Annotated in this window: 186 protein-coding genes, 1 tRNA gene and 6 pseudogenes (2 of these 193 only partly in view); 84 read left to right on the top strand and 109 right to left on the bottom strand. The window is 72.7% G+C overall.

The features are described from left to right. On the top strand, positions 1-49 hold the 3' end of the coding sequence (locus AC5R91_RS30445) for a DMT family transporter (RefSeq protein ID WP_495394726.1). The gene continues 842 nt to the left of window position 1, outside the view; only the last 49 of its 891 coding nucleotides appear in the window; its start codon lies off the left edge, out of view; it ends in the stop codon at positions 47-49. A 48-nt stretch (positions 50-97) separates the two neighbouring features. On the opposite strand, the gene AC5R91_RS30440 is transcribed toward AC5R91_RS30445, so the two are convergent. The 3 genes from AC5R91_RS30440 to AC5R91_RS30430 form a co-directional block, all read right to left on the bottom strand. Beyond that, a complete protein-coding gene (locus AC5R91_RS30440) occupies positions 98-1,171 on the bottom strand; it encodes an AIM24 family protein (RefSeq protein WP_495394725.1) in 1,074 nt (357 codons plus the stop codon). 167 nt (positions 1,172-1,338) lie between these two features. Then, the gene (locus AC5R91_RS30435) at positions 1,339-2,016 is read right to left on the bottom strand and encodes an AIM24 family protein (RefSeq protein ID WP_495394724.1); all 678 of its coding nucleotides are present in this window, start codon (positions 2,014-2,016) and stop codon (positions 1,339-1,341) included. Between the two features lie 61 nt (positions 2,017-2,077). Then, complete coding sequence (locus tag AC5R91_RS30430; RefSeq protein ID WP_495394723.1) at positions 2,078-3,514, bottom strand: TerD family protein; 1,437 nt, start codon at positions 3,512-3,514, stop codon at positions 2,078-2,080. A gap of 234 nt (positions 3,515-3,748) precedes the next feature. Here AC5R91_RS30430 and AC5R91_RS30425 point away from each other — a divergent pair, with 234 nt between their 5' ends. Both AC5R91_RS30425 and AC5R91_RS30420 read left to right on the top strand, forming a co-directional pair. Further along, positions 3,749-4,756 carry an aldo/keto reductase gene (locus tag AC5R91_RS30425; protein ID WP_495394722.1) on the top strand — a complete coding sequence of 336 codons (1,008 nt, stop codon included), beginning with the start codon at positions 3,749-3,751 and terminating at the stop codon, positions 4,754-4,756. 359 nt (positions 4,757-5,115) lie between these two features. Beyond that, the gene (locus AC5R91_RS30420) at positions 5,116-6,663 is read left to right on the top strand and encodes an HNH endonuclease (RefSeq protein ID WP_495394721.1); all 1,548 of its coding nucleotides are present in this window, start codon (positions 5,116-5,118) and stop codon (positions 6,661-6,663) included. Between the two features lie 29 nt (positions 6,664-6,692). Here AC5R91_RS30420 and AC5R91_RS30415 read toward each other — a convergent pair whose 3' ends face one another. Continuing rightward, positions 6,693-7,262, bottom strand: coding sequence for an Ntn hydrolase family protein (locus AC5R91_RS30415; protein ID WP_044887389.1), 570 nt, complete (start codon positions 7,260-7,262; stop codon positions 6,693-6,695). 245 nt (positions 7,263-7,507) lie between these two features. Between AC5R91_RS30415 and AC5R91_RS30410 the strand changes: the two genes are divergently transcribed. From AC5R91_RS30410 to AC5R91_RS30395, 4 genes are all read left to right on the top strand, one after another. Then, entirely contained in the window at positions 7,508-8,287 is a 780-nt protein-coding gene (locus AC5R91_RS30410) for a sporulation protein (RefSeq protein WP_495394720.1), read from the top strand. Positions 8,288-8,483: 196 nt separating this feature from the next. Beyond that, positions 8,484-9,125, top strand: a complete 642-nt coding sequence (locus tag AC5R91_RS30405) for a PadR family transcriptional regulator (RefSeq protein WP_495394719.1) — start codon at positions 8,484-8,486, stop codon at positions 9,123-9,125. Beyond that, positions 9,122-10,027 (top strand): ABC transporter ATP-binding protein, encoded by a 906-nt coding sequence (locus tag AC5R91_RS30400; RefSeq protein WP_495394718.1) that lies wholly within the window; start codon positions 9,122-9,124, stop codon positions 10,025-10,027. Before AC5R91_RS30405 ends, AC5R91_RS30400 begins: the two co-directional genes overlap by 4 nt. Next, complete coding sequence (locus tag AC5R91_RS30395; protein ID WP_495394717.1) at positions 10,024-12,855, top strand: FtsX-like permease family protein; 2,832 nt, start codon at positions 10,024-10,026, stop codon at positions 12,853-12,855. The genes AC5R91_RS30400 and AC5R91_RS30395 overlap by 4 nt, the downstream gene beginning before the upstream one ends. Positions 12,856-12,914: 59 nt before the next feature. Here the strand turns inward: AC5R91_RS30395 and AC5R91_RS30390 are convergent, their stop codons facing one another. Next, the gene (locus AC5R91_RS30390; protein ID WP_495394716.1) at positions 12,915-13,691 is read right to left on the bottom strand and encodes a TylF/MycF/NovP-related O-methyltransferase; all 777 of its coding nucleotides are present in this window, start codon (positions 13,689-13,691) and stop codon (positions 12,915-12,917) included. Between the two features lie 439 nt (positions 13,692-14,130). On the opposite strand from AC5R91_RS30390, the gene AC5R91_RS30385 reads away from it, so the two are divergent. Continuing rightward, on the top strand, positions 14,131-14,835 hold the full coding sequence (locus tag AC5R91_RS30385; protein ID WP_495394715.1) for a methyltransferase domain-containing protein: 705 nt from the start codon (positions 14,131-14,133) through the stop codon (positions 14,833-14,835). A gap of 180 nt (positions 14,836-15,015) precedes the next feature. Here AC5R91_RS30385 and AC5R91_RS30380 read toward each other — a convergent pair whose 3' ends face one another. Further along, entirely contained in the window at positions 15,016-15,756 is a 741-nt protein-coding gene (locus AC5R91_RS30380; protein ID WP_495394714.1) for a transposase, read from the bottom strand. Between the two features lie 166 nt (positions 15,757-15,922). Here AC5R91_RS30380 and AC5R91_RS30375 point away from each other — a divergent pair. Both AC5R91_RS30375 and AC5R91_RS30370 read left to right on the top strand, forming a co-directional pair. Next, a pseudogene (locus AC5R91_RS30375) lies at positions 15,923-16,807 on the top strand (IS256 family transposase); the annotation flags it as partial. Next, positions 16,793-17,011 (top strand): annotated as a pseudogene (locus AC5R91_RS30370) (transposase); the annotation flags it as partial. The pseudogenes AC5R91_RS30375 and AC5R91_RS30370, both read left to right, overlap by 15 nt. 33 nt (positions 17,012-17,044) lie before the next feature. On the opposite strand, the gene AC5R91_RS30365 reads toward AC5R91_RS30370, so the two are convergent. The 5 genes from AC5R91_RS30365 to AC5R91_RS30345 all read right to left on the bottom strand — a co-directional run bounded on the left by AC5R91_RS30365 (position 17,045) and on the right by AC5R91_RS30345 (position 22,073). Continuing rightward, positions 17,045-17,890, bottom strand: coding sequence for an IS5 family transposase (locus AC5R91_RS30365; protein WP_495393875.1), 846 nt, complete (start codon positions 17,888-17,890; stop codon positions 17,045-17,047). Positions 17,891-18,215: 325 nt separating this feature from the next. Then, positions 18,216-19,226: a DUF4097 family beta strand repeat-containing protein gene (locus AC5R91_RS30360; protein ID WP_495394713.1), complete on the bottom strand. Its 1,011-nt coding sequence runs from the start codon at positions 19,224-19,226 to the stop codon at positions 18,216-18,218. After that, a complete protein-coding gene (locus AC5R91_RS30355; protein ID WP_495394712.1) occupies positions 19,219-19,932 on the bottom strand; it encodes a response regulator transcription factor in 714 nt (237 codons plus the stop codon). Before AC5R91_RS30355 ends, AC5R91_RS30360 begins: the two co-directional genes overlap by 8 nt. Beyond that, positions 19,920-21,263 (bottom strand): sensor histidine kinase, encoded by a 1,344-nt coding sequence (locus tag AC5R91_RS30350; protein ID WP_495394711.1) that lies wholly within the window; start codon positions 21,261-21,263, stop codon positions 19,920-19,922. The genes AC5R91_RS30355 and AC5R91_RS30350 overlap by 13 nt, the downstream gene beginning before the upstream one ends. A 384-nt stretch (positions 21,264-21,647) precedes the next feature. Next, complete coding sequence (locus AC5R91_RS30345) at positions 21,648-22,073, bottom strand: GNAT family N-acetyltransferase (RefSeq protein WP_495394710.1); 426 nt, start codon at positions 22,071-22,073, stop codon at positions 21,648-21,650. A 33-nt stretch (positions 22,074-22,106) separates the two neighbouring features. Here AC5R91_RS30345 and AC5R91_RS30340 point away from each other — a divergent pair, with 33 nt between their 5' ends. After that, positions 22,107-23,003, top strand: coding sequence for a GNAT family N-acetyltransferase (locus AC5R91_RS30340; RefSeq protein WP_495394709.1), 897 nt, complete (start codon positions 22,107-22,109; stop codon positions 23,001-23,003). Positions 23,004-23,054: 51 nt separating this feature from the next. Here AC5R91_RS30340 and AC5R91_RS30335 read toward each other — a convergent pair. The 4 genes and pseudogenes from AC5R91_RS30335 to AC5R91_RS30320 all read right to left on the bottom strand — a co-directional run. Then, positions 23,055-25,331 (bottom strand): annotated as a pseudogene (locus tag AC5R91_RS30335) (S9 family peptidase); the annotation flags it as partial. 86 nt (positions 25,332-25,417) lie between these two features. After that, positions 25,418-27,202, bottom strand: a complete 1,785-nt coding sequence (locus AC5R91_RS30330) for an N-acetylglutaminylglutamine amidotransferase (protein WP_495394708.1) — start codon at positions 27,200-27,202, stop codon at positions 25,418-25,420. A gap of 229 nt (positions 27,203-27,431) precedes the next feature. After that, on the bottom strand, positions 27,432-30,008 hold the full coding sequence (locus AC5R91_RS30325; protein ID WP_495394707.1) for a glutamate--cysteine ligase: 2,577 nt from the start codon (positions 30,006-30,008) through the stop codon (positions 27,432-27,434). Between the two features lie 448 nt (positions 30,009-30,456). After that, entirely contained in the window at positions 30,457-31,566 is a 1,110-nt protein-coding gene (locus tag AC5R91_RS30320) for a LysR substrate-binding domain-containing protein (RefSeq protein ID WP_495394706.1), read from the bottom strand. A gap of 140 nt (positions 31,567-31,706) precedes the next feature. Between AC5R91_RS30320 and AC5R91_RS30315 the strand changes: the two genes are divergently transcribed. The 5 genes from AC5R91_RS30315 to AC5R91_RS30295 all read left to right on the top strand — a co-directional run bounded on the left by AC5R91_RS30315 (position 31,707) and on the right by AC5R91_RS30295 (position 36,975). Beyond that, complete coding sequence (locus AC5R91_RS30315; RefSeq protein WP_495394705.1) at positions 31,707-32,270, top strand: peroxiredoxin; 564 nt, start codon at positions 31,707-31,709, stop codon at positions 32,268-32,270. Continuing rightward, entirely contained in the window at positions 32,270-32,827 is a 558-nt protein-coding gene (gene ahpD / locus AC5R91_RS30310; RefSeq protein ID WP_495394704.1) for an alkylhydroperoxidase, AhpD family, read from the top strand. Before AC5R91_RS30315 ends, ahpD begins: the two co-directional genes overlap by 1 nt. 453 nt (positions 32,828-33,280) lie before the next feature. Next, positions 33,281-34,174 carry a FadR/GntR family transcriptional regulator gene (locus AC5R91_RS30305; RefSeq protein ID WP_495394703.1) on the top strand — a complete coding sequence of 298 codons (894 nt, stop codon included), beginning with the start codon at positions 33,281-33,283 and terminating at the stop codon, positions 34,172-34,174. A 513-nt stretch (positions 34,175-34,687) separates the two neighbouring features. After that, positions 34,688-36,169 carry a P-loop ATPase, Sll1717 family gene (locus tag AC5R91_RS30300; RefSeq protein ID WP_495394702.1) on the top strand — a complete coding sequence of 494 codons (1,482 nt, stop codon included), beginning with the start codon at positions 34,688-34,690 and terminating at the stop codon, positions 36,167-36,169. A gap of 167 nt (positions 36,170-36,336) precedes the next feature. Next, a complete protein-coding gene (locus AC5R91_RS30295) occupies positions 36,337-36,975 on the top strand; it encodes a hypothetical protein (RefSeq protein ID WP_495394701.1) in 639 nt (212 codons plus the stop codon). On the opposite strand, the gene AC5R91_RS30290 is transcribed toward AC5R91_RS30295, so the two are convergent. The 8 genes from AC5R91_RS30290 to AC5R91_RS30255 all read right to left on the bottom strand — a co-directional run bounded on the left by AC5R91_RS30290 (position 36,936) and on the right by AC5R91_RS30255 (position 45,590). Beyond that, positions 36,936-37,271, bottom strand: coding sequence for a hypothetical protein (locus tag AC5R91_RS30290; RefSeq protein WP_495394700.1), 336 nt, complete (start codon positions 37,269-37,271; stop codon positions 36,936-36,938). The two genes, AC5R91_RS30295 and AC5R91_RS30290, sit on opposite strands and share 40 nt — an antisense overlap. A gap of 298 nt (positions 37,272-37,569) precedes the next feature. Next, positions 37,570-39,021, bottom strand: coding sequence for an alpha/beta hydrolase family protein (locus AC5R91_RS30285; protein WP_495394699.1), 1,452 nt, complete (start codon positions 39,019-39,021; stop codon positions 37,570-37,572). Between the two features lie 251 nt (positions 39,022-39,272). Then, positions 39,273-39,467, bottom strand: coding sequence for a (2Fe-2S)-binding protein (locus AC5R91_RS30280; protein ID WP_495394698.1), 195 nt, complete (start codon positions 39,465-39,467; stop codon positions 39,273-39,275). 270 nt (positions 39,468-39,737) lie between these two features. After that, the gene (locus tag AC5R91_RS30275; protein ID WP_495394697.1) at positions 39,738-40,556 is read right to left on the bottom strand and encodes a family 1 encapsulin nanocompartment shell protein; all 819 of its coding nucleotides are present in this window, start codon (positions 40,554-40,556) and stop codon (positions 39,738-39,740) included. Further along, on the bottom strand, positions 40,553-40,963 hold the full coding sequence (locus tag AC5R91_RS30270; RefSeq protein ID WP_011605623.1) for an encapsulin-associated ferritin-like protein: 411 nt from the start codon (positions 40,961-40,963) through the stop codon (positions 40,553-40,555). Before AC5R91_RS30270 ends, AC5R91_RS30275 begins: the two co-directional genes overlap by 4 nt. A 72-nt stretch (positions 40,964-41,035) precedes the next feature. Continuing rightward, positions 41,036-42,142, bottom strand: a complete 1,107-nt coding sequence (locus tag AC5R91_RS30265; protein ID WP_495394696.1) for an OmpA family protein — start codon at positions 42,140-42,142, stop codon at positions 41,036-41,038. Positions 42,143-42,409: 267 nt separating this feature from the next. Next, complete coding sequence (locus AC5R91_RS30260; protein WP_495394695.1) at positions 42,410-43,684, bottom strand: phosphatase PAP2 family protein; 1,275 nt, start codon at positions 43,682-43,684, stop codon at positions 42,410-42,412. Positions 43,685-44,213: 529 nt separating this feature from the next. After that, positions 44,214-45,590 carry a L,D-transpeptidase gene (locus AC5R91_RS30255; RefSeq protein WP_495394694.1) on the bottom strand — a complete coding sequence of 459 codons (1,377 nt, stop codon included), beginning with the start codon at positions 45,588-45,590 and terminating at the stop codon, positions 44,214-44,216. Between the two features lie 808 nt (positions 45,591-46,398). On the opposite strand from AC5R91_RS30255, the gene pucL reads away from it, so the two are divergent. Then, positions 46,399-47,292 carry a factor-independent urate hydroxylase gene (gene pucL, locus AC5R91_RS30250; protein ID WP_495394693.1) on the top strand — a complete coding sequence of 298 codons (894 nt, stop codon included), beginning with the start codon at positions 46,399-46,401 and terminating at the stop codon, positions 47,290-47,292. A gap of 70 nt (positions 47,293-47,362) precedes the next feature. Here pucL and AC5R91_RS30245 read toward each other — a convergent pair whose 3' ends face one another. Both AC5R91_RS30245 and AC5R91_RS30240 read right to left on the bottom strand, forming a co-directional pair. Beyond that, positions 47,363-48,490, bottom strand: a complete 1,128-nt coding sequence (locus AC5R91_RS30245; RefSeq protein WP_495394692.1) for an SAM hydrolase/SAM-dependent halogenase family protein — start codon at positions 48,488-48,490, stop codon at positions 47,363-47,365. Between the two features lie 49 nt (positions 48,491-48,539). After that, entirely contained in the window at positions 48,540-49,076 is a 537-nt protein-coding gene (locus AC5R91_RS30240; protein ID WP_495394691.1) for a DUF3099 domain-containing protein, read from the bottom strand. Positions 49,077-49,371: 295 nt separating this feature from the next. Here AC5R91_RS30240 and AC5R91_RS30235 point away from each other — a divergent pair, with 295 nt between their 5' ends. Genes AC5R91_RS30235 through AC5R91_RS30220 form a run of 4 tightly spaced genes read left to right on the top strand, consistent with a single transcriptional unit; the run spans position 49,372 to position 53,781 of the window. After that, the gene (locus AC5R91_RS30235) at positions 49,372-50,796 is read left to right on the top strand and encodes a glycosyltransferase family 4 protein (protein WP_495394690.1); all 1,425 of its coding nucleotides are present in this window, start codon (positions 49,372-49,374) and stop codon (positions 50,794-50,796) included. After that, positions 50,793-52,094 (top strand): glycosyltransferase, encoded by a 1,302-nt coding sequence (locus tag AC5R91_RS30230; protein ID WP_495394689.1) that lies wholly within the window; start codon positions 50,793-50,795, stop codon positions 52,092-52,094. Before AC5R91_RS30235 ends, AC5R91_RS30230 begins: the two co-directional genes overlap by 4 nt. Before the next feature lie 14 nt (positions 52,095-52,108). Continuing rightward, positions 52,109-52,957 (top strand): SGNH/GDSL hydrolase family protein, encoded by an 849-nt coding sequence (locus AC5R91_RS30225; RefSeq protein ID WP_495394688.1) that lies wholly within the window; start codon positions 52,109-52,111, stop codon positions 52,955-52,957. Positions 52,958-52,986: 29 nt separating this feature from the next. After that, positions 52,987-53,781 carry an Rv1486c family protein gene (locus tag AC5R91_RS30220; RefSeq protein WP_495394687.1) on the top strand — a complete coding sequence of 265 codons (795 nt, stop codon included), beginning with the start codon at positions 52,987-52,989 and terminating at the stop codon, positions 53,779-53,781. A gap of 153 nt (positions 53,782-53,934) precedes the next feature. On the opposite strand, the gene AC5R91_RS30215 is transcribed toward AC5R91_RS30220, so the two are convergent. The 4 genes from AC5R91_RS30215 to fabG all read right to left on the bottom strand — a co-directional run bounded on the left by AC5R91_RS30215 (position 53,935) and on the right by fabG (position 57,010). Beyond that, the gene (locus AC5R91_RS30215; RefSeq protein ID WP_495394686.1) at positions 53,935-54,450 is read right to left on the bottom strand and encodes a DUF3090 domain-containing protein; all 516 of its coding nucleotides are present in this window, start codon (positions 54,448-54,450) and stop codon (positions 53,935-53,937) included. Between the two features lie 16 nt (positions 54,451-54,466). Continuing rightward, on the bottom strand, positions 54,467-55,642 hold the full coding sequence (locus AC5R91_RS30210) for a ferrochelatase (protein ID WP_495394685.1): 1,176 nt from the start codon (positions 55,640-55,642) through the stop codon (positions 54,467-54,469). Further along, a complete protein-coding gene (locus AC5R91_RS30205) occupies positions 55,639-55,944 on the bottom strand; it encodes a hypothetical protein (protein WP_495394684.1) in 306 nt (101 codons plus the stop codon). Before AC5R91_RS30205 ends, AC5R91_RS30210 begins: the two co-directional genes overlap by 4 nt. 349 nt (positions 55,945-56,293) lie before the next feature. Beyond that, positions 56,294-57,010, bottom strand: a complete 717-nt coding sequence (gene fabG / locus AC5R91_RS30200; protein ID WP_495394683.1) for a 3-oxoacyl-ACP reductase FabG — start codon at positions 57,008-57,010, stop codon at positions 56,294-56,296. A gap of 262 nt (positions 57,011-57,272) precedes the next feature. Here fabG and AC5R91_RS30195 point away from each other — a divergent pair, with 262 nt between their 5' ends. Beyond that, positions 57,273-57,599 carry a DUF167 domain-containing protein gene (locus tag AC5R91_RS30195; protein ID WP_495394682.1) on the top strand — a complete coding sequence of 109 codons (327 nt, stop codon included), beginning with the start codon at positions 57,273-57,275 and terminating at the stop codon, positions 57,597-57,599. A gap of 244 nt (positions 57,600-57,843) precedes the next feature. After that, on the top strand, positions 57,844-60,960 hold the full coding sequence (locus tag AC5R91_RS30190) for a pyruvate dehydrogenase (protein WP_495394681.1): 3,117 nt from the start codon (positions 57,844-57,846) through the stop codon (positions 60,958-60,960). Between the two features lie 60 nt (positions 60,961-61,020). Here AC5R91_RS30190 and fabI read toward each other — a convergent pair whose 3' ends face one another. The 3 genes from fabI to AC5R91_RS30175 form a co-directional block, all read right to left on the bottom strand. After that, positions 61,021-61,794 carry an enoyl-ACP reductase FabI gene (gene fabI, locus AC5R91_RS30185; protein WP_011605641.1) on the bottom strand — a complete coding sequence of 258 codons (774 nt, stop codon included), beginning with the start codon at positions 61,792-61,794 and terminating at the stop codon, positions 61,021-61,023. Between the two features lie 178 nt (positions 61,795-61,972). Continuing rightward, positions 61,973-63,154 (bottom strand): cation:proton antiporter, encoded by a 1,182-nt coding sequence (locus AC5R91_RS30180; protein ID WP_495394680.1) that lies wholly within the window; start codon positions 63,152-63,154, stop codon positions 61,973-61,975. A gap of 21 nt (positions 63,155-63,175) precedes the next feature. Beyond that, the gene (locus AC5R91_RS30175) at positions 63,176-63,658 is read right to left on the bottom strand and encodes a cation:proton antiporter regulatory subunit (protein ID WP_495394679.1); all 483 of its coding nucleotides are present in this window, start codon (positions 63,656-63,658) and stop codon (positions 63,176-63,178) included. A 490-nt stretch (positions 63,659-64,148) separates the two neighbouring features. Between AC5R91_RS30175 and AC5R91_RS30170 the strand changes: the two genes are divergently transcribed. Continuing rightward, a complete protein-coding gene (locus AC5R91_RS30170) occupies positions 64,149-64,697 on the top strand; it encodes a PGPGW domain-containing protein (RefSeq protein ID WP_495394678.1) in 549 nt (182 codons plus the stop codon). Positions 64,698-64,770: 73 nt separating this feature from the next. On the opposite strand, the gene AC5R91_RS30165 is transcribed toward AC5R91_RS30170, so the two are convergent. Next, positions 64,771-65,169 carry a hypothetical protein gene (locus AC5R91_RS30165; protein WP_495394677.1) on the bottom strand — a complete coding sequence of 133 codons (399 nt, stop codon included), beginning with the start codon at positions 65,167-65,169 and terminating at the stop codon, positions 64,771-64,773. Between the two features lie 372 nt (positions 65,170-65,541). Between AC5R91_RS30165 and AC5R91_RS30160 the strand changes: the two genes are divergently transcribed. The 3 genes from AC5R91_RS30160 (at position 65,542) to AC5R91_RS30150 (ending at position 70,294) form a co-directional block, all read left to right on the top strand. After that, positions 65,542-67,428 carry a glycoside hydrolase family 15 protein gene (locus tag AC5R91_RS30160; protein ID WP_495394676.1) on the top strand — a complete coding sequence of 629 codons (1,887 nt, stop codon included), beginning with the start codon at positions 65,542-65,544 and terminating at the stop codon, positions 67,426-67,428. Positions 67,429-67,626: 198 nt separating this feature from the next. Continuing rightward, complete coding sequence (locus AC5R91_RS30155) at positions 67,627-68,910, top strand: L-2-hydroxyglutarate oxidase (protein ID WP_495394675.1); 1,284 nt, start codon at positions 67,627-67,629, stop codon at positions 68,908-68,910. A 100-nt stretch (positions 68,911-69,010) separates the two neighbouring features. Beyond that, a complete protein-coding gene (locus AC5R91_RS30150; RefSeq protein WP_495394674.1) occupies positions 69,011-70,294 on the top strand; it encodes an aminotransferase class V-fold PLP-dependent enzyme in 1,284 nt (427 codons plus the stop codon). A gap of 16 nt (positions 70,295-70,310) precedes the next feature. Here the strand turns inward: AC5R91_RS30150 and AC5R91_RS30145 are convergent, their stop codons facing one another. Further along, positions 70,311-71,726, bottom strand: coding sequence for an HNH endonuclease signature motif containing protein (locus tag AC5R91_RS30145; protein ID WP_495394673.1), 1,416 nt, complete (start codon positions 71,724-71,726; stop codon positions 70,311-70,313). Between the two features lie 271 nt (positions 71,727-71,997). On the opposite strand from AC5R91_RS30145, the gene AC5R91_RS30140 reads away from it, so the two are divergent. Both AC5R91_RS30140 and AC5R91_RS30135 read left to right on the top strand, forming a co-directional pair. Continuing rightward, positions 71,998-73,134, top strand: coding sequence for a DUF5685 family protein (locus AC5R91_RS30140; RefSeq protein ID WP_495394672.1), 1,137 nt, complete (start codon positions 71,998-72,000; stop codon positions 73,132-73,134). A gap of 213 nt (positions 73,135-73,347) precedes the next feature. Then, the gene (locus AC5R91_RS30135; protein WP_495394671.1) at positions 73,348-74,028 is read left to right on the top strand and encodes a response regulator transcription factor; all 681 of its coding nucleotides are present in this window, start codon (positions 73,348-73,350) and stop codon (positions 74,026-74,028) included. A gap of 434 nt (positions 74,029-74,462) precedes the next feature. Here AC5R91_RS30135 and AC5R91_RS30130 read toward each other — a convergent pair whose 3' ends face one another. The 3 genes from AC5R91_RS30130 to pyk all read right to left on the bottom strand — a co-directional run bounded on the left by AC5R91_RS30130 (position 74,463) and on the right by pyk (position 80,674). Then, complete coding sequence (locus AC5R91_RS30130) at positions 74,463-74,858, bottom strand: hypothetical protein (RefSeq protein WP_495394670.1); 396 nt, start codon at positions 74,856-74,858, stop codon at positions 74,463-74,465. A gap of 583 nt (positions 74,859-75,441) precedes the next feature. Continuing rightward, a complete protein-coding gene (locus AC5R91_RS30125) occupies positions 75,442-76,539 on the bottom strand; it encodes a hypothetical protein (protein WP_495394669.1) in 1,098 nt (365 codons plus the stop codon). A gap of 2,719 nt (positions 76,540-79,258) precedes the next feature. Continuing rightward, entirely contained in the window at positions 79,259-80,674 is a 1,416-nt protein-coding gene (pyk, locus tag AC5R91_RS30120; RefSeq protein ID WP_495394668.1) for a pyruvate kinase, read from the bottom strand. 271 nt (positions 80,675-80,945) lie between these two features. Here pyk and AC5R91_RS30115 point away from each other — a divergent pair, with 271 nt between their 5' ends. Further along, complete coding sequence (locus AC5R91_RS30115; protein WP_495394667.1) at positions 80,946-81,125, top strand: hypothetical protein; 180 nt, start codon at positions 80,946-80,948, stop codon at positions 81,123-81,125. A 75-nt stretch (positions 81,126-81,200) separates the two neighbouring features. On the opposite strand, the gene AC5R91_RS30110 is transcribed toward AC5R91_RS30115, so the two are convergent. The 3 genes from AC5R91_RS30110 to AC5R91_RS30100 all read right to left on the bottom strand — a co-directional run bounded on the left by AC5R91_RS30110 (position 81,201) and on the right by AC5R91_RS30100 (position 84,535). After that, on the bottom strand, positions 81,201-83,159 hold the full coding sequence (locus tag AC5R91_RS30110) for an ABC transporter ATP-binding protein (protein ID WP_495394666.1): 1,959 nt from the start codon (positions 83,157-83,159) through the stop codon (positions 81,201-81,203). A 306-nt stretch (positions 83,160-83,465) separates the two neighbouring features. Further along, positions 83,466-84,314, bottom strand: coding sequence for an enoyl-CoA hydratase/isomerase family protein (locus AC5R91_RS30105; RefSeq protein WP_495394665.1), 849 nt, complete (start codon positions 84,312-84,314; stop codon positions 83,466-83,468). A gap of 2 nt (positions 84,315-84,316) precedes the next feature. Then, positions 84,317-84,535 carry a helix-turn-helix domain-containing protein gene (locus AC5R91_RS30100; RefSeq protein ID WP_009399485.1) on the bottom strand — a complete coding sequence of 73 codons (219 nt, stop codon included), beginning with the start codon at positions 84,533-84,535 and terminating at the stop codon, positions 84,317-84,319. Between the two features lie 774 nt (positions 84,536-85,309). Here AC5R91_RS30100 and AC5R91_RS30095 point away from each other — a divergent pair. Next, positions 85,310-86,974: a hypothetical protein gene (locus tag AC5R91_RS30095; protein ID WP_495394664.1), complete on the top strand. Its 1,665-nt coding sequence runs from the start codon at positions 85,310-85,312 to the stop codon at positions 86,972-86,974. A gap of 90 nt (positions 86,975-87,064) precedes the next feature. On the opposite strand, the gene AC5R91_RS30090 is transcribed toward AC5R91_RS30095, so the two are convergent. The 5 genes from AC5R91_RS30090 to AC5R91_RS30070 all read right to left on the bottom strand — a co-directional run bounded on the left by AC5R91_RS30090 (position 87,065) and on the right by AC5R91_RS30070 (position 93,603). Then, entirely contained in the window at positions 87,065-88,027 is a 963-nt protein-coding gene (locus tag AC5R91_RS30090) for a cation diffusion facilitator family transporter (RefSeq protein WP_495394663.1), read from the bottom strand. Positions 88,028-88,171: 144 nt separating this feature from the next. Then, the gene (locus AC5R91_RS30085) at positions 88,172-89,785 is read right to left on the bottom strand and encodes an ABC-F family ATP-binding cassette domain-containing protein (RefSeq protein WP_495394662.1); all 1,614 of its coding nucleotides are present in this window, start codon (positions 89,783-89,785) and stop codon (positions 88,172-88,174) included. Between the two features lie 263 nt (positions 89,786-90,048). Then, entirely contained in the window at positions 90,049-90,894 is an 846-nt protein-coding gene (locus tag AC5R91_RS30080) for a transglutaminase family protein (protein WP_495394661.1), read from the bottom strand. Between the two features lie 178 nt (positions 90,895-91,072). Beyond that, positions 91,073-92,020 carry an alpha-E domain-containing protein gene (locus AC5R91_RS30075; RefSeq protein ID WP_044884710.1) on the bottom strand — a complete coding sequence of 316 codons (948 nt, stop codon included), beginning with the start codon at positions 92,018-92,020 and terminating at the stop codon, positions 91,073-91,075. Further along, positions 92,014-93,603 (bottom strand): circularly permuted type 2 ATP-grasp protein, encoded by a 1,590-nt coding sequence (locus AC5R91_RS30070; protein WP_495394660.1) that lies wholly within the window; start codon positions 93,601-93,603, stop codon positions 92,014-92,016. Before AC5R91_RS30070 ends, AC5R91_RS30075 begins: the two co-directional genes overlap by 7 nt. A gap of 242 nt (positions 93,604-93,845) precedes the next feature. Here AC5R91_RS30070 and rfbB point away from each other — a divergent pair, with 242 nt between their 5' ends. Together rfbB and AC5R91_RS30060 are read left to right on the top strand one after the other, a co-directional pair. Next, positions 93,846-94,850: a dTDP-glucose 4,6-dehydratase gene (gene rfbB / locus AC5R91_RS30065; RefSeq protein WP_495394659.1), complete on the top strand. Its 1,005-nt coding sequence runs from the start codon at positions 93,846-93,848 to the stop codon at positions 94,848-94,850. 123 nt (positions 94,851-94,973) lie between these two features. Beyond that, positions 94,974-95,861: a hypothetical protein gene (locus AC5R91_RS30060; protein ID WP_495394658.1), complete on the top strand. Its 888-nt coding sequence runs from the start codon at positions 94,974-94,976 to the stop codon at positions 95,859-95,861. Positions 95,862-95,915: 54 nt separating this feature from the next. Here AC5R91_RS30060 and glgA read toward each other — a convergent pair whose 3' ends face one another. The 5 genes from glgA to AC5R91_RS30035 form a co-directional block, all read right to left on the bottom strand. Beyond that, positions 95,916-97,115, bottom strand: coding sequence for a glycogen synthase (glgA, locus tag AC5R91_RS30055; protein ID WP_495394657.1), 1,200 nt, complete (start codon positions 97,113-97,115; stop codon positions 95,916-95,918). Between the two features lie 113 nt (positions 97,116-97,228). Then, positions 97,229-98,467, bottom strand: coding sequence for a glucose-1-phosphate adenylyltransferase (gene glgC, locus AC5R91_RS30050; protein ID WP_495394656.1), 1,239 nt, complete (start codon positions 98,465-98,467; stop codon positions 97,229-97,231). 319 nt (positions 98,468-98,786) lie between these two features. Continuing rightward, positions 98,787-99,440, bottom strand: a complete 654-nt coding sequence (locus AC5R91_RS30045) for a helix-turn-helix domain-containing protein (protein WP_495394655.1) — start codon at positions 99,438-99,440, stop codon at positions 98,787-98,789. 145 nt (positions 99,441-99,585) lie between these two features. Then, positions 99,586-99,870 (bottom strand): helix-turn-helix domain-containing protein, encoded by a 285-nt coding sequence (locus AC5R91_RS30040; protein ID WP_495394654.1) that lies wholly within the window; start codon positions 99,868-99,870, stop codon positions 99,586-99,588. Positions 99,871-99,910: 40 nt separating this feature from the next. Further along, the gene (locus tag AC5R91_RS30035) at positions 99,911-100,063 is read right to left on the bottom strand and encodes a type II toxin-antitoxin system RelE/ParE family toxin (RefSeq protein ID WP_495394653.1); all 153 of its coding nucleotides are present in this window, start codon (positions 100,061-100,063) and stop codon (positions 99,911-99,913) included. A gap of 277 nt (positions 100,064-100,340) precedes the next feature. Between AC5R91_RS30035 and AC5R91_RS30030 the strand changes: the two genes are divergently transcribed. Then, positions 100,341-100,667, top strand: coding sequence for a 3'-5' exonuclease (locus AC5R91_RS30030; protein ID WP_495394652.1), 327 nt, complete (start codon positions 100,341-100,343; stop codon positions 100,665-100,667). Between the two features lie 12 nt (positions 100,668-100,679). Here AC5R91_RS30030 and AC5R91_RS30025 read toward each other — a convergent pair whose 3' ends face one another. The 10 genes from AC5R91_RS30025 to AC5R91_RS29980 all read right to left on the bottom strand — a co-directional run bounded on the left by AC5R91_RS30025 (position 100,680) and on the right by AC5R91_RS29980 (position 112,382). Continuing rightward, a complete protein-coding gene (locus AC5R91_RS30025) occupies positions 100,680-101,234 on the bottom strand; it encodes a Uma2 family endonuclease (protein WP_495394651.1) in 555 nt (184 codons plus the stop codon). Positions 101,235-101,300: 66 nt separating this feature from the next. Next, positions 101,301-104,495, bottom strand: coding sequence for a DEAD/DEAH box helicase (locus AC5R91_RS30020; RefSeq protein ID WP_495394650.1), 3,195 nt, complete (start codon positions 104,493-104,495; stop codon positions 101,301-101,303). 949 nt (positions 104,496-105,444) lie between these two features. Beyond that, a complete protein-coding gene (locus tag AC5R91_RS30015) occupies positions 105,445-105,870 on the bottom strand; it encodes a metal-sulfur cluster assembly factor (protein WP_495394649.1) in 426 nt (141 codons plus the stop codon). Then, a complete protein-coding gene (gene sufU, locus AC5R91_RS30010) occupies positions 105,867-106,394 on the bottom strand; it encodes a Fe-S cluster assembly sulfur transfer protein SufU (protein ID WP_495394648.1) in 528 nt (175 codons plus the stop codon). The genes AC5R91_RS30015 and sufU overlap by 4 nt, the downstream gene beginning before the upstream one ends. Further along, complete coding sequence (locus tag AC5R91_RS30005) at positions 106,391-107,722, bottom strand: cysteine desulfurase (RefSeq protein WP_495394647.1); 1,332 nt, start codon at positions 107,720-107,722, stop codon at positions 106,391-106,393. The genes sufU and AC5R91_RS30005 overlap by 4 nt, the downstream gene beginning before the upstream one ends. After that, positions 107,719-108,510, bottom strand: a complete 792-nt coding sequence (gene sufC / locus AC5R91_RS30000) for a Fe-S cluster assembly ATPase SufC (RefSeq protein ID WP_495394646.1) — start codon at positions 108,508-108,510, stop codon at positions 107,719-107,721. Before sufC ends, AC5R91_RS30005 begins: the two co-directional genes overlap by 4 nt. An 8-nt stretch (positions 108,511-108,518) precedes the next feature. After that, positions 108,519-108,878, bottom strand: coding sequence for a non-heme iron oxygenase ferredoxin subunit (locus AC5R91_RS29995; protein WP_495394645.1), 360 nt, complete (start codon positions 108,876-108,878; stop codon positions 108,519-108,521). Then, positions 108,875-110,110, bottom strand: a complete 1,236-nt coding sequence (sufD, locus tag AC5R91_RS29990) for a Fe-S cluster assembly protein SufD (RefSeq protein ID WP_495394644.1) — start codon at positions 110,108-110,110, stop codon at positions 108,875-108,877. The genes AC5R91_RS29995 and sufD overlap by 4 nt, the downstream gene beginning before the upstream one ends. Continuing rightward, a complete protein-coding gene (gene sufB / locus AC5R91_RS29985) occupies positions 110,110-111,522 on the bottom strand; it encodes a Fe-S cluster assembly protein SufB (RefSeq protein WP_495394643.1) in 1,413 nt (470 codons plus the stop codon). The genes sufD and sufB overlap by 1 nt, the downstream gene beginning before the upstream one ends. After that, positions 111,519-112,382: a helix-turn-helix transcriptional regulator gene (locus AC5R91_RS29980; protein ID WP_495394642.1), complete on the bottom strand. Its 864-nt coding sequence runs from the start codon at positions 112,380-112,382 to the stop codon at positions 111,519-111,521. Before AC5R91_RS29980 ends, sufB begins: the two co-directional genes overlap by 4 nt. A gap of 278 nt (positions 112,383-112,660) precedes the next feature. Here AC5R91_RS29980 and AC5R91_RS29975 point away from each other — a divergent pair, with 278 nt between their 5' ends. From AC5R91_RS29975 to AC5R91_RS29945, 7 genes are all read left to right on the top strand, one after another. Continuing rightward, positions 112,661-113,365 (top strand): hypothetical protein, encoded by a 705-nt coding sequence (locus AC5R91_RS29975; RefSeq protein ID WP_495394641.1) that lies wholly within the window; start codon positions 112,661-112,663, stop codon positions 113,363-113,365. Between the two features lie 196 nt (positions 113,366-113,561). Continuing rightward, on the top strand, positions 113,562-115,115 hold the full coding sequence (gene glpK, locus AC5R91_RS29970) for a glycerol kinase GlpK (protein ID WP_495394640.1): 1,554 nt from the start codon (positions 113,562-113,564) through the stop codon (positions 115,113-115,115). Positions 115,116-115,392: 277 nt separating this feature from the next. Next, positions 115,393-115,932: a helix-turn-helix domain-containing protein gene (locus AC5R91_RS29965; RefSeq protein ID WP_495394639.1), complete on the top strand. Its 540-nt coding sequence runs from the start codon at positions 115,393-115,395 to the stop codon at positions 115,930-115,932. An 80-nt stretch (positions 115,933-116,012) separates the two neighbouring features. Then, a complete protein-coding gene (locus tag AC5R91_RS29960; RefSeq protein ID WP_495394638.1) occupies positions 116,013-117,116 on the top strand; it encodes an ABC transporter ATP-binding protein in 1,104 nt (367 codons plus the stop codon). After that, positions 117,113-117,946, top strand: a complete 834-nt coding sequence (locus tag AC5R91_RS29955) for an ABC transporter permease (RefSeq protein WP_495394637.1) — start codon at positions 117,113-117,115, stop codon at positions 117,944-117,946. The genes AC5R91_RS29960 and AC5R91_RS29955 overlap by 4 nt, the downstream gene beginning before the upstream one ends. 104 nt (positions 117,947-118,050) lie before the next feature. Continuing rightward, the gene (locus AC5R91_RS29950; RefSeq protein WP_495394636.1) at positions 118,051-119,100 is read left to right on the top strand and encodes a COX15/CtaA family protein; all 1,050 of its coding nucleotides are present in this window, start codon (positions 118,051-118,053) and stop codon (positions 119,098-119,100) included. Between the two features lie 106 nt (positions 119,101-119,206). Further along, positions 119,207-119,638: a PPOX class F420-dependent oxidoreductase gene (locus AC5R91_RS29945; RefSeq protein ID WP_495394635.1), complete on the top strand. Its 432-nt coding sequence runs from the start codon at positions 119,207-119,209 to the stop codon at positions 119,636-119,638. A 167-nt stretch (positions 119,639-119,805) separates the two neighbouring features. On the opposite strand, the gene AC5R91_RS29940 is transcribed toward AC5R91_RS29945, so the two are convergent. Then, positions 119,806-120,675, bottom strand: coding sequence for a heme o synthase (locus AC5R91_RS29940; RefSeq protein ID WP_495398088.1), 870 nt, complete (start codon positions 120,673-120,675; stop codon positions 119,806-119,808). Positions 120,676-121,895: 1,220 nt separating this feature from the next. Here AC5R91_RS29940 and tal point away from each other — a divergent pair. The 4 genes and pseudogenes from tal to pgl all read left to right on the top strand — a co-directional run bounded on the left by tal (position 121,896) and on the right by pgl (position 126,854). Continuing rightward, on the top strand, positions 121,896-123,011 hold the full coding sequence (gene tal, locus AC5R91_RS29935; RefSeq protein ID WP_495394634.1) for a transaldolase: 1,116 nt from the start codon (positions 121,896-121,898) through the stop codon (positions 123,009-123,011). Between the two features lie 154 nt (positions 123,012-123,165). Further along, complete coding sequence (zwf, locus tag AC5R91_RS29930; RefSeq protein ID WP_495394633.1) at positions 123,166-124,698, top strand: glucose-6-phosphate dehydrogenase; 1,533 nt, start codon at positions 123,166-123,168, stop codon at positions 124,696-124,698. 109 nt (positions 124,699-124,807) lie between these two features. Further along, positions 124,808-125,632, top strand: a pseudogene (locus tag AC5R91_RS29925) (glucose-6-phosphate dehydrogenase assembly protein OpcA); the annotation flags it as partial. Positions 125,633-126,053: 421 nt separating this feature from the next. Continuing rightward, positions 126,054-126,854 carry a 6-phosphogluconolactonase gene (gene pgl / locus AC5R91_RS29920; RefSeq protein ID WP_495394632.1) on the top strand — a complete coding sequence of 267 codons (801 nt, stop codon included), beginning with the start codon at positions 126,054-126,056 and terminating at the stop codon, positions 126,852-126,854. Between the two features lie 120 nt (positions 126,855-126,974). On the opposite strand, the gene AC5R91_RS29915 is transcribed toward pgl, so the two are convergent. The 12 genes from AC5R91_RS29915 to uvrC all read right to left on the bottom strand — a co-directional run bounded on the left by AC5R91_RS29915 (position 126,975) and on the right by uvrC (position 142,028). Further along, entirely contained in the window at positions 126,975-127,349 is a 375-nt protein-coding gene (locus AC5R91_RS29915) for an SHOCT domain-containing protein (protein ID WP_495394631.1), read from the bottom strand. A gap of 222 nt (positions 127,350-127,571) precedes the next feature. Continuing rightward, complete coding sequence (locus AC5R91_RS29910) at positions 127,572-129,200, bottom strand: serine/threonine-protein kinase (RefSeq protein WP_495394630.1); 1,629 nt, start codon at positions 129,198-129,200, stop codon at positions 127,572-127,574. Positions 129,201-129,277: 77 nt separating this feature from the next. Next, positions 129,278-129,613, bottom strand: a complete 336-nt coding sequence (locus AC5R91_RS29905; protein WP_009399449.1) for an RNA polymerase-binding protein RbpA — start codon at positions 129,611-129,613, stop codon at positions 129,278-129,280. Positions 129,614-129,858: 245 nt separating this feature from the next. Further along, the gene (locus tag AC5R91_RS29900) at positions 129,859-131,673 is read right to left on the bottom strand and encodes an ABC transporter substrate-binding protein (RefSeq protein ID WP_495394629.1); all 1,815 of its coding nucleotides are present in this window, start codon (positions 131,671-131,673) and stop codon (positions 129,859-129,861) included. Continuing rightward, entirely contained in the window at positions 131,670-131,900 is a 231-nt protein-coding gene (secG, locus tag AC5R91_RS29895; protein WP_011605700.1) for a preprotein translocase subunit SecG, read from the bottom strand. The genes AC5R91_RS29900 and secG overlap by 4 nt, the downstream gene beginning before the upstream one ends. A gap of 517 nt (positions 131,901-132,417) precedes the next feature. Further along, entirely contained in the window at positions 132,418-133,269 is an 852-nt protein-coding gene (gene tpiA, locus AC5R91_RS29890; RefSeq protein WP_495394628.1) for a triose-phosphate isomerase, read from the bottom strand. Between the two features lie 15 nt (positions 133,270-133,284). After that, the gene (locus AC5R91_RS29885) at positions 133,285-134,487 is read right to left on the bottom strand and encodes a phosphoglycerate kinase (protein WP_495394627.1); all 1,203 of its coding nucleotides are present in this window, start codon (positions 134,485-134,487) and stop codon (positions 133,285-133,287) included. Positions 134,488-134,703: 216 nt separating this feature from the next. Continuing rightward, on the bottom strand, positions 134,704-135,711 hold the full coding sequence (gap, locus tag AC5R91_RS29880; protein ID WP_495394626.1) for a type I glyceraldehyde-3-phosphate dehydrogenase: 1,008 nt from the start codon (positions 135,709-135,711) through the stop codon (positions 134,704-134,706). Positions 135,712-136,211: 500 nt separating this feature from the next. Continuing rightward, on the bottom strand, positions 136,212-137,198 hold the full coding sequence (gene whiA, locus AC5R91_RS29875; RefSeq protein ID WP_009399443.1) for a DNA-binding protein WhiA: 987 nt from the start codon (positions 137,196-137,198) through the stop codon (positions 136,212-136,214). A gap of 5 nt (positions 137,199-137,203) precedes the next feature. Continuing rightward, on the bottom strand, positions 137,204-138,730 hold the full coding sequence (locus AC5R91_RS29870; protein ID WP_495394625.1) for a gluconeogenesis factor YvcK family protein: 1,527 nt from the start codon (positions 138,728-138,730) through the stop codon (positions 137,204-137,206). A 2-nt stretch (positions 138,731-138,732) separates the two neighbouring features. Further along, entirely contained in the window at positions 138,733-139,602 is an 870-nt protein-coding gene (gene rapZ / locus AC5R91_RS29865; protein WP_495394624.1) for an RNase adapter RapZ, read from the bottom strand. After that, positions 139,599-142,028 carry an excinuclease ABC subunit UvrC gene (uvrC, locus tag AC5R91_RS29860; RefSeq protein ID WP_495394623.1) on the bottom strand — a complete coding sequence of 810 codons (2,430 nt, stop codon included), beginning with the start codon at positions 142,026-142,028 and terminating at the stop codon, positions 139,599-139,601. Before uvrC ends, rapZ begins: the two co-directional genes overlap by 4 nt. Positions 142,029-142,278: 250 nt before the next feature. Here uvrC and AC5R91_RS29855 point away from each other — a divergent pair, with 250 nt between their 5' ends. Continuing rightward, positions 142,279-142,692, top strand: coding sequence for an SsgA family sporulation/cell division regulator (locus AC5R91_RS29855; protein WP_495394622.1), 414 nt, complete (start codon positions 142,279-142,281; stop codon positions 142,690-142,692). Between the two features lie 100 nt (positions 142,693-142,792). On the opposite strand, the gene uvrA is transcribed toward AC5R91_RS29855, so the two are convergent. Continuing rightward, on the bottom strand, positions 142,793-145,723 hold the full coding sequence (uvrA, locus tag AC5R91_RS29850; RefSeq protein WP_495394621.1) for an excinuclease ABC subunit UvrA: 2,931 nt from the start codon (positions 145,721-145,723) through the stop codon (positions 142,793-142,795). Between the two features lie 337 nt (positions 145,724-146,060). On the opposite strand from uvrA, the gene AC5R91_RS29845 reads away from it, so the two are divergent. Then, complete coding sequence (locus AC5R91_RS29845; RefSeq protein ID WP_495394620.1) at positions 146,061-146,759, top strand: MBL fold metallo-hydrolase; 699 nt, start codon at positions 146,061-146,063, stop codon at positions 146,757-146,759. Between the two features lie 56 nt (positions 146,760-146,815). On the opposite strand, the gene AC5R91_RS29840 is transcribed toward AC5R91_RS29845, so the two are convergent. From AC5R91_RS29840 to AC5R91_RS29830, 3 genes are all read right to left on the bottom strand, one after another. Further along, entirely contained in the window at positions 146,816-147,517 is a 702-nt protein-coding gene (locus tag AC5R91_RS29840; protein WP_495394619.1) for a dihydrofolate reductase family protein, read from the bottom strand. A gap of 115 nt (positions 147,518-147,632) precedes the next feature. Beyond that, a complete protein-coding gene (locus AC5R91_RS29835) occupies positions 147,633-148,292 on the bottom strand; it encodes an alpha/beta hydrolase family protein (protein ID WP_495394618.1) in 660 nt (219 codons plus the stop codon). 151 nt (positions 148,293-148,443) lie between these two features. Beyond that, positions 148,444-149,490 (bottom strand): glycosyltransferase family 2 protein, encoded by a 1,047-nt coding sequence (locus tag AC5R91_RS29830; RefSeq protein WP_495394617.1) that lies wholly within the window; start codon positions 149,488-149,490, stop codon positions 148,444-148,446. A gap of 728 nt (positions 149,491-150,218) precedes the next feature. Here AC5R91_RS29830 and AC5R91_RS29825 point away from each other — a divergent pair. Then, on the top strand, positions 150,219-150,962 hold the full coding sequence (locus AC5R91_RS29825; protein WP_495394616.1) for a helix-turn-helix transcriptional regulator: 744 nt from the start codon (positions 150,219-150,221) through the stop codon (positions 150,960-150,962). 131 nt (positions 150,963-151,093) lie between these two features. Here AC5R91_RS29825 and AC5R91_RS29820 read toward each other — a convergent pair whose 3' ends face one another. The 3 genes from AC5R91_RS29820 to AC5R91_RS29810 form a co-directional block, all read right to left on the bottom strand. Further along, positions 151,094-152,737: an IS1634 family transposase gene (locus tag AC5R91_RS29820; protein WP_495394615.1), complete on the bottom strand. Its 1,644-nt coding sequence runs from the start codon at positions 152,735-152,737 to the stop codon at positions 151,094-151,096. 80 nt (positions 152,738-152,817) lie between these two features. Next, the gene (locus tag AC5R91_RS29815) at positions 152,818-153,849 is read right to left on the bottom strand and encodes a TerC family protein (protein WP_495394614.1); all 1,032 of its coding nucleotides are present in this window, start codon (positions 153,847-153,849) and stop codon (positions 152,818-152,820) included. 292 nt (positions 153,850-154,141) lie between these two features. Further along, positions 154,142-155,554, bottom strand: a complete 1,413-nt coding sequence (locus AC5R91_RS29810; RefSeq protein WP_495394613.1) for a peptidase M50 — start codon at positions 155,552-155,554, stop codon at positions 154,142-154,144. A 177-nt stretch (positions 155,555-155,731) separates the two neighbouring features. Here AC5R91_RS29810 and AC5R91_RS29805 point away from each other — a divergent pair, with 177 nt between their 5' ends. Both AC5R91_RS29805 and uvrB read left to right on the top strand, forming a co-directional pair. After that, a complete protein-coding gene (locus tag AC5R91_RS29805; protein WP_495394612.1) occupies positions 155,732-157,288 on the top strand; it encodes a PucR family transcriptional regulator in 1,557 nt (518 codons plus the stop codon). Positions 157,289-157,390: 102 nt separating this feature from the next. Next, the gene (uvrB, locus tag AC5R91_RS29800; protein WP_495394611.1) at positions 157,391-159,523 is read left to right on the top strand and encodes an excinuclease ABC subunit UvrB; all 2,133 of its coding nucleotides are present in this window, start codon (positions 157,391-157,393) and stop codon (positions 159,521-159,523) included. 40 nt (positions 159,524-159,563) lie between these two features. On the opposite strand, the gene coaE is transcribed toward uvrB, so the two are convergent. Beyond that, a complete protein-coding gene (gene coaE, locus AC5R91_RS29795; protein ID WP_495398087.1) occupies positions 159,564-160,187 on the bottom strand; it encodes a dephospho-CoA kinase in 624 nt (207 codons plus the stop codon). 573 nt (positions 160,188-160,760) lie between these two features. Here coaE and AC5R91_RS29790 point away from each other — a divergent pair. The 3 genes from AC5R91_RS29790 to AC5R91_RS29780 all read left to right on the top strand — a co-directional run bounded on the left by AC5R91_RS29790 (position 160,761) and on the right by AC5R91_RS29780 (position 163,417). Continuing rightward, positions 160,761-161,462: a hypothetical protein gene (locus AC5R91_RS29790; RefSeq protein ID WP_495394610.1), complete on the top strand. Its 702-nt coding sequence runs from the start codon at positions 160,761-160,763 to the stop codon at positions 161,460-161,462. Positions 161,463-161,608: 146 nt separating this feature from the next. Continuing rightward, the gene (locus AC5R91_RS29785) at positions 161,609-162,715 is read left to right on the top strand and encodes a M4 family metallopeptidase (RefSeq protein ID WP_495394609.1); all 1,107 of its coding nucleotides are present in this window, start codon (positions 161,609-161,611) and stop codon (positions 162,713-162,715) included. A gap of 129 nt (positions 162,716-162,844) precedes the next feature. Then, on the top strand, positions 162,845-163,417 hold the full coding sequence (locus AC5R91_RS29780) for a hypothetical protein (RefSeq protein WP_495394608.1): 573 nt from the start codon (positions 162,845-162,847) through the stop codon (positions 163,415-163,417). Positions 163,418-163,443: 26 nt separating this feature from the next. Here the strand turns inward: AC5R91_RS29780 and AC5R91_RS29775 are convergent, their stop codons facing one another. Together AC5R91_RS29775 and polA are read right to left on the bottom strand one after the other, a co-directional pair. Further along, the gene (locus AC5R91_RS29775; RefSeq protein ID WP_495394607.1) at positions 163,444-165,609 is read right to left on the bottom strand and encodes a putative bifunctional diguanylate cyclase/phosphodiesterase; all 2,166 of its coding nucleotides are present in this window, start codon (positions 165,607-165,609) and stop codon (positions 163,444-163,446) included. A gap of 353 nt (positions 165,610-165,962) precedes the next feature. Beyond that, on the bottom strand, positions 165,963-168,659 hold the full coding sequence (gene polA / locus AC5R91_RS29770) for a DNA polymerase I (protein WP_495394606.1): 2,697 nt from the start codon (positions 168,657-168,659) through the stop codon (positions 165,963-165,965). A gap of 833 nt (positions 168,660-169,492) precedes the next feature. Between polA and AC5R91_RS29765 the strand changes: the two genes are divergently transcribed. Beyond that, positions 169,493-170,107: a PaaI family thioesterase gene (locus tag AC5R91_RS29765; protein ID WP_495394605.1), complete on the top strand. Its 615-nt coding sequence runs from the start codon at positions 169,493-169,495 to the stop codon at positions 170,105-170,107. Between the two features lie 508 nt (positions 170,108-170,615). Here AC5R91_RS29765 and AC5R91_RS29760 read toward each other — a convergent pair. The 3 genes from AC5R91_RS29760 to AC5R91_RS29750 all read right to left on the bottom strand — a co-directional run bounded on the left by AC5R91_RS29760 (position 170,616) and on the right by AC5R91_RS29750 (position 174,735). Continuing rightward, positions 170,616-171,788: a branched-chain amino acid ABC transporter substrate-binding protein gene (locus tag AC5R91_RS29760; protein WP_495394604.1), complete on the bottom strand. Its 1,173-nt coding sequence runs from the start codon at positions 171,786-171,788 to the stop codon at positions 170,616-170,618. A gap of 258 nt (positions 171,789-172,046) precedes the next feature. Then, entirely contained in the window at positions 172,047-173,672 is a 1,626-nt protein-coding gene (locus AC5R91_RS29755) for a branched-chain amino acid ABC transporter substrate-binding protein (protein ID WP_495394603.1), read from the bottom strand. A gap of 463 nt (positions 173,673-174,135) precedes the next feature. Further along, positions 174,136-174,735, bottom strand: coding sequence for an ANTAR domain-containing response regulator (locus AC5R91_RS29750; RefSeq protein ID WP_011605735.1), 600 nt, complete (start codon positions 174,733-174,735; stop codon positions 174,136-174,138). Positions 174,736-174,960: 225 nt separating this feature from the next. Between AC5R91_RS29750 and AC5R91_RS29745 the strand changes: the two genes are divergently transcribed. From AC5R91_RS29745 to AC5R91_RS29710, 8 genes are all read left to right on the top strand, one after another. Continuing rightward, positions 174,961-175,033: transfer RNA gene (locus AC5R91_RS29745), tRNA-Leu, on the top strand. Positions 175,034-175,239: 206 nt separating this feature from the next. After that, entirely contained in the window at positions 175,240-175,395 is a 156-nt protein-coding gene (locus AC5R91_RS29740) for a hypothetical protein (protein WP_495394602.1), read from the top strand. A gap of 381 nt (positions 175,396-175,776) precedes the next feature. Next, positions 175,777-176,727 carry an STM4015 family protein gene (locus AC5R91_RS29735; RefSeq protein ID WP_495394601.1) on the top strand — a complete coding sequence of 317 codons (951 nt, stop codon included), beginning with the start codon at positions 175,777-175,779 and terminating at the stop codon, positions 176,725-176,727. Then, complete coding sequence (locus AC5R91_RS29730; protein ID WP_495394600.1) at positions 176,708-177,895, top strand: STM4014 family protein; 1,188 nt, start codon at positions 176,708-176,710, stop codon at positions 177,893-177,895. The genes AC5R91_RS29735 and AC5R91_RS29730 overlap by 20 nt, the downstream gene beginning before the upstream one ends. After that, positions 177,882-178,703: an STM4013/SEN3800 family hydrolase gene (locus tag AC5R91_RS29725; protein ID WP_495394599.1), complete on the top strand. Its 822-nt coding sequence runs from the start codon at positions 177,882-177,884 to the stop codon at positions 178,701-178,703. Before AC5R91_RS29730 ends, AC5R91_RS29725 begins: the two co-directional genes overlap by 14 nt. Continuing rightward, positions 178,700-180,058: an STM4012 family radical SAM protein gene (locus AC5R91_RS29720; protein ID WP_495394598.1), complete on the top strand. Its 1,359-nt coding sequence runs from the start codon at positions 178,700-178,702 to the stop codon at positions 180,056-180,058. The genes AC5R91_RS29725 and AC5R91_RS29720 overlap by 4 nt, the downstream gene beginning before the upstream one ends. 4 nt (positions 180,059-180,062) lie before the next feature. Then, the gene (locus AC5R91_RS29715; protein ID WP_495398086.1) at positions 180,063-181,058 is read left to right on the top strand and encodes an STM4011 family radical SAM protein; all 996 of its coding nucleotides are present in this window, start codon (positions 180,063-180,065) and stop codon (positions 181,056-181,058) included. A gap of 66 nt (positions 181,059-181,124) precedes the next feature. Further along, on the top strand, positions 181,125-181,259 hold the full coding sequence (locus tag AC5R91_RS29710; protein ID WP_495394597.1) for a hypothetical protein: 135 nt from the start codon (positions 181,125-181,127) through the stop codon (positions 181,257-181,259). A gap of 200 nt (positions 181,260-181,459) precedes the next feature. On the opposite strand, the gene AC5R91_RS29705 is transcribed toward AC5R91_RS29710, so the two are convergent. Continuing rightward, positions 181,460-182,716: an IS701 family transposase gene (locus AC5R91_RS29705; RefSeq protein ID WP_495394001.1), complete on the bottom strand. Its 1,257-nt coding sequence runs from the start codon at positions 182,714-182,716 to the stop codon at positions 181,460-181,462. A 562-nt stretch (positions 182,717-183,278) separates the two neighbouring features. Between AC5R91_RS29705 and AC5R91_RS29700 the strand changes: the two genes are divergently transcribed. Then, positions 183,279-183,473, top strand: a complete 195-nt coding sequence (locus tag AC5R91_RS29700) for a hypothetical protein (protein ID WP_495394596.1) — start codon at positions 183,279-183,281, stop codon at positions 183,471-183,473. 126 nt (positions 183,474-183,599) lie between these two features. On the opposite strand, the gene fxlM is transcribed toward AC5R91_RS29700, so the two are convergent. The 5 genes from fxlM to AC5R91_RS29675 all read right to left on the bottom strand — a co-directional run bounded on the left by fxlM (position 183,600) and on the right by AC5R91_RS29675 (position 191,069). After that, complete coding sequence (gene fxlM / locus AC5R91_RS29695; RefSeq protein ID WP_495394595.1) at positions 183,600-184,763, bottom strand: methyltransferase, FxLD system; 1,164 nt, start codon at positions 184,761-184,763, stop codon at positions 183,600-183,602. Positions 184,764-184,877: 114 nt separating this feature from the next. Beyond that, a complete protein-coding gene (gene ltrA, locus AC5R91_RS29690; RefSeq protein ID WP_495392341.1) occupies positions 184,878-186,131 on the bottom strand; it encodes a group II intron reverse transcriptase/maturase in 1,254 nt (417 codons plus the stop codon). Between the two features lie 659 nt (positions 186,132-186,790). Next, positions 186,791-187,084: a hypothetical protein gene (locus AC5R91_RS29685; RefSeq protein ID WP_495394594.1), complete on the bottom strand. Its 294-nt coding sequence runs from the start codon at positions 187,082-187,084 to the stop codon at positions 186,791-186,793. A 375-nt stretch (positions 187,085-187,459) separates the two neighbouring features. Further along, a complete protein-coding gene (locus AC5R91_RS29680) occupies positions 187,460-188,734 on the bottom strand; it encodes a nucleotide disphospho-sugar-binding domain-containing protein (RefSeq protein ID WP_495394593.1) in 1,275 nt (424 codons plus the stop codon). A 130-nt stretch (positions 188,735-188,864) separates the two neighbouring features. Next, entirely contained in the window at positions 188,865-191,069 is a 2,205-nt protein-coding gene (locus tag AC5R91_RS29675) for an ATP-binding protein (protein ID WP_495394592.1), read from the bottom strand. 120 nt (positions 191,070-191,189) lie between these two features. Here AC5R91_RS29675 and AC5R91_RS29670 point away from each other — a divergent pair, with 120 nt between their 5' ends. Both AC5R91_RS29670 and AC5R91_RS29665 read left to right on the top strand, forming a co-directional pair. Continuing rightward, positions 191,190-191,993, top strand: coding sequence for a nuclear transport factor 2 family protein (locus AC5R91_RS29670; RefSeq protein WP_495394591.1), 804 nt, complete (start codon positions 191,190-191,192; stop codon positions 191,991-191,993). Between the two features lie 394 nt (positions 191,994-192,387). Beyond that, positions 192,388-193,881, top strand: coding sequence for a transposase (locus AC5R91_RS29665; protein ID WP_495394590.1), 1,494 nt, complete (start codon positions 192,388-192,390; stop codon positions 193,879-193,881). Between the two features lie 551 nt (positions 193,882-194,432). On the opposite strand, the pseudogene AC5R91_RS29660 reads toward AC5R91_RS29665, so the two are convergent. Both AC5R91_RS29660 and AC5R91_RS29655 read right to left on the bottom strand, forming a co-directional pair. Further along, a pseudogene (locus AC5R91_RS29660) lies at positions 194,433-195,505 on the bottom strand (ISAzo13 family transposase). Next, positions 195,489-195,860, bottom strand: a complete 372-nt coding sequence (locus AC5R91_RS29655; protein ID WP_495398085.1) for a hypothetical protein — start codon at positions 195,858-195,860, stop codon at positions 195,489-195,491. The pseudogene AC5R91_RS29660 and the gene AC5R91_RS29655 overlap by 17 nt, the downstream one beginning before the upstream one ends. 130 nt (positions 195,861-195,990) lie before the next feature. Between AC5R91_RS29655 and AC5R91_RS29650 the strand changes: the two genes are divergently transcribed. After that, complete coding sequence (locus tag AC5R91_RS29650) at positions 195,991-196,278, top strand: DUF1330 domain-containing protein (RefSeq protein ID WP_044887718.1); 288 nt, start codon at positions 195,991-195,993, stop codon at positions 196,276-196,278. Positions 196,279-196,384: 106 nt separating this feature from the next. After that, positions 196,385-196,870 (top strand): nuclear transport factor 2 family protein, encoded by a 486-nt coding sequence (locus tag AC5R91_RS29645; protein WP_495394589.1) that lies wholly within the window; start codon positions 196,385-196,387, stop codon positions 196,868-196,870. A 428-nt stretch (positions 196,871-197,298) separates the two neighbouring features. On the opposite strand, the gene AC5R91_RS29640 is transcribed toward AC5R91_RS29645, so the two are convergent. Next, entirely contained in the window at positions 197,299-198,423 is a 1,125-nt protein-coding gene (locus AC5R91_RS29640) for an IS630 family transposase (protein WP_495393400.1), read from the bottom strand. Between the two features lie 91 nt (positions 198,424-198,514). Between AC5R91_RS29640 and AC5R91_RS29635 the strand changes: the two genes are divergently transcribed. After that, entirely contained in the window at positions 198,515-198,868 is a 354-nt protein-coding gene (locus tag AC5R91_RS29635; protein ID WP_495393399.1) for a hypothetical protein, read from the top strand. A gap of 212 nt (positions 198,869-199,080) precedes the next feature. On the opposite strand, the gene AC5R91_RS29630 is transcribed toward AC5R91_RS29635, so the two are convergent. Then, on the bottom strand, positions 199,081-199,788 hold the full coding sequence (locus AC5R91_RS29630) for an SDR family NAD(P)-dependent oxidoreductase (protein ID WP_495394588.1): 708 nt from the start codon (positions 199,786-199,788) through the stop codon (positions 199,081-199,083). On the opposite strand from AC5R91_RS29630, the gene AC5R91_RS29625 reads away from it, so the two are divergent. After that, the gene (locus AC5R91_RS29625; RefSeq protein WP_495394587.1) at positions 199,763-200,785 is read left to right on the top strand and encodes a helix-turn-helix transcriptional regulator; all 1,023 of its coding nucleotides are present in this window, start codon (positions 199,763-199,765) and stop codon (positions 200,783-200,785) included. The two genes, AC5R91_RS29630 and AC5R91_RS29625, sit on opposite strands and share 26 nt — an antisense overlap. An 860-nt stretch (positions 200,786-201,645) precedes the next feature. Here AC5R91_RS29625 and AC5R91_RS29620 read toward each other — a convergent pair. Together AC5R91_RS29620 and AC5R91_RS29615 are read right to left on the bottom strand one after the other, a co-directional pair. Next, the gene (locus tag AC5R91_RS29620; protein WP_495394586.1) at positions 201,646-203,973 is read right to left on the bottom strand and encodes a CoA transferase; all 2,328 of its coding nucleotides are present in this window, start codon (positions 203,971-203,973) and stop codon (positions 201,646-201,648) included. 41 nt (positions 203,974-204,014) lie between these two features. Continuing rightward, entirely contained in the window at positions 204,015-204,551 is a 537-nt protein-coding gene (locus AC5R91_RS29615) for a dienelactone hydrolase family protein (RefSeq protein WP_495394585.1), read from the bottom strand. A gap of 54 nt (positions 204,552-204,605) precedes the next feature. Between AC5R91_RS29615 and AC5R91_RS29610 the strand changes: the two genes are divergently transcribed. Beyond that, positions 204,606-205,466: an SAM-dependent methyltransferase gene (locus AC5R91_RS29610; protein ID WP_495394584.1), complete on the top strand. Its 861-nt coding sequence runs from the start codon at positions 204,606-204,608 to the stop codon at positions 205,464-205,466. A gap of 162 nt (positions 205,467-205,628) precedes the next feature. On the opposite strand, the gene AC5R91_RS29605 is transcribed toward AC5R91_RS29610, so the two are convergent. Then, positions 205,629-206,144, bottom strand: coding sequence for a DUF6328 family protein (locus AC5R91_RS29605; RefSeq protein ID WP_495394583.1), 516 nt, complete (start codon positions 206,142-206,144; stop codon positions 205,629-205,631). A gap of 195 nt (positions 206,145-206,339) precedes the next feature. Here AC5R91_RS29605 and AC5R91_RS29600 point away from each other — a divergent pair, with 195 nt between their 5' ends. The 6 genes and pseudogenes from AC5R91_RS29600 to AC5R91_RS29575 all read left to right on the top strand — a co-directional run bounded on the left by AC5R91_RS29600 (position 206,340) and on the right by AC5R91_RS29575 (position 212,055). Beyond that, positions 206,340-206,774, top strand: coding sequence for a ChaB family protein (locus AC5R91_RS29600; RefSeq protein WP_495394582.1), 435 nt, complete (start codon positions 206,340-206,342; stop codon positions 206,772-206,774). A gap of 144 nt (positions 206,775-206,918) precedes the next feature. After that, positions 206,919-207,362: a YdeI/OmpD-associated family protein gene (locus AC5R91_RS29595; protein WP_495394581.1), complete on the top strand. Its 444-nt coding sequence runs from the start codon at positions 206,919-206,921 to the stop codon at positions 207,360-207,362. A 395-nt stretch (positions 207,363-207,757) separates the two neighbouring features. Then, a complete protein-coding gene (locus AC5R91_RS29590) occupies positions 207,758-208,426 on the top strand; it encodes a hypothetical protein (RefSeq protein WP_495394580.1) in 669 nt (222 codons plus the stop codon). Positions 208,427-208,501: 75 nt separating this feature from the next. After that, positions 208,502-209,977 (top strand): annotated as a pseudogene (locus AC5R91_RS29585) (N-6 DNA methylase); the annotation flags it as partial. A 634-nt stretch (positions 209,978-210,611) separates the two neighbouring features. Then, on the top strand, positions 210,612-210,800 hold the full coding sequence (locus AC5R91_RS29580; protein ID WP_495394579.1) for a hypothetical protein: 189 nt from the start codon (positions 210,612-210,614) through the stop codon (positions 210,798-210,800). Positions 210,801-211,086: 286 nt separating this feature from the next. Beyond that, entirely contained in the window at positions 211,087-212,055 is a 969-nt protein-coding gene (locus AC5R91_RS29575; protein ID WP_495394578.1) for an acyl-CoA thioesterase, read from the top strand. Here AC5R91_RS29575 and AC5R91_RS29570 read toward each other — a convergent pair. Then, positions 212,049-212,909, bottom strand: coding sequence for a mycofactocin-coupled SDR family oxidoreductase (locus AC5R91_RS29570; protein ID WP_495394577.1), 861 nt, complete (start codon positions 212,907-212,909; stop codon positions 212,049-212,051). The genes AC5R91_RS29575 and AC5R91_RS29570 overlap by 7 nt on opposite strands. 148 nt (positions 212,910-213,057) lie before the next feature. Here AC5R91_RS29570 and AC5R91_RS29565 point away from each other — a divergent pair, with 148 nt between their 5' ends. Continuing rightward, the gene (locus tag AC5R91_RS29565) at positions 213,058-213,861 is read left to right on the top strand and encodes an enoyl-CoA hydratase-related protein (RefSeq protein WP_495394576.1); all 804 of its coding nucleotides are present in this window, start codon (positions 213,058-213,060) and stop codon (positions 213,859-213,861) included. Positions 213,862-214,017: 156 nt separating this feature from the next. On the opposite strand, the gene AC5R91_RS29560 is transcribed toward AC5R91_RS29565, so the two are convergent. Further along, entirely contained in the window at positions 214,018-214,794 is a 777-nt protein-coding gene (locus tag AC5R91_RS29560) for an SDR family NAD(P)-dependent oxidoreductase (protein WP_495394575.1), read from the bottom strand. Positions 214,795-214,817: 23 nt separating this feature from the next. After that, complete coding sequence (locus AC5R91_RS29555) at positions 214,818-215,774, bottom strand: enoyl-CoA hydratase-related protein (protein WP_495394574.1); 957 nt, start codon at positions 215,772-215,774, stop codon at positions 214,818-214,820. A gap of 207 nt (positions 215,775-215,981) precedes the next feature. Between AC5R91_RS29555 and AC5R91_RS29550 the strand changes: the two genes are divergently transcribed. Next, on the top strand, positions 215,982-216,539 hold the full coding sequence (locus AC5R91_RS29550) for a DinB family protein (RefSeq protein ID WP_495394573.1): 558 nt from the start codon (positions 215,982-215,984) through the stop codon (positions 216,537-216,539). Here the strand turns inward: AC5R91_RS29550 and AC5R91_RS29545 are convergent. After that, complete coding sequence (locus tag AC5R91_RS29545; RefSeq protein WP_495394572.1) at positions 216,525-217,118, bottom strand: TetR/AcrR family transcriptional regulator; 594 nt, start codon at positions 217,116-217,118, stop codon at positions 216,525-216,527. The genes AC5R91_RS29550 and AC5R91_RS29545 overlap by 15 nt on opposite strands. 134 nt (positions 217,119-217,252) lie before the next feature. Between AC5R91_RS29545 and AC5R91_RS29540 the strand changes: the two genes are divergently transcribed. Then, a complete protein-coding gene (locus tag AC5R91_RS29540) occupies positions 217,253-218,011 on the top strand; it encodes an SDR family NAD(P)-dependent oxidoreductase (protein ID WP_495394571.1) in 759 nt (252 codons plus the stop codon). A 265-nt stretch (positions 218,012-218,276) separates the two neighbouring features. Here AC5R91_RS29540 and AC5R91_RS29535 read toward each other — a convergent pair whose 3' ends face one another. Beyond that, complete coding sequence (locus tag AC5R91_RS29535; RefSeq protein ID WP_495394570.1) at positions 218,277-218,525, bottom strand: hypothetical protein; 249 nt, start codon at positions 218,523-218,525, stop codon at positions 218,277-218,279. 615 nt (positions 218,526-219,140) lie between these two features. Further along, a complete protein-coding gene (locus tag AC5R91_RS29530; protein WP_495394569.1) occupies positions 219,141-219,758 on the bottom strand; it encodes a nucleotidyltransferase domain-containing protein in 618 nt (205 codons plus the stop codon). Positions 219,759-220,147: 389 nt separating this feature from the next. Between AC5R91_RS29530 and AC5R91_RS29525 the strand changes: the two genes are divergently transcribed. Both AC5R91_RS29525 and AC5R91_RS29520 read left to right on the top strand, forming a co-directional pair. Further along, positions 220,148-220,729, top strand: a complete 582-nt coding sequence (locus tag AC5R91_RS29525) for a CGNR zinc finger domain-containing protein (protein WP_495394568.1) — start codon at positions 220,148-220,150, stop codon at positions 220,727-220,729. A gap of 36 nt (positions 220,730-220,765) precedes the next feature. Continuing rightward, on the top strand, positions 220,766-221,245 hold the full coding sequence (locus AC5R91_RS29520) for a cupin domain-containing protein (protein WP_495394567.1): 480 nt from the start codon (positions 220,766-220,768) through the stop codon (positions 221,243-221,245). 7 nt (positions 221,246-221,252) lie between these two features. On the opposite strand, the gene AC5R91_RS29515 is transcribed toward AC5R91_RS29520, so the two are convergent. Then, complete coding sequence (locus tag AC5R91_RS29515) at positions 221,253-221,807, bottom strand: toll/interleukin-1 receptor domain-containing protein (RefSeq protein ID WP_495394566.1); 555 nt, start codon at positions 221,805-221,807, stop codon at positions 221,253-221,255. A 228-nt stretch (positions 221,808-222,035) separates the two neighbouring features. Between AC5R91_RS29515 and AC5R91_RS29510 the strand changes: the two genes are divergently transcribed. Continuing rightward, positions 222,036-222,986, top strand: coding sequence for a hypothetical protein (locus AC5R91_RS29510; protein ID WP_495394565.1), 951 nt, complete (start codon positions 222,036-222,038; stop codon positions 222,984-222,986). A 55-nt stretch (positions 222,987-223,041) separates the two neighbouring features. Here AC5R91_RS29510 and AC5R91_RS29505 read toward each other — a convergent pair whose 3' ends face one another. Next, positions 223,042-224,310, bottom strand: a complete 1,269-nt coding sequence (locus AC5R91_RS29505) for a cytochrome P450 (RefSeq protein ID WP_495394564.1) — start codon at positions 224,308-224,310, stop codon at positions 223,042-223,044. Positions 224,311-224,425: 115 nt separating this feature from the next. Further along, the gene (locus AC5R91_RS29500) at positions 224,426-226,447 is read right to left on the bottom strand and encodes an ABC transporter ATP-binding protein (protein WP_495394563.1); all 2,022 of its coding nucleotides are present in this window, start codon (positions 226,445-226,447) and stop codon (positions 224,426-224,428) included. 207 nt (positions 226,448-226,654) lie between these two features. Here AC5R91_RS29500 and AC5R91_RS29495 point away from each other — a divergent pair, with 207 nt between their 5' ends. After that, positions 226,655-226,954 (top strand): hypothetical protein, encoded by a 300-nt coding sequence (locus AC5R91_RS29495; RefSeq protein WP_495394562.1) that lies wholly within the window; start codon positions 226,655-226,657, stop codon positions 226,952-226,954. An 80-nt stretch (positions 226,955-227,034) separates the two neighbouring features. After that, the gene (locus AC5R91_RS29490; protein WP_495394561.1) at positions 227,035-229,695 is read left to right on the top strand and encodes a HelD family protein; all 2,661 of its coding nucleotides are present in this window, start codon (positions 227,035-227,037) and stop codon (positions 229,693-229,695) included. Between the two features lie 7 nt (positions 229,696-229,702). On the opposite strand, the gene AC5R91_RS29485 is transcribed toward AC5R91_RS29490, so the two are convergent. Beyond that, positions 229,703-230,686 carry the end of a SulP family inorganic anion transporter gene (locus tag AC5R91_RS29485; RefSeq protein WP_495398084.1) on the bottom strand. 1,695 nt of this gene lie beyond the right edge of the window, so 984 of the gene's 2,679 nt are visible here — the last part of the coding sequence; its start codon lies off the right edge, out of view; its stop codon occupies positions 229,703-229,705.

The following is a 230,686-nucleotide window of genomic DNA, read 5'->3' as shown; positions in this document are numbered from 1 at the left end:
CTCGCGGGCGAGCGCGCTGCCCCGCCCGCGTCGACCACCGGCGACGTAGCGCCGCGCCCGCCCCGGCGCAGTCGGCCGGCCGACCAACCCGAGGGCGTCAGCGGTTGCCGAACAGGCCGCCCATGCCGCCGCCGCCGAAACCACCGAAACCGCCGCCGCCGAAGCCACCGCCCGGCCCGCCCTGGCCGCCCTGGCCGTGGTGGCCGCCGAGCTGGTTGCCGGCGAAGCCGCCCTGGCCGAGACCGAAATGACCGGCCGCGCCGGCGCCGGCCAGCGCGTTGTACGGGGGCAGCAGCTCGCAGGGTTGCACGATGACGAAGCCCTCGCCGCTGAACTGCATCTGCCAGCTTTCCCCGGTGTTGCCGCGCGGCCGCCACACCGCCGAGGACGTCACCGCCGCCTGCATCGACACCTGCAGGTTCGTCGACCAGCCGACGACGGCGTCCGCGTCGGCGAAGTAGTAGTTCTGGTGGGTGACGTGCATGACCAGCGGCGCGCCCGACGTGCAGACCGCGACCTTGCCGTTGCCACGCAGCTCCACCTGGTAGGAGCCGACGCCGGCGATGCCGACCTGGCTGTCGACCCGGACCAGGTCCCAGTTCAGGTCGGAGTTGAACGCGAGGACGTTCTTGCCGTCGACGGTCAGCCCGTCGCCGGCCAGGTCGAGGATGTGGATGTCCTGCGCCTGGTTGGCGAGGAAGACCGAGCCGGAGCCGGAGACCTGCATGAGGTTGAGGCCCTCGCCGCCGCTGAAGAAGCTGCGGAAGTGCCCTCCCCAGCCCTCCCAGTGGGCGTCGAAGTTCGCGGCACCCTGGTAGGCGACCATCGCGCCCTTGCGGGCGTAGAACTCACGCATCCCGCGGGCGCCGAGTGTCGCCCGCAGCATCTTGCTGTTCTGCAGGGAGAACGGCTCGTCGGAGGGCCGTTCTGGATTGTCGAGGAGGCTGCTACGGATCCCGCCGGCCGGCCCACCCGGACCGCCCGGGTAGCCCCCGCCGGGGCCGGGCTGACCGGGCGCGGGCGGATAACCCTGGCCGGGACCGCCCGGGTAGCCACCCTGACCGGGACCGCCGGGACCCGGCGGGTAGCCGCCACCCGGACCCGGATAGCCCGGACCGGGAGGCGGGTAACCGGGGCCGCCCGGACCGCCGTACGCTCCGCCCTGCGTCATGTCGCAGTCCTCTCCGCCGTCCGCAGCGCCCGGCGCGCGCCGCCGCCGTTCATCCCGTCAACGAACCGCCCGCCGTCCAAGTACCGCCCACCGCGAACGAACCGCCCACCGCGAACGATCCGCGCGCCGTCCAGGAGGCGCATGCCGTCACCGGATGCCATGTCGCGTCAGCCCCGCAGCGACATGTTCGGCCGCTCGTCCTCGCTCGGCTGGACGACGACGAAGCCCTGCCCGGAGAACCCGAGCTGGAAGGCCTCGCCGGAGCCGCGCCCGATCAGGCCGCCGAGGCGGGCGGTGCGCCGGGGCTCGACGCGCAGGCCGTCGGTGTAGGCGACGAGGGCGTCGGTGTCGACGAACGTCGGCGCCTCCCGGGTGTCGAGCACGATCGGGTTGCCCTTCGCGGTCAGGGCGACCCAGCCATGGCCGCGCAGCACCACGTTGAACATCCCCATCCCGGACAGCATCGTGACGCCGCGGACGCGTTCGATCTTCCACTCCAGCGCCGCGTCGAAGGCCAGGATGTTCTTGCCGTTGACCGACAGGCCCTCGCCGGCGAGCTGCGCGACGATGACCTCCTTGCCGTAGTCGGCGAGGTAGAGCAACCCCTGGCCGGTCGCCGTCATCAGCGGCACGCCCTCGCCGGTCGCCCAGGACGACGCGATCCGGCCGAGCTGCGGCGGCTGCGGGTTGAAGTCGATCAGCCCCTCATAGGCGATCATGGACCCGACCCGGGCGAACAGATCCTGCCCGGGGTTCATGACCACCTTGGCGATCTTGGAGCCGTGCTTGCTCATCCGCTCGAAGACGGGCGTCGGCCCGTAGTGCTGGATCAGGCTGCCCTGCACGGCCCGCTCCCTCCCGCCGGCGGGCGACCCGCCGGGCACGCTCCCGCGATCGTCGTCACGCTCAGACCTCGTACGGCTGGACGACGACGAAATGACCGGCGAACCCCATGAACTGCAGGGCCAGGGCCTCCCCGCTGCTGCCGGCGTAGATCTGCCGGGAGATCCGCACCTGCGTCGAGACGCTGACCCGCATGCCGGTGGTCCACGCGACCAGCGCGTTCATGTCCGCGAACGTCGGGCCCTGCACGGGCAGGGTCATCGGCGATCCCTTGGTCATGACGACCACCGAGCCCGGCCCGGAGACCTCGAAGTGGAACAGGCCGCCGCCGGGGATGCCGGCGCTCTCGATCCGGCGCACCTCGGTGCGGACGGTGGCGTCCATCGCCAGCAGGTTCTTCGCGTTGATACACAGCGACGAGCTGCCGAGCTCGACGATGTGCAGGTCCGCGGCGTCCTGGGCGAGGAAGACCTCGCCTGATCCCTTGCAGGTCATGAGCTTGAGGCTCTGACCGGTCAGCTTGCCCTCGATGAGGCCGCGCAGCCCGCCGCCTTTGTAGTCGAACTCGACGTTGCCCTGGTAGGCGACCATCGACCCGCGCAGCGCCAGCGCGTCCGGGCCGAGCGTGACCTTGACCAGCTTGCCGTTCTGCTGGGTCCAGCGCCCGGCCGTCGGCACCTCCCGGTACGGGGCGAGGCTGTTCATCGCCCCCGGCGGGGTCGGCTGGACCTGCGACGGCAGCGGCTCGGGACCACCGAACGCGCCCACCGGCGGCTGGGCGCCGGGCATGCCGCCGGGCACCGGCGCGCCGCCGTACCCGGGGCCGGCGGGGGGCGGCCCGCCGGCCGGGGCTGGCTGACCCGGCGCGCCGGGAGGCGGGGTGGGCGCCTTGCGCTGATTGTGGCGGGGCGGCGCGGCCGGCGGGGCGGCGAAGCTCGGCGGCGCCGGTGCGGCGGAGGCGGGGGGCGGCTCCTCCTCGGCGACCTCGCCGCCGTAGGAGCGGATGAGCTCGGCGAGGCCGCCCTGGAAGCCCTGGCCGACCGCGGCGACGCGCCACACGCCCTTGCGGTAGAGGTCGCCGATCATCACCGCGCGTTCGCTGGTGAAGTCGGCGCCGGTGAAGGAGTAGCGCAGCACCTCGGCGCCGCCGACGACGATGCGCAGGTAGCCCGACGTGATCGCCGCGGCGCTGCCCACGCCGTCCAGCGCCGCACAGAACGACAGCCGGCCGATCGAGGCGGGCACCCGGTCGAGGCTGACCCGGAACGCCTGGGTGTCCCCGGCCTGCGGGCCGAGGAGCTCGACGGACTTCTCCGGCGAGGAGGGCTGGTTGAAGAAGACGAAGTACCGGTCGTCGGAGAGGCGGTCGTCGCCGTCCAGGCCGAAGCAGGAGACGTCCCACTCCCCCGGCGCGCTGATCTGGATCCCGACGTACAGGTCGGTGCTCTGGGTGACCGCCGAGAGCTGCGCCTTCTGCCCGCGGCTGAACTGGGTGACCAACGCGCTCCCTCCACTCGCCTGCCGCCGCCCCGACGCCTGCCGGGACGGCCGGCGGCCCGGCCCACCGCCTGCGCCCGCATCCACGCACGAATCGGACTGCGGGCAAGGTAGCAGCTACCCACCTGCCCAGCCGAACACTCCGGGCACGCGGGCGCTGTCACCCACGGGACACCATGCGCGCGTGACCGTAACAGGTCACCAGCGTGACACCTCCTCTCGCGTCCCGTGGGGAGGATGGCGTTCACTGGGCGAATGCGCTACGTGGAGGGCACCGTCACCACCAGTCCGAAGAGGATTTCGAAGATCGGTCTGGGTACCTGGCAGTTCGGGTCCGGGCAGTGGGGCTACGGCAGCCGCTACGCCGACACCGACGCCGCGCTCATCGTCCGCCGGGCGCTCGAGCTCGGGATCACCCTGTTCGACTCGGCGGAGGTCTACGGCCTGGGACGCAGCGAGCGCATCCTCGGCGCGGCGCTGGCCGCGGTTCCCGGCGCGCTCGACCGGGCGTACGTGGCGACCAAGTTCCTGCCGATCGTGCCGGTGGGCCCGGTCGTCGAGCAGCGCGCGGTCGCCAGCGCGCACCGCCTCGGAGTGCGCCACCTCGACCTCTACCAGGTGCACCAGCCCAACCCGGCGATCCGGGACCGCTGGACGATGCGGGGCATGGCCGCGCTGCGGTCCGTGGGCCTCGTCGGGGACGTCGGGGTCAGCAACTACTCGCTGGCCCGCTGGCAGGAGGCCGACGCGGCCCTCGGCGCGCCGGTGCTGTCCAACCAGGTGGAGTACAGCCTGGCCCGGCCGCGCCGTGGCGCCGCGCTGCTCGACTTCGCCGCCCGCGAGTCCCGGATCGTCATCGCCTGGAGCCCGCTTGCCCAGGGCCTGCTGTCGGGCCGCTACGACGTGACCAACCGCCCGAGCGGACGGGTTCGGGGCGCCAACACGCTGTTCGGAACCGAGAACCTCGCCCGGGCGACGCCCCTGCTCGACGTGCTGCGCGAGGTCGCCGCCGCGCACGGGGCGAGCCCCACCCAGATCGCGCTGGCCTGGGCGATCCGCCATCCGCAGGTCGTGGCGATCCCGGGGGCGTCCGGCGTCGCCCAGGTGGAGAGCAACGCCGCGGCGGCCGACCTCGACCTCGCCGCCGACGAGTACGCCGCGCTCAGCGCCGCCGCCGACCGCTTCACCCCGGTCGCCGGCCCCCGCGCGCTCGCCGCACTGGCCGTGGAGCGCCTGCGTCGCTGACCCACCCACGCCCTGCCACACCGACAAGCTGATCCGCACCGACCCGAAGTGGAGCGGCGTCAACCCGACCGGGGTGTACGTGTGGAGCGTGCGCAGCGCCGAGTCCGCGCTGCAGCCGCTGTCTCGATCCGCACATGCCCGCCGGGGCAGGGGCTCGGGTCCGCACGGTGGTGTGTGGCGGTGTTCCGCGGAACATCAAGGTCGTCTCTGGGTGTGGTACTGGTTGCAGCATCGGAGGGCCTTCCCGCACCGCCGCGATCCGACCCGCCCTGGTTGATCCTGTGGTGGGTTTTTGTCGGTGCCGGGTGCGACGATGCCGGTGTCCGTCGACCGATGACACCTCTGGCCCGGTGATCCTGATGAGCACAGCGTCCACGTCCCCTCCTCCCCTGCCGTCCCTCCTGTCGTCGGAGGTGTCCGCGCTGATCGGCGTGGATGTCGAGGCGGTGCCGTTGGAGGAGGTGGAGGAGGTGATCTGCCGGTGGGCGGGGCGGATCGCGGCGGCGACGTGTGGGTGGCTGCTGGCAGTGGCGGCGTTCGATCGGCGTGGGGGCTGGTCGGGGGTCGGGATGGGTTCGTGTGCGCACTGGCTGGCGTGGCGGTGCGGCCTCGGCCTGCGCACCGCCCGCGAACAGGTCGCCACCGCCCGGGCGTTGGAGGGCCTTCCGCTGATCCGCGCGGCGTTCGCGGCGGGCATGCTGTCGTATGCGAAGGTCCGCGCGGTGACCCGGGTCGCCGATTCCGCGACCGAAGGCATGTGGCTGACCCGGGCTCGGCGCTGCTCGGCGGGGCAGATGGAACGTCTCGTCCGTTCCTACCGGCAGGCCAACGGGGACCCGAAGACCCGTCAGGCGGCACGGCGGGTGACGTGGACGTTTGACGGCGACGGGATGCTGCGTCTGCGTGCGGTGTTGTCCGCGGACGAGGGTGCCCGGCTGATCGCGGCGTTGAACGCCGCCCGGACCAGCCTGGAGGACACCGCCCCCCTCGCCCCCGACCACCCCCCAGCCGACGGCGAAGCATCAGACTGCGAAGCCGCCGCGGGCGGCACCGGCACGGGCGATGCGGGTGCGGGTGATGCGGTGGGCGATGGGATGCCGGCGGACGGGGAGAGGGTCGGGGCGGGGCGGGATCGCCAGCGTGACGCCGACGCGCTGGTCGCGTTGGCTGACGGGTTCCTCGACCGGCCCGCTCCGGGCCTGATGAACCCCGGGCACACCCTGACCGTGCAACTCACCACAGACGACGGCACCATGGCCGCCGATGATGCAGGCGGTGGGGACGACGCCGCGGACCTACAGGAAAGCCCCGCAGACAGGGCATGCGACCCGGCCGGGTCGGAAAGCAGCGCCGAGGGGCTGTGGGGGGTGGCGCGGATCGGGACCGGGGCGTGGGCGCAGGTCGACGGGGGCGTCGGGCTGTCGCGGCACGTTCTGGAGCGTCTGGGCTGCGACGGGCTGATCCGCGCTCTGGTCACCGACCCTGACGGCAACCCGCTGCACCTTGGCCGGCGGCACCGTTTCCCCGGACAGCGGCTGCGTGACGCCGTCTACCTGCGCGACCAGGGCCACTGCCAGTACCCGGGCTGCGGGCATACCCGCTGGCTGCACCTGCACCACCTCACCTGGTGGGGCCGCGGAGGCGACACGGACATCGATCGGCTGCTGCTGCTCTGCTCGACCCATCATCGGGCGGTGCACGACGAGAACATCAGCCTCAGCCGGGACACGGATGGCACCGTCACCGCACGCACTGTCGACGGCCGGGTTCTCGTCGGAGCACCACCCATCGTCCCCGGGCCGCAGCCGGCGGGGATCCTCGCCCGCGCCACCCGGCACGTCGAGTCCATCCACGCACTCCGCCAACGCCGGAGGCGGCCCGCCAAGCCGGGGACAACGCCAGAATGACCGCGCACGGCTGATCCCACCGACGGTGGTCAGCCGGCGTTGACGGAGCCGTCGGGGGCGTAGACGTCGTCGGAGGAGATGATGTGGAACGGCGGGCAGACGCCCGTCGAATGGTGGGCGGCGGCCTCCAGCGCGAGCTGCACGCGCTGCTCCGCGTCGAGGCCGCGGGTGCTGTGCAGGGAGCCGCAGGCGTACTCGTCGCCGCTGCCGACGGCGTAGTAGTCGTCGACGCTGCGGCCGATCTGGTAGTCCGAGTCGATGCGGTAGAGGTGCCCGCGGATCCCGACGAGGAACAGCCCGCCGCTTTCGTTGCCGGAGTCGTTGCGCGCGAACCCACCCTCGCGCAGGCAGTCGCGGACGACCGCGATGAAGTCGGTCGCCATGAACCGGTCAAGGTCCCAGTCCTGTGGCACGGGCGGGACGAGGCTGTAGCGGAGTAGCTGGCCCATCCGGAACGAGTCGGTGAAGCCCATGATGAACTCACCGTTACGGAACACCTTGGTGTCCGCGCGCACGGTGATGGACCAACCGGCTACACCGGCGCTGTCCCCACCGATCACGACCCGGCCGTCCTGCTGAACCCCGACGATGCAGGTCACGAAGCGGAATGGTACCGGTTCGCCCCGCAGGCGGATGCCCCGCCCCGTCGGCGTCCTCCGCCTTCGTCACGGACTGTCCCGAGCGTCCCGACCGATGTCACCTTGCCGACCTGCGGCTGTTTCCCTCGGTCGGGCTGTCGTAGAGATGTGAGAGCGTGTCCGGCGGTCGCGCCATCACGCGGCGACGGACGGGCACGCTCCCGGCGACGGCGCCGGGATCAGTCGACGAAGGGGACGGACGCACGATGGGGATGAAGCGGTTCATGTCGCGGCTCGGCGTGGGGGGTGCCGAGGTCGAGACCGTGCTGGACCGTCCGGAGACGCTGCCGGGTCAGGTCGTGACCGGCACGACGACGATCACCGGCGGCAAGGTCGACCAGGAGATCGAGAAGGTCCTCGTCGCGTTGGAGGCGACGGTCGAGGTCGAGCGGGACGACTCGACCTGGTATGAGCAGGTCACCTTCGGCACCCAGCAGGTCGGCGGGGGCTTCACCATCAACCCGGGCCAGCAGATCAGCGGCCGGTTCGAGCTGCCCGTGCCGTGGCAGACGCCGATCACCGACGTCGGCGGCTGGCACCTGCACGGCATGAAGATCGGCGTGCGGACGAAGCTGGCGATTCCCGGCGCGGTCGACCCGGGCGACCTGGATCCGGTGGGCGTGCATCCCCTGCCGGTGCAGGAGGCGGTGCTGGCGGCGCTCGGCGACCTGGGTTTCCACTTCAAGTCCGCGGACGTCGAGAAGGGCCGGCTGCACGGCTCCGAGCTGCCCTTCTACCAGGAGATCGAGCTCAAGCCGGCCGGCGAGTACGCCCGGCGGATCTCCGAGCTGGAGGTGACCTTCCTCGTCGACGGCGCCGGGATGGACGTCGTGCTCGAGGCCGACCGCCGCGGCGGGTTGCTGTCCTCCGGCCGCGACGAGCTCAGCCGCTTCCGCCTCGCCCACCACGACACCGACCGGCACGCCCTCACCGGCCTGCTCCACCAGCAGCTCGAGCACCTCGGCCGCCGCCGCGGCTGGTTCTGATCCCCGCCGGCCACCGCCCGGCGGGGGCTGTCCAGACCCGGGAGCCGGGGCGCCCGGGTCCGGAGGTGCCTGATTCCGGTGGCCCGCGGGTAGATACTGGGTATGCCATACCGCGTATGGTGTCCCAGGAGGGGCGGACCATACCGAGTATGTGAATACCAGGTATGCCGTACCCCGCAGGTACCTGGGAGGCGTGATGTCGATCCGACACGGGCTGCTGGCGTTGCTCGCCGAGCGCCCGATGTACGGCTACCAGCTCAGGGCGGAATTCGAGACACGCACGGGCTCGACCTGGCCGCTCAACATCGGGCAGGTCTACACCACGCTGCAGCGGCTCGAACGTGACGGGCTCGTCGAGCCGGCGGACACCGCCGGGAACGCCGATGACCAGACAGCCGTCTACCAGCTCACTGAGACCGGCCGCGCCGAGACCGAGAAATGGTGGTCGGCGCCGGTCACCCGCCACGCTCCGGCCCGAGACGAGCTGGCCATCAAACTCGCGCTCGCCGTCACGCTGCCCGGCGTCGACGTGCAGGCGGTCGTGCAGCGCCAGCGCACCGAGACGATGCGCGCGGTGCAGCAGTACACCAGGCTTAGCCGCCGGGCCGACGAGTCGAACGACACCGCCTGGCTGCTCGTGCTCGACAGCCTCGTGTTCGCCGCCGAGGCCGAGATCCGCTGGCTCGACCACGTCGAGGCCCGGCTCGAGCGGACGGCCCGCCGAGCTGCCCCCACCGACGCCAGCCCGAGCGGTGCTCCCGCGCCGGCCGCACCGACCACGGCGCTGTCCTCGCCAGGCCGCCCAGGCGCGGCCACGACCGAAAAGAGCGGACGATGACCTCGATCGCGCCCCCCCGCATGCCGGAGCCCGCGCCCCCCGGCGCGGCCCCTCCCACCTCGACCCCGGTACTGCGCATGCGCGGCGTGACCCGGGTCCACGGCGGTGGCGCGACCCAGGTCGTCGCGCTGCGCGGGCTGGACCTCGTCGTCTACCCCGGGGAGCTGGTCGCCGTGATGGGCCCGTCCGGCTCGGGCAAGTCCACCCTGCTGACGTTGGCGGGCGGGCTCGACATCGCGACGTCGGGCGAGGTGTTCGTCGACGGGACGGCGCTGGGACGGCTGTCCACCAAGGCGCTCGCGGCGCTGCGTCGACGCAGCCTCGGCTACGTCTTCCAGGATCTCAACCTCGTTCCGGCGCTGACCGCGGCCGAGAACGTCGCGCTCCCCCGGGAACTCGACGGCGTGGCCACGCGCAAGGCGCACAAGGAGGCCGTGGCCGCCCTGACCGAAGTGGGCGTGGCCGAGCTCGCCGACCGGTTTCCCGACCAGATGTCGGGCGGCCAGCAGCAGCGCGTCGCGATCGCCCGGGCGCTGGTGGGCCCCCGGCGGCTCGTGCTGGCGGACGAGCCGACCGGCGCGCTCGACTCGGCGACCAGCAGCGAGGTGATGCGGGTGCTCCGCGCCCGCTGCGACGCCGGCGCCGCCGGCCTCCTCGTCACCCACGAGGCGCGGCACGCCGGGTGGGCCGACCGGGTGGTGTTCCTGCGGGACGGCATAGTGGTCGACTCCACCGGCGAACCGTCGGCCCCCGAGTCCCTGCTCGACAGCACGTCGACCCGCCCGCACGGGAGCCGATCTGCCGACGGCCCACCGTTCGGCCCCGGACGGACCGACCCCGGACCGAGCGACGGGGACAGCAGCGGCGACAGCGGGAGCACACCGGGCGGAGCCGAGCGGTGACGAAGCTTGGATTCCCCGCCGGCCGGGCCGCCCTGCGGGTCGCCCGACGCGACGCGCTGCGCGCCAAGGGCCGCACGCTGCTGGTCGCCGTGATGATCGGGCTACCGGTCCTCATGGTCTCCGCCGTCGACGTCATCGCCCGATCGGCGGACGACGGCCCTTCGCAGCACGTCTGGCGCAAGCTCGGCACTCACCCCGAACTGCAGGCACGGTTCGCCGGCTGGAATTTCGGACTCCCCATGGCGCAGAGCCCCGACGCGGAGAACACCAGTCCGGTCGACCCCGACGCGAGCTGGCCGGCCCGTCTGCCCGACGTCGAGCAGGCGCGGGCCGACCTCGCCGCGGCGTTGCCGCCCGGGGACCGGCTCGCCACCGTGCGCGACGCCGACGACGCGCGGTTCCGGATCGACGACCCCGGCGCCCACGCCGGCACCCACCCCGGCAGCCGATTCGTTCGGGCGAACCTGCACCAGGCCGCCTGGACTGACCCCCGCCTCGCATGCCTGGTCACCATCACCTCGGGCCGACTGCCGGCAAAGGAGGGCGAGGTCACGGTGACGGCCTCGTTCGCCAGGCACTTCGGCGTCGGGGTCGGCGACACCATGCAGCTCGAGCTTCCGGGCCGTGCGGCCGCCGACTCTCCCACCGCCAGTGCCGACCCTCCCGCCGGCGGTGAGGGGCGCGTACGCGTCGTGGACGTGGTGGGAGTCGCCCGCCTCAACGAGGACCGCAACACCAGGGCGGTGCTCGGCACGCCGGGCCTGCTGCCGGCCACCGGCACCCCGGGCTACGGCGGCGACACGCTGTACGCGGTGGGTCCGAGCCCTGTCACCTGGAACGATGTGCTGCGCCTGAATCAGCTGGGTGCGGTCGTGGTGAGCCGGGCGGTGTTCGCCAATCCGCCCCGCGCAAGCGACGTGCCCGAGGTGCCGGGCAGTTCCGGCACCTCCACCGCTCTCGACGCGGCGGTCGCCGCCACGGCCGTCGGCCTGGTGTTGCTCGAGGTCGCGCTGCTGGCCGGGCCGGCGTTCGCGGTCGGTGCTCGGCGCAACATCCGGCATCTCGCTCTGGTGTCCGCCAGTGGGGGCAACCGCAGGCAGATCGGCAACATCGTGCTCGCAGGCGGCCTCGTCGTCGGTTTCGGGGCCTCCGTGGCCGCCGCCGGGCTCGGCGCCGGCGTCGGCGCGGCGGCCCTGCCCGTCCTCGAGCACTACGAACAAGGCGACTTCGCACACACCGACGTCCGGCTGCTCGACCTGTCACTCATCGTCCTCGTCGGGACGCTCACCGCCGTCGCGGCTGCCGTCGTGCCGGCCTGGCAGGCCAGCAAGGTCGACCTCGTCGCGGCGTTGGCCGGTCGACGAGGTCCGCTCGTCACCCCGAGGCGAGTTCCGGCGCTCGGCGTGGCCGCGGTCGCGGTGGGGGTTGGTCTGGCGGCGCTCGGCGCGGCCACCGCCGAACCGCTGCCGGTGCTTGCCGGTACCGCGGTCGTGACACTCGGCCTGATCGCGACCGCAGGATCGATCGTCGAGCTCATCGCCAGGGCCGCCAGGCGGCTGCCGGTCGCTCCCCGGGTGGCCCTGCGGGACGCGGCTCGCCAGCGTGGTCGCACCGCCCCCGCCGTCGGGGCAGTGGTGGCCGCGGTCTCGGGATCGGTGGCGATCTCGCTCTACGTCGCCGCGCTCGACAACCACGACCGGCTCACCTACCAGCCGTCGGCCGCCCCCGGGGGCGTGGTGCTCGACCTGACGCGGTGGGGACCGAACGGGCCGGAACAGCCGCATCCGGCGGCGCAGGCGGAGGCGTTGCTGCGCGCGAACCTGCCCGTGGACAGGGTCGCGCCGATCTACACCATCGGCAGTTCCGCAGACAGTTCGTCCTCCGCCTACCCCGACCCTCGCAGCGACCTCGTCTGCGACGCGACGTACGGCCCCGGCCTGGCCCCGTGGGACGCGTCGGTCGACGAACGGTGTGGCGAACGGGGGCTCATCCGGGTCCGCAACGACGTCGTGGTGGACGACGGCAGTGCGCTGGACGTCGCCAGCAACGGCGGCTACCCCGGTGTCCGGGCCGTCGTGGCGGCCGGCGTCGCCGCCGTGACGAACCCCCAGTACCTCCAGGCGGACGGGAACGTCGTCGTGAAGGTCAGTCCGCCCTACGATCCCGCGCAGTCCGGTGTCGGGGCGAGCGAACGGACGCTCGTCCTGCCCGCCAGGCTCGTCAGGCGCACCGGCGGTACCCCGATCGACATGGTCGTCGTGCCACCGGCGCTGGTACTGGCGCGGGGGTACGCGGTCATGCCCAACGCGGTGGTCGCCAGCACGACCCGGGTGCCCACGGCATCCGAGGCCAAGCGGGCGGACTCGGCACTGGCGGACGCCGGAATCGACAGCCGCCTCGTCGTCGAACGTGGCTACCAGAGCGCCTACGACATCGGGTTGGTGGCACTGGCGGTCGCGGGCGCCGTGATCACCCTCGGCGCCACCGGCATCGCGGTCGGACTCGCCGCGGCAGACGGTCGCGCCGACCTGGCGACGCTCGCCGCCGTCGGGGCAAGCCCGGGGGTACGCCGCCGGCTGGCCGCCAGCCAGGCCGCAGTGATCGCCGGCACCGGGGCGGTGATGGGGGTCGTAGCCGGCGGGGTGCCCGGCCTCGCGTTGATCTGGATGCAACGCCACGGCTCCGGGACGTTCGACCCGAGCTGGGAGTTCGTCCCACCCTGGCTGAGCCTGACCAGCATCGTCGTGCTCGTGCCGCTCGTGGCCGTGGCGTGCGGCTGGTTGTTCACCCGGTCACGGCTGCCCACCATCCGCCGCGTCACGCTCTGACCCATCGGCCCGCGGACCCGACTTGCTCGTCTACACCCGGCGGGCTGGTTCTGAGCCGGCTACCGGCCGGGGATCACGCCGACGGCGCCGCCCTCCGGGCCGAGCCGGTTGAGGAGGATGGGGATGCGGTGCGCGGCGACATACTCGTCGACGGCCTGCTGCGCACCCTTCCACCAGCCGTAGTCGTCGACGATGAGCACGCCGCTCGGGGTCGTGCGGGGGAAGAGGTGCTCCATCTCGTGCCGGGTGGATTCGTACCAGTCGGTGTCGAGGCGGAGCAGGGCGATGCGGTCGGGCACGTGCTGGGGGATGGTGTCCTCGACCTTCCCCTGGACGAAGTGGATCCGGTCGGCCGGATAGCCGATGCGGGCGACGTTCGCCCTGACCTGGTCGAGGGAGACGATGCACCAGGCGGAGTCGGCCTGTGCCGGGTCCGAACGGGCGAGCAGACCCGCGGCGGTCTGCCCGTCCGGGGCGATGTCGGCGTCGGTGGGCGGCGGCATGCCCTCGAAGGTGTCGAACAGGTAGAGGTCGCGGCTGGTGTCACCGAGCTGCAGCAGGGTGCGGGCCGCCGCCATCGTGGATCCGCCGGCCCACACCCCGCATTCGACCACGTCGCCCGGGATGTCGTTACGGACCAGGTACCGAACCGCCTGGATGAGGCCGAAGACCTTCGCCTGGTCGGTGAGGGTGTACGGGGCGCACTCGCGGATCGTGGCCAGTGCCTCGGCGTCCATGCCGGCGGGAACCTCCCAGCCGGGCCGGCGGACGAGGTCGAAGCCCGACCGCTGCACCACCCTGCGCAGATAGCCCTTCGCCTGGCCCCTGACGGCCATGTGCGTCTCCTCGATGAGCTCCGGTGGCGGCGGGCAGGACGAGCGCGGAGAGCATCCGGTCCGGGCCGCACAGCATCCGCCAAGACCCGCCACATGCTCCCACAGCCCGCACACAATCGACCCACAGTCCGCACCCAAGCCTCCAGCCGGCCTCCCGCCGGTCCCCCGCCAGTCACCCGGCGGCCACCAGAGGTCATGACCGGACGAGGCGGTAGCGACGGAATCGGGGAGATCATTTCTACGCGGGCACTCCGTAGACAGGCGTCCGGTCGGGGAAACCCTGTCACAACGAGTGAAGATTCCGTCGAACAGAGCACCGCCGCCCACTCGCATCCGCATATAGCCGTCTATGCCCCGTCTCGGGTCTCGGGTGATACCAATAGTTGCCGGCCGGACACGGCCGTGACGGGACCGCGCGGACGGGAGGAAGCGGATGGGCATGGCAGGGTTTGTCCGGCGCGGCAAGGCGGCCGCGCGGGCGACGGTGCAGGGGGCGAATCGGCAGAGGCACCCGGTGCGGTGGGGGAATCTGCGCCGGACCAGCCCGTTCTCCGCCTGGTACGGCAGCGAGCGGGGGCGACCAGTCGACCGGCACTACATCGACGGCTTCATGGCCGCCCACCGTGCGGACTACACCGGCAACCGGGTGATGGAGGTGAAGAACCCCCACTACAGCGCCCTCTACGGGGCGCCGGCCGAGCTGACGATCGTCGACATCGACGCGGACAATCCGGACCTCACCCTGCACGCGGACCTGAACAAGGTGGGGAGCCTTCCCCCGGGGGCCTACGACTGCGCGATCGTCACCCAGGTCCTCCAGTACGTCGACCCTCAGCCGGCGCTGGCGAACCTCTGGCAGTCCCTCGCCCCCGGCGGCGTCCTGCTGCTCACCGTCCCCGCTCTCGCCCGGCTCGATCCCCACGACCGGGATTCGGATCTGTACCGATGGACTCCTGCGGGGCTGCGCGCCGAACTCACCGCGGCTGGCCTGCCAGACGACGACGTACGCGGCCACGGCAACGTCCTGGCCGCCATCTGCGCGCTCCAGGGCCTGACCGTCGAGGACGTGACGGAGGCGGAGCTGGACGTCGTCGATCCGGACTTCCCTCTCACCGTGTCCGCCCGCGCGGTGAAACCGTCCTGATCGAACGTGCCTCAAGGCGGTGGAGCGAGGCAGCTGCGGATCCCGCACCGCCTTGCGGCCGGTATTCCTCCCCAGTGGCGTCGGCACCGGTTTCACCGGCCCACCGTCCGGGCCGAGTCCGTACGGCACGCTCACTCGGTCTCCCGTCTCGGCCTTCCCTGACCAGGCCGCCGGTAGGTGTCAAGTCAAATGAGACAGTTGGTCGTTGCTCGGCTGGCTCGGAACTGGCTGGTTGATCCACACGGTCTCGGGTAGCCGGGGTGGCCGTGGCCGGCGGGCGAACCGCTCGGGATGCGTGGCGTGGGCGCGGTCGAGGGTGGCCTGGCGGTGGGCCTGGACATCGTCGGCGGTGCCGAAGTGCACCGAAGCGGGCGTGTGAAACCCGATCCCGGAGTGGCGATGGTCGTGGTTGTAGGCCGTGAAGAACCCCTCACAGAACGCCCGGGCGTCGGCCAGCGACCCGAACCGGTCCGGGAAATCGTAGCTGTACTTGAGCGTCTTGAACTGCGCCTCGGAATAGGGATTGTCATTCGACGTTCGTGGCCGGGAATGCGACCGGTGGACGTTGAGATCGGCGAGGAGTTCGGATACCTGCTTCGAGACCATCGCCCCGCCACGGTCCGCGTGGATCGCCCGGGGCGCGGTACCGTTCCGCGCGATGGCGTCGGCGAGGAAATCCTTCGCGACCACGGCGTCCTCGCCGGCGGCGACGAGCCAGCCGGTCACATATCGGGAGTAGATATCGAGGATCACGTAGAGCTTGTACCAGACGCCTTTCGCGGGTCCTTTCAACGCGGTGATGTCCCACGACCAGATCTCGTCCGGGCCGGTCGCGGTCAGCTCCGGGCGGACCCGGGCCGGGTGGGTCGCCTGGGCGCGGCGTTCCCGGGTCTGCCCGGCCGCCCGGGCGATGCGGTACATCGTCGACAGCGAGCACCGGTACCGGCCGGCGTGGGCGCACTCATGAGGACTGTGTAAGCCGGAGGTGGACCAGGATCGATCTACCTTGATCGGGTAGGTCGGAAAGGGACACCGAATGACACAGAGCACGACGCTTCGGACAAAAGACGAAGCGGCGGCGAAGAGGATCGCCGAGGCTTTCGCGCCGGAGGCGATCGACACGTTGTTGAAGGACGCGAAAGCGACCGGAACACCGATCGACGGGGTCGATGGCCTGTTGAACCAGATGACGAAGGCTGTCCTCGAACGGGCCTTGCAGGTCGAGATGACGGACCATCTCGGCTACGAGGTGGGTGATCCGGCCGGTCAGGGCACGGGAAACTCCCGGAACGGGAAGTCCACGAAGACGGTGTCGACCCGGAACGGGCCGGTCGAGATCGAGGTACCGCGTGACCGGAACGGCTCCTTCGAACCGACGATCGTGCCGAAACGCGCCCGCCGTCTGGGGAATCTTGACGACACGATCCTGTCGTTGTACTCGCGGGGCATGACGACCCGCGACATCGAGGCGCACCTGCGTGAGGTGTACGGGGTCCAGGCGTCCCGGGAGCTGATTTCCAATGTCACCGAGGTCGTCGTCGACGAGATCAAGGCCTGGCAGTCCCGGCCCCTCGACGAGGTCTACCCGATCCTGTACGTCGATGGGATCCGGCTTCGGATCAAGGACAACGGGGTGGTCACGACCAAGGTCGCCTACCTGGCCGTGGGTGTCGACGTCGATGGCCGCAAGCACGCGCTGGGCTGCTGGATCAAGGACACCGAGGGCGCGAAGTTCTGGCAGAAGGTCCTGGCCGATCTCCGCAACCGCGGGGTGCGCGACGTGCTGATCGTGTGCTGCGACGGGCTGTCCGGCCTGCCCGACGCCGCGGTCGCGGTCTTCCCCGAGACCGTCGTGCAGACCTCATCTGTTGACATGGGTAGTGGCGGGACGGTCCCCGCTCCCCTGAGCCGACCCTGTCCTCCCAGGTTCAGCATTCGAACCGCGAAGCGAGCCGTCATGTCACGACCAACCCGCTATCCCCCACGGTTCCGCGCCCACGCCGTCGCCGCCGTCGCGCTCGTGCGGGCGCGGCACAGTTCGGAGTGGGCCGCGATCCAGGCCGTGGCCGCGAGTCTCACGATCAGCGCCGAGACCCTGCGCACCTGGGTACGCCAGACGACGTCGCCCGACAGCGCGACCGGCCCGGCGGACGCATGCCGGCACCAGGCCGAGATCCGCCGCCTGAGAGAGTGTTGGGTATCCGGGTGGCTACTCGTTGGTGAGGTCTTCGGTGAGGCGTCGAGCGGCTTCGGTCTCGATGGGACCGTGGGGCTCGACGTCCTCACCGGCGAGCCGGGCCGCCATGAGCCGGATCATCGCAACCTGGATCATGGCTTCGGCGTGCGCAGTCTTACGTTCGTAGTCGCGTGCCAAGCGTCTGCACCTGCCTAACCAGCCGAACGTTCGTTCCACCACCCACCGGCGGGGCAGCACCTGAAACCCTCGCACGTCGGCGTTACGCGGAACAGCGACGATCTCGATGTTCTCCTGCTCGGCCGCCCAGGCCACCAGAGAGGCATCGACGACGTTCACGTAGCCGCCGTCCACCCACACCAACCCGACCTGCGGGAACAGCTGGTGCAGACCGGTCAGTACCCGGCGGGCACCGGCCCGGTCCTGCACCGACGCGGAGTGCACGACCATCGTCAGCAGCAGCCCGCAGGTGTCGACCAGCAGGTGGCGTTTACGGCCGCGTACCCGCTTGCCCGCGTCGTAGCCGATCGCCTCACCGCCCTCGGCGGACTTCACCGACTGCGAGTCCAGCACCGCAGCCGACGGCTGCGGATCCCGCCCGTCGGCCAGACGGACCCGGTCGCGCAGGGTGTCGTGGACCCGCGCCCACGTCCCGTCCGCGGTCCAGTCCCGAAACCACCGGTAGGCCACGTCCCACGGCGCCAGGTCATGCGGCATCCGCCGCCACGAACAACCCGTTCCCAGCACGTACAGGATCGAGTCGATCACCAGGCGTCGGTCGTACTTCACCGGGGCACCGCCGCGGCGCGGGTCCCGCACAGGCAACAACGGTCCGATCACCGCCCACTGCCCGTCCGTCAACGACGTGTCGTAGGCAGCCTTACACGAACAGACACACACCGGTCCGATCGTGACCGGAAGATCCTCGCGGACACCCCACGACACGCCACCCCACCAGCACCATCACACTTCGAACATCCTCAGTTACCCAACACTCTCTGAGCCGGGAGAACGCCAGCCTGCGGCAGGCCCTCGACCTGCTGCGGGATGCCGAACGCTCCAACCTTCGACGCGGATCCGTGACAATGTCCCCGACCGGGACGCCGACTACAGCCTCGATCGCAGCGCCGACCGCGCCGGTGCCACCGGGACGGCGCACGCCCTCGACAGTGCGCAGGCGGGCCGGTCAGGACGCGTCACGGTAGATCACGGAGACGTCGCCGGAGTAGGTCGTGGCGCGCAGGCGGCGCGACGCCGCAGGGTCCCGCTGGATGTTGACCGTGCGGTCCCCGGAATCGGTGGTCACCTCGGCGGCGTAGCCCTCGCCGTCGACGGGCAGCAGCACCCGCACATCCCCGGACGAGCTGTGGACGTCGAGGTCGTTCGGGGCGAGGAGCTGGTCGACCCGCACGTCCCCGGACGACGTCGAGGCGTGCAGCCGGCCGGTGCGCGCCTCGCGGACCCGGATGTCACCCGAGCCGCTGACGACGTCGAGCTCGCCGCTGGGCCGGCTGACCGTCACGTCCCCGGCGGAGGTCCGCAGCCGCACCTCGCCGCCGAGGCCCTCCGCGGTGACATCGCCGGAGGACGTGTCCACGGCGACGGTCACCCCCGCTGGAAGCTCGAGGTCGTAGTCGGACGAGCAGTCCCAGGTCGTCCCGCAGCGGGTGGTGACGTACGCCGTGTCGCCGTCGACCCGGACGACGAGCTCGGGCACCTCGACGACGCCGGACATCCTGGCGACCAGCCTCACCCCGGCGTCCGCGCCGGCCCCGGCGTCCGCCCCGGTCTCGGTGGGCGTGCGGGTCCGGGTGGGCGTGCGGGTCCGGGTGGGCGTGCGGGTCCCGGTGGGCGTGCGGGTCCCGGTGGGCGTGCGGGTCCCGCCGGTGGGTGCGGCGTTCGGTCCGCGCAGGTGGACGTCGCCGCTCGGGGCGCGGACGACGACGCTGGTGACCGAGGCCGGAAGGGCATGACGCTCGACGCGCTGGCCGCGCCCGGAGGTGGCGCCGACGACGGCGAGCCCCCCGATCGCCGTGAGGACGACGGCCAGGACGCCGCCGAGCGCCAGAGCGAGCGCCCTGCCACCCCGCGGTGACGGGTCGGGCTCGAGCGTCGAGGCGGGCTGGAGTGTCGGGTCAGGCTCGAGCGTCGAGGCGGGTTCGAGTGTCGGGTCAGGCTCGAGTGTCGGGTCAGGCATGGCGGTGCCCCCTCCGGGCGCTGTGCGGCGCTGCGGGTGGGCGGCCGGCGCCGCCGTCGGCCGCGTCCAGGAAACGCAGCACCGCGAGGACGCGGCGGTGGTCGTCCGCGGCCACCGGAAGATCGAACTTGGCGAAGATGCTCGTGACGTGCTTCTCCACGGCCCGTTCGGTGACGACGAGCGCGGCGGCGACGGCCGCGTTCGAACGGCCCTCCGCCATCAGGCGCAGCACCTCGGTCTCCCGCCGGGTGAGGCGGTCCAGCGGGTCGCGGCGCCGCGAGCGGACGAGCAACTGCGCGACGACGTCGGGGTCGAGCACGGTGCCGCCGGCGGCGACCCGGGCCAGCGCCTCGTGGAGGTCCGCCACGTCGGAGACCCGGTCCTTGAGCAGGTAGCCGACGCCGCGGCTGGCCTGCCCGGTGATGAGGTCGACCGCGTAGCGCTCCTCGACGTACTGGGACAGCACGAGCACCCCCACGCCCGGCCACTGCCGGCGCAGGACCAGGGCGGCCCGCACGCCCTCGTCGGTGAACGTCGGGGGCAGGCGCACGTCGACGACGCAGACGTCCGGCGGGTCGGCCGCGACCGCCCGCAGCAGCGTCTCGGCGTCGCCGAGCGCGGCCGTCACCGTCATGCCGAGATCCTCAAGCAGCCTGGTCAGCCCCTCCCGCAGCAGCACCGAATCCTCGGCGATCATGATGCGCACGGCAGCTCCAGACGCACGGTCGTGCCCGCCCCGGGCGGGCTGGTCAGGCTGAACCTGCCGTCGACGGCACGCGCCCGGTCGCGCAGGCCGGTGAGCCCGCTGCCGCCGCTCTCCCGGGCACCGCCGCGGCCGTCGTCGGCGACCTCCACGGTCAGCCGCCCCCCGCCGCGGCGCACGACGACCCGGGCCTGGGAGGCCCGGGCGTGCCGGGCGATGTTGGTCAGCGCCTCGGCCACGAAGAAGTAGGCGACCGCCTCCGCGTCCGGATCACGCGGCCACCGCGGGCCATCTCTCCGCCATGCAGGGTCATCGCCCCGGCCTGCCGGGGAATCGCCGCGCCGCGCCGGGTCGAGGTCCACGTCCACGGTGACCGGGACCGGGCAGCGGGCCGCGAGCCCGGACAGCGCCGCGTCCAGCCCACGGTCGGTCAGCACCGACGGGTGGATGCCGCGGGCGAGGTCACGCAGCTCGACCAGGGCCCGTTTCGTCTCCGCGTGCGCCTCGGCGACCAGGCCGGCGGCGGCGTCCGGATCCTCGGCGAAGCGGGCCTGCGCCCGCCCGAGGGTCATCGCGACGGCGACGAGCCGCTGCTGGGCCCCGTCGTGCAGGTCGCGTTCGATCCGCCGCCGCTCGGCCGCCGCGGCGGCGACCATCCCCGCGCGGCTGGACTCCAGGTCCTCCACCCGCTGGGCGAGCAGCTCCTCGCCGCGCGGGGACAGCAGCCAGCGCGCCGCCAGGTAGTGCGCCGCCGTCAGCCCGCGGGCGAGCCAGGGGGCGGCGAGCAGCGCGGCGACCCCGAGGCCCTCGTGCAGGGCGACCGCGCCGCCGTAGCCGAGGGGCTGCCCGAAGATCCGGTCTCCTCCGGCGAGGGCGTACCCGTAGGCCGGGAAGAACAGGAAGGCCAGCCCGCCGCCCCAGGCGGCGAACAGCAGCCAGCCGCCGAACCAGCCGAACAGCGGCGCCACGACCAGCACGTACAGCGCGTTGAGCCAGCTTCCGCCGGCCCGCAGCCGCCGCAACTCGGCCCCGAACCGGCCGACGAGCCCCGACCGGCGGTCCGGGTCACGCGCGGGTGAACGCCGCAGCGGCAGCCGGCGGCCGAGCATCGCCTCGAACCGCCAGGCGTCGAACCGGGTCGACAGGCTCGCCACGACGAGGCTGAACCAGATCAGCGGCACCCCGACCAGGGCCAGCAGCAGCAGCGGCACGCCCAGCAGGATCGGGATGAGCACCGCGAGGAACACCGGCAGCGCGACGGCGCCGGTCAGGGCGACGAAGGCCGTGCCCGCCCACGCCGGCCCCGCGTACGTCCGCCGCAGCGCGGTCAGCACCCCCCGCCCCGACCCGGCTGACCACCCCGACCCGGCTGACCGCCTCGACCCGGTCGACCGTCCCGATCCGATCGACCGTCCCGATCCGGCCGGCCCGCCGAAGCGACCCGCGCCGTCAGTCGCCTGCACCGGACTCACCGCCACCCCCCTCGCACCGTCTCCGACCGACCCGGGCCGGACTGACCACGGCCGTGGTCCGTCCGACTGAGCCGACGGTAGATCGTCCGGCCACCACCGGGCGACGGAGCTGCCCGGTCAGTTCGCCGTGGGGCTACCCGTACCCACCCGTGTGGCCGGTGGGGCGATGCGATGCGGGTCCCCGCGCGACTCGACCTCGACCTCGACGATCATTGGCTCGCCCGGGCTTCGGACCTGCTCGTACACCTACACGCGGCGGGTCAGGTGGAAGGCGGAGATGGAGTAGCCGGCGCGCAGGGCGAGGCGGTGCGCCTCGTGGCGGTGGGTGTCGGCGTCGAGGTGGATGTGTTCGCAGCCGAGGCGGCGAGCCTCCCGCTCCGCCCAGGCGAGCAGTCGGGTGGCATGGCCCCGTCCGCGTGCGACGAGCAGGGTCGTGAGGTCGTCGACGGCCAGGTACCGCCCGGCGGCCAGCGAGTTCACCTGGCGGAAGCCGAGCGCGGCGGCGACCCGGCCGAGCTCGCCGTCCCAGGACGCGACGAGTCGGTACCCTTCGGGCCGCTGCACCTCGTTGACGAGCCGGACGAACCCCGTCGACGTCAGATGGGGACGCAACTGGCGCATGGGGTCGAATGCCAACCAGGTCCGCTCCGCCTCCAACTCCTCGATTTTCACGGGCCGTATTGTGTCAGTGTCATCAGGTGATGTGTGTGCCGAGGTCCGGCCGGAACCGGTGGAGTCCGTCACCGCGGCCCCGCCGCCGGTCCCGGCGGGCGGGACACGCCCGGCCGCCACGACCTGCGGGCCCGTCCGACGCGATCCCTCGCTGCCACGGAGACGCCCGGAAAACGATTCGCCGCCGCCCGCCGCGGCGGGCTACCCTGCTGCGGCCATCGGTCCGCCCGCCGCCGGTCGACGGCGGGCGGTTGCGGCCTGCGGCACGACGGTGACGCCCCGGTGACGCCGGCACGGGGTGGGAGCCGGAGCGGGGTCCGGGGCGGGGTGAGTGGCATGGAGGACAGCCGGGTGAGGGTGGACGGCGGCGGTCGATCGCCGGCCGGGATCGTCGCCGAGCCGGTGCTGCGCGGCCAGCGGCTGGTCCTGCGGCCGCTGACCGTGACCGGCATCGGCGCGCTGCGGGCCGGGCGGTGCGGCGAGCTGGAGGCGCTCACCGGCACCCGGATCACCGCCGGCATCCAGGCGCCGCCGCTGCTCGACGCCGCCCTCGGCCCGGTCCGCGGTCGGTCGCTGACCGAGTCGGCGGCCGCCGGCTGGTGGACATGGCTGGCCGTCGAACGGGCCACGGGCACGGCCGTCGCCTCACCCGGCCTCGGTGGCCCACCCGACGCCGACGGCTGCGTCACCTTCGGCCAGGCGACGTTCGCCGGGCACACGGGACGCGGCTACGCCATCGAGAGCGGCTGCCTGCTGCTGGACTGGGCCTTCCGCGAACCTCGGGTGCGCCGGGCGCTGATGACCCTGCCACCCCACGCCGGGGTGGCGCTCGCGGTCGCCGCCCGCCTGGGCTTCACGGCCATCGGCCGGGCCGAGGACGACGAGGTGGGAGAACTCGTCCTGCTCGAACGAACCTGCCGGACCACCTGAACCGTGCCCGGCGGGCGGGGCGGACGAGGCGGACGGGGCGCTGCGCGGCTGCGGCAGCCGCGGGGCGAGCAGGTGCGCGGCCAGCCAGTCGACGGCGGTCCGGACGAACCGGACCCGGTTGGCAAGCTCGACCACCTCGTGCCCCTCGCCGGGGAACAGCAGGTAGCGGCAGTCGACGCCACGGGCGGTGGCCGCGGCCACCGTCTGCTCGGCCTCGATCACCGGGACGTTGGTGTCGTTCTCGCCGTGGACGACGAGCAGCGGCGCCGCCAGCGCGCTCATCCGGTGCAGGGGCGACAGCGCCCGCAGCAGCGCGGGCTGCGTGACCGGATCGCCGTACTTGGTCACCGCGGAGGCCGCGATCCACGGCTCGGTGTGCTGGTAGAACGACTCCAGGTCGACCATGCCGCAGACGTCCACGCCGGCACGGAACAACTCCGGGAAGTGCACCAGGGCGGCCAGCGTCAGGTACCCGCCGTAGGAGCGCCCCGCGACCCCGATCCGCTCCGCGTCGGCCAGGCCGGTCTCGACGAGGTCCCGCACGCAGCTCGCCACGTCCTCGATGCCGTCGAACCGACGATGGGTGTGATCGGCCTCCTCGAAGGCCCGGCCGTACCCGGTGGAGCCGCGCACGTTCGGTGCGAACACGGCGATCCCGCGGGCGAGCAGCGCGTGGAACAGGGGGTTGAACGTCGGGCGTTCCTGAGCCTCGGGGCCGCCGTGCAGGTAGACCAGGGTCGGCAGCGGGCCCGGCGGCGCCGGCGGGCGGTACCACCAGCCGGCCAGCTCCCGGCCGTCGTGCGCGGTGAGGGTGTGCGGCACGGGGCGAACCAGCGCCACCGGCCGGGTGGGGGCGTGCGAGACCAGACATCGGTAGCGGGCGGAGTCGGGCGCGGGCTGGCCGGCGGCGGCCGGAACGGCCGGGGCAGCCAGATCGCAGGTCCACAGCTCCCCGGGGGCCGCGGCCCCGTCGAGGGCGAGGACCAGCTCCCGGCCGCCGGGGCGGGCCAGCAGGGCGGTGACGACGTCGCGGGGCGGCGCCGGCAGCGGCTGGCACCGGCCGCCCGGCAGGTCGACGAGCGTGAGCTCGCTACGTCCCGCCACGTTCCAGACGACGACCGCCCGCTCGCCGTCGCCTGCACCGGCACCGGCACCGGCACCGGCCGCAAGGTCGGCGTCGGCCGTCCCATGGTCGGCAGCCGTCTCAGGGTCGGCGGCCGCTGCGGGGTCGGGGTCGGGCCGGCCGAGCAGGGCGAACCGTTCCACGTCGGCGTCGGGACGCTCCGCGATCACCACGGTGGAGCCGGGGGTGTCCACGGGGACGTCGAGCAGGGCGGCCCGCTCCCGGCCGAGGTCGCTCACCAGCAGCACCCGACGCCCGCCCGCGGCGAAGCGGCCGGTGAGGACGGTCGCGGTGCCGCCGGGCAGCTCCCACGACGAGTGGGCCGCACCGCCGCCCGCCGGCGGAGTGAGCCGTACGTCGACGACGATCGCCCGGCGAACCCCGCGCGGCCCCTCCCGCAGCAGCAGCCGGTAGGCACCCGCCAGCGGGTCGCCCCCGCCGGCGCCGACGAGCCCGCCGGAGATCGTGTCTTGCCCGCTCGGGCCGCCCGCACCGGGGACCCCGGCGCCGTCGGAGCCGGCGACGTCCGAGCCGGCGACGTCCGAGCCGGCGACGTCCGAGCCGGCGACGTCCGAGCCGGTGTGGTCGAGGTCGACGAGGTCGCAGACCTGCAGCGCGACGCCCTCGGCGAGCCTGGCCCGCCTGCCGTCGAGACCGACCAGCACGGCGGCGGTGCGCCCGGCCCGGTCGGCCCGGTCGGATTCGGTGACGACGAGGGCGCGTCCGTCGGCGGTCCAGCGGGCCGGCACCGCAGCGCGGCCGTCCCCACCGGCCAGGCGACGCGGGCCGCCGCCGTCGGCGGCGACGACGCGAACCTCGGTGAGCTCCCCGCCGCCGGGCGCCACGTGCACGGCGATCAGGTCGCCCGCCGGCGACCACAGTGCGGCGCGGACATGTCCGAGGCCGGTGTCCACGCGACGTCGCCGGCCACCGGCGTCCCGGATCCACAGCGCGGGCCCGGCCGGCCCGTCCGCGACGTAGGCGAGCCGGCCGTCGGAGGCGAGGGCGGGCGCCCGCACCCCCTCGGCCGCCACCCACTCCCGCGCCAGATCCGACGCCCGCGCCAGATCCGACGCCCCGGCCCGACCGGCATGCCCCGGTCCGGGGAAGCGGATCACGTTCCCCCGGGCCATGCCACTGCCCGGAGCCACGTCGCCATCCAGGGTCCCGTCGCCGCCCACGGGCACGCCGCCGCCCAGGGCCATGGCACCGCCTAGCGTCACGTCACCGCCCAGCGTCACGTCACTGCCTAGCGCCATGTCACCGCCCAGGGTCATGTCACCGCCTAGCGTCATGTCACTCCCTGCGTCTGGAGCCACATCTCGAGCAGCGCGGCCTGCCAGAGGGCGTTCGCGCCGAGGGTCGTGCGGTTGTCGTTCGGGGCGGCCAGCATCGCCTGGATCCACGCCGGGCGGAACAGGCCGCGGGACTTCGCCGCCGGGTCGGTGAGCGCGTCGCGGACCCGGTCGAGGAACGGGCCGTCCAGGTGGCGGATCGCCGGCACCGGGAAGTACCCCTTGGGCCGGTCGATGACGTCGACCGGCATGAGCGGGCGGCCGATGTCCTTGAGCACACCCTTGCCGCCGGAGGCGAGCTTGAGCTCGGGCGGGCAGGCCGCGGCGAGCTCGACCAGCTCGTGGTCGAGGAACGGAGTGCGCGCCTCCAGGCCCGCGGCCATCGTCATGTTGTCGACCCGCTTCACCGGGTCGTCGACGAGCATGACCGTCGAGTCGAGGCGCAGCGCGGCGTCGACGGACGTCTCGGCGCCCGGCCGGGCGAAGTGGGAGGCGACGAAGTGCCGGCTGGCGTCGGCCTCGATGAGGTGGTGCGGCTCGACCATCGCCGGCATGTCGCGGTGCGGCCGGTCGGCGAAGACCCGCAGGTAGGCGTCGACGGTCTGGTCCCGCGCGACGCCGGCCAGCGGCGGGTACCAGGAGTAGCCGGCGAAGACCTCGTCGGCGCCCTGCCCGGACTGCACGACCTTGACGTGCCGGGAGACCTCCTGGGAGAGCAGGTAGAAGGCGACGCAGTCGTGGCTGACCATCGGCTCGCTCATCGCGGCGACGGCGGCGTCGACGGCGGGCAGCAGCCGGCTGCCCGGCACCCGGATCTGGTGGTGGTCGGTCTCGAAGTGCCTGGCGATGATGTCCGAGTAGGCGAACTCGTCGCCGGACTCGCCGCCGGTGGCCTCGAAGCCGACGCTGAAGGTGGCCAGGCCGTGCTGGCCCGCCTCGGCAAGCAGCGCGACGATCAGGCTGGAGTCCAGCCCGCCGGACAGCAGCACCCCGACGGGCACGTCTGCGACCATCCGCCGGCGCACCGCCAGGCGCAGCTTCTCGGCGATGGCGTCCTGCCAGTCGCGGGCGGTCCAGTCGGCGCGTGCGGGATCGCGGGTGAAGCTCGGGCTCCAGTACACCTCGTCGGTCCAGGTGCCGTCCGGTTCGACGACCCGCACGGTGGCGGCGGGCAGCTTGCGCACCCCGGCGAGGATGGTGTGCGGCGCCGGCACCACCGAGTGGAACGACAGGTAGTGGTGGAAGGCGACGAGGTCGATGTCCGAGGAGATGCCGCCCCCGGCGAGCAGCGCGGGCAGGGTGGAGGCGAAGCGCAGCCGCTCGGTGTCGGCGGCGAGGTACAGCGGCTTGATGCCGAGCCGGTCGCGGGCGAGGACGAGGCGGCCGGTGTCGCGCTCGGCGACCGCGAAGGCGAACATGCCGGCGAAGTGGTCCACGCACCGGGTGCCCCAGCGGTGGTAGGCCTTGGCGATCACCTCGGTGTCCGAGGTGGAGAAGAAGCGGTAGCCGGCGGCGGCCAGCTCGTCGCGCAGCTCCTGGTAGTTGTAGATGCACCCGTTGAACGCGGTGGTCAGGCCCAGCTCGCTGTCGACCATCGGCTGGGCGCCGCGCTCGGACAAATCGATGATCTTCAGGCGGCGGTGGCCGAACGCGACCGGCCCCGATGACCACACCCCGGCGCCGTCCGGGCCCCGCGGCACCATGGTGGCCGTCATCCGCACGACCGCGTCGACGTCCGCTCCCCGGCCGTCGAACCTCAGCTCACCACTCAGCCCGCACATGTGCGCTCCCGTCGATCAGTCAGTTCAGGTGAGATCCATTCCCCGGGCAGTCCTGCCCGGCATGAGGGTGCACGATCGTCCGTCCACCTTCGACGCCGGAGATTTCACACTCGTGTCCCCACGGTTGCGACCGAGGACCGCTTCTTCGCCCGCCGGCACTCGCCCGGCGGCACGCCGTCGTGCCCCGCCGAGAGCCTCGGCGGGGCACGACGGCGGTCGTGAGATCCGCTCAGCGGCGCGGGATCCAGGTGTCCTTGGAGCCGCCGCCCTGGGACGAGTTGACGATGAGGCTGCCGGGCGGGGCCACCCGGCTGAGCGCCGCGGGCACGACGACCGGCTCGGCGCCGGCGTAGACGAACACCCGCAGGTCCACCGCGCACGGCTCGAGGTGGCTGTCGTGCCAGGTCGGATGGGTGGACAGGGAGACCACCTCCTGGCCGATCCAGCGCCGAGGGTCGGCCAGGATCCGCTCCCGGGCCGCGGTGAGCTGGTACGGCTCGGCGTGCGGGCCGATCACGACGCCGGAGCCGCCGAAACCGTCGACCGGCTTGACGACGAGCTGGTCGAGGTTGGCCAGCACGTGCTCGCACTGCTCTGGGTCGCCGCAGACGTAGGTCGGCACGTCGTCGAGGACGGGTTGCTCACCCAGGTAATAGGTGACCATCCGGGGCACGTAGGCGTAGACGACCTTGTCGTCGCCGATGCCGTTGCCCGGCGCGTTCGCGACGCTCACCCGCCCGGCGCGGACCGCACGCAGCAGCGCCGGGCCGAGCGGCGCGCCGTCCGCGCCCGGCGCGCCGAACAGCTCGTCCTCGTCGATGCGCCGGTAGAGGACGTCGACGCGGCGGCGGCGACCGTCGTCGACCCGGTAGGCGACGTCGTCGTCGACGAGCAGCGCGCCGGGTTCGACCAGCGGGACGCCCATCTCCTCGGCGAGCATGGCGTGCTCGAAGTAGGCGGAGTCGGACGGCCCGCTGGTCAGAACGGCGACCGCGGGCTCACCGGTCACGGCGGGTGGCGCCGCGGCGACGAGCGCGTCGTGCAGCAGGGCGGGCACGGTGCCCAGCCGCAGGATTCCCGGCGGCGGCCCGAGCTCGGGCAGCACCGACTCGGCGAGCCGGCGGCCCTCGACGGCGTAGGCGATCCCCGACGGCACCCGCAGGTTGTCCTCCAGCACCAGCCAGCCGCCGTCACCGCCGCGGACGAGGTCGATGCCGGCGGTGGTGATCCGGATCGCGTCGCGGCCGGGGGCGCGGCCGCCGTGGCGCAGCCCGGGGGCGTCGTTGACCACCCAGGGCGGGACGATGCCGTCCGCGACGGCGGCCCGCTCGCCGTAGACGTCGTGCAGGAACGCCTCCAGCGCGCGGACCCGCTGCCCGAGCCCCTGGCCGAGCACGGCCCAGTCCTCGGCGGCGACGATGCGCGGCACGATGTCGAAGGGGAACGGCCGGCTCGCCGAGTCCCCGTTGACCCGGAACATGATGCCCCGGTCGGTCTGCTCGGCCTCGCGGGCGCCGACGCGTTCGTCGAGCGTGTCCGGGCCGAGCCGCTCCAGGGTGCGCATCACCGCCCGGTACTGGGGCCGGACGGCGCCACGTTCGTCGACGACCTCGTCGTAGCCGGTCGGCTGGTAGCGCTCCAGCAGGATCGGTGCGATCTGGTCGGGCGCCGACACCGCGGGCGCGGCGCCGAGCGACGCGCCGGCCGGCGGGACGTCGCGGGTCTCGGCGAGGATCAGGTCGGCGACGTCGGTCAGCAGGCCGCGGCGCGCGAACGCCCGGCGCTGGCGCAGTGCCGAGCTGCCCCGCCCGGCCGCCTGCTCGGCGAGGTTGTCGATCAGCTCCCAGTCGTCGTAGCGCTCGAGCTGGGGGCGTACCTCCTCCAGCATCCGGCGCAGCATGGCGCGCGCGGGCACGGGGCCCGCGCCGAGGATGTCGACGAGGTCGCCCTCCAGCCCGGAGCGGGCCGCCCGCCAGGTCGCCGCCCGCAGCAGCTCGGCGCGCGGGGGCGGGGCCTGGCCGCCGGCCTCGATCTCCTCGATCGCCCGGCCCACCAGGGCCCGGAACAGCCCGGCGATGAGAATGACGTTGTCCACGTCCGGGCAGGCGTCGCAGATGCGCAGCTCGACGGTGGGCAGGTGGGCCGACGGGCGAACGTCGAAGTACACCATGCCCGGGTCGCTGATCACTCCAGACTTGATCAGGTCCGCGATGAGCTGGTCGTATTCGGCGGCGGTCCGGAACGACCCGGCGACGCCCGCGGTGGGCCAGCGCTGCCAGACCAGCGTGCGCATGCTCGCGTAGCCGCTGTCGGCGCCGAGCCAGTACGGCGAGCTGGCCGACAGCGCCAGCAGCATCGGCAGCCAGGGGGCGGTCCAGGCGACGACGGCCATGGCCAGGTCGCGGTCGGCGACGTCGACGTGCACCTGGGCGCCGCAGATGAGCTGCTCACGGGCGACGATCTGGTAGTCCTCGGTCATCTGCTCGTAGCGGGCATCCCGGGAGACGTCGAGCAGATCCATGTCGAGGATCGGCACGGTGCCCGACGCCGCCGGCCCGAGCCCCAGCTCGCCCGCCGCCTCGGCCAGCCGGCGGCGCAGGTCCAGCAGGTTCGATCGCAGGGCCAGCAGATCGACCGTCGGCTGACTGTTCGTCTCGACGACGGATTTCAACAGCTCCGGAGAGAAGGAGTCCTTGTCCAGGCGCTGCAGTATTTCCTCGGCCCGGGGAACAAGTTGGCGGGTGGTGAGATCGAGGATGTGAAATTCCTCCTCGACGCCGACGGCCACGTTCCGTGCGTCGCTCATGGCGGCCTACGCTACGGCCGGCCGGTTACACATGCATGACACGGACGTATCTCGCATACCGGCGATCGGGGCATACCTCGGCACGGTCACGTGCACCACCTTTGTCGTGGCCGGCGTCCCGACCCCATCCAGCCGTGGCGCCGCGACCCACCTGGTTGATCGCCTCGGTCCGACCCGTCGGCCGGACGCCGGCGGCAGCCGGTCGCGGACGCTGTCTTGCTATCCCGTCGGCCGTCGATAAAACGTGACGAAGCCCGCAGCATTTCGTCGTGGATGAGGGGGGATGAAGATGTGCGGGCGCTCCCCGAAAGCGCCGCGAGCTGGCCGCGCGTCGGGCCGCGCGTTCACCCGGCACGGGTTACCCCGGATTTCCCGCCGAGACCCGGCTGCGCGCGAAGTTGCCGCGCGGCGTGACCGTTCGGCCGCCGATCGACACCGGGCGGGAAGGCTAAGCCGAAGTGCCGCCGGACGTCCGCGCCGGCGTCTGCGATGAAGGGGCCGGAGCCGCCGGTTGCGGAGCTGGCGCCGCGGTTGTCGCTGGGGCTGTCGCTGCGGCTGGGGTTGGGGCTGCGGCTGGGGTTGGGGTTGGGGTTGGGGTTGTCGTTGGGGCTGGCGCTGGTGCTGGTCCTGGGACCGGGCTGAGGTCCAGGTCCGTCCCGGGCAGCGCGGCGCGGACCTCCGCGGCCAGCAGGCCCCAGTCGGCGACGCGAGCCGAGGTCGACCGGTAGGCCAGGCCGATGCGCCGGTGCGGCGCCGGGCGGCGGAAGGTGGCGACCGCGAGGCCGCGTCCCTCCCCCACCTCGACCCCGACGGCGGCGGCGGGCAGCAACGTCAGCCCCAGCCCGCCGGCTACCATCTGGACGATCGTCGACAGGCTGGCCGCCCGCAGCGTCGCCCGCTCCCGCGCCCCGGCCTCCCGGCAGACGTCCAGCGCCTGCGCACGGAAGCAGTGCCCGTCCTCCAACAGCAGCACGTCCTGGCCGGCGAGGCCGGCGACGGGGACGGCCCTGCCGCCGGCCAGCGGATGCTCGGCGGGCGTCACGAGGACGAAGTCCTCGTCGTAGAGCGGGATCTCGGTGATGCCCGGCTCGTCGTTGGGCAGCGCGAGCAGCGCCAGGTCAAGCGCGCCGCCGCGCAGCTCGGCCAGCAGGGTCGCGGTCTGCGCCTCGCGCAGCCGAAGGCGCGCCTGCGGCCAGCGCGCGCGCAGCGTGGGTAGCAGCCGCGGCAGCAGGTAGGGCGCCACGGTGGGGATGACGCCGAGCCGGAGGTCGCCGGTCAGCGGGGCACGGGCCCGCACCGCGACCTCCGCGATGTCGTCGACCGCGCCGAGCACGCCCCGGGCGCGCGCGACGACCTGCTCGCCCACCGCGGTGAGCAGCACGCGGCGCGTGGTGCGCTCGACGAGCTGGACGCCGAGGGTCCGCTCCAGCGCCGCGACCGCGCTGGACAGGGTCGGCTGGCTCACGTGCAGAGCCGCCGCCGCCCGGCCGAAGTGCCGGTGGTCGGCGACGCCGACGAGCGCACGCAACTGGGTGAGCGTCGGCTGTGGAGTAGCCATAGATCGAGGCTATCAAACTTGCCGAATCTTTCGATTTCCCTTCTGAGTCGATGGTCGCGAGAGTGGGTCCTGCTCGATCACCACCGCAGACCCGAAATCACCGCAGACCCGAACATCACCGCAGAGAGGACCACCTCGACGTGCTTACCGTCGGCGACACTTTCCCCGCCTACGACCTGACCGGAGTCGTCTCCAACGACCCCGACACCGCCTTCGTCCGGGAGACCGCCACCAGCCGCCCCGGCGCGTGGCGCGTCGTGTTCTTCTGGCCGAAGGACTTCACCTTCGTGTGTCCCACCGAGATCGCCGCGTTCGGCCGGCTCAACGGCGAGTTCGCCGATCGGGACGCGCAGGTCCTCGGCGTGTCCACGGACAGCGAGTACGTCCACCTGGCGTGGCGGCAGAACCACCCGGACCTGACCGACCTGCCCTTCCCGATGCTCGCCGACATCCGCAAGGACCTGACCGCCGCCGCCGGGGTGCTCGGCGACGACGGGGTGGCGCAGCGGGCGACCTTCATCGTCGACCCGGACAACGTCATCCAGTTCGTCATGGTCACCGCGGGCAGCGTCGGGCGGAACCCGGCGGAGGTCCTGCGGGTCCTCGACGCGCTGCAGACCGACGAGCTGTGCCCCTGCAACTGGCAGAAGGGCCAGGCGACGCTGGGTGCAGCGGCAGCCGCCCCGGCCGAGGTGGCGGCCTGATGGCCGTCGCCCGCCTGCGGGAGCTGCTTCCCGACTACGCCCGCGACCTGCGCCTCAACCTCGGCTCGGTGACCAGCCAGTCGAACCTGTCCGCCCAGCAGCTCTGGGGCACGGTGCTCGCGGCGGCCATCGCCAGCCGCGGGCGCACCGCGCTGGTCGAGCTGGAGCCCGAGGCGCTCGACCACCTGACCGCCGAGGCGGCCACCGCGGCGCGCACCGCGGCGGCGCTGATGGCGATGAACAACGTCTACTACCGCAGCCTGCACCTGCTGGAGGACGAGGAGTACTCCCGGCTGCGGGCCGGCCTGCGGATGAACGCCCTCGCCAGCCCAGGTGTCGACAAGGTCGACTTCGAGCTCTGGTCGCTGGCGGTCTCGGCGATCAACGGCTGCGGCCGCTGCCTGACCGCCCACGAACACGAGCTGCGCGGCCACGGGGTCACCCGCGAGGTGATCCAGGACGCGATCCGGGTTGCCTCGGTCGTACACGCGGTCGCGGTGACCGTCGAGGCGCTGGAGACCTCAAGCGGTATCGACCGCGTCGGCGCCGCGGTCTGAGACCCGGCGGCGGTCGTGGCGTGGCGCGTCGGACGACGACTGGCTGTAGTCGATGCTGCGATCGGGACCGTCGGGTCCCGGCCGGGCGTCTTGGCGCGCCTTCTCGTCCCGCGTACCACGCTGCGCCGACGGCCGGGACGACATCCCTGGTCAACGGCGTCGCGGCCGTCGCGTTTCAGGTTCCGGCCGCCCCGTCCCAGCCGAAGTGATCAGCTCGGTGTGCGGATGGCATGTCGACAATCTTATGCACCCTGAGTAACAGCATGCGGATCACAGCGTGGTACTCCGCCAGCCCCGCCCACCCCAGGTTCCGGCACGCTGCCACAATGCGACTTTGTAAGCACGGTTCGTAGCCAACTCATCGCAGTGACCACTATCCGTACATCATTAGTCGCAGCCCGAAACGCGGGGCGTACCCGGCCGGGCAGCCGCCACCAGGGGGAGCACAAGATCATGTCGTTAACGCAGCCGACTGACACCTCGACACCCCGCATCGCGCCGCACCCGGTGCGCCTCGCACGCACCGGCGGGGCGGACGGCGCGGCGGGCACCGCCGGGTCGCCCGGGACCCCAGCCCGCGCGCTGTCCGGCCCGCTGCTCGCGACGAGCCGCGTCGGGCAGCATGTCCGCGTTCCGAAGACCGCCGAACTCGTCGCCGCCCACCTACGCCGCCAGATCGTCCGCGGCGAACTCCACGAAGACGACGCCCTCCCCCCCGAAGCCGTCCTCATGGAACAGTTCGGCGTCTCCCGCCCCACCCTGCGCGAAGCCTTCCGCGTCCTCGAATCCGAAGCCCTCATCAGCGTCCGCCGCGGCGCCCACGGCGGCGCCCGCGTCCACACCCCCAACGGCCACGTCGCCGCCCGCTACACCGCCCTCGTCCTCGAACACCAACACACCACCCTCGCCGACATCCACACCGCCCACACCCACCTCGAACCCGCCGCCATCCGCCTACTCGCCACCACCGCCACCGACACCCACCTCACCCACCTCACCACCCACCTCACCACCACCGACCACGCCCTCGCCACCCCCCACCCCAACCCCACCGACATCCACACCCACCACCTCAACTTCCACACCCTCCTGCTCACCACCCCCGCCAACCACACCCTCACCATGATCAGCAGCATGCTCCGCCACATCCTCGACGCCACCACCCCCGACACCCCCACCCCCGACCTCACCACCCTGCGCCACCAACACACCACCCACCACCAACTCCTCACCCACCTCACCAACCACGACCCCGACGCCGCCGAAACCCTCTGGCGCCACCACCTCACCACCACCCCCCACACCCCCCACCACCCCACCACCCCCCTCGACCTCCTCGGCGACTAAGGCGGCTGGGCGAACCACCCCCGACGCCGAACCACCCCCTACGGCGAGCCGAGCCACCCGGCCACCGAGCCACCCGCGGATCACGTGCCGGTCCCGCGGAGCTCGGCCAAGCCCGGGAGACCGTGGCCGGGCCCGGCCGGCCGGGTCGTCGCGACCCGCCCGACATTCCCGGCATTCCCGGCGCACGAAACCGCAGCCGGAAGCCTCGGGAGCCGGCCGGAGTCTCGGGCCGGACCGCAGCGTCAACGCGGACTTTCTCGCAGATTCCGGGAGCAGCCGCCGACGGCTCCGGCCACCTTCCCGTAGCCGTCGGGGGCAATCCCGCGCCGGATCGACCCGGCCCGCCGGGACCCCGACCTGCATGAATGCCGACCGGATCGGTCGAACCAGGCGGCGCCGGGACGTCGAACGCGTATTCGAGAAATAATTCGCCCGCAATGCGACGGTGTTCGCTGTATCGTCGAGAGCGTTCAGACTCGGACCATGCGTCGGCGTTCGGCCGAAAGGGTGCTGATGGTCGATCTTGCCCAGCTCAGCTTCGGCGCGGCCGCCGCAGAAAGAGACATCCGCCGGGGGCTCGACTCCTATTTCATCGAGTCGTCCGCATACAACCAGGTGAACTCGGGGACGAAGACGATCCTGGTCGCGAACCGGGGCGCCGGCAAGAGTGCGATTTTCAAGACCATGGCGCATCGGCAGCGGGACGCGGGCCGCTCGGTGATCGAGCTGGCCCCGGAGGACTACTCCTACGAGTTCCTCAGCTCCGCCATGACCCGGGAGCTGGACGGCGCGTGGGCGAAGCTGGGCGCCTATGCGACGGCCTGGAAGTACCTGATCCTTATACTGATCATGAAGGAGCTGACCCGTCGCCACGGCCGGCTGCGCCGTGGCGCGGAGAGCCAGATCCACACCTACCTGCGGGATCATCACGCGGGCGGCACGACGAGCGCCTTCGACGCCTTCGTCTCCTATCTTCGCCGGATCGAGTCGGTGAAGATAGGCCGGTACGAGGCGGGTGTGCGCACCCGGGAGCTGCAGTATCTATACAAACTCCAGGAGATCGAACATCTGCTGCCCCCGCTGGTCCGCCTGTGCGAACGCAGCCACGTGACGGTGCTCGTCGACGAGCTGGACCGCGGCTGGGACGCCTCCGAGGACGCCCAGGCGTTCGTCGCCGGCCTGTTCCAGGCCTGCATGTCGATCAACGATCTCTCGCCGCAGCTGCGGATCTGCATGTCGCTGCGGCAGGAGCTCTACGACAGCATCCCCGCGATATACGACGACGCCCAGAAGTTCCGGGATCTCATCGAGGTCATCTCCTGGGATGAGGAGGGGCTCTGGAAGATGATAGCCGGCCGCATCCGGCATACGGTCCGCGACATGAGGCACCGCACCGACGATGACTGCTGGGGTGCGGTCTTCACCCGGCCACTGTGGTCCTTCCGGTACATGACGGACCGTTCACTGTGTCGTCCCCGGGAAATCATCCAGTACTGCAGCCACGCGCTCGACCACGCCCGCACCCACAGCTCGCGCAAGTCGGTCAGAATCACCCCGCGGGACATCCAGGCGGTCGAATCAACGTATTCGGCCGAGCGGTCGCGCGACATCGCGGCCGAGTACCGGTTCCAGCACCCCGGGCTGCTCGGCGTCTTCCAGACGTTCCGCGCCGGGCCGCCCGTCTGGAACCGCGAGGACCTGGAACTGTTCCTGTTGGACCTGGCCACCGGGGCGGTCCACACGGCACCGGAGGCCCGCTCCTGGGTCGACAGCCGAGAACCGGAGGTGATCCTCGACGTGCTGTGGAACGTCGGTTTCCTCGTCCCCGCCGGAGACACCGCCGCCGATCCCGAGCGGGTGCCGGTCGGCGCCGCACCCCAGCAGGCGGCCGCGGCCGGCGAGGTCCGCCGGCCCCGGCGTCCACGGCCCGCCCTGCACAGCGTCACCGAGTTCACGATCCACCCGATGTTCCACCGCTACGTGGTCGATCGGTGAGTCGTCGATCGGTGAAAAGCCGGCGTCCGCGAATGGGCGTGCATGACGGCGAGATGACGGCGCCGGGTACCGACGCGAAGAAAGGGAGGGGCGGCCGCACGACCATTTTCACACCGTGCAGCCAACACCCCTGGTTCAGCCTTGATGCTGGGGTTACCGTGGGCCGCATGCCATCGGTGGGTCTGGCCTGGCAGACCCTTTCCGACCCCGGGGCGCTCGCGCTTGTCGACGCCGACTCCGGCCGCGCCGCCGCGCTGGCCCGGCCCCATCCCGCCGACCTGCCGATGGTCCAGATCGTCGACATCGAACGTCTCGCCTGGGGCTGGTTGGCGCCGGCGAGCCGGCCGCAGTCCGAGCGGCACCTGTCCGAGCAGGTCGCCGCCGATCCGCTGAACACGATGCGCGGGCTGTGCTGGCTGATGGCGATGTGGGTCGTGGCCGTGCATCTACGCACCGGCCGCCAGCCGACCGTCCTCGTCGCGGAACTGCGCGTACCGGGGATCTGGCAGGGACCCGAGACGCCGGCCAGCGCGGCGGTCTGGGAGGACCTGGAGGATCGCATCAGGCTCGGCATCCTCGCCGCGCTCACCAGCGACGGCGACACCGACGCGCGGTTCCTGGAGGCTCTTCGCCACCCCGCGGGCATCGCGCCCGTGCTTCTCGGCTACGCGCTGCGCATGCTCACGGATCTACACCGGCAGATGCTGGACCACGGCATCGATCCGCGGGAGATGGCGGGCACCCTGGCGCTCTACACCGTCGATCCTCAGGACCGCGCGACCGCCTGCTTCCGCCCGTTGACCTGACCGCCCGACCGGCCGGCCGGACCACGGGAGTCCGGCGGCGTCGCCCCGGAGCGCTGCGGAGGAGCCTGGTCGGCCGCGTCGATGTAGACGACCCGGGTCGTCCCGCCGTGCCCGTGGATGGCGAGCAGGGTCTCCATCGTCGGATAGATCGCGATGGAGTCGTGCTCGGAGTCCCACCACAGCACGCAGGTGCCGTCCGGCGCCTGCGCCCCGAATGCCACCGCGCCCGTCCCGGACACCCCCGAGACGTCGACCTCGCGCTCCAGCTCGAACCGCCGCACCTGGCGAGCAGACATCGCCACGACCTCCTTGCGGGGCACCGCACCGTACCCGTAGGCATCGCCCGTGATCCGGTTCGGCGGGCGACTCGGGCACCGGGTCCGGGTGAGGCGCCGACGCGACCGGATCAACCAGTCGGCGCCGCGCATCGTGGCGCCCGCCGGCCGGTTGGCCAACGGTAGCCGCTGATGTCGGGGTGGGTCACCTGTATGCCTTCTTAGCACCGTCCGGGTAGCCCGACCGGGGTAGTACCTCCGTGGCGGCCGCCGGCCGGACCTGCACGCGGCGACGCCGGCCGCCTCCCCCGCGCGATGGTCAGGGACGCGAGCGGACGGTCGCCAGCCGTGCGTCCCCCGCGTCCGGGGACGTGAGGTAGCGCGCGTAGCCGGAGTCCCCCCGCAGGTGCAACGCGAGGAAGGCCACGGTGTAGCGGTCCGTGAGCCGGTGGGCGTCGGCGGGGGCGATCTGCGGCGGCCAGCAGGTGGCCGCGGAGGTCAGCGCGACCTGCATGCCCAGCCGGGCCGGGATTCCGGCGGCGCCGAGCAGCCCGGCCTGCCGGCAGATCTCGGTGAACGAGTTGTGCGCGGCACCGGTGATGGCGACGGTCATCCGCGGGTGGGAGTCGACCAGGAGATTGAACGCCCGGTCGATGTTCTCGGGAATCGGCACCGCCCCGTCCCGGGTGCCGGCGATGAGCAGCGTGGGCACGCGCACCTGGGCGAGTGACGTCGCGGGCAGCGGGGAGGTCGTCGCCGCGATCCCCACCGACGCGCGGATGCGCCCGTCCGCCGGCAGGGGCAGGGCGGCGATGCTCGACACGACCGCGGTGAACCCGCCGAAGGAGAAGCCGACGATGCCAATCTCGTCGGGACGGACCCGCACAGCGTCCGGACAGGACTTGGCGGTCAGCGCGTCGATGACCGCGGAGACGTCGCGGGGCCGGTCCGTCGCCAGCTCGAGCTGGCGCTCCTCCCGGCCCACCGCGGCGTCGGCCATCGTGTCGCCGGGATGATCGGGGGCGGCGACGAGGAAGCCGTGGCTGGCCAGCGCCTCCATCAGGTAGGCCGACTGAATCCGGCTGCCGATACTGCCGTGGGAGAACACGACGAGGGGGAACGGGCCTGGGGCCGGGGCGGCGTCGGTCACAGCGCTCGCCGAGGGAAACCCGATGTGTCCGACCAACGGGTAGAACGCCGGCTGTCCGGGCCCGCCGAGACCCGCCGGGCCGGCGGCCGCGATCTCGGGGCAGGCTCCACCGGTCCCGGACTCGGCCGCCGCGCGCGGCCCGCCGCTCGGGCCGTCCACCCCGTCCGTCCCGGTTGCCCCGGTCGTTCCGGCCGTCCTGGTTGCCCCGGTTGCCCCGGCCGTCGCGGTCGTTCCGGTTGCCCCGGGAAGGGACGAGCCGTGGGCGGCGGACGTGTTCGGGCGGGCCGGATACCACAGCGAGGTCACGAGAACACGGCCCGGGCGGACGATCCGCACCGTGCGGTAACCGATCCGCCAGGGCCCCGGCAGGTCCGGGTCGGGCCCGGCAGCGTCGGTGGCAACCGGCGCCGGATCGGGCGGAGCTGCCGCGGCGGCGACGCCGACGAGCGGATCGCGGTCACCGCCGGGCGGTCCGCCGCCCGCGATCGCCGGAGCCGCCGGACCCACCACGCAGCCCAGCAGGGCCAGCAACGCCAGCAGGAAGACGGTCGGGGCCGCCAGGCGCCTCGCCGACGGTGCTGCGGTCCGGCGCGTCACCGCGTACCAGATCACGCTACGCATCATGGCGATGACACTACTGAGCGTGTCGGAAAGTCGCCGAGGCATCGGCTGGGCCGGTGGCCGAATGTCGCTCGACGCGCGGATTTACCGGATCCTCGTCGGGGTCGCCGAGCCGGCGGCCCCGGACGACCAGGAGAACGTCGCGGAACATCGTGATCGCCCGAGTCGGAGCTGGGACGCGGGACCTGGGGCGCGGTTCCGCGGAGCACCACGATCGCCGGCAAGACGGCGATGCGCGGTTCCGACCGCAGCTAGCCTGCCCTCGCGATCAGACGGGCGCAGCGGGGGGCGACGGCGTCCAGCAGGTCCTCGATCTCCTCGACGCAGCCGCCGCAGCCGGTGCCGGCATCGCAGCGCGCGCCGATCTCGTCCACGTCGCGAGCACCGGCGGCGATCACTTTGCGCAGCGTCCGGTCAGACACCGCGAAGCAAGAACAGACGAGCACCGCACCTCACCAGCCCGAGGCGGCCAGCCCACTCGGGGTTGGCCGGCAGTTGGCGGACCCTGCCGGGACGCCGCGGCGCCGGCCCGGACGGACCGATGCCTTAGCTAAGGCTTCCCTAATTGCAGGGTGCCATGCGACCCCCCCTCGGCGCAAGACGGCCGTATCGCCCGTCACGTCCGGGCGTAAATGCCCCCGCGCCACCAGCACGACGGCCCGGCGCCGGCGCGAGACGGGGGGACGGACGGGCCCGTCCCCCCGTCCCACAACCGGCTACGCGCCCCCGGCGGCCGGCACGAGCGCGACGGCCGCGTCGGGCTCGGTCACCCGGAAGGTGAAGCTCTCCTCCAGGTACAGGTCGACGGTGTCCGCCGTGTGGGACGCATACCCGATCGAGAGGTCCTGGCCCGACTCGAGCACGAAGTCGCCGCCACGCAGGCTGAGCACGACCGCGCCGAGGACCCCTGGGGCCTGCACGACGGGCCCGTCGAGGATGTGCTGGAGGTGGGTCAGCAGCAGGTAGCCGCCGTGCTCGGCGGTCTCGATCACCGCGGTGTAGCTGTCCGGCTCGATGGCCAGGGCGTACGGTCCGGCGATGCCGGCGCGGCGCAGCAGGGCGACGGCCTTGGCCACGGTGCGCGGGTAGGTGTCGGTCCCCGCCGCCAGCGGGAGCTGGGGATGTGCCGACGCCTGCGTGATGCCCACCAGGCCGGCCTCCTGGTAGCCGTGGAAGACGACCGAGTTCTCGGTGACGGCGATGCGGCGCACCGCCTCCTCCAGCGGCGCGAGATCGAGGTCGTCGGCGCCGCGGTCGGCGTCGGCGAGCTGGGCGCGATCGAGGGTGAAGCCGACGCGCAGCTCGATGACCGGCTGCACCTTGCGGACCCGGGCCTGCACCCCGGCCGCCGGCGGCGAGGACAACGCCGCCGCCCGACCCAGCGGGGTGGCGGAGTACTCCCAGCCGTGCGGCCCGGCGAAGTCCACCACCTTGCGGGCGGCCAGGTTCGTCGTGAGGCGGGCCTTCGCCTCGTCGTCCACTGCCTTCCAGGCAGCGTCCGTCAGCGGGGCATGGCCGCGCAGCAGATGATTCACTCGCCTACACCTTTCAGACTGCCGATTCCGAGGGAACCGTCACCGGGCCCCGCCGCCTGCCGCTCCGTCACCGCGTCCGGGTCGCCGGAGCCACCCCGATCCATGGTCTCCTCCTCGACCTCGGTCACCGGCCCGGAGGTGAACAGGTAGGTCCGTAGCTGGGTGTCCAGCACGGGATCGTGGCGACGCAACCATTCCAGCGTCATCGCCGCGTGTTCCTTCTCCTCGTCCCGGTTGTGCGCCAGCACCTGGGCCAGTTCCGGGTCCGTCGCGGCGTCGACCCGCTGGTCGTACCAGTCGACCGCCTCCAGCTCCTCCATCAGCGAGACGATCGCCCGGTGCCGGTCGACCGTCTGCGCGGAGAGCTTGTCGGGCTGCTCGTGCAGCCCCATGCTTGAGTCGCCCATGGCGACTTGCCTACCACGCTGACCCGGCGTTACGCCGGCACGGGTGCGGTCTCACACCCACGGTCACCGCGGTCAGCGCGACGGCAACGGGATGATCTCGACCCGGCGGTTGGCGGCGCGGCCCTGCGAGGTGCCGTTGCTCGCGACCGGTTCGCGGGAGCCGAACCCCGCGGCCCGCACGAGGTCGGCGGGGACGCCCCGGCTCGTCAGGTAGTCGGCGGCGGCCTGGGCCCGGTTCAGCGACAGCGCCTGGTTCAACGCGGACGGCCCCGAGGGGTCGGTGTAGCCGCCGACGAGGACGGCGAGATCCCCGCCGCGCAGGGCGGCGGCGACCCTGTCCAGGCGGGCCCGCGCCGACGGGCTCAGCCGCGCTCCGGACACCGGGAAGGTGACGACGTCCCCGTCGAGGGCCGCCCGCAGGGCCGCTAGGGAGCCCGACTGCCGGCTGCCGGCCGCGGCGCGATCCGGCCTGGCGGCGTCCTCGGACCCGGCGCGGGTGACGACCAGGTGGTCCGCCAGCGTGGCGCCGGGGACGGCGGCGGCGGTCGCGGCCAGCGCCGCCGCGCCGAGCCGGCGGCGGGCGGCCTCGTCAGGGGTGCCGCCGGCGAGGGCGACGGTCGAGCCGGACACTGTCGCGGAGTGCTCCCCCGCCACCCCGCGCAGCGCCGTGGCGAGGGCGGCGACGGCCTCCACCGGCGGCTCGGCGACCGCCGGGTCGACGAGCACCTGGCCGCGCACCGTGCCGTCGGCGGCGTCGGCCACGGCGGCCAGCAGCGCGGCGCGGCTCGCCGCGTCCGGCACGGTCGCGGTGACCGACAGACCCCGCCCGGCCACGGCGAGCACCAGCGGCCGGGCCGGCTGGGTGGCGATGACCACGTCGCCGCCGAGGCGGGCCGACGTGGTGCCGGAGACCGCAGCCGAGGCCCGCGCCTGCTCCGCGGCCGCCGCGCTGGGGAAGCGCCCGCTGACGATCGCCTCCCGCCCCTCGACGCGCACCTGGGCGTGCACGCCGCCGGCAGCCCGGACGGCCGCCGTCGCCCGGGCGGCCAGGTCGTCCTGGATGGGCCCGCGACGCAGCGCGAAGGCGATCAGGGCGAGCAGCAGCCAGGCCAGCACCAGCGACACGACGAACGCGACCGGGCGGGGACGGTGCAGCCGCGCGGCCAGGGACGGGGACATCGATCGGACTCCGAGCGGGATCGGACCGGACGCGCAACCCGGGGACGGCGCGGAAGGGCAGGACGTGCATCTTTCGCGACGCTGCCCGGACAGGCGAGGCAGGGAGGTGTGCGGCCGACGCCGGCCGCAGCACAACCTTCGCACATCGCCCACCCAGGCAACACACCGGGGGTCACAAACCGCGCATCCTGGACACCCCGCCGCGGCGTCACCCCACCGGCCGCCGGGGCGGCGCGGCGCTCCCTCGCCCGGACGGGACCCGCCGGATCAGACCGCGCGCGCACCGTCCGGACGGATGGCCCGTTCCGACCGCAGGGAGTGCTCGGGCGAGGCGGGGGCCGGCACGGTGGGCACGGGCGCCGCGGTGGGCGGCCCCTGCCGACCGGTGGCCGGCGCCGCCCGTGCCGAGGAAGCGGGTTCAGCCGGCGGGGTGGAGCGGGCCGCGGTCGGCTCCACCGGCGGCTCGGGCGACTCGGGCAAGGGGGGCGACGCGGCATCCGCGACGGCGCCCGGACCGGCGGCGGGATCGCGGCCGGTGCCGTGGTCGGCCGACGGATCGCGACCAGCCGACGGACCGTGGCCGGCCGACGGCTCGGCGCCGACGGACGGCTTCGCGCCGACGGACGGCTTCGGATCCGCCCGGGGATGCGCCGCCGCGGCCGCCGTCGAGGTGGCGAGTGCGACCGGCGCCGTGCCCGGCCCACCGGCGTTCGCAACGGCGACCGGGGCCGCCGAGCCCGCCGGCCGGGCCGACTCCCGCTGCGGCACCGGCACCGGCGCGGCACCGACCGGGACCGCCGGGACCCGCTGCCGCCAGGCGAACACCAGCGCGACGGAACCGGCGGCGACGCCGAGGACCATCCAGCCGGCCACCGCGTCGAGCAGATAGTGGTTGGCGGTCGACATGACGACGAAGAACGTGGCCGCCGGGTAGAGCACCCCGAGGATCCGGGTCACCGACCGGCGCCCGAAGCGCACGAGCAGGAACCCGCACCACAACGACCAGGCGCAGTGCAGCGACGGCAGCGCGGCGAACTGGTTGGTCAGGCTCTCCAGGCCGTTCGGCGCGGCGCTGGCGGTGCCGGTCCACCAGCCCCAGCCCGCGAAGTGGGACATGGTGTCGGTGTACGAGGTGCCGGTGAGCAGGCGAGGTGGCGCCGTCGGGAAGAGGAAGAACCCGAGCAGGCAGATCAGCGTGGTCACCACGAGCGTCCAGCGCACCTGCGCGTAGTGCCGGGTGTGCCGGCGGTGCGTCCACACCAGCAGTCCCGGCGTGACCACGAAGTGCAGCGTCGCGTAGTAGTAACAGCACACCACCGCCAGCACCGGGACGCTCTGCAGCCACCGGTTGAGGCTGAGCTCGATGTCGAGGTGCAGGAAGGTCTCGAACCGCAGCAGATCGTGACCCATCCGCATCGCCTCGCCGGCCGAGGCGTCGGCGACGGAGCGGGTCCCGGTGTACGAGTAGTACAGGACGGCCAACATCAGCAGCTCGACCCACCAGACCGGCAGACCGGTGGTCTGGTTGCGCAAGCGCCTCACGATGCACCTCTCGAACGTCGCACTCTTCCCAACCGTCGCACTCTTCCCAACCGTCGCACTCGTTCGCGACGCCGTACTTCTCCCGGACGTCGCGGCCATTCCGGATGCCCCGCGCTTCCCGGCTGTCGCGATCTTCCCCGAGCGTCGCGACAGCCGCAGCCGCCGCGGCGGGCACGGCCGCCGCGCGAGCCACGGACGTCGGCCCCACCCGGTCGCGGCCCGCCGGGGCGCCGCGCCAGCGCGCACTTCATGCTTCCACTCAACAGCATGGGCCGGTTGGTGCCGTCACGGGCCGATCCGTGACCGGATTCGGCAGGAAATTCACCGACTTCTTGCGTGCCCGTCGCCACGGCCCGTGCCCTCCCGGCCGGGTCCGCCCGCCTCGACGGGGCACCCCCAGGCCGCCCCGGAGCGGCACGGAACCGGTGGGCCGGCCGGGGCTCGCCGCGACGCCGGCGCGCCCCGCAGACGCCGACGAGCCGGTCACCACCCGCATGGGCGGTGACCGGTCGGCGCGGGGCGGGGCGGGTCAGGCGCCGCCGGCCGCCGCGGCACCGGGCGGACCGGGAACGGCGGTGCTCGCCGCCGGCGGGGTGGTGGGCGCCGTCGTCTCGGGCTGGTCCGACACGGGCAGGGCGCTGCCCGCCTTCCAGACCGACCACGGTACCGACCAGACGTTGCCGAGCTGGCTGGTGTCCGGCGGGCGGCCGGTGTTGACGATGTCGACGATGTCACCAAGCCGGCTGATGCCGTAGAACCACTGGGCGTCGGCCGGGGAGGCGTTCACGCAGCCGTGGGAGACGTTCGTCCGCCCCTGGGAGGCCACGGACCAGGGCGCGGAGTGCACGTACTGCCCGCCGCTGGTGTAGTTCACCGCCCACTGGACCTTTTCGTAGTAGTAATCCGGGTTGCCCTTGGGGATGCCCACCGTCGCCGAATCCATAATCACCTCGGGCGACTTGCCGAGAACGTTGTGAGGGCCGTCCATCGACGGAGATGTGGGCTTGCCGAGGCTCACCGGCATCGTGCGCAGCAACTGACCGTCGCGGAACACCTGCATGGTGTGGGTGGCGGAGTCGACCTTGGAGATCTGCGCCGAGCCGACGACGAAGTCCATCGCCCGGTCCTTCACGCCGAGGCGTCCTCCGCCCGCGTCGTACCCGGCGAGGTTCGCCTCCACATGCACCTTCGTTCCCGGCGTCCAGTACTGCTGCGGGCGCCAGACGACGAGCCGGTTCGAGATCCAGTTCCAGGCGCCGAGGACCGGCGGGTCGGTACGCACGGACAGCATGCGCTGCACGGCGGCGCGGTTCTGCGCGGGGGCGCTGAAGGTCAGGCTGATCGGCGCGCCGACCCCGACCGTCTGCCCGGCGACCGGCTCCCAGGAGACCTTGAACGACTTCTCCGGCACCCCGGTGACGAAACTCGTGCGCACCGACTTCGTCCCGACGATCCCCGTCGCCGGGCTGGTGGTGGCGGCGACCTGGTAGCGGGAGTCGGAGTACAGGCCGCCCGAGGACGTCCACGTCCGCCGGTCGGCCGAGAACGTCCCGAGCAGCACCCCCGGCTCGGTCTTCTCCGACGCGCTCGCCTCCCGGGCGACGCTCACGTCGGCCAGCGGGGCGTTGGCGTGGACGACGACGTGATCGGCGAGGGTGACGCCCCTGGTGTCGTCGCCCGGGAAGACGGTCACACTCGCCGCGGGATCCGGTGCGGCGACGTTCGCCGGCTTCGACGAGCCGCCGCCGGGCGAGCAGGCGGCGACGGTCAGCGCCGTGACGAACGCGAGCGCCCCGCCGATCCAGCGGCCACGCCGGTACCCGAAAGTGCCGGCCGGCCGCCGACCCGGACGGCTCGGGTCCCACCCACGAGAAACACGTGAGGGAATCATTACCGAGCGAGACATGTAATGCCCTCTTCCGAAGAACGCGACCGGCATCGTCGCCGGACGGAAGCCTAGGTCTGAACGGTACCCAGGGGTCGGCACCTCGTCCCGTCGATCACTGAACTGGCGGGTGTCAGCCGCCCGACCATCACTCCGCGTCGAGCAGATAAATACGGAGGGTAGCACCCTCCGGGTATTCCCCATTAACCCCTCCCCTTTCCCCTCTTCCGACGCGCGGACACCGGATGAGGTTGCCCCCCGGGATGACAATTCGCCAACCCGCCGAAAGCGACGACCTAGACCCATCGAGCCACCAAAGACGGCGCAACCGGTCACACGGAGGGATGGTTTTCCGCAACTCGGGGACGACCAGGCGGTACAGCCGACCGACACCAACCCAGGACCATCCCGGATCATTGCGATGTCGATGGAATTCCGGCGGGAACCGCGGATTCGTTGGGCGGTCCGTGATCGACGGCCCGCGGACCCGGGGGCGGTGGGGCCGGCGGCGGCCTGCGCCCACCCCGGCCACCACGGGCCCGCGGGCGGACCGCCGGAGGATCATCGGACGGCCTCGGCGCGGACCGCTCGCGGCCGGCCGGCGGAAACGGCCACGAAACCCACGGGCGGCCCGCGCCGTCACACCGCTGCCGCAGGATGGGCGGGGCCACGGGCGGGGCGTCCGGGAACACCGTCGGACCGCGCGGACCGCGCGGGTCGCGGCGCCACGTGCCGGGCCGCGCCGGGCCCGGCCGGGGACCGGACCAGACTCGTCGCCGGACGACCCTCACCGCGAGGGAACGCACGTCCCCGCGACCAGGGAGGCTCGATGGCGATCGTGCTCGGACCGAACCAGTTCGGCAAGGCGGAGATCCGTCTCGTCCACGTTGACCGCACGGGTCCGGTGCATCACCTCACCGACCTGAACGTGTCCACCGCGCTTCGCGGCGACTTCGCCGCGGCCCATCTGACCGGTGACAACTCGCACGTCCTCACGACCGATGCGCAGAAGAACACCGTCTACGCCTTCGCGCGGGAGCATGGAGTCGGCCAGATCGAAGATTTCGCGATCCGGCTCGGCCGGCATTTTGTCGATTCCTTCCCGTGGATCAACGGCGCTCGGATAGAGATCGAGCAATACCACTGGAATCGGATCCTGGTCGGCGGGACGCCGCACGAACATGCGTTCAGCCGGGTGGGCGGGGAAAGACGGACGACGGTCGTCACGGTGGACGGCGACGCCACGTTCGTCGTTTCCGGACTCGCCGGGCTGGTCGTGCTCAAGTCGACCGGTTCGGAGTTCTGGGGCTTTCCCCGCGACCATTACACGACCCTGCCCGAGACCACCGACCGCATCCTCGCGACCGAGGTGACGGCCCGCTGGCGTTACGTCGGGGCCGGTCATGACTTCGGGCCGCTGTTCGACGGCGTCCGCGAGACCCTGGTCAGCACGTTCGCCGACGTCCACAGCCTGGCGCTGCAGCAGACGCTCTACCGGATGGGCGAGGCGGCCCTGACCGCCTTCCCACAGGTCGCCGAGGTCCGGATGTCGATGCCGAACAAGCATCACTTCCTGGTCGACCTCGAACCGTTCGGGCTGGACAACCCGGACGTCGTCTACCAGGCGCCGGACCGTCCCTACGGGCGGATCGAGGCGACGGTGCTGCGCGACGACGCGCCCGACCCGGGCCCGAGCTGGCAGGCCGTGCCCGGCTTCTGCTGACCCGCGCACGGCCCGGGCGGGCCTGAGCGCTCGGTCGACACCGGGCCCGCCGCCGGCCCACGGCGTCCGCTCAGGCGCCGGCGCCCACCCACGCCCCGGCACCCACCCGACACAGCGCGAGCCGGTCCGCCGGGGCGACGGCCAGGGTGCGAGCCGCATCGCCGTCGCGGACCGCGATCGCGGCCATGCCCGCGGCGTCCACGTAGAGCACCAGCTCGCCGGGCGCCACCGACCCGAACGTCACCCCCACCGCCAGCTCCGTCACGCCCGGAGCCGGCTCCGTCACCCCCACAGGCAGCTCGGTCACCCCCACGGGCAGCTCGGTCGCCCCGACGGCCGGCTCGGTCGCCCCGACAGCCGGCTCGGTCATCCGCGCCGCCGGATCGGTCATCCGCGCCGCCGGATCGGCCTTCCTGCCACCGGCCGCGACACCGGATGCGGCACCGGTCGCGAGACCGGATGCGCCGCCGGGTGTTCCACCGGCCGCGCCGGGCGATGGGCCGCCGGTGCCGGGGGTGGCGGCCCAGACCAGCGCCCGGCCAGGCGGTCGCAGCCCGGCATCGGCGAGCAACGGCCCCTCGGCCGCGAGCTGGACGTTGCCGAAGGTGTCGACGAGCAGCACCTCGGCCTCGAGTACGCCGTCGGATCGCAGCCGGGCGTGCGGGGCGGGCAGGCGGACGAGTGTCGCCGGGTCGAGCGGCGCGCCGAGCGCGGTCAGGTCCGTCCCCCGGGCGAGCTCGGCGGCGGCGGGTGCGAACACGTCGCGACCGTGGAACGTCGCGGGCACTGCGGCCGGCACCGGCAACGTCACCGCGGCCTGGACGCCGCCGAGCCGCTCGGCCGCCGCGATCAGCAGGCCGTTGTCGGGCCCGACGAGGTCCCCGCCGGCCGCGCGCACCGCCACCGCCCGGCGCGCCGTGCCCACCCCCGGGTCCACCACCGCGAGGTGCACCCCGCGCGGCAGCGAGCCAACCGTCTGGGCGAGCACCGCCGCCGCGCGGCGCACGTCGCCCGGCGGCACGAGGTGGGTGACGTCGATGATGCGGGCCGTCGGCACCGCCCGCAGGATCACCCCGTGGCACGCCGCGACGAAACCGTCCGCGAGCCCATAGTCCGTGGTGAAGCTGACGAAGTTGACATCCTCACCTCTCCGACGGGAGGTGATTCCCGCATCTCGCGGTGCGGGTTCCTGCTTCATCGACGGACGCCTCCCCCGAAGGACGGGGCCTGCACGCTACGTTCCCCGGTCACCGCTCCGGGGCGTCGGCCACGGGATCAGCCCGCGCGGAGGTTTCGGCGGGCCCCGGCGGCTCGTCGACGGCGGACGACGAGCCGGGGGTCGCCGAGCCGGCCGGCGGCGCGTCCGCCGGATACTCGGAGGCCGCGTCCGCAGTCGCGGACCACACGCCGCTCGGCGCCGTCGAGGGCTGGCCGTGCACCCAGCCCGCGTCGTCGACCCAGCCCTCGCTGTCGACCACGCGGTGGGGATCGGCGGTCAGCGCCGCCGGCGCGTCCTGCACCGCCCGCACCGGATCGAAGGTGGCGGGTCGGTCCCGCTCGGGAGGCGGGCCACCGTTGGCGACGACGACCGCGACCCAGGGCAGGATGACGGCGATCGCGACGGCGATGAACCGCAGCCAGCCGTGGAAGGCGACCACGGCGAGCACGAAGCAGACGACCCGGAACAGCATCGAGGCCAGGTAACGCCGCTCCCGGCGGTGGATGTCGGACTGCCGCGACCGGCCGGCGGACGTGATGAGCACCGTCTCTCGGCGTTTGAACATCACCTGTACACCTCGATGGTTCTCCCTGTCCGGTTCGTCCCCGCCCCGCCCACCCTCCCCTCCCAATATCCTCCTCAGCGGGTCGCGGGGAAAACGGCCGCGATCGGGCTCCGCACCCCGTCATGGGACCCCGTGACCACCCGGACCACCCGGACCACCCGGACCGCCCGGACCGCCCGGACCGCGGCCACTCGGCCCGGGCGGCGCTTTCCGGCACGAAGCTGTGCGGGAACGTTCACGTATCGGTCGGCTGGCCGTCCGCGGGACGGCTCCGTGCCCTGCCACCGTGCTCGGTGTGCGCGTAGCCGTGATCACCGAGTCGTTCCTCCCCCACGTCGACGGGGTGACGAACACGGTGTGCCGAGTCCTGGAGCATCTACGCGACCGCGGGCACGAGGCGATGGTCGTCGCGCCGGCCCCGGCACCGGCGGCCCGGCGCACCGCCCCCCGCGCGCACGCCGGCGCTCCCGTGCTGTGGGCACCGTCGGCGCCGATGCCCAACTACCCGGCGTTCCGCTTCGCCGTCCCGTGGCCCGCCCTGCCCGCGGCGCTGCGCGAGTTCGACCCGGACATCGTCCATCTCGCGGCCCCGGCCGGGCTCGGCGCGCAGGCGGTGTTCGCGGCCCGACGGCTCGACGTGCCGAGCGTCGCCGTCTACCAGACCGACATCGCGGCGTTCGCGGCCCGCTACGGGCTGGCCACCGCCGAGCGCACGATCTGGCGCTGGCTCGCCACCGTGCACCGGCTGGCGGCGCGCACGCTGGCGCCATCCTGGGACTCGGTCGACGCCCTGCTGCGCCAGGGGGTGCAGCGGGTCGCTCGCTGGAGTCGGGGCGTGGATCTCGAACGGTTCGATCCGAGTCACCGCGATGCCGACCTGCGCCGCCAGCTCGCCCCGGGCGGCGAGCTGCTCGTCGGCTACGTCGGCCGGCTCGCCCGGGAGAAGCGGGTGGACCTGCTGGGTGCGGTCGCCGACCTGCCGGGCACCCGGCTCGTCGTCGTCGGCGACGGCCCGTCCCGACCGGCGCTCACCCGGACGCTGCCGGACGCCGCCTTCCTGGGCTTCCGCAGCGGCCGCGAGCTGTCCGCCGCGGTGGCGAGCCTGGACGTGTTCGTGCACACCGGCGTGCACGAGACCTTCTGCCAGGCCGCTCAGGAGGCCAAGGCCAGCGGGGTACCGGTGGTCGCCCCGGCGGCCGGTGGGCTGCTCGACGTCGTCGAGCACGGCCGCACCGGCCTGCACTACGCCCCCGGGGATCCGGCGGCGCTGCGCGCCCAGGTCGCCGCACTGGTCGGCGACCCGCAGCAGCGCGCCGCCATGGCGCTGGCCGCGCGGGACTCCGTCGCCGGATGCGGCTGGAGCGCGGTCGGCGACGAGCTGCTCGGCCACTACCGCGACGTCCTCGGCACCGGCGGCGGACAGACCGCGCGCCGCGGCGGACCTGCCGGCCATCGCGCCGGGCCAGGCGCGCATAGGGGGCATAGGGGGCACGGAGAGCACGGGGAGCACGGCGCACATCGGGAGATCCTCGCGCGCGGAGGGCCGGACGGCCGGGACGGGACGCCCGGACGGCCCGGCCCGGGCGGGTGGGCGGCCCGGCACCTGCAGGCAGGATCCGGCGGTGGCGCCCGGTGGGGATCGGGGGCGGCCGCGTGGCCGCCGGCAACGGGGGCGGGCAGCCGGGACGCGGCCCGACGAGAAGACAGGCGGTCACCATGAAGATCGTGCAGACGGCGAACTTCGTCGCGCCGGCCTCCGGCGGCATCCGGACGACGCTGCGCCACCTCGCCGCCGGCTACACGGCGGCCGGTCACGAGGTCGTCCAGATCGTGCCCGGGGAGCACGACGAGGTCGAGGAGCGCCCCGACGCGCTGGTGCTGCGGGTTCGGGCCCCCCGCCTGCCCGGCACCGGCTACCGGGTCATCACCCAGCCGTGGCGGGTGGCGGCCCTGCTCGACCGGGAGCAGCCCGACCGGCTGGAGGTCCACGACCGGGCGACCCTGCGCCCGCTGGGCGGCTGGGCGCGCCGACGCGGCGTGCCGTCCCTGGTCGTCAGCCACGAACGGCTCGACCGGCTGCTCGGCACCTGGACGCCGCCGGCGCTGCGGGGTGTGCTGCCGGTGACGGCGGCGGCGGACCGGGCGAACGCCTCCCTCGCCGCCGGGTTCGACACGGTCGTCACGACGACGGCCTGGGCCGCGGCCGAGTTCGTCCGGCTCGGCACGCCGAATCTGCGTCACATCCCGCTCGGCGTGGAACTCGATCGGTTCCACCCCGACCACCGCGACCGCACGCTGCGCCGGGCGTTCGCCCGGGACCGGGAGGCGCTGCTGGTCGTGGCCAGCCGGTTGGCGCCGGAGAAGCGGGTGGACACCGCCGTCGACGCCGTCGCCGAGCTGGTCCGCCGGCGGGTTCCGGTCCGCCTGGTGATCGCCGGCGACGGTGCGCACCGCGGCCGGTTGGAACGGCGGGCCGCCGGGCTGCCCGTGACCTTCCTCGGCTTCGTCGCCGACCGCGAACGGCTCGCCGGCCTGCTCGCCAGCGCCGACCTCGCGCTCGCCCCGGGACCGGTGGAGACGTTCGGGCTGGCCGCCCTGGAGGCCCTCGCCAGCGGCACACCGGTGGTGGTCAACCATGCCAGCGCGCTGGCCGAGCTGGTGGTGCCGGGGGTGGGCACGATCGCCGCCGGCAGCGGGTTCACGTTCGCCGACGCGGTCGTCGACCTGCTGTCGGTGTCGCCGGCAGGGGGCGCCGAGCGCCGTGCGGCGGCGCGGGCCCGGGCCGAGCAGTTCACCTGGTCGGCCACGGTCGCCGGCTTCCTCAGCTGCCACGCCGAGTCGCCGACGGCCAGCCCGACCCTACCGGCCCAAGCGATCCAACCGACCCAACCGGCCCAAGCCACGCAACCGGCCCAAGCCACGCAACCGGCCCAAGCGGCGCAACCGGCTGAGCCCGCCGGCACCGGCGCAGTCGCCGCGCCGGCCCCGGTGCCGCCGGCACCGCCCATCGCCGCCTGAAGGCGGGACCACCGATGGCCGCAGCCCGGTCAGGCCGGTGCCCCCCGCCGGCGACGCGTTTCGTCGCGTTGGGCGACAGCATCACCGTCGGGCTGGGTGACGGAGTCACCATGGGCCGCGAGGACCGCCGCACCGCCACCCACGGCCGAGGCTTCGCCGCCCGGCTCGCCGAACGCCTCGGACCGCCCGGCGCCGTCGACTACACCAACCTCGCCACGACCGGCGCGACGGCCCACGACGTGCGCACCCGCCAACTACCGGTCGCGCTCACCTGCGACCCGCAGGTGGCCACCGTGGTCGCGGGCATGAACGACGTGCTCAAGCGGACGTTCGACCCGCTGCGCGTGCGTCAGGACCTGGTCTGGACGGTGAGCCGGCTGCGCGCGGGTGGGGCGGTCGTGCTCACCGCGACCCTGCCCGACCCCGGCCGGCTGCTGCCGCTGCCGGCGCCACTGGCCCGCGTGCTCGCCTACCGGGTCGGACGCCTCAACGCCGCCGTGCGCGCCACCGCCCGGGCCGATCCCGGGGTGCTCGTCGTCGACCTCGGGCGTCATCCGGCCGTGCGCCACCGGTCCAGCTTCGACGTCGACCGGGTCCATCCGGGGCCGCACGGGCACCGACTGATCGCGCAGGCGTTCGCCCTCCGGCTCGCCCAGGCCGGGGTACCACTTGTCGGTGCGCCGTCCGGGCCAGATGCCGCGGGCGGCCCGGACGCCGAGGTCACGGCCCCGGGCGCGCTCCGGCACTCCTACTGGCTGCTCAGCGTCGGCCTGCCCTGGCTCGCCGGGCGGTGCCTCACCGGCGGCTACCGGCACGCCTATCACACGGAAAATCAGCTCGTGAGCCACCCTCGGCGCGCCTGAGACCCCCTCGATTGCCTACGGTAGGCAATGTGCTTCCCGCCCTGTCAGCCTCGCCCCGGTCCGGCGTCCTCACCGGCTGGGGCAACGCATGGCTTGCCGGGCTCGTCGGACTGGACGACGTCATCACGCAGGTGCATCGCGCGCTCGGCGGCGAGGCGGCGCCGCACACCCTCGGCGACGAGCCGCTCGTCCTCGGTCTGGGCGCGCTGCGCACGGCCGGCGCGCAGCGGCTGCGCCTCGTCCTGCCCGCTCCGGGTGACGTCGCCGGCCTGCCCGGCCCGCCGGAGGTGAACCGCGACGCGATCACCGCGGGTGAGGCCGTCCTCGTCGTCGGGCCGACCCCGCCGCTGCTGCTCGTCCCCAGCGTCGTCGTGCACGGTCCGGCGCTGGAGGGCCGGCTGGAGTCGGTGCACTGGCGGGTGCTGCCGGCGGCCCGGGTGCCGCCGCCCGGCGCCGGGCTGCGCGCCGCCGAGCATGACCTCAGCGACGCGATCCGCACGACGACGGCCGCCCTGGTGCACCTGGACATCGCCAGCGCCCGCCCCGAGGTGCTCGCCCTGCTGCGCGACCGCGGCGAGGAGGAACCGGGGCCGGGGCTCGGTCCGGGCCACCCGTCGGCCGCCCACGCCCTGCTCGCCCGGGCGGAGCGACTGTCGACCCTGCTGGACCTGGCGGCCCGCGACGATGGTGCCGCGGTGACGGCCCATGAGATCGCGCGGCGAACGGCGGCCCTGCGCAGCCTGTCCGCGGCGGTGCGGCGCGCCTACGAGGCAGCCTATGACGCGTTCGACCCGTCCTGCGCGACGGTTCCGCCGCCGCACTGAACCGGCTCTGCCGGAGGCGGACCAGCCCCGATGCGAAACGACCCGAGGTGAAACAGGTCGAGGTCAACCAGCCCGAGATGAAACGGCCTCAGGTGAAACGGCCTCAGTGGACCGGGCCGGACGGCCCGGCACCGGGTGAATCGGCGGGGCCGGTCAGTTCAGCCGGGGGCAGAAGTGGCCCGCGGGGTCGTCGGGGCGACCGCACAGGACGCACGCCGGGCGACCGGCGGCGACGATCGTACGGGCCCGCTCGATGAAGGCCCGGGCCTGCCGGATCGACAGGCCGACCCGCAGCGAGTCGAGCTCGTCCTCGCTCTCGGGCAGCCGGATCTCCCCGGGCGAGATCCCGGCCGCCTCGACGAACACCCGGTGGCCGTCCCAGGAGACGGTGAGCTGCCCCAGGTGGAAGTCCTCCTGAAACGGCGCGTCCAGCGGGGCGAGATCGATCTCGACGTCCGAGGCGGCCGGAAGCGGTATCCCCTGGGTCTGGCCGACCTGGCCGAGCAGCGTGTTCAGCCCTTCGGCGAGCGCTGTGACCTCGGTCTTCTCCAGGCCCACGGTCACGACCTGCCCCCGGCCGGCGGCCTGCAGGAAGAAGACCCTGTCACCGGGCTGGCCCACCGTTCCCACCACGAACCGCTCCGGGGTTTCGAACACGTAGCGCTGCATATCTCCGATCGCTCCGTTACCTTCGTTCGCCTCGTCGTCCGGTGCTGGTTGCGTCGTTCCCCATCAGTATCGCCGCATCCGCACGCCGTCCACCCTCCGCGGCGTCCTGAATGGCGCGATGTGGTCGCCGCGGCGGCACGCAGCAGTGCGCGGCGCACCCCTGCGGCCACGGTCCGAACTCGGTCAGCGCCCGGCGAGGCAGGTCCGGATTCCGGATCTCCTCGACGAGCTCCCCCACCATCGCGACGAACCGCGGGTCGGTGCCCACCGTGCCGGCGCGCGCCACGGGCAGCCCGACCTGCGCCGCCCGCTGCGCGGCGAGCACGTCGAGATCGTAGACGACCTCCATGTGATCGCTGACGAAGCCGAGCGGCACGACGACGGCGCCCACCGCCCCGGCGCCGGCGAGCTCGACCAGCCGATCGCCCACGTCCGGCTCCAGCCAGGGCACCGCCGGCGGTCCGCTGCGGCTGCAGTAGGCCAGCTCGACGGGATGGCGGACCCCGGTGACACGCTCGACCCCGGCGGCGATCACCCCCGCCACGGCGCGTAGCTGGCGCGGGTAGGCGTCGCCGCGAGGACCGCTGGCCTGCGCCTGCGACAGCGGCAGGGAATGCGCGGTGAACAGCAGGTGGGCGTCGGCATGCGCCTTCTCGGGCAGCTCGGCCAGCGCGGCGACGCACCGGTCGACCATCGGCTCCACGAAGCCGGGATGGTCGAAGAACAGGCGCAGCTTGACCAGCTCCGGGGCGACGAGGGTCGGCGGAAGCGCGGCGAGCGCCGCAGCCAGGTTCTCCCGGTACTGGCGGCAGCCCGAGTACGACGAGAACGCCGAGGTGACGAAGCAGGCCGCCCGGCGGATCCCGGCAGCCGCCATCTCGGCGACCGTGTCGGTCAGGTAGGGCGCCCAGTTGCGGTTGCCCCAGTAGACGGGCAGGCCGGGCAGCTCCGCCCGCAGAGCCTCGGCCAGTGCACGGTTCTGGTCGTTGAGCGGGCTGCGTCCGCCGAACATCCGGTACTGCTCGGCGACGACCTCGAGCCGCGACCGCGGCACATCCCGCCCGGCCGTCACGTTACGCAGAAACGGCAGCACGTCGTCGGGGCCCTCGGGGCCGCCGAAGGACACCAGCAGCAACGCGTCGACGTCGCTGGCGGCGGGCGGCACCCCGGGCGTCCCGGGCGTCGTGGTCATCGCGGCACGCGGTTGGCGAGGTCGGCCGGGTAGGTCGGAAAGTAGCGGCCGATGGTCGACAGCTCGAACTCCGGCAGGATCGCTCCCGCCGGTTCCCGAGTCAGCAGGTACTCGAACGACGCGCGGACCAGGGCAATCATCCCCGGCTCGTCGCCGACCCCGGTCCCGCTCGCGGCGAGCACCGCGTCGTCGACGCTGACCCGGAACGAGAAGGAGAGCCCGGGCACGCCCGGCGAGGTCTCCTCGGCGACCTCCACGTCGAAGTCGCGGCCACCGCGCGGTTCCACCCGGATCACGCTCATCGGACCCACCCCTTCGTGGCTGCGGCGGCCTCGGCGCCACCACCCGGGACGAGGGCGGCGGGCCAGGACCGGCGCCGTGTGACGCCGGCCGCCGCGCACGGCCACGGCTCGACGGCGCGCGGCAACGCTCCGCCACCCACGATATCCGTCGGCGACGTCCCTCACCCACCGGCGGGCCCGGCCGGCGTGCGCCGGCGGAGCCCGGCCCGCGCGGGCCGGCGCCGTGGCCTGCGGCCACGCGGGCCGGTGACCGGCTTGACGAGTTGGTCCTATCGGCTGTCGGAACTGTCCGCCTGGGACGAGGGGACGGCCGGCCCTGGCGCCCGGTCGCGGCCAACCAGGCTGGAGATCAGTGCCCCATGCTCAGGCCGCCGTCGACCGGGATCAACGCACCGCTGATGTACCCGGCCTGGGGCGAGGCCAGAAAGGCGACGAGGGCGGCGACGTCCGCCGGCTCACCCATCCGCCCGCCGGGCACCTGGGCGGTGAGCGCCGCCCGCTGGGCCTCGGTCAGTGCGTCGGTCATGTCCGTGCGGATCGGGCCGGGGGCGACGACGTTGGCGGTGATGTTGCGGGGTGCCAGCTCCCGGGCGAGGGACCGGGCGAAACCGATCAGGCCGGCCTTGGAGGCGGCGTAGTTGGACTGCCCGGGCCCGCCGGTGGACGCGACGACGGAGGAGACGAAGATGAGCCGCCCGCGGCGCAGCCGCATCATCGGCCGCGCCGCCCGCTTGGCCACCCGGTAGGCGCCGAGCAGGTTCGTGTCGACGACCTCCTGGAAGGCGTCCTCGCTCATGGTGGCGAGCAGGGTGTCGCGCACGATGCCCGCGTTCGACACGACGATCTCGACCGGGCCGAACTCGGCCTCGACCTCCGCGAACGCCTTGTCGACGCTCTCGGTGTTGGCGACGTCCATCCGGACGCCGAGCATGCCCTCGGGGGCGGAACCGCCGCGGCTGGCGACCGCGACCCGGTCCCCCGCGGCGGCGAGCGCGACCGCGCAGGCGGCGCCGATGCCGCGGTTACCACCCGTCACCAGGGCCACGCGACCCTCGTTTTCGACCATGGCCGGATAGTAGCCGGCCGATACACCGCCTCCGGACCTTCCCGGCCGACGACACACACATCCCGGAGGACCGCGGGGAACCATCACCCCCGCGGTCACCCCTTGGTGGCACTGCGCCCGCGTCGGCGCCGCAGACACGTGGTGTCGGGGTCACCCTCATCGTCACGCCGCGACACGAGTTCGCGCGGTGCGACGGTGCGACGGTGCGACGGTGCGACGGTGCGACGGTGCGACGGTGCGACGGTGCGGGACGATAGCAGCCATGCGGGTGACGATCCGGGTCCAACCGGGCTCCGGACGAGCCGCCGTGGGCGGACGCTGGACGGATCCGCGGGCGGGTTCGATGTTGATCGTCCGGGTGACCGAACGGGCCGTCGACGGCCGGGCGACCGAGGCCGCCCTGCGCGCCCTGGCCGGGGCCCTCGGCCTGCGCCGCACGCAGGTACGGCTCGTCCGCGGGGCCACGAGCCGGGTCAAGACCGTCGAGCTCACCACGCCCCCAGCGGACGAACCGGCCCTCCGCGCCATCCTCGACCGCCTGCTCGCCGCCGGCGACCTCGATGGGACGGCCAGCACCACGACGGGCTGACGGGTCCCGCCCGGCCGGACGGTGGAGCCGGGGCGTCGCCGGTGGGGCGCGCACCGGCGCCGCGGGGTCGGCGGAGTCCGGCCCGCGGCACCGCAACCGCCCACAGATGCTGAAATGGTGCGACCACCATGAAACGGGACGCCGGACGTGGGCCTGCCGCGCGTAGTGGACGTGTGTCGCCGATCCGGCCGGCGGCGCAACCTCCGGCCCGCACCGCACGTCCGGACATTGGGAGGTCGGTGTCGTGGGACGAAGGCCGGTCATGCGCAGGCCGGAAGTCAGACCGGCGGACGCCCTGCGGGCGCATGCGGGTCGGGGGGAGCTGACCATGGGACCAGACATCCCGGATATCCCCGACACCGCACACGTCCACGGCACCACGGACGTCCCGAACACCACAGACGTCCCAGACACCACAGACGTCCCAGACACCACAGCATCCGTCCCTGACACCCCGGACATCCCCGACACCCCGGACATCGCCGCGCCGGACGCCCCCCGACCGGGCCAGGAGGACGGCGCGATTCCCCCGGCCCGCCCGCCCCTGCGATCCGGCGCGGACATCCAGCAAGATCGAGACGAGGACTCCATGGTGATGTCGCCGGCCGCCGCTCGCCGCCCCTGGCCCGCCGACGCCGGGGAGCGCGCGGGACCGCCGGCGGTGCCGGGCGCCGTGGTGCCGGCCGCGCCCCACGGGCCGCCCGGGCACGGCAGACCGGACATGATCGCCGACAGCGCAACGGAACCGGTCACGCCGGGCCCGCCGGGTGGGGTGCTCGATCTCGCCGCGCTGGCCGCAGTGGAGCGTCGGCTGCGTGCCACCGCCACCGCGGCCGTCGAGGACGGCGTGCGCTCCGGGCGGCGCTCCCCGGCCGCCGCTCGCAGCGAGCGGGCGGGGGTGGCCGCGGCCTCGAGCATCGCCACCGTCCTGTGGTTCGACGCACTGCGCGCCGAGGACCGGGTCAGTGTGACGCCCCGGGCCGCCGCGCTGATCCACGCCGTCCATCACGTGCTCGAGGACGCGCGGGTGGCCGGCGACCCGATCGGCGGGCCGGCGGCGGGCGACCCGCCGGCCGGTTGGCTGCCGCCCGGCAGCGCGCCGCCCTCGGCGGACTCCCGCCCCCTACGCGTGCTGGGCGCCGGCAACGTCGGGCCGAGCGGAACGGTGTGGGCGGCGCTGGCCCGCCGGTACGCCGGCGAGCGCTTCGACCGCACCCCGCAGGGGCGCCAGATCTGCCTGATCGACTACGCCGAGCTACGCGACCCGGCCGTCTGGGAGACGATCGCCGACGAGCGGGCCGCCCATCTCGGTGAGCTCCTCTGGGTGGTGATGGTGACCGGGACCGGCGTGTCCGCCGCCACCGGCGGCCCCGGCGGGATCGGCGGGCCGGCCCGCGCGGCGCGGCTGTTCGAGGCGGCCGGCTGGCAGGTCCTGACCGTGCGGTACGGCCGCCGGCTCGAGGCGCTGTTCCGAGCGCCCGGCGGCCACGCACTGCGGTCCCGACTCGACCTGCTCACTCCGGCCGAGTTCCGGGACCTGCTGCACGCCCGCGGGGCGGACCTGCGCCGCCGCCTCGCCGGGCCGGGCACGGCCGGCGCCGGCATCAGCCGACTGCTGGACACCCTCACCGACGAGCAGATCCTCGCCTGCCTGGGCGATCTGGGCGGGCACGACATCCCGCTGCTGATCGACGCCTTCGACGAGGTGGCCGCGGACCGGCCCACCGTGCTGTTCGCCTACACCGGCGACCGGCTCGCGCCGGCGGACGACCCGTACCCGGCTACGGACGCCAGCCGCCGCGACCCGCCCGCGCCGGCGGCCGCGCAGCTCGCCTCCCGCAACGGGGCCGGTCCGGCGGCCGACGTCGACGGGGCGGTCGTCGCCCTGCCGCAGGATCCGGCGGCGCGGCGGCTCGCCCGCCACGTCGCGCGTTACCTCGACCGTGCTCCGGTGCCGCTGCGCGGTCCCGCCCCGGTGCCCGCACACGCCGCCGCCCGCCGCTTCCCGGAACGGATCTCCACCCAGGAGGCGTTCGGGGACCTGCTGCGGGATCTGCCGCGGCTCGCCCCGCAGGCGGCGGCCGCGGTGGTCACGATCAGCACCCGGGCCGCCGATCCCGTGCTCGCCGGCTGGCTGGCCGCCGCCGGAGAGCCTGCCGACGGCGGTATGGCGGCGCCCGGCAGCACCACCGACCCCGCCGGCAGGGCCGAGCGGGCGATCACCGCGTCGGCCGGCGGTGGTGGTGGATCGCCGGCGAATGGGATGCCCGCGGCGGCGAACGGCGCGGCGTCCGGCGGCGTGGGCAGCGGCAGCGGCATGGGCGGCGGCAGCGGCATGGGCCGCGGCATGGGCGGTGCGCACGACGCCGGCGGTGTGGGGGGCGTGACCGACCTGATGCGGCCGGCCGGCGCGGACGACGGCGATGGCGACGGCGACGGCGACGGCGACGGCGGTGCCCCGGCGGGGCGGCATGTGGCCGGCGGCCTGTCGGCGGCGGCCTTCGGCGGGGTTCTCGGCTCGTTGGGGGTGGCCTGGAGCCGGCAGGGCCTGCCGCTGCTGCCCATCGGGGTCGCCGACGAGGTGTCGGCAGGTCGGGTGCTGCCCGGCTGGCTCGCCGGCGGCAGCGCCGACGCCCGCTCCGTGCTGGCGGTGGCCGACACCGGACTCGACCCGGTCACCCGCGCCCTGGCCTGGAACGGCGGCGACGGCGCCCCGGCCGGGATCGCGACGACCTGGGTGCCGGCGTTCGCCCACGATCTCGCGTGGTGCCTGCTGGCGGGGCTCGGCCGGCTGGCCCGGCTCGACGGGGCCTCCAGCCTGATCCAGCTCTCCGCCCGCCCGGTGGACCAGCGGCTCGCCGAGCTCCCGGTGGACGCGGACGGCTGGCGCCGCCGTCGCGCCCTGGTGCTCGCCGGCGGCTACCGGCTGCACGAGGGCGGGCCGGCAGCCGCGATCACCCTGGTCGGTGTCGGCCCGGTCATGCCGGAGGTGCTGCGTGCCGCGGCGGAGTTGCGCTCCGGGCTCGGCCACGAGGTGAGCGTGGTCTGCCTGACCTCGCCGGGAGCAGTCTTCCAGGCCCTGCAGGCCCGCCGCGGGTTGGCCGAGGGGTCGGACGCGCTGCTCGCCGAGCTCTTCCCGGCCGACCGGCGGTGTCCGATGGTCACCGTCGTCGACGGCGATCCGCGGGCGCTGAGCTTCCTGGCGGGCGTGCACGGCGATCCGATCTCGACGCTCGGCTCGGCCGCGCCGCCGCCGGACGCCGCCGGGGCGGCGGTCCGGCCGGGGGCCGCACCCGTCACGGTGGACGTGATCGTCGGAACGGCGTTGGACCTGCTCGACGAGGCGGCCACCGCCGGCTGATCGGCGCCGGGCCGACCTCGGCCACAACGCCCGCCGGTCGGCCCGGCGCGGGCGGCCGCGTCAGACGCCGACCGCGTGGACGCCGCCGTCGACGTGGACGATCTCGCCGGTGGTCGCCGGGAACCAGTCCGACAGCAGCGCCACGCACGCCTGGGCCGCGGGCGTCGTGTCGTGGACGCTCCAGCCCAGCGGCGCCCGTCCGTCCCAGACGTCCTCGAACTGGCTGAACCCCGGGATGCTCTTGGCCGCCATCGTGCGCAGCGGGCCGGCCGCCACCAGGTTCACCCGGACGCCGCGCGGGCCGAGGTCGCGGGCGAGGTAACGGGCCGTGGACGCCAGCCCCGCCTTGGCGACGCCCATCCAGTCGTAGGACGGCCAGGCGACGGAGGCGTCGAAGTCGAGGCCCACCACCGACGCCCGCTCCCCGAACAGCGGCAGGGCCGCCCGGGTCAGGGAGGCCAGCGACCAGGTCGACACCTGCAGGGCAGTGCCGACCTCGGACCAGGCGGCTTCGACGAACGGTTTGCCGCCGAGGACCGACTCGGGGGCGAAACCGATCGCGTGCAGCACCCCGTCCAGACCGTCTACGTGTTCCAGCACCCGCCCGGCGAGTCCGGCCAACTGCTCCTCGTCGGTGACGTCCAGCTCGACGACCGGCGCCTCGCTGGGCAGGCGCTTGGCAATGCGCCGCGTCAGCGACAGGCCACGTCCGAATCCGGAGAGAACCACCTGCGCGCCCTGTTCCTGCGCGATGCGGGCAACGCTGAACGCGATCGATGCTTCCGTGAGAACACCGGTGACGAGAACGCGCTTACCTTCGAGAAGTCCGCTCATGGGCCGCATCCTGCCAAACATGGCCGCCCGAGTGGGCACACCCGGGCCCGGAAGTCTGCCCCCGTTCCGGTCGGACGGCGCCGCGGCCGGCGAACGGCACACGGAGGGCCCCACCCGATATCGCGAGAACGTGGACCAACCGTTGTGGGCTCGTCGAGACGAAGCCGCGGACCGGTGATCAGGAGCGGCTCAGTCGGCGGCGGGCGGTGCGGGTCACCGGCTCGACGAAACGGGCGGCCAGCGGGCCGATAATCGCCATGAGCAGCACATAGCAGGCGGCGAGGGGGCCCAGTTTCGGTTCGATGCCGGCCGCCACGGCGAGACCGGCGATCACGATCGAGAACTCGCCGCGCGCGACCAGGGCCGCGCCCGCCCGGAACCGGCCCATCGTCCCGATCCCGGCGGAGCGGGCCGCCCACCACCCCGTCATGACCTTTGTCACGACTCCGGCAAGCGCCAGCAGCGATCCGGCGAGCAACGCCGGGGGAATGTCGGCGGGGGCCGTCTGCATGCCGAAGAAGACGAAGAAGACGGCCGCGAACAGGTCCCGCAGCGGTCGGAGCACCTCCTGCGCCCCCTCGGCCACGGGACCGGACAGGGCGATGCCGACGAGGAACGCTCCGACGGCGGAGGACACCTGCATCCGCTGGGCGAGCCCGGCCACGAGCAGCGCCAGCCCCAGCGCCCGTAGCAGCAGGACCTCGTCGTCGCGGTCCGCCGACGGGTTGAACACCAGGCGGGTCACCTTGTCGCTGTGCCGCAGCGCGACGTAGAGGACGGCGACGAGCAGGCCGAGGGCGATCGCCACCGTCAGCGACCCGCGGGCGAAGCTGTGGTGGGCCAGCAGCGCGGTCAGGATCGGCAGGTACACGGCCATCGCCAGGTCCTCGAGCACGAGGACGGACAGCACGACCGGCGTCTCCCGGTTACCGAGCCGCCCGAGGTCGCCGAGGACCTTCGCGATGATCCCGGACGAGGAGATCGCCGTCACCCCGCCGAGGACCACCGCCGCCGTCGGACCCCAGCCCAGCACGAACGCGGCCACGACGCCCGGGGTGGCGTTCAGGACGAGGTCGAAGACCCCGGCGCGGGCCTGTTTACGCAGGCCGGACAGCAGCTCGCTGGCGGTGTACTCCAGCCCGAGGGTGAGCAGCAGCAGGACGACGCCGATCTCGGCTCCGACGCTGATGAACTCCTCGCTGGCGCCGAGCGGCAGCAGCCCGCCGTGACCGAACGCCAGGCCACCGACGAGATAGAGCGGGATGGGGGAGATTCCGACGCGCAGCGCCAGATGTCCGAGGATGCCGAGGGAGAACAGAACTCCCCCGAGCTCGAGGAAGGTCGTCGCGGTGGAATGCACTCGATCCGGCCAGCCCGCTCGTCAGCCGGAGTGGAGCAACGCGGCGACGGACGCCGTGTTCTCCGGGGTCCCGACGACGACCACGATGTCCCCGGCCTCGAACCGGAAGTCCGGCCGGGGGGAGGCGTGGACGATCTGGTCGCGGACGACGGCGACGATGGACGCGCCGGTGCGGGTGCGGGCCTGGGTGTCGCCCAGCGGGCGGCCCGCGAAGGGCGAGTCGGGCAGGATCGCGATCTGCTCGCCGACCAGCCCGGCGAACGCGCTGCTGATGTCGGCCAGCTTCTCGACGATGTGCGGCGCGCCCAGCAGCTCCGAGAGCGCGTCGCTCTCCTCCGCCGTGAGCGGAATGGAGTCCCGGGAGGAGTCGGGATCGTCGGGATCGTAGATGACAAGATCACGCCGCCCGTGATGATGGGACACGACCCCAAGCCGACGGCCACTGCGCGTCTGGAAGTCGTGCCGCAACCCGATGCCAGGGAGCGCGGTCTCCTCGATCTCCACAACAACCCTCTCCGCGCCTTGTTGGCCCGCTCGTCCGCAGGAAGCTCCTGGTGAGCCGCCTTATGCCACCCTAACGAACGATCCGGGGACGCTCCTGGTTCGCGGCGCTGGCCCCAAAACGAGAAAGCTTCGGCAACGCGGCGACAGATAATCGTCACGAGATGTCACGTAGGGGTCGGGCGGCCGGCGCGATGCCCGGCGACGTCACGCAGCGCCTCGGGCGGGAACGCGGCTCAGGTCACGGAGCCGGGCTCGGCGATTCGGGCCACGATTGTGGCGCGCGGCGCGTTGCTACGGGGTAGCGACGACGAAGTCGATGACGCCCGGACGGCATCCGCCCGGAGGTCATGGCCGCAACCGGCGCCGGGAACCACCGCCACCGGGAACCACCATGGACCCGTGGAGACCTGCGCGCATCCCGTCCCACCCGTCCCCATCCCATCCCGTCCCACCCGCCCCGTCCCACCCCGTCCAGGGAGAGTCGCCGCCTGTGCTGAACCGAAGCGCCCGACTGCTGCGCAGGATCGCCCTCACCGTGCTGGGGATCGTGGTCCTCGGCGTCGGCATAGCGATGCTCGTCCTGCCCGGTCCGGGCTTCCTCGTGGTCGCCCTCGGGTTCTTCATCCTCAGCCTGGAGTACGAGTGGGCGCGCAGCCGCTTCGAGCGGGCCCGGCGCAAGGCGGCAGACCTCGCCGATCAGGCGGCCGCCAACCGGTTCTCCTCGGCGTTCACGATCCTGTTCGGGCTCGGCATGATCGCAGCGGGCATCGCCTGGATCGTCGTCGACACCCTGCCGGCCTCGTCGCCCTGGACCGGCGGCAGCCTGATCTTCAGCGGACTCGTGGTGCTGGCCACGATGATCGTCAGCCTCTGGCAGGCCAAACAGGCGCGGGACGCCGGCCTGCCCACCCCCGCCGAACTCCTCGAGCAGCGCGAGGACCAGGAGCAGGAGCCGGCGGCCGGCGAGCCCGACGGAGACCGGCAGGAGCGGGACCACGCCGGCGAGGCGGCTCAGGACCCGGCCCGACGTCCCGGCTGATCCCCGGCACGTGACTCCCCGGCACGTGACTCCCCGGCACGCGACTTCCCCGGCACGCCCTACGGCGCGGGCGTCACTGGCCCTGGGTCTCCTGACTCATGCCGTTCACGCCCGGCTGGCTGCTCACGCACCTGTATAGTGCCGCGCGGTCGGCCGTCGACGCCTTCGCGACGTCGTAGCGCAGCGGATACGCCCTGCTGACGGCGAGGCTGTTGCGGTCCTTCGGCAACTGGATCGCGCGGCCCACCGACGGACACGCGGCGCGCACGGCCTCCTTCTGCGCCGTCGTCGCCTCCGGGGTGAAGTAGACCACGGCCTCCTGCTTGGGGGGTGGCCCGCTCACCGTCGCGTAGATCCCGAACGCGATCAGGCCGATGGCCGCCAGGGTGATCGCCACCACCGCCGTGCGGCGCCGCGGGTCGGCCAGATACCGCACGGCGCGGGTGGCGGCGGTGGGCGATGAAGAGACCACGTCGTGAGTCCTGTCACATTGGGGAAGGAAATCTGGTCCGGATTACGGGTGGACCACCACGAAGTCCGGACCCCCAAACTAGCCGGCCGGCGCAGTCCGTAAGGTGAACGCCTTTGTGAGGCTCGGCGACCTTCGCCACGTGTGACCGCTTCCCCCGTCCGGCTCACCTGCCGGGCGGGGGGCGCGAGCCCGCCCAGGGCACGCGCATCGGCGCACCGTCGACCGGCGGCGCCCGCCCACGATCGGGCCCAACGACGGGCCACACGCGATGGGCCACATCCGATGACGCCGACAACGGCGTTCATCCCACATCCGGCGATCATCACCGTCCGATGATCGCGACCAGCGAACCATGGGAGCGAGGAACAGGTCGTGCCATCCCTGATCGAGGACTACGCGCTGATCGGCGACACCCACTCCGCGGCACTCGTGGCGCGCACGGGCTCGATCGACTGGCTGTGCCTGCCCCGGTTCGACTCGCCGTCCTGCTTTGCCGCGTTGCTCGGTGACGCCGACGACGGGCACTGGCAGATCGCCCCGGTCGAGCCGGTCCTCGGCGTCAGCCGCCGCTACCGCGGCGACACCCTGGTGCTGGAGACGGACATGACCACCGCCTCCGGCACCGTGCGCATCGTCGACGCGATGTTCCCGCACGCCGGCACCCACACGGTGCTACGCCTCGTCGAGTGTCTCGAGGGCGCCGTCCACATGCGCTCGGAGACCCGGTTCCGATTCGACTACGGCTCGATCGTGCCGTGGGTGCGCCGCGTCGACGAGCACACCATGTCCGCCGTCGCCGGCCCCGACGCCGTCACCCTGCGCACCACCGCCCCGATGGAGGGGCACGACATGGCCACCTACGCCGACTTCCACGTCGCGGCCGGCCAGTCGGTGCCCTTCTCCCTGACCTGGACGCCGTCGCACCAGACGCCGCCGCCGGTCCACGACGTCCGCCGCATGATCACCCTCACCGAGGCGTGGTGGTCGGACTGGATGGCCGGGTGCACCTACGACGGCCAGTGGCAGCCCGCCGTGCGCCGCTCGCTGATCACCCTCAAGGCACTGACCTACGCCCCGACCGGCGGCATCGTCGCGGCCGTCACCACCTCCCTGCCGGAGCACATCGGCGGGGTGCGCAACTGGGACTACCGGTACTGCTGGCTGCGTGACGCGACCATCACCCTGCTCGCCCTGCTCGACGCAGGGTTCACCAGCGAGGCGACCGCCTGGCGGGAATGGCTGCTGCGCGCGGTCGCGGGCGACCCGTCCCGGGTACAGATCATGTACGGCGTCGGGGGGGAACGCCGGCTGCCCGAGTACGAGGTCCCCTGGCTCGCCGGCTACGAGAACTCCTCCCCCGTCCGGGTCGGCAACGCCGCCGTCGACCAGTTCCAGCTCGACGTCTACGGCGAGGTCCTCGACGCCCTGCACGTCGCGCGGGTCGCGGTGGCCAACCGGCGGCCGTCCGTGCCCGGTCTCGTCCTGCCCGGCGGGCAGGCGCTCGCCGACCAGCACGGCGACGACTCCTGGCCCCTGCAGACCAAGCTGATGGACTTCCTGGAGACCGGCTGGCGCAAGACCGACGAGGGCATCTGGGAGGTCCGCGGGCCGCGCCGGCACTTCGTCCACTCGAAGGTGATGGCCTGGGTCGCGGCCGACCGGGCCGTACGCGGCATCGTCGAGTCCGGCCTGCCCGGCCCCGTGGAACGCTGGTCCGCGCTGCGCGACGAGATCCACACCGAGGTCTGCGCGCGGGGCTTCGACCCGGACCGCAACACCTTCACCCAGTTCTACGGCTCCCGCGAGCTCGACGCGGCGCTGCTGTACATGCCGCTGGTCGGCTTCCTGCCGGCGACCGATCCCCGGGTCGTCGGCACGGTCGCGTCGATCGAACGGGAACTGATGGAGGACGGTTTCGTCCTGCGCTACCCGACCGCCGAGGACGGCGCGGTCGACGGACTGCCCGCCGGCGAGGGCGCCTTCCTCGCCTGCACCTTCTGGCTCGCCGACAACTACGCGCTGTCCGGACGGGTGCACGAGGCCCAGGAGCTGTTCGAACGCCTGCTGTCACTGCGCAACGACGTCGGCCTGCTCGCCGAGGAGTACGACCCCCGGCTCGGGCGGATGACCGGCAACTTCCCGCAGGCGTTCAGCCACGTGCCGCTGGTCAACACGGCGCGCACGCTCACCGACGCGCTGCGCGGGATGCCCCGCTCGCGCACCGACCGCGCGCACCCGCCGGGCCACTTCTTCGGCTGAGCCGCCCGGCGGCGGCGTGGCGGCACGGCGGTGGCGTGGCCCTGTGGGTCGTGCCGCGCCGGGTCCGCCGCGCCGGGTCCGCCGCACGGCCGCCGGCCGGACTATCAGTTGGTCACCCAGCGTGTATGCCGATACTTGTTCCGTACTGTCGGCGTGGCGGGAGACTCCAGCCGATCGACGAGGAGCAGGGGGCGGGGCGTGGCAGGTCGGATCGCGGTGATCGGCGGAGGCATACTCGGACTGGCGGTGGCCCGGCGTCTTGGCCAGGTCGAACCGGGAGCGACGGTGACCGTGTTCGAGAAGGAGCCCGACGTCGCCCGGCATCAGACCGGACGCAACAGCGGTGTCGTCCACGCCGGCCTCTACTACGTCCCGGGCTCGCTGAAGGCCACCCTGTGCCGGCGCGGCGTCGGCCTGCTGCGCGAGTTCTGCGACACCCACGACATCCGCTACGACGAGTGCGGCAAGGTCGTCGTCGCAGTCGACGACAGCGAACTGGAGCGGTTGGCCGCGATCGAGAAGCGCGCGGAGGCCAACGGCGTCCCCCGGATCCGCATGCTCGACACCGCCGAGCTGCGGACGATCGAGCCGCACGCCCGGGGGGTCGCCGCCCTGCACTCCCCCACCACCGCGATCGTCGACTACCCCGGGGTCGCGCAGGCGCTCCGCAAGGAGATCATCGCCGCGGGCGGCGCGGTGCGCACCGGCGCCGAGGTGATCGGCGTGGACGAGAGACCGGATGGAGTGCACCTGCGCCTGACCGTCGCCGGCTCCGCCAGCGCCCGACCCAACGGCAACCACGAGGTGGCCTCCCAGGACGGCGGGCGGGTCTCGGTCGTCTCCGAGCGCGTCGGTCCGTTCGATCTGCTGATCGCCTGCGCGGGGCTGCAGTCCGACCTGGTGGCGACCTTCACCGGCGAGGACCCGTCCCCTCAGATCGTCCCCTTCCGAGGTGACTACTGGCTGCTGCGCCCGCAGCGGCGGGACCTCGTCCGCGGGCTCATCTATCCGGTGCCGGACCCGCGATACCCCTTCCTCGGCATCCACCTCACCAAGCGGATCGACGGGGAGGTTCTCGTCGGGCCCAACGCGGTGCTCGCCACCGCCCGCGAGGGCTACACGGTCGGCACCGTTCAGGGCAGCGATCTGCGTCGGACCCTCACCTGGCCGGGCTTTCACAAGATGGCCAGGACGCACTGGAAGACCGGCGCGAAGGAGATCCTGCACACCGTCAGCAAGCGGGCGTTCGTCGCGGAGGCCCGGCGCTACGTGCCCGAACTGCGGACCACCGACGTGGTGCGCGGTCCGGCAGGGGTTCGTGCCCAGGCCGTGGCCCGGGACGGCAGCCTCGTCGACGACTTCGTCCTGTCGCACACCGGTCGGGTCGTCCACGTGCGCAACGCGCCGTCGCCGGGTGCGACCGCATCGCTCGCCATCGCGGAGCACATCGTCAGCAAGGTCGTCCCCGAACCGGCGAGCTGACACCTGCCACTCGCCGGGACGACACGGCGACATTCCCGTCCGGGATCCCGGGGACCGTATCCCCGGGTCCGGACCGTTCGATGGATGCGATCCTGGTCCGGTGAGTGTGACGCCGAGCCGCCAGGGGCGTGAGGTTCTCGCCGACGCGGTGGATGACGACCGTGCAGGAACCGACCTGGCCCGACGTTGGCGTGCCGCACGGCCGGCCTCAGCGGTGACTCACCTGGACCCGGCCGCCGCCGCCCGGCCCAGCCAGGCGACCCTCGACGCGCAGATCGCCCACCTGCGGCGCGAAGGCGAACGCGGCGCGTACGTCGCCGAGGTGGAGGCCGGCGAGGTGCTGTACTCCGCGCGGACGGCACTCGCCGACCTCCTGGGACCTGGGCTCGGCCCCGACGAGGTCACCTTTCACCATTCGGCCAGCACCGCCTTTGCCGCGCTGCTCACCGCGTGGCCCCTGCCTGCGGGCGCCAGAATCGGAGTTCTCCCGAGCGAGTACGGCTCCAACATGCTCGTGCTCGAGGCCCGGACGCGACAGGTTCCACTCGAGTTGATCGATCTGCCCGTCGACCCGCAGGGCGTGATCGACCTCGACGTCCTCGACAGAGTGGGGATATCCAGCCCCCTGGCAGCCCGTCCGCTCGCGCTCGACGAGCTGGATCTCGTCGTCTTTCCGCATGTCCCCAGCCAACGCGGCATCGTGCAGCCAGCTGTCGAGATCGGCAGGCGCTGCGCCGCCGCCGGGGTGCCGCTCGTCCTCGACGTCGCCCAGTCTCTCGGCCAGATCGGTGTCTCGGACGTCCACGCCAGCGCCTACGTGGGAACGTCACGCAAGTGGCTGTGCGGCCCGCGGGGCACCGGCTTCCTCGCTGTGCGGGGGGACCTGACCGAGCGCATCAACGTCGCAGTCCCGAGTCTGTACAGCATGGGGCGGGGCAAGGATGGCCGGCCGATTCCCCTGCCCGGCCTGGCCCGGCTGGGAATCGGTGAGGCCTCGATAGCCTCCCGGGTCGGTCTCGCCCAAGCGCTTTCCGAGCTGCTCGCCAGCGATCCCCCGCTCGTGTTCGCCCGCATCGCATACCTCGCCTCCCAGGGGCGACGCGTCCTGGACGGTGCCGGCGGTTGGCGGGTGCGCGAGCGGCCGGACTCGCCGACCGGCATCGTCACGCTGGAACCACCACCCGGCGTGGACCCCGTGGCGGTCCGTGATCGTCTCTACCGGCAGGATGCGATCCTCACCAGCGCCATCCCGCTCCAGCGAAGCCGTGATCTCGCGGGGCCGGTGCTGCGAGTGAGCGCCCACGTGTACAACGATCCGGTCGACTTCGAGCGGCTCGCCGCGGCACTCAGCCGCGCCCCTGGAACCTCCCCGTCGCGTACCTGAGACGGACCTGCCCGCCTCAGGCGGCACCCGGCGTGGCCTGCCCGGCGGGGGGCGTAACGTCCAGATAGGGCTCTGGCAGCACTCGGTAGGTCCGTCCCTCCGGACTGGTCCAGAGGAAGACGCCGGGCGTCGGCTGCTCGCACTTCCAGTCGGCGGCGGGGGGCTCGGCACGGCCGCGGGCGGCGGGCTCCGACGGCGGCCGGGCCGGTCCAGCACCGTCGGCGTGCCTGCGCCGGGTCCGGCGTCGACGGCGGCTCTCGGCGTGCTTGAGGTGGTGGTGCCGGGCGCAGACTGGACCGAGGTTCCGTTCCTCCGTACGGCCGCCTTCGGCGTGCGGTTTCGTATGGTCGATCTCGCAGTTGACCGCGGGCTTGCCGCAGCCTGGGAAGATGCAGTGGCGGTTCCTCGCACGCACGACCCGCGCAAGGCCGGGAGAGGGAAAACGCCGGTCCCCGACCTCGACGACCTGGCCGTCCTGCGGATCGGTAAGTATCCGCCGCCAGGTCGACTGCGAGTCGGCGGCGAGCTCACGGGCCAGCTCCGCCGGGATCGGGCCGTATCCGGCGAGCTCGCCCGGCTCGTCCGAGCGCCCCATCAGGGTGGTGATCGGCACCACGACCTGCACCTCGGGGCGAACGCTATGCCGATCAAGCCCCATCAACAGGTCATAGAGGACATCGGCCCGGCGCTCGTCCAGCGTGCGCCTCTCCTCCGGATCGGCACCCGCAAGGCGGGCAAACACATCGATTCGGTGGTACACCGCGACCATTCGCTCAGCGGAGAGCAGTGCCCGCAGCGTGCCCATGCCGTCCTCGCCGTCGGTGATCCGCACGCAGCGCCCCCGCACCGCATGGCGATGACGGCGATTCGCCCCCTGCGGATCGACCTTGAACACCCGGCGCCGCACCGCGGCGCGGAAAGCCGCATGGCTGGCCCGGCCTCCCTGCTCGAGGGCGGCCTGCTCGACCGCTCCGGCCTGCGCGGCGCTCAGCGCCGCGGTCTGGCGGGCGAGGCTCTCCACCCGCAGCAGGTCGACGTCGCCCTCGTGCAGGGCATGCAGACTCGCCGGCAGCCGGGTGCACACCTCGACCGCCAACATGAGCTTGCGGCTGCCGAGAGCGGGTGCGACTCCGAGCTCGGCCGCAAGCTCCTCGCCCGCGAACTCACTGAACCGCCGCTCGTCCGGCTCGCCTTCCAGGCGCGGACGGTGCTCGGCGAACCGTGCCCGCACGGCGAGCTGCTCTGCCTGCAGCCGCGCAATCTGGCGTTCGAGCCGGACATCGAAACGCAGACATTCGTCCGCACTCAGCTCGCCAACGACCCGATCGAACACGCGCATCGCACCGTGGCCGGGCGGGGTCTGCGCCTCGGCCTCCCCTTGACCGACGGCTGGCCGCCCCGCGTCACGGTCACCTGACTGCTCTGCTGGCATCGTCGCACCATCGCTTCCTCGACGACATGTGGACACCGCCCCACCCGGCTTCCGGTGGGATAGGGGAGCTCGCTCCAGTTTCGAACTCTTGTTCGATCGTACGCTATCGTCATCCGCATGAGAACGATCTCTCCGCCGCCGTGCCGACCCCAGGACGGACAACCCGCCTCGCTCCGGAGTCCCGCGCCAGCGGCTGCCCAGTCGCGAAGCAGACACGGCGGCCCTGGCCGCGTGCACGTACCGCCGCCCGCCCTTCTGAGAGGGTGCGACGATGTTCGGAGTGGTTCGCCCCTGCCGGCGCCAGTTGTCCGACGACCTGCACGCGGCGTGGATGTCACATCTCTGCGGGCTGTGCCTGACACTGCGCGACCATCACGGTCAGTGGGCCCGGTTAGCCACGAACGTGGACGCGGTTCTCGTGTCGGTGCTCGTCGCCGCGCAGGCCGGCGCGCCGGCAGAGCGCCGCAGGGCCAGGCCGTGTCCGTTCCGCGCGATGCGCCGGATCGAGGTGGCGGCATCCACCGAGGCGGGCCCGCGGCTGGCGGCCGCAGTGTCCCTCGCCGCCGGCGCGACCGCCGTAGGTGACCACATTGCGGACGGCGACGGTCTCCTGCGCCGCCGCCCTGCGGCCGCGATCGCGCAGCGGGTGGCCGACCGGGCCGTCGCAGCCGCCGGGCGCACCGGCTCCGGGGTCGGGCTCGGTGTCGCCCTGCTGGAACGCGCGGCGGCGGAGCAACGCGCCCGTGAGGGCGCCAGCGCGCGGGGCGGGGCGGCGCTGTTGGAGGCGCTGGCCCCGACCGAGAGCGCGGTTTCCGCCGTCCTGGCGCACACCGCCGTCGTGGCCGGGTGCGACGACAACCGCGCGCCCCTCGCGGCGGTGGGGCGACACTTCGGTCGCGTCGTCCATCTGCTCGACGCCGTCACCGATCAGACCGACGACGCCCGGTCGGGATCGTGGAACCCGCTGACGGCGACGGGAACCAGCCCGGCCGAGGCCCGCCGCCTGTGCGAGGACAGCCGGCGGGACCTGCGGCATGCGTTGGCCGAGGTTCGGTTCACCGACACGGTCGATGCCCGGCTTGCCCGTCTCCTCTTCGGCGACGGGCTCGGCCATGCCGTCGACCGGGCCTTCGCGTCCGCCGGGCCGCCGCCTGGGCCGGGGCGCCCCGGCCAGCGGCCGGACGGTCGTCCCGACGGCCGGCCGCCACACCGCCGGCGGACGGGCTCGGCCTGCCTGGTCACCGCTGGCATGTTCCTGACCTGCCAGATGTGCGGCGATTACACGTCGCCGATGGACGGGCGGCGAAAGGAGGGTCTGTGCAGCCGGTGCTGCGACTGCTGCGACTGCTGCGAGTCCTGCGGCGAGTGCGCGGAGTGCGACTGCGTCGGTTGCGACTGTAACTGCTGAGATATCCCGATGTTTCGACCTGGTTGCGCAAGGCGGAACCTGGTCGTGACGTCCGGTAGGGATCTGCTGAAATGGTGGACGTCGCGCGAGCGGAGTCCCCGACGCTCCTCGCGACCGGGGACGCCCCCACGTCCCCACTGGCGGGCACCGACGCCCGTACGGCCGTGTCGAGGTCTGTCATGGCCGCAAGTCCGGGAGAACGACTGGACCACCATGAACGCAGAGGACGACACGACGGTTTCCGACATCATCACGGTTGCGGCGGTCGACGATCATCCGATCGTGCTGCGCGGCCTCGCAGACCTGCTGCACGACGTCAAGGACTTCGACCTGATCGACACGGCTTGTTCCCTCGACGCGCTGCTCGCTGGGCCCGGGCGACACGCACAGGTGGTCCTGCTCGATCTCGACCTGGGTGACGGCACCGAACCCCCGGACAACCTCCGGCGGCTACTCTCCGACGAACGGGCCGTGGTGGTGTTCAGCGCCGCGGCGGCGCCGGCCACCGTCCGGGACGCGATGCGCGCCGGTGCCTCGGGCTTCGTTCCGAAGACCGACGACGTCGAGGACCTGGCAACCGCGATCCGGGCGGCCGCCGCCGGCACCGGATGGATCTCTCCACAGCTTGCCTTCCTACTCCTCACCGACGACTCTCCCGACAAGCCGGTCCTGTCCCCGAAGGAGATCGAGGCGCTGCGCCTGTATGCCACCGGGATGCCGCTGAAGACGGTGGCACGGAAGATGAACGTCTCCCCGGAGACCGCCAAGCAGTACATCGACCGGGTCCGCCAGAAGTACCGACGGGTCGGCCGAGACGCGGCGACAAAGGTCGACCTGTTCAAGCGAGCGATCGAGGATGGTCATCTCGACCGCCGTGCCGAGGGGATGGCCTGACCGAGGCGTCCGACCGCTGGAACCAGCCAACCGTGGGGCGGCGCTCGCCCGCCACGTCCGAACCCGATCAGACTCCGACCGGCTCGAAAAAGCGCAGCGGGCCTCAAAAAAGCGCAGTGGGCGCCGACACCCCCATGTCAGCGCCCACCACCCCGGCACACACCGAATCCCCGTATCCGGTGCGCGCCCTCGCGCCACCCCCCGCGTGGCGTGAGGGCGCGCAATCCGGTCAAGTACGGAACATCTCCGGCACGTCCCCCGACCGAGCCGCGTTGCTCCCCCCGTGTGCCCTTGACCTCGTTCATCATGTCTGATGGCGCGGTTGCCGTCATGACCCCAAATCCACCGAACCGGGCGTCCCCCCGTTGGGGGTCACACGCCCCACGATCGGGCCACCGCCAGCCCTGAGATCAGGACGAGGCGTCGGCCGCCACTCAACGCCGCGACTCGCCGCCGCGGGCTGCGGGCCGCGGCCCCAATCGCGCAACCATGCCGGCCAAGAAAACAACAAAACCACAACAGGCAATCACCCACAATCCAGGGCCGACCGTGGTCGCCGTGCGCAGCCCGCTGTCGACGAACGGACCTCCCCGGTAAAGCTGGACGAGGTCGACCGACGCGGTCAGCAGGATCATGAGCCCCGTCATGGTGGCGAGCATGCGCCCCCACTCCCTGCGTCCGGCGGCGAGGAGAAGGCCCGCGACCACGGCGAGGATGCCGAGTAGCACCGTCAACCTCCCATGCTGGTCGGGATCGGTCCCCCGCACGGTGAACTCCACGAACCCGTAGGCCCGCACCGTCGCCCACCGCATCCCCGACGCGATGATCACAGCGACGCCGGCGCAGACGGCCAGCGGCCCGGGTAGCCAGGCGCAGTGGGACGCGAACCGGTGCGACCACGAGCGCTCGGCCGGGCCCGCCGTCGGCGTCGACGCCGGCGCAGACGCAGCGACCGCCGAGGGCAGGTCCCAAGGGTGTGCGTGGGACGCTGTGGGCGATGACCGCAGGGTCGGCGCGGCGCCGCCAGCCGCCGCGCCGGTCTGGGGCGCCGCCAGGGAGACCGTGCCGGATCCCGCCCGGGACCAGGCGGGATCAGCCGTCGCCGCAGCCCGTGCCCGCCACGCCCGCAGCTCCGCAGCGACAGTAGCCGCACGGTCGTCATCCCCGGGCGGACGTGGGCCGGCCGCGGGTAGTGGCGTCCCGCCGTCCCCCGCGTCGCCCCGGGTGCCGCCCCCGGCAGCCACAGGTGAACCGCCACCCCCCGGGCGGGCCCACGGACTCTGCTGTTGACCGGTCACCCACGCCACCACCGTCCGACACCCGGGGAGGGGTCTGACGACCGCCCCGCACGGTCGTATCACGCGTGGAAGCCGCCCGCATGGTCACGAGACAGAACCACCCAAACCGGGCGGGTCACCGTCGTGTGCCGTCTCCGGCCGGTGCCGTGCGCCGCTGCAGCAGTACCGCGCCGATCAGGGCGAGGATGCCGGACCCGAGCGTGAACATGATCCCGTTCTGCGGATGGATGGAGATCACGTCCGCCGAGATGGCCCGAAAGGACGCGAGTGTCGGCGGTCCGTAGGCCCGATCGAGCCCGGCGATCACCACGATCAGGATCGCGATCACGCGGGCGACCAGGACATCTGCCGCACCACTGCCGATCGGCCGGCGCACGAGCCGCGTCGCACCCACGACCCCCAGGATGACGGCCAGGACGAGGACCAGCCGGCCGTCTCCGACGACGATGCCGTTGAAGGTGCGAGTCTCGTCCGCGCTGGACATCTTGCTCCAGGGAAGGACGCAGCCGATGACGCAGCCCACCGCGCCGACGACCATGACCAGCGCGGCCGCCGATCGTGTCCGGGCCGGCGCCGTCACGGACCCGGTCGCGGCCTGGCCGGCCGCCCCGAGCCGTTCCGGCGATTCGCCGACGCGCGGCGCCGGGCCCACCGGACTGGGCCGCTGCCCCCGTTCCCGAACGGCGCCGCGGACGGCACCCGCGGATAGCCGGTCCGCGTCGGCGGGTTCGCCAGGCCGGGGCACCTCGTGCTGCGGCATCACGCCCGGCCCAGGCGCCGAGTCGTGATCGTGTAGGTGGGACGGCGCGACGGAGCCGGCGCGGCCGCCATCCAAGACCCCGGACGCGTCAAACGCCTCAATCGCCTCGGACACGTCCGGCTCCGTGTGCTGCCCCGGATCCGCGAGACGCCAGCCGTCGTCGGTCGCCGCGAGCCGCCTCGCGGCCTCGCCGTGATCATTACTCCCGCGATCTCGACGCAGCCCGAAGCGCATGGTCGGCGGGTCGAGCGCCGAGTGTGCGGTCGGCAGCCGGGCCGTGCCGCCGCCGGCACGGCTGCCGGCGGCACTCCCGCCAGCGCTTCCGGCTGCCGGTTCAGTCGCGTCGCCGGTGCCGCGGGCGGGTGCGCGTTGTGGTTCCGGAGTGCCCTGGCGGCCGGGCCGGACGGCGTCGGGGGCGCCGGCACGGGCCGAGACGGCGGGCGGCCGCGCCACGGGCAGCTCACCGCCGCGTTCGCCCTTGCGCCTAGGCAGCGGATCAGGGACCCGGGGAGCGGCCGGGCTCTGATCGGGCCCGCGGCCTCGGGACAGTCCGTCCGCCCGGCCGGCCGACTGGCGATCTGCGACGTCGCGTTCCCCGGACGGCCGGCCCGTCCCCGCGTCGACGGACCGGACGGGCGATCGTGGCGCCTCGCGCTCGAACCACGTGGGCCGAGGTGCGGCGTCCGCCGGTGCGGAGGCGGACTGAGGCGGCGATGACGGGGCTGCGGCGGGCGAAGCGAGATCGGTCCTCGCCGACGGCGCGGGCGGTGCCGGCGGCACGGGCGGTGCCGGCGGCACGGGCGGTGCCGGCGCGACGACGTTCGACCGCCCCGGGTCTCCCCCCACGGCGGCGGCGGGATGCGGCGGCGGGGCGGCAGTGGGGGGCGGGGCGGCCTGCTGGCCGGCGGCCGGTCGGATCTGCGGCGTCCACGGCTGCTGATCGGCGGGGCGCGGCGACTGGTTTCGGCCTGGCGCGGGTGCTGGGCCGAGCCCCGGCCGGCCAGCTCGAGAGCCGGCTGGGGGGGCCGGCGGGGCCGGCGCCCGTGTCCCCGCGGCGGATCCCGGCGACGCGCCCGGAGCGGACCGGCCAGGCGCGGGGGGTGGCGCAGGGAGGTCCCGGTCCACCTCCCGGTCGACCCGGTCGACGCGCGACGGCTTCGGGGCCCGGTCGCCGGCGCCCTGCGGCCGCGGAGCAGCGCCGGCGGCGGACGACGACCTGTCCGGCGCGCGGTTGTCGGCCGAGCCGCCCTGCCCCGTGGTCGCCGACCGCGCCCGAGATCCGTCGACCGCGCTTCCTGCCGGTTCGGCCGCGCCGTTTCCCGCTGGTCCGGCCGCGCCGCCTGCGTCGGCCCGGCCAATACGGGTCGCCGACCCCGGCGACGATGCCCTGCCGGGAGCCCCGGACGACGTGGGCGCGCCGGACAGCCCGGCCGCGACATCGGATGCACCCGACGACGCCCCAGCCGCCCCCGACGGGCGCGCTGGTGGGCGGGATCCGGCACCCGCGTCCTCGCGCCCGCCGCCGAAGGCACTCCCAGCGCCAGCACCCCCAGCGTCGTCGGAGGCACCAGCACCGCCGACAGCACCAGCACCGCCGGCGGCGCCGACGCCACCGGCAGCGCCCTGACGCCCACCGCCGGCGCCACGCCCGTCAGCCCCACCGGCCGCGACCCCGCTCGGCGGGACCGATGACCGCCCGGGCCACGGTCCGGCCGCGGGCGCCACTCGGGTGGTGGGCTGCCCGGAGGCCGGACGCGGCGCGGCGGGCCGAGCGGTCGGGCGCTCACCGGCAGATCCGCCCGGTGGCGTGCCGGCGGCGGCGCTCGGACGTGCGCCGACGCTCCCCGACGGCTGCCCCGCAGCGTCCGGCGGAAGGCCGGCCCGGCCCTGGCCGGGGGGGCCTCCCGCCGGCCGCCCCCCGCGCGCGACGGGGTCGGGTGTCTCGCGGACGGGGCCTCCGCCCGGCCCGCGGTTGTCGCGAACGGAGGACGGATCCTGTCGCGCCGGCGAGGCACCGGTGGGCTGGGACCGGCTTGGGGCGAGCGGCGGACGGATCGGGCCACGGTCGCCCTCGGCGGGTCGCGCGGCCGCCCCCGGGGGACGGGACGCGCCGGGCCCGCCACCAGCGCCGGACCGGCTGCCAGGAGGCCCGGCCGCACCCGACGACGCCGCCGAACCAGACGACCCGGCCGCACCCGACGACCCCGCCGAACCAGGTGAGGCCCCCGAACCAGTTTGTCCGGGCGGAGCGGCGGTCGAGGAGGCGCTTGCCGCGCGCGCGTTGTCCGGCGGATGGGGCAAGCCGCCGGCGGCGGAGGCGCGGGCGCCGGCGGGCGAGGCGGGACGGGCGGGTGATCCGGAGACGGCTCGGCTCGCGGGCGCGGCACGAGGCGGGGTACGGGAAGCCGAGGCGCCGGCGCCCGGGTGGTCGGCGGCCGCAGCGGATCGAGACTGGCCCGCGGACCGAGACTGATCGGCGGACTGCGACTGATCGGCGGAGCGGGGCTGCCCGGCGGACTGGGACTGCCGGGCCTGCCGGGCGGACGGAGACTGGTCAGGGTGGGACTGCGACCCGTGGCCGGGCGGGCCGGGCTCGGCCGCCGGCGTGCCCGCGGGTGCCTGATCGTCCGGCCCGCTCCCCTGCTCGACCATGCAACCACTCCCTGACCTTGCGCCCTTGCCCGACAGGCTGCCGCCCGATCCGATCGGACCCGCATCGGCGGGGCCCGCCGCGATCCCGGTCGGCGGGTTGGGACGCGGCCGGCATCATCATGACAGCCGCCGGGCGTCTGTCGGACGGGCACGGCGGATCGCTGCACGGCGGGGTCGTCGCCCGCAACCGAGGTGACAGGAGCCCGCGCGGGACTCCATCCGGTTACGCGTGGGAGGTCCAAGGACCGCGGACGCGTCTCCTACTCCGTCGCCGTGGGGGCAGGGCGGGCGCGGACGCCGGGCCCACCACCGCATCCGGGCGAGGGAGGTGCGGTGGTCTGGGGGTCGGCGTCCGCTCGAGGTGGCGGGGCGCCCGACCGCCGGTCGGCGCGGGTGGGGCCCCGCGGCAACCGCCCGCCGGTCAGGCGTCAGGTGGGGTCAGGTCAGGTGAAGTCAGGTGAAGTCGGGTGGAGAACGACACGACGCGACGTCGCGTCGTCGCGCCTGCACGGGGCGGCCGTCAGACCGCCTCGCCGATGCGGTGGACCCGCATCGTGTTGGTCATGCCGGCCACGCCGGGCGGGGTTCCGGCGACGACGACCACGAGCTCACCGGGCCGGCAGCGGCCGATCTGGAGCAGGGCGGAGTCGACCTGGCGGACCATCTCGTCGGTGTTCTCCGCGAACGGCACGAGGAAGGTCTCCACCCCCCAGAACAGCGCCATCTGGTTGCGCACGGCGGGGATCGGGGTGAAGGCCAGCACCGGGACCTCGCTGCGGTACCGGGCCAGACGTCGGGCCGTGTCGCCGCTGAGGGTGTGGGCGACGAGGTAGCGGGCGCCGACAGCGTGCCCGACGGAGGCTGCCGCCTGGGCGATCGCCCCGCCGAGGGTCCGTGGCTCGGTGCGCAGCGGCGGGATCCGTCCGAGGTCAGCCTCGGCGGTCTCGATGATCCGCGCCATGGTGGACACCGACTCGATCGGGTACGCCCCGACGCTCGTCTCGGCCGAGAGCATGATCGCGTCGGCACCGTCGAGGACCGCGTTCGCGCAGTCGCTGGCCTCGGCGCGGGTCGGCCTCGGCGCGCTGACCATGGACTCGAGCACCTGGGTGGCGACGATCACGGGCTTCGCCCGCTCCCGGGCCTGGCTGACGGCCCGCTTCTGCACCAGCGGCACGTCCTCGAGGGGCAGCTCGACGCCGAGGTCGCCACGGGCGATCATCAGGCCGTCGAACGCCTCGATGATGCCGTCGAGGGCGGCGACCGCCTGCGGCTTCTCGATCTTGGCGTGGACCGGGACCCGGGTGCCGACCTCGTCCATGATCGCGTGCACGGCCTTGGCGTCGGCGGCGCTGCGCACGAAGGACAGCGCGATCATGTCGACCCCGAGCTCGAGGGCGTAGCGCAGGTCGTCGGCGTCCTTCTCGCTCAGCGCCGGCACGGTGAGCGCGGCCCCGGGGATGTTCATCCCCTTGTGGTCGCTGACCGGACCGCCGATGACGACGGTGGTGTGGACGTCGGTGTCGGTGACGCCGTCGATCTGCAGGACGAGGCGGCCGTCGTCGACCAGGATGCGGTCCCCGGCCGAGACGTCCGCGGGCAGGCCGGAGTAGGTGGTGCCGACCTGGTGCTGGTCTCCGGGCACGTCCCGGATGGTGACGGTGAAGCGCTGGCCCGGCAGCAGGGTGACGCCGCCGTCGGCGAAGGTGCCGAGGCGGATCTTCGGGCCCTGCAGGTCGGCGAGGATGCCGACGCTGCGCTCAGCGGCCTCGGCCGCCTCCCGCACCCGGGCGTAGGTGACGGCGTGCTGTTCGTGTGTTCCGTGGGAGAAGTTTAGGCGGGCAATGTCCATTCCGGCGTCGACGAGGGCCCGGACCTTCTCTGGCGAGCTGGTGGCCGGGCCGAGGGTACAAACAATCTTGGCTCTACGTGGCACAGACAAAGCCTAAGTACTGATCGTCGGTCATTGCACACGGGGGCCGCCGAGAGACGCGCGTCGCGCTCCCGGCAGTAGTCAGATCAGGTCGATCAGGTACATGCTGCGCGTGGTCGCCCGGCGGCGTACCGTCCGTCTCGTCCCCCGCGCCACCCCCGTCCGTCGGCGCGCGTGATACGGGAAAGACGGCAAGGGTGCCGACGTTCCTGGGAGCCGCTCCACCCGGACGCGGAAGTCGGTATGACACGGTCGAGCACCCCCGGAGTCGGGCATGAATCGAAATCCCGCTATTCACCGCCAGCCGTCCGGTGACATCGACATCGCCGTGGTCGAGGTCACCACCGCACCCGAACCCGGCCCCGCCGAGGCGGATCCGCTTCCCGGGCCGGCGCCCGCACGGCCCACCGCGCTCGCCTCAGCACCGCCACGTTCGGTGGAACCCGGTACCTGACCGAACGGGTTACCCCGACGCCTCCCCCGAACGGCGGTGACCGCGTCTGCGGCGCGGCCGGGGCCCCGGGGCGACTCAGGCGGGGACCGCGGCCGCGGGGTCGGCCGCAGGCTCTGTGGGCTCTGTGGGCTCCCCAACCTCCGTGGGCTCTGGGGAGTCCGGGGAGTCCGCGGCGGGGCGGAACTGGGTCCGGTACAGCTCGGCGTACAGGCCGCCGCGCGCCAGCAACTCGTCGTGGGTGCCGCTCTGCACGATGCGGCCGCCGTCGACGACGAGGATGCGGTCGGCCTCCCGCACGGTGGACAGCCGGTGCGCGATCACCAGCGAGGTGCGGCCGGCCAGCGCGGCGCTCAGCGCCTGTTGCACCGCCGCCTCGGACTCACTGTCGAGGTGCGCGGTCGCCTCGTCCAGCACGACGATGCCCGGCGCACGCAGCAGCAGCCGGGCGATCGCCAGCCGCTGCTTCTCCCCGCCGGACAGCCGGTGCCCGCGGTCGCCGACGACGGTGTCCAGCCCGTCCGGCAGCGCGCGCACCAGCTCCCCGATCCGGGCGGCGTCCAGCGCGGACCACATCTGCTCGTCGGTGGCGTCCGGCCGGGCGAAGGTCAGGTTGGCCCGCACCGTGTCGTGAAACAGGTGGGCGTCCTGGGTGACCACGCCTACCGCGGAGCGCAGCGACTGCAGGCTCAGGTCGCGCACGTCATGCCCACCGACCCGGACCACGCCGGACCGGACGTCGTACATCCGCGGGATCAGTTGGCTGATCGTCGTCTTACCGGCACCGGACGGTCCGACCAGCGCGATCATCTGACCGGGATCCGCCCGGAAGGTGAAGTCGTGCAGCACCGGCGCGGGGATCCTGGTGTCGAGGACCGCGACGGATTCCAGGGAGGCCAGGGAAACCTCGTCCGCGGCGGGGTATCGGAATCCGACGTGATCGAACTCGACGGCCGCCGTGCCCGCCGGCAGATCGACGGCATCGGGCCGGTCGACGATCGCCGGTTCGAGGTCGAGAACCTCGAAGACGCGCTCGAACGACACGAGTGCGGTCATGACGTCGACATGCACGTTCGACAACTGGGTGAGCGGCCCGTAGAGCCGGCCGAGATACGCGGTGAGCGCGACCAGGGTGCCGACCTCGAGATCTCCCCGGGCCGCGAGACGGCCGCCGAAACCGTAGACGATCGCGGTCGCCAGCGATGCGACGAGGCTGAGCGAGACGAAGAATATTCGGCCGTACATGGCCTGGGTGACCCCGATGTCTCGTACCCGCCGGGCCTGGCCGCGGAAGTTGACCTCCTCACGTTCCGGAGACCCGTAGAGCTGGGCCAGCATCGCGCCCGACACGTTAAATCGCTCGGTCATGGTGTTGTTCATGTCCGCGTTCAGTCCGTACCGTTCCCTGGTCAACCGGGCGAGCCGCGGCGCGAACGCGCGAGCGGGAAAGATGAAAACCGGTAGTAACACCAGTGACACAATAGTGATCTGCCATGACAGTACGAGCATCGCGGCGAGCACGAACCCGGCCGAGAGCACATTCGACAGCACTGAGGACAGCGTGTTGGTGAACGCTGACTGCGCGCCGAGCACGTCGTTGTTCAACCGGCTGGTGAGCGCCCCGGTCTGGGTACGGGTGAAGAACGCCAGCGGTTGGCGTTGTACGTGCCGGAAGATCTGGCTGCGCATCTCGTAGATCAGGCCCTCGCCGATACGGGCCGAGAACCAGCGCTGGGCGAGGGACAGGCCGGCGTCGAGGAAGGCCAGCGCGGCGACGACCGCCGCCAGCACCTCGACGTAGCCCACCCGGTGACGCCCGATCCCGTCGTCGATGATCTCCTTGAGGATCAGCGGGACGACCGCGCCGAGCGCGGCGCTGACCGCGATGAGTAGGAGAAACCAGACCAGATGGCCACGCCAGGGCCGCGCGAAGGCCGCGATGCGGCGCAGCGTCCCCGGCCGCAGCGAGCTCCTGGCCGCCGCGCGGTCCCGGGTGACGGATCGCATGAAGGCCCCACTGTCCGAACCCGGTCTCATCACGCCTCCTACGCACACTGCTTGCACTGTAAGCAAGTAAGCAGACGTCGTTCGCGGTAATTCCCGCCGACCGGCGGCGAGCTCGGACACCGGTGGGCCCTGACAGCGGTGGGCCCTGACAGCCGCCCTGACACCGGTGGGCCCTGACAGCCGCCCTGACGGCGGTGGGCCCTGACGGCGGCGATCTCGCGGCGGGCCCGCGACCAGGGCGGCCGCGGCCGCGGCCGAGCCGGTGCCGGCCAGGGCGGGCCTCAGGCCGCCTCAGTCGGGGCGCGGCCCACGAGCGGGAGCCGGCCCCGGGCCGGATCAGCCCGCGGCGATGCCCCGCGAGGCGTCCAGCAGGTCGAAAAGCGTACGCGCCCAGGCCTCACCCTCGGCGTCGGGAAGATCGCGATGGTCGGCGGCGGCCGCGGCCCGCGTCGGGACCGCGGATCGGCCGGCCGGCCGGGTGCCGCGCAGGAGCGCCTTGACCTCGGCGGTGACGGTACGGGACGCGGCGAGCAGGCCCGCGACCACCGTGTCGACCTCGTCGTCCAGGCGCGGGCGGGGTACCAGCCGCTGGGCCAGCCCGAGACGGGCCGCCTCGGCCGCACCGAGCGGCTGCCCCCCGGTCAGGCACAGGTCGAGGGCACGAGACCAGCCGATGAGGTCGGCCAGCCGAGTCAGCGCACCCGCCCCGGGCAGCAGGCCGCCGCGCGCCCAGACGGGGCGCAGCCCCGCATCGGCGGCGAAGATCCGTAGGTCGCAGGCGACGGCGAGGGCGGTGCCCACGTCCTCGGTGACTTCCGCCACCGCGGCGATGCTGATGAGGTCGGCTCGCATGGTCAGCCGTTCGAGCGCCTCCCGCCAGACCCGGTACCCCCCGATCAGGGAGGCCGGATCCGCTCGCGCGGGCGACGGTGGGAATGGTGCGCTCCTGGCCCCGCCCGGCGGACCCACCGCGGTGTCCGCGGCCGGCGGAACCTGACCGCCCACGCGGAGGACGGCGACCCGGACGTCGCCGCCCATTCTCCGCTGGGCGTCATCAAGGGCGGAGCCGAGGCCCCCCAGGGACCCGGGATCACCGGATCCGGACAGCCAGATGGTCGCGACGGGCCCGACGACCTCCACCCGCAGTCCGGCCGCCGCCGATACGGCGGCGGCCGGCACCGCCATGATCAGGCGCTCTTCTTCTTGGTGCCCCGGGTCGCACCGCCACGGCCGCGCAGGGTCGTGCCGGACTCCGACAGGATCCGGTGGACGAAACCGTACGAACGGCCAGAGGACTCGGCGAGCAGACGGATGCTCTGCCCACCTTCATACTTCTTCCGAAGTTCGGCAGCGAGCTTGTCCCGCTCGGCGCCGGTGATCCGGGTTCCTTTCCTAAGCTCGGCCAACGTGGCCCCCTCCGTGTTCGATGATCTGCGAACCGATCTTCACTCAGCTCGAGTGAACGCGCCACTCGAAGCAGATGTGATCCATCACACGCGGCGCGCCGGTGCGTGACCGTGCCCTCGCGCTTCCATCTCCACGCCGACGCCAGCGCCGACATGGCCCGGGTCGCACCCGCCCGCACGCACGCCGGGCGTCCACGGCCGACCATGCACGGTGACCAGTGTCCCCAATCCCCTGCGCACGACCTAACAACGGCAACGGCGCGTCGCCGCGAACATCGTCACCAGCATGATCGGCGATCTTCCCTCAACGCAACACCGCAGGTACAACCAACAGTCGATCACTGTACAGAGCCCGCCCACGGACCGCGAACGCCGCAGATCAAACCGACTGATTACTCACACCCCGGCGGCGGTCCGTGCACGGCCGTGGCCGGTTGGAAGACCGCCGCCGCGCGGTGCGTGCCTCCCTCGCGGCGCCGGTCCGGCTGGGCTCGCGCATCCGGAACCCGCGCGCCGATCGGCCCTGGACCTCGGCCGGCGGGAGACTCGTTACCGTGCAGGGGTGGCCCGTGAAGTGGTGATCGCCGGTTCGGCGCCGGGTACGTCCCGGGACGCGGTGGCCGGCGTGCCGCCCGCACCGGCCAGGCCCCGGCACGCGCCGGCCGGGCCCCGCGCACCGGCCGGGCCGCTCCCACCGACCGGGCCGCTCGCACCAGCCGGGCCACTCGCACCGACCCGGCCGCTCGCCGCCGCGGCGACCGGCGGGGCAAGGCCGTGAGCGTCACCGGCAGCGCGTCGGAGCGGACGGGCGTCCCGGCGCCCGCGCGGGGATCGGCGGATCGGCGGGCCGGCGCACCCACCGCGGCGCTCGGGCCGGCGGTGCGCGCGGAGCTTGCCGAGGCCGGGATCTGGCTGGCCCTGGTCGCCTTCGGGCTCACCGGCACCGCCCTGCTGGCAAGCACCGACGTCGATCTCGGCCTGACGCGCCCCCCGTGGCACGACGGCTGGGAGCCGCGGCTGGACCCGCTCGTCGTGGTCCCGCTCGCGGTCGCTGCGGCGGTGATCGCCCTCACAGCCTGGTGGGCCTCGACGATCCGGCCGCCGGCCCGGCCCGGCGGCACAACCTCGACCGCCGACGCCGTTCAGGGAACCGCCACCACCCCGGACACAGCGCCACCGACCGCCCCGACCGGCAGGTCCACCACCCACACGGCGCCACCGACCGCCTCGACCGCGCCGACCGGCGGCGACACCGCCCTGCCGGCCTCACCGGCCTCACCGGCCTCACCGGCCGCCGGGGCGAGCGCGGCTACCCGGGCCGCCCCGGCCGGGCGGTCGATGGCGTTCCGGTTGCCCTGGGGGATTCTGCTGCTGCTGGGCTATCTCGGCTCGCTGGCGTGGAGCCTCGCGCTCGCCCTGGTCGCCCCCGGGGATCTCGCCGCCGGTCTGCGGGCACCGGCGGACCTGCTCGCGGCGGCCGGCGCGGTCGGGAACGACCCGCTCGGCCTGCTCTCCGCCTACACGACGACGACGCCGCACGCGGCCGCCGGCGCGGTCGCCGTGCTGCCGGCGCACCCGCCGGGGCCGGTGCTCGCCACCTGGCTGCTCACCCGGGTGGGGCTGCACGGCGCCGTGGCGATCGGCGTGCTGTTCACCGCGCTCGGCGCGCTGACCGTTCCGGTGGTGTGCGTCGCCGTGCGCTCGCTGTGCCACGAGACCGCGGCCCGCCGCCTGGTTCCCGTCCTCGTCCTGGCGCCGTGGAGCGGCTGGATGGCGGCCTCCCCGGACGCCGTCACCGCCACGCTCGCCGCGCTGGCGGTCGCCGTCGGCGTGGTCGGCTGCGAACCGGAGCGCCGGTCGATCTGGTGGGCGCTGGCGAGCGGGCTGCTGCTGGGCCTGGCGGCGCTGTTCGGCTACGCCCCGGTGTGGTTGGGGGTGGCGGTCGCGGCCGCCTACTTCGTGCGGCGCCGGCCGCTGCTCAACGTCATCACCGGGCTCGGCGCGCTGCTGCCGCTGTGGCTGTTCTACGCCTGGGGCTTCTCCTGGCCGGACGGGCTGACCCTGGCCAGCGCGCCGCGGCCGTCGGCAGGAGCCGCGCTGGCCTGGATCTTCCTGGACCTGACCGTCCTGGTTCTCGCCACCGGTCCCGTCGCCGTCCGGGCCGCGCGCCGGCTGCGCCTGACACCGGGCTGGCCGTTCCTGGTCGGCGCCACCGCCACCATGCTGTTCGCGGTGGCCCTCGGCCTCGCCGAGGGCGGGGCGGAACGGAGCTGGCTGCCGGTGTTCCCCTGGCTGCTGGTCGCGGCGGTGGCGCCCCGGCCCCGACCGGCCCGGCCCGGCGACCGGTTGCAGGCCGGCAGCCTGCCCGTCATCCTCGTGTCACTGGGTGCGATCGGTGCCCTCGCCCTGCGTCTCTGCCTCGGCGGCCCTCCGGCCTGACCCGCGCCCGCAACGGCCCGCGACCGGCTCCGAACCTGGCGGCGGCGTCGGCAGGCAGGCGGCGGGCTGGGCGGGCGGACGGCGTCGGCGTCAGGCAGGCGCGGAGGTCGCCTCGGTGCCGCCCGCGGACGGTCGGGGCAGCGCGTCGCGGGGGATGTCCGGCTCCAGGAAAATCCGCATCGGGACCGTCAGGGACGCCCGCAGCGCCTCCTCGGCGCCGTCGATGGTCGCGGCGACCTCCCGCATCGTCGCCGTCGGCGCGATTCCGATCTTGGCGGCGACGAGCAGCTCGTCCGGGCCCAGGTGCAGGGTCCGCAGGTGGATGACCTTCGTCACCCCGGACGCGGCGGCGAGCGTGGCGCGGATCGTCGCGACGGCCTGCGGGGTCGCCGCCTCCCCGACGAGCATTCCGTACGCCTCGGTCGCGACGAGCACCGCGACGACGAGCAGCAGGATGCCGATGGCCAGGGTGCCGGCGCCGTCCCAGATCGGATCGTCGAGCAGCAGGGTCAACCCGACGCCGAGCAGGGCGAAGATCAGCCCCAGCTCGGCGGCCAGGTCCTCGAGCAGGACGATCGGCAGCTCCGGTGCGCGCGCCTCCCGGATGAACTGCCACCAGGAGCGGTCCCCCCTGGTCTTGCTCGACTCGCGGACCGCGGTGGACAGCGAGTACGACTCCAGCCCGACGGCGATCACCAGGATGACGATGGCGATGAGGCCGCTGTCCAGCTCGTGCGGGTGGCGCAACTTCTCGACGCCCTCGTAGACGGAGAACAGCCCGCCGACGCTGAACAGCACGATGGCGACAAGGAAGGCGGCGATGTACCGCGCGCGGCCGTACCCGAAGGGGTGTTCCTCGTCGGGCGGGCTGGCCGACTTGCGCTGGCCGAGCAGCAGCAGACCCTGGTTGCCGGAGTCGGCGACCGAGTGAATGGATTCGGCGAGCATCGACGACGACTGCGTGAGCAGGAACGCCACGAACTTCGTCACCGCGATGCCCAGGTTGGCGGCCAGCGCCGCCAGAACCGCCTTGGTGCCGCCCTGCGTACTCACAAAGACTCTCCACTTCGGGTCAGGCCGGTGTCCCCTCCGACCTGACGTCCCAGTCTGGCAAGTCGACCCCGCCGGCCGTGCGGCGGGTGCGGGCGCGCCCGGTGCGTGGGCGTCCCGGCGGCGCGACGGTCCACCCGGCGGGCGTCACGCCAGGGTGATGAGCTCCATGAGATCGGGTGACCAGTTGTCCTCGACGCCGTCGGGCAGCATCAGCACCTTCTGCGGGTCGAGCGCCTCGACCGCGCCCGGGTCGTGCGTGACGAGCACCACCGACCCCTTGTAGGTGGTCAGCGCGGCGAGCACCTCGTCCCGGGAGGCGGGGTCGAGGTTGTTCGTCGGCTCGTCGAGCAGCAGCACGTTCGCCGAGCTGCACACCAGCCCGGCCAACGCCAGGCGGGTCTTCTCGCCGCCGGAGAGGGTCTGCGCGCGCTGCTCCACGGTGTCGCCGCTGAACAGGAACGCGCCGAGGATGCGCCGCAGCTCCACGTCGGAGGTGCCCGGCGCCGCGGCCCGCATGTTGTCGAGCACGGAGCGGTCGGTGTCCAGCGTCTCGTGTTCCTGCGCGTAGTAGCCCAGCCGCAGGCCGTGCCCCGGATGCACCTCGCCGGTGTCCGGCCGCTCCTGCCCGGCGAGCATGCGCAGCAACGTCGTCTTGCCGGCGCCGTTGAGCCCGAGGACGACCACCCGGGACCCGCGGTCGATCGCCAGGTCGACGTCGGTGAACACCTCCAGCGAACCGTAGGACTTCGACAGGCCGGTGGCGGTCAGCGGGGTGCGCCCGCAGGGTGCCGGGTCCGGGAAGCGCAGCTTCGCCACCCGGTCGGCGACGCGGACGTCGGCGAGGCCGGCGGCCAGCCGCTCGGCGCGGCGGTCCATCTGGTGGGCGGCGCGGGCCTTGGTCGCCTTGGCCCGCATCTTGTCCGCCTGCGCCTTCAACGAGTCGATCTTCTTCTCGGCGTTGGCGCGCTCCCGCTTGCGGCGCCGCTCGTCGAGTTCCCGCTGGTTGAGGTAGGTCTTCCAGTTGACGTTGTAGACGTCGAGGGCGGCGCGGTTGGCGTCGAGGTGGAAGACCTTGTTGACGCACCGGTCGAGCAGGTCGACGTCGTGGCTGACGACGACGAGGCCGCCGTTGTGCGCGCGCAGGAAGTCGCGCAACCAGACGATGGAGTCGGCGTCGAGGTGGTTCGTCGGCTCGTCGAGCAGCAGCGTCGCATCCGAGCTGCCGGACCCGGCGAACAGGATCCGGGCCAGCTCCACCCGGCGGCGCTGCCCGCCGGACAGCGTGCCGATGGGCTGGGCGAGCACCCGGTCGGCCAGGCCCAGTGACGAGCAGATCCGAGCCGCCTCCGCCTCGGCGGCGTACCCGCCGAGCGTGCCGAAGCGCTCCTCCAGACTGCCGTAGCGGCGGATCGCCGCGTCCCGGGCCTTCGCGTCGACCAGCTCGGCCATCTCGAGCTGCAGCTTCTCCATCTCGCGCAGCAGGACGTCGAGGCCGCGGGCCGACAACACCCGGTCGCGGGCGGTATCGGTCGGGTCGCCGGCGCGCGGGTCCTGCGGCAGGTAGCCCAGCTCGCCGCGGACGTCGACGCCGCCGGCGAACGGAATGCCCTCACGCGCCAGCACCTTCAGCAGCGTCGTCTTACCCGCGCCGTTGCGCCCGACCAGACCGATCCGGTCGCCCTGCTGCACCCGGAAGGAGACGGGCTCGATCAGGGTGCGGGCTCCGGCGCGCAGTTCGAGCTCGGACACGATGATCATTGAGGTTGGGCCTCTTTCAGGGGCGACGCCGAGGTGACGTCAGACGGCTACGGACGGCGGTGGAAACGCCACCGGGGCGGGACATCATCCGATCACGACACGGCGATGCTCATGACGTCCAGACTACGGTGCCGTCCATGCGGGGCGACGTCCCCACGTGGCGACGTCCTCACGCCACGACGTCCTCACGCCACGACACCCTCCACACCGCGACGACCTCCACACCGCGACGAGCTCAGGCCGCGACGTCGCCGCCCGCGGGGTCAGGCCAGGCGGGTCACGGCGACGGTGACGCCGAGGGAGGTCGAGGTGCCGCCGGAGAAGACGCCGCGCACGGGCGGGACGTCGTTGTAGTCACGGCCGCGGGCGACGACCACGTGCTGCTCGCCGGCGGGGACCGCGTTGGTCGGGTCGAAGCCCCACCACTGGCCGAGCCAGCCCTCCACCCAGGCGTGCGACTGCCCCTCGACGGTCTCGCCGACCTCCGCGGCGGCGGAGGGGTGCTGGTAGCCGGAGACGTAGCGCGCCGGCATGCCCGCCGCCCGCATCAGGACCAGCGCGAGGTGGGCGAAGTCCTGGCAGACGCCCTCCCGGCGCCGCCACGCCTCCACCGCGGAGGTGTGCACGCCGGTGGTGCCGCGGCGGTAGGCGAGGCGTTCACGCACCCAGTCGCCGACGGCGGGGATGAACTCCCGCGGCCCGTGGCGGGCGGCGAGGTCGCGGGCGGCGGCGGTGAGCTCGGCGTGCTCCGGGGTGGACGCCGAGGGGCGCAGGTACTCGACGAACTCGTCCGCGACCGGGTCGGCGCCCAGCCGATCCCAGGTGGGGACCTCGGTCGGGGGCTGCGGGGCCGCGGCGGTCTGCACGATCGACCGGCCGGTGACGACGAGCTCGGTGTGCGGGGTGTGCAGGTCGAACGCGGTGACCTGGGTGCCCCAGTAGTCCCAGTAGCGATAGGTGGTCGCCGCCGGCTCGGTGCGGACCGTGGCCTCCAGCGTGAGCTGGGACGCGGCGGTCTGCGGGATGATCCTGACCTCGTTGTAGGAGGACAGCACGGGGCTGGCGTAGCGGTAGCCCGTCGAGTGCTCGATGCGGATCTGCCAGCTCACCAGGAGTCCCCTCGGGTGGGTCGGGTGGGCCGGGTCGGGCCCACCGAGCGGGTCGGGCTCGCCGGCCGCCCCCGACGCGGCGCCGGGGCCCGCCGCGTCCACCGGGCCGCGGCGTCGCCCCGAGCCGGGCGGACCACCCGGGTGGGACTGGCCGGACGGGTCAGCCGCGACGGCCGGCTCATGCCGGCACCTCCATCGCCCAGGACCGCGGCGCCTCCCGGGCGAAGTAGCGGGCCGTCACCTCGCCGCTGACCGACGAGCAGGTGCTCTGCAGGGAGGCGAGCAGGTCCGGCATGTTCTCGACGAGTTCGGCGACGCTGTGGAACTCCAGCTCCGTGCGGGTCCGCCCGACGGTGCGCCGGGCGGCGTCGTCGACGGTGGACCGGGGGCGGCCGCGGCCGCCGTCGAGTTCGGCGAGGATGTCCTCGGCCAGCGCCAGCGACCAGTACACCGAACGCGGGAACAGCCGGTCGAGCAGCAGGAACTCGGCGACCCGGGCGGCGTCGACGGCGCGCCGGTAGGTCCGCAGGTACGCCTCGTGCGCGCCGCAGGAGCGCAACAGGCTGATCCAGCTCTGCGAGTGCGGGTCGTCGCTGATGCTCGACGACAGCAGCCGGGAGGTCATGTCGACGCGTTCCAGGCTGCGGCCGAGCACCAGGAAGCGCCAGCCGTCGTCGCGGGCGAGGGTGGCGTCGACCAGCCCGGCGAGCATCGCGGTGCGCTCGCGGACGTAGCGGAAGAACACGTGCGGGCCGAGGCGGCGGGCCAGCTCCTCGGTGTGCGGCAGGTCGTTCCAGGTGGCGTTGAGGCATTCCCAGACGTCGCTGGAGACGACCACGCGCGCGCTGCGGGCGTTCTCCCGGGCCGCCGACAGCGCCCCGGTGATGCTGAACGGCCGCGCCGGGTCGTAGGCGAGGGTCTCGGTCACCGTGCGGGAGTCGACCTGCTGGTCGAACGTGGCGGGCTGGCCCATGACGGCGAGCAGCTCGCGGCCGGCGGAGCTCGCGTCGAGCCACGGGTCCTCCAGCACCCGGTGGACGTGGACGTCGAGGATGCGGGCGGTGGACTCGGCCCGCTCCACGTAGCGGCCGATCCAGAACAGCGACTCGGCGATCCGGCTCAGCATCCCGAGCTCCCGCCGGCCTGGTTCTGCTGCTGTTGTTGCTGCTGGTCCGAGGAGACCGGGCCGTGGTCCGGGCCGCTGGCGGGGCGGGCGGCGGCACCGGGTGGGCGGGCCATCGGCAGCGCCGGTTCGCGCGGGTTGCGCTCGGCGGCGAGCACCCAGGTGTCCTTGGAGCCGCCGCCCTGGCTGGAGTTGACGACCAGGCTGCCCCGCGGCAGCGCGACCCGGGTGAGCCCCCCGGGCAGCACCCACACCTTGTTGCCGTCGTTGACGGCGAACGGGCGCAGGTCCACGTGCCGGGGGCCGAGGCGGTCGTCGGTCAGCGTCGGCGACGTCGAGAGCTTCACGACCCGCTGGGCGATCCAGCCGCGAGGGTCCTCGCTGACCCGCACCCGCAGCTCGGCGAGTTCGGCGTCGCTCGCCTGGGGCCCGATGACGATGCCCTTGCCGCCGGAGCCGTCGACCGGCTTGACGACGAGGGAGTCCAGGTGCTCGAGGACGTAGGCCCGCTGGTCGGGGTCCTCCAGCCGGTAGGTGTCGACGTTCGGCAGGATCGGCTCCTCGCCGAGGTAGTACCGGATGAGCTCGGGGACGTAGGTGTACATCAGCTTGTCGTCGGCGACCCCGTTGCCGACCGCGTTGGCGATCGTCACGTGCCCGCCGCGGGCGGCGTTGACCAGGCCGGCGCAGCCGACCATCGACTCCGGCCGGAAGTGCAGCGGGTCGAGCCAGTCGTCGTCCACCCGGCGGTAGACGACGTGCACCGGCTGCTCGCCCTCGGTGGTCCGCATGGTGACCTTGTTGTCGCGCACCGACAGGTCGCGGCCCTCGACCAGCTCCACGCCCATCTGCCGGGCCAGCAGCGCGTGCTCGAAGTAGGCGGAGTTGTACACGCCCGGGGTGAGCACGACCACCGTCGGGTCGGCGACCTCCGGCGGGGCGGCGGCGCGCAGCGCGTGCAGCAGATGGGTTGCGTAGTCGGCGACCGGCCGCACCCGGTGGGTGGCGAAGAGCTCCGGGAACACCCGGGTCATCGCCCGGCGGTTCTCGATCACATAGCTGACCCCGGACGGCACCCGGACGTTGTCCTCCAGGACGCGGAAGCCGCCCTGCTCGTCGCGGATGAGGTCGATCCCGGACACGTGCGCCCGCACCCCGTTCGGCGGGTCGATGCCGTGCGCGGCGCGGTGGAAGTGGGCGCTGGTCAGCACGAGCCGGCGCGGCACGATGCCGTCGGCGAGCACCTCGGCCGGCCCGTAGACGTCCGCCAGGAACGCCTCCAACGCCTGGACGCGCTGGGTGACGCCGCGCTCGATGACGTCCCACTCGTCGCCGGCGAGCAGCCGCGGCACGAGGTCCAGGGGAAACGGCCGCTCCTCACCGAAGAGGTTGAAGGTGATGCCCGCGTCCCGGAACGCCCGGTCCAGGGCGACCTTGCGGGCCGCGAGATCTGCGCTGCTGAGGGGTTGCAACGCGTCATAGAGCGCGGCGTACACGTCCCGGGGCGTGTTCGACGCCTCGAACACCTCGTCCCAGGCCGCCGTGGCCGCCGCTTCCGCCGGATAACCCTCGAACAGGTCCGCCACAGGCCGGAGCGTAATTTGCGCGTGTTACCGCCACATGAAGTCACGGACCTGGGCGGGGACGTTCACCGTCACCGGATGGTGTGGGCGGGGGCCCCCGGTCCTCCCTGCCAACCCGGCGCGGACCGCCGCGCCGCGCACCAGGCAGACTTGAGTCCGCTTGGCCCGGGCCGCGAGACCATGGCCGCCGACCGCCCATCCCACCCCGTGCGCCGAAGCACGCGGGCCGACCGAAAGGCCGAACGATGTCGACGCTGCTGGTGACCGGAGCCGCCGGGTTCATCGGGTCGAACTTCGTCCGTTACTGGCGCGAGCGGCACCCCGCGGACGCCGTCGTGGCGTTCGACGCCCTGACCTACGCGGGCTGCCGGGAGAACCTTGACGACCTCGCCGAGCGCATCACCTTCGTCCACGGCGACATCCGCGACCGCGAGCTCGTCGAGTCCACGCTGCGCGAGCACACCGTCGACGTGATCGTGAACTTCGCCGCCGAGTCGCACAACAGCCTGGCGATCATCCGGCCGGGAGACTTCTTCTCGACGAACGTGATGGGCACCCAGACGCTGCTGGAGGCGGCGCGCACGGTCGGGGTCGCCCGCTTCCACCAGATCTCCACCTGCGAGGTCTACGGCGACATGGACCTCAACGACCCGGGCGCCTTCACCGAGGACGCCCCCTACCTGCCGCGTACCCCGTACAACGCGGCGAAGGCCGGCAGCGACCACGCCGTGCGCGCCTACGGCTACACCTACGACCTGCCGGTCACGATCACCAACTGCTCGAACAACTACGGGCCGTACCAGTTCCCGGAGAAGGTCATCCCGCTGTTCGTGACCCGGGCGCTGCAGGGCGAGCAGCTCCCGCTGTACGCGTCGACGACGAACCGACGCGAGTGGCTGCACGTGATGGACCACTGCCGGGCGATCGACGCCGTGCTCGACCGCGGCCGCGTCGGCGAGACCTACCACGTGGGCTCCGGGGTCGAGGCCGACATCGAGACGATCGCCGACACCGTCCTCGCCGAGCTCGGCCTGCCCGCGTCGCTGAAGACGATCGTGCCCGACCGGCCCTCCCACGACCGCCGCTACCTGCTGGACTCCACCAAGCTGCGCACGGAGCTCGGCTGGTCGCCGCTGATCGACTTCAGCGAGGGGATGCGCTCGACGATCGCCTGGTACAAGGAGAACGAGGCCTGGTGGCGCCCGCTGCTCGGCCGGTCGCCGGTCTCCGAGACCGCCTGGAAGAGCTGAGACCCTCGCCGCGAGCCAGCAGCGTCACTGGCAGCACACACATTGCCAGCACAACCCACGGCGACGTGGTCGGCAGTGACGCGACACGCCAGATCTGTCACACCTTCCTGGCATGGTGGCGGCATGCCCACTTCCGCCCACGAGATACCGCTTGAGCTCCTCCGGCTTGATCCCGCCCTGCCCGACTGGGTCCAGACGGAGCTGCTCGGCGGTGAGGACGCGCCCGCGTTCGATCACGCCCGGTTGTATGACCCCCATGTGCGTCCGCAGACGTTCCTCGCCGACGCGATGGTGCTGTACTGCGACTCGGTGGACGCCCCGGTACGGGGCACCGTCTACGAAGTTCAGCGCGGCCGTGACCCGCGCAAGCTGGGGTCGTGGAAGCTGTATGTCGGTCATCTGGAGACCGAGTTCCGCGTGGCGGCTTCGCTGGTGGTGTTCGTGCCGGATCCGGCGGTCGCCCGCTGGTACCGCGACCAGATCGCCGCAGACACCCACAGCGGGGCGCGGCTGTATCCGCGGATGTTCACCGCCGACGATGTTCCGCTGCTCCCGGACGTCGAGCAGGCGACGGCGCGGCCGGCGTCCGCGCTGTTCGCGGCGACGTGCCATCTTGACGACGCCGGCATCGACGTGATGTTCCCGGCACTGCTCGCGGCGCTGGACGCGCTGGAACCCGCCAAGAAGATCTTTTACGATGATGTGACCGTGGGCCGGCTGCCGCAGGCGGCCCGCGCCCGATGGGAGGCATTCCTCATGACAACTGCCGTCGGACGGCGATACCACTACGAGCGCTACAACGAGATCGACGCGCGGGGCGAAGCACGCGGCGAAGCACGCGGCGAAGCGAAGTCGGTGCTGCTCGTGCTGGACAGCCGTGGGGTCCCCGTACCCGACGCGGTTCGCCAGCAGATCCTGGAGTGCGTCGACATCGACCTGCTGGATCTATGGCTACGGCGCGCAGCCACGGCGGACTCCGTCGACGACGTCATCCGCGGCCACACCGGCTAGGTACGAGGATCCGCCGGGCGGCGCAGGCAATCGGCGTCGCCCGATTGGCGGCGGCTAGCGGCCGGCCACGGAGTCATACAGGGCCGCCGTGCGCTCGGCCACCGCGGCCCAGCCGAACTCGCCGACTGCACGGTCCCGGCCAGCACGGCCCATCACGGCCGCCCGGGCCGGGTCGGCGAGGACGGTGTTGACGGCGTCGGCGAGAGCCTTCGGCTCGTCGGGTGGGACGAGCAGGCCGGTGACGCCGTCGGCGACGACCTCCGGGATGCCACCGACGCGGGACGCGACGACGGCGGTGCCGCAGGCCATCGCCTCCAGGTTGACAATGCCCAGCGGCTCGTACACCGACGGGCACACGAACACGGTGGCGTGGCTGAGGAGCTGGATGACCTCGGGCTTGGTCAGCATCCCGTTCAGCCAGACGACGCCGCCGCGCTCGTCGCGCAGCCCGTCGACCAGCGCGGCGGTCTCCGCAAGCAGCTCCGGGGTGTCCGGAGCACCGGCGCAGAGCACGAGCTGCGCCCGCGGGTCGATCGCCGACGCGGCGCGCAGCAGCACCGGCAGCCCCTTCTGCCGGGCGATCCGCCCCACGAAGATCACCGTGGGCCGCTCCGGATCGACCCCGTGCCGTTCCAGCACGTCGGTCGCCGGGTCGGGCTGGTACTCGTCGGTGTCGATGCCGTTGCGGATCACGTGCACCCGGGCCGGGTCGACCGCCGGGTAGGCGTCGAGGATGTCGGCGCGCATCCCGGCACTCACCGCGACCACCGCCGCCGCGGACTCGATGGCGATCCGCTCGGACCACGACGACAGCCGGTAGCCGCCGCCAAGCTGCTCGGCCTTCCACGGCCGGCGCGGCTCCAGCGAGTGCGACGTCATCACGTGCGGGACGCCGCCGAGCAGGGCGGCGAGGTGGCCGCCGAGGTTCGTGTACCAGGTGTGGGAGTGGATCACGTCCGCGCCGACGGCCGCCGCAGCCATCGACAGGTCCATCGACAGGGTGCGCAGCACGTCGTCGGTGCCGGCGAGCGCCGCCCACCTCGGGTGGGCGCTCACCGCGGCCACGCCCGGCCCGCCGGCCGTCTCCACCACGGCCCGGTCGCCGCCGCCAGCCACCTCCCGGTGCCCGCCGGCCTCCCGGTGCACGGTGAGGTCGACCAGCCGGGCGAGCTCACGGGCCAGGTACTCAACGTGCACACCCGCCCCGCCGTAGACGTCCGGAGGAAACTCGCGGGTGAGCAGCGCGACGCGCATGGACGGTCTCTCCATCGACGGGGTGGTGGTGTTACGGGGGCCGGTGGTGCTCGTGCAGGTGCGGTGGTGCGGGTGCGGTGGTGCGGGCTGCCCGCCGGAGCGGGCGGAAGGCATCAGTCGATGACGGTGACGCCCTTGCCGACCACGGTGATGCCCCGTTCGCTGACGGTGTAGCCGCGGGCGCGGTCGCGGTCCTTGTCGACGCCGACCTGGGCGCCCGGCGGGACGTGGACGTTCTTGTCGAGGATCGCGTCGCGGACGACGGCGCCGCGTCCGACGACGGCGTTGTCCAGGACGACCGCGTGGTCGACCTCGGCCCAGGAGTTGATCCGCACGCCCGGCGAGAGCACCGCGGACCGCACCGTGCCGCCGGAGACGATCACCCCGTTGCTGACGATACTGTTGATCGCGGTGCCGGTGCGCCGCGGATCGTCGTGGACGAACTTGGCCGGCGGCAGCGACGGCACGCTGGTCAGGATTGGCCACTCGCGGTTGTACAGGTTGAACACCGGGTCGAGCGCGCACAGATCCATCTGCGCGTCGAAGTAGGAGTCGAGCGTGCCGACGTCGCGCCAGTAGCCGCGGTCGCGGGCGGTCGTTCCGGGCACGACGTTGTCGCTGAAGTCGTACACGGCGGCGGCGCGCTGCGCGACGAGCATCGGGATGATGTCGCCGCCCATGTCGTGCCGGCTGTCCTCGTCGTCGGCGTCCTTGCGCAGCGCGTCGATGAGCACGTCGGTCGAGAAGACGTAGTTCCCCATGGACGCGAACGTCTCCTCCGGGCTGCCCGGCAGGCCGGGCGGGTCGGCGGGCTTCTCCAGGAACGCCTCGATGGTCCGACCGTCCCGGCCGGTCTGGATCACCCCGAACGACCGTCCCTCCGCCCGCGGCACCCGCAGCCCGGCGACGGTCACCCCGGCACCGGAGTCGAGATGCTGGGCGACCATCTGTCGCGGATCCATCCGGTAGACGTGGTCGGCGCCGAAGACGACGACGATGTCCGGGTTGTCGTCGTGGACGAGATTCAGCGACTGGTGGATGGCGTCGGCGCTGCCGGCGAACCACCGCGGGCCGAGGCGCTGCTGCGCCGGCACCGGGGTGACGTAGTTGCCCAGCAGGTTGCTCATCCGCCACGTCGTGGTGATGTGCCGGTCGAGGCTGTGGCTCTTGTACTGGGTGAGCACGGCGATCCGCAGATAGCCGGCGTTGACCAGGTTGGATAACACGAAGTCGATCAGCCGGTACAACCCACCGAAGGGAACGGCGGGCTTGGCCCGGTCCGCCGTCAGCGGCGCCAGCCGCCGTCCGGCCCCCCCGGCCAGCACCAGGCCGAGGACCCGCGGGCTCGGCACAGACTTGCTCCCGTCTCATGGCGTGGTCTGCGGGGCGATCCGCGGGCCGACACGTCTCTGCCCGGCTGGGTACACGTCCACACCCGGCGTCCCGAACGACCCCGAATCCACCCTGAGCCCGAAGGGAAAAGCCGCCGGATGGGGATCACTGCCGGGAATGACCGATGACTCCGCCGATCGCCTGTTGCGACCCTACAAGCTGGCCTTGGAAGCCTCGGAGCCGCCGCCGGACGACTGCCCCGAACGGGGTCGCCCCCAGCCCCGAACCGGCCCGGTCGGGCCACGCCGATCGACCGAGCCACGCGACCGCCCACGTCTCCTACGCGGCGGAGCGAGGGACGACGCTGACGTTGAGGTCGGCATCGAGAGCCTCGGCGAGCCGTTCCAGTACGGGCAGTGTCGGTACGGTGCCACCGGCCTCGAACCGTGCCACCGCCGACTGCGTCATGCCCGCCGCGGCGGCCAGCTCGGCCTGGCTCCAGGCGCGTCGCTGGCGCAGCTCCCGCACCGACCGACCCAGCTCGAACGCCAGCCTGGCCGCCTGGTAAGCCTCCCGCCCACCCGGCTCACCCATCCGCCGTTCCCGCAGCTCCGCCCAGCCCGACCGGTCAGCCATCGCCGCCATCCCTCGCATCCTCGTCTGCCGTGTGCTCGGCAGCCGGGCACACGGCAGCGCACGCCTCGCTCGGGACACCTCGGCGGCCTCTCGCATCCGCGTCTTGGCGAACACCGTCAGCGGCACCATCCGCCTGCCCGACGCTATCCAGTAGGTCACCCGGACAGCCCGACCCTCCAGGTGGAACCGCAGCTCCCGCAGCTTGCCGTCGAGCTGCCGTGTGTACGGCTCACCCAGCAACGGCCCCTGTGCAGCGAGCAGGTCCACGTGGAAGGCGGCCGTCGCAAACTGCGCGGTCGGCAACCGCTCCAGCCAGTCCCGGACCTCCGGTTCCAGCTCGACGGTACCCCGGTTCATAGCGTTGACGCTATATTCGATCGACGGCGATCCAGGCGGCAGGATCGACGCAAGCCCCCCCGGACCACGCACGCCATAGACCGCCAGCGGGAAGGGCGGGATGCCTGCTCGATTGGAGGCGGCCGGGACATCGGCCGCCCGGCCGTCAGCTCAGGACAACCCGACGATCACCAAAGTCAGCGATAATCTCGACTTTCCCGCCGAGCGCTTCCACGTAGGCCCGGATGGTCGACAGCCCGGCGCGATCGAGAGCTCCCCGCTCCAGATCGGATACCGATGGCTGCTTGACATGCATCCGCTCCGCGAGCTCGACCTGCGTGAGTCCCTGTTCCTCGCGGATCTCCCGCAGTCGGCAGGCACGCACCTCGGCATCGATCCGGGCCCGGTGCTCGGCAACCCTGTCCTCGCGAGGCGACCGCTTGGACCGCATCTCGCTCCATGTGGACGCCACAGCCCCGCCTCCTGTCGACTCAGCCGGCATAGTCACCACGCAGCCAGCCATCGTATCGGTCGTCGGCAACTTTGATGTTGCGGACATACCACCCGCTCCAGTCGCCAGACTTGTCGCCACCCACGAGAAGCACCGCCCGACGCACCGGATCAAAAACGAAGAGAACGCGCATCTCACTCGACCACTCCCCCAGGGCATCCGGGGGATGAGATGGCCGCAGTCGCCGATCAGATGGCCGGCGAGCCGGTCGGCCACCGGCTCCAATTGGTGGCCAGAAAAGGTCGGACGCCCGCCCGGTTGGAGGCGGCCGGGACATCGGCCCCCGGTGGCCGCGATTCTGGCTGATCAGAGTTGGAAGTCGGCGATCGATCCCTCGTGGCCTGACGCGACCACCGACCCATACTCCTCGATGATCACATCCGGAGACACACTCGAAGGGAAACTCCGTGGTGGCGCACCTGACCGCGGGCGGCCTGTCCGCCGTGGAGATCGGCCCGGACGGACCGAGGCGGCCTGACGGAGTCCATGTCGGTACCATGCACCGGTTCAAGGGCCTGGAATACCGCCGGATCATCATCGCCGGCGCGACGGCCGGGCTCATCCCCCGGGCCGCAATCGCCCGCTACCAGGACATCGACGCACGGCGCTACCAGCGAGAACGCGCCCGTGACCGTTCCTTGCTCTTCGTGGCCGCAACCCGCGCCCGCGACGACCTGGCCATCTTCTGGCACGGCCAACCAAGCCCGTTCCTGGCCAACGCCCAGAACACCGGGTGACGCGGTGCAGATTCAGAGCTGGGTGAGGTCGATCTTCACGGCAAAGGGTGCCGACACCGCGACGACGCCGGCGTGAATGTCACCGTCCCGGTAGGTCCTGGTGACCGGGTCGAGGACGTGGGTGTAGACGAGCGGGACGCCGCCGGCAGGCTGCTCGATCCGCCAGTAGTACGTGATGCCGGCCCTGGCGTACTCGCCGGCCTTGACGAACCGGTCGGTGGATTCGGAGCCTGGCGAGACGATCTCGACCACGAGCAGCACGTGGTGCGGGCGGGCGGGCACGATGTCGATCGTGTCGGCGCGGTACACGAGCACGTCCGGCCGGCGGCTGGAAAGCGGCACGTCCTGAAGACGGAGATCGCAGTCGATGTCGGCGTTCCAGTCCGGGCCGCCGGCCGAGTCCAGTGCGTTCGCGACGATCCTGGCCAGCCGGTTGTGCCGCCTGGAGGCACTGGGAGCCACGACGACCATCCCGTCCACGATCTCGATCCCCGCGCACTGCTCCTCGGACCACGAGTCGTACTGCTCCGCCGTGATCTGCTCATGCATCCAGGCGGGAGCGATCATCTCGGTGGCGATGACGCACCTCCTCGGCCGACACGACCCGTCCTGTCTCTCCTGCTCAGGGTAACGTCAGGCCGAACTGTCGGGTGTGCCATCGATGCTGTTGTAGACGGCGAGCCAGCCCGTGCAGCGGCAGTCGCCCGGCCGGGTGAACAGTGCGACCCCCCGGCTGGCGGGCAGCGCGGCGGCGCCGGCCGGAACGGGGTAGGCCGCCGGCCCGGCCTCGGGGGCTGCGACGACGTGCCGATGCGAACCCGCCCACACCACGGCCGCGAGCGATCCTGGGCCACTGATCCACACCTGGTGCCCGCGTTCCACCGCTGATGCCTCCGTGGCGCGGTCACGCAGTAGCGCCAGGTAGGCCGCGGCGTCGAGGCGGCAGTCCTTCGGTGGCCGGCCGACCGGCCAGTCCGGGTTGGCCACGTCCCGCCGCCGCGCCGCGGTGAACAGCGCCGGCACGACCCGTTCGGCCTCCAGCGCCGTCGCCATCTGCTCGCAGATCCACAGCAGGCGACCGGCGCCTCGGGGTGCGCCGAGGCGACGCCAGCGGATCCGTCGGCCCAGGTCACCGGCGGTAACCGCAACCCACGGATGCACGGTGGCCAGCGGGCCCTGCGCCGCGAGCCAGGCGAAGTACCGCGGCGCCTCGGTGAGGATGGGCGTCACCACCGAGGACGGTATGCCGGCTACGGTGCGCCCCGGCCTGGTGAACAATGCCGGGCTGGTGGCGACCAGTGCGAACGCGACCTGGGCCAGGTCGCCGGGTTCCACCCCGGTCGCCGGGACCAGGCCGGGCGACCGGTCGGGCTGGTCGACCCGGTCCGGATGGCCGTGGGCACGCAGCAGGCGGGCCACCCACGGGCGAAGGTCGTCATTGACCGGTGCCTCGGCGAACGACGGCACGAGCCGGGCGACGGCGCCGCCGATCAGCCATTCCGCCTGCTCCGGATCGGTGGGATCCGCCGTGTCGGCAAGCTTGTCACGCAGCTCGATCCCGATCTCCACCGGCACCATGAACCGGGTGGTGAGCATCCCGAGTTCCGTCACGGTCAGCATGGCGTCGGCAGGGTGGGGAGCGCCGGCCCGGGTCAGGTAACCGCCGGCGACGAGCAGATCGACGGCGTCGCGCACGGGGCTGTCGCCGTCGGCGTTCTGATGGTGCGCCAGTGTGCGCAGCCACCAGGCCTCGGCGTCGGCGAGGGTGGCGACGCGATCGGCGGCGGCCTCCGCGAGCAGGTGGTCCGCCAGGCCGTCGCCGATGTGGGAGCGCACGGTGTAGCCGTCGACGAGGCGGGACTGCCAGGTCGCCCGCCTGGTCTCGTCGCAGACCAGGAAGGCCCAGCCCTCGGTCTCGCCGGCGCCGACGCGCCCGGCCCGACCGAACATCTGCTGGACGGTTGCGACATCGATCTGGTCGAGTCCGATCAGCGTGTCGCGGACGACCACGCCCCGCGCGGGCAGGTTCACCCCGGCGGCGACGGTCGTCGTCGCGACGAGAACGTCCAGCCGACGGGCGCGGAAGTCACGCTCGGCCTCGTGGCGGTGCTCCCAGTCCTTGTAGTGCAGGCCGACTCGGGCACTGGCGCAGACCCGGTGCACACGGTCGACGTCGTCCTGATCGATTCCGGTGGTAACCGCGCCCCGGTCGGCCGCGATCGCGAGCGCCGTCGCCCGGACATTGCGCCGGCTTCCGCAGAACACCAGGACGCTGCCGCCCCCGTCGGTGATCTGGCGGGTGATGGCGACCGCCGCCCGCGCCCGGGCCCGGTTGTCGGCCCGGCGGTCCCGGCTCGCGGGAATCATCGGAAGCTGCCACGTCAGCCGGGTGGGTCGCCAGGTGGTGCTGACGACCCGTGCGCCGAGCCAGTCCGCGACCTCGTCCGCGTTCGCCACCGTGGCCGACAGCCCGACGACGCGCACCGGCGAGTCCTCGCCGCGCACCCGGGCCAGCAGCGCCTCCAACAGTGGCCCGCGGCCCGCGCTGCCCAGCAGATGAATCTCGTCGACGATCAGGCAGCCGACCTCCGCCAGCGCCGCCCGCAGCGAACTCGCCCGGCACACCGCCTCGAACTTCTCGGTCGTCGTCACCCACAGGTCCGCGCGGCGGGCCCGCTCGATGTCGGTGACGTACTCGCCGGACAGACGCTCGACCCGCAGGCCGAGTGTCCGCCATGCGGCCAGCTCCCGGTCCAGCTCATCGGTCAGCGAACGCTGCGGCACCAGCCATGCCGCCTTACGGCCGTCACCGAGGATGGCCCGTAACGCCGCAAGCATACCGATCATGGTCTTGCCGGCACCGGTGGGTGCGACGACCAGGAGGTGGCCGTCCGCGAGGATGTACGGCGCTGCCGCGGCCTGCGCCGGGTTCAGCGACGGTCGTGGCAGGTAGCGGACCCACTCGGCCGGAACGAGCCGGCTCGCGTCCACCGGCGTCCACTCCGCGACGAACGGCCCGTCGTGGTTGTCCCAGGCCAGCTCGAACGCGTCCCGAGCCGCTAGCGCCGCCAGGCCGGTCAGTGTGGTCGGCATGTGCCGGGCCGGATTCGTCACCGGCAACAGGCCAGGTGTCGCCCAGATCGGCCCCAGCCCACCGTCCGGGCCGAGCGTACTGACCGTCTCCTGCTCGATCAGGTGCCGTATGCGCCGCAACGGCACCCCAGCCGAGGCCAGCAGTACGCTCAGCGCGTCGAACTCCGGCCCGTCAGGCAGCATCACCCGCACGTCGACGCCTTGGGGGCACGGCGGCACCGTCGCCCACGGATCGATGATCTTGTGCCACTGCAGAAGACGACGCTCCGTGATGCGCGGCGCGGCGCTGGCGGCGAACGCACCCGGGCTCTGTCGGGAGTCAAGTAGCGCGGCGGCCAGCGCCCTGGCCTGCGCCTCGCCGGACACGGCAATCCGCCCTACCCTCAGCGACGCACCTGCCGGGGACTGCACGGCCTGCGGCGCCAGCGCCCCCGGGCGGGGGGCGGGGGGCGGAAACCCACTCAGCTGGTCGTAGCGGCGGACACCAAGATCCGCGAGAGTGAAGGTCGCCGGGCATCCTGGGCACAGCAGCGCCACACCGCTGTAGGTCCGGCCCTCGCTCTCATATCGCCGTCGCAGGCAGTGCAACGTTCCCGCGCACCTCGGGCAGCCGCGTGGCGCGACCTCGAGGTAGAACCAGCCAGGCTCACCGAACCGCTCGACGGCGAGCGGCGGATCGACTCCCCAACGGCCTAGAGCGATCTCGCGCACGCTGGGGCCAGGAGGTCCGGACACGGCCCCGACAGTCACTGCCGACGGGGCCGTGATCGCGTCAGGCTGCGGCAGCGATGGGGCCGTGATGGCCGCGGATTGCGGCGCTGACCTCGACGTGATCCCTTCGGGTTCCAGCGCCGGCCGGCCCGACGCCGCGTCGCGTGGTCGCCAGTTCCATCCCACCATCCGAGCACCTCCGCCGCCGGGCACAGCGCCGCCCCCGTGTGTCCCCCCGTCCATGACCGGTAGCAAGTAGCGGAAGGCGATGATAATCGTACACACCGCATCAATACACCCAAGCCAACCGAACACGGTTCCGCGGAACACCTTGATCACGACACGGTTCCGCGGAACACCTTGATCACGACACGGTTCCGCGGAACACCTTGATCACGACACGGTTCCGCGGAACACCTTGATCACGACACGGTTCCGCGGAACACCTTGATCACGACACGGTTCCGCGGAACACCTTGATCACGACACGGTTCCGCGGAACACCTTGATCACGACACGGTTCCGCGGAACACCTGGCCGGGGCCTGGGGCCCCGGCCGGTGCCAAGGGGCCGGCTTGGCGAGATGGGCCAGGTTCCCAGCTTCCGCTTCTCCGGCGCGCTAAACGCGCTGCCTGTCGCCGCCTTGCCCGGCGCCGCCGAAATGATGGCGCGGTCATGCGCCTGGTGCGTGACGGCCCAGCGTCACGGGCTGAGGGTCGCGCCGAGGAATCCCGCTAAATGTCCGTACTCAGTCGGACGAGCGATCGATGATCGGCGGGCGGGTACCGGCACCGTCCGCTGGTAACGCTGCAGGTCGAGACAAGGCCGGCATCGGCGAAGCGGCTCGACGGTCGACATCCCCGAGTCGAACATTCGCCACCAGTTCGGGGTGAACGTCACGGGACCGCTCGACGGCGGCCCGGTCTGGCCGGACGATGATCCCGGCCAGACCGGCGGCGGCTCGCTGGGCGGGTCAGACGTTGAAGCCGAGGGCGCGGAGCTGCTCGCGGCCGTCGTCGGTGATCTTGTCGGGGCCCCACGGGGGCATCCAGACCCAGTTGATCGTCACGCCGGCGACGAGGCCGTCGGGGCCGTCGACGAGCGCGGAGCGGGTCTGGTCCTCGATGACGTCGGTCAGCGGGCAGGCAGCCGAGGTCAGCGTCATGTCGAGGGTGACCGTGTTGTCGTCGGCGACGTGGATGCCGTAGACGAGCCCGAGGTCGACGACGTTGATGCCGAGTTCCGGGTCGACGACGTCGCGCATCGCCTCCTCGATGTCGGCGAACTCGGCGAGCTCGAGGCCCGCGGCCCGCTCGGCGACGGTGCCGGCAGACGGTGCGGCCGCCTCGGTCGCCTCCGGGCGGATGTCGGTCACGGCGTCGGTCACGGCGTCGCTCATGGCTTCTCCTGCTCGGGTACGTCGAGGGGTGCGCCGGCGGGGGCTGGTGCGGCGGCGGAGGCGCCGGCGGCGGAGGCAGCGGCACCGGCCGGGTCGACGGCCTTGGCCGTCGCGTCCTTCCAGGCCATCCAGGACAGCAGGGCGCACTTTACCCGCGCCGGGTACTTGGAGACGCCGGCGAAGGCGACGGCGTCCTCCAGCACGTCCTCGTCCCCGGCGAGCGTGCCCCGCGACTGCATGAGCGCCAGGAACTCGCGTTCGAGCTCCAGGGCCTCGTCGACCTTCTTGCCGATGACCAGGTCGCTCATGACGCTCGCCGAGGCCTGGCTGATCGAGCAGCCCTCGCTCTCGTACGAGACGTCCTCGACGACCCCGCCGGAGACCTTCACCCGGAGGGTGACCTCGTCGCCGCAGGTCGGGTTGACGTGGTGCACCTCGGCGTCGAACGGGTCGCGCAGGCCGCGGTGCAGCGGGTTGCGGTAGTGGTCCAGGATGATCTCCTGGTACATGGAATCGAGCTTCACCTCGAGAAGAACCTCCGAACCCCGTGCAGACCTTCCACCAGCGCGTCGACCTCGCCGGTCGTCGTGTACAGGTGGAACGACGCCCGGGTCGTGGCCGGCACGCCGAAACGCAGGCAGACCGGCCGGGCGCAGTGGTGGCCGACGCGCACGGCGATGCCGCGCTCGTCGAGGAGCTGGCCGACGTCGTGCGGGTGAATCGCCCGGCCGGCGTCGTCGTGCAGGACGAAGGAGATCGCCCCGCCGCGATCACCCACGGTCGGCGGGCCGATGATCCGGGTGCCGGGCACGGTGGCGAGCGCGTCGAGGGCGTACGCGGTGACGGCGTGCTCGTGCGCGGCGATCGCCGGCATGCCCAGCGCCGTCAGGTAGTCGACGGCGGCGCCGAGCCCGACGACCTGACTGATCATCGGGGTGCCGGCCTCGAAGCGGTGCGGCGGGGGCGCGTAGGTCGAGCCCTCCATCGTGACGATCTCGATCATCTCGCCGCCACCGAGGAAGGGCGGCATGACCTCGAGGAGCTCGTGACGCCCCCAGAGCACCCCGACGCCGGTCGGCGCGCACATCTTGTGGCCGGTGAAGGCCAGGAAGTCCACGCCGAGCGCGGCGACGTCCACCGGGTTGTGCGGCACCGACTGGGAGCCGTCGAGCACGATGAGCGCGCCGACCTCGCGGGCCCGGGCGACGATCCGCTCCACCGGGTTGATCGTGCCGAGGATGTTCGACTGGTGGACCATCGAGACGACCTTCGCCCGGTCGGTGATGACCGCGTCGAGGTCGTCGAGGTCCAGCCGGCCGTCGTCGGTCAGCCCGATCCAGCGCAGGGTGGCGCCGGTGCGCCGGGCGAGCATCTGCCAGGGCACCAGGTTGGAGTGGTGCTCCATCTCGGTCACGACGATCTCGTCGCCGGGGCCGATCCGGAACCGCTCAGCCTCCCCGCCGGTGGTCTCGGCGTTGCTCATCGCGTAGGCGACGAGGTTGAGCGCCTCGGTGGAGTTCTTCGTGAAGACGACCTCGCGCCGGTCGGTCGCACCGATGAAGGCGGCGACCTTGTCCCGCGTCGCCTCGTACAGGCCGGTGGCCTCCTCGGCGAGCACGTGGATGCCACGGTGCACGTTGGCGTTGTGCAGCTCGTAGTAGGCGCGCTCGGCGTCCAGGACGGCCAGCGGCTTCTGCGAGGTGGCGGCGCTGTCGAGGTAGACCAGCGGCAGGTCGTCGTGCACCGTGCGGGCGAGGATCGGGAAGTCCTTGCGGACCTGCTCGACGTCGAAGCCCACGGTGCCCGCAGCGCCCGCTGTGCCGCCGGCGATCAGCGACTCGGTGAGCGTCATGACACCGCCCCCGCTCCCGCCGGCGCCGCGGCACCGCCGCCCTTGACGTAGCGGTCGTAGCCGGAGTCCTCCAGCACGGCGGCGAGCTCCGGGCCACCCTCGTCGACGATCCGCCCGGCCGCCATCACGTGCACGAACTCGGGCTTGATGTAGCGCAGGATGCGGGTGTAGTGGGTGATGAGCAGGATGCCCGTCTCCCCCTGGGCCCGCACGGCCTCGATACCGCCGGAGACGATGCGCAGCGCGTCGACGTCGAGGCCGGAGTCGGTCTCGTCGAGCACGGCGATCTTCGGCTTGAGCAGCGCCATCTGGAGGATCTCGTGGCGCTTCTTCTCCCCGCCGGAGAAGCCCTCGTTGACGCCGCGCTCGGCGAACGACGGGTCCATCTCCAGGGCCTCCATGGAGGCCTTGACCTCCTTGACCCAGGTGCGCAGCTTCGGCGCCTCACCGCGCACGGCCGTGGCCGAGGAGCGCAGGAAGTTCGACACCGACACCCCGGGGATCTCCACCGGGTACTGCATCGCCAGGAAGATCCCGGCGCGGGCGCGGGCGTCGACGCCCATCGCGAGGACGTCCTCGCCGTCGAGCGTGATGCTGCCGTCGGTCACGGTGTACTTGGGGTGGCCCGCGATCGAGTACGACAGCGTCGACTTGCCCGAGCCGTTCGGACCCATGATCGCGTGCGTCTCGCCCTTGCGGACGGTGAGGTCGACACCGCGCAGGATCTCGCGCGGGCCCTCCTCCGTCTCGACCGAGACGTGCAGGTTACGAATCTCCAAGGTCGACACCGCTGCCGTCACCCTCGTTCCGGGTTCGAATGTGCGACGTCGACGAGCACGTCGTCGCCGTCGATGGTCACTGCGTAGGTGGGCACCGGGTCGATCGCCGGCAGGGTCAGCGCCTTGCCGCTGGTCAGGTCGAACTGGGACCCGTGCAGCCAGCACTCGATCTTGCCGTCCTCGACCTCGCCCTGGGAGAGCTGCACGTCGGCGTGCGAGCACTCGTCGCGCACCGCGTAGACGCGCTCTCCGGCGCGCACGACGCACACCGGCACGCCCTCGATCTCGGTGCCGAGCGCCGTGTCGTCCTTCAGGTCGGCGAGCGCGCACACCCGGTGCCAGCGGGGCACGGCCGCGGAGTCGGCGGCGGCGGTCATGCGCCCGCCTGCCCGGCCCCGGCCGGCGTGGCGGGCTCGGCCGGCGTCGCGGGCTCGTCCTCGGCCGGCGTCTCGCCCAGCCGGGCCGCGACCGACGCCATGATCCGGTCGCGCAGGTCGGCGACCTCGATGCGGTCGATGACCTCGGCGAAGAAGCCGTGCACGACGAGCCGGCGGGCCTCGGCCGGCGGGATGCCGCGGGACTGCAGGTAGAACAGGGCCTCGTCGTCGAAGCGGCCGGTGGCGCTGGCGTGGCCGGCCCCGACGACCTCCCCGGTGAGGATCTCCAGGTTGGGCACCGAGTCGGCGCGGGCGCCGTCGGTGAGCACCAGGTTGCGGTTGAGCTCGTAGGTGTCGGTGTCGACCGCGTCGGCGTTGATGACGACGTCGCCGATCCACACCGAGTGCGCCCCGTCGCCGCGCAGCGCGCCCTTGTAGGTCACCCGGCTGCGGCACGACCGCGGGGTGTGCGTGACGAGCAGCCGGTGCTCCTGGTGCTGGCCGGCGTCGGTGAAGAACACGCCGTTGAGCTCGGCGTCGCCACCCGGGCCGCGGTAGTCGACGGTCGGGCTGAGCCGGACCAGGTCGCCGCCGAGGGTGACGGTGAACGAGCGCAGCTTCGCGTCGCGGCCGATCGAGTAGGCGTGCGCACCGACGTGCACCGCGCCCGCGTCCCAGTCCTGCAGGGACACGAAGGTCAGCGAGGCACCATGGCCGACGTGGACCTCGACGTTGCCGGCGTAGGTGGCGCTGCCGGTGTGGTCGAGCACGACGGTGGCCGACGCGAACGGGCCGACCTCGACGAGCAGGTGGCCGTAGGCGACCCCGGCCGCGGCGCCGGGCGCGGGCCGGGGGCTCTCACCGTGCAGGTGCACGACCACGGGCTCGGCCGGGGCGGCCTCGGCCGGGACGGTGACGGCCGTGGCACCGCCCGCCCGGGCCAGCGCGAACGCGGCGACCCGGTCGGCGGGCGTGTACGACCGGCCGATCCGCGGGTCGGCGGCGTCGAGCTGCTCCACGGCGATCCCGGCCGGCGCGGAGACGGTCACGGAGACCTTCCCGTCGGCGTCCGGGCCGGTGAGCAGGCCGCGCAGCCGGCGCAGCGGGGTGAACCGCCACGCCTCCTCGCGGCCGGTGGGCACGTCGTGGTCGAGCGGGTTGCGCGATCGCACCGGGCGGGGCACGGCTCCGGAGGCCATCGGGGGGCGCCCGGTGGCATCGATGACGACCATCAGCCGACCGCGCCTTCCATCTGCAGCTCGATGAGCCGGTTCAGTTCGAGCGCGTACTCCATCGGCAGCTCGCGGGCGATGGGCTCGACGAAGCCGCGCACGATCATCGCCATCGCCTCCTCCTCCGACAGGCCGCGGCTCATCAGGTAGAAGAGCTGGTCCGCGCCGACCTTGGAGACGCTGGCCTCGTGGCCGATGGAGGCGTCGTCCTCGCGCACGTCGACGTAGGGGTAGGTGTCCGAGCGGCTGACGGTGTCGACGAGCAGCGCGTCACACTTGACCGTCGACCTCGACGCCGCGGAGCCCTCGTTGATCTGCACGAGGCCGCGGTAGGAGGTGCGGCCGCCGCCGCGGGCCACCGACTTCGAGATGATCGTCGACGACGTGCGGGGCGCGGCGTGCACCATCTTGGCGCCGGCGTCCTGGTGCTGGCCGGCACCGGCGAAGGCGATCGAGAGAACCTCGCCCTTGGCGTGCTCGCCGAGCAGCCACACGGCCGGGTACTTCATCGTCACCTTGGAGCCGATGTTGCCGTCGACCCACTCCATCGTGGCGCCCTCGTGGCAGGCTGCCCGCTTGGTGACCAGGTTGTAGACGTTGTTCGACCAGTTCTGGATGGTCGTGTACCGGCAGCGCGCGTTCTTCTTCACGATGATCTCGACGACCGCCGAGTGCAGCGAGTCCGAGGAGTAGACCGGCGCGGTGCAGCCCTCGACGTAGTGCACGTAGGCACCCTCGTCGACGATGATCAAAGTCCGCTCGAACTGGCCCATGTTCTCGGTGTTGATCCGGAAGTAGGCCTGCAGCGGGATCTCCACCTGCACGCCCGGCGGCACGTAGATGAACGAGCCACCCGACCACACGGACGTGTTCAGCGCGGCGAACTTGTTGTCGCCGACCGGGATCACCGAGCCGAAGTACTCCTGGAACAGCTCCGGGTGCTCGCGCAGGCCGGAGTCGGTGTCCAGGAAGATGACACCCTGCTCCTCGAGATCCTCACGGATCTTGTGGTAGACGACCTCGGACTCGTACTGCGCGGCGACGCCCGAGACGAGGCGCTGCTTCTCCGCCTCCGGGATGCCGAGCTTGTCGTAGGTCGCCTTGATGTCCTCGGGCAGGTCCGCCCACTCGGCGGCCTGCTTCTCCGTCGAGCGGACGAAGTACTTGATGTTGTCGAAGTCGATGCCGGAGAGGTCCGCGCCCCAGGTCGGCATCGGCTTGCGCTCGAACAGGCGCAGGCCCTTCAGGCGCAGGTCGGTCATCCAGGACGGCTCGGACTTCTTCGCCGAGATGTTGCGGACGACCGCCTCGGACAGGCCGCGCTGGACGTCGTCGGCGTAGGCGTCGGTGTCAGCCCAGCCGAACTTGTAGGAACCAAGGCCTTCGAGGGCGGTCTCGGCAGAGGTTGTCATAGGGCGGAACCCTCCGAAGACGGGGACGGTGGACAGGTCGGGGACGCGGGTGCGGGGTCTCGGTCGGACGCGGGCGACTGCGGCCCGCCTGCGCGGAACCCGCTTTCGCGGGGCCCGCCAGCACGGGACCCACCTGCATGGGACCCACCTGCATGGGATACGTCCTGGTCGGACGGACCATGCGGATCCGGTCCCGGCGCCGCGCCCACGGGAATGTGCGTCGTGCAGACGCCGTCGCCGTGAGCGATCGTCGCCAGGCGCTGCACGTGGGTGTCGAGGACCCGGGCGAGCGCCGCGGTCTCGGCGTCGCACAGCGCGGGGAAGCGCTCCGCGACGAACTGGACCGGGCAGTGGTGCTGGCAGATCTGCAGGCCGGTCGGCAGCTCCGAGACGCTGGCCGTGTAGCCGGCGGCCGTCATCGCCTCGGCCAGCGCCGCCGGCCGATCGGCCGGCTCCGCGGCGACGACCGCGGAGCGCACCCGACGCTCCAGGTCGGAGGCCCGGCCCTCGGCGAACTGGCTCACGGCCGAGGGCCCGACGACCTCCGCGAGGAACCTCAGCGCGCCGGCCGCGAGATCGGAGTACGCCGTCGGGCCGGCGCGGTGGCCGGCCTCGGTGAGGGCGTAGCGCTTGGCCGGACGGCCGCGGCCCCGCGGCTCGCGGGACCGGCTCTCGGTCGGGGTGATGATGCCGTCCCCGACCATGGCGTCCAGGTGCCGGCGGATGCCCGCCGGGGACACGCCGAGCTGCCGGGACAGCTCGGCCGCGGTGGCCGACCCGCCCTCCAGCAGCAGACGCACGACCCGGTCGCGGGTGCGGCCGTCGGCCGTCCCGCCCGAGGCATCGTGGTCGTTTTTCACAACGCTAGTGTGCCCTATTTACGGGACGAGGTCGAACCGAGGGCCCCCGATCAGGTCCACCCCGAGGCGATGTCCGTCACAGGCATTCCGTCCCAGCTCCTTCCGTCACGTGCCGTGCCGCGGCCGGTCGCGCTCCGGCTCCGCACAACATCTACCCACGACTGGTGGGCGGTCGGCCACCGCTGGCGGCGTGATGCCAGACTTGCGGCACCACCGGGCGGGTCGTCCCTGCGGACGCCCACCCCCCGGCGGATCTCGGACGGGGAGGCGGCGGACGGATGCGGGCTCGACCACGGCGCGGCGCGATCGGGCGGACCCTGCTCGGGCTCGGCCTGCTGCTCGCGCTCGGCACGGCCGCGGCCTGCGGCGGCGGGGGCGAGAAGACCAACGGCCTGGAGAAGCTGCCGGCCGCCGAGGTCGGCTCCCGCACGCTCACGGCGCTGCGCTCCGCCCCCGGGGTGCACGTGGTGGGCAGCGAGGAGGACCCCAGCTCCGACTCCCCCGCCCGCTACGACCTGGTGATGTCCGCCACGACGACCCGGGGCACCATCGAGGAGTACGGCCAGCGGACCCAGCTCGTCAAAATCAAGAACGACACCTACGTCCGCCGCGGCCGCTCCTTCTACACGGCGACGGGCGACGGCGATGCCGCGGACCTGCTCGCCGACCGGTGGGTCCGGCTCGCGCCCGCCGACGCCGCCAAGTACAGCTTCTTCACCCTCGGCAAGCTCAGCGACTCCCTCGGCACCTACCTCGTCGGGCTCGGCGGCGACGTGCGGCGGGAGAAGGTCGGCGGCGCCCGGGCGGTGCGGGCCGCGGCGCCCGACGGCACGGCCTTCATCGTCGCGAACACCGGCCCCGCCTACCCCCTGCGGATCACCGTCGCGGGCAGCTCCACCAACCAGATGACCTTCGACGACTACGGCCCGGCCGCCGCCGTCACCCCGCCCGGCTCCGCCGTGGACCTGTCCAGCCTGGGCTGACGGCCGCCTCGACCGACCGCCGCCCCGACCGACCGCCGCCTCGACCGACCGCCGCCTCGACTGACGGTCGCCTGGACTGACCGCCGCCTGGACTGACGGCCGCCCGGATCGACGGCCGCCTGGGCATGGCGCCATCCCCGTTCCCGCGGATTGCGGCAAGATCGGCGGGACGGCGGCATACGGCGGGAGGCGGACGATGGGCACACCGGCGCGGGGCAGCATGGTGGCCGCGGTCGACCAGGGCACCACCGGGACCACCGTCTGCCTGCTCGACCGGGACGGGACGGTCGTCGGGCGCGGCCACACCGAGATCCACCCCCGGTTCCCCCGACCCGGCTGGGTCGAGCAGGACCCCGACGAGCTGTGGCGCAGCGTCGTCGACACCGTCGCCGCGGCGCTGGCCGACGCCGGTCGCCGCCCCGCGGACCTGGCCGCGCTGGGCATCACCAACCAGCGGGAGACCACCGTGCTGTGGGAACGGTCCTCCTCCGTCCCGGTCGGTCCGGCGATCGTCTGGCAGGACCGGCGCACGGCCGCGCGCTGCGAGCGCCTGGCCGCCGACGGGCACGCCGACGCGGTCGGCGCCCGCACCGGCCTGGTCCTCGACCCGTACTTCTCCGCCACGAAGATCGGCTGGATCCTGGACCGGGACCCGGTGCTGCGCCGGCGGGCCGGCCGCGGCGAGATCGCCTTCGGCACCGTCGACTCCTGGCTGGTGTGGAAGCTGACCGCCGGCGCCGTCCACGTCACCGACGTCACGAACGCGTCCCGGACGCTGCTGCTCGACCTCGCCGCCGCGGCCTGGGCTCCCGACATGCTGGACCTGTTCGGCGTGCCCGCCGAGCTGCTGCCCGACGTGGTGCCGAGCTCCCGGGTCTACGCCGAGACCGACCCGGACGCCTTCCTCGGCGTGCGGATCCCGGTCGCCGCCGCCGTCGGCGACCAGCAGGCCGCCCTGTTCGCCCAGGGCTGCGTCGAGGCGGGGCAGGCCAAGAACACCTATGGCACCGGCTCGTTCGTCCTGGTCAACACCGGGACGGCGGTGCCGCCGCCGCAGTCGTCGCTGCTGCGGACCATCGCCTACCAGCTTGACGGCGAGCCCGTGCGCTACGCCCTCGAGGGCGCGATCCTGTCGACCGGCGCGGCCGTCGGCTGGCTGCGCGACTCCCTCGGGGTCATCCGCGACGCCACCGAGACGGCGCACCTCGCCGCGTCGCTGTCCGGCAACGACGGCGTCTACTTCGTCCCGGCGCTGACCGGCCTCGGCGCGCCGCACTGGGATCCACGCGCCCGCGGCACCCTGCTCGGGATCACCCGCGGCACCGGCCGGGCGCACCTGGCCCGCGCGGTGCTGGAGGGGATCGCCTACCGGACCCGCGACGTCGTCGAGGCGATGGCCGCCGCCGGCTTCGCCGTGCGGGAGCTGCGCGCGGACGGCGGGGCCGCGCGCAACCCGTGGCTCATGCAGTTCCAGGCCGACATGCTCGGCGTCGACGTCGACGTGCCCGACAACATCGAGACCACGGCGCTCGGTTCGGCGTACCTGGCGGGCCTGGCGACCGGCTTCTTCACCGACCCCGCCGCGCTGGCCGCGCACCGACGCAGCGAGCGGCGCTACCACCCGGCGATGCCGCCCGCCCGGCGCGACCGCGCCTACCGCCGGTGGCTGTCCGCCGTCGACCGCGCTCGCGGCTGGGCCGACGACCTCGACGACCGCGACGACACCGACGACGCCGACGCAACTCGCTGACCTGCTTCGGCGGCCGATGAATGAGCGTGAGCCGGCCGCCGCGCCGCCGATTTCGCCCCCGGCCGCCATCATGACAAGGGGCGCAAGTCGGTCACCTAGCGCCACTTTCACGGCGATGCCGCCCCGAGATCTACTGCACCCCGCATTCATAGGGCCACGCCAGGGCCACATTCCCTCGCGCCTTCTTGGTCGAACGGGCTGTCAGACGCACCGATGCCTGACAGGCTGTCACTGGGGGCGGTTGGCGTCTCCTGTCGACCTGACCCGGACGGAGACCGTGACCGAGGCGGACTACGCCCTGGAGCTCGGGCGCCGGCTTCGCGCGGCGCGCAACCGGCGTGGCATGTCGCTGCTGGATGTCCAGGAGCGCACCCACGGCCGGTGGACCGCGGGAACTCTGGGAGCCTACGAACGAGGCTCCCGCACCCTGCGGGTGCACCGGCTCGTCGAGCTCGCCGAGTTGTACGACGTTCCCGCGACCCTGCTGGTCCCGCCGGCAGCCGACCGCCGTGACGTCGACCACCTTCCCCCGCTCGTCATCGATCTGCGCCGGCTGCGCAAACTGCCGCCGACCCGGACCGGCCCGCTGCGGCGCTGGATCGCGATCGTGCAGGTCCTGCGCTCGGACGGCTCCCGCGACATCCTGCGGCTACGCCGCTCCGACCTGCAGTCCCTGTCGCGCCTGTACAGCACGACGCCGTCGATGCTCTACGAACGGCTCGGCGCCTGGGGCGCGCTGGTGGAGCCGGGCGAACCGGTGGCGGTCGGCGCACGGCGGCGGGTCCTGCCCATCCGGCCGCCGCAGCAGCGAAGCTGAGGGTGTCCGACCGGCGGGTCGGCTCCGAGGTGGCGGGTACCGACCCCCCTTCCCCCCGGTCGGCTCCGTAGGATCGCCAGGTGGCCGAGATCCTGGCAGTCAGCGTCACTGGCCTCGTGAAGACCTATTCCGCGCGGTCTGTTCCCTCCCGGTCCGGGTCCGCGCGCGGCGAGGGTTCCCGGGGCCCCGGTCGACGTGGCCGCCGCGCCTCCGCCGCGCCGACTCTGCGACCCGCGCCGTTCGCCGAGGTGTCGACGACGCCCGCCGCGCTCGCGACGCCGGCGGGGCGGGCCCCCTCCCCCGATGGTCGGATCCGCGCGGTCGACGGCCTGACGCTGAGCGTCCCGGTCGGCTCGGTGACGGCGCTGCTGGGCCCCAACGGCGCCGGCAAGACGACGACAGTGGAGATCTGCGAGGGCTTCCGCCGGGCCGACGCGGGCGAGGTCCGCATCCTGGGCCGCGACCCGATCGCGGACGCGGTCGCCCTGCGTCCCCGCGTCGGCGTGATGCTCCAGGCCGGCGGGATGTACCCGGGCGCCCGGGCCGGGGAGATGCTGCGGCTGGTCGCCGCGCACCACCGCAACCCGCTCGATCCCGCGGCGCTGCTGGACCGGCTCGGCCTGACCGACTCCGCCGGCACCCCGTTCCGCCGGCTGTCCGGCGGCCAGCAGCAGCGGCTGTCGCTGGCGATGGCCGTGGTCGGGCGCCCCGAGCTGGTGTTCCTCGACGAGCCGACCGCCGGGCTGGACGTCGCGGGTCGGCGCACCACCTGGGAACTCATCGAGGAGCTGCGTACGGCCGGCGTCACCGTCGTGCTCACCACCCACGCCATGGACGAGGCCGAGCGCCTCGCCGACCAGGTGATCATCATCAACCACGGTCGGGTCGTGGCCGTCGGCTCGCCCGCGGAGCTCACCCGCGGCGGCGCCGAGGGCCAGTTGCGCTTCCGCGCCCCCACCGGCCTGGAGCTCGGCAAGCTGCTGCTCGCGCTGCCGGACGGCACCACCGCCCACGAGGGGCCGGTCGGGCACTACCTGGTCCAGGGCACGGTCGACCCGCAGCTCCTCGCCGCGGTGACCGCCTGGTGCGCCGGCAACGGCGTGCTCGCGGAGGATCTCCGGGTGGAGCAACGAACGCTGGAGGACGTCTTCGTGGAGCTGACCGGTTCGGAGCTGGGCTCATGACCGCCACCGACGCAGTCGGTCCCGGCACCCGGGGACCCGCTGGCCGCGGCGGCGCCGGCCTGCTCGACCTGCGCCCGGCGCCGGCGGCGGCCACCCGCGCCCGGATGTTCGCCGCGCAGACCCGACTCGAACTGATCCTCACCCTGCGCCGCGGCGAGTCCGTGCTGCTGACGATGATCATCCCGGTCGGCCTGCTCGCCTTCTTCACCGCCGTGGACGTGCTCCCGAGCGACACCGAGAAGTCGGTCGACTTCCTCGTCCCCGGGGTGCTCGCGCTCGCGGTGATGTCGACCGCGTTCACCGGCCAGGCGATCGCCACCGGCTTCGAACGCTCCTACGGGGTACTCAAACGGCTCGGGGCGACGCCGCTGCCCCGCTCGATCCTGCTCGCCGGCAAGACCGCCGCGGTGCTCGCCGTCGAGGTCATCCAGCTCGTCCTACTGCTCGCGGTCGGCTTCGCACTCGGCTGGGATCCCAGCGGCGGGGCGGGCGCCGTGCCGTCGGTGCTGGCGCTGCTCGTGCTCGGCACCGCGGCGTTCTCCGGGCTCGGCCTGCTCATGGCCGGTACCCTGCGCGCCGAGGCGACGCTCGCCGCCGCCAACGGCGTCTACCTGCTGTTGCTGCTGATCGGCGGGGTGGTCTTCCCGCTGTCGGAGCTGCCCGGCTGGCTGCGGGCGATCGCCGAGGTGCTGCCCACGGCGGCCCTGTCCGACGGGCTGCGCGACGTCCTCGCCGACGGTTCCGGCCCCGGGGTTCGCAATCTGATCGTGCTCGCCGTGTGGGCCGTGGTGACGCTGGGCCTGGCCGCCCGCACCTTCCGCTGGGAGTGACTCCGCTGGGAGTGACTCCGCCCGCGCACGACGCGGGCGCTGGAATGACCCGACCGGGCGGCCCGACATCCGACCGGCCAGTCGTGGGCGCACCGGGCGTTACTATGGCACCCGTGCCAGCTTCTACAACGCGTCGGAGATTGCCGCTCGTCAGCCGGCGCGCGTTCCAGGTCGTCACCGCGCTCAACGTCTTCGCGCTGTCCCTCATCGTGGTCAGCGGCGGAGTCGTCCGGCTCAGCGGCTCCGGCCTGGGCTGCCCGACGTGGCCGCAGTGCGGCGACGGTTCGTTCACCCCGCACTCCGAGTACGCCCTGCACGGCGCGATCGAGTTCGGCAACCGGGTCGTCGGGCTGGTCGTCGGGCTGGTGGTGCTCATCACCCCGATCATGGCGCTGCGGCTGCGCGACGGCCGCCGGCGAGACCTGACCATGCTGTCGTTCGGCCTGTGGCTGGGCTACCTCGGCCAGGCGGTGCTGGGCGGCATCACGGTCCTGACGAAGCTGAACCCGGCGACGGTCGCCGGCCACTTCCTGCTGTCCATGGTGCTGCTGTGGAACGCCGTCGTCCTCGACCGGCGGGCCCGCCAGGGCGCCGGCGCGGTGACCCCGGCGGTCGCCCCCGCGCTGCTGTGGCTGGCCCGCCTGCTCGTCGTCGTCTCGGCCGGCGTCCTCGTCCTCGGCACGGTGGTGACCGGGACCGGCCCGCACAGCGGCGACAGCGAGCACCCCGCCCGCTTCGGCTTCGACATCGTCAACGTCTCCCAGCTCCACGCCGACGGCGCGATGCTGCTGACCGGCCTGGTCGCGGCGATGGCGTTCGCGGTGCGGGTCACCGTCGCCCCGGCGGCCGCCCGGCGTGACTCCCTCGTCCTGATCGCCGTGGTCGTCGCGCAGGCCGGCATCGGCTTCGCCCAGTACTTCCTCGGCATCCCCTCCGGCCTCGTCGCCCTGCACATGACCGGCGCCACCATCCTGTGGGTTGTGGCGCTGCGCCTGTGGCTCTCCATGGTCACCCGCCCGGCCCTGGCCCAGACGTCGACCGTCAGTCCGGCGACCGACGTCCCGGCGACCGAGGTCCCGGCGGCGCCCGTCGCCGGGACGGGCAGGCCCGCTCCGGCGGGCTTCCCGCTGACCGTCGGTGCGCCACGCCGCTGACCGCAGTTCCGGCTCCCACCGCGAAGTGGCGCCGCCGAGGCGGCTCGTCCGCCGGGGTCCTGCCCCGCCAGGAATAGGGGACGGACGGGTGTGGGTTGGCCCGGGCATGACCACCACGCCCTTCGATCCGCGGGTGCTGCTCGCGGAGAGTCGACTCGGTGTCCTTGCCACGATCAAGGCGGACGGTCGACCCCAGCTTTCTCCCGTGCAGCCCTTCTTCGACCGGGAGGCCGGGCTCCTCTACGTGTCGATGACCGAGGGACGGGCCAAGACGGCGAATCTGCGCCGGGACCCGCGAGCCGCGCTGGAGGTCACCAGCGCGGACGGCCGGGCCTGGGCCACCGCCGAGGGCACCGCGACCCTGACCGGGCCGGGGACGGACCCGCACGGGCCCGAGGTGCAGGCGCTCGTGGACTACTACCGCAGCGCCGCGGGGGAGCATCCGGACTGGGACGAGTACCGGTCGGTGATGGTGTCCGACCGCCGGGTGCTCATGACGATGACGGTCAACCACGTCTACGGGCAGAAGCTCGGCTGACGGCGCCTCCCCAATGCCTTCTGCGCCCGGCTGCTGGCGGGTGATGACGGTTGCCGGGCGCCGGACCGTCGTCAGCCTCCGGCAATTGCGCGGGAACGCCGGACGCGCCGGCCGCGGGTGTGCGGTCGGCGCGTCCGGCGGGACGGGTTCGGGGTCGAACCGGCAGGTCAGACGACGGCGGTGACCGCGATCGCGATGAACAGCAGGGTCAGGTAGGTGATCGACATGTGGAACAGGCGCATGGGGCGGGGGTCGTCGCCGCGGCGGGTCCGGCGGTCGATGCGGTGCGCCTCGGCGAGGAACCAGGCGCCGACGACCACGGCGGACACCAGGTACACCGGGCCGGTGTGGGCCACCGGGACCAGCGCGAGCGAGGCGGCCACCATCGCGTACGAGTAGCCGAGGATGCGCCGAGTCACCACCTCGACGGGGGCGACGACAGGCAGCATCGGGATGCCGGCCGCGGCGTAGTCGTCGCGGAACTTCATCGCCAGTGCCCAGAAGTGCGGCGGGGTCCAGAAGAACACCACGGCGAACAGCAGCACCGCGGACCAGCCCACGGTGCCGGTGACCGCGGACCAGCCGATGAGGACCGGGAAGCAGCCGGCCGCGCCGCCGATGACGATGTTCGACGGGGTACGGCGCTTGAGCCCGAGCGTGTAGACGAAGACGTAGAAGGCGATCGCGCCGTCCGCCAGCAGCGCCGACGGCCAGTTCACCAGCAGGCCGAACATCAGCGTCGAGACGATGCCGATGACGATGCCGAAGGTCAGCGCCTCGGTCGGGGTGACGGTGGCCCGGACCAGCGGGCGACGCTTGGTGCGGCCCATGACCTGGTCGATGTCCCGGTCGACGTAGCAGTTGATGGTGTTGGCGCTGCCAGCCGCCAGGGTGCCGGCGACGAGGGTGACGGCGATCAGCCAGAGCGAGGGCATCCCCCGGTCCGCGAGCATCATCACCGGCACGGTGGTGATGAGCAGCAACTCGACCACGCGCAGCTTCATGAGCGCGACGTAGGCGCGGATCTTCGCGTTCACCGCGGCCAGCCCACTCGCGACGGGTGGCGCCCCGGCGGCGGGCGCCGCGTGGGCGGCCACCGTGCCGTTCGACGCCGCCGCGGCGGAACCGGAGCCGTGGGTCGCCGTGGGGGAAGCGGTTCCGTTCGAGCCGGACGTGCCGTTCGAACCGGACCCGACGCGTGACAGGGCGGCCGAACCATGGGGGATCACCGTCACGTTCGACATGACGGCGCCGGCCGCAGAGGCCGCCGCGCGCGAGACCGCCGTGCCGTTGGACTTCGCGGTCCCGTTCGACACCGCCACTCCGTTCGACACCGCCACTCCGTTCGACGTGCCGACCCCGTTCGAGCGCCCGGTCGCGGCGGGCTTCGCGACACCGTTCGAGAGTCCGGCCCCCCCGGAGATCGCGATACCGGTGGACGTCGCGGTCGCGACGGACGGCGTGGCGGCCTCGGTCGGTGCGGGCTCGGCCTCGGGGCGCGGGGCGTCCGCGGGGTCGGGGGCGCCCTGGGCAGGGACGTCGGGGGTGCCCTGGGCCGGGACATGGTCCAGGGCGGGCTGAAGCGGGGATGCGGCAATCACCGACGGAGAGGTGCCCGACCGCACCGGTCCGCGTGTGGTGACGTGCCGGCGACGAAGGGCGGCCTCGGTAGACAGAGCGACCTCGCGATCGGCGGGATCGGCGGACGACCCGCACTGTACGGAGCCCCGGGGACGGAGCGGACGGTGTTCTACGACGTGTCGGAGTCTAGCCGGCGGATTGGGACGCACGCGCGGCGCCCGCGCCCGGACCGGGCACCGGACCGTGCGGTCTGGATCACGTCGCCGGCCGCGCGTCCACCCGTCCGACCCGCCGGACGGGTCGTCACGCCCGCGTCCGATGCCCGCCGTGGTGTGTCTCACGGGTGCCGTCCCGCCAGTTCACGCCGGGTGTTCTTCCAACCGCTACCCGCGCGTCACGGAGCTGAACAGATGGGGATCAGACTGGAACCAGACTGGGATGGAGCCGGCGCGACGGGGTAGTGCCCACAGGGGTGCACCCGGCGGGCGTCGGGTCGGTACCGGCCGGCGTCGGCCGGCGCCGGCCGCAGCGCGCCGGTCGGCGGCGCACCGGATCCGATTCCCGGGGACGGGCATCACCGGCACCGAGAACGGCTTGACCTCAAGAACGGCTCGAACTCGAGAACGGCTTGACCTGTTGTGGACGTTCACCGCCCGCGGAGAGGAACCAACGCCCGATGAGCAACCCCCTGTCCGAGCTCTCGGCCGCCGGAGTGGCGGTCTGGTTGGACGACATCAGCCGGGACCGGCTGCGCACCGGCAACCTCGCCGATCTGGTCGCCAACCGCAGCGTCGTCGGTGTCACCAGCAACCCGACGATCTTCCAGAAGGCGATTGCGTCCAGCGACCTGTACAACGAGCAGCTGCACGACCTGAAGGTCCGCGGTGTCGACGTCGGCGAGGCGGTGCGCGCGATCACCGCGGCGGACGTCCGCGACGCCTGCGACGTGCTGCGCGGCGTCTACGACGCCTCCGGCGGGGTCGACGGGCGGGTGTCCCTCGAGGTCGACCCGCGGCTGGCTCACGAGACCGAGCGCACCGTCGCCGAGGCCCGGGCGCTGTGGTGGCTGGTGGACCGCCCCAACCTGTTCATCAAGATCCCGGCCACCCTGGGCGGGCTGCCGGCGATCACCGAGACCCTGGCCCAGGGCATCAGCGTGAACGTCACGCTGATCTTCGGCCTGGACCGCTACGACGCCGTGATCGACGCCTTCATGTCGGGTGTCGAGCAGGCGATCGAGGCGGGCCGGGACGTCAGCGACCTGGCCTCGGTCGCGTCGTTCTTCGTCAGCCGGGTCGACTCCGAGGTCGACGCGCGACTGGACAAGATCGGCACGCCGGAGGCGAAGGCGCTGCACGCGAAGACGGCGATCGCGAATGCCCGACTGGCCTACGAACGATACGAGAAGGCGTTCGCCACCCCACGGTGGCAGGCGCTGGCCGCGAAGGGGGCGAAGCCGCAGCGGCCGCTGTGGGCGTCGACCTCGACGAAGGACCCGTCCCTGCCGGACACGATCTACGTCTCCGAACTGGTCGCGCCCGGCACCGTCAACACCATGCCCGAGGCGACCCTGCAGGCGTTCGCCGACCACGGCCAGGTCAACGGGGACACCATCCGCCCGTACTACGACGACGCCCGTGGAGTGTTCGCCGCGCTGGCCTCCGTCGGCGTGGACCTCGACGACGTGATCGAGACCCTGGAGACCCAGGGGGTACAGAAGTTCGAGGACTCGTGGAACCAGCTGCTCGGCACCATCGCGCAGCAGCTCGGCAGGTCCGGTTCGAGCAGCTAGCCGGCACGTCCCGCGTCGTGAGCATGACCCCGATCGGCCGGGTGACCGGGCCGGTCCGCGGCCGTGGTGATCGTCTCAGCGTCCGTCATGGACAGGCGACCGTCACAGGTGAAACAACCTCGGTTAGACCGAAGCGAGAACGAAGGGGGAACGGGTGGCGCCCACGGTGAGATCCAACCCGCTGCGGGATCCACGTGACCGCAGACTGCCCCGGCTGCCGGACGCGAGTGCCCTCGTGGTGTTCGGTGCGACCGGCGACCTGGCCCGCAAGAAGCTGATTCCCGCCGTCTACGACCTGTTCAGCCGCGGGCTGCTGCCACCCGGCTTCGTGCTGCTCGGTTTCGCGCGCAGGGACTGGTCGGACGGCGATTTCGGCGATTTCGCCCGCGAGTCCGCCGAGAAGGGCGCGCGTACCCCGTTCCGGGACGAGGTCTGGGACCGGCTCGCCGGCTCCATCCGCTTCCTGCAGGGCTCCTTCGACGACGACGCCGCCTTCGACCGGCTCGCCTCGACGCTGGAGGACCTGGAGCGCTCGCACGGCATCGGGGGCAATGCCGCGTTCTACCTGTCCATCCCGCCCTCGGCGTTCCCGGTCGTGCTCAAGCAGATGCAGCGCACCGGCCTGTCCTCGGCGCAGGACACGGGCGGCTGGCGCCGGGTCGTCATCGAGAAGCCGTTCGGGCACGATCTGGCGTCGGCCCGCGAGCTCAACGCCCTGGTCGACGACGTGTTCACCCCGTCGGGGGTGTACCGGATCGACCACTACCTGGGCAAGGAGACGGTGCAGAACCTGTTCGCGCTGAGGTTCGCGAACAACCTGTTCGAGCCGATCTGGAACTCGCAGTTCGTCGACTCGGTGCAGATCACCATGGCCGAGGACGTCGGCATCGGCACCCGCGCCGGCTTCTACGACGAGACCGGCGCCGCCCGCGACGTGCTCCAGAACCACCTGCTCCAGTTGCTCGCCCTCACCGCCATGGAGGAGCCGGTCAGCTTCGGCCCGGAGACGATCCGCACCGAGAAGCTCAAGGTGCTGCGCGCCGTCTCGCTGCCCGGCGACCTCGCCCGCTACGCCGTGCGCGGCCAGTACGAGCAGGGCTGGCTCGCCGGGGAACGGGTTCCCGGCTATCTCGACGAGAAGGACATCCCGCCGGACTCCCGGACCGAGACGTTCGCCGCGGTGCGCCTCGGCATCGAGACCCGCCGCTGGGCCGGGGTGCCGTTCTACCTGCGGACCGGCAAGCGGTTGCCGCGACGGGTCACCGAGATCGCGATCGTGTTCAAGAAGGCGCCGCACCTGCCCTTCGACCAGACCGACACCGCCGAGCTCGGCAACAACCAGCTCGTCATCCGGGTGCAGCCCGACGAGGGCGTCACCATGAAGTTCGGGTCCAAGGTGCCGGGCTCGGCGATGGAGGTCCGCGACGTCGCGATGGACTTCCTGTTCGGCGAGGCGTTCACCGAGGCGCTGCCCGAGGCCTATGAGCGGCTCATCCTCGACGTGCTGCTCGGCGACGCGACGCTGTTCCCGAACAACGCCGAGGTCGAGGAGTCCTGGCGGATCGTCGACCCGCTGGAGGAGTACTGGGCGAGCACGACCCCGCACCGCTACCGCGCGGGAAGCTGGGGGCCTGCGGCGGCCGACGAGATGCTCGCCGCGGACGGCCGCCGGTGGCGGCGGCCGTGAGCGCGCCCGCCCGCCGGCGCCCAGCCGGCCACCACGGCGTGCACCCTCCCGCCGGCCGAGGCTCCACGCCGGCCGGCGGCCCACTCCCGCGGACGGATAGGAGCCCCTCGTGACCACACTGTGGGACACCACCGGTTCTGAGGTGGTCAAGGCCCTCTCCGCCGAGCGGCGGGCGGCCGGGGCGCTGGCCTTCGGGCTGGCGCTCACCCTCGTCGTCGTCGTCGACGAGAAGCACGTCAGCGAGGCGGAGGGGGCGGCGACGCTCGCGGCCTCCGCCCACCCGTGCCGGCTGCTCATCGTGGTGCGCCGCCAGATCGAGTCGCCGCACCCCCGCCTGGACGCCGAGGTCTCGATCGGCGGCCGGCTCGGCCCCGGTGAGGCGGTCGTCATGCGGATGTCGGGGCGCCTGGCGCTGCACGCCGAGTCGGTCGTGCTGCCGCTGCTCGCCCCGGACGCCCCGGTGGTCACCTGGTGGCACGACGAGCCGCCGGCCCGGATCGCCTACGATCCGCTCGGCGTCTTCGCCGATCGCCGCGTCACCGACGTCACCGCCGCCCCCGACCCGATGTCCGCGCTGTTCCAGCGGGCGACGGACTTCGCGCCCGGCGACACGGACCTGTCGTGGACCCGCCTGACGCCGTGGCGGACCCTGCTCGCCGCGGCGTTCGACACCGTCAGCGACCGGCCCGACTCGGCGGTGATCACCTCCGGGCGGGCCAACCCGAGCGCCCAGCTCTTCGCCGGCTGGCTGCAGAACAAGCTCGACATCCCGGTGTCCGTCGAGGAGGTCGGGACCCGTCCCGACATCACGAAGGTGACCGTGTCCTTTGGCGGGTCCGAGCTCGCGATCTCCCGGACCGACTCCCGCACGGCGACGATCTCCCGGTCCGGCTACCCGGACCGGGTCCTCCCGCTGCCGGGCCGCGGCGTCGGCGAACTGCTCGCCGAGGAGTTGCGCCGGCTCGACGACGACGAGGTCTTCGGTGAGGCGCTGGGCACCTGGAGCGGCCTGGCGCACCTCGCCGACCGCTCGCCGCACCGCGAACACATCTGGCGCGACCCGATGGACAAGGCCGTGACGGTCACCGGCACGGTTCCGCCGACCGCCGGCGCCGCCCAGACCGGGGCGACATCCCCTGCCGGGACCGCACCCCAGCCCGGGACCGCACCCCAGCCGGGAACAGCGCCCCAGGCCGGGACCGCGTCCCAGGCGGGAACGGCGTCCTCCGCCGGGAGCTCCCCTCCCCCGCCGTCCCGTCGGGCTCCGCCGCCCGGGCGAAGCGGCCGGCGCCCGGCCCGGCCGCCGGGTCCGCATCCGGATCTGCGGCGGCGGACCAGCCGAAGGCGGGCGGCGCGTGACAGCCGAGCCGCAGCTCGTCCCGCACCGCGACGCCGGCGTCCTCGCCCGCGCCGCCGCCGCCCGCCTGATCACCCGGCTGATCGACGGGCAGGCCGCCCGCGGCGAGGCGTCGGTCGTGCTCACCGGCGGCGGCATCGGTATCGCGCTGCTGCGCGCGGTCCGGACGAACCCGGCGGTCGACGCGGTCGACTGGTCCAGGGTCGACGTCTGGTGGGGCGACGAGCGGTTCGTCCCCGCGGACTCGCCCGACCGCAACGACCGGCAGGCCCGCGAGGCCCTGCTCGACCACGTCCCGGTCGACCCGAAGCGGGTGTTCCCGATGGGCCATCACGCGGCCCAGACGGCCGGCGGGGACGTCGAGGGCAGCACCGCGGCGTCCGGCTATGCCGACCCGGAGTCGGCGGCGGCGGAGTACGCGGCCCTGCTCGCCGGCCGTGCGGCGCCCGGCGCCGCGGTCCCCGTGTTCGACGTCGTGCTGCTCGGTCTCGGCCCGGAGGGGCACGTCGCGTCGCTGTTCCCGAACTCGCCGGCGGTCGTCGCCACGGAGCCGGTGGTGGCCGTGCACGACTGCCCGAAGCCGCCGCCGGAACGCATCTCCCTGACCCTGCCGACGATCCAGTCGGCCCGCGAGGTGTGGGTGATCGTCGCGGGTGAGGAGAAGGCCGGGGCCGTGGCCGCGTCGTTTTCCGGGGCCGGGCCGATCGACGTCCCGGCGACCGGAGCCGTCGGCCGCGAGCGCACCCTCTGGCTGGTCGACCGGGCGGCCGCCTCCCGCCTGCCACCGACCCACGGCTGACACCGACCCACACCGACCCACCCACGGGGGCGGGTGAGGCCGACACCCACTCCTGAGGCGCCGGCGGGTCGGCGAGGTCGGCGGGGCCGGGTTCTCCGGACCCGCCGCCTCCTGTGGTGCTCAGGCGAGAATCCGCGTCTTCCCGCGGTCGAACTCGGCGTCGCTGATGATGCCCTGATCGCGCAGGTCCGCGAGTTTGCCGAGCTCGTCGGCGCTGCTCGCCGGGGCGGCGGCCCCCCACGCCCGCTCGTCCCGGCCCGCGGCGGCACGGCTGCGCTCGTGCATGCTGCCGCCGCGGACGACGAGGTAGGCGATCACACCTATCCAGGGCAGCACGACGATCGCCGCGGTCCAGGCCGCCTTCGCCCAGCCGGACAGGTCCGAGCTGCGGAAAACGTCGGTGATCACCGCGAACAGCAGGAACAGCCACAGGACGAAGGCGAAGAACCAGACCATGTAGAGAAACACACTCAGCAACGGGAAGTCGGGATCCACCGCGGCACCTCCAGTCAGTACCGTCGCCCCGGACCCGGGGCACGGTCACCGGTCCGCGCGGGGCCTGCGGGCCGAGACCCGGGTCATACCCACCCGCAGCCAGGCTGCCGGCGCTCCCGGTCACCCGTCCGGGGTGGAACCCCGAGTCCTCCCGCGCCTCCCCGGCCCCCCTGCCTCCCCTGCCTCCCACGGATACTCGTGGTGATCGCCGCCGGGATGGGCTCACCCGGGCATCCGGCGCAGCACCGCATGCCCACCGGGAGCGAGCAGGGACGCCGGGTAGTCGTAGTCCAAGGTGCCGTCGGCGCGCAGCACGAGGACGTCGACCGCGTTCGCGACGCACGCCACGCCCCCCGCGGTGAGCCGCTCGGCGAACCGGGCCTCGGTGCCGCGGACGGTCAGCAGCTCCAGGTCGGCCGCGCAGCCGTCGCGCGTGTTCCGGTTGCTGCCCAGGGTCTCGCCCACCCGACCGCCGGCCAGGGTGAGCTCGGCCGGATACGAGGCCCGGTCCTGCGCGACCGTGCCCCGCCACCGCCCGATCATGCCGGCGGGCAGGTCGCCGTCGTTCCCCGACCGCGCCGAGCCGTCCCCGTCGACCGCGGCGGCGGGCCCGGCCGATCGGGACGGGCCGATCTTGCCGCCACCGCCGTCCCCGCCACCAACGGCGGAGGTGAGCAGAAGGATCCCGCCAGCCACGGCCACGACCGCCAGCAGCGCGGCGAGCACCAGGCCGACCGGCCGCCCGCCCCACCGCCCCCCGCTCGGCCCCGTCCGCGGCGACCCGCCCGCCACCGGGCGCCGCCCCGGCACCGCGCCGGGCATGGCCCGCAGGGACACCGGCGTCGCGCTCCCCGGGGCCACTGCGGCCACGCCCTCCGGGGCCACCGCTCCGGTCATGCCACCCGAAACCACCCCGGTCATGCCACCCGGGGCCACTCCGGTCGCGCCACCCGAAACCGGTCCGGTCGCGCGACCTGGCAGTCGGCCGCGCGCTGCGGGCGCGGGGCGCGCCGGCGCGGGGTTGGACGACGCTCGGCTGAGCAGGGCGTGCGCGCCGTCGGGGCGCAGCCGGCTCGCCGGGCTCTTGGCCAGCAGGCCGGCGATCGCGGGGGCCAACGGGCCGGCGCGGGTGAACGGGGGCGGGTTGGCGTGCAGCACCGCGCCAACCGTCAGCGGCAGGGTCTCCCGGTGAAACGGGGGGACCCCCTCGACGGCGAGGTAGAGCGTGGCGCCGAGCGCGAACAGGTCGCCGGCCAAGGTCGCCGCACCGCCGAGCAGCCGCTCGGGCGCCATGTAGGCGGGGGTCCCGCCGCTGCCGAGGCCCCCGGTCAGCGTCGGGTCGGAGATGTGCGTCGCGATGCCGAAGTCGGTGAGCAGCACCCGGCCGTCGTGCGCTAACAGGATGTTGGACGGCTTGACGTCCCGGTGCAGCACCCCGAGCCGCTTGCCGGCGACGAGGGCGTCGAGGACGGCGAGGCCCACCCGGGCCGCGCGTTCCACCGGCAGCGGGCCCTGCCGCTCGACGGTGGCGGCGAGGGTGGCCGCGGGCACGTAGTCCATCACGATCCACGGCAGGCCGTCCTGCTCGACGGCGTCGTGGACGGTCACGACGTGCGGGTTGCCCCGCAGCCGGGCGGCATTGCGGGCCTCCCGCATCGCCGTGTCGACCTGGCCGGCCCGCTCGGCGTCGTCGAGGTCGGCCGGGAACCGGATCTCCTTGACTGCGACGTCGACCCGCAGCACCTCGTCGTACGCCCGCCAGACGGTGCCCATCCCGCCGGCGCCCAGCCACTCGACCAGCCGGTAGCGCCCCGCGACGAGCCGACCGGCGCCGACGTTATCAACGGTCACGGCGCATCATCCTCGGCGGCGGGCCCCGCAGGACCCGCCCCGCAGGGCCCCGCCCGAGCCCCTTCCGCGCGCAGAGCCTAAGGGGCGCCCCGCAGCTTGGCGAGCGCTTCCGCGAGGATCGCCTCGCCGTCCTTCTCGTTACGCCGCTCCCGGACGTAGGCGAGATGGGTCTTGTACGGCTCGGTCCGCGGCGGAGCCGGGGTGTTGTCCCGGTCCCGCCCCGCCGGAAAGCCACAGCTCGGACAGTCCCACGTGTCGGGGATGGCCGCGTCTGCGGCGAACGACGGTCTCGTCTCGTGCGCGTTGGCGCACCAGAAGGAGATGCGCTGGCGGGGTGCGGTCTCGCCGCGCTCCGCCTCTCCCATCGGTCCTGCCCCGACCCGGCTCCCCCGGATGGCGTTGCCACCTGCCACGGCCCGCGTGCTCCTTCGTCTCGTCCCATGGGTGGTAGCCCGGAACCCGCTGCGGCGTCCCCGCGGTGTGCACCACCGCGAAGACCGACAGCCGGTTCCGCAAGCATGACGTTCCCGGCCACTCCCCCGGGTTGTCCCTCCGGGTACGTCCTGGGGGGAGTGTAGGCCGCCAGGGCCCAACGTGGATGCACCGACCACCCCAACCCGGCCATGCACAGCCGGGACGATCATGGACGGGTCGGGCGTCATCCGGATCCGAGCGACACGGCGGACGGATCGGCCGTGCCGATGGACGGGACGATCGCGAACGTCGTGACCCCCGCGCTGTGGAACTCCGGGGTGTGCACGACCGCCAGCGGGATCACCGCGGCGCTGCCGACCACCGTCTGCTCCAGTGCGCCCCACGAGGCGGCCGCGGTGGTCTCCGAGGTGGCCCGCAGGGCGGCGTCGAGCTGGCGGGAGGCGTTCGGATCGCGGTAGCCGCCGTCGGCGGGCCGCGGGCCGAGCCACTGCTCGTCCAGCAGCGGCTGGAAGACCGTGCGCCCGGCGTCGCCGAACCACGCCGGGGTGATCGTGGACAGCGCCAGGTCCCAGAACTGGCCGGTGGGGTGGACCGCCGCGGCGGCGTACCGCGCACCGGTGCGGATCCGCACGTCGAGGCGGACGCCGGCGCGGGCGAACGCCGTGCGCAGCGCCTCGGCGACCGCCGCGTCGGTGGCGCTGTCCGTGGTGAGCAGCGACAGCGCCGTGACGGGGCCACCGGGGGTCTGGCTGAGCGCCTCCCGGCAGCGGGCCGGGTCGCCGAGACCGGCGGGGCTCGGGAACGGGTCGGCGTCGTTGTAGCCGGTCATCGGTTCCTGCAGCAGCCCGCCCGTGGTGGCGGCGAACTCGGGGCCGCCGAGGGCGGCGGCCAGGCTCACCCGGTCGATGCAGTAGGGCAGCGCCTGGCGGATGACCGGTTCGCGCAGGGCGGCCGCGGACGGTCCGTCGAGGCCCACCGTGAGCGCCAGGGTGGAACCCACGGGGTCGACGACGAGGCGCGGATCCTTGGCCTTCGCCAGTTCCGCGGCCCGGCCGGCCGGAAGTTCACCGTCGAGCGCCATGTCCGCGTCGCCGCCTTCGAGCTGCTGCTGCATCTGTTCGGGGGACAGCCCGTCGGTGATCGTGATGTGGTCGGGCAGCGCCCGGCGGATGCCGTCCGAGGAGGCGCTCCACGACGGGTTCCGGGCCAGCCGGTAGCCCGGCGTGGCGTCGTCGTCCGGGGCGATGGTGAACCGGTAGGGCCCGTCGGAGACCAGGTTGTGCAGGTACTCCGGCGAGTCGGGCGGGTAGGCGAGCGCCTCCAGCGGCACCGGCGACGCCACCGGCAGAGCCAGCACGTCGACGAAGTCGTTCACCGGGGCGAGCAGGTGGAACGCGACGGTGTCATCGCCGACGATCTCCACTCCCTCGATGGTGTTGCTCTCGACGAAGGCCGCGGCGTCCCCGACCGGGGTCGCCGCGAGCTCGGTGCAGAACTCGCGGAAGCCGACGACCGTCGCGGCGAAGTAGCCGCGCAGCGGGGAGGGGTCCGGCGGCACGCACAGCCGCTTGATGCCGCGGGCGACGTCGTTGGCCGTGATCCGCCGCTGGTTCGGGGTGTCCCAGCGGGCCGCCGACCGCAGCCGGACGGTGTAGACCAGCCCGTCCTCGGTGACGATCGGCGCCCCGGCGGCCAGGTCGGGCCGCGGAACCGTCGACCTCGCCGGATCGGCGTCGGCGGGATAGCTGTAGAGCTGGCGGGTGACGAGCCGGGCGACGGCCAGCTCACCGGGCTGGTCGGCCCAGCCCGGGTCCCCGCTGGGCATCTGCTGGGTGACGATGCGCAGGGTGCCCCCCGGCTTGGCCGCCGGCGGGGTCGTGGCGGTGGCCGTCGGGGTGGGGCTGGGGGCGGCGAGGCGGCCGGAGCCGCCGGAACCGCCGCTGCAGGCCGCGACCGCGACGGCGAGCACGGCGGCGAGCGCCGCGAGTCGAGACGCCGCCGCCCTCCGGGGGCGGCGGCGCGCACGCGGGGCGTTCAATTCTTCAGCAGCAGACCGAGACCGATGATGCAGACGAACCACACGGTCCCGACCAGGACGGTCAGCCGGTCGAGGTTCTTCTCCACGACGGAGGAACCGCCGAGCGACGAGGACACGCCCCCGCCGAACAGGGTGGACAGACCGCCGCCCTTGGCCCGGTGCAACAAGACGAGCAGGATCATCAGAATACTCGCGATGATCAAGGCGATCGACAGACCGACCGTCATTCAGACCAGCTCCTGCTCCTCGGGGAGGCGGCAGGAGACCCGCGCCCGGCTCGCCTCCGCGACAGTGGAGGCTCCACGGCCCTGCACACCTCCTGCGCCCTCCAGCAACCTGCGCCTACCAGGCGACCCGCGCCTGCCAGCAACCTCAATCGATCCGGCAACCGTCAGGGGGCAAGCGGTATCGGCACACGTCGCCAGGTAACAATATCCGCTTGCACCGGCGAGCCCCCGCCGAAACCAGCACCGCAAGGGCCGGGCGCGTGACCAGGTGTACGGCGGGCAGCCGCGTACAGACCGGCCCGCCCGGCCGTTTCTCGACGGTTCCGCCAAGGTACCGCACCCTGCCGCCCGGACCGCGGTGACGCACCCCGCTCCGGCGGGCGATGCGTTGCCGGGTCCGGCCGGCGGGCGGGCGTTGCGCGAGTCGAGATCTGGCACCGCGCCCACAACGGCACTGCGCCCGCAACGGCGAGAGCCCGGCGGGGTTCACCCCCACCGGGCTCTCGGTCCGGCCGCCTCAGGCCGGCGGGCCGCTGCGCACGATGCCGACGAACTCCTCGGCGACGAGGCTTGCCCCGCCGACGAGCCCGCCGTCGACGTCGGGCATGGTGAACAGCTCGCCGGCGTTCGCCGCCTTCACGGAGCCGCCGTAGAGGACGCGGATGCCCGCGGCCACCGCGTCGCCGTAGAGCCGGGCAAGTTGCCCGCGCACGGCGGCGCACATGTCCTGGGCGTCCTGGGCGGACGCCGTGCGGCCGGTGCCGATCGCCCATACCGGCTCGTAGGCGATGACGATCGTCGCGGCCTGCTCGGCGGTGATCCCGGCCAGCGACCCGCTGAGCTGGCCCAGCACGTGCTCGACGTGGGTGCCGGCCGCGCGGATCTCCTCGACCTCGCCGACGCACAGGATCGGCGTGATCCCGGCGGCATAGGCCGCCTTCGCCTTCGCGGCGACCAGGGCGTCGTCCTCGTGGTGGTCGGCGCGGCGTTCGGAATGGCCGACGACGACGTAGGAGCAGCCGAGCTTGGCCAGCATCGACCCGCTGATGTCGCCGGTGTGCGCGCCCGAGCCGTGCGGGGAGAGGTCCTGCCCGCCGTAGCCCAGGGCGAGCTTGTCACCGTCGATGAGCGTCTGGACGCTGCGCAGGTCGGTGAACGGCGGGATGACGACGACCTCGACGGTCTCGAGCTCCGCGGGCTTGAGATCGAAGGCGATCTTCTGCACCAGCGCGATGGCCTCGAGGTGATTGAGGTTCATCTTCCAGTTGCCGGCCACCAGCGTCCGCCGCCCGGTGCCCTTGTCCTTACTCACGCGGTTCTTACCTTTCTCGGTACCCCGTTCGGATCGTCCCCGGCCCAGCGGTGCCATCAACGGCTCCCGGTCTCAGACATCGAGCGCCGCGAGGCCGGGCAGCGTCTTGCCCTCGAGGTACTCCAGGCTGGCCCCGCCGCCGGTGGAGATGTGGCTGAAGGCGTCGTCGGGGATGCCCAGCGTGCGCACGGCGGCGGCGGAGTCCCCGCCGCCCACCACGGAGAAGCCGTCCCCGGCGGCGATCGCCTCGGCGACCCCGCGGGTGCCGGCGGCGAACGGCGCGAGCTCGAACACGCCCATCGGGCCGTTCCAGAACACGGTCGCGGCGCCGGCGAGCCGCTCGGCGAACAGCGCCGTGGACGCAGGGCCGATGTCCAGGCCGAGCCAGCCCGCACTGATCCCGTCGGCGGGGACGACCGCCGTCTGCGCGTCGGCGGCGAAACGGTCGGCGACGACGACGTCGGTCGGCAGCACGATCCGGTCCCCGCCCTCGGCGAGCAGGGCCTTGCAGGTGTCGATCATCTCGGCCTCGAGCAGGGAGCCCCCGACGCCGTGGCCGAGGGCCGCGAGGAAGGTGAAGCACATGCCGCCACCGACGAGCAGCGCGTCGACCTTGGGCAGCAGAGCGCGGATGACCCCGAGCTTGTCCGACACCTTCGAACCACCGAGGACGACCGCGTAGGGGCGGGCCGGGTCGGCGCTGAGCCGGCGCAGCACGTCGAGCTCGGTGAGCACCAGCCGGCCGGCCGCGTGCGGCAGCCGCTTGGGCACGTCGACGACGCTGGCATGGGCCCGGTGGACCGCGCCGAAGGCGTCGCCGACGTAGAACTCCGCCAGGGCGGCCAGGGCGTCCGCGAACGACGCCCGGGTCACGGCATCCTTGCTGGTCTCGCCGGGCGAGAAGCGCAGGTTCTCCAGCAGCGCCACCTCGCCGTCACCGAGGCCCGCGACGACCTCACGCGCGCGGGCGCCGGCGATGTCGCCGGTGCCGTCGCCGGCGAAGGCCACCGGCCGGCCGAGCAGCTCGCCGAGGCGGGCCGCGACCGGTTCCAGCGAGTACTTGGGGTCGGGCTCGCCCTTGGGACGGCCGAGATGGGAGGTCACGATCACCCGCGCGCCGCGGTCCAGCAGCGCGGCGATCGTCGGGACACTGGCGCGGACACGGCCGTCGTCGGTGATGCGCGGGGTGTCGCCCGAACGGTCCAGCGGCACGTTCAGGTCGCTGCGGACCAGGACGCGGTGCCCGGCGACCTGTAGGTCGTCGATCGTCCTCACTCTTGGTTACTCCATTGGGTTCGAGACCGGGGAAGGGAGACGGGCGATGCTGCGAACCGCCTCCGGCGATCCCCACCGGGAACCTGGCCGGACACGCTCCGCGGCGTTGCGGTTGCGATGCGAGATGGAGAGCGCGGGATGCAACCACGACGGCCGGGACCGCGGACGGCGGCCCCGGCCGGAACAGCGCCTAGAACTACAGGGGAACTAGCACTACTAGAGGCGGGCGCCGACCAGGGCGGTCAGGTCGACCAGCCGGTTGGAGTAGCCCCACTCGTTGTCGTACCAGCCGACGATCTTGACCTGATTGCCGGCGGACATCGTCAGCAGCGAGTCGAAGGTGCAGGACGCCGGGGTGTTCACGATGTCGGAGGAGACGATCGGGTCCTCGGTGTAGACCAGGTAGCCCTTGAGCGGGCCGTCGGCCGCCGCCCTGAACGCCGCGTTGACCTCCTCCTTGGTCGCCGGCGTGTTCAGCGTGGCGACCAGGTCGGTAACCGATCCGTCGAGCACCGGCACCCGCATGGCGATGCCGTCGAGCTTGCCCTTGAGGTGCGGCAGCACCAGCGCGGTGGCCTTCGCGGCACCGGTGGTGGTCGGGATGATGTTCTGCGCCGCCGCGCGGGCCCGGCGCAGGTCCTCGTGCGGGAAGTCCAGGATGACCTGGTCGTTGGTGTAGGCGTGGATGGTGGTCATGAGGCCCTGGCTGATGCCGAACGCCTCGTCGAGGACCTTGGCCATCGGCGCCACGCAGTTCGTGGTGCAGGAGGCGTTGGACAGGATGTGGTGCTTCGCCGGGTCGTAGGCGTCGTCGTTCACGCCCACGACGACGGTGATGTCCTCGTCCTTGGCCGGAGCCGAGATGATGACCTTCTTGGCACCCGCCTTGAGGTGCTTGCCCGCGTCGGCGGCCTTGGTGAACCGGCCGGTGGACTCGATGACGATGTCCACGCCCAGCTCGCCCCAGGGCAGTGCGGCCGGGTCGCGCTCGGCGAGAACCTTGATCAGGGTGTCGCCGACCCGGATGCCCTCGTCGACGACGCTGACCGGAGCGGCCAGTGTGCCCAGGGTGGTGTCGTACTTGAGAAGGTGCGCGAGGGTCTTGTTGTTGGTCAGGTCGTTGACGGCGACGATCTCGAGGTCGTCCCGCTTGCTCGCCGCGAGCGCCCGCCAGAAGTTACGGCCGATCCGCCCGAAGCCGTTGACACCCACCCGCGTAGCCACGTCCAGGACTCCCTACCGTCTTGTCTCGTCGTTTCGACGGTCATGACGCCGCTTGCGTCATGACCGGAGTTCGGTATCTCGTTGTCGAGGCAGGAGCCTAACGAGTTCGCACATCATCGGCGGTAATCCGAACCGTGCGGTGTTGGTCTCCTCACACGAGACCACGCGCCCGTCTGGCTACCTGCTCCCACCCGGTCACGACGATGCTCCGTATCCGGAGGTTCCCGCCGCTCCCCTGCCTGGACCCCGGGCCAGGCACGTCTCGCGCTTGCCTGCCACACCGTCCGAGCCGCTCCACCGTTCGGGCGCCCCCGCGGCGCGAGGCCTGCACCGTCCCCTGCGTGCGATCCCGATGGTGCTACCCCGCGATTATTCCACGGACGTTCGGGCATCGTTGCTCCGACCTCGGCACGTTGCACCACCAACGGGCCCTTATCAGGAATAGCGTTGATCCAGCTAGCGAAATGCCCGGAATCAACCAGATGACGCATTGTCAGGGCTCAGGCGTTCTCCAGCAGGTCCGGTGAGACGCTTGCCTCGGTGTTGGGGATGCCGAGTGCATTCGCCCGCTTGTCCGCGAGCGCGAGCAGCCGCCGGATCCGCCCGGCGACGGCGTCCTTGGTCAGCGGCGGGTCGGCGAGCGCGCCGAGTTCCTCCAGGGACGCCTGGGCATGTTCCAGGCGCAGCCGGCCCGCGGCGAGCAGGTGCTCGGGCGCGTCGTCGCCGAGGATGCGCATCGCCGCCTGCACCCGCGCCCCGGCCGCGACCGCGGCGCGGGCCGAGCGGCGCAGGTTGGCGTCGTCGAAGTTCGCCAGCCGGTTCGCCGTCGCCCGGACCTCGCGGCGCATCCGCCGCTCCTCCCAGGCCATCAGACTGTCATGGGCGCCGATCTTGGTCAGCAACGCGCCGATGGCGTCGCCGTCCCGGATGACCACCCGGTCGACCCCGCGCACGTCGCGGCTCTTGGCCTGCACACCGAGCCGCCGCGCCGCCCCGACCAGCGCGAGCGCCGCCTCCGGACCGGGCGAGGTCACCTCGAGCGAGCAGGACCGGCCCGGCTCCGTCAGCGACCCGTGGGCGAGGAACGCGCCCCGCCATGCCGCCGCCGCGTCGCAGGCCGAGCCGGTGACGACCTGCGGGGGCAGCCCGCGGACGGGCCGGCCACGCTGGTCGAGCAGCCCCGTCGAGCGGGCGAGCTGTTCGCCGTCGCGTTCGACCCGCACGATGTAACGCACCGAGCGGCGCAGCCCCCCGGCGGCGAGCACCGCCACCGTGGACGGGAAGCCGAAGACCTCGGCGACCTCCCGGCGCAGCCGGCGCGCGGTCGCACCCGTATCCAGCTCCGCCTCCACCACGATGCGGCCCCCGACGATGTGCAGCCCCCCACCGAAACGCAGCAGGGCTGCCATCTCGGCACGCCGGCAACAGGGCTTCGCGACCCGTAGCCGGCTCAGTTCGTCCTTGACGGTGGCCGTCATCGCCGCCACACCGATCACTCCTTGGCTTCACCGGATGGGGTCCGGCGAACCGCGCCGCCGGACGATGGGTACTTCGTGACCGGCCGCCGGCTGCCCCCCGCGGACGGTGCCCGCGGCACCGACGGGGCAGGCGGCCCGGACGGCCCGGTGCGGACGGCCGGCGACGCCGCCGGGGAGCCGCCGCCGGACGGCCCGGCCTGAACCGGCGCCACGGCAGCCACGGGCCCGGTCTCGTTCTCGACCGCCGCGCCCCGCGAGACCGTCCCGCCCCGCGGGACCGTCCCAGTCGGCGGGACCGTCCCAGTCGGCGGGACTGCCGCAGCTTGCGAGACCGCTCCAGATCGTGCGACCGCTCCGAACTGGTCGACCGCTTCGGGCTGGGCAGCCGCTGCGGACCGGGCGACCGCTCCGGACCGGTTGACCGCTCCGGACCGGGCGACTGCTCCGGACCGGGCGACTGCTCCGGACTGGGCGAATACGGCACGGAAGGCCTCGGCAAGGCGGGCCGGGTCGTGCACGGGTGCGCCGGGCACCCGCACCGGCGCGAGATGCAGCCGGGCACCGAGATCCGCCGCGGCCCGCGCTAGCGGGTCGGGCTCGGGCACGGCGCTCGGATCGGCGATCACGACGTCCAGGCGCAGGCCGGGCACGTGCCGGCGCAGGGCGTCGAGGTGGGCCTGCGGGGTGTACCCGGCGGTCTCCCCCGGCTGGGCGGCCAGGTTGAGGACCATCAGCGTGCGCGCCCGCGAGGTGGTGATCGCCTGCCGCATCCCGGGCACCAGCAGGTGCGGCAGCATGCTCGTGTAGAGCGAGCCCGGGCCGAGGACGAGCCAGTCGGCCGCGTGGGCCGCCGCCACCGCCTCCGCGCAGGCCGCCGGTTCCGCCGGCGCGAGCCGGACGCCGGCCACCCGTCCCGCCGTGGTGGCCACCGCGGCCTGCCCGCGCACCTCGGTCACCGCCCCCGGTGCGGCCGGGTCCAACCCGAGGACGTCGGCGACGATGTCGATGCCCGCGGTGGACAGCGGCAGCACCCGACCCCGCGCGCCGAGCAGGCCGGCGGCGAGATCGAGGGCGGCCACCGGGGAGCCGGTGTGCTCGGCCAGCCCGGTCAGCACCAGGTTCCCCACGGCGTGCCCGGCCAGCGGGCCGGAGCCGGCGAACCGGTGTTGGAAGAGCTCCGCCCAGGTCGCCGGCGGGCCGTCCGGGCCGGCGAGCGCGGCCAGCGCCATCCGCAGGTCGCCCATGGGCAGCGCGCCGAGCTCCGCCCGCAACCGCCCCGACGATCCCCCGTCGTCGCCGACGGTCACCACCGCCGTCAGCGCCGAGGTGAGCTGGCGCAGCGCGGCCAGCGATGCGGCGAGCCCGTGGCCACCGCCGAAGGCGACGACCGCCGGCTCCAGCCCGGCGACGGCGTCGTCGCCGCCACCAGCGGCCCTGGCAGCCTCGACGCCGCCAGTGGCCCCAGCGGCCTCGGTTCCCCCAGCGGCCTCGGCGGCCCGGGGGTCACGGCCGGAGCCGGCGGGGACGACGGGCGTCGGCACGCTCACTCCCGTCCCAGATCGCGGTGCACGACCCGGACCCCGACGCCGTCGGCGGCCAGTCGCGCGCCGAGCTGCTCGGCCATCGCCACGCTGCGGTGCTTGCCACCGGTACAACCGACCGCGAGGGTCAGATACCGCTTGCCCTCCCGTGCGTAGCCGTCCCCGACCAGGCGCAGCAGGGCCGCGTACTGGTCGAGGAACTCCTGCGCCCCCGGTTGGGCGAGGACGTAACTGCGCACCTGCGGATCCCGCCCGGTGTAGGGGCGCAGCTCCTCCACCCAGTGCGGGTTGGGCAGGAACCGGCAGTCGGCGACGAGGTCGGCGTCCAGCGGCAGCCCGTACTTGTACCCGAACGACACCACGGTGGCGTTGAGCCGGTTCGCGCCCGGCTGCCCGAACGCCGCGTCGATCTTCGACCGCAGCTCGTGGACGTTCAGGTCCGTGGTGTCGAGGACGAGGTCGGCCTCGCCGCGCAGCTCGGCGAGCAGCGCCCGTTCCCGGCCGATGCCGTCGACCACGCGCTCGTCGCCCTGCAGCGGATGCGGCCGACGGACGTGGTCGAACCGCCGGATGAGCGCGTCGTCGCTGGCTTCGAGGAAGAGCATCCGGGGATGCATGCCGCGGGCGTCCAGCGCCGCGACCGCTGCCCGCAGGTCCGAGAAGAACGCCCGGCCGCGGACGTCCACGACCACGGCGATCCGGCTGACCGCCCCCCCGGAGCGGTGGCCGAGTTCCGCCATGGTGGACAGCAGGGCGGGCGGCAGGTTGTCGACGACGAACCAGCCGAGGTCCTCCAGGCACTTGGCCGCAGTGCTGCGCCCCGCGCCGGACAGGCCGGTGATGATGGCGAGGTCGAGGGTCGGGGTGGTCATGACGGCCTTCCCGAGTCGGCGTGGTGCAGGGCACGTGCCGCCGCGGCGGGATCGTCCGCCGCGGGCGCCGGCGGCGTCTCGTCGAGGATCTCACCGGTGCGAGGGTCGACGGCGGGGGTGGGGGCGGCGGCGGTGCCCGGCGCGGACCGGCCGAGCGCCGTGAGGATCGCCGCGGCGGTGCGCGGCCCGATCCCGGGCACCTGGGCGATCTCCTCGGCGCTCGCCGCCCGCACCTTCGCCACCGAGCCGAACTGCCGCAACAGCGCCTTGCGCCGGGTCTCCCCGAGGCCGGGCACGTCGTCGAGCGCGGAGGTCACCATCGCGGCGGACCGCTTCTGCCGGTGGTAGGTGATGGCGAAACGATGCGCCTCGTCCCGGACCCGCTGCAACAGGTACAGCGCCTCGGAGGTACGCGGCAGGATCACCGGCTCCGCGATGTCGGGCAGCCAGACCTCCTCCAGCCGCTTCGCGAGCCCGCACAACGCCACCCCGCCGGGCCCGGTGTCGATGCCGAGCTCGTCGAGGGCGCGGGCGGCGGCGGCGACCTGCGGCGGGCCACCGTCGACGACGACGAGGTTCGGCGGGTAGGCGAACTTGCGGGGCCGGCCGGTGTCCGGGTCGATCGGCTGCGCCGCGGCCGTCGGGACGGTCCGGCCCCGCCCGTCCCGCACGCCCGCCTCGGCACCGGCGTCGCCCACGAGGTCGCCGGCCGGATCGGCGGCGGAAGCGGCGGTGGGGACGGCGACGAGATCCTCCGCGGGGTCGACGATGTCGACGAGTTCCCCGGTGCGGGACCGCTCGGCGAGGTACCGGGAGAACCGGCGATGGATGGTCTCGTACATGCTGGCGACGTCGTCCTGCCCGGCGTCCGCCCGCCCGTGCTCGCGGCCGGTGCCACCCGCGCCGCCGCGGATGGAGAACCGGCGGTACTCCGACTTGCGCGCCAGCCCGTCCTCGAAGACGACCATGCTCGCGACGACGTTGGTGCCCTGAATGTTCGACACGTCGTAGCACTCGATGCGCAGCGGCGCGTCCGGCAGCTCCAGGGCCTCCTGGAGCTCGGCGAGCGCCCGGCTGCGCGCGGTCAGGTCGCTGGCCCGCTTCGTGCGGTGCAGCGCCAGCGCCTGGCGGGCGTTGCGCTCCACGGTCTCCAGCAGGGTGCGCTTGTCGCCGCGGCGCGGCACCCGGATCTCGACCCGGCCGCCGCGGGCGACGCCGAGCAGCTCGGCCACGGCGGCCGCATCCGGAGGCAGGGCGGGCACGAGGATCTCGCGCGGGATGCCCGCGCCCTGCGGATCGGTGCGCGGCGACCGGGCCGGCGGCGTCGGCCCGGCGGCCCGACCTGATCCACCCTGCTCGGCCAGCGCGCCACCGGCATCCGCGGCGGCGGCGTCCCCGGCACCGGCGTCCGCGGTCGCGGCATCCGGTGCGCCGGTCTCCCCGGGAGGGGCGGCGCCGGGGGGGACGGCGCCGGCGTTGGTGAACGACGTGCCGTCCAGGTACTCCTGGGTGAGGAACTGTTCGACGAGGTCGGCCATGGTCACCTCGTCGAGCTTGTCGACCACCCAGCCGCGTTGCCCGCGCACGCGCCCGGCACGCACGTAGAAGATCGCGACCGCGGCCTCCAGCTCGTCCTCGGCGAAGGCGATCACATCGGCGTCGGTGCCGTCGGGCAGCACGACGGCCTGCTTCTCGATGGCGCGCCGCAGGGCGCCGGCGTCGTCGCGCAGCCGCGCGGCCCGCTCGTACTCCTGGGCCGAGGCGGCCTGCTGCATCTCCTGCTCGAGCCGGCGCAGGTAACGGCCGGTCTGACCGGACATGAAGTCGCAGAAGTCGTCGACGATCTCCCGGTGGGTCTCGGCGTCCACCCGGCCGACGCAGGGCGCCGAGCAGCGGTCGATGTAGCCGAGCAGGCACGGGCGGCCGACCTGCCCGGCCCGCTTGAACACCCCCGCCGAGCAGGTGCGCGCCGGGAAGACGCGCAGCAACAGGTCGAGGGTCTCCCGGATCGCCCAGGCGTGGGCGTACGGACCGAAGTACCGCACACCCTTGCGCTTCGGTCCCCGCATGACCTGCAGACGCGGGAACTCCTCGTGGAGGGTCACCGCGAGGCTCGGGTAGCTCTTGTCGTCGCGGTACCGGACGTTGAAGCGCGGATCGAACTCCTTGATCCACGTGTACTCGAGCTGGAGGGCCTCGACCTCCGTGGAGACCACGGTCCAGTCGACCGCGCTGGCCGCCTGGACCATGTGCTGGGTACGCGGATGGAGCGTGTGCAGATCGGCGAAGTAGTTGGCCAGCCGGGCCCGCAGGTTCTTGGCCTTGCCCACGTAGAGCACACGGCCGTGCTCGTCGCGGAAGCGGTAGACGCCGGGGGTCTCGGGAATCGAGCCCGGCGCGGGCCGGTAGGACGCCGGATCAGCCATGAACCGAGCCTACGGCGACCATCATCCCGCATGAGCAGCGCCTGCACGTAACCATTTCATCACGCATAGCGCGCGACCTCATCGGCGGGCCCTCTCGATGCGTGGCAGAAGGGTGACAGAAGGCGACAGATCCCGAAGCCGGTCGTGATTAATCCCGGACTTTCCGTTGTTTCCGGTGCCCCCGCTGGCGTCCGGCGCGGGGGGCTGCGACCCTCGACACATCGGGCAAGCGAACCGAGGGAGCCAGCTCGTGCTTGGTGAGGACGTCACGGCGGAGTTCGTCGTGGACGACGCGGCCAGCCGTGGGCGGGTGACGGTGTTCCAGATCTGCTGGCGTGCGTGCGATCCGCTGGCCGTGTCCATGACCCTGGTGTCCAGGCCGGAGCACCCCGCGCTACCGCAGGGGAGCTGGGTGGCCCCCCGCGACGCCCTGCGTGCCGGGCTGGAGGCGGCGGTCGGCGACGGCGATGTGCGGATCGGCCCCGATCCCGGGAAGGGCGGCGTCCGGCTGGACCTGGTCGACGGGGATCGCCACTCCGTCGTGGTCCTCGCGACGGCGTCGCTGCGCAGCTTCCTGGACCGCACCGAACGGCTGGTGCCGACCGGCCAGGAGCACACCGAGCAGGAGCTGGACACAGTCCTGGCGAACCTGCTCCAGACCTGATCTCCCCGGCCCCGGGCCGCCGCACCGCGGACCCGCGCGGTCGGCGGACACCCGCCCGGCGCCGGCCACCGTTCGGCCCGCCTGGCGGCCGGCGCGCCCCTCAGCGGGCCGCCGCCTCGGCGAGCCTGCGCCGCCGAGCGCCTCCCCCACCGCCGGTCTCGGCCGCCGCCCCGCCGGCGGCCGGGACCCGGTCGCCGAGGATCTCCCGAAGGAAGGCCGCGGTGTGGCTCTCCTCGACTGCGGCAACGGTTTCGGGTGAGCCCTGGGCGACGACCCGACCGCCGCCGGTGCCGCCCTCCGGCCCCATGTCGATGATCCAGTCCGCCGTCTTGATGACGTCGAGGTTGTGCTCGATCACGATCACGGTGTTGCCGGCATCGACGAGCCGGCCGAGCACCCCGAGCAGCTTGCGGATGTCCTCGAAGTGCAGCCCGGTCGTCGGCTCGTCGAGGACGTAGACGGTCCGGCCGGTGGAGCGCCGCTGCAGCTCGGAGGCGAGCTTGACCCGCTGCGCCTCGCCGCCGGACAGCGTCGGCGCGGACTGACCGAGGCGGACGTAGCCGAGCCCGACGTCGTTGAGCGTGCGCAGGTGACGGGCGATCGCCGGCACCGCGGCGAAGAACTCGGCCGCCTCCTCGATCGGCATGTCGAGGACCTCGGCGATGTTGCGGCCCTTGTAGTGGACCTCGAGGGTCTCCCGGTTGTACCGGGCACCGTGGCAGACCTCACACGGCACGTACACGTCCGGCAGAAAGTTCATCTCGATCTTGATGGTGCCGTCGCCGGAGCACGCCTCGCAGCGCCCGCCCTTGACGTTGAACGAGAACCGGCCCGGCAGGTACCCGCGGACCTTGGCCTCGGTCGTCTCGGCGAACAGGCGGCGGATGTGGTCGAAGACGCCGGTGTAGGTGGCCGGGTTGGACCGCGGGGTGCGGCCGATCGGCGACTGGTCGACCCTGACGGCCTTGTCGAGGTGGTCGAGGCCGCTGACGGTCCGGTGCCGGCCGGGCACCTCGCGGGCACCGTTGAGCTTGTTGGCCAGCACGGCGGCGAGGATGTCGTTGACGAGGGTGGACTTGCCCGACCCGGACACCCCGGTGACGGCCACGAAGCAGCCCAGTGGGAACGAGACCGTGACGTCGCGCAGGTTGTGCTCGCGGGCGGCGTGCACCGTCAGCACCCGACCCTTCGTCGGCACCCGGCGGATGTCGGGCACCGGGATCTGGCGCCGGCCGGAGAGGTAGGCGCCGGTCATCGACTCCTCGCTGGCGAGCAGTTCCGCCACCGGCCCGGAGACGACGACCCGCCCGCCGTGCTCGCCCGCGCCGGGGCCGATGTCGACCACCCAGTCGGAGGCCCGGATGGTGTCCTCGTCGTGCTCGACGACGATGAGCGTGTTGCCCAGGTCACGCAGCCGCAGCAGGGTCTGGATGAGACGGCGGTTGTCCCGCTGGTGCAGCCCGATCGACGGCTCGTCGAGCACGTAGAGCACCCCGACGAGGCCGGAGCCGATCTGGGTGGCCAGCCGGATGCGCTGTGCCTCCCCGCCGGCCAGGGTGCCGGCGGCCCGGTCGAGGGAGAGGTAGTCGAGCCCGACGTCGAGCAGGAACGTCAGCCGCGCGTCGACCTCCTTGAGCACCCGCCCGGCGATCGTGCGCTCCCGCTCGCTGAGCTCCAGCCCGCGCAGGAACTCGGCGCACTCGCCGATCGCCATCCTGGAGACCTCGGCGATGGACCGGCCGCCGACCGTGACCGCCAGCGACTCGGGCTTGAGCCGGGCTCCGCGGCAGGCCGGGCAGGGCACGTCGCGCATGTAACCCTCGTACCGCTCCCGGCTGCTGTCCGACTCGGCCTCCCGGTGGCGACGGCCGATGAAGCCGATGACCCCCTCGAACGAGGTGAAGTAGGACCGCTTGCGGCCGTAGCGGTTGGTGTAGCCGACGTGGATCTCGGTCTCGCCGCTGCCGTGCAGCACCGCCTTGCGGGCCCGCTCCGGCAGCCCCTCCCAGGGGGTGTCCATCCGGAAGCTGAGGTCCTCGGCCAGGGCGGTGAGCAGCCGCTCGAAGTACTCCTTGTTGTGGCCGCCGGCCCACGGCGCCACGGCGCCCTGGGCCAGGGAGAGGGTCGGGTCGGGCACGACGAGCTCCGGGTCGACCTCCTTGCGGGTGCCGATGCCGGTGCACTCGGGGCAGGCCCCGTAGGGCGAGTTGAAGGAGAACGACCGCGGTTCGAGCTCCTCGAAGGACAGGTCGTCATAGAGGCAGGCGAGGTGCTCGGAGTACATCCGCTCGCGCTCGGGGTCGTCGGCGGGCCGGTCGACGAAGTCGACGAGGACGAGGCCGCCGCCGAGGCGCAGCGCGGTCTCCACCGAGTCGGTCAGGCGCCGCTTGGCCGACTCCTTGGCCGCCAGCCGGTCGACCACGACCTCGATCGTGTGCTTGCGCTGCTTCTCCAGCTTCGGCACGTCGGTGAGCGCGACGACGGTGCCGTCGACGCGGGCCCGGGCGAACCCGGAGCTCTGCAGCTCGGCGAACAGGTCGAGGTACTCGCCCTTGCGCCCGCGGACCACCGGCGCGAGCACCTGGAAGCGGGTGCCCTCGGGCAGCTCCAGCAGCCGGTCGACGATCTGCTGCGGGGTCTGCCGGGAGATCGGCCGCCCGCACTTCGGACAGTGCGGCCGGCCGGCGCGGGCGAACAGCAGACGCAGGTAGTCGTACACCTCGGTGATCGTGCCGACGGTGGAACGGGGGTTGCGCGAGGTGGACTTCTGGTCGATGGAGACCGCCGGGGACAGCCCCTCGATGAAGTCCACGTCGGGCTTGTCCATCTGACCGAGGAACTGACGGGCGTAGGCCGACAGTGACTCCACGTAGCGCCGCTGTCCCTCGGCGAAGATCGTGTCGAACGCGAGGCTGGACTTGCCGGAACCCGACATGCCGGTGAAGACGATCAGCCCGTCGCGGGGCAGGTCGAGATCGACATCGCGGAGGTTGTGCTCACGCGCGCCACGCACGACAAGACGGTCGGCCATCGTCGATCCCTCATGATCTTCCGGAAAATCGGACCTGGGCGAGTGTGGCCATGCTACGGATGGGGACTGACAGTTTTTCCACGGCCGGTCGCCGGCGCCGCCCGCCGGGCACCCGCCCGCGCGCCGGCAGCACGGCCGTCACCCGACGGAAGGTAACGACCTGCCCGAAGTGGGTGTTCCGCACCCGGCGTGGTCTCACGCCGATCCGCGGTGTGGGCGAGCCACCGGGCGTCGACAATCACCTCAGCGGACCCGACCACCGTAGGCGGACGCGACCACCGTAGGCGGACGCGACGCCCGAGCAGACCCAGCCGTCCGCCCGGAGAGGGGACCACCCATGAGCAACGCCCACGGCGACGAGGCCGGCGCGACCACCACCGGCGGCTACACCGGGAAGGTCACCGTCGGCGGCCCGGCGGACACCCGGACCCTGCCCGGCCTGACGGTGACCAAGGTCGCGGTCGGCCCGGCGGACAACAACGCCTACCTGCTGCGCTGCCCCGTCACTGGGGAGCAGCTCCTCATCGACGCCGCGAACGAGGCCGACACGCTGCTGCGGCTCGTCGGCGACGCGGGCCTCGCCACGGTGGTCACCAGCCACCGGCACGCCGACCACGTGCAGGCGCTCGCCGAGGTGGTGGCCGCCACCGGGGCGACCACCGTCGCCCACGCCGACGACGCCCCCCAGATCCCCGTGCCCACCGCCCAGGTCGTGCACGACGGAGACGAGATCACCGTGGGCCGGGCGACCCTGCGGGCGATCCATCTGGTCGGCCACACCCCCGGCTCGATCGCCCTGCTCTACGACGCCGACCCCGCCGCCCCGCACCTCTTCACCGGCGACTGTCTCTTCCCCGGCGGCCCGGGCAACACGTTCGGTAACGCCGACGCCTTCGTCACGCTGATGGACGATCTGGAGCGCAAGGTGTTCGGCCCCCTGCCGGACACCACCTGGATCTACCCGGGCCACGGCTTCGACTCCACCCTCGGCGCCGAACGCCCCCACCTCGCCGAATGGCGCGCCCGCGGCTGGTGACCGTCCCAGGGGTGCCGGACGCGGCGGCCCGCCGATCGTGCCGCCGACGGGCTGGCTCAGAGGGTGTTGCCCACGGGGCGCCACGGCTCGGCGTCGGGAGTCCCGGCTCCGCCCGTGCTGCGGGTGAAGGTGAGATGCGCGGTGCCGCTCTCCGCGGTCTCCGTTCTCACCGAGTAGTTGTGTTCGAGGCCGCGCAACTCGTCCCAGAGGCGGACGCCGCCACCGAGGAGGATCGGGGCGATGGCGACGTGCAGCTCGTCGATGAGGCCGGCCTTGAGGAAGTCGCGGACCACCGTCGGGCCGCCGCCGATCCGGACGTCGAGCCCGCCGGCGGCGTCCGCCGCCAGCCGGAGCGCCTCCTCGGGCGCGGCCGACAGGAAGTGGAAGGTGGTGCCGCCCGCCATCACGAGGTCCGGGCGCCGCTCGTGGGTGAGCACGAAGACCGGCGCGTGGAAGGGCGGGTCCTCGCCCCACCAGCCCCGCCACTCGGGATCGTCCGGATGCACGTGCAGCCCGAACTTGCCGGCTCCCATGATCTCGGCGCCGGTCTCCTGAAAGTAGTTCGCGGCGTACCTGTCGTCGACGCCGGTGGTGCCCGCGCCGCTCGTGTCGCCGAGCACTCGTGCACGGAAGGTACGCGTGGCCGTGTAGGCGTCGACAAGTCGGAACCAGTCCTTGCCGAGTGGGTCTTCGGGGGTTCCGTCGGTCGTCGACCCGAAGCCGTCGAGCGAGATGTTCAGGTCGGCGCGCACCTTCATCAGCGGTCCAATCTCAGTGATTGCTGGAACGACTCGACGCGACGCAGGGGACCATGACTGATCCGGCATCGGCATCGGCATCGCGATGAGCGGCTCACCGCCCGGCATCGCCGTCTCAGCGAGCCAGAGCGAACTCCAGGGTTGCCTGCGCGAGGTCGCCGAGGAACCGGTCCCGGTCGAGGGCGTCGAAGGCGTCGTCGTCGGTCAGGCCTGGCGGCGGTGAGTTCATGAAGCTGAAGTGACCAGCTTTCGGCACGATGCGCAGCTCGACGTCGGCCGGCGCGCTTTTCAGCAGGATGGCCTGGTCGACGGGCGTGACGGTGTCCAGCTCGGCGGCGTAGACGAGCATGGGAACCGTCACCGCGGCCAGGGCGCCGGGAGCGGCGAACCAGCCGGTGGCGGGCGCGTACAGGGCGAGACGGCTGACCCGGGGTTCTCGCGACACATCCAGCGCTTTGCCGTCCCGCTCCCAGGGCGTCGCTCCGGCCAGGCAGAGGGCGGCCCACCCGCCGATGGAGTGGCCCAGCGCCACGACCTGCGCGTCCGGAGCCGCCTCTCGGCGGAGCGCCTCGACCAGCCCGGCCGGACGCGCGAGCAACTCAGCCGAAGCCGCCTCCCGCCCGGCCATGCGCTCGAAGTGGGGCGCGACGACCCGGCAACCATGGGCTGCGAGATGGTCCAGAAGCGGCCGGTAACGCTGCGGGTCGCCGCCTGCTCCGGCAGCGAAGAGCACGACTCGCTCGGGCTCGGCCGGACCAAGCGTCAGGATGTCCATGTCACTCCTCCACCACGAGCGGTGCTCCGACGAGACCTGACACTCCGCCCACCCGGCAGGACCTGGTGCCGCATCAGGCTACTGAGCCGGGTGTCGGTCGCGGTCAGCCCCATCCAGCCGGGCGTCGGCGTCCGCCGGGTCGCGGCGAGGCCTACCCGGTGGCGCGGGGGTCCACGACCGAGGGGACGGGTCCCGGCTCGGGCTCACCGGGTCGGGGTGCCTGCGCCGGGACAGCGGGCGTCGCGCGGCGAACGGCCTCGGCCGGCGGGAGTTGGCCGAGTCGACGGCGGGTCGCGGCGGGGGACGCGTGCCAGCGGGAGTGCACGGCGGGTTCCCAGGTCGGCCGGGCCAGGCCGGCTGCGAGACCGGAGAGGATCCCGGCGGCGCGCCGCGCGTCCTGGAGGCGACCGGTGGCGAGTTTGCGGGCGGTGAGAACGACGAGCTGGCCGGCGTGCACCACGGGCCAGCTCCAGCCCAGGGTGGCGCGGTGGCGGCGGGCGTAGACGGCGGCCGAGCGGCCGAGCTCGGCGTGCAGCAGGCCGGAGCGGCCGACGGTCTCGCCGCCGACGTGGACCACGGGCCATTCGTCGTCGGCCCAGGCAACCCGGCCGCCGGCCGCGTACAGCCGGGCGAACAGATCGGTCTCCTCGTAGTACATCCAGTAGGCGGGGTCGAAGCCGCCGAGGCGCAGGAAGGTCGGAACGCGGATGGCGAAGAAGGCACCGACCGGGTGGCGCAGCTCCGGCCATCTGGCGATGGCCGCCGCCTCGCCGCGCAGCGTGATGAAGGCGTTCGTGCGCGAGGTCGGCAGCACTCCGCGGGACCGTCCGGGGCCGCCGTCGCCGGCGAGGAACGGGAACCCGACGACGTCGACGGACGGCGGGTACCAGGCGAGGAGCTTCGGAAGGACCTCTGCGGTGTCGCGGGGGATCGTCACATCACTGTTGATAACCAGCAGCCAGTCCGGCGCCGGGCCGTCCGCGACGGCGCCTCGCACGGCGAGGTTGACCGCGGTGCCGTAGCCGACGTTGCCGTGGCCCTCGACGACGCGCACCCCGGCGGGCACCGGGCGCCCGGCGAGCGTGCCGTTCTCCACCAGCACCGCCTCGCAGCCGTTCATGGCGACCAGGGCCGAGAGCAACTGGTGCAGATGGGTCGAGCCTCCGTGGGACACGACGACCGCCAACAAACTGTGCATCATCCGCCTTCACTAAAACGTACAACGATAACGAGGAGATGGGGATAACCCGCCGTACGTCCACGGAGCACACCGGCGAACACATCGGGCCAGGTTGATCGACAAGAATTTCTCCGGTGCCGCCGCAATCAGGGCCGTACCCCCGTCCACGGCGACAGTCGTGACCCACCCCACCCCGGACGACCAGCCCGGACACCGGTCGCGACCAGGGTAACTAGCGCATCGTAGTGCTCCACGTCTCCCATCCCGGCGAGTCGCGCACCGCGGCCGGTCCACCCGTCATCCGAAACCGCCGAAATGTGCACCGGAAAGCGCAGCGGATGCGAATCACGGCAACGCCCGAGCAAAATTCCGCCCCCGATCACGGTCACCGTGGCAGCCACCGGGAGACACCGAATCCGGTGCCGAGTCCCAGCCTGTCGCGCCGACCATCCCGACCGGCGCCCCATCCCCACCCGCGCCCCATCCCCACCCGCGGCCCATCCCCACCCGCGTCGCCGGCCGCCCGCACACCCCGGGCCCGCCCTCGCGCCGGCCACCGCCGCCGGCCACCGCCGCCGGCCACCGGCCCGTGCCGCGCGGGTCATCCGCCGCCCCGACCTGCGCCGCCCGGGTCCGCCGCCGTTCGGCGCTCCAGTCATCGCACATCACGGGCATGGGGCAGCGAGATTGCCCAAGTCGCGCCGTTTCGCCACCAGTCGTGACAGGGCCCTGTCAACGTGGAACGCATGCCGCACCCAGATCGACTGACCGCGATCGTCGAGGAGCTGCGCCGGGCCGGACCCGCCGGGCGCACAGCCGCAAGCCTGGCGGCCCGGCTGGACGTCAGCGTGCGAACGATCCGCCGGGACCTGCTGGCCCTCCAGGACGCCGGGGTTCCCGTCGGCGGGATCTCCGGGCCCGGGGGCGGGTACGTGCTCGCCCAGCACGCGATGCTGCCGCCCGTCGCGTTCACCCAGGGCCAGGCGAGCTCGGCAGCCGTGGCGCTGGCCGCCGCCGCGACGGGCCCGCTGACCCGCGACGGCGCGGCGGCGCTCGAGAAGCTGCTCGACATCATGCCCCCGCCACAGCAGCGGCAGGTCGCCGAGCTGGCCTCGCGCGGCTGGGCGGGGCCACCCGTGGTCGCCCGCACGGCGCTCGCCACCACGATCGAGGAGGCGCTGCGGGCCGGCCGGGTGCTCGCGATCGACTACCAGGATGCGGCCGGCAGCCGGACCGTGGGCCGCCGGGTGGAGCCACAGTTGCTGGCCTTCACCGGCGGCCACTGGTACCTGCTGGCCTGGTGCCTGGATCGGGGCGGCCCGCGCTGGTTCCGCTGGGACCGGATCTCCCGCGCCGCCGATACCGGCCAGCCGGCGGACGACCGCGACCCGTTCGCGATCTTCACCGCGCCCCCGCCCGGCCTGCGGCGCATCCGCCGGGCGCCGGCGCCGGCGCCCGGCCCGCGCGGCGAGCCGGCGAGGCCAAGCTGACCGTGCCGGGCGGGCGGGCGGCCGGCGCGGTCGCCGTCACCACGATCGACGAGCCGCCCGCGCCGGGCGGGACGGCCTAGCCCCGTCTTCCGCACATGGGATTTCGATGCGCCAGCCGACCCGGTTATCGATCAAGGTGGTCGGGTTGGGTCGACGCCGAGGATGTCGAGGAGGTGCTGGTGCAGGTGTGGTGGGCGGGGGATGTAGGCGGGTTGGCCGTTCTGGGCGGGCACGAGGCGCAGCCTGCCCAGCGTGCTGAGGATGAGTGCCCCGGTGGGGCGGGCGGGACGACCGGCGTGGAGGCCGGGGATCTTCCCGTCGGGGCCCGCGCCGAGGCGGGCCTGTCGCTCGATGAGCGAGAAGACGAGCAGGGCCAGGCAGATCACGTGGAGGAGAGCGTGGATGCGCTGGTTGGAGTGCAGGAACATCGGCGCGACCGCGAGCGGGCCCTTGAACGCGCCGTAGCGGCGTTCGGAGACCTCCTGGCCCTTGTAACGGGCGAGGACCCCGGCCGGGCCGACGCTGTCGGGCAGGTTGGTCAGCAGGGCGTACCAGCCGTCGGTGGCGGCCTCGGCGTCCAGGACCGTCTGGTCGAACTGCCAGGTCAGGGCTGGTTTCCCGGTCTCCGGGTCGGCGCTGGTCTCCGCGAGCAGGTAGCGGGAGACCCGGTGCTTCGTGGCGAGGAACGCCAGGCGGGCGGTCACCGCGGCCTCGGTGCGGTAGAGGTGGTGGCTGCCCGCGGCGCGGGCGAGGGTGTCCAGGGCCGCGCGGGCGCGGTCCAGCTTCAGCGCGCGGGCCGCCTTCGCGGCCTGGGCGTTCGCCGACGACCAGACGAACACCGTGCGCACGGTGACCGGCGGGTTCTTCTTCTGCGGCCCGCGCAGCACGGTCATGCCCTCGCGGGCGCGGTAGCTGGCCCGCTGGTGGATCGGTCTGTCCCGGTCCCGGGCCGGGACATGCTCGATGATCGTGGCGGTGGCCCAGTCCTGGGCGGCGAGGACCTCGGCGGGCACGACGGTCTTCGGGGCCGGGGCGAGGAACGTGACCCCGGGCGTGGAGGTCAGCGCGGTCAGGTTGGCGTAGGAGACGAGTTTGGTGTCCCCGACCAGCAGGAACGCGCGCGGGCCGGCGAGCTCGACGAGGGCGCGCAGCGCGCCGGTGACCTGGGCGACCTCGCCGGCGCCGCCGTCGTAGGCACGCGGGAGCAGCGGCACCCCGCCGTCGCCGGTGGTGGCCAGGCCCGTCTGGACCTGCTTGAGGTCGGGCCGGCGGTCCTTCGGGTGGCCGTACTTCGGGGTCGCGTAGTCGGCGTCGACCTCGGGGTAGGCGCCGTGCAGCGAGATCGAGGTCATGTCCCAGTGGAAACGGGACACATCGAGGCCGAACGCGGCGATCGCCGCCGCGCCGACCGAACCGGCGACCTGGTCGCAGACCGGGGCGAGTGCGTCGAGCGCCCGGCCGACCCGGTCGTCGTTGAGCGCGTCCGGGGGAATGTCGAACATCTCCTCGACCGCCCATTCCCGGGCCCACGACGCGACGTGCAGCAGCGGGGTCGGCGAGGTCAGCCGGTTGGCAACGAGGGCGGCGATGACCTGCCCGTGGCTGACGCGGCTGACGTCCTGGCGCATCGGGGCGAGCCGGTCGATCGTGCCCGCCAGATCAAGGCGGGCCAGGTAGTCCCGCGCGACGGGGAGCACACCGAGCGGCTTCTCCACGCTCGGTGGCCCGTAACCCGCCACGACCGACACAGCCACGAACAGTCCCAGACCCGTCACCACGGATCCCGATCAACCCGACCCGATCCGAACAATCGATCAAGTAACTGTCTCACCGCACGCACGTGCGGAAGACAGGCCTAGCGCGAGCCTCCACCAGGAAGCCCGCCGCCGGGCGCGGCGACCTCCCGCGATTCGGCCTGGTCGGCCGCCGGAGCCGGCGAGGAACCCGCCTCCGGCGCCGGCTTCTCGGCGGCCTCCTCCGCGGGCGGTTCGGTCCGCAGCGACCAGATCACCGAGACGGCCAACGCGACGGCGATCACGCCGAGCGACAGCGCGATCGGCATGTGCCAGACGTCGGTGAGCAGCATCTTCACGCCGATGAAGGCCAGGATGAACGCCAGCCCCGTCGCCAGGTGGTGGAACCGTTCCAGCAGGCCCGCGAGCAGAAAGAACAGCGACCGCAGACCCAGGATGGCGAGCGCGTTGCTGGTGTAGATGAGGAACGTCTTGTCGGTGACGCCCAGGGCGGCGGGCACCGAGTCGAAGGCGAACAGCACGTCGGCGGTCTCGATCGCGACGAGGACGGCGAGCAGCGGCGTGGCGACGAGCTTGCCCGCACGGCGCAGGACGAAGTGCTGCCCCTGGTACTGATCGGTGACCGGCATGACCCGCCGCAGCAGTTTCACCGCCCGACTCTGCCCCGGATCCATCTCCACCCCGCTGTCGCGCAGCATCTTCACGGCCGTGTAGATCAGGAAAGCACCGAAGATGTAGATGATGAAGCTGAACTGCTCGAGCAGGGCGACCCCGGCGGCGATGAAGACGAACCGCAGCACCAGGGCGCCGAGCACGCCGTAGAACAGCACCCGGTGCTGGTACTCCCGAGGAACCTTGAAATACGAGAAGATCAGCGCGAAGACGAACAGGTTGTCGACGGACAGGCTCTTCTCGAGCAGCCACGCCGCCGTGTATTCACCGGCGGCGCCGGGGCCCTGCCAGGCCCAGATGACCCCGGCGAAGCCGATGCCCAGCGACACCCACAGCAGGCTCCACCAGGCGGCCTCGCGGAAGCCGATGACGTGGGCCTTGCGGTGGGCGAGCAGATCGATGGCGAGAAGCCCGAGCAAAGCGCCGATGAAGGCGGCCCAGGCCCAGAGGGGAACGTGCACGAAGATCTCCAGAGGTGTCGCCGGTCGCGGCCCTGATGCGCCACCCCGGCTCCTCCGGGGCGGTAGGTGTCGCTCTGACCGGCCGGGCGCCGTTGCCAGCGGCCGGTCAGAGCACGTTCACGTGCGCCACGCCATCGGCAAGATGAGCATGAAGCGACGAAGCATTAACTCTCAGTGACAATCGGGAGGTACAGCCGTCCCGGTGTCCCCCGGCCGGATCCCACGCGGGGACCCGGTCCGGGGCATGGCCGGGGCGAACCGGCCGGGCGGGGTGGGCTGCCCGGCGGCGGGATCAGCGCCAGAGGTTGCCGGGCCGCACCGGCCGGGCGCCCCGCCCGCGCAGCGGCGCCGTCTCGATCGCCTGGCTGAGCTCGACCGGGCCGACGGTGCCGACCATCCGGGGATTGCCGTCCGCCGCCGACTCGATCACGACGACGCAGCCGGCGGCCGGCCGTTCGAGCAGCCTCGCGGGCAGGTCGGCCACCGCGTCGTCCGGCGCTGCGGTCGCGACCATGGACAGCGGGATGCAGACCCGGTTGACCCGGGCGAGGCCGCGGTCGTCCATCGGGACGGCGGCGAGGTCGCGCAGCAGCGCCACCCCGGCGAGCGAACCGTCGAAGTCCTCGACCCCGAAGACGGCTCGGCGTGCGGGCAGCACCACGTCGTCGAGGGCGTCGTCCACGGTCGACCAGGCCGACAGCGCCGGCGGCGCCGGGTTCATGACGTCCCGCGCCACCAACCCCTCCAACGCGGCGTGGGTGCGCTGCTGGGACTGGGCCAGCCGGGACGCACCCAGCGCCAGCCAGCCGAGCAGCACCGCCCACAGCCCCACGAAGCCGACGAGGAACACGCCTGCGGCACCCACGGCGATCAACGACCAGCCGCTGACGACGCCGGCCCGGGCGACGGCCTGCTCGGCGCGCTCCCGGCTGCCGGTGCGGCGCAGCACCCGGGCGGCGATCAGCCGCCCACCGGAGCTGCGCGGGCTGGGCAGCGCGTCGATGAAGGCCACCAGCAGCGCGAACGTGCCGACCCAGAGTGCCACCTGGCCGGCCAGGGCCACCGTCCCCGCCGGCGCCAGCGCGCCGAGGGTGACGAGCAGCGCGCCGGCCAGGGCGGTCACGGTGAGCCCCGCGCGGGCGACCTGTGCCTCGGCACGGACGTCGGCACCCGATTCGACGAACCTCGGGCCGGTGGCCGGGTTCCCAGAGCCGCTGGCCGGGTTCCCAGAGCCGCTGGCCGTGTCCCCGGCGCCGGTCGCCGCCGGCAGAACGACGTCGACTCCGCCGCCCGCGCCGAACGTGCCCGGGGAACCGGCTGCGCCGGAACGCCCGGCGGGCGCGGCCGACCCGGCGGCCGGACGGCCCGCGGGGTCCACGCCCGCCCCGGCGCCGCCCCGGTCACGGCCGCCGAGGGCGACAGTCAGGCGGCTGCCGAAGGCGCCAAGGGTGATGCCGACGACGGTCAGCCCGGCCCGGCGGGCGGCCCGCGCCCGCCTCAGGTCCGCGCCCAGCATGATGCCGACGAGCAGGCCGGCGCCGATCAGCCCGCCGCAGAGGTAGGCGAAGCCGGGCCGGTCCGGCACGGTGGCCGGCAGCGTGATCGCGGCGAGCAGGACGGTGACGACCGCCACCGAGACGGCGAGTCCCGGGCGCACCGTGATCGGCGGAAACCCTCCCCTCCTGGTGGCGTCGTGGGTGGTCATGTCCGCTCAGACTCCTTTCCCGTTTCCCGGTTCCCCGGCCGACGTTGGCGGCCGGGTGCTACACATGCTCAACGTCTAGCGTGCCCTTCAACGTCCCGGCAGACACCGCACGGACTCCGCGACTTCGCCTATGATTTTGCTGCCGAGGCTCGGCAATCAGGAGCGGGAGGCGGGTAGATGGACCAAGCCGACGAATCGGCCGGCACGGAGGCGGTCGACGACGACGCGCCGGCCGGTCTGCCCGAGACGAGCCTGACCCGGCTACCCCGCGCTGCCGTGCTCGCGGCTGCCGACTCCCGGCTGCATGCCGGCCTGCTCGGCGACTACCTCGACGTCCTCGCGTCGGCGGCGGACAGCGGGCGGCGGCTGACCCGGGCGGAGCTGGAGGCGTTTCGCGACCTCGGCCAGGCGGCGGCGGAGTCCGGGGCGTCGCTGCGCGCCCTGGTCGACCTCTACCTCTCGGCCACCTGGCGGGTGTGGCCGTCGCTGCCCGCGGTGCGGGCCGCCGACCGCGCCGCCCGCGAGCTGACCAGGGCATCGAGCGAGCCGGTGGCTTCAGGGCAGCTCGCCGACGCGCTGCGATCGGCCGGCGAGTCGGTCGGGGCGGTCTCGCGCACCCGCGCCGCCGCCTCCGCGGTGCTGCGGGCCAGCGACGACGCCGTCGCCGCCGTCTGCGAGGGCTACGAGGCGGCCCGCACCGCCCGGGCGCGCTCCGAAGAGGCGCTGCGCCGCGAACTCGTCGATGATCTGCTCACCGGCACGTCGGCGGTGGGCCAGTTGCTGGAGCGGGCCGGGGCGTTCGGCCTGCGGCTGGAGGCGCCGCACACCGTCCTGGTCGTCGCCGGCAACCGGCGCTTCCTCGACGGGCGGGCGCTGACCCGCGCGGCCGAGACCATCCTGCGCGAGCACAGCCTCACCGATCCGCTGGTCGCGACCCGCGACGGCCTGCTCGTCTGCGTGGTGCCCGAGCAGGGCGACCTGGCCCGCGGCCCGCAGCCGCCCGTTCGCGGCCGCACCTCGGCCAGCCGTCCGGCGGCCGGGGCGGACGCCGCCGGCGGCGATGCGGCCGGGCAGGTGCGGGGCGCTGCCGCCGGGCCGCCCAGATCATCGGGGCCCCGGGCCCGGGCCGCGGCGACTGCGGGGAACCGCCCGCCCGGCCGGCGGCGGGCGGACGAGTCGGGTGCCGTGGGCGCGGGCTTCTCCCCGCTCCCCGCGTTCGCGCCCACGCCGGAAGCCCCGGCCACGATAGCCGCGCTGACCCGCCGCCTGCGGGCCGAGCCCGGCCTGCTCTGGCGGGTGGGGGTCAGCCGCGCGCGCAGCGGCGTCGCCGGGGTCCGGATCGGCTTCGAGGAGGCCCGCGGCGCCGCGGAACTCGCCGGCCGCCTCGGGCTGGAGGGGGCCGTCGTGCACACCGACGACCTGCTCATCTACAAGGTCCTGCTACGCGACCGGGAGGCGCTGGCAGAGCTGGTCGAGGCCGTGCTCTCGCCGCTGCGGGCCGCCCGGGGCGGCGCCGGCCCGCTGATCGACACCCTCGACGCCTACTTCACCACCGGCGGGGTGGCGCTCGCCGCGGCGCGCCGGCTGCACCTGTCGGTGCGGGCGTTGACCTACCGCCTGGACCGCATCCACGCCCTGACCCGGCACGATCCGACCTCGCCGACCGACCGGTACGTCCTGCAGACGGCGGTGCTCGGCGCCCGGCTGATCGGCTGGGACCCTGCCGGCGGGTAGGGGGGCCGACTGGCTAGGGGACCGACTGGGCAAGCGGGCCGACTGGGCAAGCCGCCGGCGGCCGGTCGGAAACTGTCGGAGGGCTGTGGTGTTCTAGATGACGTGAGCACAACGTTCGAACGGCCCAGCCTCGACATCGAGCGGACGCGCGCCCCATTCGAGGTCGTGTCCGACTTCGCCCCGTCAGGCGACCAGCCCGCCGCGATCGACGAGCTGGCCCGGCGGGTGCAGGCCGGCGAGACCAATGTGGTCCTGCTCGGTGCGACCGGCACCGGCAAGTCGGCGACGACGGCGTGGCTCGTGGAGCGCCTGCAGCGGCCGACGCTGGTGATGGCCCCGAACAAGACGCTCGCCGCGCAGCTCGCCAACGAGTTCCGCGAGCTGCTGCCGCACAACGCGGTCGAGTACTTCGTCTCGTACTACGACTACTACCAGCCCGAGGCGTACATCGCGCAGACCGACACCTACATCGAGAAGGACTCCTCGATCAACGAGGAGGTCGAGCGGCTGCGGCACTCGGCAACGATGAGCCTGCTCACGAGGCGGGACGTCATCGTCGTCGCGAGTGTGAGCTGCATCTACGGTCTGGGCACGCCGCAGGAGTACATCGACCGGATGGTGCGGCTGCGCGTCGGCGACGAGATCGAGCGGGACCTGCTGCTGCGCCGCTTCGTCGACGTCCAGTACACCCGCAACGACCTGGCCTTCACCCGGGGGACGTTCCGGGTCCGCGGCGACACGGTGGAGGTGTTCCCGGTCTACGAGGAGCTCGCCGTGCGGGTCGAGATGTTCGGCGACGAGATCGAGCGGCTGACCTACCTGCATCCCCTGACCGGGGAGATCGTCCGCGAGGTGGAGGAGATCTTCGTGTTCCCGGCGACGCACTACGTCGCCGGCCCGGAACGGATGGAGCGGGCGATCGCCGGGATCGAGACGGAGCTCGGCGAGCGCCTCACGACGATGGAGCGCCAGGGCAAGCTGCTGGAGGCGCAGCGGCTGCGCATGCGCACCACCTACGACATCGAGATGATGCGCCAGGTCGGCTTCTGCTCCGGGATCGAGAACTACTCCCGGCACATCGACGGCCGTGAGGCCGGCACCCCGCCGCACACCCTGCTGGACTACTTCCCCGACGACTTCCTGCTGGTGATCGACGAGTCGCACAACACCGTCCCCCAGATCGGCGGGATGTACGAGGGCGACATGTCCCGCAAGCGCAACCTCGTCGAGCACGGCTTCCGGCTGCCCAGCGCGATGGACAACCGCCCGCTGCGCTGGGAGGAGTTCCTGGAGCGCATCGACCAGACGGTCTACCTGTCAGCGACGCCGGGCCCCTACGAGCTGGGCCGGGCCGACGGCGTCGTCGAGCAGATCATCCGGCCGACCGGGCTGCTCGATCCGGAGGTCGTGCTCAAGCCGACGAAGGGGCAGATCGACGATCTCGTCCACGAGATCCGGCTGCGCGCGGAGCGGGACGAGCGGGTCCTCGTCACCACGCTGACCAAGAAGATGTCCGAGGACCTCACCGACTACCTGCTCGAACTCGGCATCCGGGTGCGCTACCTGCACAGCGAGGTGGACACCCTGCGCCGGGTGGAGCTGCTCTCCGAGCTGCGCCGCGGGGATTTCGACGTGCTCGTCGGGATCAACCTGCTGCGCGAGGGCCTCGACCTGCCCGAGGTGTCGCTGGTCAGCATTCTCGACGCCGACAAGGAGGGCTTCCTGCGCTCCGACAAGTCGCTGATCCAGACCATCGGCCGCGCCGCCCGTAACGTCTCCGGCCAGGTGCACATGTACGCGGACAAGATCACCCCGTCGATGCACCGTGCCATCGACGAGACGAACCGGCGCCGCGAGAAGCAGATCGCCTACAACGCCGAACGCGGCCTCGACCCGCAGCCGCTACGCAAGAAGGTCGTCGACATCCTCGACGACATGGTGCGCGAGTCGGCCGACGGCGAGCTGATCGGCGGGGGCGGCCGGTCGCAGTCGCGCGGTAAGGCGCCGGTGCCGGGGATGAAGTCCCGCGGCGGGGCGCAGGGCACGGTCGGCCGGTACGCCGCCGAGCTTGCCGGGATGCCCTCGCACGAGCTGGCGCAGCTCATCCGCCAGCTCGACGACCAGATGCACGAGGCGGCCAAGGAGCTCCAGTTCGAGCTGGCGGCCCGGTTGCGCGACGAGATCGCCGAGTTGAAGAAGGAGCTGCGCGGCATGGGTGCCGCCGGGGTGCAGTAGCCAGGGCGGCCGGCCCACCGCAGGGCCGTGCCGTGGGCAGCTACGGAGTGGCCGCGGGAGGGTGCTCGGCGGCGGCGCGGGCGTCGCGGCGGGTCAGCAGCTCCCGCCAGACCTCGTCGAGGCGGGCGTCGAGCTCGTCGAGGCTGCCGCCGTTGTCGATGACGATGTCGGCGGCGGCGCGGCGCTGCTCGTCGGTGGCCTGCGTGGCCATCCGGGCCAGCGCCTGGTCGCGAGGCAGGCCGCGGCCCTCCAGCCGCACCAGCCGCAGCTCGCGCGGCGCCTCGACGACCAGCACCAGATCGTAGTTGCCCTCCGAGTGCACCTCGACGAGCAGCGGCACGTCGTGCAGGACGATCCCGTCCGGGGAGAGCTTCGCGATCCGCCGGCGGGTCTCGGCCCGGATGAGCGGATGGACGATCGCCTCCAAGCGCCCACGGGCCGCGGCATCGGCGAAGACGATCCGGCCGAGTGCCGGGCGGTCGAGGCTGCCGTCGGGGGCGGCCAGCTCGGCTCCGAACTCCGCCAGCACCGCGGCGAGGCCCGGGGTGCCCTGAGCGACCACGTCCCGGGCGATCTGATCAGCGTCGATCAGCAGTGCCCCGCGGGCCGCGAGGCGCGCCGACACCGCGCTCTTGCCCGACCCGATACCACCCGTCAGACCCACTGTGAGCACGATGTCGAGTCTGCCAGCCTCTGCCGGCACATGTGGCAGAGGCCCGCTGGCGCCGGGCCGGCACATGTGCCGGCTCGGCGCACCGGCAGCTTTTGTACCGGCGCGGCCGTGCGCGGGCGGCCACCCTGGCCTACCGCCTTCGTGGCGCGGGCGGCGGTTGGCAGACTGGTCCGCGTGGGGGTAGCCGAAACGGGTCGGGCGCAGGCCGTTCTCAGGCCTGCCGTTCCCAGCCAGGCCGACCGCGATCCTGGCCCTGGCCCCAGCGAGCTGCCCGACGGGGCCGAGGCAGGGCGGGTCGGCTCAGGCGTGGCGGGGCGGGTCGACAGCTCGGCAGAGGCAAGACGCGGCGACGACTCGGTCGGGGTAGGGCTGGGCGACAGCTCGGCAGACGCAAGACGCGGCGACGACTCGGTCGGGTTGAGACTGGGCGAGGGCTCGGTACGAGGGGTCGCCGGTCCTGCAGGGGCGGAGCCGGCCTACGACGCGGCCGGGGTAGAACCAGCCGACAGCTCGGCAAGGGTCGAGCCAGCCGACGACCCGGCGGGAGTGAGGCCGGCCGACGGCTTGGCAGAGGCGGGGCCGCGCGACGCCGCGGCCCAGACGGAGCCGGCCGGGCGGCGGCTCGCTCACCGATTGTGGCCGGCATTGCTCACCGGCTCGCTGCTCGGGCTCGGCGCCCTGGGGCTCGCACTGGTGCCCGCGCTCGCCGGCCGGGCGCCGCTGCTGCTCATCGCGCTGCGGCCCACCTGGGCGATCCTGCTGCTTGTCGGCGGGTCGGTGCCGTTCGTGCCGGCTCTGCTGGTCGCCGCGTTCTTTCGGGCCCTGGTCGACGTCGGCTACTTCGGGCTCGCGCGCAACAACATCCGATCTGTCCTGCTGCGGCGTCTCGGCGGCAGCCGCCTGGTCACGGCCCTGGCCCGCCCGGGAACGCAGACCCCCCTGCTGTGGTTCTGCCTGGTCAACACCAACGCGGCGGTCGACGCGGCGCTCGGCGCGGGTGGCGTGCCGATGCGCCGCTTCCTGCGATTCCTGATTCCCGGCTCCCTGCTGTCCACCGCGCTCTACCTGACCGCGGCGCGGGCGGTGGCCCCGTGGATGCGCGGCGCCGTGAACTGGCTGGACGCGCACATGACCTACCTCGTGCTCGGCGGTCTGGCGCTGGCCCTCGCGCAGGCGGCCGCGCGGGCCGGGCTCCGGCGATGGCGCGGCCGGCGGGGCGGAGCGCCGGTGAGACGAGCTCGCCGCAATGGCGATAACACGCCGTAGACCAACAATCGCACTATGCAGACACACCAACACCCTCTGGACATCCTGCGCCGCAGGTAGCAGGGTCGGTGGCTACGGGTCACGCCACCCGTCGGATGCACGCCGGTCCTCGGGCCGGTGGCCGCCCCCATCCTCCGGAGTCGACCATGCCCTGCCCCCGCCCCACCGCCCCGAGCCCCGCCGCCGCCGGCACCACCGCCCCACGCCCCACCGCGCCCTGTGCCATCCCGCCGCACATCCTCGAACGCATCGTCCGCAACGGCAGCGACGACCAGCGTTCCTGGGCGCTGTCCACCCTCGTTCAGGACGGCTCGCACCGCACGATTCGCGTCCACAACGCCCAGCTTCGCTCGGCGCAGCGCGGCGCCGCACCGCCGCGGCTGGACCCGGATGCCGGTCCGCGCCGCACCGTCGGAGACGCCGCCAGCACCGAGGCGCTACCGGGTAGCACGGTCCGTGCCGAGGGCGCGGCCGCGGTCGATGACGTGGCGGCCAACGAGGCATACGACGGCCTCGGTGCCACGTTCAGGTTCTACTCGGAGGTGTTCGGCCGCGACTCGATCGACGACGAGGGGATGGCGCTGCTCGCCACCGTCCACTACGGCGACCATTACGACAACGCCTTCTGGAACGGCCGGCAGATGGTGTTCGGCGACGGCGACGGCGAGCTTTTCCAGCGGTTCACGGTATCGCTGGACATCATCGGGCACGAACTGACCCACGGCGTCACCGAGGACGAGGCGGCGCTGATGTACGTCAACCAGTCCGGGGCACTGAACGAGTCGGTCAGCGACGTCTTCGGCTCCCTGGTGAAGCAGTACGCGCTCGGGCAGACGGCGGAGCAGGCCGACTGGCTGATCGGCGACGAGCTGCTCACCGACGCGGTGCAGGGTGTCGCGCTGCGGTCGTTGAAGGACCCCGGTACCGCCTACGACGATCCCGTGCTCGGCGACGACATCCAGCCCGCGCACATGACCGGCTACGTCCAGATGACCGGTGACAACGGTGGCGTGCACATCAACTCGGGCATCCCGAACAAGGCGTTCTACCTCGCCGCGATCGCGCTCGGCGGGCACGCGTGGGAGCGGGCCGGCCGCATCTGGTACGAGAGCCTGCGCGCCCCGCAGGTGCGGCCGAACGCGACGTTCCGCTCGTTCGCGGCGGTGACCAGCCGCCAGGCCGGCGTGCTGTTCGGCACGGACGAGCGCAAGGCCGTCGCCGAGGCGTGGCGCGAGGTCGGCATCGCGGTCTGACACCCGCCCGGGACCGTGATCCCGCGAATCGCATGAAGCACCCAGCCTCGGCACAGGCTCCCCACAGCGGGGCCCGGCAGCGTGTCCACCAGCCGGCACACCGGCGGTCCCGCTGTCCCGAGGAGGAGCATGAACGACGTCAGGATGTCCCGGTACGCGCGCCGGAACGGCACCGCGACGCGGCGGCACCGGCTCGTCCTGCCGCTGCTGTCGATCGCCCTGACGGCCGTGGTGGCCGGATGCGGGGGCGGCGGGAGCGACTCGGCGGCCGGCGCGGCCTCGTCGGCGACTGCTGCGTCGGCAACCCCGTCCACGGGGGCGACTCCCGCCACGGGGGCGACTCCGCCCGCCGGCGGGACGGACGCGATGGCCGCCTACCGGACCTGCCTCGCGAACAACGGGGTGACGCTGCCCACTCCGGGCGCCGGCGCAGCGGGGAACGCACCGCCCCAGGGCGCCCGTCCGACCGGCGCTCCGCCGTCGGGCGCCCCGAACGGCGGCGGTCGTGCCACCGGTGCCTGCGGCGGAACAGGGGCCGGTGGCGGACCCGGGACCGGTGGCGGACCCGGTGGCGGTGCGGGCCCGGGCTCGACCGCGGCACCGCCCGGCGTGGACGCCGACACCTGGCGTACCGCGCGGGCCGCCTGCGCATCACTGGCACCCACCGCCCCGGCGGCCTCGCCAACAGCGACCGCGAACTGACCCGCGCGAGGTGGTGGTCCGCGCGGTCAGCCGCTCGACGACGGTCGACCCCCGATGCGCCGGCCCGACCGTGCGGGCACCCCGCCCTCGGCTACTCGGCCCACGGCCCTCTCACCCCCGGCCGCGTCGCCCTCGGCCACCTCAGCCCCGGCCACCCCGCCACCACTCGACACCCCGCCACCACTCGACACCCCGCCACCACTCGACACCCCGCCACCACTCGACACCCCGCCACCACTCGACACTCCGCCACCATTCGACGCTCCGGCATCGGGCAGTCCGCCGACGCACTCCGTAGCGTGTTGCGATGCCGGGAGGGTTGCGTGCGGGGCCGACGGCTGCACCGCGGCGGCCCGGGAGCGGAGCAGCTCGGACATCTTCGCCGCCGGCAGCGGCACCGAGATCGCCTCGCCCTGGAGCAGGTCGCAGCCAAGGTCGACCATCATCGCAAGCGTGCGCTCGTCCTCGATCCCCTCGCCGACGACCCGCAGCCCGAGCCGGTGGCCCAGGTCGAGCACCGAGCGCACGATCGCGGCGTCGGGCAGGCTGCCGCGGGCATCCGTGACGAAACCCCGGTCGATCTTGACCTCGTCGAAGGGGAGCGTCTTGAGGATCTCCATCGAGCTGTAGCCGGTGCCGAAGTCGTCCAGCGACAGTGCCACGCCCTGCGTGCGCAGCTCACTCAGCATCGTCGCCGCCCGGGCGGGCTGGGTGACCAGCGCACTCTCGGTGATCTCCAGGGTGAGGACGTCGCTGGCCAGGCCGTGGGCCGCCAGCGAGCCGGCAACGACCTGGGGCAGGTCGTCGAGCACCAGCATCCGGGCGGAGAGGTTCACCGACACGGGCAGGTGCAGACCCTCGTCCGCCCAGGCGGCGCACTGGCGCAGTGCCTCGTCGAGGACCCAGCGGGTCAGATCGGCGATCAGCGGCGAGCGTTCGGCGACGGGCAGGAACACGCCGGGCGCCAGCAGCCCCCGGGTGGGGTGGTGCCAGCGCAGCAGCGCCTCCGCGCCGACGATCCCACCCGAGCGTGCCGCCTGCAGCGGCTGGTAGAACAGAAGCAGCTCGCCGCGGGTGATCGCGGTGCGCAACTGCGCGTACAGCGCGATCTCCTCGGGCCGCACGCCGGTGATACCGGGATCCCACAGCCCGACGCTCTCCCCCACCCGCTTGGCACGCAGCAGCGCCGAGTCGGCGCAGGTCAGCAGCCCGCTCATGGTGGTGCTGTCGCGGGGGGCCACGGCGATCCCGACGGAGGCGTCCACCTCGACGTCGACGCCGCAGACCTGAAAGGGTCCCTGGATCTGGCGCAGGACCCGGCGTCCGAGCACCCGGCGCCGCTTCGTCTCCGCCGCGGTGGGCACGGGCAGGGGCGCTCCCGGACGGCTGGTGGCCGTGGCGACGCCGGGGGGGACCGGCATTCCGCGGAAGACGAGGGCGAACTCGTCCCCGCCGGCCCGGCCGACGAAGGCCGGGATCGGCCGCAGCCCGGACAGCGTCCGGGCGATGATCTGCAGCAACCGGTCCCCGCCGACATGCCCGAGCGCATCGTTGATCTCGTGGAACCGGTTGATGTCGACCAGGACCAGGATCGCCTCCCGGCCCTCCGCCTGGATCTCCGCCACGGCGCTCTCGCCACGTTCGAGGGTGCCCGCCCGGTTGGCCAAATGCGTGAGCGGATCGGCGTGGCTTTGCAGCAGGCCCGCCCGGAACAGGCCTTTCACCACCGCTCCGGCCACGACCGTGGAGAGCGCCGCCGATGCGGGACCCGCTGTCTGGCCCAGATCGCCGCCGGCCGCCACGCCCGCCACGAGCGCGCCGGTGATCATGGCGACGACCAGGATCGCCGTGGGAGTCGTCACGAGGGCGACATACGCACACAGCGGGGGGAACCAGATCAGGTACATGTCGGCGTCGCTGCCGGAGGTGGCTCCGGCGAGCGCGAGGGCGAGCGCGGCTGCCAGCGAGGCGGCGGCGAACGGCGGCACCCAGTTCCACCGTGGCCTCGCCACCAGCCCCACTACGACGTTGGCCGCCGCGACCAGCAGGCCGACCCAGCTCTCCCAGCGCTGCTGGCCCGGCGAACCGGGCAGAACCGCGGCGAGCAGGAACAGTGCGGCGGCGCCCGTCGGCGCGGCGACGAGGAACCGCCGACGGTCGGCGTACGTACGACCGCTGTGCACGAACCGCATCCCTCCCCGCCTTTACGGCCGGTCCGCAGGACGTGGCCCGGACCGGCCAATTCCGCCACGGTCTCCACGGCGGGCTATGCGGCTGGGTCGACATATCCGGCGGAGAAATTGCAGGCCATGCCAGGCTGCGGTGACCTGGTGCCGAGATCACCACCCACGGCGCTGACGAGATCCGGGTCAGGCTTTCTTCAACATAGCCGGTGCGGCGCAGCGGCTAACATCCGCGTCCGATACCCGTACCGCGGTCACGCGACTATGTCCGGACATAATCTGCCGCGCGCCCGCAGAAATCCCGGCCGGAACGTATACAGACCATCGGCGCAACGGCGCTCGGGAGCGGGCGATTCCGACATTCAGTGGGCGGCGTCGTCCCAGGTCCGGCCGGCTCCGACGCTGACGTCGAGGGGCACCGACATGGTGTACGCCGACGTCATCTCGGCGCGGACGAGCGCCTCGACCGCGCCGTACTCGCCGGGAGCGATCTCCAGCACGAGTTCGTCGTGGACCTGGAGCAGCAGCCGGGAGGCGTGCCCGCCAGCCCGCAGCGCCCGGTCAACCCCCAGCATGGCGATCTTGATGATGTCGGCGGCCGAGCCCTGGATCGGGGCGTTGAGGGCCATCCGCTCGGCCATCTGGCGGCGCTGGGCGTTATCGCTGGTCAGGTCGGGCAGGTAGCGCCGGCGGCCGAGCATCGTCTCGGTGTAGCCGTCCTGGCGGGCCCGTTGGACCACGCCGCGCAGGAAGTCGCGCACCCCGCCGAACCGGCCGAAGTAGGCGTCCATGTGCTCGCGCGCCTCGTCGGGGGCGATCCCGAGCTGGCTGGCGAGACCGAACGCCGACAGCCCGTAGGCCAGCCCGTAGGACATCGCCTTGATCCGCCGCCGCAGCTCGGGGTCGACCTCGCTGACGGGCAGGCCGAACGCCTCTGCGGCGACGAAGGTGTGCAGGTCCTCGCCCGATCCGAACGCCTCGATGAGGCCCTCGTCGCCGGACAGGTGCGCCATGATCCGCATCTCGATCTGCGAGTAGTCGGCGGTGAGCAGGGTCTCGTAACCGGGGCCGACGACGAAGGCGCGCCTGATCTGGCGCCCCTCGGCGGTGCGGATCGGGATGTTCTGGAGGTTCGGATCGGTGGACGACAGCCGCCCGGTGGCGGCGATCATCTGGTTGAACGTGGTGTGGATGCGGCCGGCATCGTCGATCATGGGCAGCAGCGAGTCGACGACGGTCTTGAGCCGGGCCACGTCCCGGTGGCGCAGCAGCACCGGCAGCAGCGGGTGGTCGGACTGGACCGCGAGCCAGGCGAGGGCGTCGGCGTCGGTGGTGTAGCCAGTCTTGATCTTCTTGGTCTTGGGCAGGCCGAGCTCGTCGAACAGGATCTGCTGGAGCTGCTTGGGGGAACCGAGGTTGAACGTCCGGCCGACGATCTCATGGGCCTGTGCGGCGACGGCCGTGACCTCGCCGCCGTAGTGCTTCTGCAGCTCGGTCAGATGATCCTGGTCGGCGGCGATGCCGGCCCGTTCCATCCCGGCGAGGACCGTGACCAGCGGAAGTTCCATGTCCCGCAACAGGACCGCGGCGGAACGGCGCTCCAGGTCCGCGTCGAGCTCGTCGGCAAGCTCCAGGCACGCGCGGGCCCGCACCGCGTCCGCGTGGGACTCCTCCGCCTCCCCGGAGCCGTCGAGGGTGAGCTGGCCGTTGCCGGCCGGCTCGACGGCCAGATCCCGGTGCAGGTAGCGGGCGACCAGATCGGCCAGGTCGAACGAACGCTGGCCGGGCAGGGCCAGGTAGGCGGCGAGGGCGGTGTCACTGGTGACGCCGGCCAGCGTCAGGCCCAGCTCCGCGAGAGCCAGCATCGGGCCCTTGACGTCGTGCGCCGCCTTCGGCTGGTGCGCGTCGGCGAGCCAGCCGCCGAGCGCCGCCAGGTCCGCTGGGGTGAGCTGGGTCGGGTCGAGCCAGGCCGCGGCGCCGTCGGCGGAGGCAAGCGCGAGGCCGGACAGCACACCCGTGCCCCGCCCCCAGGTTCCGCGGGCGTGCAGTCCGGTGCGGCCGACCCCGCGGGCGTGCTCGTCGAGCCACTGGGCCACCTCGTCGGGACCGAGGGTGGTCAGCTCGACGTCGAAACCCTCCTCGACGGGCGGCGGGGCGGTGGCCAGGGCCGCGTAGAGGCGCTCACGCAGGACGCGGAACTGCAGCGTGTCGAACAACTGGTGAACGGCCTCGCGATCCCAGGGGCGCAGGCGCAGCCCGTCCGGGCCGACGGGGAGCGGGACGTCACGGGACAGCTCGGTCAGCGAACGGTTGCGGATGACCGACGCCAGGTGGGCGCGCAGCGACGCCCCCGTCTTCCCGCCGATCTCGTCGGCCCGGTCCACCAGTTCGGCGAGGGACCCGAACTGCTGGATCCACTTGGTGGCGGTCTTCTCCCCCACTCCCGGCACGGAGGGCAGGTTGTCGGACGGGTCGCCGCGCAGCGCCGCGAAATCCGGGTACTGCACCGGCGACAGGCCGTATTTCGCCTGCACCTCGTCCGGGGTGAACCGGGTCATGTCGGAGATGCCCTTGCGGGTCATCAGGACCGTGACCCGCTCATTGACGAGCTGCAACGCGTCGCGGTCGCCGGTGACGACCAGCACGTCCATCCCCACCGCGGCGCCCGCGGTCGCGAGGGTCGCGATCACGTCGTCGGCCTCGTAGCCGGCGGCGCTGACCCCCGGCACGGCGAGCGCGTCGCACACCTGGTGGATGAGGCTGACCTGCCCGACGAAGTCGGCCGGGGTCTCCGAGCGGCCCGCCTTGTACTCGGCGTACTGGGTGTGGCGGAAGGTCGGCGTCGGCAGGTCCCAGGCGACCGCCACGTGGGTCGGCTTCTCGTCGCGCAGGACATTGATGAGCATCGAGGTGAATCCGTACACGGCATTGGTCGGCTGGCCGGTGGTGGTGGAGAAGTTCTCCACCGGCAACGCGTAGAACGCGCGGTAGGCCAGCGAATGCCCGTCGAGCAGCAGCAGCCGCGGGACCGCGGAAGCGGGCGCCGCCTTCTTCGCCACGGCCGACTTCGCCGCAGCCGTCTTCCCCCCAGCCGTCGCCGCCTTCGCAGCCGTCGCCGCAGCCGTCGCCGTGCTCGCAGCCGCCGTCCTCCCCGTCCGGGCCGTCTCCGTCTCAGTCTCGGCCGTCTCCGTATCCGTCTCGGCCGTCGGCGCGTCAGCCGTCGGCGTCGACGCGGCGGTGGACCGGCGGGCGGCGCGCGGCTTCCTCGGCCGGGCCGCCGCGGCGGACTCCGCCTCAGCGGCGGATCCTGCATCGGCAGCGGACCCTGCTTGAACGGCGGACCCTGCGTGGACGGCGGACCCTGCGTGGACGGCGGACGGAGCCGGCTGGTCGGCGGACGAGTTCGACGTGGTGACGGACACGCGGCGAGTTTAGGCCGTGCGTCCGACAGTTTCGTCGCGTGTGGGCGGTCCGTCGCGGCGAGGGGGCCACTGCGCGCCCGGACCACGCCACCGGCTGCCGCCCGTCCCGCCGTCCGTCCGCCCTCCGTCGCGCTTGCGGCCGGCAGGGGTTGACGACCATGCCAACGCCCGGAGCTGCCATCAACCTCCTGCAGTTGTCGACCGGGTGTCCCCTCGCCGGGTGCCTGCACTCACTCGCCGGGTGCCTGCACTCACCGGATACCTGCACTCACCGGGTGCCTGCACTGACCGGATGCCCGCCCCGCCAGACGCCCGCCATCTCGGCTGCCTGCCACGCCGCTTCCTGCCCCGCCGGACGGTCGCCATCTGGACACCTGCCTCGCGGGGGTCGGTGGCCCGGCGCCAGGGTTCGGCCACAGATCGTGGCTGGTCGGCCGGCCGACGGGATCTGGTCGTTTAGGCTGGCGGTCATGACCGCTGCCGATGCCGCGCCCGCGGCCGACGACATCGCCCCGATCCAGGGCAGCGGCGGGGGCGGGAGCGCGAACGGCCGCCGGGGCCGGCGCGTCGAGGCCGACGTCCCAGAGGCCGACGCTGCAGAGGCCGACGTCGCAGGGGCAACCTCCGTGGAGGCCGGCGTCGTGGCGGCCGATGCGGTTCGGCTCGCCGCGCAGATCAACGCCGCGCGCGGGGAGATCGAGCGGCGGATGGGCATCCTGCTCACCGAGGCGAGCCCCGAGCGGCTGGTCGCCACGATGCCCGTCGAGGGCAATCGGCAGCCCTACGGTCTCCTGCACGGCGGCGCCTCCGTGGTGCTCGCCGAGACGCTGGGCTCGGTCGGGGCGAACCTGGACGCGCCGCCCGGTTCGATGGCCGTCGGTATCGAGATCAGCGCCTCGCATCACCGGTCGGCGACCTCGGGCACCGTCACCGCCGTCGCCACCCGCATCCGTGGCGGGCGCACCCTCGTCACCTACGACATCCGGATCACCGACGACGCCGGCCGCGTAACCTGCACCTGCCGCCTCACCTGCATGATCCGCAGCGGGCTGCCGACCGGCCCGGACGCATCCGGCCCGAGCTGATCGGGAGCGGCCCGCCGCCGACCGGGACACGAAAACCGCACACGGATCGCCCTGATCTCAGTATTTCCCGGTTCTCCTACCCACCGCCGAGGATGCCCGAACGGACACACCGGACCACTCCGATGCGTTGACCAGATGCATGGACCGGCCTAATCTCATCGCCGGTGGCACCCGGGACGGGCGAGTAGACAACGCCCGGACGCGGGGAAGGTCCGGACGGCACCAAAGTCGATCCCGGGTGCCTCAACCTCGAATCCCCGGTCGCGAATCCCGACCGGGGCGGTCGACCCTGGTTCCCTGTCTGCGGCCCGGCCGGTCCCGTTGACCGACGGGTCCTGCGGCACGATCGGCACAGCAGCCCAGACGGCACAGCAGCCCAGACGGCACAGCAGCCCAGACGGCACAGCAGCCCAGACGGCACAGCAGCTCAGACGGCACACCTCCGGGTCCGCCCGCGTGACGCGGGCAGACCCGGGGTAGGCGGCGGAACCGGGGCCCCGCCGCGGGGTCACGGCCTGACGAGTGACTGGACCGGGCCGAGCACGGTCCGCTTCCCTTTGCGGACCTCGTAGAGGTAGACCGTCGATCCCTCCACGTCGCCGTTCTTGCGGAACCGGATCTGCTTGGTGACACCGGGGACGTTCACGGAGCCGAACGCGGCCGCGACCGACTCCCGGGTAGCCCCGGGGCCGATCTTGCGCAGTACCTCGATGATCGCGTTGGTGGCGTCGTACGCCTCGCCGGAGTACGTGCCCGGTCGGGCCCCGCTGTTGACCGTCCGGTATTCGGCGACGAAACCGGCCGCGGCGGGATCGCTGTTCGGATCCCCGCAGGCGCAGGTGAGCAGCGTGCCCTCGGCGTTTCCGACGCCGGCCTCGCGGATGAGCTGGTCGTCGTTGGCCCCGTCCCCACTGACGATCTTCCCGGTGAAGCCCTTGCTGCGCAGCGCCTTGGTCAGGAGGGCGAGCTCCGAGTAGTAGCCGGAGTAGTAGAGAACGTCCGGCCGCTCCCCGATGATCTTCGTGGCCTGGGAGGTGTAGTCCTTCGTCGGGTTGACGCCGTCGTGGACGACCTTGACGTCGTGGGCGGTCAGCGCGTGCTCGAGCGCCCCGGACAGGCCGGTGCCGTACTCGCTGCGGTCGTCCAGCGAGTAGACCTTCGTCGCCTTCAGCACCTTGGTCAGGTACTCGGCTGCGGCCGCGCCCTGGACCGTGTCGGGGGCGATCACCCGGTAGAAGGTGAGGAAGCCGAGGTCGGTGAGCGCCGGGCCCGTCGCCGACGGGCTCACCGACAGCAGGCCGGACTGAGAGTAGAGCGGCTCGCTCGACTTCGTCGGCCCGGAGAAGACCGGTCCGACGACGGCGACGACGCCCGGGTTGTCGAGGAGCTTCTGCGCGGCGGTCGGGCCCTCATCGGGGTCGCCCTGGTCGTCCGAGGCGACCAGCCGCAGCCGGAACGGCAGATCCTCGCGTCGATTGGCCAGGTCGACGGCGGTCAGCACGCCGTCGTAGGCGTTGATGCCAAGCTGCTGGTTGTCGCCGGACAGCGGCCCCTGGAAGCCGACGACGAACTCCTTCTTTCCGACCTCGGCGGTGGAGCCGCCGCACCCGCCGAGCGCGGCCGCGGCCGTCAGCACCCCCGCGGCCCCGAGCACTGCCCATCGCCGTCCAGGACCGCTCATGACACGTCCTTCCGCAGCACCTCGCTGCTGGTGTCGGCACCCGGGGCGCCGGAGTCCGCCGGAATGTCGTCGAGGTAATCAAGTGACCGATCGACGACTTGTTGTGACGAAACCTAGCCTGCGATACCGACCAAGGAAAGCTCGTAGTGAGCGTGTCGTAGCCTTGAGTGGTTTCCCGGAGTGGACGCGGACGTGGGACCGCGGGTCACACCCACTCAGCGGGGTCCGACCCGCAGCGCCGCGGAACCGACCGGCGGGTCAGGTCCAGGTCGTCAGGGCGACGAGCCGGCCCCCGAGCACGGTGTAGAGGGCGACCCGCGGCGTGCGCGTGTCCCCCCAGCGATCGAAGCCGACGGAGCCCGTGACGCCGGCGAACGAGTCGCGGCCGATCGCGGCCACGATGTCGTGTCGGGCAGCCGCGTCGACGGCCGGACGGCCGGGCAGCACCGTCGCCGCCGCCCGGATGATCGTCCGCGCCGCGTCGTAGGCGTAGGCGGCCACCGCGGGAATGGCCTCGGCGCGACGTTGGGCGAGCTCGACGGCGGCGTCGTGGGCCACCTGCCGGCGCTGCGCCGCAGCCCTGTCGCCGCTGCCGGAGCCGCTCCCGGCCGCCTCCCGCGCGTCCGGTTGCCGGCTCTCGCGCGGCGGCGATGTCGGCTGGCCACCCGTCGGCGCGACCGCGGCCGCTTCGGCGGACGCGGACGCGTGGGCGGACGCGTGGGCGGACGCGGACGCGTGGGCGGACGCGGGCACGCGCGCCGGCGCGGGAGTCTCGGTCCGTGTACGCGGGTCGGTCGGGGCGCGGGAGCCAGCCGGAGTAGGCGTCGCGGCCGGAACGCGGGTGGCGGCCGTCGGGGTGGCGTCGTCGCGATTCCGCTTACTGGCGTCGGACCCGTCGGACCCGTCGGACCCGTCGGTGCTGTCGGCGCCGCTCGGGGTCGTGCTGCCGTCGTCGTCCGCCGGACCGCCGAACCGCCGGGAGTAGTCGGCGACGAATGCACCGGCGGCCGGCAGCCTCGTCGGCGGGACCAGCAGGCTGGTGATCAGGTCCCCGTCCGCGGCCGACTTCGCGTCGTCGGTGTAGCGGCGTTGCAGCAGCGCGTCCGAACCCATGACCTGGATCGACCCACCCGCCTCGGCGAGCCGGGTGCGCAGCTTCCCGGCGAATGCCGCACCGGTGGCGAGGTAGACCAGGTCGGGGGCCTCCTGCTCGATCGCCTCCGCGGTCGCGTCCAGCTCGGACCCGTCGGGGTCGTCCCCCTGGACCTGGTAGACCGACGTGACCGTTGCCCCCAACGCGGCGGCGCGCACCGCGAACCGGCCGCCGAGCGTCGTGCCGTAGCGGGGTTCCCCGTCGACGACGGCGATGCGTCGGCGGCCGAGCGTCCGCACCGCGTACTCGGCGGCCACCCGCGCCTGCAGCTCGTCGGTGCCGGCGAGCCGGAAGTAGGTCGGGTAGGGGCGGGTGCGCGGGTCGGTGCCGGCGCCGGTGAGGGTGGGATCGGCGTTGGACGGGGAGACGACCGGGATGCCCTCGGCGCTCAGCGTGGGCAGGGCGACCCTGGCCACGAGCGAGCTCAAGGGCCCGACGACGCCGATCAGGCGGTCGTTGGCGGTGAAGGCGTCGGCGGCCTGGGCTCCCCCGTCCGGACGGGACAGGTCGTCGCGGGTGGACAGCTCCAGGCGCCAGCCCGGGATCGCCCCCGACTCGTTGGCCTCCTCGACGGCGAGCGCGACGGCGTTGCGCACGCTCGTTCCATCGGCGGACAGATCACCCGACAGCGGTGCCATGACGCCGAGGGTGGCCACCCGAGTCACGGGGACGTCGCCGCCGCCGTCGCCGTCGAGGACGGTGGCCAGGATGAGCCCCAGCGCCGACGGCACGGCCAGGATCAGAGCGATGATCGCGGCGAGGATCGCCCGACCCCGCCAGGTGCGCCACCGCGCCCGGGTCCACCGCCCGATCCGGCCGGCGACCGCCGCGAGGGCCGCCCGCGCATGACCCGCTCGGGCCCGCCACGGTCGCGCGGACCCCGGCGTCGCTCGAGCGGGCGCGGGGGCCTCCGCGTCTGGGCCTGAGGCCCCTGTGCCTGGGCCCGAGGCCTCGGCGCTTGGGCCTGAGGCCTCGGCGCCTGGGGAGGAAGTGGCGGCCTCGGTCGATCCGGGCGCGGGCGCGGGGACGTCCGCCAAAACGGGTTCCGGTGCTCGGGGGGACGGCTGCGGCGCGTCCTCGGGACCGGGGATCGACGCTGATCCCGGCGGCGAGGCGTCGCTCACCCGGCCCCCGGCCCGCGCGTTGCCGGGGACGGCACGGACGGGGTTGCCGGGGGCGGCACGAACGGGGACGTCACGAGCCGGGCAGCGCCTCGCCCGACAGCACGGCCTCGGCGACGGCACGCATCGTCCGACGCTGGTTCATCGACGTCCGCTGGATCCAGCGGAAGGCGTCGGGCTCGGTCATGCTGTGCTCGGTCTGGAGCACACCCTTCGCCCGCTCGATGATCTTCCTGGCCTCGAGCCGGCCCTGCAGGTCCTCGACCTCAGCCTCGAGGCTCACGATCTCTGTGAACCGGCTCATCGCCATCTCGATCGTGGGCAGCAGGTCCTTCTTCTGGAACGGCTTGACGACGTAGGCCATGGCGCCGGCCTCGCGGGCCCGCTCGACCAGCTCCCGCTGGCTGAACGCGGTGAGGATGACCACGGGGGCGATGCGGTCCTTGGCGATCTTCGCGCCGGCCTCGATCCCGTCCATCCTGGGCATCTTCACGTCGAGGATGCACAGGTCGGGCCGGAGCTTGCCGGCGAGGTTGACGGCCATCTCGCCATCGCCGGCCTCCCCGACGACCTCGTAGCCCTCCTCTTGCAGCATCTCCCTGAGGTCGAGCCGGATCAGCGCTTCGTCCTCGGCGATCAGAACCCGGCGCGGGTTCGAGGAGGGTTGGCTCATCGAGTCGTACTCCTGGTCTCGGAGGTGTGACCCTAGTGTGACAGGGCAGGGGAGTCAGGTTGACATCCTGCCCGAGCAGAGGAGGGCGGGAGGTCGAAACGCACCCTACCCGGATAGAGTCGTGGACGAGACGTTCCGGACCGGATCGATCACCGATCTCTCCGCCCAGGTCCGCCCGGTCGCCTCCGCAGCGGTCCCACCCGCCCGACCACGCTCCACCCGCCGGCCCCGGTACTCCAACGGCAGAGAGACGGTGCTCAAACCACCGACAGTGTGGGTTCGAATCCCACCCGGGGTACGTACATAATCCTCACTCCGAGGCAGTTGCACGGATGCGTCCTGTGATGTAGCGCCCGACGGGACGCGGGTCGCGGCACCGGCGACCGCGTCGATCCGGTCTTCCGGAATTTTGATCTTCATCGTGATCTCTTTCTGGTCATGGTCGACCTGGATGGCCAGTTGTGTGACGTCGTAGAGGGTCCGTTGCAGGGCATCAGGAGCGTCGTGCAAGGTGAGGCTCAGCTGCGGCAGGGCTTCGAGCAGGCGCCTGGCGTCCGGTCCGTTCGTGGCGCCGTCGGTGTCCGCGGCGGCGTCCAGCGCGTCGAGTTCGGTGCCGGTGGTGCGGTGCTGGTCGTCGAGCTGGTTGTAGGTGGCGCGTAGACCTTTGGTGAACGGGTCGTCTGGGTCGCCGTCGGCGGCCTGGCGCAGCAGGTTGGCCTTGCGGCGTTCGATGTCGCCCAGCGTGCGGCGCAGTGTCTGTCGCCGTGCGTCCCGTTCGTGCGTGGCCCGGCTGGTGCTGTCGGCCAGGTCGGCGGCGAGCAGGGCGATGCGCTCCGGGCCGATTCGACGCGCTGGCCGGGATCTTCAATCGGATCATGGCCGCCCACGGCCGGCGGATGGCCGCGCTGGGGCTGTCCGCATAGGAGCCGATGGTCCTGAATCGGCCCGGAAGCGGCCCGCCGCCCGAAACTGTCGGTGCCGGGCGGTAGAAAAACCTGACTCGCTCGATCACCCTCGGCCGTGTTCAGGAGACCTCGAGATATGTTTTTCTACGAGCATCTGGCAGAGTTTCACAGCCTGCCGGTCTTCGACTTCCCCGATCGCGGCGAAGCCCTGACCGCGTTGCCCGCGCCTGACGCGGTGGCCTGGAGGCTGGCCGTCGACCCCTTCGACAATCGCCATGACGAGAGCTTCCCTGACCTGTGGGACAGGTTCCTCGGCGCGGTGGAGCCCGCCGGGATCCGGGCTCTGGTCATCGGTCAGTGGGGACAGGTGTATGACAGCGGCTCCGAGGAGGTCGTGGAGTCGCTGGTCGCCGCGCGGGACCGGCTGACCGGGGTGCGGGCCGTGTTCCTCGGCGATCTGGTGGTGGAGGAGGCGGAGATCTCCTGGATCCAGCAGTCAGACGTGACGCCGGTGCTGACGGCCTACCCGGCGCTGCGTGAGCTGGGCATCCGGGGTGGCACGGCGCTTCGGTTCCCCGCCGTGCGCCACGAGAGCCTGCGCCGCCTCGTCATCGAGTCGGGTGGTCTGCCCGGGGAGGTGGTGCGCGGGGTCGCCGCCAGCGACCTGCCCGCGCTGGAACACCTCGAGCTGTGGCTCGGCGTGGACGACTACGGAGGCGACGCCACCGTCGGCGATCTCGAGCCGATCCTGGCCGGGAGCCGCCTCCCGGCCCTGCGCGACCTTGCCCTGCGCAACAGCGAGCTTCAGGACGAGATCGCCGCCGCGGTCGCCGCCGCCCCGGTGGTCGCCCGGTTGACCTCGCTGGACCTGTCGCTCGGTGCCCTCTCCGACGACGGCGCGACGGCCCTGCTCGATGGCCAGCCGCTGACCCATCTCGGCCGGCTGGACCTGCACCATCACTTCATCAGCGACGCGGTGGCGCAGCGCGTCCAGGCCACCCTGGGGTCCGCCGGGGTGGAGGTCGACCTCTCCGAGCCGGAGGCGCCGGAGGAGGAGAACCGGCGTTATGTCGCCATCTCCGAGTAGCCCCGTCCGTTTCGTCACGGTCGGCAATCCGGGCAACCGCCGGGTGACGATGTTCGCCGCTGCCGTCCGCGGCGCCGGGCTCCCGCAGCCGCGGACGCTTGCCTGGCGGGAGGTGCTGAGCGGCCGGTACGCGTTCGAGCCCGGCGAGGTGGTGCGGATCGACTCCCCGGGCGAGGACGCCGAGGTCGACCGGCTGTTGCGCGGCGCTGACCATCCGACCCGGGTCGAGGGCACGGCCCGGTGGTACCGGAGCTTCACCGCGGCGGTGGGTGCGGTGGCGCGCGCCGCCACGGCCGCCGGAGCCGAACTGCTGGCCGACCCCGAGGACATCGCGGTGATGTTCGACAAGCGGCGTTGCCACGCTCGGCTGAGCACGGCCGGGATCCCGGTGCCCGAGGCCCTTCCCGCCCCGGCGGCGAGCCGGGGGCGGGAGACGGCCGGCGGAGGGCCGACGCGTGATCGTGCCTGCGCCGGCCCACTGGGCGGCTGGGACGACCTCCGGGAGCGGCTGGGGGCCGCTCGGATGCCACGGGCCTTCGTGAAACCCGCGCACGGCTCGTCGGCCTCCGGCGTGGTGGCGCTGTCGCTGGGCGGGGCGGGCCGGGTCAGGGCGACAACCTCCGTGGAGATCACCCCCGACGGACGGCTGTTCAACTCGTTGCGGGTCCGCCAGTACGACACCGAGCCCGAGGTGGCGGCGCTCATCGACGCGTTGGCCCCGGACGGCCTGCATGTCGAGCGCTGGCTGCCCAAGGCCGCCCTGGACGGCAGGCCGTGCGACCTGCGCATGGTCGTGGTCGCCGGGAGAGTCACCCACGCGGTTGCCCGGACCAGCCGCCACCCCATGACCAACCTCCATCTTGGCGGTGCCCGGGGCGACCTCGGGCGGCTGCGGGCCGCCGTCGACGGCGCCGGCGGGCGCTGGGTCGATGCGCTGTCCATCGCCGAGCGGGCGGCGGCGTGCTTTCCGCGCACCCTGTGCGTCGGCGTGGACGTGCTGCCGGCGATCGGATGGCGCCGGTTCGCCCTCGGCGAGGTCAACGCCTTCGGTGACCTGCTGCCGCGGCTAAGCGGACTCGCGGGCGGCGGCGCCGAGCGCCTGGACACCTACTCCGCGCAGGTCGCCGCCGTCCTGCGGCGGGAGGAGGCGCACCGTGGTGCCGCCTGACATGAACGGCGTCGTCGGCAGCCATGATCTGCTGCTCGTCACCCTCGACACGCTGCGGTACGACGTCGCCGCGGAGCTGACCGCGGCCGGCCGCCTGCCGAACCTCGCCCGCCATCTTCCCGGCGGAGCCTGGGAGGAACGGCACGCGCCGGCCAGCTTCACCTACGCCTCCCATCAGGCGATCTTCGCCGGTTTCCTGCCCACGCCGGCCGTCCCCGGTCACCATCCCCGGCTGTTCGCCGCCCGGTTCGCGGGCAGCGAGACCACCGCCGACGGCACCTGGATCTTCGATGCCCCCGACCTGGTGACAGGACTGGCCGCGGTCGGGTACTGGACGGTGTGCGTCGGTGGCGTCGGTTTCTTCAACCGGCAGGGGCCGCTCGGTTCCGTGCTGCCGGGCCTGTTCCAGGACAGCTACTGGGAACCGGAGTTCGGGGTGCGCTCTCCGACCTCCTTCGAGGCCCAGGTGCGACGGGCTGAGCTGGTGGTGGCGGACCTTCCGTCCGACCGTCGGCTGTTCCTGTTCGTCAACGTCTCCGCGCTGCACCAGCCCAACTGGTTCCACCTGCCGGGCGCCTCCCGCGAGGACGGCGATTCGCGCGCCACCCACGCGGCCGCGCTGGAGTATGTGGACCGGCATATCGGCCGCCTGTTCGCGGCCGCCAGCAGCCGCGGCCGGTGCTTCGCCATCGTCTGCTCCGACCATGGCACCGCGTACGGCGAGGACGGCTATACCGGCCACCGGATCGGCCATGAGGCCGTCTGGACCGTGCCGTATGCCCACTTTCCCCTGGCGGCAGCCCGATGACCGTTGCCGGCACCGCCGCCGCCGCGTCCCTGAGCCCCTACCAGAGCTACGTGTACGCCTATCCGCACAAGACCGCCTACCGCAGGCTGCGTCCGCGTCCCGCCCTGCGCGATCTGTGGGCGGCCGAGGCGAAGAGTGCCCTGGCGCTGTACCTGCATATTCCGTTCTGCGAGGTGCGCTGCGGCTTCTGTAATCTCTTCACCCGGATCGGTGCCCCCGACGGGCTGGTCACCGCCTATCTCGACGCGCTGGAACGGCAGGCCGGCGCAGTCCGCGCGGCGCTCGGCGAGAGCGGGGGGTGGCACTGTGCCACGGCGGCCTTCGGCGGCGGCACCCCGACCTTCCTCGACGCGGCCGAGCTGGAACGTCTCTGCGACATCGCCGAGCGCCACCTGGGCGCGGACCTCGCCGCGATCCCGCTGTCCGTCGAGGCCTCACCGTCGACGGCCACCGCCGAGCGGCTGGCGGTCCTCGCCGCGCGCGGAACGACCCGGCTCAGCCTTGGAGTTCAGAGCTTCGTGGCGGCCGAGGCGCGGGCGGCGGTGCGGCCGCAACGCCGCGCCGATGTGGAGGCCGCGCTGTCCCGCATCCGCCAGTCCCGCATCCCCATCCTCAACATCGATCTGATCTATGGCATCGATGGTCAGACCGAGCGTTCCTGGCAGCACTCTTTGGACGCGGCGCTGGCCTGGAGACCCGAGGAGCTGTACCTCTACCCGCTGTACGTCCGTCCCCTCACCGGTCTCGGCCGGCTCGACCCGATGGCGACGCGGGCGGACTGGGACCGGCAGCGGCTGCGCCTGTACCGCCACGGCCGGGACCGGCTGCTGGAGAACGGCTATGAGCAGATGTCCATGCGCATGTTCCGGCGCGCCGACGCTCCCGTGGTCGGCGGCGCGGACCACGCGTGCCAGACCGACGGCATGATCGGCCTCGGGTGCGGGGCCCGCTCATACACCTCGACCCTGCACTACAGCTTCGACTACGCCGTCGGCCTGCGGGAGGTCCGCTCGATCATCGACGACTACGCCAGCCGCGATGCGCAGGACTTCGCCCACGCCGAGTTCGGCCGGCGCATCAACGCCGACGAGGCCCGCCGCCGCCATCTGCTGCAGTCGCTGTTGCAGGCCGAGGGCATGGCGGTCGAGGGTTACCTGGCCCGCTTCGGCGCCCGTCCCGAGGTTGACTTCGCCCCCGAGCTGGAACACTTCGACGCCCGCGGCTGGCTGGACAGGTCCGCCGGTGCGGGGCGGCTGCGGCTGTCCCCGGAAGGTCTGGCCCACTCCGACGCGCTCGGCCCCGAACTGTTCTCCCCGGCCGTGCGGGCCGCGATGAGCGCGTACGGCGCCCGATGAGGAGATCACCATCGAACTGACAATCCTGTACCGGGGCCCGCTCGCCTCCTGCGACTTCGACTGCCCCTACTGCCCGTTCGCCAAGCGCCGGGACACCCGCGAACAGCTGATCGCCGACCGGCTCGCGTTGGAACGCTTCGCGCAGTGGGCCCGGCAGCAGACCGGCGACCGGCTCTCGGTCCTGTTCACGCCCTGGGGTGAGGGACTGGTCAGGTCCTGGTACCGCCGCACGCTGGCCGAGCTGAGCCGGTTGCCGCATGTCCGCCGAGTCGCGATCCAGACCAATCTCAGCAGCCGCGCCGACTGGCTGGCCGACGCGGACCTCGACACCCTCGCCCTGTGGTGCACGTACCACCCGAGCCAGGTCCCATACGACCGCTTTTTGGCCAGCTGCCGGGAATTGGCCGCCCGTGGTGCCCGCTACAGCGTCGGGGTCGTCGGCCTGCCCGGCCACCTGTCGGCCGCCCGCCGCCTGCGCGCCGACCTGCCCGACCACATCTACCTGTGGGTGAACGCCGCCGAGGGACATGCCTACAGCGACGCGGAGGCGGCCTGCTGGACGGCGCTCGACCCGCTTTTCCCCTACAGCCGGCATCCCCACCCCAGCGCGGGGATGCCGTGCCGTACCGGTGAATCGGTCATCTCGGTGGACGGTGACGGCACCGTCCGTCGCTGCCACGTCGTCCGTACCGAGATCGGCAATCTCTACGACGGCTCCTATCGCGCCGCCCTGGGTCCACGTCCCTGCCCGGTGGCCGTCTGCGACTGCCACATCGGATATGTCCACCTGGAGACCCTGCCGTTGTACGACGTCTTCGCGGGCGGTGTCCTGGAACGGATCCCCGCCGACGTGGCGAGCGTCCCACCACCGCGCACCCGCGCCCGCCGGGCGGGCGATACAACGCCGGAGGGCCACCCGACCGTTCGGTCGGATGGCCCCTCGATCTGCCGCATCGATCCCGCGTCGCTCCGGCCGACCGGCGCGAGGAAGGAAAACTAGCTGGCGCCGAAGCCGACTCGCCGCGGTCCCGAATCGGCGATCTGCACACGGGAAGGGGATCATGACATGGCTCAGGTTCGGTTCGCGACGTACAACATCCTCGACCTGTTTCAGTCCGACGGGTCGGTCCGCAGCCCTCGGCCGCACGGCGACGCCGTGACAAGTTCCGCCAAGCTGACCGGCCGGATGGTGATTGAGTAGGTTCTGCACGAAAGGGGAAGATCAGGGACGTGCAGGCTGCGCTCACCGATTTCACGGCGAGCTACTAGGACTTTGTTAGGTGACTCCGAGGAGTTGTGGCGATTTGCCCTGTGACGGGTCGTAGGGGCGGTGGCAGGTGCGGCAGGCGCCGGTCCAGACGTTGAGCAGGGTCTGGAGGCTACGGAGGACTCCGTAGAGGGTCAGGCCGGCGCAGGGGCTTTTGGGGTGCGGCGTAGCTGGGTGCACAGGGCTTGGGCGACGGAGACGAGGGTGACGTGGCGGTGCCAGCCGAGGAAGGAACGTCCTTCGTGGTGGTCGAGGCCGAGGCCGTCCTTGAGTTCGCGGTAGTCGTGTTCGATCCGCCAGCGGATCTTCGCGAGGCGTACCAGTTGGCGCAGGGGGATGTCGGCGGGCAGGGTCGAGAGCCAGTAGTCGGTGGGTTCGGTCTTGCCGGGGGGCCATTCGGCCAGCAGCCAGCATTCGGGCAGGCTGCGGTCGTCGGCGCGGGTGACCGACCGGCCGGCGGGGCGGACCCGCAGGGCCAGGAACCGCGACCGCATCGCCGCGGTCGGGTTGTTCGCGCTGTGGTGGGTGCCGTGCCGCCAGGTCACGGTGCGCAGCGCGGCCCGGCCGGCGGCCAGGGCGAGGTCCTTCAGGGTGGACGGCGGGTCCGGGTAGGCCGGGACCGGGCGGCGTCCGGTCCCGGAGTACGGCGGGGTCACCGGTGCGGCCGAGGCCGGGTGCGCGGTGGCGGTGGGGGTCACCCCGAGCACGTAGACCAGGTGCCGGTCGGTCAGGGCTTGGCGGAACTGCGCGGCGTCGCCGTACCCGGCATCAGCGACGACCGGCCGGGCGGGCACGCCCCAGCCGGCCAACTCGTCGAGCATGTCCAACGCCAGGCGCCACTTCTCTCGGTGCCGGACGTCGGCGGGGATCCCGGCCCGGGTCCGGCGAGCGCGGACCGCCGCGGCCTCGGTCGGATCATCGCAGCATGTGTCGTCCCAGCTGGCCGGCAGGAACAGTCGCCAGTCCAGCGCCGCCGACGCCCAGTCGGTGACCGCGTGCACGGACACCCCGATCTGGCAGTTCCCGACCTTGCCCAACGTCCCGGAGTACATCCGGGCCACTCCGGGCGAGGCGGGCCCGTCCTTCGGGAAACCGGTGTCGTCGACGACCAGCGCCTGCGGGGCCACGAAGTCCACCGCCCAGCCCGCCAGCCGGGCACGGACCTCACCATGCTCCCAGGTCGAGTTCCGCAGGAACTGCTGCAACCCCTGATGATCCACCCCGAGGCGCTCGGCCATCGGGACCAGGCTCTTGCGCTTCCCGTCCAGCATCAGCCCACGCAGATACGCCTCGCCCTTGGCCCGCTGGTCCTTACGCGGCAGGTCCGCGAACATCCGGGCCGCGAACTCCTCCACGACCGGACGCACCTGCTCCATCTCCTCCGGCGTCACAGCAGGCAGCGAACCAGGCGAAGATCCCAACAGCCAAACCAGACGATCAAAGACCTAACAAAGTCCTACTACCAGCAGTGGTGCGAAAACGCCACCGCGCCACGCCGCAGCGTCCTCGTCGTCCACGGCGACGGGGATGCCCCCGACCTGCGCGACCACGTCGAGGAGTATTTCCACACCGCCACGCCTCGACGGCCAGTGCTACCCGTACGGGGCGTAGCGCTGCGTGACCCCCTGCGGTATCTCCTACGCCTGCGGGTTGCCCTGGGCGCGGCCCCTCGCAGCGCCCGGCTGCCCTCGACCGATGCGGGTCTGCTCGCCTACTGGGCTCTACGCATCCGCGACGATCCGCCGGGACGTTCACCATCCCGGCTGCTCGACATCATCCTCCGCGAGACCGACCTGGGACGGACCGTGGACCGTCTGCGCGCCATGAACCAGCTGGCCGACCTCGCCCGCCAGCTCACCGGCACGCAGGACCACGGCGACACATGGACGCTACTCACCCCGCCGCTGGCGATGGCGCCCTTGGCGCTGAACCCTCCCCCTGTGACCAGAGCAGATGCTCCTCCTGCTGCCGCAACTGATCGCGAACGATTTCGCCCAACAAGATCGTCGGGTGTGGCCTGTGCTGTTCGTGGACGGCCTTCCCCGGCAGCAATGGCCCCGGCAGGGAGACCTGGAGGATCTCGTCGCCGACACCATTCGCCGACTCGACATCCTCGCCGTCATCCGCACCTCCTCCCCACGGGACTAGGCATCCTCTATCGGTGAGCGGGCACCATTCCTCCGCGCGGCCCGCGAGCAGTACAGCGAGGCCGGCGGGCCACGACGGCCCTCGACCAATTGTCCTTCTTGGTCGCGATCGGCCCCGCACCGAGTGCTAGCTGGGCGCTGGGCGGGAGCCGTGGTGGGTCGCGTCCGGGTCGTCAGGGTGTGGCCAGGTGATGGTGATGCGGGCATGCGGTCGGTCGAGGGTCCGGCCCGGTGGCAGGGCGCGGTCAGGGGTTCCGAGGGGGTGGGCGGTGATGCGGGGGTCGGGGCCGTCGCGGTGGTCGCGTTCCCAGATGCGGACCTGGTCGGCAAGATCGTCGGCGACGGCGGCGGCATCAGGGCCGAAGGCATGGACGCGGAACTCATACAGCGATTCGGCGATCTTCGGGCAGGTCAGGTAGGCGACGCTCGCACCGTCGACGACCGCGTCGCCGAGAGGGCGGCCCGCGGGTGCGAGGGGCTCCGTCGCCGCGTCCTTCGCGACGTCGAGCTGGCAGTAGCCGTCGAACACGGTCGCGAGCCAGAGTTTGAGCGTGTCGAACGGGGTCATCGGCGGGAGGCGCACGCCGGTCCAGGTGTCGATGCGTGGGCCGTCGAGGATGCCGTCGAACAGCTCGGGCTTCGTCGGGTAGTTGCCGTCGAACCGCAGGGCGATCTCGTCGCCGCGCAGTGCAAGGCGTTGCATCGGGTTCGCGCCGGCGCCCTGCATGCGGACGAAGCCGCACATCTGCGTCTCGCGGCTGACGAGCCGGGTGCCGTGCCGCTCGAACGCGACGCCGCGGCCGAGGCCGCGCAGCCGTAGCGGGACGACGAGCCGGCCGCCGTCGACCAGCTGGTCGACCCACGCCGACGGGATGTCCACGGCCTGCGCGGAGACGATAATCGCGTCGAACGGGGCATGCTCGGCCGCGCCGTACCATCCGTCGCGGGTCAGGACCCGGACCTGGTCGTAGCCCGTCGCGGCGAGGAGGCGGGCGGCTTGGTCGGTGATGTCCGGGTCGATGTCGACCGTGGTCACCTCGCCCGCCGGACCGACCAGCTCGGCGAGAAGAGCCGCGTTGTAGCCACCCGAGCCCAGCTCCAGGCAACGCATCCCGGCCGCCAGGCGTGCCTGCTCGATCATCGTCGCCTGCAACCACGGCGCGGACACCGAACTGGTCGCCGTCCCGTCCGCGTCGAACTTCGTCCGCACGACAGTGTCGGCGTACGCCGCCTCCAACGACACCTCGGGCGCGAACAGGTGCCGCGGCACCGCCCGGAACGCAGCCTCCACCTCGGCCGTCCTAGACCGGGCACTCGCCGGGTGGCCCGGGGGGATCTCACCCCCGGGCTCCCACAGAACGGAGCATGACGATCTCTCGTCACTCCGCTCTTCTCACCTGATCCGTCAGAAATCGGGCATCCACGCCCAATGGGCGAACAGCCGGGGCTGCCTTCGCAGGAGCCCGTTCCACCATCGCTTGGCGCGCTTGAACGCCCTCAACCGTTGGAACTTCCGCCGCGCCCACCGCACCAGGTAGGTGTTGATGCGTCGCAGAAGAACATACATCTCGGTCCGGTAGAATCTGCCGTAGTAGTTCATCCAGCCACGGATGACAGGGTTCATCCACACGGCGATTTCCCCGATGTCCGAGGTGGTACGCAGGTGCAGCCGCCAGCGCCTGACAGTACGGCCCTTGTCTTTCAGGGCCTCCCCGCTCATCGCCGGCAGGAACGCGGTGAACATGCTCCCGCCGTCCTTCGTCGGGGCCTTCCGGGGGCGGAACGTATAGCCCAGGAACGTGAACGACGTCTGTTCATGGTTCTGACGCCGTTTCCGATCCTTGCAGTACACTATTCGCGTCTTGTCGGGATGCACTCGCAGCCCGACACTGGCCAACCTTTCGGTCAGTTCCCCCAGCAGCTGCCTGGCCTGCCGCTCGGTCGCGCAGTGCGCCACAACGTCGTCCGCGAACCTCTCGAACGGGACAGCCGGATACTCCCGGACCATCCACAGGTCCAACGCATAGTGCAAGAACAGATTAGCGAGCACGGGTGACACGGCCGATCCCTGGGGAGTACCGCGATCCCGTTCCACCAGCCTGCCATCGGGCATCCGGATCGGCGCTTTCAGCCACCGCTCCACATACAACACCACCCACTTTTGATCGGTGTTGGCCTTCACCGCCTTGACCACCAGATCATGATCAACCGAATCGAAGAAGCTCTGGATGTCAAGATCGATCACCCAGTTCTTCTCCCAGCACCGCTGGCGGCACTTCTCCACCGCCATCAGCGGCGACCGCCCTGGCCGGTACCCGTACGAGTCCTCATGAAAGATCGACTCGGTACGGGGTTCCAGGTGCCGGGCCACCACTGTCTGTGCGATTCTGTCGGCGACGGTGGGAACACCTAGCATCCTTGTCCCTCCGCCGTGCGGTTTTGGTATCTCGACCGCCCGAACCGGAGGCGGAAAGTAGGTCCCCGAGGACATCCTGTTCCAAATTCGGTACAGGTTGTTCTTCAGATCCTTCTCGAAGTCCTCGACGGACCACCCGTCCACCCCGGCGGCACCCTTGTTGTCCCTGACGTTCTCGTACGCCTCCCACACCAGTCGCTTCGATATATCGAACGGTTTACTTTCCGGATCCAACTTGCCCACTCGTGTCCTCCCAGAAGAATATTCTGGTTGCTCGTCCTCCCGGAGGGAGCCCCTCCGGTTGCTCGTGTGCGCAAACCACAGGTGAGCCGACCCCTTCGCTCCGCTCCCATTACAGAAGCTTCATCACTACTACGAGTCGGTCCGCCAGCGCGCATCGCATCGGTACTCAACGCCTCACGGTTCCCGCCGCTCGACGCACTCCCTCTCGGAGCCACCGTCATCTTTGCCCGGTGGACCCTGTATCGACGCGCGCCTTCTCACGTTCCGTACAGGAGCAGCAGACCAGAATCCCGCCGCCTGCATGCCGGACGCCACCTGGCCAATAGACGGGCACCCGCCAGGCTCATCCCGGAGTCGCATTGACACCCCGGTTTCGACGCCGTTTCCTAAATCTCGACACGTCATCAGCGGTTCACTCACGTTCGGCTTTCTGGTCCCCATCTGACGGCTCTTACACCGCCTTTTCCTCGACGCTCACCACGACAGTCGTCAACTAACGCAGCTCAAGGTGATTTGACATCTCCCCCCGCAGGGCGACGCCGGAGGGCCACAATCCTCCATCTCCTGCACAGCATCACATCGAGTAGTCGCTACCTACCGACCGACTCCTCTCCGTGTTCGTGACGCAACAATACCTTGCAACTTAGAGTAACAGATCACTACACAAAGAGATCTCCGCGCAGCCCTGCGGCGAACCCGGTGCCCATCACCAGCACGTCCAGTTCGTGCAGGTGCCCGGCGGTGGTCACCAGCCCGTCGGCCGTGGCCCGATCGATCGGTGCGGTGACGACACCGACATTGTCGCGGGCAAGCGCCGGGTAGCAATCGTTCGAAATCAGGATTCGCTTGCAGCCGAGGCGGTCTCGAGGTGTCAGCGCGTCACGGAGGGCCGGGTCGGTGATTCGCCGGTGCAGCTGGCGGGAGCAGCGCCAGCGGTAGGGCGCGGTGAGCAATCGGCAGCAAGGAGAAGCCGATCCAACGCGGTTCGAACTGCCAATAGGTCAGCCAGCGGGACGCGCGCAGCAAGCCGGGAACGGCGGCGAAGCGGGCCCGTAACGCTCGCGGGTAGGCGTAGTCCGGCTTGGGCAGCACGTAGGGTGCGTTGCGCTGGAACACGGTGACCCGGCGATGCCGTCGACCAGCAGGCTCCTCGTCTCGTCACCGACGTTGCGGCGGGTGTGCTCCCAGACATCGGTGGGCGTCCAGCCCGCCTCCCAGAGCCGCCCGAGCACCGAGGCCAGTGCGATCCCGGCACCGACGGTGACTGGTCCGGGCCACCCCTCTGATCGTGTCGGTGACCGGGGATCCCCGAGACCCCGCACCACGCGTCACGTGCCGTCGATGATGTCGAGGATTGCGTGCACCGGGTCGGCGGCCCGGTAGTCCGCGCTCAGGTCCCGTGCACGACGCCGGAACGCCGGCTGGTCGAGCACCTGCCGGACGGCCTGCCCGATCGCCGCGGCCTCTGGGCGGCCGGTTCGCAGGTCGACACCGACGCCGAAGTCCGCGACCCGGGCTGCCACTGCGGCCTTGTCCTCGCTGGCGCCCGCCACGACCAGCGGCACCCCGTGGTGCAGGGCGAGTTGCACACCGCCGTAGCCGCCGTTGGTGACCACGGCGTCGACTAGTGGGAAGAGCGCGTCGAACGGGATGAACGGCTCCACCCGTGCGTTCGCCGGCACGCGCAGGTCGCCGACCTCCTGCCTACCGAGTCCGGCAACGACGAGCACGTCGTCGCCGGCCAGCGCGTCGAGCGTGGGTTGGACGAGGTCGGTCAGGTCGTGGTTGGCCACTGTGCCCTGGGTGAGCGCGACGACCCGGCGCTGCGACAGCTCTGGCCACCACGAGGGCGGTTCCCACGCGGCGGGCGGTTCGGGCGGCAGGGCCCCGACCAGCCGCAGCGTCGGCGGGGCGTCGACCCGCGGGTACTCGAAGGACGGCACGGTGAGCTGGGCGAATACGTCGGGCAGCAGGATCTGTGCGTCGCTGATGACCGGCATCGCAGCCGTTGCGCCCAGCCCCGCCATGACCTCCTGGGTGCGCGCGGTGGCGCTGGCCAGCTGCGCGGCGAGTTCGGCGTTGAACGCCGCAGCCGCTCCCCGCACGTCGAGCCCGTCGCGCGGAGGAGGGGGACCCATCATGGTCAGCTCGGCGCCGCTGAGGGTCAGGGGAAACACCCCGAGGCCGACGGTGCGCCGCGGCCGGATCCCGGGCGCTCCCAGCAGCTGCGGCCACGTCCCGTAGAAGGCGGCCTCGTGGAGGACGGCGGCGTCCGGCTGCTGCGCCAGGACCTGTTGCAGCACGGCGTTTTGCGCGGGCGCCATGTCGGTGAACCAGCCGAACATGGCCTCCAGGAATGCCGGGCCCGGCGCCAGCTCGTGCAGCCACGGCTGCAGCTCACCGAGGCGGCGGTCATCGAAGTCGGCCGGTCCGGACAGCGGGACGAACGCCGCTCCCACCGCCTCGGCCTGCGGCCGGAACCGGCTGCCGCTGACGACTGTGACTCGCCGTCCGGTGGCGACGAGGTGGCGGGCGAGGTTCAGGACCGGCTGGACGTGACCGGTGAGCGGGGTTGCGGCGAGCACGATGGGTGCGGCTGCCATTGGAGGACGTCCTCGGGATCGACGGAGGTCGGCCTGCGGGGCGGCCGACCCGATGACCTCGAGTCTCGCCACCCCGCTCGCGAGAGACCACCAGACACCGACCGGACGCCGCCGGTACGGACGGTCGAGCTCAGTCCTGCCCGGAGACGGTGTCGGCGCGCCGGACCAGCTCCCGGAACTGCTCGCGGAGCTCATCGGTGTCCAATGGAGCTGCGTCCGGTCCCGCCACGCCCTCCCACCACTGCGCCGAGGCCACGTCACCGAGTTCGGCCGCCACGGCAGCGGCCACGCCCGCCAGGTGCGCCCGACGCCGGTGCCCGTCCCGCTGGGGGCCCAGCTCGTCGGCGGCGGCGAGCATTACGGCCGCGTCGTCCAGACGTCCTTCGCTGCGGGCGGCCTGCGCGCACTCCGCGAGGACCGCGGCCACCGAGAACCCGCTGTCCACCTCCTGCGCCGTGGCTGCGGCCGCCCGCCAATGCCGCATCGCCGCGGACCGGTCGCCGCGCAGCAGCGCGCCGTCCCCCCGTCCGATGGGCACGTGCACGGCCGCCCACACGTCGTTCCCAACGTCGAGCCGCTGCGTGACGTGCGCCTCGGCCTGAGCCAGCAGAGCCCCTGAACCGTCAAAGTCCCCCAGGCGCAGCGCCGCCGCCGACGCGAAGATCGCCGCCTCCGCGGCCAGGGAGGCGTCGTCGACCTGTTCGGCCAGCCGCATCGCCCGCTCCGCGGTGGCGAACAGGTTCGCGGCGACGCGGTTGAACCCGGCGCGCGCCACCAACCAGCGGGCCCGGCCTCGCTCGCTCAGGTCGCCCTCACGCAGGCGTTCGGTCCAGGCGAAGCCTTCGCGGGTGTGCCCGCTCATCCACATCGGCAACCACACCGACCACAGCAGCTCGGCGGCGTCGTCGTGACGGCGGGCGTCGACGAGCTGGTCGTACCCGAGCCGCAGCACGCCGCGATCGACCTCGACCTGCTCCACCGCCGTCATGTCGCCGCGGCCCCGGATCCGTGCACCGAGTTCGCGCGCCGTACGGAGGGCCCACTGGCTGACGCTCCGCTGGACCTGCTCCCGCTCAGTCGGTTCGAGCGTCTCGAGCGCGTACCGGCGTACCGGTTCCAGCAGCCGGAACCGCGCGACCTGTCCGGCGTCGCTGCGGGCGACCAGCGAGTGCTCGATCAACTCGGCGAGCGCGCCCACCGCATCCGCCGTGTCCGGCGCAGCGATCGCGTCGACGGTATCCAGGGAGAAGCTGCCCGGGACGATGGCGAGCCGCGGGAACAGCCGGCGAGCCGCGGGGCCGAGTATCCGGCAGCTCCACTCGATGGTGGCCGCCATGGTGCGTTGCCGCGCCGGCAGGTCCCGGGGGCCGGCCACAGGCGGCTCCGCCAACTGATCGACCCGGTCCAGCAGTGCCTGGGGGCCGAGTCGCGCGGCTGCGGCGGCCAGGAGTTCGATGGCCAGTGGTAGCCCGTCGGCCCGCCGACACAGCTGCGCGACGGGATCGTCGTCCTGCCCGCCCGTCGTCGGCGATCGTGCGCCAGCGGCGGTCAGCCGCTCGCTGAAGAGCCGCACGGCCGCCGCCGGGTCCAGCGGGGCGATGCGGATCTCGCGTTCCCGACGCACCCGCAGCGGAACGCGGCTGGTGGCCAGGACCACCGCGCCGGGACAGGCCGACAGCAGCTCGACCAACTGCGGAGCGCAGGCGGCCACACGCTCCAGGTTGTCCAGAACGAGCAGGACCGCCGCCCCGGCAAGGTGCACGGCGAGGCCGGTCACGGTGTCGGCGTGGGTTCCCGCCGCGAGGGCGACGACGGCGAGGACGTCGTCGGGGTCGGTGACGTCGGTGAGGTCGGCGAAGAATGCCCCGCCCGGGTGGTTGGCGACCACCGTCTGCGCCGCCAACAGCGCGACGGTGGTCTTGCCGACCCCGCCTGGGCCGGTGAGCGTCACCAGCCGGCCCGGCGCGGAACGCAGAGCGGCGACGATCTCGGCGACCTCGTCGTCCCGCCCGACCACCGGGATAGCCGGCGGAGGCGGAGGGTGGGACGTCAACGTGCGGGACGGCATCTCGAGGGCCCCGTTCCCCGCCCGTCCCAGCGTCGACAGCAGCGCCGTGGCCTCGGCGTCGCGGAGCTGCAGCGCCGAGGCCAGCGACCGCACGGTGTGCGGCTGGGGCTGGGTCCGCCGCCCGCGTTCCAGCGCGCTGACCGCATCGACGGACAGGCCCGCGGCGGCGGCCAGCTCCTGCTGGGTCAGCGACCTGGCCTCCCGCAGTTCACGCAGCACGGCCGCGAAGCTGCGCGCCTTCCGCGCCGGTCCCGACGGATCATTCACGATCTTGATTATGCCCGCCGCTGTAGGGGCGGTGTCCGGGCGTTGTCCGGTTGTCGAGCCGCATCCCGATGATCACGATGGACAGCGACAGGACGAACCGGCGAGTGAGGAGTCGAAGGCATGGTCCCCGAGGCCCTGGAAGCGTTGCGCGTGGCTATCAATTCCCACATCCCGGAGCGGATCGCCGGCTGCTTCACGGACGACTACGTGGCCGAGCGGCCGCTGAAGCCGCATGAGGGGTTTATCGGCTCCGACCATGTCGCCGCGAACTGGAGGAAGATCCTGGCCGGGCTGCCGGACCTGCAGGCCGAGATCCTGCGCCACGCCCAGAACGGCGACGAACTGTGGTCGGAGTGGGAGATGCGGGGCACCGCCCCGACCGGGGCGACGGTCGTGCTGCGCGGCCCAGTGGTGCTCACCACCCGCGACGGACGGATCGCATGGGCCCGGTTCTACCCCGACCCGGTCACCATGAACGGCCCGACCCACACCACCGTCTCCCGGGTGCTGGACGCCCCGGCCGACCGGATCTTCGCGGTGCTCCGCGACCCCCGCCGCCACCCCGAGCTCGACGCCACCGGCTTCCTGCGCCGCGCCGAGACCCTCGACCCGATCGGCGCCGTCGGCGACACCTTCGTCATGGCGATGCACAACGACGAGCAGGGTGACTACCGGATCGAGAACCACGTCGTGACCTTCACCGAGAACCGGGTCATCGGCTGGGCGCCCGGCCGACCGAGTCAGCGCACGGGCGGTCACCGCTTTACCTGGACGCTCACCCCGACCGACGACGGCCGCACCGAGGTGACCCACACCTACGACTGGGCGGCGGTCACCCACCCGGCAAAAGTACCGCGTCTGCCGCTTGTCTCCGCTACCCAACTCGAAGCGTCGGTGGGGCAACTGGCCACAATGGTGGCGTAGACGCTGGGTTCTGTCGCCAATCCCGCGTCGGGCTGTCCCGGATCCGGACGACGCTACTCGGAGGGCGCTCGGCGTTGACTCGGTCGTTGACTTCGACTTCGATCCAACCCCACTTGAACGCAGGTTCGGCGTTGTTCTGGATGCGGCCGGGACACTCCCGACCGAGGTGGCGCACATTGATCAAGCCTGGCGGCCGAACAATCGACATCCACCCCTCTCCCGTAAAGATGGCTCTTCGCAGTTGGCCGGGTGTCGTGCTCGCCGGCTGACTGACTGTGATCGGTCACTGTGACGGGGTGTAGTCGCGGGCTGGTCCAAGAAAAGGGGCGCACCCGCCGCCTGGGATGATCGTTCTTGTCTAAGGAAAAGATCAACCAGGTGAGAACGAGTGCGCGTGTCTCAGGGTATGGGCTGTGTGCTGGGCGGGTTGCTGGGGCTGCCGGAAGGGCTGGCGGTCGACCTGGTCGAGCGGGAGGCGGACGGGTCGTACACCGTCCACGTCCGTGCGGTGGCGGGGGTGGTGGGCTGCTGCCCGGACTGCGGGACGGTCTCGGGCCGGGTGCGGGAGACCGTCGGGCACACAGTGCGTCACCTGGTGGTGCTGCCGCTGCGGGTGACCTGGCACAAGCGGCGGCTGGCCTGCGAGAACACCGGCTGTGGCCGACGGGGGTTCGTCGAGGACACCGCGTTGGCGGTCCGGGGTGGGCGGGTGTCGCTGGCCGCGCTGGAGACGATGGGGCGTCTGGTCGGGGACTGGCTGGTCCCGGTCAGCCGGGCCGCGGCCCCGCTGAAGGCGGGCTGGCACACGGCGCACGGCGCGTTCGTGCGGGTCGCCGACACCGCCGGGATCGTGGCCTGCGATCCGGCCCCGGCCGGTGCTGGGGCGCGGCAGGCCCCGGAGGGCGAGGAACCGCCTGGCGAGGCGGAGGCCGCGCTGGAGGTGAGGGCGCGCCGCTCGGCGGGCGGGCCGCTGCCCGACGTGTCGGTGCTGGGCCTCGACGACCAGCGTCGCGGTGCTCCTCGCTGGCACCGCGACCCGGCCACCGGCCGCTACGTGGAGGACGCCGACCGCTGGCAGACCGTGCTGATCGACTCCGACGGCGGCCACGGCCTGCTCGGCGTCGTCGAGGGCCGCGCCGCCGGACCCGTCGCCGCCTGGCTGGCCGACCAGCCGGCCGCCTGGCGGGCCGGGGTCAGGGCCGTCACCCTCGACCTGTCGACCGTCTACAAGTCCGCGGCCCGCGCCGCTTTCCCGGACGCGCTGCTGGCGGCCGACCCGTTCCACGTCGCCCAGCTGGCGAACAAGGCCGTCGGCGACGTCCGCCGCCGGGTCACCCAGCAGCTGCGCGGCCGGCTCGGCCGGCGCGGCCGGGCCGGCGACCCCGAGTACCAGATCAAGCGGCTGCTGGTACGCGGCCCGGCCACGCTCTCGCCCGAGGCCCGGAAGAAAATCCTCACCACGCTGGCCGACGTCGGCGGTGACGCAGGCTTCGCGCTCGGCGCCGCCTGGCGCGCGAAGAACCTGCTGCTCGACCTGCTCGCGCTCTCTCCAGCACGCACCGGCCGGGCCACCACCCGCACCGACCTCGACCGGGCCCTGACCAGGTTCTTCGAGCACTGCGCCACCGTCGGCCAGACCGTGCCCGAGGTCGTCACCCTCGCCGAGACGGTCTCCGACTGGCGCGTCGAGATCACCAACGCGCTCCTCCACGGCCTGTCCAACGCAGCCGCCGAAGCGATCAACCGCCTGACGAAACTCCTCTACCGGACCGCCTACGGCCTGCGCAACGTCGTCAACCAGCAGCGCCGCGCCCGCTACGTCGCCTCCCGCGCCACCCGCACCACCCACTGGCTACCCGTAGTCACCGCCCACCCGAAAGCGGCGTGATCAGCCGACTACACATTCCGGCCAACTGCGAAGAGCCACTAATCGCCCCTACGGGCGAGCCAGAATGGGTCCGTAAACTACCCACTCCCAATCCGGCCGCTTTTCAAGCATGGGATTGCAAAATTCGCTGTGCGCAGGTTAGCGAGGATGAAAAAATCTTGTGGCTACAGGTAAGCACGGATCGGGGAGAGGTCCCGGCCTCGGTCGAAGTTCGGGAGACCGATGAGCAGGTAGAAGCATGCGTACGAGTCGGCATCGATCCGGACGATCCACCCCGTCTGCCGGTTTCTCGCCCATCGGTCCGCGCGGGCCAGAGCCGATCTCACTACGCAGGAAGAGAGGTGGTATGGCGTCTTCGTGTACCACTCACTAAACCTCTCAATGGTCGCCCCGTATACGACACCAGTTCCATAGACCGTAACGCATCTTGGGTCGCACTACTGGCCTGGCATGAGAATCAATAAAACCGCAAGGATGATTTCGGGGGATCCTGTTTTCGGCCTGACGATTGATGAGTGTGTCACGTGGGTTAGGGTCCGGATTGATATAAGTTAATCGTCCGGCTGGCTGATCGTATAGTTCCAGTCTCCGTGGAAGTCATACCTGCTGATCGGGATTTTCTCCCTGTCCTGTTCGGTGAGCTTGACCTTGGTGGGATAGTCGCCGGGATCGAGCTCGCAGCGGACGCTGAGGCCGGTGGTGGTCGTCGTGTTGGCGATGAGGCTGACGGTGATCTGAAGGCCGGTATCAGCGGCGAGTTTCGCGAGTTCGTGCTTCCAGAGCCAGGGGCGGTTCCCGTTGGAACCTCCGCAGTCCGCGGCGATGAGCAGCCTGCGCGCGTTCGGGTACCTGTCTCGGCCCATGTCTTGCCACCATTTCCTGATAGTGGCAACTGCGAACGCGGAGGTGTCGTGGTCGATACCGACAGAGACCCAGGCGGAATTGTCCGCGAGGTCGTAGACGCCGTAGGGGATGGCCTTCCCCTCGGCGAGCTGGGGGAAGTCGTGGGTGTTGACCTGTTCCGGGTCGCCGGTGCGGTGCCACTCCCGGCCGGCCTGGCCGAAGCGTACGACCAGCTCCTTCTTCTTCGTGTCGACACTGATCACCGGGTCGCCGGCGGCGAGGAACTCCGCGGCGGTGGCGCCCAGGTAGCGGAACTGGGCGTCGCGATCCGGCTGCTGCGTGCCTTCCACGTCCTACGCGTCGACTGCAGACTGTAGCCCTGGGCGCGCAGGGTCGTGGCGACAGCGGAATGACTGACCGTATGCCCCATCCGGGTCAGCTCGCGGGCCAGGTACCGGGTCGACTTCGTCGTCCACCGCAGTGGCGATTCCGGATCTCCCCGGGTTTCGGGCTCAACCAGGCTGTCGAGTGCCTCGGACAGCCCCGGGTTGGCGATCTCCGCCCGCTTCCGGCCGCCACCAGTGGCCCGCACCCGTGTCGGTTCTTCAGGGTCGGCGTCCACCTCCGCACGACCTCTGGCGATCGTCCCCTTCGCGACGCCGGTCGCCCGCGCGACCGCAGCAATGCCCCCATACCCCCAGGAACGCGCCTCCGCCCCCAACGCCAGCCGCCGGTCCCGCTCGTTCAACCGAGGCAACAGCACCTCAAGCCGCGCGGCCATCGCCGCGAACTCTGCCTTTATGCGGCCGCTGCCGGCCTTGCGGTCCGCTGAGTGGCGCGGATCCGGGTCTACGCTCCCCGGTTGCGCGGGCGGTCAGCTTACGTGCGCCGGCTGAGTCTGGGGGAGGTCGAGAAGGAGAGCGGTTTCCCGGGTGGTGGTGTCGGTGGCGAGGCTGTGCAGGACGGCGACGACGCCGGCGGTGCCCTCGATGTTCGGTGACCTCCTCGTCGTTGTCGACGGTGACGACCTGCCCGTCGGGACCGGTGAGTTCGGCGAGCAGCGCGGCGTTGTAGCTCGTGCCGGCACCGACCTCGAAGACCCGATCGCCGGGGCCGCCCCGAAGCTCGGCCAGCATCCCGGCGAGAGGGTCGCGACCGAGGCGCAGGACAGGTGAGGGCCGTCCGTCGCCGTCTTGGCGATCACTACGCATGATCGTCCTGGGGTTGAGACCCGTCTGCGTGGCGTCCTCGGGCACGATGGCCTTCATGACTGCCTACTGGATCAGTATCTACAAGGAGATCGTCGATGAGAGCAAGGTGGCGGCGTACGCCGAGCTGGCCGGCCCGGCGCTGCGTGCGGCCGGCGGCACCTTCGTAGCCCGGGGTCTTCCCGAGCAGACCTACGAGGCCGGGGAGAAGACCCGCACCGTGCTCATCGAGTTCGATTCGGTCGAGGCTGCCCGGACCGCGCACGACAGCCCCGCCTACCAGAAGGCCCTGGCCGTCCTCGACGGCGGCGCCGTTCGTGACATGCGCATCGTGCCGGGCGTGTGACGAGTCGGGACGCTCTGGTTCGGGGGGCGGCGCACACGATCTCAGGAGACGCTGCACCCGGCGGTGCGACGCTGATGATGGTCAGCGCTGCTCAGACGTTTCGACAGTGGAGGTGACCGTGGAAAGTGCTGAGGACCGTCTTCAACGGCTCGAGGACCGCGATGCGATCCATCAGTTGTTCGTCGATTATGGCCGGCATCTTGATCAGGGCAACTGGGAGCGGTTGGCGGCCCTGTTCGCCGAGGACGGTGAGGTCCTCCTGGGACCGATGGGGCGGGCCAAGGGACCGGAGGCCATCCAGGAACTCATGGCCCGGACCCTCACGGCCGGGCTCGGCACCTCGTTCCACATCATTTCCAGCCCCGACGTGATCCTCGCCGGAGACACCGCGACGGCGGAGGTCATGTGGACGGTGGTGGAACGACGCCCCGATGGCGGCCTGGGGATATCCCTACTCGGGCGGCACCTGGACCGACTGTCCCGGACGCCCGAGGGCTGGCGTATCCAGCGTCGGAAGGGCGATCTCCACCTGGTCGCGAAGCCACCGGCAGCGGGGGCCGCATTTCGACCAGCCTCCAGCGATCATGCCTGACTCGAGAATCTTTGCAATACAGGCGTTTCAGCTATTTTCTGTCTTCGCCGCTCGGGTCGGGATCGGTTCGATTCCCGCCGCCTCCACCACGGTGTGCAACTATGCCGTTGAACTGGTTAAATAGTTTTTATCTATAAGTTATGGGAGCGCGTCGATCAGCAAGAGTCCAGGTCAGGGTTCCGATCAAACGGTTCGAGTCCCGGCACTAGGCTTGTGATCGTGATTACGGAAGGTGGCGATCAAGAAAGATCGTCCTCTTGTCCGCGCGCGAGACTCGCAGGCGAGAGGATGATCCGCGCCGGTCGGGACGACCCAGTCGCATGCGGCGCGGTCCGCAGTCAACGTTCTCGTCGATCACGCGAACGAAAACGCCCGACCAGCGGGCAGATGAGTGCGTGTCCTAGTGGGTGCCGCCGCAAGTTCGTCGGTTATGCGGCGAGGCCGAGGCGGCTGGCGGTCTTCAGGAGATCGGCGCGGGTGTACTTCCAGTCGAACGGGGTCGCGGCCTGGTTGTAGAGCGCCTGGAAGCCCATGACCCGGGCCGCGAGCGTGTCGAGGTCGGCGAAGTCACCGCGCTCGATGGCCTTGCGCTGCAAGATCGAGAAGAATACCTCGACCTGGTTGAGCCAGGAGGCGTGTACGGGCAGGTGGACCAGCGTCGCGGTCGGGTGGGCGGCGCGCATCCGGTCGATCGAGGCCTGGCCTCGGTGAGACGAGCCGTTGTCGACGATCCAGAACACCCGCCGCGCCGACGCGTAGGGCTCCTGGGCCATGACCTGGGCGGCGAGCCGACCGAACGGGGCGATCCCGGTGGTGTCCTCGATCCGGCCGATCACCTCGGCGCGGTGGACGTCGTAGGCGGCGAAGTACGCCAGCGTGCCCCCACGGGTGTACTCGAACTCCACCCGCGGGCCGTGGCCGGGCATCGCCGGCGCGGTCGGGTGGCAGCGGTGCAGGGCCTGCAGCTGGGACTTCTCGTCCGCGCTGATCACATAGTCGTCCGGGCCGAGCGGCTCGCCGTCCCAGCGGCGGGCATAGAGGTCCAGGACCCGGGACGCCTTCGCCACGAACGCCGGGTCCCGCGGGAAGATCCACGACCGGTGCCGCCAGGGGCGGATCGCGTCGGCGTCGAGCCAGCGGGTCACCGTCGAGGCGGACACCTCCTCGACGATGCCCTCGCGGACCGCGTGGGCGGCGAGCTCGGCCGCCGACCAGCGTTCCAGCGGCACGTCGACGTCGGCGGGCCGGGTGCAGGCCAGCGCCTTGACCTCGGCGACCTGCACCGCGGTGAACCGGGCCGGCCGGCCCGACCGGGGCCGGTCACGCAGGCCCGCGAGACCTTCCCGGGCGAACCGGCCCCGCCACGTGCAGACGGTGTCCTCGCAGACACCCAACCCGGCGGCGATCGCGGCGTTGCCCAGCCCGTCCGCGGCGGCGAGCACGATCCTCGCGCGCAGCCAGTCACGGCGCGGCACGGTCGCCGACCGGGCACGGCTGGCCAGTTCGGCACGGACGTCGTCGGTCAGGATGACCGCGGTAGCACGGCGAGACACCCTGATGTCCTATCGGGCAGGTCGCACCCGACCATCGCCGCCACCACACCCGCGGGCAACCCGCCCTCAACTGACGGCGACAATGAGAGCCGTGGCAGGTATCCCGGCATCGACGAAGATCTCCCTGCGCCAGCGGCTCGTCGCGCACGCGGCCGAGAACTGGCCCGGGATCCGCGAGATCTCCACCCGCTACCACGGCGCGTTCGCCTACGTCACCGCCACCGACCCCGACGGCGCCCCCCAGCCACTGTGCCGGCTGCGCTACCACGGCTACGCCAACGACTGGGGCTTCGCGATCTGGCGCGCCAGCCACGACGACTACGACGACTCCTACCTGCCCGACGGATCCCCCAGCGGCACCGCCGAAGCCGCGCTCGACCTCGCCGCAGGCCTCTACCTACCCGGCACCACCGATCACCGACGAACTAACGGCGACACCCACTAGGTCGGCTGGTCCTCTGGTTGTGTGGCCTCGCGTCGTCTGTTCTCGTTCCACGCACGTGGCACTCTTCGAGGCGCGATCGCCAGCCTGTGCATGAACGGGTCGCTGTTCGCGATGTACCTCTGTTGATGCCACGACGCAACCCATACGCGCCCGCCCGGACGCCGCCCGAGCCAGCGACGGGCGCCGCTGACTGGTCGGCGGTAGAAGGTCGTTCAGGACCAGCTGATCTCGCCGGTGCGGTCGACGAATCGCCCTGAGGGGTGTCCGGGTCCCTCGGTTGCGAGGGCGACGATCGCGTCGGTGCCTTCGGTGACCGTCTGGGAGCCGCTGTGGCCGTTGAGGTCGGTCGCGGTGTAGCCGGGGTCGGCGGCGTTGACGCGGATGTCGGTCAGTGCCTTGGCGTACTGGGTGGTCAGCATGGTCAGCGCGGCCTTCGACGACGTGTAGATCGGCGCGATTACCGTCGACTCGACCCGCGACCGGTCGTGTGTGATAGCCAGTGACCCGAGTCCGCTGCTGACGTTGATGATCACTGGGTCCGGTGAGCGACGGAGCAGGGGAAGGAACGCGGTGGTCGTTCTGATCACGCCGAACAGGTTGACGTCGAAGACGTCGAAGGCGTCGGCACCGGTAAGGTCGCTCGGGTCGCCGTAGGGGCCGAGGATGCCCGCATTGTTGATCAGGACGTCGACCGACCCCTCGTGCGCTTCGACGTCGGCGGCGGCCGCAGCGACGGACGCCGCGTCGGTGACGTCGATGGAAATGAAGCGCGCGCCGAGCGCGTCGGCGGTCGTAGTGCCGCGTTGTACATCGCGTGCGCCGAGCAGCACGGCGTGACCGAGTGCGACGAGGCGGCGGGCCGTCTCGTGCCCGAGGCCCTTGTTGGCTCCGGTGATGAAGGTGGTTGTCTCTGCGTTCATCGTCGGTCGCCCGTGCGGGGCCGGCCAGGGACGGCTCGACGGTAGGAACAGCAGTACCACCGTCAGCGTGTCGCCGCGCGGGATAATTGTCGACGTGAGCATGCACGATGCCGCGCTGGGGGCGACGATCCGCACCTGGCGGGACCGGCTGTCACCGGCAGCGGCGGGTCTGCCGACCGGCCGGGCGCGCCGGGCGATGGGGCTGCGCCGGGAGGAACTCGCCGAACTCGCCGGTGTGTCGGTCGACTACCTGGTGCGCCTGGAGCAGGGGCGGGCGACCGCGCCGTCGGCGCAGGTGGTCGGGTCCCTGTCCCGCGCGCTGCGGTTGACCGTCGCCGAGCGGGACCACCTGTACCGGCTGGCTCATCTCGTTGTGCCGGCGCACGACACGATTGATGACCACATCCCGCCGGGAGTGCATCGCGTCCTCGTCCGGCTCGGCGACGTGGCCGTCGCGGTGTTCGCCGCGGATTGGCAGTTGATCTGGTGGAACCGCGACTGGGCCGCGCTGCTGGGTGACCCGTCGCCAACGCCGGCGAAGCTGCGGAGTTTCGCCCGTGACAGCTTCCCGGTCGACTCCGGCGGCCCGCACCTGTCCCAGTGGCCGGTGACGAGCCTGGACCGCGAGGTCACCGACGCCGCCATCGTGTCCGACCTGCGACGCGCCGCCGGCCGCTTTCCCGGCGATACACGATTGGCAGAGCTGATCGGTGAGCTGATGGCGGGCAACGAACGCTTCGCCAAGCTTTGGGCACAGGGGTCGGTCGCTGCCCACCGTGAGGATCGCAAGACGGTCGAACACCCGACAGTCGGACCCATCGTGGTGGACTGCGACGTGCTGACCGACGGAGACCTGGACCTGAAGATCGTCATCCTTACCGCCGCGCCCGACAGTGAAGACGAGACCAAACTGCGTCTGGCACTGGTCGCGGGCTGCGACAGGGACGCCCTCAACGAGGCCGATCCCGACGACACCCGAACGCCGAAATTCCGCTAACCTCTCCTGGCTCGCCCCCTGCGAGAAAGTCCGCTACTCCGACATGTTCCCCGCCCTCCAAGCATGCGAAATCAGCGCGGAGCGGACTGGAGCGGGCGTTGGACCATCTCGGGCTGCTCGACGACGACCGGCACTCCACCTTCGACGCCTACCTCAAGCAGATACTCGACGGCATCACCCCGGGCATCCGCCGCGACGTCGAAGGCTGGCTCTGCCTCTTTCGCCGAGTCGTAGGCCGAGGGCGAGCGCGTTGCCGAAGCCGACGAAGAACGTCAACGCGACGACGATCCCGACGATCGCGGTGACCATCCGGACCGGAGCACCCGGAAGGCCCGGACCGACCAGATCCTCGGAACACTTGTTCGCTCCGGTAGATGATGTTCCTGCCTTGGCGGTCACCGGACGTCGCCCCTGGTCAGGCCCCGTGGGGCGACCGGGCGGACGGTGATTTCGGGGCCTTCGACCAAGATTGAAGGGTTCTTATTGTGGTGCGTTAGGTCCACCAGGTTCGAGTCCCCCGAGCGCGCGCCGTGGGCGCGGCGCTCGGGGGAATAGTGCTCGCGGATTCAGCGGGCATACCTGGAGACTGCGGGTTTCAGGACGGCCTCGCCGACCGCGATCGGCCGACGACCGCCCCCGGCTACACCACCTTCCACAGCGCCGGCGTACCCGCTCGCAATTTCCGCAAAGACACGGTGTGTCCACACCGGCACACGGCTACCCGACAGCCCCGCCGTCATCCGACCGCGGCGAGCACATCCGATCCGGCCGGCTGCATCGGACCGAGGTCGACCACGTCGACACCGTCCGGATCGGCATCCGACGAACCGACCACAGGCGGATCGGCCGCAGGCAGGTGCTCAGGCACGGAGGGCGGGCGGTGGCGCGGCCGTGGCGGCGCCGGCGGCGATCAGCTCGTCGATCGTTTCGCGGGCGATGCCGATTTCGGTGAGCACCTCGATCGTGTGCTCACCCAGTACCGGCGGGGCCAGATGCAGCTGGGTCGTCAGGTCGCCCAGGTCCCACAGTGCGCCCGGCTGCTCGAAGCCGCCCCAGTCGTGGTGGCGGTAGCGCGCGATCAGGCCTGCGGCGTCGTTGTCGGCCGAGTCGAAGAACGCGTCGCGCTGGTCGAGCCGGACCTCCTCTGCCGCCACACCCGCCCCGGCGAGCAGATCGAGCACCTCACCGGCCGGGCGGACGGCGGCCGCCGCCGCGAGCTCCGCCGTACTCCCGCAACCGAGCGCCTGGCAGGCCGCCGCGACGTCGCTGTCAGCGGTCGCGGCCATCGCGACCCACCCCTCCGCGCAGGCCAGCAGGCGCCGTCCCGGTGTCGTGGTCAGCTGCGCCTGGTCGAGCATCGGCACCGGGACGAGGGTGCCGTCTGGTCGCAGGTAGGTCTCGCTCGTAGTGAGCACCCCGGCACCCAGCAGGGACGCGGCGACCGAACTCGCCCGACCGGTCCGGTCGCGGGCGAAGACCGCCCACAACGTCGCGGCCGCGGACGACAACGCGCACTGGTGGTCCATGAACCCGAAGCGGTGCCACATCGGCGGGTTGCCCTCGCCGCCGCCCATCCGCTCCCATCCCAGCGACGACTGGAACAACTGGTCGTAGCCGGGCCAGTTGGCACGTGCGCCGTCCGGGCCGTACGAGCTCGTGTGACAGAACACCACGTCCGGATTCACCGCACGGACGGCCTCCTCGTCGAGGCCGAGCCGGCGGGCGGCCGGGACGCGCAGGTTGTGGTGCACGACGTCGGCCCAGCGCAGCAGGGCTTCGACGACCGGCCGGGCGGCCTCGGACTTGAGGTCGAGGGCCACGCCGCGCTTGCCGCGCTGGCAGCCGACAAACGGCCAGTCGCCCCAGCGGCCGGGTTCGCCGGCCGCCGGTTCGACCTTCACGACGTCGGCGCCCAGGTCGGCGAACAGCATCGGCGCGAACGGCCCGGCCAGGAACGCGCCGAAGTCCAGCACCCGTAGGCCCTGGAGCGGGAAACGCAGCGACTCGACCGGCCCGCCAGCGGCGGAGTCTGCGTCGGCGCGGCCGCGGCCGCGCTCGGTGGCCGTGCTGCGGGGCGTCCAGTGCCTGGCGGCCACGTCCTGGTGCTCACCGAGCCGGGGGGCCGGATTGCGGACGGTGGCAGGCGGGTCCAGCGTGACCGGATGGCCGGGCACGGTGATGCGGCCGGCCTCGGGGTCGTCGAGCTGTGTGACGTACCGGTTGGCCTTCGCCTGCTGGTCGTCGAGGACCGCGCCGAGCGGCAGCACGGGCTGGGCCGGCCGGTCGTTGGACCACAGCTCGGCCAGCCACTCGGCCGCGGGCCGGCGGCGGAACGCCTCGACGTTGGCTCCCCAGTTCGGGAACGCTCTGGCCATGATCCCCGCGGCGTGGCGCCGGTTGGCCTCGGCGACCGCGTCGGCACCCATCTCGTCGAACACCCGCTTCGTCAACGGCAGGTCGTCGGGGGACGGCGGCATGACGTGGATCCATTCGCCGTCGGCGCACTCGAACAGTGGTGTCACCGCCCCGTCCTTGGACATGCCCGCCGCGAGCAGGGCCGACGGCGCCTCGGCCCGGTGCCAGTGCATCATCATCGGAACGAGCGCGCCCTGGACGAGGCTGGTGTGCACCGGCCCGCCCCGGCCGGTCCGCCCCCGTGCCACCAGCCGGGCCGCGATCCCGGTCGCGCACAGCCACATGGCCCCCCAGCTGCCGAGCGGGAACCGGACGTGGACCGGCCCCGGCCGGTGCCCCTGCTGCTCGTCGAGGAGGCCCAGTCGCGCCAGCGCCAGCAGGTCGTCAACCGGGCGGTCCGCGTCGACGTGGTTGGCCGGCCACGCGAGCACCGACGAGACGACCAGCGCGGGGTAGCGGCTCCCGACAGCGGCGTCGTCGAGGCCGAGCCGGGCCGCCGTAGTGGGACCGTACGAGTGGACGAGCACGTCGGCGCCGCGCAGCAGCTCGTCGAGCCGTAATCGCCCCTCCGGGGAGTCGACGTCCAGCACCAGCGACTGCTTGGAACGGGCCCAGGTACGGAAGCCGGGCAGGGCCCGGTCGGGGTGGCCGCCGGGCGGCTCGACCAGGACGACGTCCGCGCCCGCCTCGGCCATCAGCATCGTCACCGTCGGCCCGGCGACACCGGTCGACAGGTCGACGACCCGGATTCCGTCGAGCAGTGGTTCTGGCATGCGGGCTCCCCTTTTTCTCAGGCTCTTCTCGGACGCGGGTGTCACAGCCGGCTGGTCAGATAGTCGAGCGCGTAGTCCCAGGACGGGTCGCGGGTCGTCTCGTCGAACCAGTCGTTTCCCTCCTCGTCGACATAATGCGACCTGAACGCGTGGGGTGACGCCAGGGTAGATCTCGACCTGCCAGTCGACCTGCCAGTCCTCGATCCGCCTACGGAGCTTGGCCAGCGATCTGGCGGCGTGATCGGGTCCTGGTCTCCGTAGACGACCAGGGCGGGTGCGTGACTGTTCCAGATCAGGTTCATCAGGTCCATCAGGTCCATCAGGTCCATCGGGTCCACCGGGTCCACCGGGCGTCGCGGCTCGCGGCTGGCGAACACCGGCTGGCTGGGGCAGAAGAGCACCGCCGCCTTGACGTCCCGGCTCAGTCGGGCGAAGAGCATGGACATCGTCGCACCCGTGCAGTACCCCCAAGTCCCGATGCGCGTCCGGTCGACGGCGTCGAGCCCGGCCGGGTGGCCGGCCCCGGCGAACAGGTCGTCGCTGGCGCGGCGGAAGTCGCGGGAGTCGATGAGGCGCATCTGCACTAGGGTGATTTGCGAGGATCGTCCAATACTCAAGGGGGTTGAGAGCGGGTGACGAGTGCAGATCCACACGGCACGCAGGTCGGGACGTGGTGGAAGACCCTCGCCGAAGAGCGCAGCCCGGTCGACCTGAAGACCGACCAGCCGCATTCGGCCCGGATGTACGACTACTACCTCGGGGGCAAGGACCACTTCCCGGTCGACCGGGAAGCCGCCGAGCGGACCCTGGCGGTGTTCCCGAACGCCCGCATCGCCGCCCAGGCGAACCGGGCTTTCATGATCCGAACTACCCGTTATCTGGCCGCGCAGGTCGGGATCCGCCAGTTCCTCGACATCGGCACCGGCATCCCCACCAGCCCGAACCTGCACGAGGCCGCCCAGGGCATCGCCTCCGACGCCCGGGTCGTCTACGCCGACAACGATCCGATCGTGCTCACCCACGCCCGCGCCCTGCTCACCAGCACCCCGGCCGGCCGTACCGCCTACCTCGACGCCGACCTCCACCACCCTGAGAGCATCCTCGACGCTCCCGAGCTGCGCGCCACCCTCGACCTCACCCGGCCGGTGGCCCTCTCCCTCATCGCGACGATCCACTTCTTCCCCGACTCCGACGACCCTCAGGGCATCCTGCGCCGGCTCCTGCAGGCGCTGCCGTCGGGCAGCCATCTGACCCTCACCCACGCCACCGCCGACTACGACGAAGGTATGGAGAGGGTCGCCGCCACCTACCGGGCGGGCGGCATTCCCGCGCAGCAACGCGGTCGCACCGACGTCGCCCGTTTCTTCGACGGCCTGGACCTGCTCGATCCCGGCCTGCAGATCGTGCACCGCTGGCGTCCCGACGACGACACCCCCAACGACCTCACCGACGCCCAGGTCAGCTTCTACGGGGCCGTCGGACGCAAGCCGTAGCAGCCATCACCACGGCGGCGGTCATCCCGCCAGACCTCCGACACCGCAGATGGACGCCTGTTGTACGGACGGGAGCAGGCCACTTGTACGGGCGGGAGCAGGCCACGGCCGCCGCCCTGCGGGCCCGGGCGGCCGCCTGGCACCGCTGCCGGGCGGCGGTGATCAGTCTCCCCGGCGGCCGCGCAGTCGCACAGCCGCCGGGACGATCGCCCACAGGACCACCAGCACGGTGAGCGCGACGGCACCGGCGGTGACGCCGGCCGTCCGCCCGTCGACGACGTCGAAGATCAGCGCGACGACGCCGGCGATGGCCAGTCCCAGCAGGGCGAGTCCGGCCTGCGCGACCCGGTTCGCGATGCGGACCAGGGCGTCCTTTTCCCGGTGACGGAAGATCGCCCGGTGGATGCTGACCGGCATCACCAGCAGGCCGGTGGCCGCCACCGACAGCAGGACGACGGCCAGATACAGCCACCGCTGCCTGTCGTCGAGGGTCGTGAAGCGCTGCTGGAACGGCAGCGAGAGCAGGAAAGCGGTCAGAACCTGGACCCCGGTCTGGGCGACGCGCAGCTCCTGGAGCAGCTCGTTCCAGTTCCGATCGGTCCGCTCGGCCTCGGTCTCGTCCCGGGCCCGTGCGGCGCTGCGGCCGGCTCCCTCCGGTGGCGGCCCGTCCTGCGTCATTGCCGCACAGTAGCCGCCGGGTCCGGTCGAGTCGGGTCGGCCGCCCGTCGAATTCGGTATCGCGAATGTGCGGGTGGGAGGGCGGGCGATCCTCTGCCCGAGGGTGTTTAGGGGGCGGGTGGCGGGTAACGATCTCGCCGAACAGCGGGACCGGGAAGGGTCGCGCGATCACCGGAAGGCGCGGAGGTGGTGACGATGCCGGGCAAGCAGGAGATGCCGTCCACGGTGGCCCGTTCGCCGAAGAAGGCCCAGGACACCTGGGTCGAGACGCACGACTCGGCGGTGCGGGAGTACGGCGAGGGTCGGCGCGCCCACCAGACGGCATTCGCGTCGCTGAAGCACTCGTTCGAGAAGATCGGGGACCACTGGGAACCGAAGGCGGGCGGCGCGAAGGGCCCCTCGGACCGGCAGTCGGCGACCCCGCGCGACGTCCGGGCCGACAGCCACGGCGGGGTCGACGCGAACGCCAGCAAGGCTCACCTCATGGACGTGGCCAAGCGGCTGGAGATCCGGGGCCGGTCGTCGATGACCAAGAGCGAGCTGGTGAAGGCCATCGAGAAGGCCAACGACCGCTCCACCGCCGCCCGCACCCGCACCCGCACCCGCACCCGCACCCGCACCCGCACGTGAATATCGGGTCGGCAACGTAGATCCCGGGTCGGCCACGCACCAAGGTCTGAAGTCCATGTCGTCACCAGGATCAAGAGGCACTTGCCAGGTAGCATTTGGCCGCCCCCCACCGAGCGCGCGTAGTGTCGCCTTGTGAGCCACCTCGTGCGGACAGTAGCCGGACCTCGACGCGAGCCCGCTGTCCCGCCCCCGGAACTGCGTGATGCCCTGTCCGCGGTGGACGGCGCCTGGACGCAGTGGGAGGCGCAGACCACCTCGGTGCGGGGGCTCTACGTCGCCTGGATGGACGGCTCGCGGCTCGGCCCCGTGCGCCGCCGCCGAGCCCGGCGGACCGCCGAGTACGCCGCCCGTGGCACGCTCGAACGTTCCCTGCAACCCGCAACCGGTGGCGCCCGCGAGCACCTGATCGGCGGAGTTGTCGCCGCGCTCTTCGCCGGCGCCGCCGAGCTGACAGCCGGTGTTGTCGGCGGGGACGAAGTCGAGGATCCCAGCCTCGCCCCCGCCGTCATTCTCGTCACCGCGGTGGCCCTCTTCTGGATCCGCCGGCTCCGGCAACGAGCATGTGGCCCCAGCGCAGAGGGCGCCTGACCGAGCACCACCTGCGGACACCCCGGTGGATCTCGCCACGTGGCCGCGCCGCTCTGCCGCGCCGCTCTGCCGCGCCGCCGCGGCGGCCCTCGGTCGCCGGCGCCCCGCCTCGTAGGTGTTAACAGTCTCTCCGAGCGCAGTGCACTGCGCTTGACGCACGAGTGCGGCGCCCGTGATCTGCATACGTCGGACGGAGTGCGTAGGTTCGGCACGAAGCGAACACCGACACCAGCACGCGCCGCGAAGGCGCCGCAGTGGGCCGTCGGGGCTGCCCAACGCGCCCAGAAAGAGCCGTGCCCCGGGCGGCATGCATAGCAGAGGCGTGCCCGGGGCCTACGAGGTCCACTCTACCAAGCACCGCCCGGCCGCGAGCCGTCCATCCGCGGGAGTGTTCCATGATCACCGAACAACCTGACTGGATCCACCGCCTGCTTTCGCCCCCACGACTGCGTTCCTACCTGCATGCGACCGACGGTTCGTCCGACGCGGCGATACGCCTCTACTGGTGGAACGCGGCGGTCTCCGCCGCTTTCTATGGGCCCTTGCACTGCCTGGAGATAGGGCTGCGGAACGCGCTGCACGGCCGGCTCTGCACGCACTATGGGCGACCCGACTGGTGGTCCGTCGCGAAACTTGCCGACGAGGACGCTCGTAAGGTCAGGCAGGCCGGTGACAAGCTCCGCCGAGCAAACACCCGACCGCCGACTTCCGACGATGTCGTCGCCGCCCTGACCTTCGGCTTCTGGGTCGCGCTGCTGAGCCGCGGCAGGTCGTACGACCGGACACTGTGGGTCCCGGCTCTCCACCGGGCGTTCCCGTACTACACGGGAAGGCGCGATGAGTTGCACCGAAATCTGGTGACGATGCTCTATCTCCGGAACCGGGTCATGCACTACGAACCGATCCATCACCGGGATCTCGGCGCCGACCGCGCGAAGATCTACCGCCTGCTGGGCTACCTGTCGCCCGAGGCAGTGCGGGAGGTCGAGCTGCTTGATCGCATACCCGAGATCCTGGCCCGCCGGGACGGAATCTGGAGTGGGGACGATCATGCACGGTTCTGACCACCGGGACGGGTCCTACGGACCGCGCCGTGGAGGCGGGCCGCCTGAAGCTCCGATCAGACAGTGCACGCCCGGATGGGACTTCGGTGCGCAGTGACCGGATCCGTGCGCCTCGTCACGGCCGCCGAGATCGCCCGGCTCGCCGCGGTGAAGCCGGCGGCGGTCAGCAACTGGAGACGTCGGCATCCGGATTTTCCCGCCGCCGAAAGGCGTATGGGACGGGAGGTGTACCCCGCCCCAGATGTGGCCGCCTGGCTCGATCAGCGGATCGTTGCGGAAAAAGATCGACAGCCTACTGAGGATGCAGGGATCACCTATGGGATCCGGTTCCGTCGAAACCTGGGATCGCCCGAGCGGGTCGCCCCTCCCCCGGATACCGGTCGACGGCTCTGGCGGGCGTTCGCGGCCTACCGCAACTTCGGCGGGATCAATGGGACCGAGGCGTCGATGCTGGCTTTCGGGCTGCTCTACCTCCGCTTTCACGACGCGTCACGATGGTCGGAGCTCAGAGAACTCAGGTACGCCCCCGACCGTGACCTGCCCCGACGAGCGGATGACCTGGTCAACAGCGCGCTGCTGGCAGGCGGGCATGAACCGCTGCCGCGGCATGCGTGGACCACTGGCGGGCCCTCTGCCGACCACGCAGATCTGGCGACGGCCATCCAGATCCTAGATCGCCTGGATCCGTCGTCGGGGCCGGATGGCATCCGAGATGCGCCGATCGCCGGCTGGCTCGCCGATGATCTGCTGTCCCGGTTCGCGGCTGCCGACGGCCGGCGGGGGCACCTCACGCCGGACTCGGTGGTTCGGTTGGCAGTTCGCCTGACGAACCCGATCGGCGGCGAGCGACTGCATGATCCATTCCGTCATCTGGGCGAGTTCCTCGTAGGCGCCGTCGACCATGTCCGGACCCAGTGCGGAGCGCCCGCGAAGCTGGAGGTCAGCGGTGGCACGGTTGGCCACCTGGGATGGCTCGCGGGGATGAACCTGACGCTGCACGACATCGCCACCCGCGAGGTGCGGGTCGAGCCGCCCCTGTACCGCTGGGACACACAGCGGCGCTTCGATCTGGTGCTGACCAATCCACCGTTCAACATGTCGGACTGGACTGACGATTACCACGTCGGTGACCTGCGCTGGCGATATGGCATTCCGCCGCGACACAACGCGAACTTCGCCTGGCTGCAGCACGCCTTGGCCCTGCTCACCGAGGGCGGCCGTGCCGCCGTCCTCATGCCCCACGGCGCCGGATCATCCGAGAACTCCCGGGAGCGGGCCATCCGGGCCGCCATGGTCGAGGACGGTGTGGTCGATGCCGTCATCGCGCTGCCACCGCAACTGTTCCACTCCACCGCGATCCCCGTGACGCTCTGGCTGCTGCGTGGTCGGGGCTCGGGTGGTGGGGACGACGTCTTCTTCGTCGACGCGCATGCTGCCGGCACCATGGACGGCCGCAACCATCGGGTCCTGCGCGAGGAGGATCTGGAGCGCATCACGGCGGCGTACCGCGATCGATCGACGCTCACCTCGGGTGACGTGCTGTCGCGGGCCGTGGCCCGAGATCGGCTGCGAGACGACGGATACGTGCTGAATCCCGGCCGCTATCTGATCGCCACATCGGCCCCCGTCGATCTCGATCGGAACCGAGCCGATGCCGATGACCTGCGCCACAGCCTACGCAACCTGCTACAGCGGTCGATCGACTCGCACAAGCGGGCGGAACGTCAGATAGACACCGCCGCCGATCTGCTCGACGGGACTCCCGCCGGTTGGAGCCGGTGCCAGTTGGGTGAGGTGTGCGACGTGCTCGTCGGCCCTTCCGGCGCGGTGAGCTCCGGGGGAGGGAACTCCTCCGATGTTCCCGTCATCAAGCCGAGGAACATCAGCGAGAACCGGATCGTGCGGGATCACCTCGACTTCGTCGATCCGTCAGTGTCCGAGACGCTGGATCGTTACCTGCTGGCACCGGGCGACGTCGTATGTACCAGAACCGGCGAGATCGGCCGGTGCGGGCTGGTGACCGAGGAGCACGACGGCTGGTTGCTCGGCACGTCCTGCCTGCGTCTGCGACCGGGCTCGTCCCTCGACCCGAGCTATCTGATCTTTTATCTGGGACATCCCCGTACAGCGGTGGCTGGTCGGCAATGCCGGCGGCTCGACCGTTCGATCGCTGACCGCCGCGACCATGCGCGCCCTGCCGCTCCTCCTTCCGGACACCGACCGGCAGCGGCGCATCGGCGCGGCGATGAGCGCACTGGACGAACAGTTGGCGATTCACGATCGGATCCGGCGCACCACATCGGCACTGCGGGAGTCGCTGGTGCCGCTGTACCTCCAGGACGCGCTCCTTGACGAGGCGCCCGAGGAGATCTGAGTGGAGTCCACGGACGTGGTGAACGGAACCCACTGTGGCGACCGGAGGAGCCCGTCCCCGAGCCGCACCGGTGCCATGCCCGCGGCAAAGAACACCCGGGCCGCCGGCGTGAGACCGCGGCCAAGTTCGGTCCGGGCGATGCCTGGGTGGGATCGCCTGCCCACGACGCGACCAGGACGATCATTTTTCGTGTGCACTCAGCCACTCGACGACTCCGCCGACGGTGCCCCCCGGTATTCATGGGAGTGAGACGCCGGGTCGGGCGGCAGAGGGCGAGGACGTCGACGTGGCAGAGCTTTCGGACGCGATCACCGTCGCCGCGCAGGGTGGCGGCGAGCATGACCTGGCCGTGGCGGATGCGGGCGCACCGCGCTACGAGCCGGAGTGGGTGCAGACGATGTTCACCCTCCCCGACCTGCTGCGGGTGTTCGACCTGACGCCGGCGCTGCCCACGACGTCCGCGCGGTGTGTGCCGAGTGGGCACGGGGGCGTCCTCGGCGCGCAGCAGCTCGGCCAGCAGGTCGTCCTCGCCGAGCGGCTGGCGCCCGGCAAGCGGCTGCACACCCTGCAGACGGTCTTCATCCGTGGCGGCCGCGCCGACCTGCCGCTGGACATCGACGTGGAGCGGCTCGCCGGGGGCCGGTCGGTGGAGTCGTTCGCCCTGTCCCTGCGCCAGGGCGGCGACCAGCTCAGCCGGGCGCAGGTGATGCTTACCGGGGATGCCCCCGACTTCCACCGGTTCGGCTCCCCCGCCACGGACCTCGGACGCCCGGCCGACGCCGAACCCATCCGCCGCGCGCTGCTGCCCTGGGAGGCGGCGATCATGCCGCGCCGGGCGCCGCGCCAGCTCGATCTCTGGATCCGCATCGCCGACGCCCCGGACGACCCGACCTTCTGGCGGGCCCTGATCGCGCACACCGTCGAGACTCTCGCCATCGGCGACGGGATGCTCAACGGCGGGATACCGCTGCCACCCCGCGAGGAGCTGCAGGCGGTGGTTCTCACGGAGGCCGTCACCTACCTCGACGACCTCGACGTCCGAGACTGGCACCTCTACCGGGTCCACACCCCGCAGGCGGCCCGGGGGCGGATCCTCGGCCGCGGCGAGCTCTACGGCGCCGATGGCGGGCTGCGGGCGGTCTTCGAGACCGTCAACCTCGTGCGGCCCGCCCGAACCCCGCCGGGGCAGACGGGTCGGGCGGTGCAGGCAGAGCAGGCGGGGCAGGCAGGTCGGGCAGAGCAGGGGGGTCAGTAGCGGCGGTTGGTGTTGCCCTGGTCGACGGGCAGGACGACGCCGCTGATCCAGCGGGCCTCGTCGCTGGACAGGAACACCACGGCCGAGGAGATGTCCTCGGGTTCGAGCCACGGCCGGCCCATCGGCATCGACGCGGCGAAGCCCTCCCGGCAGTCGTCCACCGTCGGGTTCGGCAGGTCCGGGCGGAACAGGTGGAACTGCTGGGTGTTCTCGGTGACCATCGGGGTGTTCACCGTGCCCGGCGCGATGACGTTCACCCGGATCTGGCGGTGGGCCACCTCGTTGGCCAGTGACATCGCCATCCCGATCACGCCGTTCTTCGTGGTGACGTAGTCGGACAGGTTCGGGACGCGGTTGAGCGCCGCGCCCGAGCTGATGACGATGATCGACCCGCCCCTGCGCCCGGCGAGCAGGTGCGGGACGGACGCGGCGAGGGTGTGAAAGACGCCGGTGAGGTTGATCCCGATGACGTCGTCCCACTGCTCCGGCGGGATCTCCCACAGCCGGCGCGCGGGCGGGGAGATCCCGGCGCTCGCCACGACGATGTCCAGGCCGCCGAGTTCGCGCACGCCGGTGGCGAGCAGATCCACGATCGCCGCCCGGTCGCGCACGTCGCCCACCCGGGCGATGATCCGCCGGCCGGCCTTCTCGACCAGGGCGACGGTCTCGGCGAGCTCGTCGGCGGTGCCCAGCGGGTAGCCCATCGTCGCGACGTCGGCGGCCCGGTCGATGCCGATGATGTCCGCGCCCTCGCGGGCGAGCGCGACCGCGTGGGAGCGGCCCTGCCCGCGGGCGATCCCGGTGATGAAGGCGACCTTGCCGGCGAGGCGTCCCGCGGCGGCGGGCGCCGTCATCGCGCCGCTCCCGTTAAGGCCGTCGCCGCGCGTCCCATCGTCATGATGTCCTCCCGCTTGCGTCGTCACCGGGCCGTTGGCGTCGCACGCGACCCTCCGATAGTCATATCGTTTATCTATTCGCCCGTCACCCGAAGGAGCCCCGGCGGTGGAAGAACCCAAGTTCGTCCGGGTCGAGATCGCTGACCGCATCGCCACGGTCACGCTCGCCCGCCCCCCGCGCAACGCGCTGAGCGCGCCGATGATGCGCGAGATCGGGCAGGTGTTCACCGAGCTCGGCCGGGGAGACGAGGCCGCCGTCGCGATCCTCGCCTCGGACTTCGAGCGCGTCTTCTGCGCCGGCGCCGACATCACCGAGTCGGATCGCCGCTACAACCGCCGGGAGCTGCTGCCCGAGGAGAGCCTGACCGACCTCATCGATCCCGGCGCCGTCGTGCGCGGCTGCCTCGCCGGCATCCGCGACGGCGGCCTGCCGGTCGTCGCGGCGGTCGGCGGCGCGTGCGTCGGGGCCGGAGCCGCCCTGGTCGGCTGCTGCGACCTGGTGGTCCTCGCCGAGGAGGCGTTCTTCTCGCTGCCGGAGATCGACGTGGGCGTCCTCGGCGGGACCCGGCACGTGCAGCGCCTCGTCGGGCCGATGAAGACCCGCGAGATGGCGCTGACGGGCCGGCGCGTGCCCGCGGCCGAGTTCTACCGGCTCGGCGCCGCCGCCGCACTGGTGCCCCGCGCCGAGCTCGCCGACACGGCGCGCGCCCTGGCCGCGGAGGTCGCGGCGAAGAGCCCGCTGGCGCTGCGGCTGTCCAAGGAGTCGATGAACCGGGTCGAGGACCTACCCCTCGACGAGGGCTACCGGCTGGAGCAGGACTACACCGCGCGGGTCAGCCGCCTCGACGACGCCGGCGAGGCGCGCCGCGCCTACCTGGAGAAGCGCGAGCCGCACTGGACCTGGCGCTGAGGCAGCCGACCGACTCCGCCGCGGCGGGCGACGGCTCGGGCGTCGGCGGCGGATGCGTGGGAGACCGCCTACCTGTCTCTTCCACAGGGTTCTGCGTCCGTTTTGCCCCTGTGGAAGAGACAGCCGGCCCGCCCCCCGGCACGCCAGCCGCGCCGACTAGGCGACGTGCCAGCCGGTGTCGGCGGCGATCTTGGCGGCGTTGACGAGCACGGCGGCGTCCGAGCACAGCCAGACGACGACCTCGGCGATCTCCTCGGGGCGGCTGAGCCGGCGGATCGGCTGGGCCTGCTCCATCGCCCGCAACTGCTCCGGCGTCAGGTACTGGCGGGCCCGCTCGACGATCCCGGTGTCCACGTTGCCGGGCGCCACGGCGTTGACCCGGATGTTGCGCCGGGCGTACTGCAGGGCGGCGGCCGTGGTCAGGCCCACCACGCCGTGCTTGCTGGCCGTGTACCCGATGTCGGCGACGTTGCCCTTGTAGGTGGACTCCGACGCCACGTTGACGATGGCCCCGCCGCCGCGCTCCAGCATCCGCGGGATCTCGTACTTCAGGCACAGGAAGACGCTGGTCAGGTTGGTGCGCAGGATCCGCTCCCAGAGCTCCTCCGGATAGCTGACGACCGGATCCTGGGACTCGACGATGCCGGCGTTGTTGTGGGCGTAGTCCAGGCCCCCGTAGGTGGCGACCGTGAGGTCGACCATGTCCCGCACGGCGTCCGGCTCACCGACGTCGGCGTGGACGAACGTCGCCTGCCCACCCGCGGCGCGGATCAGCTCGACCGTCTCCGCCCCCGTGTCCGGGTTGATGTCGGCGACGACCACCGCCGCGCCGCACTCGGCGAACCGCCGGGCCGAGGCCCGTCCCATCCCGTAGCCGCCGCCGGTGACCAGCGCGACCTTGCCGGACATGTCGATGTGCACCGTGGCCGTCATTCAGGGGGCTCCTTCTGCGCTGGTCAGGACCGGCCCACGGCGCCGGACGGGTCGAAGTCCAGCTCGGGCAGGGGGGCGCCGGTGATCGCGGCCGGGTCGAGGTCGTCGGCGAGCGGGGGGAACGACGCGGGACGCTTCGCCAGGAAGCTGTCGATGCCCTCACGGAAGTCCGGCCCGACGGCGGCGGCGGCCATCGCCCGGTAGGTGCGGCCGAGCGCCGCGTCGAGCTCGCCGGAGCTGTCGGTGCGCAACTGGTGGCGGATCAGCGCCAGCGACACCGGCGAGCAGTTCGCCGCGATATCCGCGGCATAGGCGCGCGCGGCGGGCAGGAGCTCCGCGGGGTCCACCACCCGGCTGACGACGCCGAGCTCGCGGGCCTCATCGGCGTCGAACACCCGCGACGACAGCAGCAGGTCCGCCGCCCGCTCCTGCCCGATGAGGCGGGGCAGCAGCCAGGTGATGCCGAACTCGCCGGCCAGCCCGCGGCGGGCGAAGGCGGTGGTGAACCGGGCACCGCGGGCGGCGAACCGCACGTCGCACAGCAGGGCCTGGACCAGACCCATGCCGGCGCAGGCCCCGTTGACGGCGGCGATCATGGGCTTGCGCACCGACCAGGCCCGCACCGGCGAGCGGCGGCCGGTGGTGTCCATCGGCTTGCCCGCGATCTGGCCGAGCCGGCCGGTGTCGACCCCCGGGCAGAACGTGGTGCCCGCGCCGGTGACGATCAGCACGCGGATCGCCGGGTCGCGATCGGCCTGCGCGAGGACGTCGAAGTACCGGTTCTCCATCTCGGGGTTCCAGCCGTTGCGCCGCTCCGGCCGGTTCAGCGTCACCACCCCGACGCCGTCGTCGCCCACGTCGAGCAGCACCGGCCCCTCGGTCACCACCGACCGGTCCGCCCCCGCCTCGCCCGCGGCCGCCCCGCCCGCCGCCCTGTCCGCGGCCGCCTTGTCCGCGGGCGTCGTCGATTCCGTCGTCACCGCCGCCTCCCACCTGTCGCTCTCGCGCGAGGGCCAGCATTTCCCCTCGACGGGCACAGTGTCGAGCGATGCGCGAAACTCACTAGATTCTTTAGCGACCGAGCCGTTGCCGGCCGCTCCCGGACCGCCTCCGTGGGCTCCGCGACGCCGGTCGGCGACGGTCTCTCGCCGGGCAGGTGGGCCCCGTGCGCGGCCTACGATTGCGCGATGACCAGCCACCCGTCGGCGGGGCACCCGACCGGCCCGCCCGCGCTGGTCGGCGAGACGCACGCGTGCGCCGACTGCGGTTTCTCTTACCCGACGCGCACCGTGGAGGGGGTCCTGGCGGAGCTCGCCACCCTGCCGGCGCGGGTGGCGCAGGCCGTCACCGCCGCCGGCCCCGACCTGCTGCGGGAGCGGCCCACGCCCGGCACGTGGTCCGTACTCGAGTACGCCTGCCACCTGCGGGACGTGCTCGCGACCTCCACCATCCGCCTGTACCGGGCCCGCACCGAGGTCCGGCCGGTCGTCGAGCCGATGCTCAACGACCTGCGGGCCCGCCGGTTCCGCTACAACGAGCTCGACCCGGCGGCGGTGCTGACCGAGCTCGCCGCCAACGCGCGGGGTCTGCGCGACGAAGCCGGTCAGGTCGCGCCGCAGGACTGGGAACGGACCGTGGCGCGCCTACCCGGCGAGGAACGCACCGCCCGCTGGCTGCTGCGCAACGCGTTGCACGAGGGGATCCATCACCTGGCCGACATCCGGCGGGGGTCAGCGGCGACGTAGCGCGTCGATGGCGACGTCCAGGGCCGCCTCGAGATGGGTGGTGCCGCCGGTGGACAGCAGCATGAGCACGCCGCCCTGGATGCCCGCGATCAGCGCCGCGGCCTGCCGCTCGGCGTCCAGCAGCGGGGAGATCTCGCCGGCCCGCTGCATCGCGCGGATGCCGGTGGCGATCTCCGCCTGCCACCGGTTCATCAGCTCCGTGACGACCGCCTGGGCGCCGGGGGTGCTCCGCCCGAGCTGCGACACCAGGACGCTCAGCGGACAGTGCCGCCCCTGCTCGCGGTAGCGGGCGACGACCTTGTCCCGCCAGGCGAGCCACGCCGGCCAGGAGGTGAGGTCACCGAGCTGGGGCTGCTGGTCGGCGAGGACCCGGTCGGCCTCGAACCGGGCCACGGCCAGCAGCAGCTCCTCCTTGCCGGTCGGGAAGTAGTGGAAGAGTTGGCTCTTGCTGGTACCGGTGCGGGCGCGGACGTCGTCCAGCGTGGTCACCATGACCCCGCGCTCGCGGATCTCGGCGGCGGCCCCCTCGATGATCCGTTGCCGGGTCACGCTGCCCTTCGACGTCAGCCTGCTCGCCACGTCCGCCCCCTCCCGCCGCCCATTTCTGGACTTGCGGGTCCAGTTTATCCCGGGCAGATTAGGCCGCGCACCAGCAGACGCCCCACGACCTACAGCGGTCGAGCAGACCATCGCCGGAAGGAACCCCAAACCCCATGTCGACCACATCCCTGGCCGGACGCAGCGCTCTCGTCACCGGCTCGACCGACGGCATCGGTGCGGCGATCGCGGCCGAGCTCGCCGCGGCCGGTGCCCACGTGGTGGTCAGCGGTCGTGACGCCGGGCGCGGCGCCGAGGTCACCCGGGCGATCGGCGCGGCCGGCGGGCGGGCCACGTTCGTCCCCGCCGACCTCGCTGCCGGTGCGCCCGCCGTGCAGGCGCTCGCCGACGCCGCCCGCGCCGCCGTCGGCGGGGTGCCGGACATCCTCGTCAACAACGCGGCGATGATCATCTCGCCGAAGCCCACGGAGAAGGTGAGCGAGGCGTTCATCACCGCCGCGCTCGCCATCAACGTCACGGCGACGTTCCTGCTCACCGGCGTCGTCGCACCCGCCATGGCGGCCCGCGGCAGCGGAGCCGTCATCAACATCGGCTCCATCAACGGCCTGGTCGGGATGGACGGGTCGGCCCTGTACAGCGCGACGAAGGCGGCCGTGCACTCGCTGACGAAGTCGTGGGCCGCCGAGTACGGCCCGGCGGGCGTGCGGGTGAACACCGTCGCCCCCGGCCCCACGCTGACCCGCCGCGTCGAGCAGTTCGCCGACCACCTCGCACCCCTGATCGCGCGGGCGCCCTCGCGGCGACCCAGCCGGCCGGCGGAGATCGGCCGCGCGGTGGTGTTTCTCGCCGGTGACGACGCCGCCAACATTCACGGGGCGACGCTGAGCGTCGACGGCGGCTGGTCAGCCGTCTGACGATGCGCACCGCCGGGGCCCGCGTCCGGCCGCCGTGCCCGGGACGATGTCGATCCCGCGGGGGTCGACGTCGTGGGAGGCAATCCCTGGAAGGTCGATCCCGGGAAGGTCGATCCCGGGAAGGAGGAAGCCTCCGCGGCGGAGAGGAACCACGGAGGCTTCATGATGCCGCGCGTCCCGGCCGGAAGCAGGCCGCGGTCCGCGACGGGCGGCCGGGAAGGACGGAGAACCGGAAAAGCGAGGTCGGGCCTGACTGCGGGCCTTCTCAGGCGGAGCGGAACGACCCCGCGTCGGCGTGCTCGCGCGAGGAGCCTCCGCGCCGCTGCGACGGAACGGCGACGGAAGTCCGGACGTCCTCGTCGCGGGTGAGGATCGCCACCATCTCCTGGCGGGTGGACGGCGAAAGCTCGGGGTCGGACAGCAGCATCGCCACTTCGCGACGCTGGGCCCGCGCAGCGAGGTGCGAGGTGAGCGACGTCCGCAGGGAAGAAACAACGGAATTCTGGGTACGCATGAAGAACTCCTTGAAGTTATTGCCTCGGGAGGGTGGGCCACTGTCACCCTCCGGCTTCCATTGTGCGCCCGCTGGGCGACTTTCGACAGCGCCGTCGACGTGATCTGGACTGCAGTCCGGCACTTCCGGCCAGCCGATATGACCCGGCCCACAGTAATGGCGCTCACAATCGCGTCGATTCGTAACACCGGTCACACCCATTAAGGCGGGGACAATGTGTCCACGTCGCGCGGGTCACAATTCCCACCCTGGCCGGGCCGGTCGGCATCGCACCGGCCGGCCATTCGGCTCGTAGCCCAGGTCACATTCCCCCACACCGGAGCAACCTGGCGACCGGGATTCGCGTCGGGCCTTCTTGACCGCAAGCGGCCAGCCGGACGCCTGGCGGTCGCCGGCACCGGGGGCCGGCCGCCGCGGCACCGGGGATCGGCGCCGCAGCACCAGGGATCGACGCTGCGACACCAGGCCGGCGGTGCGCGGGTCGGGCGAACCTCGCCGGCCCCCGCCACGCCCGGAAAGCCCGTCAGCGGCCGAGCAGGATAATCACGAACGAATGAATGAAGAACCAGCTCGCGCACCGCACCGCGAAGGCGCCTCACCGGTCCGCCTCCGCACCTAATGCCGTGACGGCGAAAGGCGGTCGCACCATGGATGTCCGGGATGGGCGAGGGCGAGCGCGTCGACGAGCCATCGGCGCCGCGCCGCGGTGAGGACCGGCAGCGCCGAGACCAGATCGAGCTCGTCCTTCGACCGCGGTGACGCCGCCTTGTAGAACAACTGCACCTCGGGGGCGAGATAGGGAATGCCGTCCGGGGTGACGTTTCCCAGCGCCGCGACCGGACGGCGAACGCGCCGGTCGCGCCGGCATTCCCAGTAACCGTCCTGGGCCTCTTCCAGCATCACCTGAATCCGCCACGGCTGGCCCGGCCCGGGGCGGCACCAGACGTCGTGCACGCCGACCGGCAGCAGCTCACCCGATCGCCATGGGCGCAGCACGCCGGGTGGATCGGCGGCCCACCATTCCCACCCGGCCAGGACCCGTTGCACGGCGAGCTGGTCGCGGCGCAGGACGGCCACGTCGATATCTCCGTGCTCGCGTAGACGCCGGCCGACCGCGCATTCGATCGCGTAGCCACCCGCGATCCACCACGGCTCGGCCAGCACCGCGAACAGCGCCGCCGCCTCCGGCGGATCCGCCGGCTCCCACCGACCCCAGGGGCCCTCGGCGCGCACCCGACAATCCTCCGCTCCAGGCCCGCTGTCCGTTCCAGGCCCGCTGTCCGTTCCAGGCCCGCTGCCGCTCCGGGCCCGCGTCGACGGCACCGACGGTCGGACTCCCCCGAACCGCTCAGCGCCGCAGGCGATGCGGGCGCGGCGCGCCATCAAGGATGATCGACAAGAGATCAACCGGTGACGCCCACCGCGGCGATCAGTCCACGCCTCCTTACACTCTCGTGCTAACCTCCCTCTGCATTGGGCTTCGTCAACCCATGATGGGGTGACGAAGGCGAGTGGGTAGCGCTGCGGCGATCTCCGCACGCAGTGTTACTCGAAAGATCGTCTTTACCCGTGGAGATCGTCGTTGCCCCGAGGATGTCGTCGTTACCCGAGGAGGTCGTCCGATGCTCACGTCCGGCACGATGACCGAGTTCGACCGGGGGGCGGGCAGTCTCTGTCTCGACTTCGTCGCGACCGTGCGCGACTGGCCGGGGCGCCGCGTCGAGCTGCTCGCCACCCCGGCGGAGCTGACCGGCTGGTTCGAGGAACAGGGTCTGCCGGCCGCCGCCGGCGGGCTCACCGAGCCGGACCTGCTCGCCGCGCGTGACCTGCGGGGAGCGGTGAACGAGACCACCCGCGGTCTGATCGCCAGCCGGCCGCCCACCCCCGAGGACATCCGGCTGATCAACACGGCGGGCCGGCGTCCGACACCGGTGTTCCTGCTCGGCCCGGGGGGCCGGACGCGGACCCCGGTCCCGGAACCCGACGCGGGCGCCGCGCTCTCCGTCATCGCCCGCGACGCGATCAACCTGCTCGCCGGGCCGGATCTCGGTCGCATCCGGGCCTGCGACAGCGACGGCTGCGCGACGCTGTTCCTCGACCGCTCCCCCTCCGGGCGGCGACGCTGGTGTTCCATGCGCCGCTGCGGGGGCAGGGCCGCCGCGGCGAACTACCGACGCCGGCGCGCCGGGCGCTCCCAGCCCTGACCGTCGACCCCGACCGACTCCCTCTCGGAGGTTCTCATGTCCACGCCGCCCGCGGACGGCTTCCATCAGCGGCTGCATCAGGTCACCCCCGCCGGTCTGTCCGACCGGACCTCGCAGACCGCCGGGATGAGCCGGGTCGAGGCGTTGTCCGGGAAGACCGTCGGATCCGTCGATCTGTGGATGGGGCAGACCCACGTCGCCGCGGCGACCGCCTCCGCGAACCACCATCACGGCCGCTCGGAGACGGGCATCTACGTCGTCTCCGGCCACCCGAGCTTCGTCTTCCTGGAGCACGAGGAGGAGATCCGGCTCGACACGAACCCAGGCGACTACATCTACGTGCCGCCGTGGGTGCCGCACCGGGAGGAGAACCCGGACCCCGACGAGGAGGCCGTCGTCGTCATCGCCCGGACCACCCAGGAGGCGATCGTCGTGAACCTCCCGGACCTGCGGTGGGTCGGGCCCGTCGCCACCGGCAACGTCGGCCCCGCCCGCCGGAAGTGGCACACGTACTGACCGCCGTTCAGCGGGGGGTGCCCGTCGCTCGCGGCGGACCGGCGGCGGGCTCGCCGCCGGGGAAGGGCGGCTCGGCCGCGGGCTTGTCCCGGCCGCGGCGGATCGCCGCGATCTGCGTGAGCAGGCGCGTGCGCGCCTCGTCGGCGGACAGGCCGAACAGGTCGAACGACACCACGCCGCCGAGCAGGCCGGGTCGGGGGCAGTCCTCCACTCGAACCGGGACCAGCCGGCGGGCGAAGCCGGTGGGGTCAGCCTGGTACGCCCCCTCCCACTCGGCCTGCCCGTAGACCGAGTGCAGGTAGGCGCGGGACAGCACCGCCAGGGTGCGGGCGCAGGCGCGAATGCCCTCGTCCATCCGGCTCACCCAGTGGCTGCCGGGAACGAAGTCCCAGGCCTGCACCAGCACCGCGTACCCCGCGACCTCGAGGTGCCAGGCGATCCACTCCGCCCAGTCCCGGTCGGCGGCGGTGTAGGAGATGAAGAAGTGCCATCGCGCCGCGGATTCGGTCGACTCCGCATCCAAACCGGACGGCTGTCCGCCGCCGCGTCCAGGCGCATTCATCGGACAATCTTGCCACGATTCGTCACCAAGCCCCAGGCACGCTGGTCGCCGTCCTCAGCACCGCGGTCGCGGCGGGTCGACGGCTCCGCGGCGTCGGTTTCCCAACCGATATGACGCATCGACAACGATTGGGTGTCGGTTGAGCTAAAAGCCTGCGCCAGGACGGTCCGCGTCGATGTGCTGTGACGAAGGCGGCCCGCCCGGGCCGTCCGGACGGGGGCGGGCGACATGACGGCGAAACGGTTCCGGGACGCGGTTCGCGCCGCGATGGCCGGCGGGTGGCGGCGGCTCTGTCTGCTCGTGGCGGGGCTGCTCGCTCTCCTGGTCACGCAGCCGGGCACGGCGCGGGCCGCGGACACCGTCGGGTTCACCGGCGACGCCGGCCGGGGCAACGGTGTCGCCGTGCCGTTCGAGGGGTTCACCGACCGGCGCGGCGGCCCCGTCCCGATCGGCGGCGCGGTCGGCGTCGATCTGGTGCTCGGCTCGACGGCCCGGCCCTACCTGCCCTGCCAGCACTACGACCCGCGGACCCGCACCGGGGACACGTTCGTCGACGCCTGCCAGGAGCGGGGCAGCTACGCCACCTACACCCGGTTCCCGGCCGGCGGCGGGCTGGTCTTCCCGACCGGCTACTTCATGGGCAACGTCCAGCCCGACCTGGTGCGCGGGGGGAGCCTGCCGACCGGCTGGGGGTCGCGCACGGCGGGGCTGTCGTTCGAGTTCTACCCGGAGCTGCGCCGCGACGGCGACTACGTCCACTCCCGGTTCTACCTCGACCGCTTCACCCACCGGGCCAACGGCTGGGCCTACTCCGCGGCCGTCGGTCGGATCGCGCTCACCACGCTCGCCGACCCGGGCACCGCCCGCCTCGGCGGCCGGATGACCGTCGGCGGCCGGGCGCCCGCCCCCGGCCGGGCGAAGGTCGTCATCTTCGGCGGGGCGGCCCGCTCGTCGACGGGCTACCCGATCTCCTCGTTCGCCGTCCACACCGGCAGCGGGGCGCCCACCTGGAGCTCCAGCCCGCTCTACGCGGGCAACCAGCGGATCACCGTCACCGACACCGCGACCGGCCGCAGTTGCGTCCTGGACCGCTACGGCGTCCGCGGACCGAACAACGCCGTCGACTTCGACCTGGCCGCTCCGGGCTTCGGCCACCCGGACAGCGTCTGCACGTCCTGACCGCCGGCCTCCCGACCGCCGGCCTCCCGACCGCCGGCCCCGCCACCGGGGCGGGTCACCAGGTGACCGGCAGCGACCGCAGGCCGTAGACCACGGAGTGCGGGCGGAACTCGACCTGCTCGTACGGCACGGCGAGCGCGAGCCCCGGAAACCGGCGCAGCAGCGCCGGCAGGCCGACGCGCAGCTCCATCCGGGCCAGCGGCGCGCCGAGGCAGTGGTGCAGCCCGAAGCCGAACGCGACGTGGCCGACGGCACCGCGGGTGATGTCGAGGCGATCGGGATCGTCGAGGAACGCCGGATCCCGGTTGGCGGCCGGCAGCGACACCAGGACGTGCTCCCCCTTCGCGATCGCGCGTCCGGCGATCGTCACGTCGGCCCGCGCGGTGCGCGGTGCGCCGGCGTGCACGATCGACAGCCAGCGCAGCAGCTCCTCCACGGCCGGCCCGGCGCGGGCCGGGTCGTCGCGCACCGCGGCGAGCTGGTCGGGATGACGCAGCAGGGCCAGCGTGCCGAGCGCGAGCATGTTCGCCGTGGTCTCGTGCCCGGCGATGAGCAGCAGGTTGGCGATGCCGACGAGTTCGGCGGTGCTCAGCTCGTCGCCGTGCTCGCGCACCAGCATGCCGAGCATGTCCTCGCCGGGCGCGTGGCGGGCCCGCGCGACGAGGTGGGCCATGTACTCCCGGTTCTCGCCGATCAGCGCGAGCCGCTGCGCGGCGGGCAGCGACGCGTCGAGCTGGCGGCGCGTGCGGCCCTGGAACTGCGCCCGGTCGGCGTACGGCACGCCGAGCAGCTCGCAGATCACCAGGGACGGCACCGGCAGGGCGAAGCTGGACACCAGGTCCGCCGGGCGACCGGCGCGTTCGGTGTCGTCGAGGGCGCCCTCGACGATGTCGGCGACGCGGGGTTCCAGCCGGCGCATCCGGTGGCCGGTGAACTCCGGCGTCAGCATCCGGCGCAGCCGCGTGTGGTCCGGGGGATCGTAGGCGAGCAGGTGACCGGCGCGCAGGTCCGCCAGCCGCTCCCCGTGCGGCCCGCGCCCGCCGGGCGCGCCAGCCTCCCCGTCCGGCTCGCGCCCGGGGTGCGGGCCGGCTTCGGCGGCGGCAGCGGCCGCGACGCCGAGGATGCCCGTCTCGGCGTTGCTGAACCGGGACGCGTTGGCGAGCACCGTGCGAACGTCCTCGTACCGACTCACCAGCTCGGCGGACAGCCCGAACGGGGTCACCACCGGGCAGCCGCCGCCAGCCTCCCGGGAACGGATGATCTCAGGATCGGGATCGAACCGCACGCGCCGCATGTAGAGCGGCGTCGCCAGCTCATCGGTCATGGTGATCGCGTCCCCCCGCCGGTCCGTCGACACCGTGTCTACTACCCCTGGTGTCGACGCAAACACCTTCCGCGCTCCTCGCGCGAGCGGCGCCGGGGGCGTCACGCAGTGGGCTTCACGTCGCCCCGGTCCCGGCCGGATCGGCGTCGACGCGGTCGAGGTCGGTGTCGGAGTCGGGGTCGGTGTCGATGTACTGGCTGGCCTGGAGGGTGAACAGTTCGCGGTAGATGCCGGGGCGGGACATCAGCTCGGCATGGTTGCCCTGGTCCGCGACCAGGCCGCCGTCGAGGACGTAGATGCGGTCGGCGGTGCGGACGCTGGCGAGGCGGTGGGTGATGAGCAGGACGGTGCGGTCCCGGCCCAGCTCGCGGATGAGGGTGAACAGGGTCTGTTCGGCGCGGGCGTCGAGGGCGGCGGACGGCTCGTCGGCGATAAGGACCGGGGCGTCCCGGTAGACCGCCCGCGCGCAGGCGATCCGCTGCCACTGGCCGCCAGAAAGGTCATGGCCGGAGTTGTACTGGCGGGCCAGCGACGTGTCGTAGCCGTGCGGCAGCTTCTCGATCACCTCGTCGGCCTCGGTGGCCCGCGCCGCGGGGATGACGCTGTCCGGGCCGTCCGCGACGAGCCGGCTGATCCGGCCGACGGCGATGTTGAGCCGAGCCGACATCGGCCACTGCGTGTAGTCCTGCGGGATCACCGAGATGCTCTCCCGGACGCTGTCCGCATCGACGCCGGAGAGGTCGACGCCGTCCCAGCTCACGGTGCCGGTGTCCGGTTCGTACAGGCCGGCGAGGATCTTCGCCAGCGTCGACTTGCCGCTGCCGTTCACCCCGACGAAGGCCACGACCTCGCCTCGGCGCAGCTCGACGGTGACGCCGCGCAGGGCCGGGGTGTCGGTGCGCGGGTAGGTGTAGACGATGTTCTCGGCCCGGACAACCGCGGGCCGCAGCGGCGCCGTCTGCCCCCGCGGCGGCGGCACCAGCCCGCTCGCCTGCGCGATCCAGGAACGGTACTCGCCGAAGTAGAGGAAGTTCTCGTACGCGGTGTTGAGGGTGGTCAGCGCCGAGGCGAGCGCGCTGCGGCCGGTGCGGATCGCGAGCACCGCGGTGCCGCCGGCGGCCAGCGGCATCACCCCGGCGTTGAGCAGGGCGATCAGCGTCCCGTAGACGACGCCGAGGGCGAGCCCGGACACCGCCTCCCCGGTCAGTCGGTACCGCGCCTGGCCCCGGCCGACGCGGACCTGCTCGGCCTCCTGCTCGCGGGCGAGGATCGTGTACTCGTCGAGCAGGAAACGACCGAGGCCGAACGAGCGGATCTCCGCGGCGCACTCCCGGGCGGTCATGTGGTAGCGGAGCATGTACTGCCGCCGGACCTGGCGCAGTCGGCCCAGCCAGGAGGCGTGGGCAAGCCGGGCCGAGCGCAGCGACGCCCAGCCGTCCGGCAGGATCGACAGCACCAGCAGGGGCAGCAGCACCGGGTGCAGCACGCCGAGCACACCCCCCGCGGCGGCGATGCGCACGGCGGACGTCAGCATCTCGATGGCGTTGTCGACGAGTTGGCGGCCGCTGGCGGCGCCCCGCTCCGCGGCGTCGAGGTCGTCGACGAAGCGCGGGTCGTCGAAGGCCATGATCGACGTGCGGGTGGCGAGGTCGAGCAGCCGAACCAGGCAGACCCGGTCCACCCGGGGGCCCAGGCGCACCCGGACCAGGTTGGTCGCCGCCGCCAGGCCGCTGCGCAGCACCTCGGCGGCGACGACGAGGACGAGGGCGGGCAGCGCCTCGCGCAGCCGCTGCGGGGTGGGGCCGTCGCGCAGCACCGCGGTCAGCGCGCCGGCGACGGCGAGCAGGCCGGCCGCCTCGACGACACCGGCGAACACCCGCAGCACGACCATGACCACGAGGCCGGCCCGGTCGGCCTCCCAGGCCAGGGACCAGGCAAGCCGCAGCAGTCCGGGGAGCCGGCGGGCCAACGTGCGCACGCCGGTCTCCGCCATCGTCCGGTCGTGGCGTGACCACGGCCGGACCCGGTCGTCGTCCTCCTTGCCGTAGGTGAGCACCGGATCGTGTTCGGCGGCGGGCGGTGCCGACGGCGCCTTCCGCTGGGTCGGAACCGGGCCGTTCTCGGAAGTGCGTTCCACATCCGCGAGGGTCGCGCTTCCCGTGCCCGCTCACCCCCGCTTTGGAGGGGATCGGCGTGTCTTCGCGTGGATCGGCGGCCGTTACACCGAGCCGGCCCGCCTCCCGAGGCCGATGCCCCGAACGGGCGACAGTGCGGGGCATTCCCAACGCACCACCCGACCGCGGACTGGCTGCGCTACGGCGGCGGCGACTTCGACGTCGAGCGGGTGGCGGCGCCGTTCCGGCAGCGCACCGACACCGTGCCGATCTGGCGGATGCCGCTGGACGCGCTGCTGGACGAGGTCCTCACCGCGGGCTTCCGGCTCGAACGGCTCGTGGAGCCGCAGCCCGTGCCAGAGCTGGCCGAACGCGATCCCGCCGGCTACGACCGGCTCTGCGCGAGCCCGCCTTTCTGGCGGCCCGCTTCGCACGAGCCTGAACGCCGACGTGCGCCCACTGGAATCGACGGGCCATGGCCTTCGATCGCCCGCCGGGGGTGCCGAACCGGCACCATTGTGGAAGCCTGATACCGGCTGACTAGACTTCATCAGAGGCAGCATATGAAATAGATTTATGCGCGCTTGACAATAGCAGGGATGGGGCCGGTTTGTCAACAGATGACATTGCATCCGAGCAGGCGTACGTCTCGTCTCTCTACGATCGACTCGACGGGCTTCGCCGGCGCACCACGTCCCGGCTGCGGACGGTTCTTCGGCACTCCGAGAGCCTCCCCCGGGCCCGGTTCGAGCGGGACGCGGCCAGCGCCGAATGCGCGGCGACGCTGGCCCGGATCACCGCCGCGGAGAACGGCCTGTGCTTCGGCCGGCTGGACTTCGACGGCGGCGAGCGACGCTACGTCGGCCGGATGGGCATCTTCGACGAGGACGCGGACTACGAGCCCCTGCTGATCGACTGGCGCACCCCGGCCGCCCGGCCGTTCTACGTGGCGACCGGGGCCGCTCCGCTCGGCGTCCTCCGGCGCCGGCACATCACGACCCGCCGCCGGGAGGTGACCGGCCTCGACGACGACGTCTTCGAGCTCACCGCGGCCACCGAGCTGGTCGGCGAGCCGGCGCTGTTCGCCACCCTGAACGCCGCGCGCACCGGCCGGATGAGCGACATCGTCGAGACCATCCAGGCCGAGCAGGACCGGATCATCCGCTCGGACCACCGCGGGATCCTCGTCGTCCAGGGCGGGCCGGGCACCGGCAAGACCGCCGTCGCGCTGCACCGCGCCGCCTACCTGCTCTACACGCATCGCGACCGACTCGCCCGCAGCGGCGTGCTGGTCGTCGGGCCGCACCCGACGTTCCTGCGCTACATCGAGAACGTGCTGCCGTCGCTGGGCGAGACCAGCGTGGTCAGCGCGACGGTCGAGGCGCTCTACCCGGGGGCGAGGGCCGACCGGCCGGAGGAGCCGGCGCTGGCCGAGCTCAAGGGCCGGGCGGTGCTCGCCGACGTCCTCGCCGCGGCCGTCCGCGACCGGCAGCGGCTGCCCCACGGCCAGACACTGGAGATCCACACCGAGGAACGCCTGCTGCTGCTCGAGCGCAGCACCTGCGCCCGGGCCCGCGCGCTCGCCCGGGAGTCCGGCGAGCTGCACAACCAGGCCCGGACCATCTTCGTGCGGGCCGTGATCGAGGCGCTGGCCCGCCAGGTCGCCGACGGCTACGCCGCCGAGACGATCACCGCGCAGGTGCTGGAGGCGGACCCCGAGGCGCTCGACCTGCTGGCCCCGGCCGGCTTCGGCGGCACCAGCCTGCTCGACGACGAGGACCTGGCCCAGTTGCGCCGGGAGCTGCGCGCCGATCCGGCCGTGCGGGCGGCGCTGGACGAGCTGTGGCCGGTGCTGAGCCCCGAGCAGCTCGTCGCCGAGCTGTACGCGGACCCCGGCACGCTGGCGTCCGCGGCGCCGGAGCTGACCGCCGCCGAACGCCGCCTGCTGCACCGGCCGCTCGCCGAGGACGGCACCGACCCGGACGACGACTGGCTGCGCGACCTGCGCGACGCCACCGCCGGCGCCGCGGTGTCGCCCGGCCCCGGCACGGACGGCGCGACAGGTGGCGAACCCACGACCGGCACCGGCACCGGCACCGGCACCGAGAGTGTCAGCGGCACTGTCAGCGGGGACGGCGGTGAACCCGCCCCCGGCGGGGGGCCGCGACCGGCCGGCGGCTGGACCGCGGCGGACATCCCGCTGCTCGACGAGGCGGCGGAGCTGCTCGGTGAGGACGACCGCGCGGCCCGCGCCGCGGCGCTGCGCGACCGGCTGGCCCGGGTGGCCTACGCCCAGGGCGTGCTCGACATCATCTCCCGCGACGTCGAGGACGACCCCGAGATCATGATGGCGACCGACCTGATCGACGCGTCCCGGCTCGCCGACCGGCACGAGGACGCCGACCTTCGGACGATCGCCGAGCGCGCGCTGGCCGACCGGACGTGGACCTTCGGTCACGTCGTCGTCGACGAGGCGCAGGAGTTGTCCGAGATGGCGTGGCGGATGGTGATGCGCCGCTGCCCGACCCGGTCGATGACGATCGTCGGGGACATCGCCCAGACCGGCGACCCGGCCGGCACGACGTCGTGGGAGCGGGTGCTCGCCCCCTACACGGCGTCGGGCCCGCGTCCGCGCCAGGAGTCGCTGACGGTGAACTACCGGACTCCCGCGGAGATCATGGCGGTGGCCGCCGACGTGCTCGCGACGCTGCGACCGCCGCAGCAGCCGCCGCGGTCGGTGCGCGCGCTCGGCCTCGAGCCCTGGCGGCTGCGGGTGACCGAGGGTGAGCTCGGCGGGGTGCTCGCCCGGACGGTCCTGGCCGAGCTGGACCGGCTGACCGCCGGCCGACTGGACGGTGGGTCCGGCCAGCTCTCCGTGCTGGTGCCGGCGGGGCGGCTCGCCGAGCTGACCGCCGCGGTCCGGGCGGCCGTGCCGGACGCCGAGACCGGCGGCGGCGCCCGGCTGTCCGCGCCGGTCGTCGTGCTCGGGATCCGGGAGGCCAAGGGGTTGGAGTTCGACACGGTGCTCGTCGTGGACCCGGACCGGGTCCTCGCCGAGTCCCCGCGCGGCGCGCACGACCTCTACGTCGCGCTGACCCGGGCGACGCGGTCCCTCGGCGTCCTGCACACCGGCGAGGTGCCGGCGATGCTCGACCGCCTGTCGCCGGCGGGGCCGCTGCCGGACCTGCCGTCGCAGGGCCTGCCGGCACCGGCGCGGCGTGCGTCCACGTCCCCGACGGCGGTCCCGGGCCGCGGGGACGTGGACGCCTGAGCGCCGGCTATCCCGTCGGGGACGACCTGCGCCCGCGGCGGGCGCCCGACGCGGCCGGTGACGCCTGCCCGGCGGAGACGGTGTCCTGGCCGTCGAGCGCCGTCATGCCGCGTGCCGGCGTGTCCCAACGCCGACCCGGGCCCTGTTCGGCGGGGGCCTTGGCCCGGGCATCCGCCGGGTCGACGAAGCGTCCGGTCTCCTCGTCGAGGACCGAGATCTGCGCGGCGCCGATGTCGAAGTACATGCCGACGAGCTCGAGCGTGCCGTCCTCGAGGGCTCGGCGCACGGCCGGATGCTCGCGCAGGTTGTCGAGCTGCTGCGCGACGTTGGCCCGGCCGAGGCGCTCGACCGGCGCAAGGTCCTCCGTGCCCGACGGGGGCGTGCGGGTCAGCGACGCGGCGGCGTGGGACAGCCAGCCGGCGAGCGCCGACTCCGGCTGACCGTGCAGCGCGCCGGTCAGCAGCGCGTTCATGGCGCCACAGCCGGAGTGGCCGCAGACGACGATCGCAGGTACCCGCAGCACGTCGACGGCGTAGTCGAGCGCGGCCGTGACGGACAGGTCGCCGGACACCGGCAGGCCGAAACGGAGCCCCGAGGCGGCACCGGGTGGCAGTTCCACCCCGGGCGCGATGCTCACGCCGGCGGCCATGCCGACGCCCGAGGCCATGCCGACGCCGGTGCCGGTCGGGCTGGCTGACCCGAGCCGGCCCAGGTCGCGGGCGAGGGGCCGGCCGAGCGGCGGGCGGTGACTGGCGTGACGCGGGACGATGTTGCCGACGTTGCGGACGGTGAACAGGTCGCCGGGCCCGCTGCTGGTGATGATGTTGGGGACGATTCGCGAGTCGGCGCAGGTGAGGAACAGCGCGGAGGGCTGCTGTCCCTCGGCGAGGCCGTCGAAGGTGCCGCGCAGCAGCGGCGCGGCGCGGCGGTGGAACTCGTTGACGCCGACGAGCATCGTGCCGACGTGGTCGACCTGGACCGCCGCGGACGG

This window comes from Frankia sp. BMG5.60 (genome assembly GCF_059428125.1).
Note: the sequence above shows the minus strand (reverse complement) of the source record. Positions and strands in the feature narration are given on the sequence as shown.

Bases quoted from the DNA above. Each gene is read 5' to 3' on its own strand.
- rapZ (WP_495394624.1), bottom strand. From the start codon at position 139,602: ATGACCACCCCGACCCTCGACCTCGCCATCATCACCGGCCTGTCCGGC.
- AC5R91_RS30210 (WP_495394685.1), bottom strand. From the start codon at position 55,642: ATGACCACGACGCCCGGGACGCCCGGGGTGCCGCCCGCCGCCAGCGAC.
- AC5R91_RS29560 (WP_495394575.1), bottom strand. From the start codon at position 214,794: ATGACGGCCACGGTGCACATCGACATGTCCGGCAAGGTCGCGCTGGTC.
- tal (WP_495394634.1), top strand. From the start codon at position 121,896: ATGAGCAACCCCCTGTCCGAGCTCTCGGCCGCCGGAGTGGCGGTCTGG.
- AC5R91_RS29590 (WP_495394580.1), top strand. From the start codon at position 207,758: ATGATCACCGAACAACCTGACTGGATCCACCGCCTGCTTTCGCCCCCA.
- AC5R91_RS30405 (WP_495394719.1), top strand. From the start codon at position 8,484: ATGTCGATCCGACACGGGCTGCTGGCGTTGCTCGCCGAGCGCCCGATG.
- AC5R91_RS29835 (WP_495394618.1), bottom strand. From the start codon at position 148,292: ATGGACATCCTGACGCTTGGTCCGGCCGAGCCCGAGCGAGTCGTGCTC.
- AC5R91_RS30025 (WP_495394651.1), bottom strand. From the start codon at position 101,234: ATGATCGCTCCCGCCTGGATGCATGAGCAGATCACGGCGGAGCAGTAC.
- AC5R91_RS30410 (WP_495394720.1), top strand. From the start codon at position 7,508: ATGGGGATGAAGCGGTTCATGTCGCGGCTCGGCGTGGGGGGTGCCGAG.
- AC5R91_RS29775 (WP_495394607.1), bottom strand. From the start codon at position 165,609: ATGCGGTTCGTGCACAGCGGTCGTACGTACGCCGACCGTCGGCGGTTC.
- AC5R91_RS29780 (WP_495394608.1), top strand. From the start codon at position 162,845: ATGAACGACGTCAGGATGTCCCGGTACGCGCGCCGGAACGGCACCGCG.
- AC5R91_RS29830 (WP_495394617.1), bottom strand. From the start codon at position 149,490: ATGCACAGTTTGTTGGCGGTCGTCGTGTCCCACGGAGGCTCGACCCAT.
- AC5R91_RS29805 (WP_495394612.1), top strand. From the start codon at position 155,732: ATGGACCAAGCCGACGAATCGGCCGGCACGGAGGCGGTCGACGACGAC.
- AC5R91_RS29525 (WP_495394568.1), top strand. From the start codon at position 220,148: ATGCTCACGTCCGGCACGATGACCGAGTTCGACCGGGGGGCGGGCAGT.
- AC5R91_RS29735 (WP_495394601.1), top strand. From the start codon at position 175,777: ATGTTTTTCTACGAGCATCTGGCAGAGTTTCACAGCCTGCCGGTCTTC.
- rfbB (WP_495394659.1), top strand. From the start codon at position 93,846: ATGTCGACGCTGCTGGTGACCGGAGCCGCCGGGTTCATCGGGTCGAAC.
- AC5R91_RS29765 (WP_495394605.1), top strand. From the start codon at position 169,493: ATGACCGCTGCCGATGCCGCGCCCGCGGCCGACGACATCGCCCCGATC.
- AC5R91_RS29535 (WP_495394570.1), bottom strand. From the start codon at position 218,525: ATGCGTACCCAGAATTCCGTTGTTTCTTCCCTGCGGACGTCGCTCACC.
- AC5R91_RS30390 (WP_495394716.1), bottom strand. From the start codon at position 13,691: ATGGCCGTCAGGGGCCAGGCGAAGGGCTATCTGCGCAGGGTGGTGCAG.
- sufB (WP_495394643.1), bottom strand. From the start codon at position 111,522: ATGACAACCTCTGCCGAGACCGCCCTCGAAGGCCTTGGTTCCTACAAG.
- ahpD (WP_495394704.1), top strand. From the start codon at position 32,270: ATGGCCGTCGCCCGCCTGCGGGAGCTGCTTCCCGACTACGCCCGCGAC.
- AC5R91_RS30265 (WP_495394696.1), bottom strand. From the start codon at position 42,142: ATGTCCCCGTCCCTGGCCGCGCGGCTGCACCGTCCCCGCCCGGTCGCG.
- AC5R91_RS30425 (WP_495394722.1), top strand. From the start codon at position 3,749: ATGGCGTTCACTGGGCGAATGCGCTACGTGGAGGGCACCGTCACCACC.
- AC5R91_RS30005 (WP_495394647.1), bottom strand. From the start codon at position 107,722: ATGACGCTCACCGAGTCGCTGATCGCCGGCGGCACAGCGGGCGCTGCG.
- AC5R91_RS30205 (WP_495394684.1), bottom strand. From the start codon at position 55,944: ATGAGCGTGATCCGGGTGGAACCGCGCGGTGGCCGCGACTTCGACGTG.
- AC5R91_RS30230 (WP_495394689.1), top strand. From the start codon at position 50,793: ATGAAGATCGTGCAGACGGCGAACTTCGTCGCGCCGGCCTCCGGCGGC.
- AC5R91_RS29785 (WP_495394609.1), top strand. From the start codon at position 161,609: ATGCCCTGCCCCCGCCCCACCGCCCCGAGCCCCGCCGCCGCCGGCACC.
- AC5R91_RS30255 (WP_495394694.1), bottom strand. From the start codon at position 45,590: ATGTCTCGCTCGGTAATGATTCCCTCACGTGTTTCTCGTGGGTGGGAC.
- AC5R91_RS29605 (WP_495394583.1), bottom strand. From the start codon at position 206,144: ATGACGCAGGACGGGCCGCCACCGGAGGGAGCCGGCCGCAGCGCCGCA.
- AC5R91_RS29825 (WP_495394616.1), top strand. From the start codon at position 150,219: ATGCCGCACCCAGATCGACTGACCGCGATCGTCGAGGAGCTGCGCCGG.
- AC5R91_RS30400 (WP_495394718.1), top strand. From the start codon at position 9,122: ATGACCTCGATCGCGCCCCCCCGCATGCCGGAGCCCGCGCCCCCCGGC.
- AC5R91_RS30290 (WP_495394700.1), bottom strand. From the start codon at position 37,271: ATGTCTGCTCGCCAGGTGCGGCGGTTCGAGCTGGAGCGCGAGGTCGAC.
- AC5R91_RS29650 (WP_044887718.1), top strand. From the start codon at position 195,991: ATGACTGCCTACTGGATCAGTATCTACAAGGAGATCGTCGATGAGAGC.
- AC5R91_RS30380 (WP_495394714.1), bottom strand. From the start codon at position 15,756: ATGTACCGCATCGCCCGGGCGGCCGGGCAGACCCGGGAACGCCGCGCC.
- fabI (WP_011605641.1), bottom strand. From the start codon at position 61,794: ATGAGCGGACTTCTCGAAGGTAAGCGCGTTCTCGTCACCGGTGTTCTC.
- AC5R91_RS30330 (WP_495394708.1), bottom strand. From the start codon at position 27,202: ATGTGCGGGCTGAGTGGTGAGCTGAGGTTCGACGGCCGGGGAGCGGAC.
- AC5R91_RS30075 (WP_044884710.1), bottom strand. From the start codon at position 92,020: ATGCTGAGCCGGATCGCCGAGTCGCTGTTCTGGATCGGCCGCTACGTG.
- AC5R91_RS30015 (WP_495394649.1), bottom strand. From the start codon at position 105,870: ATGAGCGACGCCGTGACCGACGCCGTGACCGACATCCGCCCGGAGGCG.
- AC5R91_RS30300 (WP_495394702.1), top strand. From the start codon at position 34,688: ATGGTCGATCTTGCCCAGCTCAGCTTCGGCGCGGCCGCCGCAGAAAGA.
- AC5R91_RS30215 (WP_495394686.1), bottom strand. From the start codon at position 54,450: ATGCAGCGCTACGTGTTCGAAACCCCGGAGCGGTTCGTGGTGGGAACG.
- uvrA (WP_495394621.1), bottom strand. From the start codon at position 145,723: ATGGCCGACCGTCTTGTCGTGCGTGGCGCGCGTGAGCACAACCTCCGC.
- AC5R91_RS29955 (WP_495394637.1), top strand. From the start codon at position 117,113: ATGACCGCCACCGACGCAGTCGGTCCCGGCACCCGGGGACCCGCTGGC.
- AC5R91_RS30440 (WP_495394725.1), bottom strand. From the start codon at position 1,171: ATGACGCAGGGCGGAGCGTACGGCGGTCCGGGCGGCCCCGGTTACCCG.
- secG (WP_011605700.1), bottom strand. From the start codon at position 131,900: ATGACGGTCGGTCTGTCGATCGCCTTGATCATCGCGAGTATTCTGATG.
- AC5R91_RS29945 (WP_495394635.1), top strand. From the start codon at position 119,207: ATGACCACCACGCCCTTCGATCCGCGGGTGCTGCTCGCGGAGAGTCGA.
- AC5R91_RS30045 (WP_495394655.1), bottom strand. From the start codon at position 99,440: ATGAACCGGGGTACCGTCGAGCTGGAACCGGAGGTCCGGGACTGGCTG.
- AC5R91_RS29505 (WP_495394564.1), bottom strand. From the start codon at position 224,310: ATGACCGATGAGCTGGCGACGCCGCTCTACATGCGGCGCGTGCGGTTC.
- AC5R91_RS30035 (WP_495394653.1), bottom strand. From the start codon at position 100,063: ATGCGCGTTCTCTTCGTTTTTGATCCGGTGCGTCGGGCGGTGCTTCTC.
- fabG (WP_495394683.1), bottom strand. From the start codon at position 57,010: ATGGTCGAAAACGAGGGTCGCGTGGCCCTGGTGACGGGTGGTAACCGC.
- AC5R91_RS30295 (WP_495394701.1), top strand. From the start codon at position 36,337: ATGCCATCGGTGGGTCTGGCCTGGCAGACCCTTTCCGACCCCGGGGCG.
- AC5R91_RS29995 (WP_495394645.1), bottom strand. From the start codon at position 108,878: ATGACCGCCGCCGCCGACTCCGCGGCCGTGCCCCGCTGGCACCGGGTG.
- AC5R91_RS29520 (WP_495394567.1), top strand. From the start codon at position 220,766: ATGTCCACGCCGCCCGCGGACGGCTTCCATCAGCGGCTGCATCAGGTC.
- AC5R91_RS29615 (WP_495394585.1), bottom strand. From the start codon at position 204,551: ATGCGCCTCATCGACTCCCGCGACTTCCGCCGCGCCAGCGACGACCTG.
- AC5R91_RS29760 (WP_495394604.1), bottom strand. From the start codon at position 171,788: ATGAGCGGTCCTGGACGGCGATGGGCAGTGCTCGGGGCCGCGGGGGTG.
- AC5R91_RS29550 (WP_495394573.1), top strand. From the start codon at position 215,982: ATGACCAGCCACCCGTCGGCGGGGCACCCGACCGGCCCGCCCGCGCTG.
- sufD (WP_495394644.1), bottom strand. From the start codon at position 110,110: ATGGTCGTCATCGATGCCACCGGGCGCCCCCCGATGGCCTCCGGAGCC.
- AC5R91_RS30085 (WP_495394662.1), bottom strand. From the start codon at position 89,785: ATGATCATCGTGTCCGAGCTCGAACTGCGCGCCGGAGCCCGCACCCTG.
- AC5R91_RS30195 (WP_495394682.1), top strand. From the start codon at position 57,273: ATGCGGGTGACGATCCGGGTCCAACCGGGCTCCGGACGAGCCGCCGTG.
- AC5R91_RS30325 (WP_495394707.1), bottom strand. From the start codon at position 30,008: ATGAGCGACGCACGGAACGTGGCCGTCGGCGTCGAGGAGGAATTTCAC.
- AC5R91_RS29680 (WP_495394593.1), bottom strand. From the start codon at position 188,734: ATGGCAGCCGCACCCATCGTGCTCGCCGCAACCCCGCTCACCGGTCAC.
- AC5R91_RS30110 (WP_495394666.1), bottom strand. From the start codon at position 83,159: ATGAGACCGGGTTCGGACAGTGGGGCCTTCATGCGATCCGTCACCCGG.
- AC5R91_RS30320 (WP_495394706.1), bottom strand. From the start codon at position 31,566: ATGGCTACTCCACAGCCGACGCTCACCCAGTTGCGTGCGCTCGTCGGC.
- AC5R91_RS30245 (WP_495394692.1), bottom strand. From the start codon at position 48,490: ATGAAGCAGGAACCCGCACCGCGAGATGCGGGAATCACCTCCCGTCGG.
- AC5R91_RS29720 (WP_495394598.1), top strand. From the start codon at position 178,700: ATGACCGTTGCCGGCACCGCCGCCGCCGCGTCCCTGAGCCCCTACCAG.
- AC5R91_RS29975 (WP_495394641.1), top strand. From the start codon at position 112,661: ATGCGGGCTCGACCACGGCGCGGCGCGATCGGGCGGACCCTGCTCGGG.
- AC5R91_RS30135 (WP_495394671.1), top strand. From the start codon at position 73,348: ATGAACGCAGAGGACGACACGACGGTTTCCGACATCATCACGGTTGCG.
- AC5R91_RS29810 (WP_495394613.1), bottom strand. From the start codon at position 155,554: ATGACCACCCACGACGCCACCAGGAGGGGAGGGTTTCCGCCGATCACG.
- AC5R91_RS29600 (WP_495394582.1), top strand. From the start codon at position 206,340: ATGCCGGGCAAGCAGGAGATGCCGTCCACGGTGGCCCGTTCGCCGAAG.
- AC5R91_RS30105 (WP_495394665.1), bottom strand. From the start codon at position 84,314: ATGGCGGTGCCGGCCGCCGCCGTATCGGCGGCGGCCGGACTGCGGGTG.
- AC5R91_RS29655 (WP_495398085.1), bottom strand. From the start codon at position 195,860: ATGCTGGCCGAGCTTCGGGGCGGCCCCGGCGATCGGGTCTTCGAGGTC.
- AC5R91_RS29750 (WP_011605735.1), bottom strand. From the start codon at position 174,735: ATGAGCCAACCCTCCTCGAACCCGCGCCGGGTTCTGATCGCCGAGGAC.
- AC5R91_RS29845 (WP_495394620.1), top strand. From the start codon at position 146,061: ATGAGCAACGCCCACGGCGACGAGGCCGGCGCGACCACCACCGGCGGC.
- AC5R91_RS29580 (WP_495394579.1), top strand. From the start codon at position 210,612: ATGCGCGCCCTGCCGCTCCTCCTTCCGGACACCGACCGGCAGCGGCGC.
- AC5R91_RS30305 (WP_495394703.1), top strand. From the start codon at position 33,281: ATGTCGTTAACGCAGCCGACTGACACCTCGACACCCCGCATCGCGCCG.
- AC5R91_RS29670 (WP_495394591.1), top strand. From the start codon at position 191,190: ATGGTCCCCGAGGCCCTGGAAGCGTTGCGCGTGGCTATCAATTCCCAC.
- AC5R91_RS29840 (WP_495394619.1), bottom strand. From the start codon at position 147,517: ATGAAGGTGCGCGCCGACCTGAACATCTCGCTCGACGGCTTCGGGTCG.
- AC5R91_RS30040 (WP_495394654.1), bottom strand. From the start codon at position 99,870: ATGCGGTCCAAGCGGTCGCCTCGCGAGGACAGGGTTGCCGAGCACCGG.
- AC5R91_RS30225 (WP_495394688.1), top strand. From the start codon at position 52,109: ATGGCCGCAGCCCGGTCAGGCCGGTGCCCCCCGCCGGCGACGCGTTTC.
- glgA (WP_495394657.1), bottom strand. From the start codon at position 97,115: ATGCGCGTCGCGCTGCTCACCCGCGAGTTTCCTCCGGACGTCTACGGC.
- AC5R91_RS30385 (WP_495394715.1), top strand. From the start codon at position 14,131: ATGGCAGGGTTTGTCCGGCGCGGCAAGGCGGCCGCGCGGGCGACGGTG.
- AC5R91_RS29710 (WP_495394597.1), top strand. From the start codon at position 181,125: ATGGCTCAGGTTCGGTTCGCGACGTACAACATCCTCGACCTGTTTCAG.
- tpiA (WP_495394628.1), bottom strand. From the start codon at position 133,269: ATGGCACCGCTGGGCCGGGGACGATCCGAACGGGGTACCGAGAAAGGT.
- AC5R91_RS29730 (WP_495394600.1), top strand. From the start codon at position 176,708: ATGTCGCCATCTCCGAGTAGCCCCGTCCGTTTCGTCACGGTCGGCAAT.
- AC5R91_RS29540 (WP_495394571.1), top strand. From the start codon at position 217,253: ATGTCGACCACATCCCTGGCCGGACGCAGCGCTCTCGTCACCGGCTCG.
- AC5R91_RS30360 (WP_495394713.1), bottom strand. From the start codon at position 19,226: ATGCCTGACCCGACACTCGAGCCTGACCCGACACTCGAACCCGCCTCG.
- AC5R91_RS29950 (WP_495394636.1), top strand. From the start codon at position 118,051: ATGGCACCCGTGCCAGCTTCTACAACGCGTCGGAGATTGCCGCTCGTC.
- AC5R91_RS30270 (WP_011605623.1), bottom strand. From the start codon at position 40,963: ATGGGCGACTCAAGCATGGGGCTGCACGAGCAGCCCGACAAGCTCTCC.
- pucL (WP_495394693.1), top strand. From the start codon at position 46,399: ATGGCGATCGTGCTCGGACCGAACCAGTTCGGCAAGGCGGAGATCCGT.
- uvrC (WP_495394623.1), bottom strand. From the start codon at position 142,028: ATGGCTGATCCGGCGTCCTACCGGCCCGCGCCGGGCTCGATTCCCGAG.
- AC5R91_RS29630 (WP_495394588.1), bottom strand. From the start codon at position 199,788: ATGAACGCAGAGACAACCACCTTCATCACCGGAGCCAACAAGGGCCTC.
- AC5R91_RS30060 (WP_495394658.1), top strand. From the start codon at position 94,974: ATGCCCACTTCCGCCCACGAGATACCGCTTGAGCTCCTCCGGCTTGAT.
- AC5R91_RS30285 (WP_495394699.1), bottom strand. From the start codon at position 39,021: ATGCGTAGCGTGATCTGGTACGCGGTGACGCGCCGGACCGCAGCACCG.
- AC5R91_RS30240 (WP_495394691.1), bottom strand. From the start codon at position 49,076: ATGTTCAAACGCCGAGAGACGGTGCTCATCACGTCCGCCGGCCGGTCG.
- AC5R91_RS29625 (WP_495394587.1), top strand. From the start codon at position 199,763: ATGAAGGTGGTTGTCTCTGCGTTCATCGTCGGTCGCCCGTGCGGGGCC.
- AC5R91_RS29515 (WP_495394566.1), bottom strand. From the start codon at position 221,807: ATGAATGCGCCTGGACGCGGCGGCGGACAGCCGTCCGGTTTGGATGCG.
- AC5R91_RS30145 (WP_495394673.1), bottom strand. From the start codon at position 71,726: ATGCCAGCAGAGCAGTCAGGTGACCGTGACGCGGGGCGGCCAGCCGTC.
- AC5R91_RS29700 (WP_495394596.1), top strand. From the start codon at position 183,279: ATGCTCCTCCTGCTGCCGCAACTGATCGCGAACGATTTCGCCCAACAA.
- AC5R91_RS30115 (WP_495394667.1), top strand. From the start codon at position 80,946: ATGAATCGAAATCCCGCTATTCACCGCCAGCCGTCCGGTGACATCGAC.
- AC5R91_RS29620 (WP_495394586.1), bottom strand. From the start codon at position 203,973: ATGCCAGAACCACTGCTCGACGGAATCCGGGTCGTCGACCTGTCGACC.
- AC5R91_RS29570 (WP_495394577.1), bottom strand. From the start codon at position 212,909: ATGACGGCGCCCGCCGCCGCGGGACGCCTCGCCGGCAAGGTCGCCTTC.
- AC5R91_RS30420 (WP_495394721.1), top strand. From the start codon at position 5,116: ATGAGCACAGCGTCCACGTCCCCTCCTCCCCTGCCGTCCCTCCTGTCG.
- AC5R91_RS30140 (WP_495394672.1), top strand. From the start codon at position 71,998: ATGTTCGGAGTGGTTCGCCCCTGCCGGCGCCAGTTGTCCGACGACCTG.
- glpK (WP_495394640.1), top strand. From the start codon at position 113,562: ATGGGCACACCGGCGCGGGGCAGCATGGTGGCCGCGGTCGACCAGGGC.
- AC5R91_RS29510 (WP_495394565.1), top strand. From the start codon at position 222,036: ATGACGGCGAAACGGTTCCGGGACGCGGTTCGCGCCGCGATGGCCGGC.